The sequence below is a fragment of the Citrobacter braakii genome (assembly GCF_009648935.1).
Classification (GTDB): domain Bacteria; phylum Pseudomonadota; class Gammaproteobacteria; order Enterobacterales; family Enterobacteriaceae; genus Citrobacter; species Citrobacter braakii.
Window position 1 is genome coordinate 1499462 of the sequence record NZ_CP045771.1, and the last position, 230686, is coordinate 1730147.

220 protein-coding genes, 3 tRNA genes, 1 other RNA gene, 4 pseudogenes and 1 riboswitch (2 of these 229 cut by a window edge) are annotated in these 230686 nt (G+C 52.7%); of the genes and pseudogenes, 115 read left to right on the forward strand and 113 right to left on the reverse strand.

Annotated features, from left to right (window positions below; genetic code table 11):
• Nucleotides 1-243, forward strand: the 3' end of a protein-coding gene (elbB, locus tag GFC06_RS06990; protein ID WP_016154692.1) for an isoprenoid biosynthesis glyoxalase ElbB. 411 nt of this gene lie to the left of the window's left edge; only the last 243 of its 654 coding nucleotides appear in the window; its start codon lies off the left edge, out of view; its stop codon occupies nucleotides 241-243.
• Nucleotides 240-959, forward strand: a complete 720-nt coding sequence (gene mtgA / locus GFC06_RS06995; RefSeq protein WP_016157575.1) for a monofunctional biosynthetic peptidoglycan transglycosylase — start codon at nucleotides 240-242, stop codon at nucleotides 957-959. Before elbB ends, mtgA begins: the two co-directional genes overlap by 4 nt.
• 98 nt (nucleotides 960-1057) lie before the next feature.
• Here the strand turns inward: mtgA and npr are convergent, their stop codons facing one another.
• From npr to GFC06_RS07050, 11 genes are all read right to left on the reverse strand, one after another.
• Nucleotides 1058-1330 (reverse strand): PTS phosphocarrier protein NPr, encoded by a 273-nt coding sequence (gene npr / locus GFC06_RS07000; RefSeq protein WP_003828770.1) that lies wholly within the window; start codon nucleotides 1328-1330, stop codon nucleotides 1058-1060.
• The gene (rapZ, locus tag GFC06_RS07005) at nucleotides 1327-2181 is read right to left on the reverse strand and encodes an RNase adapter RapZ (RefSeq protein WP_003025085.1); all 855 of its coding nucleotides are present in this window, start codon (nucleotides 2179-2181) and stop codon (nucleotides 1327-1329) included. Before rapZ ends, npr begins: the two co-directional genes overlap by 4 nt.
• Before the next feature lie 45 nt (nucleotides 2182-2226).
• A complete protein-coding gene (gene ptsN, locus GFC06_RS07010; RefSeq protein ID WP_016154690.1) occupies nucleotides 2227-2718 on the reverse strand; it encodes a PTS IIA-like nitrogen regulatory protein PtsN in 492 nt (163 codons plus the stop codon).
• A gap of 83 nt (nucleotides 2719-2801) precedes the next feature.
• Nucleotides 2802-3089: a ribosome hibernation promoting factor gene (hpf, locus tag GFC06_RS07015; protein WP_003025078.1), complete on the reverse strand. Its 288-nt coding sequence runs from the start codon at nucleotides 3087-3089 to the stop codon at nucleotides 2802-2804.
• Nucleotides 3090-3111: 22 nt separating this feature from the next.
• Nucleotides 3112-4545: an RNA polymerase factor sigma-54 gene (gene rpoN, locus GFC06_RS07020; protein WP_153689977.1), complete on the reverse strand. Its 1434-nt coding sequence runs from the start codon at nucleotides 4543-4545 to the stop codon at nucleotides 3112-3114.
• Nucleotides 4546-4591: 46 nt separating this feature from the next.
• Nucleotides 4592-5317: an LPS export ABC transporter ATP-binding protein gene (lptB, locus tag GFC06_RS07025; RefSeq protein WP_003025073.1), complete on the reverse strand. Its 726-nt coding sequence runs from the start codon at nucleotides 5315-5317 to the stop codon at nucleotides 4592-4594.
• 6 nt (nucleotides 5318-5323) lie between these two features.
• Nucleotides 5324-5872, reverse strand: a complete 549-nt coding sequence (lptA, locus tag GFC06_RS07030; RefSeq protein ID WP_047358523.1) for a lipopolysaccharide ABC transporter substrate-binding protein LptA — start codon at nucleotides 5870-5872, stop codon at nucleotides 5324-5326.
• Nucleotides 5841-6416 carry an LPS export ABC transporter periplasmic protein LptC gene (lptC, locus tag GFC06_RS07035; protein ID WP_047358522.1) on the reverse strand — a complete coding sequence of 192 codons (576 nt, stop codon included), beginning with the start codon at nucleotides 6414-6416 and terminating at the stop codon, nucleotides 5841-5843. The genes lptA and lptC overlap by 32 nt, the downstream gene beginning before the upstream one ends.
• Nucleotides 6413-6979: a 3-deoxy-manno-octulosonate-8-phosphatase KdsC gene (gene kdsC, locus GFC06_RS07040; protein ID WP_046276014.1), complete on the reverse strand. Its 567-nt coding sequence runs from the start codon at nucleotides 6977-6979 to the stop codon at nucleotides 6413-6415. Before kdsC ends, lptC begins: the two co-directional genes overlap by 4 nt.
• A gap of 20 nt (nucleotides 6980-6999) precedes the next feature.
• Nucleotides 7000-7986, reverse strand: coding sequence for an arabinose-5-phosphate isomerase KdsD (gene kdsD / locus GFC06_RS07045; RefSeq protein ID WP_016154685.1), 987 nt, complete (start codon nucleotides 7984-7986; stop codon nucleotides 7000-7002).
• 13 nt (nucleotides 7987-7999) lie between these two features.
• Nucleotides 8000-8977, reverse strand: coding sequence for a calcium/sodium antiporter (locus tag GFC06_RS07050; RefSeq protein ID WP_016154684.1), 978 nt, complete (start codon nucleotides 8975-8977; stop codon nucleotides 8000-8002).
• A gap of 214 nt (nucleotides 8978-9191) precedes the next feature.
• Here GFC06_RS07050 and mlaF point away from each other — a divergent pair, with 214 nt between their 5' ends.
• From mlaF to murA, 7 genes are all read left to right on the forward strand, one after another.
• Nucleotides 9192-10004 (forward strand): phospholipid ABC transporter ATP-binding protein MlaF, encoded by an 813-nt coding sequence (mlaF, locus tag GFC06_RS07055; RefSeq protein WP_016154683.1) that lies wholly within the window; start codon nucleotides 9192-9194, stop codon nucleotides 10002-10004.
• A 7-nt stretch (nucleotides 10005-10011) separates the two neighbouring features.
• Nucleotides 10012-10794: a lipid asymmetry maintenance ABC transporter permease subunit MlaE gene (gene mlaE, locus GFC06_RS07060; RefSeq protein WP_003025053.1), complete on the forward strand. Its 783-nt coding sequence runs from the start codon at nucleotides 10012-10014 to the stop codon at nucleotides 10792-10794.
• Nucleotides 10795-10798: 4 nt separating this feature from the next.
• The gene (mlaD, locus tag GFC06_RS07065; RefSeq protein WP_016154682.1) at nucleotides 10799-11356 is read left to right on the forward strand and encodes an outer membrane lipid asymmetry maintenance protein MlaD; all 558 of its coding nucleotides are present in this window, start codon (nucleotides 10799-10801) and stop codon (nucleotides 11354-11356) included.
• Nucleotides 11357-11374: 18 nt separating this feature from the next.
• A complete protein-coding gene (gene mlaC, locus GFC06_RS07070; protein WP_016154681.1) occupies nucleotides 11375-12010 on the forward strand; it encodes a phospholipid-binding protein MlaC in 636 nt (211 codons plus the stop codon).
• Complete coding sequence (mlaB, locus tag GFC06_RS07075) at nucleotides 12010-12303, forward strand: lipid asymmetry maintenance protein MlaB (protein ID WP_141875707.1); 294 nt, start codon at nucleotides 12010-12012, stop codon at nucleotides 12301-12303. The genes mlaC and mlaB overlap by 1 nt, the downstream gene beginning before the upstream one ends.
• A 169-nt stretch (nucleotides 12304-12472) precedes the next feature.
• Complete coding sequence (gene ibaG, locus GFC06_RS07080) at nucleotides 12473-12727, forward strand: BolA family iron metabolism protein IbaG (protein ID WP_003025040.1); 255 nt, start codon at nucleotides 12473-12475, stop codon at nucleotides 12725-12727.
• Nucleotides 12728-12780: 53 nt separating this feature from the next.
• Nucleotides 12781-14040, forward strand: a complete 1260-nt coding sequence (murA, locus tag GFC06_RS07085) for a UDP-N-acetylglucosamine 1-carboxyvinyltransferase (RefSeq protein ID WP_003839949.1) — start codon at nucleotides 12781-12783, stop codon at nucleotides 14038-14040.
• A gap of 59 nt (nucleotides 14041-14099) precedes the next feature.
• On the opposite strand, the gene sfsB is transcribed toward murA, so the two are convergent.
• Nucleotides 14100-14384 (reverse strand): DNA-binding transcriptional regulator SfsB, encoded by a 285-nt coding sequence (gene sfsB / locus GFC06_RS07090; RefSeq protein ID WP_016154679.1) that lies wholly within the window; start codon nucleotides 14382-14384, stop codon nucleotides 14100-14102.
• A gap of 221 nt (nucleotides 14385-14605) precedes the next feature.
• Nucleotides 14606-15577 carry an octaprenyl diphosphate synthase gene (gene ispB / locus GFC06_RS07095; RefSeq protein WP_019077785.1) on the reverse strand — a complete coding sequence of 324 codons (972 nt, stop codon included), beginning with the start codon at nucleotides 15575-15577 and terminating at the stop codon, nucleotides 14606-14608.
• Between the two features lie 257 nt (nucleotides 15578-15834).
• Between ispB and rplU the strand changes: the two genes are divergently transcribed.
• The 4 genes from rplU (at nucleotide 15835) to cgtA (ending at nucleotide 18704) form a co-directional block, all read left to right on the forward strand.
• Nucleotides 15835-16146, forward strand: a complete 312-nt coding sequence (rplU, locus tag GFC06_RS07100) for a 50S ribosomal protein L21 (RefSeq protein WP_003025032.1) — start codon at nucleotides 15835-15837, stop codon at nucleotides 16144-16146.
• 19 nt (nucleotides 16147-16165) lie between these two features.
• Nucleotides 16166-16423, forward strand: a complete 258-nt coding sequence (gene rpmA, locus GFC06_RS07105) for a 50S ribosomal protein L27 (RefSeq protein WP_003025030.1) — start codon at nucleotides 16166-16168, stop codon at nucleotides 16421-16423.
• Nucleotides 16424-16550: 127 nt separating this feature from the next.
• The gene (locus GFC06_RS07110) at nucleotides 16551-17516 is read left to right on the forward strand and encodes a DMT family transporter (RefSeq protein ID WP_016154677.1); all 966 of its coding nucleotides are present in this window, start codon (nucleotides 16551-16553) and stop codon (nucleotides 17514-17516) included.
• Nucleotides 17517-17531: 15 nt separating this feature from the next.
• Nucleotides 17532-18704, forward strand: coding sequence for an Obg family GTPase CgtA (gene cgtA / locus GFC06_RS07115; RefSeq protein ID WP_016154676.1), 1173 nt, complete (start codon nucleotides 17532-17534; stop codon nucleotides 18702-18704).
• A 95-nt stretch (nucleotides 18705-18799) separates the two neighbouring features.
• On the opposite strand, the gene dacB is transcribed toward cgtA, so the two are convergent.
• Nucleotides 18800-20233, reverse strand: a complete 1434-nt coding sequence (gene dacB, locus GFC06_RS07120; RefSeq protein ID WP_153689978.1) for a serine-type D-Ala-D-Ala carboxypeptidase — start codon at nucleotides 20231-20233, stop codon at nucleotides 18800-18802.
• A gap of 248 nt (nucleotides 20234-20481) precedes the next feature.
• Between dacB and greA the strand changes: the two genes are divergently transcribed.
• The gene (gene greA / locus GFC06_RS07125) at nucleotides 20482-20958 is read left to right on the forward strand and encodes a transcription elongation factor GreA (protein ID WP_016154674.1); all 477 of its coding nucleotides are present in this window, start codon (nucleotides 20482-20484) and stop codon (nucleotides 20956-20958) included.
• Nucleotides 20959-21111: 153 nt separating this feature from the next.
• Here greA and yhbY read toward each other — a convergent pair whose 3' ends face one another.
• Nucleotides 21112-21405, reverse strand: coding sequence for a ribosome assembly RNA-binding protein YhbY (gene yhbY, locus GFC06_RS07130; RefSeq protein ID WP_003025016.1), 294 nt, complete (start codon nucleotides 21403-21405; stop codon nucleotides 21112-21114).
• A gap of 125 nt (nucleotides 21406-21530) precedes the next feature.
• Here yhbY and rlmE point away from each other — a divergent pair, with 125 nt between their 5' ends.
• The 4 genes from rlmE (at nucleotide 21531) to glmM (ending at nucleotide 26471) form a co-directional block, all read left to right on the forward strand.
• Nucleotides 21531-22160, forward strand: coding sequence for a 23S rRNA (uridine(2552)-2'-O)-methyltransferase RlmE (gene rlmE, locus GFC06_RS07135; protein ID WP_003025015.1), 630 nt, complete (start codon nucleotides 21531-21533; stop codon nucleotides 22158-22160).
• Nucleotides 22161-22259: 99 nt separating this feature from the next.
• Nucleotides 22260-24194: an ATP-dependent zinc metalloprotease FtsH gene (ftsH, locus tag GFC06_RS07140; RefSeq protein WP_019077783.1), complete on the forward strand. Its 1935-nt coding sequence runs from the start codon at nucleotides 22260-22262 to the stop codon at nucleotides 24192-24194.
• A gap of 98 nt (nucleotides 24195-24292) precedes the next feature.
• Nucleotides 24293-25141 carry a dihydropteroate synthase gene (folP, locus tag GFC06_RS07145; RefSeq protein ID WP_103767066.1) on the forward strand — a complete coding sequence of 283 codons (849 nt, stop codon included), beginning with the start codon at nucleotides 24293-24295 and terminating at the stop codon, nucleotides 25139-25141.
• Nucleotides 25134-26471 (forward strand): phosphoglucosamine mutase, encoded by a 1338-nt coding sequence (gene glmM, locus GFC06_RS07150; protein ID WP_047499736.1) that lies wholly within the window; start codon nucleotides 25134-25136, stop codon nucleotides 26469-26471. The genes folP and glmM overlap by 8 nt, the downstream gene beginning before the upstream one ends.
• Nucleotides 26472-26515: 44 nt before the next feature.
• Here glmM and dcuC read toward each other — a convergent pair whose 3' ends face one another.
• On the reverse strand, nucleotides 26516-27982 hold the full coding sequence (dcuC, locus tag GFC06_RS07155) for a C4-dicarboxylate transporter DcuC (protein ID WP_016157568.1): 1467 nt from the start codon (nucleotides 27980-27982) through the stop codon (nucleotides 26516-26518).
• 10 nt (nucleotides 27983-27992) lie between these two features.
• Entirely contained in the window at nucleotides 27993-29126 is a 1134-nt protein-coding gene (iadA, locus tag GFC06_RS07160) for a beta-aspartyl-peptidase (RefSeq protein WP_016154669.1), read from the reverse strand.
• Between the two features lie 148 nt (nucleotides 29127-29274).
• Here iadA and GFC06_RS07165 point away from each other — a divergent pair.
• The 3 genes and pseudogenes from GFC06_RS07165 to GFC06_RS07175 all read left to right on the forward strand — a co-directional run bounded on the left by GFC06_RS07165 (nucleotide 29275) and on the right by GFC06_RS07175 (nucleotide 30763).
• Nucleotides 29275-30167: pseudogene (locus GFC06_RS07165) on the forward strand (LysR family transcriptional regulator).
• Nucleotides 30168-30334: 167 nt separating this feature from the next.
• On the forward strand, nucleotides 30335-30667 hold the full coding sequence (gene secG / locus GFC06_RS07170) for a preprotein translocase subunit SecG (RefSeq protein ID WP_003025000.1): 333 nt from the start codon (nucleotides 30335-30337) through the stop codon (nucleotides 30665-30667).
• A 9-nt stretch (nucleotides 30668-30676) separates the two neighbouring features.
• Nucleotides 30677-30763, forward strand: a tRNA-Leu gene (locus GFC06_RS07175).
• Between the two features lie 204 nt (nucleotides 30764-30967).
• On the opposite strand, the gene argG is transcribed toward GFC06_RS07175, so the two are convergent.
• A complete protein-coding gene (gene argG, locus GFC06_RS07180) occupies nucleotides 30968-32311 on the reverse strand; it encodes an argininosuccinate synthase (RefSeq protein WP_153689979.1) in 1344 nt (447 codons plus the stop codon).
• A gap of 334 nt (nucleotides 32312-32645) precedes the next feature.
• Between argG and GFC06_RS07185 the strand changes: the two genes are divergently transcribed.
• The 12 genes from GFC06_RS07185 (at nucleotide 32646) to mtr (ending at nucleotide 46606) form a co-directional block, all read left to right on the forward strand.
• Nucleotides 32646-32722: transfer RNA gene (locus GFC06_RS07185), tRNA-Met, on the forward strand.
• A gap of 207 nt (nucleotides 32723-32929) precedes the next feature.
• Nucleotides 32930-33382, forward strand: a complete 453-nt coding sequence (gene rimP / locus GFC06_RS07190) for a ribosome maturation factor RimP (protein WP_003024996.1) — start codon at nucleotides 32930-32932, stop codon at nucleotides 33380-33382.
• 28 nt (nucleotides 33383-33410) lie between these two features.
• Nucleotides 33411-34898, forward strand: coding sequence for a transcription termination factor NusA (gene nusA, locus GFC06_RS07195; protein ID WP_003024992.1), 1488 nt, complete (start codon nucleotides 33411-33413; stop codon nucleotides 34896-34898).
• 24 nt (nucleotides 34899-34922) lie between these two features.
• The gene (infB, locus tag GFC06_RS07200; RefSeq protein WP_016154667.1) at nucleotides 34923-37613 is read left to right on the forward strand and encodes a translation initiation factor IF-2; all 2691 of its coding nucleotides are present in this window, start codon (nucleotides 34923-34925) and stop codon (nucleotides 37611-37613) included.
• Nucleotides 37614-37833: 220 nt separating this feature from the next.
• Nucleotides 37834-38238: a 30S ribosome-binding factor RbfA gene (rbfA, locus tag GFC06_RS07205; protein WP_003024988.1), complete on the forward strand. Its 405-nt coding sequence runs from the start codon at nucleotides 37834-37836 to the stop codon at nucleotides 38236-38238.
• Nucleotides 38238-39182 carry a tRNA pseudouridine(55) synthase TruB gene (gene truB, locus GFC06_RS07210; protein WP_047358518.1) on the forward strand — a complete coding sequence of 315 codons (945 nt, stop codon included), beginning with the start codon at nucleotides 38238-38240 and terminating at the stop codon, nucleotides 39180-39182. Before rbfA ends, truB begins: the two co-directional genes overlap by 1 nt.
• 272 nt (nucleotides 39183-39454) lie before the next feature.
• Nucleotides 39455-39724: a 30S ribosomal protein S15 gene (gene rpsO / locus GFC06_RS07215; protein WP_000059465.1), complete on the forward strand. Its 270-nt coding sequence runs from the start codon at nucleotides 39455-39457 to the stop codon at nucleotides 39722-39724.
• A gap of 246 nt (nucleotides 39725-39970) precedes the next feature.
• Entirely contained in the window at nucleotides 39971-42103 is a 2133-nt protein-coding gene (gene pnp, locus GFC06_RS07220) for a polyribonucleotide nucleotidyltransferase (RefSeq protein ID WP_008785911.1), read from the forward strand.
• A gap of 109 nt (nucleotides 42104-42212) precedes the next feature.
• Entirely contained in the window at nucleotides 42213-43097 is an 885-nt protein-coding gene (nlpI, locus tag GFC06_RS07225; protein WP_003024982.1) for a lipoprotein NlpI, read from the forward strand.
• 106 nt (nucleotides 43098-43203) lie between these two features.
• Complete coding sequence (gene yrbN, locus GFC06_RS07230) at nucleotides 43204-43284, forward strand: protein YrbN (protein WP_010723222.1); 81 nt, start codon at nucleotides 43204-43206, stop codon at nucleotides 43282-43284.
• Nucleotides 43277-45208 (forward strand): DEAD/DEAH family ATP-dependent RNA helicase, encoded by a 1932-nt coding sequence (locus GFC06_RS07235; protein WP_047413955.1) that lies wholly within the window; start codon nucleotides 43277-43279, stop codon nucleotides 45206-45208. Before yrbN ends, GFC06_RS07235 begins: the two co-directional genes overlap by 8 nt.
• Before the next feature lie 153 nt (nucleotides 45209-45361).
• On the forward strand, nucleotides 45362-46606 hold the full coding sequence (gene mtr / locus GFC06_RS07240; RefSeq protein WP_153689980.1) for a tryptophan permease: 1245 nt from the start codon (nucleotides 45362-45364) through the stop codon (nucleotides 46604-46606).
• Between the two features lie 89 nt (nucleotides 46607-46695).
• On the opposite strand, the gene GFC06_RS07245 is transcribed toward mtr, so the two are convergent.
• The 3 genes from GFC06_RS07245 to ubiU all read right to left on the reverse strand — a co-directional run bounded on the left by GFC06_RS07245 (nucleotide 46696) and on the right by ubiU (nucleotide 49666).
• On the reverse strand, nucleotides 46696-47703 hold the full coding sequence (locus GFC06_RS07245) for a luciferase-like monooxygenase (protein WP_016154663.1): 1008 nt from the start codon (nucleotides 47701-47703) through the stop codon (nucleotides 46696-46698).
• 80 nt (nucleotides 47704-47783) lie between these two features.
• The gene (locus GFC06_RS07250) at nucleotides 47784-48662 is read right to left on the reverse strand and encodes a U32 family peptidase (RefSeq protein WP_141875701.1); all 879 of its coding nucleotides are present in this window, start codon (nucleotides 48660-48662) and stop codon (nucleotides 47784-47786) included.
• A gap of 8 nt (nucleotides 48663-48670) precedes the next feature.
• Complete coding sequence (gene ubiU, locus GFC06_RS07255; protein ID WP_016154661.1) at nucleotides 48671-49666, reverse strand: ubiquinone anaerobic biosynthesis protein UbiU; 996 nt, start codon at nucleotides 49664-49666, stop codon at nucleotides 48671-48673.
• Between the two features lie 219 nt (nucleotides 49667-49885).
• Between ubiU and ubiT the strand changes: the two genes are divergently transcribed.
• Complete coding sequence (gene ubiT / locus GFC06_RS07260) at nucleotides 49886-50410, forward strand: ubiquinone anaerobic biosynthesis accessory factor UbiT (RefSeq protein WP_016154660.1); 525 nt, start codon at nucleotides 49886-49888, stop codon at nucleotides 50408-50410.
• A complete protein-coding gene (locus GFC06_RS07265; protein ID WP_016154659.1) occupies nucleotides 50404-50907 on the forward strand; it encodes a GNAT family N-acetyltransferase in 504 nt (167 codons plus the stop codon). Before ubiT ends, GFC06_RS07265 begins: the two co-directional genes overlap by 7 nt.
• Here the strand turns inward: GFC06_RS07265 and GFC06_RS07270 are convergent.
• Nucleotides 50894-51203, reverse strand: a pseudogene (locus tag GFC06_RS07270) (GIY-YIG nuclease family protein). The gene GFC06_RS07265 and the pseudogene GFC06_RS07270 sit on opposite strands and share 14 nt — an antisense overlap.
• A 43-nt stretch (nucleotides 51204-51246) precedes the next feature.
• Between GFC06_RS07270 and GFC06_RS07275 the strand changes: the two are divergent.
• Nucleotides 51247-51675, forward strand: a complete 429-nt coding sequence (locus tag GFC06_RS07275; RefSeq protein ID WP_049281847.1) for a YhbP family protein — start codon at nucleotides 51247-51249, stop codon at nucleotides 51673-51675.
• A 37-nt stretch (nucleotides 51676-51712) separates the two neighbouring features.
• Nucleotides 51713-52348, forward strand: a complete 636-nt coding sequence (locus tag GFC06_RS07280) for an NAD(P)H-binding protein (RefSeq protein ID WP_047499696.1) — start codon at nucleotides 51713-51715, stop codon at nucleotides 52346-52348.
• A gap of 49 nt (nucleotides 52349-52397) precedes the next feature.
• Here GFC06_RS07280 and dolP read toward each other — a convergent pair whose 3' ends face one another.
• From dolP to GFC06_RS07300, 4 genes are read right to left on the reverse strand one after another with little or no spacing between them, the layout of a single operon-like run.
• Nucleotides 52398-52973, reverse strand: coding sequence for a division/outer membrane stress-associated lipid-binding lipoprotein (gene dolP, locus GFC06_RS07285; RefSeq protein ID WP_003024954.1), 576 nt, complete (start codon nucleotides 52971-52973; stop codon nucleotides 52398-52400).
• A 9-nt stretch (nucleotides 52974-52982) separates the two neighbouring features.
• Nucleotides 52983-53573: a DnaA initiator-associating protein DiaA gene (gene diaA, locus GFC06_RS07290; RefSeq protein ID WP_003024948.1), complete on the reverse strand. Its 591-nt coding sequence runs from the start codon at nucleotides 53571-53573 to the stop codon at nucleotides 52983-52985.
• A 34-nt stretch (nucleotides 53574-53607) separates the two neighbouring features.
• Nucleotides 53608-54003 (reverse strand): YraN family protein, encoded by a 396-nt coding sequence (locus GFC06_RS07295; RefSeq protein WP_019077774.1) that lies wholly within the window; start codon nucleotides 54001-54003, stop codon nucleotides 53608-53610.
• Nucleotides 53961-56012 (reverse strand): penicillin-binding protein activator, encoded by a 2052-nt coding sequence (locus tag GFC06_RS07300; protein ID WP_153689981.1) that lies wholly within the window; start codon nucleotides 56010-56012, stop codon nucleotides 53961-53963. Before GFC06_RS07300 ends, GFC06_RS07295 begins: the two co-directional genes overlap by 43 nt.
• 63 nt (nucleotides 56013-56075) lie before the next feature.
• Here GFC06_RS07300 and rsmI point away from each other — a divergent pair, with 63 nt between their 5' ends.
• Nucleotides 56076-56939, forward strand: a complete 864-nt coding sequence (rsmI, locus tag GFC06_RS07305) for a 16S rRNA (cytidine(1402)-2'-O)-methyltransferase (RefSeq protein WP_016154652.1) — start codon at nucleotides 56076-56078, stop codon at nucleotides 56937-56939.
• A 137-nt stretch (nucleotides 56940-57076) separates the two neighbouring features.
• Here the strand turns inward: rsmI and GFC06_RS07310 are convergent, their stop codons facing one another.
• The 14 genes from GFC06_RS07310 to kbaZ form a co-directional block, all read right to left on the reverse strand.
• Complete coding sequence (locus tag GFC06_RS07310; RefSeq protein ID WP_016157559.1) at nucleotides 57077-57796, reverse strand: galactosamine-6-phosphate isomerase; 720 nt, start codon at nucleotides 57794-57796, stop codon at nucleotides 57077-57079.
• A 53-nt stretch (nucleotides 57797-57849) separates the two neighbouring features.
• Nucleotides 57850-58641, reverse strand: coding sequence for a PTS galactosamine transporter subunit IID (gene agaD / locus GFC06_RS07315; protein ID WP_047499692.1), 792 nt, complete (start codon nucleotides 58639-58641; stop codon nucleotides 57850-57852).
• On the reverse strand, nucleotides 58631-59431 hold the full coding sequence (gene agaC / locus GFC06_RS07320) for a PTS galactosamine transporter subunit IIC (RefSeq protein ID WP_047499690.1): 801 nt from the start codon (nucleotides 59429-59431) through the stop codon (nucleotides 58631-58633). Before agaC ends, agaD begins: the two co-directional genes overlap by 11 nt.
• 54 nt (nucleotides 59432-59485) lie before the next feature.
• Nucleotides 59486-59962: a PTS galactosamine transporter subunit IIB gene (gene agaB / locus GFC06_RS07325; RefSeq protein WP_049281850.1), complete on the reverse strand. Its 477-nt coding sequence runs from the start codon at nucleotides 59960-59962 to the stop codon at nucleotides 59486-59488.
• A 216-nt stretch (nucleotides 59963-60178) separates the two neighbouring features.
• On the reverse strand, nucleotides 60179-61351 hold the full coding sequence (locus GFC06_RS07330; protein ID WP_075848840.1) for a MalY/PatB family protein: 1173 nt from the start codon (nucleotides 61349-61351) through the stop codon (nucleotides 60179-60181).
• A 12-nt stretch (nucleotides 61352-61363) separates the two neighbouring features.
• Nucleotides 61364-62935: a maltose/glucose-specific PTS transporter subunit IIBC gene (malX, locus tag GFC06_RS07335; RefSeq protein ID WP_047499682.1), complete on the reverse strand. Its 1572-nt coding sequence runs from the start codon at nucleotides 62933-62935 to the stop codon at nucleotides 61364-61366.
• Between the two features lie 123 nt (nucleotides 62936-63058).
• On the reverse strand, nucleotides 63059-63931 hold the full coding sequence (kbaY, locus tag GFC06_RS07340; protein ID WP_075848842.1) for a tagatose-bisphosphate aldolase subunit KbaY: 873 nt from the start codon (nucleotides 63929-63931) through the stop codon (nucleotides 63059-63061).
• A 12-nt stretch (nucleotides 63932-63943) separates the two neighbouring features.
• On the reverse strand, nucleotides 63944-65098 hold the full coding sequence (locus GFC06_RS07345; RefSeq protein WP_016157554.1) for an AgaS family sugar isomerase: 1155 nt from the start codon (nucleotides 65096-65098) through the stop codon (nucleotides 63944-63946).
• A 301-nt stretch (nucleotides 65099-65399) separates the two neighbouring features.
• A complete protein-coding gene (gene nagA / locus GFC06_RS07350) occupies nucleotides 65400-66533 on the reverse strand; it encodes an N-acetylglucosamine-6-phosphate deacetylase (protein ID WP_153689982.1) in 1134 nt (377 codons plus the stop codon).
• Entirely contained in the window at nucleotides 66530-66964 is a 435-nt protein-coding gene (gene agaF, locus GFC06_RS07355; protein ID WP_047413962.1) for a PTS galactosamine/N-acetylgalactosamine transporter subunit IIA, read from the reverse strand. Before agaF ends, nagA begins: the two co-directional genes overlap by 4 nt.
• A 16-nt stretch (nucleotides 66965-66980) precedes the next feature.
• A complete protein-coding gene (gene agaE / locus GFC06_RS07360) occupies nucleotides 66981-67859 on the reverse strand; it encodes a PTS N-acetylgalactosamine transporter subunit IID (RefSeq protein WP_049281853.1) in 879 nt (292 codons plus the stop codon).
• Entirely contained in the window at nucleotides 67849-68628 is a 780-nt protein-coding gene (gene agaW, locus GFC06_RS07365) for a PTS N-acetylgalactosamine transporter subunit IIC (protein WP_003839998.1), read from the reverse strand. Before agaW ends, agaE begins: the two co-directional genes overlap by 11 nt.
• Before the next feature lie 10 nt (nucleotides 68629-68638).
• The gene (agaV, locus tag GFC06_RS07370; protein ID WP_016157550.1) at nucleotides 68639-69112 is read right to left on the reverse strand and encodes a PTS N-acetylgalactosamine transporter subunit IIB; all 474 of its coding nucleotides are present in this window, start codon (nucleotides 69110-69112) and stop codon (nucleotides 68639-68641) included.
• Nucleotides 69113-69131: 19 nt separating this feature from the next.
• A complete protein-coding gene (gene kbaZ, locus GFC06_RS07375; RefSeq protein ID WP_072034049.1) occupies nucleotides 69132-70427 on the reverse strand; it encodes a tagatose-bisphosphate aldolase subunit KbaZ in 1296 nt (431 codons plus the stop codon).
• A 249-nt stretch (nucleotides 70428-70676) separates the two neighbouring features.
• On the opposite strand from kbaZ, the gene GFC06_RS07380 reads away from it, so the two are divergent.
• Entirely contained in the window at nucleotides 70677-71486 is an 810-nt protein-coding gene (locus tag GFC06_RS07380) for a DeoR family transcriptional regulator (RefSeq protein WP_016157548.1), read from the forward strand.
• A gap of 58 nt (nucleotides 71487-71544) precedes the next feature.
• Here the strand turns inward: GFC06_RS07380 and garD are convergent, their stop codons facing one another.
• The gene (gene garD / locus GFC06_RS07385) at nucleotides 71545-73116 is read right to left on the reverse strand and encodes a galactarate dehydratase (protein WP_153689983.1); all 1572 of its coding nucleotides are present in this window, start codon (nucleotides 73114-73116) and stop codon (nucleotides 71545-71547) included.
• 403 nt (nucleotides 73117-73519) lie between these two features.
• On the opposite strand from garD, the gene garP reads away from it, so the two are divergent.
• The 14 genes from garP (at nucleotide 73520) to GFC06_RS07455 (ending at nucleotide 91590) form a co-directional block, all read left to right on the forward strand.
• Nucleotides 73520-74854 (forward strand): galactarate/glucarate/glycerate transporter GarP, encoded by a 1335-nt coding sequence (garP, locus tag GFC06_RS07390; RefSeq protein ID WP_003024898.1) that lies wholly within the window; start codon nucleotides 73520-73522, stop codon nucleotides 74852-74854.
• A gap of 15 nt (nucleotides 74855-74869) precedes the next feature.
• Nucleotides 74870-75640 carry a 2-dehydro-3-deoxyglucarate aldolase gene (garL, locus tag GFC06_RS07395; RefSeq protein WP_005131731.1) on the forward strand — a complete coding sequence of 257 codons (771 nt, stop codon included), beginning with the start codon at nucleotides 74870-74872 and terminating at the stop codon, nucleotides 75638-75640.
• A gap of 30 nt (nucleotides 75641-75670) precedes the next feature.
• Nucleotides 75671-76561 carry a 2-hydroxy-3-oxopropionate reductase gene (garR, locus tag GFC06_RS07400; RefSeq protein ID WP_003840019.1) on the forward strand — a complete coding sequence of 297 codons (891 nt, stop codon included), beginning with the start codon at nucleotides 75671-75673 and terminating at the stop codon, nucleotides 76559-76561.
• Nucleotides 76562-76626: 65 nt separating this feature from the next.
• Entirely contained in the window at nucleotides 76627-77772 is a 1146-nt protein-coding gene (garK, locus tag GFC06_RS07405; protein ID WP_153689984.1) for a glycerate 2-kinase, read from the forward strand.
• 32 nt (nucleotides 77773-77804) lie between these two features.
• Nucleotides 77805-78181: RNase P RNA component class A (gene rnpB, locus GFC06_RS07410), an RNA gene on the forward strand.
• A gap of 1083 nt (nucleotides 78182-79264) precedes the next feature.
• Nucleotides 79265-80203, forward strand: a complete 939-nt coding sequence (gene tdcA / locus GFC06_RS07415) for a transcriptional regulator TdcA (RefSeq protein WP_003828596.1) — start codon at nucleotides 79265-79267, stop codon at nucleotides 80201-80203.
• 98 nt (nucleotides 80204-80301) lie between these two features.
• Nucleotides 80302-81291 (forward strand): bifunctional threonine ammonia-lyase/L-serine ammonia-lyase TdcB, encoded by a 990-nt coding sequence (gene tdcB / locus GFC06_RS07420; RefSeq protein WP_003828594.1) that lies wholly within the window; start codon nucleotides 80302-80304, stop codon nucleotides 81289-81291.
• Nucleotides 81292-81313: 22 nt separating this feature from the next.
• Nucleotides 81314-82645, forward strand: a complete 1332-nt coding sequence (gene tdcC, locus GFC06_RS07425) for a threonine/serine transporter TdcC (RefSeq protein WP_153689985.1) — start codon at nucleotides 81314-81316, stop codon at nucleotides 82643-82645.
• Between the two features lie 31 nt (nucleotides 82646-82676).
• Nucleotides 82677-83885: a propionate kinase gene (gene tdcD, locus GFC06_RS07430; protein ID WP_016154632.1), complete on the forward strand. Its 1209-nt coding sequence runs from the start codon at nucleotides 82677-82679 to the stop codon at nucleotides 83883-83885.
• A gap of 28 nt (nucleotides 83886-83913) precedes the next feature.
• The gene (gene pflB / locus GFC06_RS07435; RefSeq protein ID WP_016154631.1) at nucleotides 83914-86208 is read left to right on the forward strand and encodes a formate C-acetyltransferase; all 2295 of its coding nucleotides are present in this window, start codon (nucleotides 83914-83916) and stop codon (nucleotides 86206-86208) included.
• Between the two features lie 13 nt (nucleotides 86209-86221).
• Entirely contained in the window at nucleotides 86222-86617 is a 396-nt protein-coding gene (locus tag GFC06_RS07440) for an enamine/imine deaminase (protein WP_016157544.1), read from the forward strand.
• 87 nt (nucleotides 86618-86704) lie between these two features.
• Nucleotides 86705-88069 (forward strand): L-serine ammonia-lyase, encoded by a 1365-nt coding sequence (gene tdcG, locus GFC06_RS07445; RefSeq protein WP_019077758.1) that lies wholly within the window; start codon nucleotides 86705-86707, stop codon nucleotides 88067-88069.
• 854 nt (nucleotides 88070-88923) lie between these two features.
• The gene (locus GFC06_RS07450) at nucleotides 88924-90255 is read left to right on the forward strand and encodes an SLC5/6 family protein (RefSeq protein WP_047499651.1); all 1332 of its coding nucleotides are present in this window, start codon (nucleotides 88924-88926) and stop codon (nucleotides 90253-90255) included.
• A 24-nt stretch (nucleotides 90256-90279) separates the two neighbouring features.
• Complete coding sequence (locus tag GFC06_RS07455; RefSeq protein WP_016154627.1) at nucleotides 90280-91590, forward strand: L-cysteine desulfidase family protein; 1311 nt, start codon at nucleotides 90280-90282, stop codon at nucleotides 91588-91590.
• A gap of 53 nt (nucleotides 91591-91643) precedes the next feature.
• Here the strand turns inward: GFC06_RS07455 and GFC06_RS07460 are convergent, their stop codons facing one another.
• Nucleotides 91644-91793, reverse strand: coding sequence for a hypothetical protein (locus tag GFC06_RS07460; protein WP_016157540.1), 150 nt, complete (start codon nucleotides 91791-91793; stop codon nucleotides 91644-91646).
• Between the two features lie 26 nt (nucleotides 91794-91819).
• Nucleotides 91820-92521 carry a pirin family protein gene (locus GFC06_RS07465; RefSeq protein WP_016157539.1) on the reverse strand — a complete coding sequence of 234 codons (702 nt, stop codon included), beginning with the start codon at nucleotides 92519-92521 and terminating at the stop codon, nucleotides 91820-91822.
• A gap of 104 nt (nucleotides 92522-92625) precedes the next feature.
• On the opposite strand from GFC06_RS07465, the gene yhaJ reads away from it, so the two are divergent.
• Complete coding sequence (yhaJ, locus tag GFC06_RS07470) at nucleotides 92626-93522, forward strand: DNA-binding transcriptional regulator YhaJ (RefSeq protein ID WP_016154624.1); 897 nt, start codon at nucleotides 92626-92628, stop codon at nucleotides 93520-93522.
• Between the two features lie 64 nt (nucleotides 93523-93586).
• On the opposite strand, the gene GFC06_RS07475 is transcribed toward yhaJ, so the two are convergent.
• From GFC06_RS07475 to GFC06_RS07525, 11 genes are all read right to left on the reverse strand, one after another.
• Nucleotides 93587-93952, reverse strand: coding sequence for a DUF805 domain-containing protein (locus tag GFC06_RS07475; RefSeq protein WP_016154623.1), 366 nt, complete (start codon nucleotides 93950-93952; stop codon nucleotides 93587-93589).
• Nucleotides 93953-94076: 124 nt separating this feature from the next.
• A complete protein-coding gene (gene yqjG / locus GFC06_RS07480) occupies nucleotides 94077-95063 on the reverse strand; it encodes a glutathionyl-hydroquinone reductase YqjG (RefSeq protein WP_016154622.1) in 987 nt (328 codons plus the stop codon).
• A gap of 72 nt (nucleotides 95064-95135) precedes the next feature.
• On the reverse strand, nucleotides 95136-95528 hold the full coding sequence (locus GFC06_RS07485) for a DoxX family protein (RefSeq protein ID WP_003024847.1): 393 nt from the start codon (nucleotides 95526-95528) through the stop codon (nucleotides 95136-95138).
• 174 nt (nucleotides 95529-95702) lie between these two features.
• Nucleotides 95703-96002 carry a YqjK-like family protein gene (locus GFC06_RS07490; RefSeq protein WP_003024845.1) on the reverse strand — a complete coding sequence of 100 codons (300 nt, stop codon included), beginning with the start codon at nucleotides 96000-96002 and terminating at the stop codon, nucleotides 95703-95705.
• The gene (locus GFC06_RS07495) at nucleotides 96002-96397 is read right to left on the reverse strand and encodes a phage holin family protein (protein ID WP_016157537.1); all 396 of its coding nucleotides are present in this window, start codon (nucleotides 96395-96397) and stop codon (nucleotides 96002-96004) included. Before GFC06_RS07495 ends, GFC06_RS07490 begins: the two co-directional genes overlap by 1 nt.
• A gap of 2 nt (nucleotides 96398-96399) precedes the next feature.
• Nucleotides 96400-96705, reverse strand: coding sequence for a DUF883 family protein (locus GFC06_RS07500; protein ID WP_003024832.1), 306 nt, complete (start codon nucleotides 96703-96705; stop codon nucleotides 96400-96402).
• Nucleotides 96706-96738: 33 nt separating this feature from the next.
• Complete coding sequence (locus tag GFC06_RS07505; RefSeq protein WP_016154619.1) at nucleotides 96739-97107, reverse strand: DUF1090 domain-containing protein; 369 nt, start codon at nucleotides 97105-97107, stop codon at nucleotides 96739-96741.
• Nucleotides 97108-97254: 147 nt separating this feature from the next.
• Nucleotides 97255-97623 carry an EnvZ/OmpR regulon moderator MzrA gene (gene mzrA / locus GFC06_RS07510; RefSeq protein ID WP_029139667.1) on the reverse strand — a complete coding sequence of 123 codons (369 nt, stop codon included), beginning with the start codon at nucleotides 97621-97623 and terminating at the stop codon, nucleotides 97255-97257.
• An 18-nt stretch (nucleotides 97624-97641) separates the two neighbouring features.
• Nucleotides 97642-98304, reverse strand: coding sequence for a DedA family general envelope maintenance protein YqjA (gene yqjA / locus GFC06_RS07515; protein WP_003024820.1), 663 nt, complete (start codon nucleotides 98302-98304; stop codon nucleotides 97642-97644).
• Nucleotides 98305-98652: 348 nt separating this feature from the next.
• Entirely contained in the window at nucleotides 98653-99429 is a 777-nt protein-coding gene (exuR, locus tag GFC06_RS07520; RefSeq protein ID WP_047499647.1) for a transcriptional regulator ExuR, read from the reverse strand.
• A 134-nt stretch (nucleotides 99430-99563) separates the two neighbouring features.
• On the reverse strand, nucleotides 99564-100865 hold the full coding sequence (locus GFC06_RS07525; RefSeq protein WP_016154616.1) for an MFS transporter: 1302 nt from the start codon (nucleotides 100863-100865) through the stop codon (nucleotides 99564-99566).
• Nucleotides 100866-101338: 473 nt separating this feature from the next.
• Here GFC06_RS07525 and uxaC point away from each other — a divergent pair, with 473 nt between their 5' ends.
• The 3 genes from uxaC to GFC06_RS07540 all read left to right on the forward strand — a co-directional run bounded on the left by uxaC (nucleotide 101339) and on the right by GFC06_RS07540 (nucleotide 105015).
• Nucleotides 101339-102751: a glucuronate isomerase gene (uxaC, locus tag GFC06_RS07530; protein WP_047499643.1), complete on the forward strand. Its 1413-nt coding sequence runs from the start codon at nucleotides 101339-101341 to the stop codon at nucleotides 102749-102751.
• A gap of 15 nt (nucleotides 102752-102766) precedes the next feature.
• A complete protein-coding gene (locus GFC06_RS07535) occupies nucleotides 102767-104254 on the forward strand; it encodes a UxaA family hydrolase (protein WP_016154614.1) in 1488 nt (495 codons plus the stop codon).
• A 206-nt stretch (nucleotides 104255-104460) separates the two neighbouring features.
• Nucleotides 104461-105015 carry a YgjV family protein gene (locus tag GFC06_RS07540; RefSeq protein WP_016154613.1) on the forward strand — a complete coding sequence of 185 codons (555 nt, stop codon included), beginning with the start codon at nucleotides 104461-104463 and terminating at the stop codon, nucleotides 105013-105015.
• A 14-nt stretch (nucleotides 105016-105029) separates the two neighbouring features.
• On the opposite strand, the gene sstT is transcribed toward GFC06_RS07540, so the two are convergent.
• From sstT to GFC06_RS07560, 4 genes are all read right to left on the reverse strand, one after another.
• Nucleotides 105030-106274, reverse strand: a complete 1245-nt coding sequence (gene sstT, locus GFC06_RS07545; RefSeq protein WP_049283300.1) for a serine/threonine transporter SstT — start codon at nucleotides 106272-106274, stop codon at nucleotides 105030-105032.
• A gap of 242 nt (nucleotides 106275-106516) precedes the next feature.
• A complete protein-coding gene (locus GFC06_RS07550; RefSeq protein ID WP_016154611.1) occupies nucleotides 106517-107485 on the reverse strand; it encodes a TerC family protein in 969 nt (322 codons plus the stop codon).
• A 272-nt stretch (nucleotides 107486-107757) separates the two neighbouring features.
• Nucleotides 107758-108756, reverse strand: a complete 999-nt coding sequence (locus GFC06_RS07555; protein ID WP_103767078.1) for a Gfo/Idh/MocA family protein — start codon at nucleotides 108754-108756, stop codon at nucleotides 107758-107760.
• Nucleotides 108757-108828: 72 nt separating this feature from the next.
• Complete coding sequence (locus GFC06_RS07560; protein WP_016157533.1) at nucleotides 108829-109329, reverse strand: M48 metallopeptidase family protein; 501 nt, start codon at nucleotides 109327-109329, stop codon at nucleotides 108829-108831.
• A gap of 83 nt (nucleotides 109330-109412) precedes the next feature.
• On the opposite strand from GFC06_RS07560, the gene rlmG reads away from it, so the two are divergent.
• The gene (gene rlmG, locus GFC06_RS07565) at nucleotides 109413-110549 is read left to right on the forward strand and encodes a 23S rRNA (guanine(1835)-N(2))-methyltransferase RlmG (protein WP_049283298.1); all 1137 of its coding nucleotides are present in this window, start codon (nucleotides 109413-109415) and stop codon (nucleotides 110547-110549) included.
• Nucleotides 110550-110605: 56 nt separating this feature from the next.
• Here rlmG and GFC06_RS07570 read toward each other — a convergent pair whose 3' ends face one another.
• The 4 genes from GFC06_RS07570 to GFC06_RS07585 all read right to left on the reverse strand — a co-directional run bounded on the left by GFC06_RS07570 (nucleotide 110606) and on the right by GFC06_RS07585 (nucleotide 116289).
• Nucleotides 110606-112624, reverse strand: coding sequence for an oxidoreductase (locus GFC06_RS07570; protein WP_153689986.1), 2019 nt, complete (start codon nucleotides 112622-112624; stop codon nucleotides 110606-110608).
• A 140-nt stretch (nucleotides 112625-112764) separates the two neighbouring features.
• Nucleotides 112765-113832, reverse strand: coding sequence for an ABC transporter ATP-binding protein (locus GFC06_RS07575; protein ID WP_103767081.1), 1068 nt, complete (start codon nucleotides 113830-113832; stop codon nucleotides 112765-112767).
• Nucleotides 113829-115217, reverse strand: a complete 1389-nt coding sequence (locus tag GFC06_RS07580) for a phosphohexomutase domain-containing protein (RefSeq protein ID WP_103767082.1) — start codon at nucleotides 115215-115217, stop codon at nucleotides 113829-113831. The genes GFC06_RS07575 and GFC06_RS07580 overlap by 4 nt, the downstream gene beginning before the upstream one ends.
• Nucleotides 115218-115242: 25 nt before the next feature.
• Complete coding sequence (locus GFC06_RS07585) at nucleotides 115243-116289, reverse strand: LacI family DNA-binding transcriptional regulator (RefSeq protein ID WP_016154604.1); 1047 nt, start codon at nucleotides 116287-116289, stop codon at nucleotides 115243-115245.
• Nucleotides 116290-116500: 211 nt separating this feature from the next.
• Here GFC06_RS07585 and GFC06_RS07590 point away from each other — a divergent pair, with 211 nt between their 5' ends.
• The 5 genes from GFC06_RS07590 to GFC06_RS07610 are packed head-to-tail and all read left to right on the forward strand — an operon-like array spanning nucleotide 116501 to nucleotide 122128.
• Nucleotides 116501-117787, forward strand: a complete 1287-nt coding sequence (locus GFC06_RS07590; protein ID WP_016154603.1) for an ABC transporter substrate-binding protein — start codon at nucleotides 116501-116503, stop codon at nucleotides 117785-117787.
• A 9-nt stretch (nucleotides 117788-117796) separates the two neighbouring features.
• Complete coding sequence (locus tag GFC06_RS07595; RefSeq protein WP_016154602.1) at nucleotides 117797-118663, forward strand: carbohydrate ABC transporter permease; 867 nt, start codon at nucleotides 117797-117799, stop codon at nucleotides 118661-118663.
• A complete protein-coding gene (locus tag GFC06_RS07600) occupies nucleotides 118664-119491 on the forward strand; it encodes a carbohydrate ABC transporter permease (protein WP_153689987.1) in 828 nt (275 codons plus the stop codon). It abuts the gene before it with no gap.
• An 11-nt stretch (nucleotides 119492-119502) separates the two neighbouring features.
• Nucleotides 119503-121086 carry an alpha-glucosidase gene (locus tag GFC06_RS07605; protein ID WP_153689988.1) on the forward strand — a complete coding sequence of 528 codons (1584 nt, stop codon included), beginning with the start codon at nucleotides 119503-119505 and terminating at the stop codon, nucleotides 121084-121086.
• The gene (locus tag GFC06_RS07610) at nucleotides 121070-122128 is read left to right on the forward strand and encodes a glycoside hydrolase family 130 protein (RefSeq protein ID WP_153689989.1); all 1059 of its coding nucleotides are present in this window, start codon (nucleotides 121070-121072) and stop codon (nucleotides 122126-122128) included. The genes GFC06_RS07605 and GFC06_RS07610 overlap by 17 nt, the downstream gene beginning before the upstream one ends.
• Before the next feature lie 212 nt (nucleotides 122129-122340).
• Here the strand turns inward: GFC06_RS07610 and GFC06_RS07615 are convergent, their stop codons facing one another.
• The 4 genes from GFC06_RS07615 to ebgR form a co-directional block, all read right to left on the reverse strand.
• Nucleotides 122341-123774, reverse strand: a complete 1434-nt coding sequence (locus tag GFC06_RS07615; RefSeq protein WP_016154598.1) for an amino acid permease — start codon at nucleotides 123772-123774, stop codon at nucleotides 122341-122343.
• Between the two features lie 65 nt (nucleotides 123775-123839).
• The gene (locus tag GFC06_RS07620) at nucleotides 123840-124289 is read right to left on the reverse strand and encodes a beta-galactosidase subunit beta (RefSeq protein ID WP_016154597.1); all 450 of its coding nucleotides are present in this window, start codon (nucleotides 124287-124289) and stop codon (nucleotides 123840-123842) included.
• On the reverse strand, nucleotides 124286-127378 hold the full coding sequence (gene ebgA, locus GFC06_RS07625; RefSeq protein ID WP_153689990.1) for a beta-galactosidase subunit alpha: 3093 nt from the start codon (nucleotides 127376-127378) through the stop codon (nucleotides 124286-124288). The genes GFC06_RS07620 and ebgA overlap by 4 nt, the downstream gene beginning before the upstream one ends.
• Nucleotides 127379-127585: 207 nt before the next feature.
• Nucleotides 127586-128569, reverse strand: coding sequence for a transcriptional regulator EbgR (ebgR, locus tag GFC06_RS07630; RefSeq protein WP_047499182.1), 984 nt, complete (start codon nucleotides 128567-128569; stop codon nucleotides 127586-127588).
• A 209-nt stretch (nucleotides 128570-128778) separates the two neighbouring features.
• On the opposite strand from ebgR, the gene GFC06_RS07635 reads away from it, so the two are divergent.
• Nucleotides 128779-129111: a tRNA-binding protein gene (locus tag GFC06_RS07635; RefSeq protein ID WP_016157522.1), complete on the forward strand. Its 333-nt coding sequence runs from the start codon at nucleotides 128779-128781 to the stop codon at nucleotides 129109-129111.
• Between the two features lie 90 nt (nucleotides 129112-129201).
• Here GFC06_RS07635 and ygjG read toward each other — a convergent pair whose 3' ends face one another.
• Nucleotides 129202-130581: a putrescine aminotransferase gene (ygjG, locus tag GFC06_RS07640; protein ID WP_049259762.1), complete on the reverse strand. Its 1380-nt coding sequence runs from the start codon at nucleotides 130579-130581 to the stop codon at nucleotides 129202-129204.
• A 430-nt stretch (nucleotides 130582-131011) separates the two neighbouring features.
• On the opposite strand from ygjG, the gene GFC06_RS07645 reads away from it, so the two are divergent.
• The gene (locus GFC06_RS07645; protein ID WP_016154592.1) at nucleotides 131012-132532 is read left to right on the forward strand and encodes a methyl-accepting chemotaxis protein; all 1521 of its coding nucleotides are present in this window, start codon (nucleotides 131012-131014) and stop codon (nucleotides 132530-132532) included.
• 53 nt (nucleotides 132533-132585) lie between these two features.
• On the opposite strand, the gene GFC06_RS07650 is transcribed toward GFC06_RS07645, so the two are convergent.
• A complete protein-coding gene (locus tag GFC06_RS07650; RefSeq protein ID WP_181220869.1) occupies nucleotides 132586-133260 on the reverse strand; it encodes a PadR family transcriptional regulator in 675 nt (224 codons plus the stop codon).
• 235 nt (nucleotides 133261-133495) lie between these two features.
• Between GFC06_RS07650 and GFC06_RS07655 the strand changes: the two genes are divergently transcribed.
• Nucleotides 133496-134269, forward strand: coding sequence for a siderophore-interacting protein (locus GFC06_RS07655; RefSeq protein ID WP_153689991.1), 774 nt, complete (start codon nucleotides 133496-133498; stop codon nucleotides 134267-134269).
• Here GFC06_RS07655 and GFC06_RS07660 read toward each other — a convergent pair whose 3' ends face one another.
• On the reverse strand, nucleotides 134270-135118 hold the full coding sequence (locus GFC06_RS07660) for a helix-turn-helix domain-containing protein (RefSeq protein ID WP_047358672.1): 849 nt from the start codon (nucleotides 135116-135118) through the stop codon (nucleotides 134270-134272). It lies immediately after the preceding gene.
• A 67-nt stretch (nucleotides 135119-135185) separates the two neighbouring features.
• On the opposite strand from GFC06_RS07660, the gene cfa reads away from it, so the two are divergent.
• A complete protein-coding gene (cfa, locus tag GFC06_RS07665; RefSeq protein ID WP_153689992.1) occupies nucleotides 135186-136340 on the forward strand; it encodes a cyclopropane fatty acyl phospholipid synthase in 1155 nt (384 codons plus the stop codon).
• A 65-nt stretch (nucleotides 136341-136405) separates the two neighbouring features.
• On the opposite strand, the gene GFC06_RS07670 is transcribed toward cfa, so the two are convergent.
• Nucleotides 136406-138064 carry a glycerone kinase gene (locus GFC06_RS07670; RefSeq protein ID WP_153689993.1) on the reverse strand — a complete coding sequence of 553 codons (1659 nt, stop codon included), beginning with the start codon at nucleotides 138062-138064 and terminating at the stop codon, nucleotides 136406-136408.
• Nucleotides 138065-138625: 561 nt separating this feature from the next.
• On the opposite strand from GFC06_RS07670, the gene GFC06_RS07675 reads away from it, so the two are divergent.
• Both GFC06_RS07675 and dhaR read left to right on the forward strand, forming a co-directional pair.
• The gene (locus tag GFC06_RS07675; protein WP_016154586.1) at nucleotides 138626-139723 is read left to right on the forward strand and encodes a glycerol dehydrogenase; all 1098 of its coding nucleotides are present in this window, start codon (nucleotides 138626-138628) and stop codon (nucleotides 139721-139723) included.
• A 92-nt stretch (nucleotides 139724-139815) separates the two neighbouring features.
• On the forward strand, nucleotides 139816-141741 hold the full coding sequence (dhaR, locus tag GFC06_RS07680; RefSeq protein ID WP_153689994.1) for a dihydroxyacetone kinase operon transcriptional regulator DhaR: 1926 nt from the start codon (nucleotides 139816-139818) through the stop codon (nucleotides 141739-141741).
• On the opposite strand, the gene GFC06_RS07685 is transcribed toward dhaR, so the two are convergent.
• From GFC06_RS07685 to GFC06_RS07700, 4 genes are read right to left on the reverse strand one after another with little or no spacing between them, the layout of a single operon-like run.
• Nucleotides 141719-142249 carry a cob(I)yrinic acid a,c-diamide adenosyltransferase gene (locus GFC06_RS07685; RefSeq protein WP_153689995.1) on the reverse strand — a complete coding sequence of 177 codons (531 nt, stop codon included), beginning with the start codon at nucleotides 142247-142249 and terminating at the stop codon, nucleotides 141719-141721. The two genes, dhaR and GFC06_RS07685, sit on opposite strands and share 23 nt — an antisense overlap.
• Nucleotides 142250-142603 (reverse strand): glycerol dehydratase reactivase beta/small subunit family protein, encoded by a 354-nt coding sequence (locus GFC06_RS07690; protein ID WP_016157512.1) that lies wholly within the window; start codon nucleotides 142601-142603, stop codon nucleotides 142250-142252. It abuts the gene before it with no gap.
• A 16-nt stretch (nucleotides 142604-142619) separates the two neighbouring features.
• Complete coding sequence (gene dhaT / locus GFC06_RS07695) at nucleotides 142620-143783, reverse strand: 1,3-propanediol dehydrogenase (protein ID WP_016157511.1); 1164 nt, start codon at nucleotides 143781-143783, stop codon at nucleotides 142620-142622.
• 22 nt (nucleotides 143784-143805) lie between these two features.
• Entirely contained in the window at nucleotides 143806-144234 is a 429-nt protein-coding gene (locus tag GFC06_RS07700) for a GlcG/HbpS family heme-binding protein (protein ID WP_003828504.1), read from the reverse strand.
• 391 nt (nucleotides 144235-144625) lie between these two features.
• On the opposite strand from GFC06_RS07700, the gene GFC06_RS07705 reads away from it, so the two are divergent.
• From GFC06_RS07705 to GFC06_RS07725, 5 genes are all read left to right on the forward strand, one after another.
• A complete protein-coding gene (locus tag GFC06_RS07705) occupies nucleotides 144626-146293 on the forward strand; it encodes a propanediol/glycerol family dehydratase large subunit (RefSeq protein ID WP_016154580.1) in 1668 nt (555 codons plus the stop codon).
• A gap of 11 nt (nucleotides 146294-146304) precedes the next feature.
• Entirely contained in the window at nucleotides 146305-146889 is a 585-nt protein-coding gene (locus GFC06_RS07710) for a propanediol/glycerol family dehydratase medium subunit (RefSeq protein ID WP_153689996.1), read from the forward strand.
• A 2-nt stretch (nucleotides 146890-146891) separates the two neighbouring features.
• The gene (locus GFC06_RS07715; protein WP_016154578.1) at nucleotides 146892-147320 is read left to right on the forward strand and encodes a diol dehydratase small subunit; all 429 of its coding nucleotides are present in this window, start codon (nucleotides 146892-146894) and stop codon (nucleotides 147318-147320) included.
• A gap of 10 nt (nucleotides 147321-147330) precedes the next feature.
• On the forward strand, nucleotides 147331-149142 hold the full coding sequence (locus GFC06_RS07720; protein WP_153689997.1) for a diol dehydratase reactivase subunit alpha: 1812 nt from the start codon (nucleotides 147331-147333) through the stop codon (nucleotides 149140-149142).
• A gap of 113 nt (nucleotides 149143-149255) precedes the next feature.
• A complete protein-coding gene (locus GFC06_RS07725) occupies nucleotides 149256-149579 on the forward strand; it encodes a DUF1889 family protein (protein WP_071524484.1) in 324 nt (107 codons plus the stop codon).
• 267 nt (nucleotides 149580-149846) lie between these two features.
• Here GFC06_RS07725 and GFC06_RS07730 read toward each other — a convergent pair.
• Nucleotides 149847-149922 (reverse strand) — tRNA-Ile (locus GFC06_RS07730).
• 125 nt (nucleotides 149923-150047) lie between these two features.
• Between GFC06_RS07730 and mug the strand changes: the two genes are divergently transcribed.
• Nucleotides 150048-150554, forward strand: coding sequence for a G/U mismatch-specific DNA glycosylase (gene mug, locus GFC06_RS07735; RefSeq protein WP_103767095.1), 507 nt, complete (start codon nucleotides 150048-150050; stop codon nucleotides 150552-150554).
• A gap of 45 nt (nucleotides 150555-150599) precedes the next feature.
• Here the strand turns inward: mug and rpoD are convergent, their stop codons facing one another.
• The 3 genes from rpoD to rpsU form a co-directional block, all read right to left on the reverse strand.
• Entirely contained in the window at nucleotides 150600-152444 is a 1845-nt protein-coding gene (gene rpoD / locus GFC06_RS07740) for an RNA polymerase sigma factor RpoD (protein ID WP_016154549.1), read from the reverse strand.
• A gap of 164 nt (nucleotides 152445-152608) precedes the next feature.
• Nucleotides 152609-154354: a DNA primase gene (gene dnaG, locus GFC06_RS07745; RefSeq protein WP_019077713.1), complete on the reverse strand. Its 1746-nt coding sequence runs from the start codon at nucleotides 154352-154354 to the stop codon at nucleotides 152609-152611.
• A gap of 240 nt (nucleotides 154355-154594) precedes the next feature.
• Nucleotides 154595-154810: a 30S ribosomal protein S21 gene (gene rpsU / locus GFC06_RS07750; RefSeq protein WP_001144069.1), complete on the reverse strand. Its 216-nt coding sequence runs from the start codon at nucleotides 154808-154810 to the stop codon at nucleotides 154595-154597.
• A 235-nt stretch (nucleotides 154811-155045) separates the two neighbouring features.
• Between rpsU and tsaD the strand changes: the two genes are divergently transcribed.
• Nucleotides 155046-156059, forward strand: coding sequence for a tRNA (adenosine(37)-N6)-threonylcarbamoyltransferase complex transferase subunit TsaD (gene tsaD, locus GFC06_RS07755; protein WP_003024694.1), 1014 nt, complete (start codon nucleotides 155046-155048; stop codon nucleotides 156057-156059).
• Between the two features lie 48 nt (nucleotides 156060-156107).
• Here the strand turns inward: tsaD and ureG are convergent, their stop codons facing one another.
• From ureG to ttdA, 10 genes are all read right to left on the reverse strand, one after another.
• Entirely contained in the window at nucleotides 156108-156725 is a 618-nt protein-coding gene (ureG, locus tag GFC06_RS07760) for an urease accessory protein UreG (RefSeq protein WP_016154547.1), read from the reverse strand.
• Between the two features lie 9 nt (nucleotides 156726-156734).
• A complete protein-coding gene (locus GFC06_RS07765) occupies nucleotides 156735-157406 on the reverse strand; it encodes an urease accessory protein UreF (protein ID WP_153689998.1) in 672 nt (223 codons plus the stop codon).
• On the reverse strand, nucleotides 157406-157864 hold the full coding sequence (gene ureE, locus GFC06_RS07770; RefSeq protein WP_016157501.1) for an urease accessory protein UreE: 459 nt from the start codon (nucleotides 157862-157864) through the stop codon (nucleotides 157406-157408). Before ureE ends, GFC06_RS07765 begins: the two co-directional genes overlap by 1 nt.
• A 9-nt stretch (nucleotides 157865-157873) precedes the next feature.
• Nucleotides 157874-159577 (reverse strand): urease subunit alpha, encoded by a 1704-nt coding sequence (ureC, locus tag GFC06_RS07775; RefSeq protein ID WP_153690734.1) that lies wholly within the window; start codon nucleotides 159575-159577, stop codon nucleotides 157874-157876.
• Nucleotides 159570-159890, reverse strand: coding sequence for an urease subunit beta (locus tag GFC06_RS07780; protein ID WP_016154543.1), 321 nt, complete (start codon nucleotides 159888-159890; stop codon nucleotides 159570-159572). The genes ureC and GFC06_RS07780 overlap by 8 nt, the downstream gene beginning before the upstream one ends.
• Nucleotides 159891-159899: 9 nt before the next feature.
• Nucleotides 159900-160202 carry an urease subunit gamma gene (locus GFC06_RS07785; protein WP_016154542.1) on the reverse strand — a complete coding sequence of 101 codons (303 nt, stop codon included), beginning with the start codon at nucleotides 160200-160202 and terminating at the stop codon, nucleotides 159900-159902.
• 10 nt (nucleotides 160203-160212) lie between these two features.
• A complete protein-coding gene (locus GFC06_RS07790) occupies nucleotides 160213-161037 on the reverse strand; it encodes an urease accessory protein UreD (protein ID WP_200011998.1) in 825 nt (274 codons plus the stop codon).
• A 123-nt stretch (nucleotides 161038-161160) separates the two neighbouring features.
• A complete protein-coding gene (locus GFC06_RS07795; RefSeq protein ID WP_153689999.1) occupies nucleotides 161161-162624 on the reverse strand; it encodes an anion permease in 1464 nt (487 codons plus the stop codon).
• Nucleotides 162625-162672: 48 nt separating this feature from the next.
• A complete protein-coding gene (gene ttdB, locus GFC06_RS07800; protein WP_047499219.1) occupies nucleotides 162673-163278 on the reverse strand; it encodes a L(+)-tartrate dehydratase subunit beta in 606 nt (201 codons plus the stop codon).
• Nucleotides 163275-164183 carry a L(+)-tartrate dehydratase subunit alpha gene (gene ttdA, locus GFC06_RS07805; protein ID WP_016154538.1) on the reverse strand — a complete coding sequence of 303 codons (909 nt, stop codon included), beginning with the start codon at nucleotides 164181-164183 and terminating at the stop codon, nucleotides 163275-163277. The genes ttdB and ttdA overlap by 4 nt, the downstream gene beginning before the upstream one ends.
• A gap of 212 nt (nucleotides 164184-164395) precedes the next feature.
• Between ttdA and ttdR the strand changes: the two genes are divergently transcribed.
• Nucleotides 164396-165337, forward strand: coding sequence for an L-tartrate utilization transcriptional activator TtdR (ttdR, locus tag GFC06_RS07810; RefSeq protein ID WP_016154537.1), 942 nt, complete (start codon nucleotides 164396-164398; stop codon nucleotides 165335-165337).
• A 31-nt stretch (nucleotides 165338-165368) separates the two neighbouring features.
• On the opposite strand, the gene plsY is transcribed toward ttdR, so the two are convergent.
• Entirely contained in the window at nucleotides 165369-165986 is a 618-nt protein-coding gene (gene plsY, locus GFC06_RS07815) for a glycerol-3-phosphate 1-O-acyltransferase PlsY (RefSeq protein WP_103767162.1), read from the reverse strand.
• 106 nt (nucleotides 165987-166092) lie between these two features.
• Between plsY and folB the strand changes: the two genes are divergently transcribed.
• Both folB and bacA read left to right on the forward strand, forming a co-directional pair.
• Nucleotides 166093-166461: a bifunctional dihydroneopterin aldolase/7,8-dihydroneopterin epimerase gene (gene folB, locus GFC06_RS07820; protein WP_003828442.1), complete on the forward strand. Its 369-nt coding sequence runs from the start codon at nucleotides 166093-166095 to the stop codon at nucleotides 166459-166461.
• 86 nt (nucleotides 166462-166547) lie between these two features.
• Nucleotides 166548-167366, forward strand: a complete 819-nt coding sequence (gene bacA / locus GFC06_RS07825; protein WP_016154535.1) for an undecaprenyl-diphosphate phosphatase — start codon at nucleotides 166548-166550, stop codon at nucleotides 167364-167366.
• A gap of 52 nt (nucleotides 167367-167418) precedes the next feature.
• Here the strand turns inward: bacA and GFC06_RS07830 are convergent, their stop codons facing one another.
• Both GFC06_RS07830 and GFC06_RS07835 read right to left on the reverse strand, forming a co-directional pair.
• Nucleotides 167419-168654 carry a multifunctional CCA addition/repair protein gene (locus tag GFC06_RS07830; protein ID WP_047358654.1) on the reverse strand — a complete coding sequence of 412 codons (1236 nt, stop codon included), beginning with the start codon at nucleotides 168652-168654 and terminating at the stop codon, nucleotides 167419-167421.
• A gap of 61 nt (nucleotides 168655-168715) precedes the next feature.
• Entirely contained in the window at nucleotides 168716-169336 is a 621-nt protein-coding gene (locus GFC06_RS07835; RefSeq protein ID WP_016154533.1) for a TIGR04211 family SH3 domain-containing protein, read from the reverse strand.
• A 241-nt stretch (nucleotides 169337-169577) separates the two neighbouring features.
• Here GFC06_RS07835 and GFC06_RS07840 point away from each other — a divergent pair, with 241 nt between their 5' ends.
• From GFC06_RS07840 to glgS, 4 genes are all read left to right on the forward strand, one after another.
• Nucleotides 169578-170879, forward strand: a complete 1302-nt coding sequence (locus GFC06_RS07840; protein WP_103767098.1) for a CYTH domain-containing protein — start codon at nucleotides 169578-169580, stop codon at nucleotides 170877-170879.
• A gap of 125 nt (nucleotides 170880-171004) precedes the next feature.
• Entirely contained in the window at nucleotides 171005-173845 is a 2841-nt protein-coding gene (gene glnE, locus GFC06_RS07845; protein WP_153690000.1) for a bifunctional [glutamate--ammonia ligase]-adenylyl-L-tyrosine phosphorylase/[glutamate--ammonia-ligase] adenylyltransferase, read from the forward strand.
• 59 nt (nucleotides 173846-173904) lie between these two features.
• Complete coding sequence (gene hldE / locus GFC06_RS07850; protein ID WP_016154530.1) at nucleotides 173905-175338, forward strand: bifunctional D-glycero-beta-D-manno-heptose-7-phosphate kinase/D-glycero-beta-D-manno-heptose 1-phosphate adenylyltransferase HldE; 1434 nt, start codon at nucleotides 173905-173907, stop codon at nucleotides 175336-175338.
• 307 nt (nucleotides 175339-175645) lie between these two features.
• Nucleotides 175646-175852, forward strand: a complete 207-nt coding sequence (gene glgS / locus GFC06_RS07855; protein ID WP_019077704.1) for a cell surface composition regulator GlgS — start codon at nucleotides 175646-175648, stop codon at nucleotides 175850-175852.
• Nucleotides 175853-175886: 34 nt separating this feature from the next.
• Here the strand turns inward: glgS and ubiK are convergent, their stop codons facing one another.
• Nucleotides 175887-176183 (reverse strand): ubiquinone biosynthesis accessory factor UbiK, encoded by a 297-nt coding sequence (ubiK, locus tag GFC06_RS07860; RefSeq protein WP_003024618.1) that lies wholly within the window; start codon nucleotides 176181-176183, stop codon nucleotides 175887-175889.
• Between the two features lie 132 nt (nucleotides 176184-176315).
• A riboswitch (FMN riboswitch) is annotated at nucleotides 176316-176465 on the forward strand.
• A gap of 106 nt (nucleotides 176466-176571) precedes the next feature.
• Between ubiK and ribB the strand changes: the two genes are divergently transcribed.
• Nucleotides 176572-177225, forward strand: coding sequence for a 3,4-dihydroxy-2-butanone-4-phosphate synthase (ribB, locus tag GFC06_RS07865; RefSeq protein ID WP_016154529.1), 654 nt, complete (start codon nucleotides 176572-176574; stop codon nucleotides 177223-177225).
• 83 nt (nucleotides 177226-177308) lie between these two features.
• Here ribB and dsbI read toward each other — a convergent pair whose 3' ends face one another.
• From dsbI to GFC06_RS07880, 3 genes and pseudogenes are all read right to left on the reverse strand, one after another.
• Nucleotides 177309-177986: a protein-disulfide oxidoreductase DsbI gene (dsbI, locus tag GFC06_RS07870; RefSeq protein ID WP_103767100.1), complete on the reverse strand. Its 678-nt coding sequence runs from the start codon at nucleotides 177984-177986 to the stop codon at nucleotides 177309-177311.
• Nucleotides 177987-178000: 14 nt separating this feature from the next.
• Entirely contained in the window at nucleotides 178001-178669 is a 669-nt protein-coding gene (locus GFC06_RS07875) for a thiol:disulfide interchange protein DsbA/DsbL (protein ID WP_049283280.1), read from the reverse strand.
• A gap of 23 nt (nucleotides 178670-178692) precedes the next feature.
• A pseudogene (locus GFC06_RS07880) lies at nucleotides 178693-180488 on the reverse strand (aryl-sulfate sulfotransferase).
• 397 nt (nucleotides 180489-180885) lie between these two features.
• On the opposite strand from GFC06_RS07880, the gene GFC06_RS07885 reads away from it, so the two are divergent.
• Nucleotides 180886-181062, forward strand: a complete 177-nt coding sequence (locus GFC06_RS07885) for a hypothetical protein (RefSeq protein ID WP_049283279.1) — start codon at nucleotides 180886-180888, stop codon at nucleotides 181060-181062.
• Between the two features lie 65 nt (nucleotides 181063-181127).
• Here GFC06_RS07885 and zupT read toward each other — a convergent pair whose 3' ends face one another.
• Nucleotides 181128-181901 carry a zinc transporter ZupT gene (gene zupT, locus GFC06_RS07890; protein WP_047499224.1) on the reverse strand — a complete coding sequence of 258 codons (774 nt, stop codon included), beginning with the start codon at nucleotides 181899-181901 and terminating at the stop codon, nucleotides 181128-181130.
• Between the two features lie 147 nt (nucleotides 181902-182048).
• On the opposite strand from zupT, the gene ygiD reads away from it, so the two are divergent.
• Nucleotides 182049-182837, forward strand: coding sequence for a 4,5-DOPA-extradiol-dioxygenase (ygiD, locus tag GFC06_RS07895; RefSeq protein ID WP_016154523.1), 789 nt, complete (start codon nucleotides 182049-182051; stop codon nucleotides 182835-182837).
• Between the two features lie 85 nt (nucleotides 182838-182922).
• On the opposite strand, the gene GFC06_RS07900 is transcribed toward ygiD, so the two are convergent.
• From GFC06_RS07900 to tolC, 3 genes are all read right to left on the reverse strand, one after another.
• A complete protein-coding gene (locus GFC06_RS07900; RefSeq protein WP_016154522.1) occupies nucleotides 182923-184083 on the reverse strand; it encodes a glutathionylspermidine synthase family protein in 1161 nt (386 codons plus the stop codon).
• Nucleotides 184084-184088: 5 nt separating this feature from the next.
• Nucleotides 184089-184766 carry a DUF1190 family protein gene (locus tag GFC06_RS07905; RefSeq protein ID WP_153690001.1) on the reverse strand — a complete coding sequence of 226 codons (678 nt, stop codon included), beginning with the start codon at nucleotides 184764-184766 and terminating at the stop codon, nucleotides 184089-184091.
• A gap of 147 nt (nucleotides 184767-184913) precedes the next feature.
• Entirely contained in the window at nucleotides 184914-186392 is a 1479-nt protein-coding gene (gene tolC / locus GFC06_RS07910) for an outer membrane channel protein TolC (protein WP_141875657.1), read from the reverse strand.
• Between the two features lie 199 nt (nucleotides 186393-186591).
• On the opposite strand from tolC, the gene nudF reads away from it, so the two are divergent.
• From nudF to parE, 5 genes are read left to right on the forward strand one after another with little or no spacing between them, the layout of a single operon-like run.
• Nucleotides 186592-187224, forward strand: a complete 633-nt coding sequence (gene nudF / locus GFC06_RS07915; protein WP_016154519.1) for an ADP-ribose diphosphatase — start codon at nucleotides 186592-186594, stop codon at nucleotides 187222-187224.
• Nucleotides 187221-187643: a DUF1249 family protein gene (locus GFC06_RS07920; protein WP_016154518.1), complete on the forward strand. Its 423-nt coding sequence runs from the start codon at nucleotides 187221-187223 to the stop codon at nucleotides 187641-187643. The genes nudF and GFC06_RS07920 overlap by 4 nt, the downstream gene beginning before the upstream one ends.
• 24 nt (nucleotides 187644-187667) lie before the next feature.
• The gene (cpdA, locus tag GFC06_RS07925) at nucleotides 187668-188495 is read left to right on the forward strand and encodes a 3',5'-cyclic-AMP phosphodiesterase (RefSeq protein ID WP_016154517.1); all 828 of its coding nucleotides are present in this window, start codon (nucleotides 187668-187670) and stop codon (nucleotides 188493-188495) included.
• The gene (gene yqiA / locus GFC06_RS07930; RefSeq protein ID WP_003024575.1) at nucleotides 188495-189076 is read left to right on the forward strand and encodes an esterase YqiA; all 582 of its coding nucleotides are present in this window, start codon (nucleotides 188495-188497) and stop codon (nucleotides 189074-189076) included. The genes cpdA and yqiA overlap by 1 nt, the downstream gene beginning before the upstream one ends.
• Nucleotides 189077-189104: 28 nt before the next feature.
• Nucleotides 189105-190997 carry a DNA topoisomerase IV subunit B gene (gene parE / locus GFC06_RS07935; RefSeq protein WP_003024571.1) on the forward strand — a complete coding sequence of 631 codons (1893 nt, stop codon included), beginning with the start codon at nucleotides 189105-189107 and terminating at the stop codon, nucleotides 190995-190997.
• A 100-nt stretch (nucleotides 190998-191097) separates the two neighbouring features.
• Here parE and GFC06_RS07940 read toward each other — a convergent pair whose 3' ends face one another.
• From GFC06_RS07940 to qseB, 4 genes are all read right to left on the reverse strand, one after another.
• Nucleotides 191098-191412 (reverse strand): putative quinol monooxygenase, encoded by a 315-nt coding sequence (locus GFC06_RS07940; RefSeq protein ID WP_016154515.1) that lies wholly within the window; start codon nucleotides 191410-191412, stop codon nucleotides 191098-191100.
• Between the two features lie 30 nt (nucleotides 191413-191442).
• Complete coding sequence (locus tag GFC06_RS07945; RefSeq protein WP_019077693.1) at nucleotides 191443-192024, reverse strand: NAD(P)H-dependent oxidoreductase; 582 nt, start codon at nucleotides 192022-192024, stop codon at nucleotides 191443-191445.
• A 109-nt stretch (nucleotides 192025-192133) separates the two neighbouring features.
• On the reverse strand, nucleotides 192134-193483 hold the full coding sequence (qseC, locus tag GFC06_RS07950; protein ID WP_153690002.1) for a quorum sensing histidine kinase QseC: 1350 nt from the start codon (nucleotides 193481-193483) through the stop codon (nucleotides 192134-192136).
• The gene (qseB, locus tag GFC06_RS07955) at nucleotides 193480-194139 is read right to left on the reverse strand and encodes a quorum sensing response regulator transcription factor QseB (protein WP_153690003.1); all 660 of its coding nucleotides are present in this window, start codon (nucleotides 194137-194139) and stop codon (nucleotides 193480-193482) included. Before qseB ends, qseC begins: the two co-directional genes overlap by 4 nt.
• A gap of 152 nt (nucleotides 194140-194291) precedes the next feature.
• Here qseB and GFC06_RS07960 point away from each other — a divergent pair, with 152 nt between their 5' ends.
• The 4 genes from GFC06_RS07960 to ftsP all read left to right on the forward strand — a co-directional run bounded on the left by GFC06_RS07960 (nucleotide 194292) and on the right by ftsP (nucleotide 199481).
• Nucleotides 194292-194687 (forward strand): YgiW/YdeI family stress tolerance OB fold protein, encoded by a 396-nt coding sequence (locus tag GFC06_RS07960; protein WP_016154511.1) that lies wholly within the window; start codon nucleotides 194292-194294, stop codon nucleotides 194685-194687.
• Nucleotides 194688-194805: 118 nt separating this feature from the next.
• Nucleotides 194806-197064: a DNA topoisomerase IV subunit A gene (gene parC / locus GFC06_RS07965; RefSeq protein WP_049283274.1), complete on the forward strand. Its 2259-nt coding sequence runs from the start codon at nucleotides 194806-194808 to the stop codon at nucleotides 197062-197064.
• A 195-nt stretch (nucleotides 197065-197259) separates the two neighbouring features.
• On the forward strand, nucleotides 197260-197997 hold the full coding sequence (gene plsC / locus GFC06_RS07970) for a 1-acylglycerol-3-phosphate O-acyltransferase (protein WP_016154509.1): 738 nt from the start codon (nucleotides 197260-197262) through the stop codon (nucleotides 197995-197997).
• Nucleotides 197998-198068: 71 nt separating this feature from the next.
• Nucleotides 198069-199481 (forward strand): cell division protein FtsP, encoded by a 1413-nt coding sequence (ftsP, locus tag GFC06_RS07975; protein ID WP_016154508.1) that lies wholly within the window; start codon nucleotides 198069-198071, stop codon nucleotides 199479-199481.
• Nucleotides 199482-199497: 16 nt separating this feature from the next.
• Here the strand turns inward: ftsP and GFC06_RS07980 are convergent, their stop codons facing one another.
• Nucleotides 199498-200973, reverse strand: coding sequence for a TrkH family potassium uptake protein (locus GFC06_RS07980; protein WP_016157477.1), 1476 nt, complete (start codon nucleotides 200971-200973; stop codon nucleotides 199498-199500).
• A gap of 199 nt (nucleotides 200974-201172) precedes the next feature.
• Between GFC06_RS07980 and GFC06_RS07985 the strand changes: the two genes are divergently transcribed.
• Complete coding sequence (locus tag GFC06_RS07985) at nucleotides 201173-203344, forward strand: YgiQ family radical SAM protein (RefSeq protein WP_141875654.1); 2172 nt, start codon at nucleotides 201173-201175, stop codon at nucleotides 203342-203344.
• 85 nt (nucleotides 203345-203429) lie between these two features.
• Here the strand turns inward: GFC06_RS07985 and GFC06_RS23345 are convergent.
• The 3 genes and pseudogenes from GFC06_RS23345 to yqhD form a co-directional block, all read right to left on the reverse strand.
• Nucleotides 203430-203570, reverse strand: a pseudogene (locus GFC06_RS23345) (hypothetical protein); the annotation flags it as partial.
• 70 nt (nucleotides 203571-203640) lie between these two features.
• On the reverse strand, nucleotides 203641-204468 hold the full coding sequence (dkgA, locus tag GFC06_RS07990; RefSeq protein ID WP_016154506.1) for a 2,5-didehydrogluconate reductase DkgA: 828 nt from the start codon (nucleotides 204466-204468) through the stop codon (nucleotides 203641-203643).
• A gap of 306 nt (nucleotides 204469-204774) precedes the next feature.
• Nucleotides 204775-205938, reverse strand: a complete 1164-nt coding sequence (gene yqhD, locus GFC06_RS07995) for an alcohol dehydrogenase (RefSeq protein ID WP_003838168.1) — start codon at nucleotides 205936-205938, stop codon at nucleotides 204775-204777.
• A gap of 194 nt (nucleotides 205939-206132) precedes the next feature.
• Here yqhD and GFC06_RS08000 point away from each other — a divergent pair, with 194 nt between their 5' ends.
• On the forward strand, nucleotides 206133-207032 hold the full coding sequence (locus GFC06_RS08000; protein ID WP_029139662.1) for an AraC family transcriptional regulator: 900 nt from the start codon (nucleotides 206133-206135) through the stop codon (nucleotides 207030-207032).
• A 77-nt stretch (nucleotides 207033-207109) separates the two neighbouring features.
• Here the strand turns inward: GFC06_RS08000 and yghB are convergent, their stop codons facing one another.
• Together yghB and metC are read right to left on the reverse strand one after the other, a co-directional pair.
• Nucleotides 207110-207769, reverse strand: coding sequence for a DedA family general envelope maintenance protein YghB (gene yghB / locus GFC06_RS08005; RefSeq protein ID WP_016154504.1), 660 nt, complete (start codon nucleotides 207767-207769; stop codon nucleotides 207110-207112).
• A gap of 131 nt (nucleotides 207770-207900) precedes the next feature.
• Nucleotides 207901-209088 carry a cystathionine beta-lyase gene (metC, locus tag GFC06_RS08010; RefSeq protein WP_016157474.1) on the reverse strand — a complete coding sequence of 396 codons (1188 nt, stop codon included), beginning with the start codon at nucleotides 209086-209088 and terminating at the stop codon, nucleotides 207901-207903.
• Nucleotides 209089-209338: 250 nt separating this feature from the next.
• On the opposite strand from metC, the gene exbB reads away from it, so the two are divergent.
• Complete coding sequence (exbB, locus tag GFC06_RS08015; RefSeq protein WP_016154502.1) at nucleotides 209339-210073, forward strand: tol-pal system-associated acyl-CoA thioesterase; 735 nt, start codon at nucleotides 209339-209341, stop codon at nucleotides 210071-210073.
• A 6-nt stretch (nucleotides 210074-210079) separates the two neighbouring features.
• A complete protein-coding gene (exbD, locus tag GFC06_RS08020; RefSeq protein ID WP_016154501.1) occupies nucleotides 210080-210505 on the forward strand; it encodes a TonB system transport protein ExbD in 426 nt (141 codons plus the stop codon).
• A gap of 71 nt (nucleotides 210506-210576) precedes the next feature.
• On the opposite strand, the gene GFC06_RS08025 is transcribed toward exbD, so the two are convergent.
• The gene (locus GFC06_RS08025) at nucleotides 210577-210984 is read right to left on the reverse strand and encodes a hypothetical protein (RefSeq protein WP_016154500.1); all 408 of its coding nucleotides are present in this window, start codon (nucleotides 210982-210984) and stop codon (nucleotides 210577-210579) included.
• A gap of 1 nt (nucleotide 210985) precedes the next feature.
• Complete coding sequence (locus GFC06_RS08030; protein ID WP_153690004.1) at nucleotides 210986-211390, reverse strand: hypothetical protein; 405 nt, start codon at nucleotides 211388-211390, stop codon at nucleotides 210986-210988.
• A gap of 104 nt (nucleotides 211391-211494) precedes the next feature.
• Between GFC06_RS08030 and GFC06_RS08035 the strand changes: the two genes are divergently transcribed.
• Complete coding sequence (locus GFC06_RS08035) at nucleotides 211495-211998, forward strand: ESA_00282 family adhesion-associated protein (protein ID WP_016154498.1); 504 nt, start codon at nucleotides 211495-211497, stop codon at nucleotides 211996-211998.
• Between the two features lie 68 nt (nucleotides 211999-212066).
• Here the strand turns inward: GFC06_RS08035 and GFC06_RS08040 are convergent, their stop codons facing one another.
• Nucleotides 212067-213107, reverse strand: a complete 1041-nt coding sequence (locus GFC06_RS08040; RefSeq protein ID WP_016154497.1) for an aldo/keto reductase — start codon at nucleotides 213105-213107, stop codon at nucleotides 212067-212069.
• A 155-nt stretch (nucleotides 213108-213262) separates the two neighbouring features.
• Here GFC06_RS08040 and yghX point away from each other — a divergent pair, with 155 nt between their 5' ends.
• The 11 genes from yghX to hybG all read left to right on the forward strand — a co-directional run bounded on the left by yghX (nucleotide 213263) and on the right by hybG (nucleotide 223131).
• The gene (yghX, locus tag GFC06_RS08045; RefSeq protein ID WP_153690735.1) at nucleotides 213263-214150 is read left to right on the forward strand and encodes a YghX family hydrolase; all 888 of its coding nucleotides are present in this window, start codon (nucleotides 213263-213265) and stop codon (nucleotides 214148-214150) included.
• Between the two features lie 214 nt (nucleotides 214151-214364).
• Entirely contained in the window at nucleotides 214365-216005 is a 1641-nt protein-coding gene (locus GFC06_RS08050; protein WP_153690005.1) for a methyl-accepting chemotaxis protein, read from the forward strand.
• 85 nt (nucleotides 216006-216090) lie between these two features.
• Nucleotides 216091-216378 (forward strand): DUF2623 family protein, encoded by a 288-nt coding sequence (locus GFC06_RS08055; protein ID WP_016154494.1) that lies wholly within the window; start codon nucleotides 216091-216093, stop codon nucleotides 216376-216378.
• 189 nt (nucleotides 216379-216567) lie between these two features.
• Nucleotides 216568-217686 (forward strand): hydrogenase 2 small subunit, encoded by a 1119-nt coding sequence (hybO, locus tag GFC06_RS08060; protein ID WP_016154493.1) that lies wholly within the window; start codon nucleotides 216568-216570, stop codon nucleotides 217684-217686.
• A 2-nt stretch (nucleotides 217687-217688) separates the two neighbouring features.
• Complete coding sequence (gene hybA, locus GFC06_RS08065) at nucleotides 217689-218675, forward strand: hydrogenase 2 operon protein HybA (protein ID WP_003828357.1); 987 nt, start codon at nucleotides 217689-217691, stop codon at nucleotides 218673-218675.
• Entirely contained in the window at nucleotides 218665-219843 is a 1179-nt protein-coding gene (gene hybB, locus GFC06_RS08070) for a Ni/Fe-hydrogenase cytochrome b subunit (protein WP_016154492.1), read from the forward strand. The genes hybA and hybB overlap by 11 nt, the downstream gene beginning before the upstream one ends.
• Complete coding sequence (gene hybC, locus GFC06_RS08075; protein ID WP_003024476.1) at nucleotides 219840-221543, forward strand: hydrogenase 2 large subunit; 1704 nt, start codon at nucleotides 219840-219842, stop codon at nucleotides 221541-221543. Before hybB ends, hybC begins: the two co-directional genes overlap by 4 nt.
• A complete protein-coding gene (locus GFC06_RS08080) occupies nucleotides 221543-222037 on the forward strand; it encodes a HyaD/HybD family hydrogenase maturation endopeptidase (protein WP_016157468.1) in 495 nt (164 codons plus the stop codon). The genes hybC and GFC06_RS08080 overlap by 1 nt, the downstream gene beginning before the upstream one ends.
• Nucleotides 222030-222518: a hydrogenase-2 assembly chaperone gene (gene hybE / locus GFC06_RS08085; protein WP_016154490.1), complete on the forward strand. Its 489-nt coding sequence runs from the start codon at nucleotides 222030-222032 to the stop codon at nucleotides 222516-222518. Before GFC06_RS08080 ends, hybE begins: the two co-directional genes overlap by 8 nt.
• On the forward strand, nucleotides 222511-222852 hold the full coding sequence (hypA, locus tag GFC06_RS08090; protein ID WP_016157467.1) for a hydrogenase maturation nickel metallochaperone HypA: 342 nt from the start codon (nucleotides 222511-222513) through the stop codon (nucleotides 222850-222852). Before hybE ends, hypA begins: the two co-directional genes overlap by 8 nt.
• 30 nt (nucleotides 222853-222882) lie before the next feature.
• The gene (gene hybG, locus GFC06_RS08095; protein WP_003024459.1) at nucleotides 222883-223131 is read left to right on the forward strand and encodes a hydrogenase maturation factor HybG; all 249 of its coding nucleotides are present in this window, start codon (nucleotides 222883-222885) and stop codon (nucleotides 223129-223131) included.
• A gap of 50 nt (nucleotides 223132-223181) precedes the next feature.
• Here the strand turns inward: hybG and yghU are convergent, their stop codons facing one another.
• Nucleotides 223182-224048 (reverse strand): glutathione-dependent disulfide-bond oxidoreductase, encoded by an 867-nt coding sequence (yghU, locus tag GFC06_RS08100; RefSeq protein ID WP_153690006.1) that lies wholly within the window; start codon nucleotides 224046-224048, stop codon nucleotides 223182-223184.
• Nucleotides 224049-224266: 218 nt separating this feature from the next.
• Between yghU and GFC06_RS08105 the strand changes: the two genes are divergently transcribed.
• From GFC06_RS08105 to tssC, 4 genes are all read left to right on the forward strand, one after another.
• Nucleotides 224267-226555, forward strand: coding sequence for an FdhF/YdeP family oxidoreductase (locus GFC06_RS08105; protein ID WP_153690007.1), 2289 nt, complete (start codon nucleotides 224267-224269; stop codon nucleotides 226553-226555).
• Between the two features lie 153 nt (nucleotides 226556-226708).
• Nucleotides 226709-228571 carry a bifunctional glutathionylspermidine amidase/synthase gene (gene gss / locus GFC06_RS08110; protein WP_016154486.1) on the forward strand — a complete coding sequence of 621 codons (1863 nt, stop codon included), beginning with the start codon at nucleotides 226709-226711 and terminating at the stop codon, nucleotides 228569-228571.
• Nucleotides 228572-229042: 471 nt separating this feature from the next.
• Nucleotides 229043-229540 (forward strand): type VI secretion system contractile sheath small subunit, encoded by a 498-nt coding sequence (tssB, locus tag GFC06_RS08115; RefSeq protein ID WP_016157465.1) that lies wholly within the window; start codon nucleotides 229043-229045, stop codon nucleotides 229538-229540.
• A 65-nt stretch (nucleotides 229541-229605) separates the two neighbouring features.
• Nucleotides 229606-230686, forward strand: the 5' portion of a protein-coding gene (gene tssC, locus GFC06_RS08120; RefSeq protein WP_016157464.1) for a type VI secretion system contractile sheath large subunit. The gene runs 449 nt beyond the window's last position; only the first 1081 of its 1530 coding nucleotides appear in the window; it begins with the start codon at nucleotides 229606-229608; its stop codon lies off the right edge, out of view.

Consider the following 230686-nt stretch of genomic DNA (forward strand, 5'->3'; position numbering starts at 1 on the left):
CCTGCCATGTTACCTAAAATTTTTGACTTTCCGCTGCGTCTGACCATCGGTACTGATATTGATACGGCAGAGGTGCTGGAAGAGATGGGCGCTGAGCATGTGCCTTGTCCGGTTGATGACATTGTCGTTGATGAAGACAACAAAATCGTCACCACTCCCGCCTATATGCTGGCGCAGGACATCGCTCAGGCCGCGAGTGGTATCGATAAACTGGTATCACGTGTGCTGGTGCTGGCTGAATGAGAAAAGGAGTTACCGCCTTTCTGCGACGTATCTTTCTGCGGGCGGTCGTTGTCCTCGCCGTATTCTGGGGCGGGGGCATCGCACTTTTCAGCGTGATGCCAGTCCCTTTCTCTGCCGTGATGGTCGAGCGGCAACTGAGCGCATGGTTGTCCGGTGATTTCGGTTATGTGGCGCACTCGGACTGGGTGAGCATGGATGAGATCTCACCGTGGATGGGACTGGCGGTGATCGCCGCGGAGGACCAGAAGTTTCCCGAGCACTGGGGATTCGATGTCTCCGCCATAGAGAAAGCGCTGGCGCACAACGAACGTAATGAAAACCGTATTCGCGGGGCGTCGACGTTATCGCAACAGACGGCAAAAAACCTCTTTCTGTGGGATGGACGTAGCTGGGTGCGTAAAGGTCTCGAAGCCGGGCTAACGCTGGGTATGGAAACCGTCTGGAGCAAGAAGCGTATTCTGACCGTTTACCTGAATATTGCTGAGTTTGGTGATGGGGTTTTCGGCGTGGAGGCAGCGGCGCAGCGCTATTTCCATAAGCCAGCCAGTCGGCTGAGTCTGTCTGAAGCGGCCTTGCTGGCGGCGGTATTACCCAATCCATTGCGTTTTAAAGCGAATGCGCCTTCTGGTTATGTACGTAGCCGTCAGGCGTGGATTATGCGCCAAATGCGCCAGCTAGGCGGTGAGTCGTTTATGCGGGAAAATAAGCTGTATTAACGGGTTTATTGCCGGATACGGCGTAAATGCTTTATCCGGCCTACGGGAGTGTGACGTTGCCGTGTAGGCCTGATGAGCGCAGCGCTTCAGGTACTCGACTAATCTTCATCAAACCCTGAATTAAACAGGGCAATCACCGCTGCCAGGGCTTCCACTTCCTGTGGACCCGTGGCTTCAACTTCTATCTGACGCCCTTTGGCGGAATCCAGCATCAGCAGAGCGATAACACTGTTTGCCTCGGCTTCCGTTCCTTCATCATTACGCAGCAAAACTTCTGCTTCAAAACCCTGCATCAATTCAAACAGTTTCATGGCTGGGCGAGCATGCATACCCAGCTTATTCGTGATTTCAACGGTTTGCTTCACGGTCATGATTTACGTTTTTCCAGCGTACGATGGCGTGACTGTACGTTTTTACCGCGTGAGCGGAAGTAGTCTGCCAGCTGCTCTGCAATATACACCGAACGGTGTTTCCCGCCGGTACAGCCGATAGCTACGGTGAGGTAGCTGCGGTTGTTGGTCTCCAGCATGGGTAACCATAGCTCAAGATAGCTGCGAGTCTGGTAGATAAAATTGTGTACTTCTGTGTGCCTGTCAAGGAAGGCGGCAACGGGGCGGTCAAGACCGGTCATCGGGCGCAGCTTCGGATCCCAGTGCGGGTTAGGCAGGAAGCGCACGTCAAAGACGTAATCCGCGTCAATTGGGATACCGTGTTTGAAACCAAAGGATTCGAATACCATCGTCAATTCGCGTTCACGCTTGCCCAGCAGGCGGGTACGCAACATTTCCGCCAGTTCGTGCACGGACATTTCGGAGGTATCCACGATCAGGTCAGCACGAGAGCGCAGAGGCTCCAGCAAATCGCTTTCCTTATCGATAGCGCTCTCCAGAGATAAGTTCTTGCTGGAAAGAGGATGCAGGCGACGCGTGTCGCTGTAGCGGCGAATCAGGGTGTTACGATCGGCGTCAAGGAACAGCAACTGTGGTGAGAAGCCTTCAGGCAGATTGTTCATTGCCTGCTCGAAAATCTCTGGGGACTCAGGCATGTTGCGCACATCAATGCTGACGGCCGCAGAAATCTGGCGATCGGCCAGAGTACGAGCCAGATCGGGCAACAGCACTACGGGAAGGTTATCCACGCAGTAAAAACCCATATCTTCCAGCGCTCGCAGGGCGACAGATTTTCCTGACCCCGAACGACCGCTGACGATCATCAGTACCATGTACTGTTTCTCCTCACAACGACAAAAAAGGATGCCATTGGGTTGTTATGCTTCATCCAGTCCACCTTCGGTGTCCGTGATGATTTGATACAACTCCTGGTCACTCTGTGCTGCGCGCAGGCGGCGGCAGATGGTTTTATCGGCCAGACGTTTGGCGACCAGCGACAACGTATGCAAATGCGTCTTGGTTTGGTCTGCCGGAACCAGCAGGGCGAAAAGCAGATCGACGGGTTGATTATCAATGGCGTCGAAAGCAATTGGCGTTTCAAGTTGCACAAACACGCCAACTGCGCGCATCGTGTCTTCTTCCAGCTTTCCGTGCGGGATAGCAATTCCATTACCGATGCCGGTACTGCCCATTTTTTCACGCGTCAGAATGGCTTCAAATACCACCTGAGAGGGCAAGCTGAGCTGTTTTGCCGCCAGTTCGCTGATGATTTCCAGCGCGCGTTTCTTGCTTTGGCAGTGAACGCCAGCGCGTGTACATTCCTGGTTAAGAACATTGCTCAGTTGTAGAGTCGTATCGTTATTTGTCATAATTTCACCTAAGCGCTAACTGTACAAATGGCCCGTTGTGCTACACAACAGGCCGTCCTGCACCCGCTAACTGCCCGGACAAGTTAGTGCTGTTTCAGTTTATCTTTATGTTTTGTTAACTGCCGAGCCAGTTTATCAATTAAACCGTCAATGGCGGCGTACATATCCTGACCTTCCGCGCTGGCATGAATTTCGCCACCGTTCACATGCAGTGTTGCATCCGAGATATGTGTCACCTTCTCCACTTTCAACACAATATAGACCTGATTAATCCGGTCGAAATATTGTTCTAGCTTGGCGAATTTTGTATTAACAAAATCGCGTAAGGCTTCAGTGATTTCGACGTTGTTTCCAGTGATGTTGAGCTGCATAGTGTCTTCCTTATCGGTTGGGTCAGACCAGCTGTTTGCGCTGGTTCGACGGCGGAATGGATAAAGACTCTCGGTACTTCGCAACAGTGCGGCGTGCCACCATGATACCCTGTTCTGACAGCATAGAGGTTAACTTGCTGTCACTCAGCGGTTTCGCGGGGTTTTCCGCAGCAATTAATTTCTTCACCAGTGCACGTATAGCTGTGGATGAGGCTTCGCCTCCGCCTTCAGTGTTAACGTGACTGGAAAAGAAATACTTCAATTCAAAAATGCCGCGCGGACTGTGCAGATACTTTTGCGTGGTCACTCGGGAAATGGTCGATTCGTGCATCTCGACGGCCTGGGCGATATCCGCCAGCACCATCGGTTTCATAAACTCTTCGCCTTGATCAAAGAAGGCTTGCTGCTGTTCAACGATGCAGCGACTGACGCGCAGCAGCGTATCATTGCGACTTTCCAGGCTTTTAATCAGCCACTTCGCATCCTGCAGATTGCTACGAATAAACTGGCTGTCAGCATCGTTGCGCGCGCTGTTGCACATGGCGGCGTAGTGCTGGTTAATCTGCAACCGTGGAATGCTGTCGCCGTTGAGTTCGACCACCCAGCGATCGTTATGCTTACGCACCAGTACATCCGGAATAACGTATTCTGGCTCCCCGGTCTGGATAGACTGCCCAGGTCTGGGGTCCAGGGACTGAATAAGATTGACGGCTTCTTTCAGCACATCTTCTTTCAGCCGGGTTACGCGCATCAGCGTGCGGAAGTCATGGTTGGCTAACAGATCGAGGTGATCGCTGATGATCAGGCGCGCTTCTTCCAGCCACGGCGTGGCTTTATCAAACTGTGAAAGTTGGATCAGTAAGCAGTCGCGGAGATCTTTGGCCGCCACGCCTACGGGATCAAAACGCTGAATGCGTTTAAGCACGGCTTCGATTTCGTCCATGCCGACGTCGTCATCGCCCATGCTTTCGAGAATATCGTCCAGGATTACGGTGAGATAACCGGTTTCGTCTACCGCATCAACAATGGATGTCGCAATCGCGCGATCGGTATCCGAGAACGGGGTCAGCTCCACTTGCCACATCAGGTAATCCTGCAGCGATTGCGTGGTCTCACCCTGATACACAGGCAGTTCGTCGTCGATGTAATCCCCGCTGGTGCCAGAAGGCGTACCGGCGGTGTAAATTTCATCCCAACTGGCGTCAAGCGGCAGCTCCTCTGGCATCTCTTTTTGTTCGAGAGCATCTGCGGTGTCGAGGGATTCGCTGTCCTGTTTTTCCTGGGTATCAATTTCGTCGTGAAGATCGGTTTGCTCGAGCAGTGGGTTACTTTCCAGCGCTTGCTGAAGTTCTTGCTGAAGTTCCAGCGTGGACAGCTGCAACAGACGGATAGCCTGTTGTAGCTGAGGCGTCATCGCCAGTTGTTGGCTAAGCCTGAGTTGCAAACCTTGCTTCATGTTCAGAGTTGTTCTCTCCTGCGGTGACGTGAAGTCTTCTACCCTATCAGAGTCTGAAGTCTTCCCCAAGGTATACGCGTTTAACGTGCTCATCCTGCAGTATTTCTGTTGGCGTGCCATGCGCGATCAGGTGGCCCTGACTCACGATGTAGGCGCGCTCACACACTGCCAGCGTTTCGCGAACGTTATGGTCGGTAATCAGCACCCCAAGCCCGCTGTCGCGCAGGTGTTCGATGATCCGTTTGATATCAATAACGGAAATCGGGTCAACACCGGCAAACGGTTCATCCAGCAGGATAAATTTCGGATTCGCGGCCAGTGCGCGGGCGATCTCCACGCGGCGTCGTTCACCACCGGAGAGCGACTGTCCCATGCTGTCACGCAGGTGTTCGATGTGGAACTCTTCCATCAGCTCGTTGGCGCGATCTTCCCGCTGCTCGCTGGTAAGATCGTCACGAATTTGCAGCACCGCCATCAGGTTATCAAACACGCTCAGGCGACGGAAAATAGACGCTTCCTGCGGCAAGTAGCCGATGCCGCGACGCGCGCGCGCATGCAGAGGCAGTAGGCTGATGTCTTCGTCATCAATGATAATGTTGCCCGCATCACGTGGGACAATGCCGACCACCATGTAAAAGGTCGTTGTCTTGCCCGCACCGTTAGGACCGAGCAGACCGACGATCTCCCCGGAGTTGACGGTCAGACTGACATCTTCCACCACACGGCGGCCCTTATAGGCTTTTGCAAGGTTCTTTGCAGTTAATGTTGCCATAACGAATCAGTTACCTTTTTTCTCTGCCGGAGCCTTGTTTTTGTCCTGCAACTGCGACGGTACCAGAACGGTGGTGACGCGTTTGCCTTTATCGCTGAAGGCCTGCATTTTCTGCTCTTTCACCAGATAGGTGATCTTATCGCCTGTGATGTTGCTATCGAGCTGTTCCAGGTAAGCCTTACCGGTGAGAACGACGAAGTCTTTCGCCAGTTCATAATGCATGTGTGAGGCGTGGCCTTTAACCGGTTTACCGTTGTCCTGCATCTGGTAAAAGGTTGCAGGATTACCATAGCCATCAATGACTTCTTTACCGTCTTCACCGCCAGGGCGGGTCACGACGACTTTATCGGCGTTAATTTTGATGGTGCCCTGAGTCACAATCACATTGCCAGTAAAGGTCACTACATTGCCTTGCATATCAAGAGACTGCTGGTCCGACTCAATGTGAATCGGCTGCTCGGTATCGCCGGTAACGGCGAATGCCGGGATGCTGGCGGCCAGAAGTGAGCTGGCAAGCACAAGATTAAGGCTGAGTTTGTTTGTTTTGGATTTCATATGAGGTTCTAACCTTTTCAATCAGCTCGGCGTTCTTGCTGCGTAAGTTGCCGCGCATCTTCAGTCCGCTGGAGTTAAATGTTGTGCCATATAACGTGACGAGATCATCGGAAGTGACGTCTTGTGTCACCAGGTTAATCTGGGCGTTATCGGTCGTCATTCTGCGTAGTTGAGAGTCGGGCACCAGGGCGTTGACCTCAACATGGCCGTACAGATATAGCATCCGATCGTTGGTCAATTTGGCTTTATCAGCTTTGATCGTCCAGGTCGGTACTTTATCCTTATCAAATGTGGTTAATACCGGTTGAGTAAACCACGAAACCGCTTGTTCCGAATAATATTCAACGTTTTGCGCGATCAAGTGATAGCTCAGTGCGCCTTCGGGACTATACACAACGGTATCAGTATGTTCGCTCTTATAGGTTGGCTCGTTGTTATTTACGACGACCTCAGCGGTGTCGTCTTTGTCTGCCAGATTAATACCAATCATCACAAGGACAGCCAGCGACAGTAGAATGATAACCCAACGTCTGGTTTTGCTCATATCGATTGCCCTTTGGCCTCGTCCAGTTTGCCCTGCGCCAGGAGTAATAAATCGCAGACTTCACGTACCGCGCCGCGTCCCCCATCGATGCGGGTGACATAATCGGCCCGCGGGATCAGCAAAGGATGAGCATCCGCCACCGCCACGCTTAATCCCACTTGCGCCATCACCGGCCAGTCGATCAGATCATCGCCAACGTACGCAACATTTTCAGGAGCGATCGCCAGTTTGCTAAGGAGATCGTTAAAGGCGACCAGTTTGTCTGACTGCCCCTGATACAAATGCGTGATCCCCAATGTGGCACAGCGATCTTCTACAAGTTTAGCCTTTCGTCCGGTAATAATGGCAACCTCGATACCGGAAGTGAGCGCACAGCGAATTCCGTAACCATCGCGGACGTTAAAAGCCTTCAGCTCTTCACCGTTGTTGCCCATATAAATCAGACCATCAGACAGTACGCCATCCACATCCAGGATCAGTAAACGGATGTTCTCTGCCCGGGTGATAACGTCTGTGCTGACGGGTCCATAACAGGTCGCAAGCGACGCACCTGCTTTACTCATTTTCTTTATCCTTGAGTTTCTTACACTACACCTGCACGCAGCAGATCATGCATATGTAACACACCAAGTAACCGGTCGCCATCAGCAACCATTACCGAGGTGATATGGCGGGACTGCATTAAGTTCAGGGCATCGACGGCAAGAATGCCCGGACGCACGCGAATGCCGCCAGGGGTCATCACATCGGCAATGCCTAACTGGCGAACATCAACGCCCATATCGAAGACGCGACGTAAATCGCCATCGGTGAAAATACCGTCAATCTTCATGTCATCATCGCAAATGACGGTCATGCCGAGATTTTTACGCGTGATCTCAAGTAAGGCGTCACGCAGGCTGGCGCTTTTAGTCACATGCGGGATCTCATCGCCCGTATGCATAATATCGTTAACGCGCAGTAAAAGCTTACGGCCTAGTGCGCCACCGGGATGAGATAACGCAAAATCTTCCGCGGTAAAGCCACGCGCTTTTAATAATGCCACGGCTAGCGCATCGCCCATCACCAGCGTTGCGGTCGTGCTGCTGGTCGGCGCCAGGCCTAACGGGCAAGCTTCCTTGGGCACTTTAACACACAGATGCACATCTGCCGCACGCGCCATGCTGCTTTCCGGACGACCGGTCATGCAGATAAGCGGTACATGAAGACGTTTTAACACCGGGATTAACGCCGCTATCTCATTGGATTCACCGGAGTTAGAGATGGCGATGACTACATCCTGCGGCGAGACCATGCCCAGATCGCCATGTGCGGCTTCGCCTGGATGCACGAAAAATGAGGGGGTGCCGGTGCTGGCAAATGTGGCCGCCATTTTCCGCCCGATATGTCCAGATTTCCCCATCCCCATCACTACAACTTTGCCCGGGCAGCTGAATATTTTCTCGCAGGCGAGAGTAAAATTTTGGTTGATGTACTGATCAAGCTCCGCCAGGCCTTCACGTTCAATTGCCAGGACTTCCTTGCCTGCTTGCTGAAAGTCAAAACCCGGTTGCAACTCTAAGTGCGACATAATGCGTTTCCAGTTATCCAACGAGAAGTGGCGATAACCAATACAGCATCGCCAGCCATATGATAAAACCGCCGGTCAGCAGCGCACCCGCGCCGCGACCAATCTGGCGCGGACGTCGCCAGCAGAGTAGTGCAAAAATTACGCTCACCAGCAGCATGACGCTATAGTCACGGGTGAAGGCCATCGGATTAACTTCCCCCGGCGTAATCAGCGCCGGCAGTCCGAGGACGATAACAATATTAAAAATGTTCGCGCCGATGATGTTACCGACGGCAATATCGTTTTCGCCTTTACGCAGACCCGCAATTGCCGTTGCCAGCTCCGGCAGGCTGGTACCAATGGCGACAACCGTCAGCCCGATGGTGAGTTCGCTCATGGCGAAGTAGTTCGCCAGTACGGTTGCGTTATCTACCACCATACGCGTTGCCATTGGCATAATAATTAGCGCAATACCCAACCACAAAAAGGCGACCGGTAACCCACCTTCGCGCGGCAGTTCCGCGATCTGCTCGCGGGTCAGGCTGTCGTTACCTTGTCGCTCAGCCAGACGGGCGATTTTAACAATGAATAACAGCCATAGCACGGCCAGAAGCAGAAGAAAGAAACCATCGCTGCGACTCAATTGCCCGTCATACAGGACCGATGCGGCTAAGATGCTTACCAGCAACATTAGCGGTAATTCACGACGCAGAACATCAGAATGCACGGTAAAAGGATGAATCAGCGCCGACAGGCCTAAAATAAGCAGAATGTTGGTAATGTTAGAGCCGATGGCGGTACCGACGGCTAAATCAAGCTGCCCGTTCATCGATGCGGCAACGGAGACAATTATCTCGGGTAACGATGTACCAATGCTGACCACGGTCATCCCGATGATAATGGGGGGAATACCGAAGTTTCGACATAAAATGGATGCGGCAAATACCAGTCGGTCGGCACCGTAGACCACCAGAAGTAAACCAATTATTAACAGCGCCGTCGCTAAAAGCATCTAAAGTCCTTTCTTCAGGTATACTCGCCGGTCCACTTGAAGGATTTCTGGAAGCCGTCACGAATTCTTAATTTTGACTTTATGCGGCTAAAAAGTAAAACAAATGCCAGCTTTCGCTAACCAGGACAGGTAATAATCTGTAAATATGTTGGGTTCAGGGCTAAATTGAGCGCCAAACTCTTCGATCAACGAGGCAATAGTAAAGGATGAATCAATGGGTCAGTCTGTGGCGAATCTAATCGATATGCGCGATGTCAGCTTTTCCCGAGGCGACCGCTGCATCTTTGATAATATTTCCCTGACGGTGCCGCGTGGTAAGGTGACGGCGATCATGGGGCCATCAGGCATCGGCAAAACGACGCTGTTGCGTCTGATCGGCGGACAAATCTCCCCGGATAAGGGCGAGATCCTGTTTGACGGCGAAAATGTCCCGGCCATGTCCCGTTCGCGTTTATTTACCGTGCGTAAGCGCATGAGCATGCTATTCCAGTCTGGTGCGCTGTTTACTGATATGAATGTGTTTGACAACGTAGCATACCCGTTGCGCGAGCATACAACGCTGCCTGCGCCGCTGCTGAAAAGCACGGTAATGATGAAGCTCGAGGCCGTTGGCCTGCGGGGCGCGGCAAAATTAATGCCTTCTGAATTATCCGGTGGGATGGCGCGTCGTGCCGCGTTAGCACGTGCTATCGCGCTGGAGCCAGACCTTATTATGTTTGATGAGCCGTTCGTCGGCCAGGATCCCATCACCATGGGCGTGCTGGTGAAGCTGATTTCTGAACTGAACAGCGCACTGGGCGTCACTTGCGTGGTGGTTTCCCATGATGTGCCAGAAGTGCTGAGTATTGCGGATTACGCCTATATTATGGCGGACAAAAAAATAGTGGCCTACGGTAGTGCTCAGGCGCTGCAAGAAAATGCCGATCCGCGTGTGCGTCAGTTCCTCGATGGCATTGCCGATGGACCGGTTCCGTTCCGTTACCCGGCGGGCGACTACCACATCGATTTACTCAAAACAGGGAGTTAAGCCACCCATGTTGTTAAATGCGCTGGCATCACTCGGACATCGGGGAATAAAAACCCTCAGGACGTTCGGGCGAGCCGGATTAATGTTGTTCAATGCAGTTGTCGGCAAGCCGGAGTTTCGCAAACATGCGCCGCTGCTGATACGCCAGCTCTATAATGTCGGTGTCTTATCGATGCTGATCATTATTGTTTCTGGCGTGTTCATCGGCATGGTGCTGGGGTTGCAGGGATACCTGGTGCTGACGACCTACAGTGCGGAAACCAGCCTCGGTATGCTGGTGGCGCTGTCATTGCTACGTGAGCTGGGGCCGGTGGTTGCGGCGCTGTTGTTTGCCGGGCGGGCCGGATCGGCCTTAACCGCAGAGATTGGCCTGATGCGGGCGACCGAGCAGCTTTCCAGCCTGGAAATGATGGCCGTCGATCCACTGCGCCGAGTGATCTCCCCGCGTTTTTGGGCCGGTGTCATTTCATTGCCGCTGCTGACGATTATATTTGTCGCGGTAGGGATCTGGGGTGGGTCGTTGGTTGGCGTAAGCTGGAAAGGTATTGATGCAGGCTTTTTCTGGTCGGCTATGCAAAATGCCGTCGACTGGCGTCTGGATCTGGTCAACTGTCTGATTAAGAGCGTGGTGTTTGCCATTACGGTCACCTGGATTGCATTGTTCAATGGTTATGATGCTATCCCGACCTCTGCCGGGATTAGCCGGGCAACGACACGCACCGTAGTGCACGCCTCTCTTGCCGTTCTGGGGCTGGATTTTGTGCTGACCGCACTGATGTTTGGGAATTGAGTTCATGCAAACGAAAAAAAATGAAATTTGGGTCGGGTTATTCCTGCTGGTTGCGCTGCTGGCCGCGCTGTTTGTCTGCCTGAAGGCGGCGAACGTCACCTCAATGCGTACTGAACCGACTTATACGATTTATGCGACCTTTGATAATATCGGCGGTCTGAGAGAGCGCTCTCCGGTGCGGATTGGCGGGGTCGTGGTAGGACGCGTATCGGACATCTCGTTAGATCAGAAAACGTACCTGCCGCGCGTGACGCTGGAAATTGAATCGCGTTTTAACCATATTCCTGACACCAGTTCTCTGAGCATCCGTACTTCCGGTCTGTTGGGCGAGCAGTATCTGGCATTGAACGTAGGTTTTGAAGATCCTGAGCTGGGAACGTCTATCCTCAAAGATGGCGGTACGATTCAGGACACGAAATCTGCGATGGTGCTGGAAGATATGATTGGTCAGTTCCTTTACAACAGCAACAGTAAAGGTGATGACAATAAGAATTCTGGCGATGCGCCAGCCGCAACTGAAGGCAATAATGAAGCCACTACGCCTGCGGGCGCAACGAAATAATCTCAGGAGAATCGACGTATGTTTAAACGATTGATGATGGTGGCTATGCTGGTGATTGCTCCACTTAGCGCGGCAACCGCAGCGGACCAGACGAACCCGTACAAACTTATGGATGAGGCGGCGCAGAAGACGTTTGACCGTCTGAAGAACGAGCAACCTAAAATCCGTTCCAACCCGGATTACCTGCGTCAGGTGGTCGATCAGGAACTGCTGCCTTACGTGCAGGTTAAGTATGCAGGCGCACTGGTACTGGGCCGCTACTACAAAGATGCGACACCGGCTCAGCGTGACGCCTATTTCGCCGCATTCCGTGAATATCTGAAGCAGGCTTACGGTCAGGCGCTGGCGATGTACCACGGCCAGACCTATCAGATTGCCCCTGAGCAGCCGCTGGGTGATGCGACCATCGTGCCTATCCGCGTAACCATCATCGATCCAAACGGTCGTCCTCCGGTACGTCTGGATTTCCAGTGGCGTAAAAATTCCCAGACGGGTAACTGGCAGGCGTATGACATGATTGCTGAAGGCGTAAGTATGATCACCACCAAACAGAATGAGTGGAGCGACCTGCTGCGTACGAAAGGTATTGATGGCCTGACGGCACAGCTGAAATCTATTTCTCAGCAGAAAATCACGCTGGAAGAGAAAAAATAATGACGCAGTCACTCACCTGGATGCGTGAAGGCGACAAGCTGGTGCTGGTGGGAGAGCTGGATCAGGACGTGTTAAACCCATTATGGGATGCGCGAATTGAGGCGATGAAAGGGGTATCCTGCATCGACCTGAACCAGATTTCCCGGGTGGATACCGGTGGTCTGGCATTACTGCTGCACCTGATTAATGAGGGCAAGCAGCAGGGGAACAGCGTTTCGCTCGCTGGCGTTAACGATAAAGTGTACACGCTGGCGCAGCTTTACAATTTGCCTGACGACGTTCTTCCGCGTTAATTTTTGTAAGCCGGATAAGGTCTTGTGCCGCCATCCGGCAACTCCTCAGCGGGGGATCTGCCACTAAAGCCTTGTCTGATTTATCAGCGGGGCTTTTTGCTTATTTATGACAGCGCCACTTTGCTCTAAGATGTTGGGCTGTTTTCACTATCTGACGAATGAAGAGCCCATGGAAAATAATGAAATTCAGAGCGTGCTGATGAATGCACTCTCCCTCCAGGAAGTCCACGTTTCTGGCGACGGCAGTCACTTTCAGGTTATTGCCGTGGGTGAGATGTTTGAAGGCATGAGCCGGGTCAAGAAACAGCAATCGGTCTATGGCCCGTTGATGGAGTACATTGCGGACAACCGCATTCATGCCGTGTCGATTAAGGCGTTTACTCCAGCGGAATGGGCGCGCGATCGCAAACTTAACGGTTTTTGAGCTACGGGTGATATGCCGGTAGCGAAGATAAATTCTTAACAGAGAACAGAATAATGGATAAATTTCGTGTTCAGGGGCCAACCAAGCTCCAGGGCGAAGTCACAATTTCAGGCGCTAAAAACGCCGCGCTGCCGATCCTGTTTGCGGCGCTGCTGGCTGAAGAACCTGTAGAGATCCAGAACGTCCCGAAACTGAAGGATGTTGACACCTCAATGAAGCTGCTGAGTCAGTTGGGGGCGAAAGTTGAGCGTAATGGTTCTGTGCACATTGATGCGCGTGACGTGAACGTCTTCTGTGCGCCGTACGATCTGGTCAAAACCATGCGTGCATCCATCTGGGCGCTTGGGCCGCTGGTTGCCCGCTTTGGCCAGGGCCAGGTTTCACTGCCGGGCGGCTGTACCATCGGTGCGCGTCCGGTTGACCTGCACATTACTGGTCTGGAGCAGTTAGGCGCGACTATTAAGCTTGAAGAAGGCTATGTGAAAGCGTCCGTTGATGGCCGTCTGAAAGGCGCGCATATCGTCATGGACAAAGTGAGCGTCGGCGCGACGGTCACTATCATGTGCGCAGCAACGCTTGCCGAAGGCACTACCATCATCGAAAACGCCGCGCGTGAACCGGAGATCGTGGATACCGCGAACTTCCTGATTGCGCTGGGCGCAAAAATCACAGGCCAGGGTACCGATCGTATTACCATCGAAGGCGTTGAGCGCCTCGGCGGCGGTGTGTATCGCGTTCTGCCTGACCGCATCGAAACCGGTACTTTCCTGGTCGCAGCGGCAATTTCTCGCGGCAAAATTATCTGCCGTAATGCACAACCTGACACGCTGGATGCCGTTTTGGCGAAGCTGCGTGATGCGGGAGCGGATATCGAAGTCGGTGACGACTGGATCAGCCTAGACATGCACGGTAAACGTCCGAAAGCGGTCAATGTGCGCACGGCGCCGCACCCGGCGTTCCCTACCGATATGCAGGCCCAGTTCACGTTGCTGAACCTGGTGGCAGAAGGAACGGGTTTCATCACGGAAACCGTGTTTGAGAACCGCTTTATGCACGTGCCTGAACTGAGCCGTATGGGCGCTCACGCAGAAATCGAAAGCAATACCGTGATTTGCCACGGCGTGGAAACGCTATCCGGCGCACAGGTTATGGCGACCGATCTGCGCGCATCTGCAAGCCTCGTGCTGGCAGGGTGTATTGCTGAAGGTACGACGGTAGTCGATCGTATTTATCACATCGATCGCGGCTATGAGCGCATCGAAGATAAACTGCGCGCGCTGGGCGCAAACATTGAGCGCGTGAAAGGCGAGTAATCGTCTACGTCTCTTGTAACCCCCAGTTCTGTGAACCGGGGGTTACTACTCATCAGTGTTCATTCAGGATTCTGTTTCTCTTTGCGTCCCCTCATCATCCGCGTTCTGTCGATAAACTCATGTGTTTTTGCATCGTGATAGCGTGACGGCCAAATCACCCACGGGTCGGTTCCCAACGATCGGGCGATAATCAACTCACCTTTTGGCCATGGGCGTGTTAACGCATTGGCCAGCGTTGATGAGCTTAATCCATTTTTACGTGATTCAGCGGCCATTGAGGTCCCTTTCTTGCGCAGGCCGGCGATGATATCGGCCGGATGCCAGTCAATCAGCTTGTTTTCCATAAACTCATCTCTCCTTTGGTTATCGACTTATGGTTCCACGATCGGTTGTGGAGATACTATAACGCCCGGAGAACGAATGTTCTAAAATGTTCATGTAAAGTGTGAATATATTCAGAATATGCCAAATTTATGCGAAGGTTGCTGGAGAGGGGGACGTGTTTATTGGAATTTATAAAAGCATCCCGTGCAGGGCACGGGATGATGAAAGATGCCGCAGGGTATTAACGGTCGCGCTGTACGGCGATATGCGCCAGACCAATCAGCGCTTCTCTCCACGGCGTATCAGGCAGTACCTGCAGCGCAGCGATGGCCTTATCAGCCTCTTCTTCTGCACGTTGGCGAGTCCACTCCAGGGAACCACAGGCGTTCATCGCTTCCAGAACAGGCTCCAGAAGGTGACGGCCATTACCCTGCTCAATAGCCTGGCGGATCATTTGTGCTTGTTCAGGGGTGCCGTGGCGCATGGCATGCAGCAGCGGCAGCGTTGGTTTACCCTCGTTGAGGTCATCACCGACGTTTTTACCCAGTTGCTCACCATCCGCGTTGTAATCCAGCAAATCGTCAATTAACTGGAAAGCGGTACCGAGATAACGGCCATAATCCTGCAACCCTTTCTCTTGTTCTTCGCTGCAACCAGCCAGAATGCCAGAGCATTGGGCAGCCGCTTCAAACAAACGCGCGGTCTTACTGTAGATAACGCGCATATAGTTTTCTTCAGTGATGTCCGGGTCGTTGACGTTCATCAACTGCAAGACTTCACCTTCGGCGATGACGTTGACCGCTTTCGACATGACTTCCAGCACTTTCAGCGAACCGAGGCTGGTCATCATCTGAAAAGCGCGGGTATAGATAAAATCGCCGACCAGCACGCTGGCCGCATTGCCAAACGCCGCATTCGCCGTGGCTTTTCCGCGGCGCATGTCGGACTCATCCACAACATCGTCGTGCAACAGGGTCGCGGTGTGGATAAACTCGATGAGGGCTGCAATCGTAACGTGCGCATTTTCCTGGTAGCCAACTGCACGCGCGGCGAGTACGGCGATCATTGGGCGAATGCGTTTTCCGCCGCCGCTAACGATGTAGTACCCCAGTTGATTGATCAGCTGCACGTCGGAATTGAGCTGTTCAAGGATTGTCGCATTGACCCCCGCCATATCTTGCGCGGTTAACTCATTGATTTTTTCTAAATTCATCGCAAAAGCCGGGCTTCTCGCCCCGATTACCTCACTGTATCGGAAGGTAACGTCGGGTTTAGGGTTATAAATATATGCTGATTGTACTGAAAAAACGCCATAGATAAACGTTACCGTACGTGTTGTGTTTTTTTTCTTCATGTATTGACGTAGCACTTGTCAAAGGCTCGCGTTTTGCGTAATATTCGCGCCCTATTGTGAATATTTATAGCGCACTCTGAATCATCAAAAAGGTGTGCGCGGAAGCGGAGTTTTTTATGTACGCGGTTTTCCAAAGTGGTGGTAAACAACACCGAGTAAGCGAAGGTCAGACCGTTCGCCTGGAAAAGCTGGACATCGCAACTGGCGAATCTGTTGAATTCGCAGAAGTTCTGATGATCGCAAACGGTGAAGAAGTCAAAATCGGCGTTCCTTTCGTTGATGGCGGCGTTATCAAAGCTGAAGTTGTTGCTCACGGTCGTGGCGAGAAAGTTAAAATTGTTAAGTTTCGTCGTCGTAAACACTACCGTAAGCAGCAGGGCCATCGTCAGTGGTTCACTGATGTAAAAATCACTGGCATCAGCGCTTAAGTTAAGGGGAGCAGATTAAATGGCACATAAAAAGGCTGGCGGCTCGACTCGTAACGGTCGCGATTCAGAAGCTAAACGTCTGGGCGTAAAACGCTTCGGCGGTGAAACAGTTCTGGCTGGTAGCATCATCGTTCGTCAACGTGGTACTAAATTCCACGCTGGTTCCAACGTTGGTTGCGGCAAAGACCACACTCTGTTTGCTAAAGCAGACGGTAAAGTGAAATTTGAAGTGAAAGGCCCGAAAAACCGTAAATTCATCAGCATCGTTGCTGAATAAGTTTTTCGCGTCCCGGTAACGGATAAAAGCCCCGCAACACGTTGCGGGGCTTTTTACATTCGACGGCCGGTAAATACGCTCGTCGCGCCGTGATAACCCGGAAACGAGCCCTTGCAGGGAATACGGCATGAAGCAGCAGGCAGGTATTGGTATTCTGTTAGCACTCACAACGGCAGTATGTTGGGGCGCTTTGCCAATAGCGATGAAGCAAGTGCTGGAGGTGATGGAGCCTCCTACCGTGGTGTTCTACCGTTTTTTAATGGCAAGCATTGGCCTTGGCGCTATTCTTGCGGTTAAAAAAAAGCTCCCCCCGTTGCGTATTTTTCGCAAAGCGCGTTGGCTGATACTGTTGGCTATCGCTACCGGTGGGTTGTTCGGTAACTTCATTCTGTTTAGTTCATCCTTGCAATATTTGAGCCCAACGGCTTCGCAGGTTATCGGTCAGCTGTCACCGGTTGGTATGATGATTGCCAGCGTCTTTATCCTGAAAGAAAAGATGCGCGGTACGCAGGTGATTGGCGCCATTATGCTTCTGAGCGGTCTGGTTCTGTTTTTTAATACCAGTCTGATCGAAATTTTTACCCGTCTCACCGATTACACCTGGGGCGTTATCTTTGGTGTTGGTGCGGCGATGGTCTGGGTGAGCTATGGGGTCGCGCAAAAGGTGTTATTGCGCCGTCTGGCATCACCGCAGATCCTGTTTTTACTGTACACTTTATGTACGATTGCGTTGTTGCCGTTGGCTAAACCCGGTGTCATCACGCAGCTCAGTGACTGGCAGCTGGCATGCCTTGTATTCTGCGGCCTGAATACGCTGGTAGGATACGGTGCTCTCGCGGAAGCGATGGCGCGTTGGCAGGCGGCACAGGTGAGCGCCATTATTACGCTCACTCCGCTGTTTACGTTGTTATTTTCAGATTTATTATCACTGGCCTGGCCCGATTTCTTCGCCAGACCGATGCTAAACCTATTAGGTTATCTCGGTGCGTTTATCGTGGTTGCGGGCGCGATGTATTCCGCCATTGGTCATCGAATTTGGGGCGGTTTACGTAAGCATGAAACGGTGGTTTCGCAGCCCCGCTCAGGCGAATGATTTACGGAGAGTAAAATGAAGTTTGTTGATGAAGCATCGATTCTGGTCGTTGCAGGTGATGGCGGTAATGGTTGCGTCAGCTTCCGCCGCGAAAAGTACATCCCAAAAGGCGGTCCGGACGGTGGAGACGGTGGTGACGGTGGTGACGTTTGGCTGGAAGCCGACGAAAACCTGAACACGCTGATCGATTACCGTTTTGAAAAATCATTCCGTGCGGAACGTGGACAGAATGGCGCGAGCCGTGATTGCACCGGCAAGCGTGGTAAAGATGTCACGATTAAAGTGCCTGTAGGTACGCGTGTAATCGATCAGGGCACGGGCGAAACCATGGGCGACATGACCAAACACGGTCAGCGTCTGATGGTCGCTAAAGGCGGCTGGCACGGTCTGGGCAACACCCGTTTCAAATCCTCGGTCAACCGTACTCCGCGTCAGAAAACGATGGGTACACCGGGCGATAAACGCGATTTGATGCTGGAGCTGATGCTGCTGGCGGACGTGGGGATGCTGGGCATGCCAAACGCCGGTAAATCGACGTTTATCCGTGCGGTGTCCGCGGCGAAGCCGAAAGTCGCTGACTATCCGTTCACCACCCTGGTTCCGAGCCTGGGTGTGGTGCGTATGGACAACGAAAAGAGCTTCGTGGTTGCCGACATTCCGGGGCTGATTGAAGGCGCGGCTGAGGGCGCAGGCTTGGGTATCCGCTTCCTGAAACACCTGGAACGTTGCCGCGTACTGCTACACCTCATTGATATCGATCCGATTGACGGTTCCGATCCGGTTGAAAATGCCCGTATCATTATTGGCGAGCTTGAAAAATACAGCCAGGATCTGGCGTCTAAACCGCGTTGGTTAGTGTTCAACAAAATTGATTTGCTGGACAAGGCTGAAGCGGAAGAGAAAGCGAAAGCGATCGCCGAAGCGTTGGGCTGGGAAGGTAAATATTACCTGATCTCCGCCGCCAGCCAGTTGGGCGTGAAGGATCTCTGCTGGGATGTGATGACCTTTATCATCGAGAACCCGATTGTTCAGGCTGAAGAAGCGAAACAGCCAGAGAAAGTCGAGTTCATGTGGGATGATTATCACCGCCAGCAACTCGCTGAAGTCGAAGACGAAGCAGAAGATGACTGGGATGACGATTGGGACGAAGACGACGAAGAAGGCGTTGAGTTCATCTACAAGCGTTAATCACATTAAAAACCCCGGCCATGTTGCCGGGGTTTTGTTTCCAGGTTTCAGAAGGTCGGATTAGGTGCGTTAGCGCTGCCATCCGGCAAACATACTCAGTTATTCTGATAAATATCCTTGTATAACCGGCTTTCGAAGCGGACCAGTGGAATACGGCGATTACGCTGATCAGCTGGCTCTACCGCATAACCAGACAGATACTGCACAAATGCCATGCGCTGACCGCTTGCCGTGGTGATGAAGCCTGCCAGGTTATAGACCCCCTGCAGTGAGCCTGTCTTCGCCGATACTTTGCCATCTACGCCAGCCTGATGCAGACCCGCACGGTATTGCAAAGAGCCGTCATGGCCTGCCAGCGGCAGCATGGTGATAAAGTTCAGCTCGTTATCGTGCTGAGCGATATATTGCAGCACCTGCATCATGGTCGCCGGGGCAATCAGGTTATGGCGCGAGAGACCAGAACCGTCGGCAATAATGGTGTTGCCAATATTAACGCCCGCCTGCTGACGCAGAATCTGGCGTACGGCATCAGAACCTGCTCGCCAGGTACCTGGCACGTTAAATCGTGCATGGCCAATCATACGGAAAACGGTATCGGCAATCATGTTGTCCGATTTTTTCAGCATAATCTTAAGCAGGTCGTGCAGCGGCGCCGACTGCTTACTGGCTACCACGGTCCCCGGCTCGTTGACCAGCGTCTGGCGCAGCAGAGTCCCGCTGTAAGTGATACCAGCTTGTTTTAGCTCATCTTTGATAATCGCCCCGGCATAGCTGGCGCCGTCCTGAATAGCGAATGCCAGCGGCAGCGGATCGGCTCGTTGGGGCAGGCATCCGGTCAACGTAAAGCGGTTGAGATCGCCTGGAACCACGTCCAGTTCACAATATTGCGCTTCGGCAGAGCCACGAGCGAGAGTACGCACCTGACTGAACATGGTGACCGGGTAGTAAGATGCCACGCGGATAAAGGCGAGATCGTTAGGTTTTTGCGCGCTATAGAGTGAAACCGAGAAACAGTTACGATCGACAATGGCTGCCGCGGGCGGTGCGCTAAAACACTGCGTCATGTCGTTCCAGGGCCAACCAGGTGCTTTATCATGGCTGGCGAAAATGGAGGTGTCGATCATGACATTTCCGGCAATTTGCGTCACGCCTGATTTTTTCAGGGTTGCCACCATATTGCGAATATCCTGACGTTTTAGCGTCGGATCGGCACCAAATCGCGCCACTAAGTCACCTTTCAAAACGCCGCCTTCCACGTTGCCTTTAGTCTCAAGCGTGGTGGTAAAACGAAAGTCAGGCCCGAGCTGAATCAATGCCGCCAGCGCGGTGATCACTTTCTGTGTACTGGCCGGCAGCGCCATCTGCTGGCTATGGTAATCAATAGCAGGAGCAGGTGCGCCAACCTTCTGTACCATAAGGGCGAGGTTGGCCCCGGCAGGGAGCTGATTGATATACTCGTCGACGTTCGCAGCCTGAACGCTGAACGCTATACTGGCAGTCAATCCAATGGTAAATCTGGAAAATCGCATAATCTCGCGCTAACAACCTGGAAACAGGCCGTCATACTACGGCGCAACGCCCCAAAAAGTAAACGATGACCCATAGGGAACTCCAGGGTAAAATGATCATCAAATAGAGAATTGTAGCTGACCTGGGACCCTGAGCCCCGGGTCGGTATTTTTTTGCTTCTGACTCTGGCATGGCGTATGCCAGAGTGGGCTTAGCAGCCGGGGTGAGAGCAGCCGCCCCCTACAGGAATGTTCAAGAGGTATAACAAATGCAAGCTATCCCAATGACCTTACGTGGTGCTGAAAAACTGCGCGAAGAACTGGATTTTCTGAAATCGGTGCGCCGTCCTGAAATCATTGCCGCTATCGCAGATGCGCGCGAGCATGGCGACCTGAAAGAAAATGCAGAGTATCACGCGGCGCGCGAACAGCAGGGTTTCTGCGAAGGGCGCATTAAAGATATCGAAGCTAAACTGTCCAACGCGCAGGTTATCGACGTCACAAAAATGCCGAACAATGGTCGCGTAGTTTTCGGCGCGACGGTTACCGTGCTGAATCTCGATAACGACGAAGAGCAGACCTGGCGTATTGTCGGCGATGATGAAGCCGATTTTAAACAGAACCTGATTTCGGTGAACTCGCCTATTGCTCGTGGCCTAATCGGTAAAGAGCAGGATGACGTGGTGGTTATTAAAACGCCGGGCGGTGAAGTTGAATATGAAGTAACGAAGGTAGAATACCTGTAATTCGCATCTTGGTTAAGATGTTGATACATTGTAAAGAAAGGAAAAAGGCCGCTTAGCGGCCTTTTATCAACGAAGAGAGCGTGGCATTTTGCTCTCCTGCTAGCGGAAAATCCCGCGTTTTACACAAACTTCGTGTGCAACTTTGGGATATTCTTAGCGTGGCAGCGAGATTTTACGTTCTTTAGTCGGGCGATACAGTACCAGCGTTTTACCGATGACCTGTACATTGCAGGCGCCGGTTTCGCGTACGATAGCTTCCACGATCAAGGTTTTAGTATCGCGATCTTCCGAGGCGATTTTCACCTTGATAAGTTCATGGTGCTCTAACGCTTGTTCAATCTCGGCCAGTACCCCTTCGGTCAAACCATTGTTGCCAAGCATAACTACAGGCTTGAGCGGATGTGCCAGACCTTTCAGGTGCTGTTTTTGTTTAGTACTCAGATTCATCGTATATTTTTGCTTACGTTGGGATTGAAAACGGGTCATTCTACCGCCATCTCCCATATATCACCAAATAGCTGTGTAGAAATTTACACCATTGGTTACGATGAACTGCCCTTTGGGAATGTGAAATGACAGGTAAAAAGCGTTCTGCCAGCTCGAGTCGCTGGCTTCAGGAACACTTTAGCGATAAATATGTTCAGCAGGCGCAGAAAAAGGGGTTACGTTCCCGTGCCTGGTTTAAACTTGATGAAATACAGCAAAGTGACAAAATTTTTAAACCGGGGATGACGATTGTTGATCTCGGTGCTGCACCCGGTGGCTGGTCGCAATATGCGGTTACGCAGATCGGCAACACTGGCCGCATTATCGCTTGCGATCTTTTACCTATGGATCCAATCGTTGGTGTGGACTTCCTTCAGGGCGACTTTCGTGATGAATTAGTCCTGAAAGCGTTACTTGAACGCGTAGGTGACAGTAAAGTACAAGTTGTCATGTCTGATATGGCGCCAAATATGTGTGGAACACCGGCGGTGGATATTCCCCGGGCCATGTATCTGGTAGAGCTGGCGCTTGGAATGGCTCGTGATGTATTAGCGCCAGGTGGTAGTTTTGTAGTGAAGGTGTTCCAGGGCGAAGGTTTCGATGAGTATCTAAGAGAGATTCGCTCCCTGTTTACGAAGGTCAAAGTTCGTAAGCCGGACTCTTCTCGCGCCCGTTCGCGTGAAGTGTATATTGTAGCGACCGGGCGTAAACCATAATCGGTAGATTTCAAACGAAAGTTTGAAAGAAACTGGATATAGAGTATCCTGACGCTGTTTTTAACACAGTTGTAATATGAGGTTAATCCCTTGAGTGACATGGCGAAAAACCTAATTCTCTGGCTGGTCATTGCCGTTGTGCTGATGTCAGTATTCCAGAGCTTTGGGCCCAGCGAGTCTAATGGCCGTAAGGTTGATTACTCTACCTTCCTGCAAGAGGTCAATCAGGACCAGGTTCGTGAAGCGAAGATCAACGGACGTGAGATTAACGTTACCAAGAAAGATAGTAACCGTTACACGACCTACATTCCGGTTAACGATCCGAAGCTGCTTGATAACCTGCTGACCAAAAACGTCAAGGTTGTTGGTGAACCGCCTGAAGAGCCGAGCCTGCTGGCTTCTATCTTCATTTCCTGGTTCCCAATGCTGCTGCTGATTGGTGTCTGGATCTTCTTCATGCGTCAAATGCAGGGCGGTGGTGGCAAAGGTGCCATGTCGTTCGGTAAGAGCAAAGCGCGCATGCTGACGGAAGATCAGATCAAAACGACTTTTGCAGACGTTGCTGGTTGCGACGAAGCAAAAGAAGAAGTTGCTGAGCTGGTTGAGTATCTGCGCGAACCGAGCCGTTTCCAGAAGCTGGGCGGTAAAATCCCGAAAGGCGTCCTGATGGTCGGTCCTCCGGGTACAGGTAAAACCTTGCTGGCGAAAGCTATCGCAGGTGAAGCGAAGGTTCCTTTCTTCACCATTTCCGGTTCTGATTTCGTGGAAATGTTCGTGGGTGTCGGTGCATCTCGTGTACGTGACATGTTCGAACAAGCCAAGAAAGCGGCACCGTGCATCATCTTCATCGATGAAATCGACGCCGTAGGCCGCCAGCGTGGTGCAGGTCTGGGCGGTGGTCACGATGAACGTGAGCAGACGCTGAACCAGATGCTGGTTGAGATGGACGGCTTCGAAGGTAACGAAGGCATTATCGTTATCGCGGCAACTAACCGTCCGGACGTTCTTGACCCTGCGCTGCTGCGTCCAGGCCGTTTCGACCGTCAGGTTGTGGTTGGTCTGCCGGATGTCCGCGGTCGTGAACAGATCCTGAAAGTGCATATGCGTCGCGTACCGCTGTCTCCGGATATCGATGCGGCAATCATTGCACGTGGTACGCCAGGCTTCTCCGGTGCTGATCTCGCGAACCTGGTCAACGAAGCGGCGCTGTTTGCTGCTCGTGGCAACAAGCGTGTTGTATCGATGGTTGAATTCGAGAAAGCGAAAGACAAAATCATGATGGGTGCGGAACGTCGCTCCATGGTGATGACGGAAGCGCAGAAAGAATCTACCGCGTACCACGAAGCAGGCCACGCGATTATCGGTCGCCTGGTACCGGAACACGATCCGGTGCACAAAGTGACGATTATCCCGCGCGGTCGTGCGCTGGGTGTGACCTTCTTCCTGCCTGAAGGCGACGCTATCAGCGCCAGCCGTCAGAAACTGGAAAGTCAGATCTCCACGCTGTACGGCGGTCGTCTGGCCGAAGAGATCATCTACGGTGTTGAACATGTTTCTACCGGTGCGTCGAACGACATTAAAGTTGCGACTAACCTGGCGCGTAACATGGTTACTCAGTGGGGCTTCTCCGAGAAACTCGGTCCGTTGCTGTACGCTGAAGAAGAAGGCGAAGTGTTCCTGGGACGTTCTGTGGCGAAAGCTAAACATATGTCCGATGAAACGGCTCGTATTATCGATCAGGAAGTTAAACTGCTGATTGAGCGTAACTATGACCGTGCGCGTCGTCTGCTGAACGAAAACATGGACATTCTGCACTCGATGAAAGATGCGCTCATGAAATATGAGACCATCGATGCGCCGCAGATTGATGATCTGATGGCTCGCCGCGAGGTACGTCCGCCAGCGGGTTGGGAAGAACCGGGTTCTTCTAACAACAACTCTGGCAGCACCGGCAAGCCAAGTGCGCCGCGTCCGGTTGATGAACCGCGTGCGCCGGACTCTGGCACCATGTCAGAGCAACTGGGCGACAAATAAGTTATCGTTGATGATGACCGTGTTTTAATTTAAAACCCTGGGGCTTGCCCCGGGGTTTTTCTTATTTGTATATTCAAGATGTTATCAGGGATAAAACTATGAAACTCTTTGCTCAGGGGTCTTCACTGGATCTCAGCCATCCGCACGTCATGGGGATTTTGAACGTCACGCCAGATTCCTTTTCCGATGGTGGTGCGCACAACTCTCTGGTTGAGGCGGTAAAACACGCAAACCTGATGATTAACGCCGGGGCGACTATCATTGATGTGGGTGGTGAATCCACGCGTCCAGGCGCGGCCGATGTGAGCGTGGAAGAAGAGTTGCAGCGAGTGATCCCGGTGGTGGAGGCGATTGCTCAGCGTTTTGAAGTGTGGATTTCGGTCGATACTTCAAAAGCAGAAGTGATTCGCGAGTGCGCCAGAGTCGGCGCACATATCATTAATGACATTCGCTCACTCTCGGAGCCTGGGGCGCTGGAAGCCGCAGCAGAAACCGGATTACCGGTTTGTCTGATGCATATGCAGGGTCAGCCGAAAACCATGCAGGAAGCACCAAAGTACGAGGATGTTTTTGCTGATGTAAATCGTTACTTTGTTGAACAAATAGCACGCTGCGAGCAGGCTGGAATCACAAAAGATAAATTGTTGCTCGACCCCGGGTTCGGATTCGGTAAAAATCTCACTCACAACTACACATTACTGGCACGTTTGGCTGAGTTTCATCATTTTAATCTGCCATTGCTGGTTGGGATGTCACGAAAATCAATGGTTGGCCAGTTGCTGAATGTAGGGCCATCCGAACGCCTGAGCGGTAGCCTTGCGTGTGCGGTCATTGCCGCAATGCAAGGGGCGCATATCGTTCGTGTCCATGACGTCAAAGAAACCGTAGAAGCGATGCGTGTGGTGGAAGCCACATTGTCTGCAAAGGAAAATAAACGCTATGAGTAATCGTAAATATTTTGGCACCGATGGGATCCGTGGTCGCGTAGGCGACGCCCCAATTACCCCTGACTTTGTGCTCAAACTGGGTTGGGCTGCAGGAAAAGTGCTGGCACGTCATGGTTCACGTAAAATTATTATTGGCAAAGATACGCGTATTTCTGGCTATATGCTGGAGTCCGCGCTGGAAGCGGGTTTGGCTGCCGCCGGACTGTCGGCTTCTTTCACAGGCCCAATGCCAACACCTGCCGTTGCATATCTGACGCGCACCTTCCGTGCTGAAGCCGGGATTGTTATCTCTGCTTCGCACAACCCGTACTATGACAACGGGATTAAATTCTTCTCCATCGATGGGACTAAACTGCCGGATGCGGTTGAAGAAGCTATCGAAGCCGAAATGGAAAAAGCGATCACCTGCGTGGACTCGGCTGAACTGGGTAAAGCTACCCGTATCGTTGATGCTGCCGGTCGTTATATCGAGTTTTGCAAAGGCACCTTCCCGAATGAATTGAGCCTGAGTGAGCTTAAAATCGTGGTGGATTGCGCTAATGGTGCGACGTACCATATTGCGCCAAGTGTACTGCGTGAGCTGGGCGCAAACGTGATTGCTATTGGCTGTGAGCCAAACGGTGTGAATATCAATGAAGAAGTCGGCGCTACCGACGTCCGTGCCCTACAGGCGCGTGTGATGGCGGAAAAAGCCGATCTGGGTATTGCGCTGGATGGTGACGGCGACCGCGTCATTATGGTTGACCACGAAGGCAATAAGGTCGATGGCGATCAGATCATGTACATCATTGCCCGTGAAGCCCTGCGTCAGGGGCAACTGCGCGGTGGCGCGGTAGGCACGCTGATGAGCAATATGGGCCTCGAGCTGGCCCTGAAACAGTTGGGTATTCCGTTTGCCCGTGCGAAAGTCGGCGACCGCTACGTACTGGAAAAAATGCAGGAAAAAGGCTGGCGTATCGGTGCTGAAAACTCAGGCCATGTGATCCTGCTGGACAAAACCACCACCGGTGACGGTATTGTTGCAGGTCTGCAGGTACTGGCGGCGATGGTGCGCAACCATATGAGTTTGCACGACCTGTGCAGCGGCATGAAAATGTTCCCGCAACTGCTGGTTAACGTACGTTACACCGCAGGTAGCGGCGATCCGCTGGAACATGAAAACGTGAAAGCGGTGATGGCTGAAGTTGAAGCTGCACTGGGCAATCGCGGACGTGTTCTGCTGCGTAAGTCAGGTACAGAACCGTTAATTCGCGTGATGGTTGAAGGTGAAGATGAAGCTCAGGTGACTGAATTCGCTCACCGTATTGCCGATGCCGTCAAAGCGGTGTAATCACTAAAGACAGTGAAAACCGGAGTCTGGGACTCCGGTTTTTTTTACTGTACGGGAAGCGACTGTTTATGTCGGCGCTGCCAGAAGTAACCACCGATCATTAATATTACAAGGACTGCCAGCCACGGCAGAACCGCCAGCAAATGCCCTGACCGGGCAAAGGTCAGCGCAATCATCAGTAACCAACCGCCCAGCATCGGAATCGCGGTGCGCTTAACAATGTCCACAGGCGAGACGCCTGCAATTCCCGCGATAGCAATGATGACGCCGGCAATGGGGGATAACGTACGACCAATCCCCGCCGATATCTGGATAGGCAACATCATGACTGCGATGTCGCTACCGATATGACGGCTGATGTCCGGTACCATCGGGGCGAAGGAGAAAAACGCCGCATTTCCGGAGCCCATTAGCGCTGAAATTGCAAAGGTGATAAGGGTCATCAGCAGGATAATAGAGGCGGCGCTGAGGCCAAATTCACCGGAAAGCGACAGCAGCGCATCGACGGCGCCAATGGCTTTCAGTCCGGCTGAAAAGACTTCACCGGCGATAATCAGCGTGACGACGGTAGCAAAAACGCTGCCCATGCTGTCGAAGACTTTTTGTACGCCTGCCATCACCTCGCGCGCCTTACGATGACGGCAATACTCACAAACCAGGGTAATGGCGAGGCTTATCAGTACGGCGGTATCCAGCGTAATTTTGAGCGAACTGAATACTAAATCACTGCACACCAGCATCAACACCAGAGGTAGCATGGGCAGAAAAAGCCAGGCGATCGGTGCTTCAGTTTCATCGGTCGACGTTAATGTCTGCATCTGCTGAGCCACACCGTCACTGCTTTCCCGATGGTCGAAAAAGCGTTGCACAACAATATGTAACAGGGCGATGAACAGAATAACGGGGACGACGATCGGCAACTGATCCTGCACGAAATAGTTCACCACCTCGATGCCTGCGGTTTTGGCGGCGAGAACCGAGTTGCCGGAACCTGGACCAAATTCAACCGCACAGGTACTGGCGATAACGGCGGCAACGGCAGCGCGGCTACAGCCAAGACGGGTCAGCAGCGGGTAGAGCGTCGCCATCAACAGCAGACCCAGCCCGGTGGCGCTGCTGATAAACAGCGACAGGAATTGACCCAGCAACAGCGCCAGCCCCAACAGCAGATACGGTGAGTTCAGGCGTTGCAAAGGGCGAGACGTCACCCGAACCAGCACCTGGCTTGCGCCAATGGCCGACATATATGTAGCGAAACCACCAATCAGCATAATTTGCAGCCCAAGGCCGCCGAGGCGCACGCTCAGGGTATCGCGAATAAACTCAAAGGCATCAAAGGGGCCGAATCCGGTGCTTTTTTTCACCAGGTCACTGAGCGTGGTCATCCCGCTAAAATGCGCGATAAGCAGCAGCACAATCCCGGTCAACAGCAACACTGACTGGGGATGATACTTTTTGAGGATCAGACGTCCGGCAAAAATGATGGCAATTAGCGCCAATAATAATGACATTCTTGCCCCCTTACTCGAAGTTGCCAGTAACCAGGCACTCGCCATCCCGCAGCAACGGCTTACCCGCAGCGAACAGATGGGCCAGCGAGAGGTCATCATTGAGTACACAGATATCGGCACGTTCCCCGGCGCAGAGCACGCCGCCGGAAATACCCAACGAGCGCGCAACGTTTGCCGTCAACATCGCGATCGCTTGTGGCACCGGGATCCCCACATCAATCAGACGAGGAAGAAGATTAAGGTTACCAGCGACCGGTGCCGCGCTTAAGCCTTCCACAATACCCTGGGCGTTAAAGCGCGGAACGCTGCCATTACCATCAGAGCTGATCGTGATGCGATCGGCTGGAACCTGGGCTTCCAGAGCGTGGAGGATTGCCTGCTCCTGAGGCATAAAGCGACTACCGCCAGACGTAACGTCGATATGGCCGCCACGATGAGCGAACGCAATCGCCTGTTCGAACAAGGGCGCTGTTCTCGCAACATGGGTCGGTGAAATGTGGTGAATCGGAATGCCTGCATCACACAGCTCAATAAGCTGTGACATCCCTTCAGGCAGATTCCCCAGATGTACATGCAGTAACCCTTTTTTGCCTGCCAGCAGGGAAGCCACACGGATATCGCTTACTATTCTCAGCAATTCCTGGAAAGAGGGGTAAGAACCACGGTGATCGGCGAGGGCGATTTTGACGCCAAGAATCGCCGGAATGAAGGTCATGTCATCGCGGATGGATCGCGTAATGGTTGGGCTGGGTACCGCGTAGGCTCCCGTATGCATAAATGCGCGTAATCCCTCAAGGTTGAGAGACTGCATTTTGGCGTAGAGGTCTTTGGGCGAACGAGAAATGGCATCGGTACCTAACACGCCGACAACCGTGGTAATACCTGCCTGAATCAGATCGCGTAGCTTGACGGCTGGCGTTCGGCTGGCAAATCCAGCCTCGCCACCGCCACCGGTAAGATGGACATGCTGATCGATTATGCCTGGGATAACCCATTTGCCATGACAATCGATGACCTCGTCGACGCCATCAAACAGGGAAATATCTTTTTCTACCGCCACAATTCGGTCGGCATGAATGAGCAGGGAGCAGAGGCCTAAATCCTCGGGAGAAAAAACACGGGCATTGGTCAATAAAGTAAACATATCGGTCCTGTCAAACGTCGTGGGTGAGAGTCGGCAGGTGAAAAGGAATATTGTTGTTATGATGCCCACCATAAAGCCATTACTATAACTATGACTATTACCGATTTGGTATTGGAGGATGCGGTTATGGCATGGTGGAGAGTTCAACGTGGATTGTAAGTGGCTGGAAGATTTTCTGGCATTGAGTCAGCATGGAAACTACTCTCAGGCCGCGGCGCAGCGGCATATTACTCAACCCGCACTCAGTCGGCGTATAAAGGCGCTGGAAGAGGTGTTAGGGGTGCCGTTGTTTGACCGGACCACGACCCCCGTTACGCTGACACGCTATGGTGAACGCTTTGAACCCTATGCCCGGCACGTCCTCAGTACACTAACAGAGGCGCGCCACGAGCTATCGGCGATGACGCCAGCAACGGACAATACGCTGGTGATGGTTAGCCTGCATACGCTGTCGGTGAATATCCTGCCGGATATGATCAACTATCTGCGACAGAGCGAACCGCAGTTAAATTTTACGGTTAATGCCAGTATTCAGGGGATAGACAACCATTTTAACGCCTTGATAGATCGGCAAATCGATCTGCTGGTGACCTACGATTTACCGTCTTCGCAGCCGGGGCTGGAGATTGCCGGAGGGTTAAAACGTTCACTATGGCGGTATGAGCGATTTATACCGGTTATTTCTGCGCAGTTGGCTAATGCGCTTAACGATCCGCATGTGCCGATCCCATGGCTATGCTATAGCGACTACACCTTTGTCAGACGCATTATTGAGCCAGCTGAACAACGTGTCCGCCCACGTCTGAAAAAAGTGTTTGAGAGTGGTTTAAGCGAAACGATACGAGAATGGTGCTGCGGCATATGGGAATGGCATGGTTACCCGAATCGATGGTGGCGGAAGAGTTGGTGAACCAGCAAATTATTCACTGCTGGCCAGAAAACGCTGACCTGATTTGTGAAATCCCCGTTGTGGTATGGGCGAATCTTGACGATCAACGCGCCGTCATGCAGAGATGCTGGGAGAAGTTGCTGCGTTTTTGATTGATGTGGCGATTTTTTCCGCAGTTGATACAATGCCAACAAATTGCCCTTGCGAAGGTTATTCGCTTTGGTTAGTATTCACACCCGCTTCAGTGGGAAACAGTAAACATTCCCGCTTTAATGGTCGAAGCATTGTACGCGGCAACTCCGCAAGGAACAGGTTGATTATGCACGAAGCTCTTTTAGTAGTTTTCCTTATTGTGGCAATTGGCCTGGTAGGCTTGATCATGCTGCAGCAAGGCAAAGGCGCTGATATGGGAGCCTCTTTTGGCGCAGGCGCTTCTGGTACTCTGTTTGGTTCAAGTGGTTCTGGTAACTTCATGACCCGCATGACAGCTGTATTGGGAACCTTGTTCTTCATCATCAGTCTGGTGCTGGGTAACATGAACAGCAATAAGACCAATAAAGGAAGTGAGTGGGAAAATCTGAGTGCACCGGCGAAAACCGAGCAAACTCAGCCAGCTGCTCCGGCTCAGCCGACCAGCGATATCCCACGCTAAGTATTCTGTACCGAGGTGGTGGAATTGGTAGACACGCTACCTTGAGGTGGTAGTGCCCTAACGGGCTTGTGGGTTCGAGTCCCATCCTCGGTACCAAATTCCAAAAAAAAGACGCTGCAAAGCGTCTTTTTTTTCGTCTGTCATTTGTGGTGGTTCTGTAGGTCGGATAAGACATTTAGGACGCCATCCGACTATTACAATACCTGATGGTGCCAGGCTTATCAGGCCTCAGGGTAACAGAACATCCCTATTTTCTGCGCATAAAAAAGGCCGCTTTCGCGGCCTGAAGATGATGAATATTTACTTCGCCTTGTTTTCCAGATTCTCAACCTGCGGCAGGCCGGTTGTGGAAGAGGCGGTCAGCAGGCCAGACTGTGCATAACCGAACAGCTTCTCGCGGGTATCAGTGATATCCAGATTACGCATGGTCAACTGACCGATACGATCATCCGGAGAGAATACCGAGTCGCCTTTTTCCATCGTCAGACGTTCTGGTTTGTAAGTCAGATTGTCCGACACGGTGTTGAGGATTGAGTAGTCATTACCGCGACGCAGTTCCAGCGTCACTTCACCCGTAATCTGGCTGGCAACCCAACGCTGCAGACCGTCACGCAGCATCAGCGCCTGAGAGTCAAACCAGCGGCCCTGATACAACAGACGACCAAGCTGGCGACCGTGCGCGTGATACTGCTCGATGGTGTCTTCGTTGTGAATCCCGGTCAGCAGACGCTCGTAGGCGATGTGCAGCAATGCCATCCCCGGAGCTTCGTAGATGCCCCGGCTTTTCGCTTCAATGATCCGGTTTTCAATCTGATCGCTCATACCCAGACCGTGACGACCGCCGATGCGGTTGGCTTCCAGCATCATCTCAACGTCGTCGCTGAAGGTTTTACCGTTCAGCGCTATCGGATGACCCTGCTCAAAACGCACGGTGACTTCTTCTGCCGGGATCTTCACGCTCTCATCCCAGAATTTCACGCCCATAATCGGGTTGACGATTTTGACGCTGGAGTTCAGAAACTCGAGGTCTTTTGCTTCGTGGGTCGCCCCGAGCATATTGGAGTCCGTGGAGTACGCTTTCTCAACGGACATCTTGTAGTCGAAACCACAGGCAATCATAAATTCGGACATCTCATGGCGACCGCCGAGTTCATCGATAAAATCGGTATCGAGCCATGGTTTGTAAATCTGCAGTTCGGCGTTGGTCAGCAAACCGTAACGATAGAAACGTTCAATATCGTTACCTTTATAGGTGCTACCGTCACCCCAGATATTTACGCCATCTTCTTTCATGGCCGCAACCAGCATGGTGCCGGTGACAGCACGGCCCAGCGGAGTGGTATTGAAATAGGTCAGTCCGCCGGTGGTGTTGTGGAATGCACCGCACTGAATCGCTGCGATCCCTTCGGCAACCAGTTGCTTACGGCAATCTACCAGGCGAGCATTCTCAGCACCATATTCCATTGCACGGCGAGGAATGGCGTCATAGTCATCCTCATCCGGCTGGCCCAAATTCGCAGTATATGCATATGGGACAGCCCCTTTTTGTCGCATCCACAGCAGTGCTGCACTGGTGTCCAGGCCGCCGGAAAAAGCGATACCAATACGTTGACCTACCGGGAGATGCTTGAGAATCGTCGTCATAAAATAAAACCCTGCTTGATAGACTGGTGAAGAGGTCGGCTTATTATACTAATTGCATTTTTATGCAAAATAAGTGAGTTTTCATTTAATCATCTTTTCTGGATGACAGGAAGAGTTTAGTGATAATTTCGTTAAATAACGGCGCGGGTGATACATTTATCTGGTCGAATATTCGCTGGGCAGCATTCATTGATTTGCATAGTCGTAACAAGGTTGACATACCGCATAGTGAATCAATATACTGTGCGCAGATTTTACGTCCCGTCCTCGGTACCAAATCCCAGCAGTATTTGCATTTTTTACCCAAAACGAGTAAAATTTGCCACGTTTCAGGCGCGGGGTGGAGCAGCCTGGTAGCTCGTCGGGCTCATAACCCGAAGGTCGTCGGTTCAAATCCGGCCCCCGCAACCACTTTCCCTTAGAGTTCTTTTTCAAATATACTGTGAAGACTTAGGCCTTCGTAGCTGGATTTGAAAAAAATTCTTTCGGAAGGTTTTCCGAACCGCAGGTGCGGTTATAGGGTTCAGTTATATAAAGCCCCGATTTATCGGGGTTTTTTGTTATCTGACTACAGAATAACTGGGCTTTAGGCCCTTTTTTTATGTCTTGGGGGTGGGCTTGTCCACATTAGAGCAAAAATTAACAGAGATGATTACAGCGCCAGTTGAAGCCCTGGGCTACGAGTTGGTCGGCATCGAATTTATTCGTGGTCGCACATCCACACTGCGCATCTATATTGATAGTGAAGATGGCATCAATGTTGATGATTGTGCTGATGTGAGCCATCAGGTAAGCGCCGTGATGGATGTCGAAGACCCAATCACCGTTGCCTACAACCTGGAAGTCTCCTCTCCGGGTCTCGACCGTCCTCTGTTCACAGCTGAACACTACGTGCGTTTCCTGGGTGAAGAAGTGACGCTGGTTCTTCGTATGGCGGTACAAAACCGTCGTAAATGGCAGGGCGTTATCAAAGCGGTGGATGGTGAGATGATCACGGTCACAGTCGAAGGTAAAGATGAAGTGTTCGCGCTGAGTAATATCCAGAAGGCGAACCTGGTTCCCCACTTTTAACAGTCTGGATTGAGGTGAAAAGCCCGCGATGAACAAAGAAATTTTGGCTGTTGTTGAAGCCGTATCCAACGAAAAAGCGCTGCCACGCGAGAAAATTTTTGAAGCGCTGGAAAGTGCGCTGGCTACAGCAACAAAGAAAAAATATGAGCAAGAGATCGACGTTCGCGTAGAAATCGATCGTAAAAGCGGTGATTTCGATACCTTCCGTCGTTGGGTAATCGTAGAAGAAGTTACTCAGCCGACCAAAGAAATTACGCTGGAAGCGGCACGCTTCGAAGACGAAAGCCTGAACGTGGGCGAATATGTTGAAGATCAGATTGAATCTGTCACCTTTGACCGTATCACCACCCAGACCGCGAAACAGGTTATCGTACAGAAAGTACGTGAAGCCGAACGCGCAATGGTTGTCGATCAGTTCCGCGAACACGAAGGCGAAATCGTCACCGGTGTGGTGAAGAAAGTTAACCGCGACAACATTTCTCTGGATCTGGGCAGCAATGCTGAAGCCGTGATCCTGCGTGAAGACATGCTGCCGCGTGAAAACTTCCGCCCAGGTGACCGTATCCGCGGCGTTCTTTACTCTGTACGCCCGGAAGCGCGCGGTGCCCAGCTGTTCGTAACCCGTTCCAAACCGGAAATGCTGATAGAGCTGTTCCGCATTGAAGTGCCGGAAATTGGCGAAGAAGTGATCGAAATTAAAGCGGCTGCTCGCGATCCGGGTTCACGTGCGAAAATCGCCGTTAAGACCAACGACAAGCGTATTGATCCGGTCGGCGCCTGTGTGGGTATGCGCGGTGCGCGCGTTCAGGCGGTTTCTACCGAACTGGGCGGCGAGCGTATCGATATCGTCCTGTGGGATGATAACCCGGCGCAGTTCGTGATTAACGCAATGGCGCCAGCAGACGTCGCTTCTATCGTGGTGGATGAAGACAAACACACCATGGATATCGCGGTTGAAGCCGGTAACCTGGCTCAGGCGATTGGACGTAATGGTCAGAACGTCCGCCTGGCTTCACAACTGAGCGGTTGGGAACTCAACGTGATGACCGTTGATGACCTGCAGGCGAAGCATCAGGCTGAAGCACATGCAGCCATTGATACCTTCACCAAATATCTCGATATCGATGAAGATTTCGCGACAGTTCTGGTGGAAGAAGGTTTTGCGACGCTGGAAGAACTGGCCTACGTGCCAATGAAAGAGCTGTTGGAAATTGACGGCCTGGATGAACAGACCGTTGAAGCGCTGCGCGAGCGTGCTAAAAACGCACTGACCACTCTGGCACTGGCCCAGGAAGAAAGTCTCGGTGATAACAAACCGGCTGACGATCTGCTGAATCTGGAAGGATTGGATCGTGAGATGGCCTTCAAACTGGCTGCCCGTGGTGTTTGTACGCTGGAAGATCTCGCTGAACAGGGCATTGATGATCTGGCTGATATCGAAGGGTTGACCGACGAAAAAGCCGGTGAGCTGATTATGGCTGCCCGTAATATTTGCTGGTTCGGCGACGAAGCGTAATAAACTGTAGCAGGAAGGAACAGTATGACAGATGTAACCGTAAAAACGCTGGCTGCAGAGATACAGACCTCCGTGGATCGCCTGGTACAGCAATTTGCTGATGCAGGTATCCCGAAGTCTGCTGACGACTCTGTGTCCGCACAAGAGAAACAAACCTTACTGGCGCATCTGAACCGTGAAAACGGCTCAGCGCCCGATAAGTTGACATTGCAGCGTAAAACGCGCAGTACTCTCAATATTCCAGGTACCGGTGGAAAAAGCAAATCGGTACAAATCGAAGTCCGCAAGACACGCACCTTTGTGAAACGCGATCCGCAAGAGGCTGAACGCCTTGCCGCGGAAGAGCAGGCGCAGCGTGAAGCGGAAGAGCAAGCCCGTCGTGAGGCAGAAGAAGCTGCCAAACGCGAGGCGCAACAAAAAGCCGAACGTGAGGCCGCAGAACAAGCTAAGCGTGAAGCCGCTGATAAAGCGAAACGTGAAGCTGCGGAAAAAGACAAAGTGAGCAATCAACAGACCGACGATATGACTAAAACCGCCCAGGCCGAAAAAGCCCGCCGTGAAAATGAAGCCGCAGAACTGAAGCGTAAAGCGGAAGAAGAAGCACGTCGCAAGCTTGAAGAAGAAGCGCGCCGCGTAGCGGAAGAAGCTCGCCGTATGGCGGAAGAAAACGAGAAGAATGGTGTGAATAACGCTGAACCTGTTGAAGATACCAGCGATTATCACGTCACTACCTCTCAGCATGCTCGCCAGGCAGAAGACGAGAACGATCGTGAAGTAGAAGGCGGCCGTGGTCGTACTCGCAGCACGAAAGCAGCGCGTCCGGCGAAGAAAGGTAACAAACACGCTGAATCTAAAGCTGACCGTGAAGAAGCGCGTGCAGCGGTTCGCGGCGGTAAAGGCGGTAAGCAGCGTAAAGGTTCCGCTCTGCAGCAGGGCTTCCAGAAGCCGGCTCAGGCCGTTAACCGTGACGTTGTGATCGGCGAAACCATCACCGTTGGCGATCTGGCGAACAAGATGGCAGTCAAAGGTTCCCAGGTCATCAAAGCGATGATGAAGCTGGGCGCAATGGCGACCATTAACCAGGTCATCGACCAGGAAACCGCACAGCTGGTTGCCGAAGAGATGGGCCACAAAGTTATCCTGCGTCGTGAAAACGAGCTGGAAGAAGCAGTAATGAGCGACCGTGACACCGGCGCTGCGGCAGAACCGCGCGCACCGGTAGTGACCATCATGGGTCACGTTGACCACGGTAAAACGTCTCTGCTGGACTACATTCGCTCCACGAAAGTTGCCTCTGGCGAAGCGGGTGGCATTACTCAGCACATCGGTGCGTACCATGTTGAAACTGACAACGGTATGATCACTTTCCTGGATACCCCGGGTCACGCCGCGTTTACCTCCATGCGTGCTCGTGGTGCTCAGGCAACGGATATCGTTGTTCTGGTTGTTGCAGCAGATGACGGCGTGATGCCGCAGACTATTGAAGCTATCCAGCACGCGAAAGCGGCAGGTGTGCCGGTAGTGGTTGCAGTCAACAAAATCGATAAACCAGAAGCGGATCCAGATCGCGTTAAAAACGAACTGTCCCAGTACGGCATCATGCCGGAAGATTGGGGCGGCGAGAGCCAGTTCGTCCACGTTTCTGCGAAAGCGGGTACCGGTATCGACGAACTGCTGGATGCTATCCTGCTGCAGGCCGAAGTACTGGAACTGAAAGCTGTGCGTAAAGGTATGGCGAGCGGTGCGGTTATCGAATCCTTCCTGGATAAAGGTCGTGGTCCGGTTGCTACCGTGCTGGTACGTGAAGGTACGCTGAACAAAGGCGACATCGTACTGTGTGGTTTCGAATACGGCCGCGTTCGCGCGATGCGTAACGAACTGGGTCAGGAAGTACTGGAAGCGGGTCCGTCCATTCCGGTGGAAATCCTGGGTCTGTCCGGTGTTCCGGCTGCGGGTGACGAAGTTACCGTTGTTCGTGACGAGAAGAAAGCCCGTGAAGTTGCACTGTACCGTCAGGGCAAATTCCGTGAAGTTAAACTGGCTCGTCAGCAGAAATCTAAACTGGAGAACATGTTCGCCAACATGACCGAAGGCGAAGTTCACGAAGTGAACATCGTTCTGAAGGCCGATGTTCAGGGTTCTGTAGAAGCGATTTCCGACTCTTTACTGAAACTGTCTACCGACGAAGTAAAAGTGAAGATTATCGGTTCTGGCGTAGGTGGTATCACCGAAACCGACGCGACCCTGGCTGCGGCATCCAACGCGATACTGGTTGGCTTCAACGTCCGTGCTGATGCCTCTGCACGTAAAGTTATTGAATCAGAAAGCCTGGATCTGCGTTACTACTCCGTCATCTATCATCTGATCGACGAAGTGAAAGCAGCGATGAGCGGCATGCTGTCTCCGGAACTGAAACAGCAGATCATTGGTCTGGCTGAAGTTCGTGATGTGTTCAAATCACCGAAATTCGGCGCTATCGCAGGCTGTATGGTTACCGAAGGCACGATTAAACGTCACAACCCAATCCGCGTACTGCGCGACAACGTGGTTATCTATGAAGGCGAGCTGGAATCCCTGCGCCGCTTCAAGGATGACGTCAACGAAGTCCGTAATGGCATGGAATGTGGTATCGGCGTTAAGAACTACAACGACGTTCGCGTTGGCGATATGATCGAAGTGTTCGAGATTATCGAGATCAAACGTACCATCGCATAATCTTCGTCGTCTTTTGGGCCGCAACTGCGTTGGCTGCGCTCGATCACCCCGGTCACATAGTTATCTATGCTTCCGGGGATTTACGAGTTTGCCGCCTTGCTGCAACCCAAAATCCTTAGAAGATGATTAAGTGTAGGCTGGGGAAGCGAAGCGCCACCCGGCAAGAAATTTAAAAAGGGGCTTATGGCCCCTTTTTTGTCTTTATTCTGGAGAATTTATTATGGCGAAAGAATTTGGTCGCCCACAGCGTGTCGCGCAGGAGATGCAGAAAGAAATCGCACTCATCCTGCAACGCGAAATCAAAGACCCGCGTGTTGGTATGATGACCACCGTATCGGGTGTTGAGATGTCCCGAGACCTGGCATACGCTAAAGTGTTCGTGACTTTCCTTAACGATCAGGACGAAGCTGCCGTGAAAAACGGCATTAAGGCACTGCAGGAAGCCTCTGGTTTTATCCGCTCTCTGCTGGGTAAAGCAATGCGTTTGCGTATCGTGCCTGAGCTGACCTTCTTCTACGACAATTCGTTAGTTGAAGGGATGCGCATGTCCAACCTGGTGACCAGCGTGGTGAAACATGACGATGAGCGTCGTGTGAACCCAGCGGACGACAGCAAGGAGGACTGATGAGTCGTCCTCGTCGTCGTGGTCGCGACATTCACGGTGTTCTGCTGCTGGATAAGCCGCAGGGCATGTCCAGCAATGACGTACTGCAAAAAGTAAAGCGCATCTACAATGCCAACCGCGCGGGACATACCGGCGCGCTGGATCCGCTGGCAACAGGCATGCTGCCTATCTGCCTCGGTGAAGCGACTAAGTTTTCCCAGTATTTGCTGGATTCTGACAAACGCTATCGTGTGGTTGCCCGTCTGGGCCAGCGTACCGACACCTCCGATGCCGATGGGCAAATCGTGCAGGAGCGTCCGGTAACCTTCAGCGCAGAGCAGCTTGCGAGCGCGCTGGAGACTTTCCGCGGCGATATCGAGCAGATTCCGTCAATGTATTCGGCGCTGAAGTACCAGGGTAAAAAGCTGTACGAATATGCGCGTCAGGGCATTGAAGTGCCGCGTGAAGCGCGCCCGATTACCGTCTATGAGCTGCTGTTTATTCGCCACGAAGGTAACGAGCTGGAGCTGGAAGTTCACTGCTCCAAAGGCACTTATATTCGCACCATCGTTGACGATCTCGGTGAGAAGCTGGGCTGCGGCGCGCACGTAACGTATCTGCGTCGTCTGACGGTCAGCAAGTATCCGGTGGATCGTATGGTTACGCTGGAACATCTGCATGAGCTGGTTGAACAGGCCGAACAGCAGAACATTCCGGCGGCGCAGCTGCTTGATCCTTTGCTGATGCCAATGGACAGTCCTGCATCGGACTACCCTGTTGTTAATTTGCCTTTAACATCGTCGGTTTACTTTAAAAATGGTAACCCGGTACGGACGTCAGGTGCGCCGCTGGAAGGGCTGGTGCGCGTGACGGAAGGCGATGATGGCAAGTTTATCGGCATGGGGGAGATGGACGATGAAGGTCGTGTCGCCCCTCGTCGCCTGGTGGTTGAGTATCCTGCATAGCGCTCTCTGTCTTGCGATAAAAGGGCGCTGCGAGTAGAATACTGCCGCTTAACGTCGCGTAAATTGTTTAACAATCTGCGTGGCGTGTACACAAAATCATTCGAGCTGCATCAAGGCGGCAGGTCTGAGGATCCTCAGGAGCTTACTCAGGTAAGTGACCGAGGTGAGCGGACACAGCCAGCGCAGGGTCAGTTTGAAGAAGGCGTGTATACACTGGGATAGCTGAATTAGAGATCGGCATCCTTTCATTCTTAACACTTTGGAGTTTTAAAATGTCTCTAAGTACTGAAGCTACCGCTAAAATCGTTTCTGAGTTTGGTCGTGATGCAAACGACACCGGTTCTACCGATGTTCAGGTTGCTCTGTTGACTGCACAGATTAACCACCTGCAGGGCCACTTTGCAGAGCACAAAAAAGATCACCACAGCCGTCGTGGTCTGCTGCGCATGGTTTCTCAGCGTCGTAAACTGCTCGACTACCTGAAACGTAAAGATGTTGCACGTTACACCGCGCTGATCGAGCGTCTGGGTCTGCGTCGCTAATTCTTTCGAGTTTCAGAAAGAGGGGGCCTTCATGGCCCCTTTTTTCCAGCAGATGGCAGCAATTCGCTGGAAACTAATGTATTGTTGCTATGAATGATCTTCCGTTGCAGAGGTTCGCGCGGCTAATGAGAGGCTTTACTCATGCTTATGGGTTAGGGTTGTCATTAGTCGCGAGGATGCGCAGAAGATCGGGTATTAACGATGGCGCAAAAATGTGCCGTCAAAAAATAGAGAAAGGATATTAATTTGCTTAATCCGATCGTTCGTAAATTCCAGTACGGTCAGCATACCGTTACGCTGGAAACCGGCATGATGGCGCGTCAGGCGACTGCCGCTGTTATGGTTAGCATGGATGACACTGCGGTATTCGTTACCGTTGTTGGCCAGAAAAAAGCGAAACCAGGCCAGGACTTTTTCCCACTGACCGTTAACTATCAGGAGCGTACCTACGCTGCTGGCCGTATCCCGGGTAGCTTCTTCCGTCGTGAAGGCCGTCCGAGTGAAGGCGAAACTCTGATCGCGCGTCTGATTGACCGCCCGGTTCGCCCGCTGTTCCCGGAAGGCTTCGTTAACGAAGTTCAGGTTATCGCGACCGTTGTTTCCGTTAACCCGCAGGTTAACCCGGATATCGTGGCAATGATTGGTGCATCTGCTGCGCTGACTCTGTCTGGCATCCCATTCAACGGCCCGATCGGTGCTGCACGTGTTGGTTACATCAATGACCAGTACGTACTGAACCCGACTCAGGACGAACTGAAAGAAAGCAAGCTGGACCTGGTTGTTGCTGGTACTGAAGCTGCCGTACTGATGGTTGAATCCGAAGCTGAACTGCTGAGCGAAGACCAGATGCTGGGCGCTGTAGTATTCGGCCACGAACAGCAGCAGGTTGTTATTCAGGCTATCAACGAGCTGGCGAAAGAAGCTGGCAAACCGCGTTGGGACTGGCAGCCAGAAGCCGTCAACGAAGCGCTGAACGCACGCGTTGCCGCACTGGCAGAAGCTCGTCTGAGCGATGCTTACCGTATCACCGACAAACAAGAGCGTTACGCTCAGGTTGACGTGATCAAATCTGAAACCATCGCAACTCTGGTGGCTGAAGACGAAACCCTGGACGCTAACGAACTGGGTGAAATCCTGCACGCTATCGAGAAAAATGTTGTTCGCAGCCGCGTACTGGCAGGCGAGCCGCGCATCGATGGCCGTGAAAAAGATATGATCCGTGGTCTGGACGTGCGTACTGGCGTTCTGCCGCGTACCCACGGTTCCGCACTGTTCACCCGTGGTGAAACTCAGGCGCTGGTTACTGCGACCCTGGGCACCACTCGTGATGCGCAGAACCTTGACGAGCTGATGGGCGAGCGTACTGACAACTTCCTGTTCCACTACAACTTCCCTCCGTACTGCGTAGGTGAAACCGGTATGGTCGGTTCTCCGAAGCGTCGTGAGATTGGTCACGGTCGTCTGGCGAAGCGTGGCGTACTGGCAGTGATGCCGGAACTGGATAAATTCCCGTACACCGTACGTGTGGTTTCTGAAATCACCGAATCTAACGGTTCTTCTTCCATGGCTTCCGTATGTGGTGCTTCTCTGGCGCTGATGGACGCAGGCGTGCCGATCAAAGCTGCCGTTGCGGGTATCGCGATGGGTCTGGTGAAAGAAGGCGACAACTTTGTTGTTCTGTCTGACATCCTGGGCGACGAAGACCACCTGGGCGATATGGACTTCAAAGTGGCGGGTTCCCGCGACGGTATCTCTGCACTGCAGATGGATATCAAAATTGAAGGTATCACCAAAGAGATCATGCAGGTTGCTCTGAACCAGGCTAAAGGTGCGCGTCTGCACATCCTGGGTGTGATGGAACAAGCGATCAACGCACCGCGTGGTGACATTTCTCAGTTCGCTCCGCGTATCCACACCATCAAGATCAGCCCGGACAAGATCAAAGACGTTATCGGTAAAGGCGGTTCTGTTATCCGTGCTCTGACCGAAGAAACCGGCACCACCATTGAAATTGAAGATGATGGTACTGTGAAGATTGCTGCGACCGACGGCGAGAAAGCGAAATATGCTATCCGTCGTATCGAAGAGATCACCGCAGAGATCGAAGTAGGCCGTATCTACAATGGTAAAGTGACCCGTATCGTTGACTTTGGCGCATTCGTTGCCATTGGTGGCGGTAAAGAAGGTCTGGTACACATCTCTCAGATCGCTGACAAACGCGTTGAGAAAGTGACCGATTACCTGCAGATGGGCCAGGAAGTACCGGTCAAAGTTCTGGAAGTTGATCGCCAGGGCCGTGTTCGTCTGAGCATTAAAGAAGCAACTGAGCAGTCTCAGCCTGCAGGCGAACCGGAAGCTCCGGCAAGCCAGGGCGAGTAAGGTTGCCATTGCCCTCCGTGAAAGCGGAGGGCTTTTAACCCGGCAGGACGCCTTGTTAGCAACCGGGGAACCTGGACGTTCATTCAATCGTTGTCTTCGGGAGTGGGAAATGAAGCCTTTTTTGCGCTGGTGTTTCGTTGCGACAGCACTCACGCTGGCTGGATGCAGTAATTCCGCCTGGCGTAAGAGTGAAGTCCTCGCAGTACCATTGCAACCGACTTTGCAGCAGGAAGTGATTCTGGCACGTATGGAACAAATTCTTGCCAGTCGGGCTTTAACCGATGACGAACGCGCACAGCTTTTATATGAGCGCGGAGTGTTGTATGATAGTCTCGGTCTGAGGGCACTGGCGCGAAATGATTTTTCACAAGCGCTGGCAATCCGACCAGATATGCCTGAAGTATTCAATTACTTAGGTATATATTTAACGCAGGCAGGCAATTTTGATGCTGCCTATGAAGCGTTTGATTCTGTACTTGAGCTTGATCCAACTTACAACTACGCGCACTTAAATCGCGGTATCGCATTGTATTACGGCGGTCGCGACAAGTTAGCGCAAGATGATCTGCTAGCGTTTTATCAAGACGATCCCAATGATCCTTTCCGTAGTCTGTGGCTTTATCTCGCCGAGCAGAAGCTCGATGAGAAGCAGGCTAAAGAAGCGTTAAAGCAACGCTTTGAGAAATCGGATAAAGAGCAATGGGGATGGAACATTGTCGAGTTCTACCTGGGCAACATTAGCGAAGCAACGCTGATGGAACGCCTAAAGGCGGACGCAACGGATAACACCTCGCTCGCTGAGCATCTCAGTGAAACCAACTTCTATTTAGGTAAGTACTACCTAAGTCTGGGGGATTTGGACAACGCTACGGCATTGTTCAAACTGGCGGTGGCTAACAACGTTCATAACTTTGTTGAGCACCGATACGCATTGTTGGAATTATCGCTCCTGGGCCAGGACCAAGATGACCTGGCAGAATCGGACCAGCAATAGCTGACGTACACATCAGCCCGTAATCTTTTTTGATTGCCATCACCTTCACGGGTGAGGGCGTTGTTGTTCGTTAATACACCTACTTTGAGCCGGTTCACACTTTTCAATGAAAATTGCAGATCAATTTCATGATGAGTTATGTAGACTGGCCGCCATTAATTTTGAGGCACACGTACTACATGGCTGAATTCGAAACCACTTTTGCAGATCTGGGCCTGAAGGCTCCTATCCTTGAAGCCCTTACCGATCTGGGTTACGAAAAACCATCTCCAATCCAGGCAGAGTGCATTCCGCATCTGCTGGGCGGCCGCGATGTTCTGGGTATGGCCCAGACGGGTAGCGGCAAAACTGCAGCGTTCTCTTTACCGCTGCTCAACAATCTTGATCCTGAGCTGAAGGCACCTCAGATTCTGGTGCTGGCACCGACCCGCGAACTGGCGGTTCAGGTTGCAGAAGCCATGACGGATTTCTCTAAACACATGCGCGGCGTGAACGTGGTTGCCCTGTACGGCGGCCAACGTTATGACGTGCAATTACGTGCCCTGCGTCAGGGACCACAGATCGTTGTCGGTACGCCGGGCCGTCTGCTGGACCACCTGAAGCGCGGTACTCTGGACCTCTCCAAACTGAGCGGTCTGGTACTGGACGAAGCTGATGAAATGCTGCGTATGGGCTTCATCGAAGACGTTGAAACCATCATGGCGCAGATCCCGGAAGGTCATCAGACCGCTCTGTTCTCCGCGACTATGCCGGAAGCGATTCGTCGTATTACCCGCCGCTTTATGAAAGAGCCGCAGGAAGTACGCATTCAGTCCAGCGTAACTACCCGTCCTGACATCAGCCAGAGCTACTGGACCGTCTGGGGCATGCGTAAAAATGAAGCGCTGGTGCGTTTCCTGGAAGCAGAAGACTTTGATGCGGCGATTATCTTCGTTCGTACCAAAAATGCGACCCTGGAAGTGGCAGAAGCGCTGGAGCGTAGCGGTTATAGCAGCGCTGCACTGAACGGCGACATGAACCAGTCCCTGCGTGAGCAGACTCTGGAGCGTCTGAAAGATGGCCGTCTGGATATTCTGATTGCTACCGACGTTGCGGCCCGTGGCCTGGACGTTGAGCGTATCAGCCTGGTTGTTAACTACGACATCCCGATGGATTCCGAATCTTACGTTCACCGTATCGGCCGTACCGGTCGTGCGGGCCGTGCGGGTCGCGCGCTGCTGTTCGTTGAGAACCGTGAGCGTCGTCTGCTGCGTAACATCGAACGCACCATGAAGCTGACTATTCCGGAAGTAGAACTGCCGAACGCAGACCTGCTGGGCAAACGCCGTCTGGAAAAATTCGCCGCTAAAGTACAGCAGCAGCTGGAAAGCAGCGATCTGGATCAGTACCGTGCTCTGCTGGCGAAAATGCAGCCGGAAGAAGAACTGGATATCGAAACGCTGGCAGCAGCACTGCTGAAAATGGCTCAGGGCGAACGTCCGCTGATCCTGCCGCCAGATGCGCCGATGCGTCCGAAACGCGAATTCCGCGACCGTGACGATCGTGGTCCGCGTGACCGCAACGATCGTGGCCCGCGTGGTGACCGTAATGAGCGTGGTGGTGAAGACCGTCCGCGTCGTGAACGTCGTGACGTTGGCGATATGCAGCTGTACCGCATTGAAGTGGGCCGTGATGACGGTGTTGAAGTCCGTCATATCGTTGGTGCGATTGCTAACGAAGGCGATATCAGCAGCCGTTACATCGGTAACATCAAGCTGTTTGCTTCCCACTCAACCATCGAGCTGCCGAAAGGTATGCCGGGCGACGTGCTGCAGCACTTTACCCGTACTCGCATCCTGAACAAGCCGATGAACATGCAGCTGGTTGGCGATGCAGTTCCGCACACCGGTGGTGAGCGTCGTGGCGGTGGCCGTTTCAGCGGTGAGCGTCGTGAAGGCGGTCGTGGCGAAGGTCGTGGTTTCAGCGGTGAGCGTCGTGAAGGCGGTCGTAGCGAAGGTCGTCGTTTCAGCGGCGAACGTCGTGAAGGCAACCGCGGTCCGCGTCGTGACGATTCTTCTGCTCCGCGTCGTGATGATTCCGCTGGTCGTCGTCGTTTCGGTGGTGATGCGTAATCCATGCGAAATTACGGTTTAATACCGTAAAGTAAAATATACAGCCCCGATCTCAACAATCGGGGCTTTTTTTATTTCATTTGTACTCGTGTACTGGTACAGTGCAGCACATTGAAATGTAGTCACAATATAAATGACTGGAGAGATGGCTAAATGGCAACACTAACCACCACCCAAACGTCACCTTCGCTGCTTGGCGGCGTGGTGATCATCGGCGGCACCATTATTGGCGCAGGGATGTTTTCTCTGCCAGTGGTCATGTCCGGGGCGTGGTTCTTCTGGTCAATGGCGGCGCTGATCTTCACCTGGTTTTGTATGCTGCACTCCGGGCTGATGATCCTTGAAGCTAACCTCAATTACCGCATTGGTTCCAGCTTTGACACCATCACGAAAGATCTGCTGGGCAAAGGCTGGAACGTTGTGAACGGCATCTCGATTGCTTTCGTTCTCTATATCCTTACCTATGCGTATATCTCGGCGAGCGGTTCGATCCTGCATCACACCTTCTCGGAGATGTCGCTGAACGTTCCGGCGCGTGCGGCGGGTCTTGGTTTTGCGCTGCTGGTGGCGTTCGTGGTGTGGTTAAGCACCAAAGCGGTTAGCCGCATGACGGCGATTGTGCTGGGCGCGAAGGTGATTACTTTTTTCCTGACCTTCGGCAGTCTGCTGGGGCATGTTACGCCCACGACGCTGTTTAACGTGGCGCAGAGCAACGCTTCGTATACGCCGTACCTGCTGATGACGTTACCGTTCTGCCTGGCCTCATTCGGCTATCACGGCAACGTCCCGAGCCTGATGAAGTACTACGGCAAAGATCCGAAGACCATCGTTAAGTGCCTGGTGTACGGCACGCTGCTGGCGCTGGTGCTGTATACCGTATGGTTGCTGGGGACGATGGGTAACATCCCGCGTCCGGAATTTATCGGTATTGCGCAGCAGGGCGGTAACATTGATGTGCTGGTACAGGCGCTGAGCGGCGTGCTGAACAGCCGCAGTCTGGATCTGCTGCTGGTGGTGTTCTCCAACTTTGCGGTGGCGAGTTCATTCCTCGGCGTCACGCTCGGTCTGTTTGACTATTTGGCGGATCTGTTTAGTTTTGATGACTCGGCAATGGGACGTTTTAAAACGGCATTGCTGACGTTTGTCCCGCCGATTGTCGGTGGTCTGCTGTGGCCGAACGGTTTCCTGTACGCCATTGGCTATGCAGGGCTTGCCGCAACCATCTGGGCCGCCATTGTTCCGGCGCTGCTGGCCCGTAAATCCCGTGAGCGTTTCGGCAGCCCGAAATTCCGTGTCTGGGGCGGCAAGCCGATGATTGCGCTGATCCTGGTATTCGGTATCGGCAACGCGGTTATCCATATTCTGTCGAGCGTGAATTTGTTGCCTGTGTACCAGTAACCTTTTAGTGCCGGATGGCGGTTGCGCCTTATCCGGCCTATATGGTCTCGTAAGCCCGGTAAGCGAAGCGCCACCGGGCAAAACAACGATTACCCCACCAACTCTTCTTTCACCTGCATCGCCAGGTCAAACGAATGTAGCCGTGCCTGATGATCAAAAATCTGGCCGTTAACCATAATTTCATCGGCCTGGGTTTCACGCAAAATGGCGTCGAGACCGTGTCGCACTTTCGCCTTATCACCAACCAGCGACATGCTCAGCGCCTGTTGTACGCCGTACTGCTCGGAAGCGGACCACAGCTGATGCATATTCTCTACCGGTGGCGGTAGCTGGCCGGTTTCGCCACGACGCAGTTTCACAAACGCCTGCTGCATTGAGGTGAAAAGAAATTCGGCATCGCGGTTGCTGTCGGCGGCAATGATGTTGATGCACACCATCGCATACGGCTTTGCCAGACGCGCTGAGGGCTTGAACTGGGTGCGATACAGATGCAGCGCCTGATGCAACATATCCGGAGCAAAGTGCGAGGCGAAGGCAAATGGCAGGCCGAGCTGGGCTGCCAGCTGTGCGCTGTACAGACTGGAGCCTAATAACCAGACCGGGATCTGCTCGCCGTAGCCGGGAACCGGGCGTACATGAGGATTTGGATCGCGGGCGTCGAACCAGTCCACCAGTTCAGCTACGTCGCGCGGGAAGTTATCGATATCACCACTCATATGGCGGCGCAACGCGCGCATGGTCGGCTGGTCGCTACCCGGCGCGCGGCCAAGCCCGAGATCGATTCGTCCCGGATACAGCGTATTCAGGGTACCGAACTGCTCGGCGATCACCAGCGGCGAATGGTTGGGCAGCATAACGCCGCCAGAACCAAGATGCAGCGTGGTGGTATTGGCAGCCAGATAGCCAATCAGCACAGAGGTCGCCGCGCTGGCGATGCCGGTCATGTTGTGATGTTCTGCCAGCCAGTAGCGGTGGTAGCCGCGCTTTTCGGCCAGTCGAGCGAGATCAAGCGAGTGTGTGAAGGCCTCTTTTGCCGAAGATCCTTCAGGGATCGGCGCCAGATCCAGCACCGAGAACGGAATAGTTTTGTCAGTCATAACGGCTCACTTTGTTACCGGTTAATCTTTTAATACTGCATTAAAGATTAGCGAATGTTGTTAACAAAGTGAGCTATTAATCACGGCTGTAGTTCAAGACCTGCCAGTCGCTTCCAGTAGCCGTTGCAGTCGCTGTGGGTAGCAAGCGGTAATGGGGCAGTGCCATTTTCATTGGCGCGGAAGGCATCGAGCATGGCGAACGTGTCGCTGCCTGAAGGGGACAGACGCACAATATCAACCAGACCCTGCATCGATATCAGCTCGTTGCCGAGGTTGTAAACATAGCCGCTCATAGTCTGGATGCCGTTGAGGACAAAGACCTGCTGATTCTCCTGCGACAGCACATCGCGCCCATTCGGGTATTTGATGCAGCAGGTTTCACACTCGTCTTTTGGACGGTCTTCAGAGCGTGCGGTAAAGCAGCGGGCAGAGTACGCCAGCGGCAGATGCCCGTAGCTCAGTACCTCTACTTCAAACTGATTGCGAATACCCAGCTCTTCACACTGGTTAAGCAGATTGACCAGCCAGTCACGGGACAGTTCTACCGGCATACACCAGCGCACCATGCCCTGCCTGAGCAACAAACGCAGGGTTACCGCGTTGTAGCAGTTGAGCGCATGCCCGGCGACAAACGGCAGCTTACGCTCGGCGCACATGTTTACCACACCGAGATCGCTGGCTTCCAGCAGGAAGTCGCCGTTTTCGACATAGCGCTTCAGTTCTCCCAGCTCAGAGGAGGCCTGCACCAGCGCCAGCGTTGACAGCACCACCTGTTTACCGCTGCCAGCGAGCGATTTCGCCATATCGATCCAGTCGCCTACTTTGGTAGCGCGGCGTTTACTGCACACCGCTTCGCCAAGGTAGATAACGTCGGCCTGGCTGGTGGCGGCCTGCTGATAAAAATCTTCCAGCGTTTCTTTCGGCCAGTACCACAGCACCGGCCCTAAGGAATATTTCATTGCTTCTCTCACTGCCATTTACGGTGATACGCGCCAAGCGTGGTCTGCGTGCCTTCGGACATTGAACCGAGCGTTTCCATCCACGCGGCCTGTGGGGCGTAGTTTTGCGGGTCGGCCATACAGCGGTCGATCGCCTGGCGCCACACTTTCGCCACCTGGCTGACGTAGGCCGGGCTACGCTGACGCCCTTCGATTTTCACCGAGGCAATATTGGCCGCCAGCAGTTCTGGCAGCAGCTCCAGCGTATTCAGGCTGGTGGGTTCTTCCAGCGCATGATAGCGCTCGCCATCAACCAGATAGCGGCCTTTACACAGCGTCGGATAACCGGCGTTTTCTCCGTCCTGATAGCGGTCGATCAGCACTTCATTAAGACGGGATTCCAGCCCTTGTTGGGTCTGCTGCCAGCGAACAAAACGGGCAGGAGAGCAGGCGCCAACCGTATTAGGAGACTCGCCCGTCAGATAGGATGAAAGATAGCAGCGGCCTTCCGCCATAATGCACAGACTGCCAAAGGCGAACACTTCCAGGGGAACTGGCGTGACGCGAGCGAGTTGCTTCACCTGGTGAATAGACAGTACGCGCGGCAGCACCACGCGGGCGACATCAAAGTTGCGATGATAGAAATTAATCGCCTCTTCATTGGTTGCGGATGCCTGAACAGAGACATGACGCTCAATATGCGGGTAGCGCTCTGCGGCATACTCAAGCATGGCGAGGTCGGCGAGGATCAGCGCATCCGCACCCAGTTGCGCCGCCATATCTACGGCACGTTGCCAGCGCGCGTAACCATCCGGATGCGCAAAGGTGTTAATCGCGATGTGCAGCTTACGGCGGTGCTGATGGACAAAACTCACCGCTTCCTGCAATTTTTTCTCGGTAAAATTAAGGCCGGCGAAATGACGGGCGTTGGTATCATCTTTCAGCCCGATGTAGACCGCATCAGCGCCGTTCTCGATGGCCGCCTTAAGCGCCGGGAGGTTTCCGGCAGGGCAGAGCAGCTCCATAATTTATCCTGAACGTTGCGCCGTAAAGGGCGCAGAAATGTTAACGAAGAGGGATTTTAGTTAACCTTGCTGAGACAATTTTTGATTTGAGGCAGTTAAAGTCGTATTGGTGATACCAATAAGAGGTAACAATTTCGTAGCGAATTGTTGATTTATGCCGCTATGTCGTTTATTTGATATGGCAAAATAGCAGGATAATTGAAACAGGGAGTAAAGCTCGTGTTGGATAAACTGCGTTCACGCTTAGTACATTTTGGTCCTTCTCTGATGAGTGTACCGGTTAAACTGACGCCCTTTGCGCTGAAGCGCCAGGTTCTGGAGCAGGTCCTGAGCTGGCAGTTTAGTCAGGCGCTGGCCGATGGGGAGCTGGAGTTTCTCGACGGTCGCTGGCTGAGCATTCATGTGCGTGACATTGGCCTTAAATGGTATACCTCTGTTGAGAACGATAAACTTATCGTCAGCCAGAATGCAGAGGCGGATGTGAGTTTTAGCGCGGATGCCAGCGATCTCCTGATGATCGCGGCGCGTAAGCAGGATCCGGATACGCTGTTCTTCCAGCGTCGCCTGGTGATTGAAGGTGATACAGAATTAGGGCTGTATGTTAAAAATCTGATGGACGCCATCGAACTGGATCAGATGCCTAAAGCGTTGCGCGTCATGCTGATGCAGTTGGCGGATTTTGTTGAGGCGGGAATGAAAACGTCGCCAGAAACCAAACAGACTTCGGTAGGTGAGCCATGCTGATTCGAGTTGAAATTCCCATTGATGCCCCAGGTATTGATGCATTGCTGCGTCGTTCATTTGAGAGCGATGCGGAAGCGAAATTAGTGCACGACCTGCGTGAAGACGGTTTCATAACGCTGGGTCTGGTTGCTACCGATGACGAAGGTCAGGTAGTGGGTTACGTCGCGTTCAGCCCTGTCGATGTCCAGGGCGAAGACCTGCAATGGGTCGGCATGGCGCCGCTCGCGGTGGATGAAAACTACCGTGGACAGGGCCTGGCGCGTCAGCTGGTCTATGAAGGACTCGATTCCCTGAACGAGTTTGGTTACGCCGCGGTGGTTACGCTGGGCGATCCGGCGCTGTACAGCCGCTTTGGTTTTGAGCTGGCTGCCCATCATGACCTGCGTTGCCGCTGGCCGGGCACCGAAAGCGCGTTCCAGGTTCATCGCCTGGCGGAAGATGCGCTGGAGGGTGTGACGGGCCTTGTGGAATACCACGACTACTTCAATCGTTTTTAAGCGCCGGGGGTTTGCAGGCTGCTCAGTAGTGCCTCAAGCCCTTCGCCTTCAACAAGGCGCTCTTTCTGCCGCTTTGTAAGCTGTTTGACGCGATATTCTAAGCGCAGGGCCAGCGAACGGTCGCCGACCTGAGCCGCAAATGCCAACGTGAGTTCCCCCTTTCCGCGCAGCGCCTTCGCGCCTTTCCCACTTTGATGCTGCTTATAGCGGCGCTGCACATCGGTGGTTATTCCGGTGTATAAGGCGTTGTCCGCAGTACGGATCAGGTACAGATACCAGGGTGTCATTGTCACCATCGACGTGATAATTTTCAGGCCTACAGTATAAAAGAGAACAGAAATGGAAACACTGACTGCGGTGACCCGCTGGCTGGCAAAGCAGCACGTCGTGACCTGGTGTGTACATCATGACGGTGAATTATGGTGCGCCAATGCGTTTTACCTGTTTGATGCGCAGAAGATGGTGTTCTATGTGCTGACCGAAGAAAAAACGCGCCATGCGCAGATGTCCGGGCTGCGCGCGCCGATTGCCGGCACGGTAAATGGTCAGCCCAAAACGGTCGCCCTGATTCGTGGCGTACAGTTTAAAGGGGAAATCCGGCGTCTTGAAGGGCTGGAGAGTGAAGCCGCGCGTAACGCCTACAACCGCCGTTTCCCGGTCGCCAGAATGCTGCCTGCGCCCGTGTGGGAGATTCGACTGGATGAAGTCAAATTCACGGACAACACGCTGGGCTTTGGTAAAAAAATGCACTGGCAACGTGATCTATAGTTAATAGAGTGATTAAAGAGTCAGGGGAAGATTAGCGATGAGTCAGGTGTTAATAACAGGCGCAACGGGGCTGGTAGGCGGAAATTTGCTGCGTATGCTGCTCAATGAACCCCGGGTCAATGCCATCACGGCGCCGACGCGTCGACCGCTGGCTGATACGGCTGGCGTCTATAATCCCTATGATCCGCAGCTAACCGATGCGCTGGCGCAGGTCACCGAACCGGTAGATATTGTCTTTTGTTGTCTGGGAACCACCCGGCGTGAAGCGGGTAGCAAAGAAGCGTTTATCCATGCTGACTATACGCTGGTGGTGGACACGGCCCTGACGGGGCGTCGGTTGGGCGCTCAGCATATGCTGGTGGTCAGTTCGATGGGGGCCAATGCCAATTCACCGTTTTTTTATAACCGGGTGAAAGGGGAAATGGAGCAGGCGCTGATCGCGCAAAATTGGCCACGGCTGACGATTGTTCGGCCTTCAATGTTACTCGGAGAGCGGGATAAACAGCGGGCGAATGAGAGATTTTTAGCGCCGTTATTTCGGCTGCTGCCGGGGAACTGGAAGTCGATTGAGGCGCGTGATGTAGCCCGGGCTATGCTGGCGGAGGCACTGGCACCTGGACATGAAGGCGTTTCGATCCTGACCTCTTCCGAACTGCGCGAAAGAGCCAAATAAAATGCCGGAGAGGACGCTCTGGCGTCCCCATCCGGCATTTGTAGCAGTCTTACTTAATAAACGTAAAAGCCGTAGTGACGCGTTTCACGCCGCTTACCCGGCTGGCAATGTCTGCCGCAGCCTTCGCTTCGCGTTCAGTTACCAGACCCAACAGGAACACTTCCCCGTTTTCGGTGGTGACTTTCACGTTAGAGGATTTCACCTGATCGCTGGTCAGCAACTGGGAACGTACTTTAGTGGTTATCCAGGTATCGTTAGACGCATCGCCCAGGCCGATTGGCTGACCCTGACGGATCTCATTAAAGACCTCAGTGGTACCTTCTACACCCATCGCAATCTGTTTTGCCCGCGCAGACAGTTCGCTATTTGGCGACTGACCGACCAGCAGCACTTTACCCTGATACGCGCTCACGTTGATACGCGCCTCTTTCTTGATCTGGGCATCTTTCGACAACGCGGTATTGACGCGTAATTCCAGGGTTCCGTCATCTACCTGGGTGCCTACACTGCGAGGATCCGTCGCGGCTTTGGTGCCGACAGCAGCAGTTCCGACAACGGCGGCAGCGACACAGCCTTGCAGCAGCAGGGCAGCGATAATCACAGCAAGCGGCGAAAATGCCTTCATGTGTACTCCTTAATCATCCTGGTGAGGGAAAAGCGTGTTATCGATGAGATCGCAAAGGCAGTTGACCGTCAGCATATGCATTTCCTGAACGCGGGCGCTGTGGTGTGAAGGGATACGGATTTCAACATCCTGCGGCCCCAGTAACCCGGCCAGCTCCCCTCCGTCATACCCGGTCAGTGCGACAATTGTCATGTCGCGTGTCACGGCGGCTTCAACGGCTTTTACGATATCGCGGCTATTACCACGCGTAGAGATTGCCAGCAGAACATCACCTGCATGTCCCAGCGCACGGACTTGTTTTGCATAAACTTCGTCGTGCAGGCGATCGTTGGCAATCGCAGTTAAGACCACATTATCAGTATTTAGTGCAATCGCAGGTAAACTTGGGCGCTCTGTTTCAAAACGATTGATCATGCTGGCAGCAAAATGCTGTGCGTTGGCAGCGGACGTCCCATTACCACAACAGAGAATTTTGTTGCCATTGAGCAGGGACTGAACCAGCGTCATGGCTGCACGGGAGATCGCATCCGGAAGTGCTTCAGCCGCAGCTATCTGAGTTTGAATGCTTTCTGTAAAGCAGACTTTAATTCTATCTAACACGCTAATCCTTAAGAACCAGGCTCTGAATCTTCAACTATGAGCGGTCGTTGAACGCGTCCTTAAACCACTCAACATCATTTCCGGTGAAGGCTAACACATCGAACCGGCAATCCACAGTATCAAAACTTCCATTGTGGCGCGCAAGCCACAAGCGGGCAGTCTGTAATAATTTGTGTTGTTTGCTCCGGGTCACACTCGCCGCTGCACCGCCAAACTGGGCTGAGCGCCGATAGCGAACCTCAACAAATACGGTGGTGTTGCCTTCACGCATTATCAGGTCGATTTCGCCGCCACGCTCATGCACGTTGGCGGCGATAAAATGCAGTCCCTTGCTCTGCAGCCAGTCACGCGCGGTGGATTCCCACGCGTCACCGGTCTGTTTACTCGTTAACTGGCGGGGACGACTTGTCCTTGCTGGTATTTGAGCCATGATAACTTCCTGTTAATCACACAATCCTGCGTTGCGGTTAAGGCTCCGGTGTTGCCGTTAATTTCGAAACCCTGCACCTGACGCATTTGCGAGAAGTGGTTGGCAAGCGACCAGGCATCGACGCCCATCGCGTACATACGCGCCAGCGAGTAGTCGTTACGAACCGCGCCCAGCGCCTGCTGCATGAGAGGGGCGTTAGCGCCTGCCAGCATCGGAATTTCGCTGTACTGCAAGCCTTCCATCTCCAGACGGAAATCCGGGCCGGCAGTTCCCTGCGCGCTACGGGAGCTGGCGTACAGCGTGGCACCGCTCTGGCTACCGTTACGCATGGCGATCATCGGCTTTATAAATGCAATTTCTTCCGGCGTTGCCAGAATATATACGGCATCAACACGACCGCTGCCGCCGGTGATTTGCGCATCGGTAGGTGCTGCCGGAATGGTCAGACCGCCAATCGTCACGCCAGGCTGCGCGGGTACAGAAGAGGTGACCGGGCTGCCCGTCAGGGAGATCCCCGAGCCGCCGTTGACGCCCATTTTCAGCTCAGCGGTGGAGCCGAATTTCTGCTGCAGCACCACGCCGCCACCCAGTTTTTGCCACTCCTGTGCAAAGGCGTTGGCAACGCGATCGCCTAACGAACTCCGCGGGATCAACAACAGCGGCGTCTGTTTTCCTTGATCGCGAATGTGGCGTGCTGCGTCGCGCGCTTCATCTTCTGGCGACAGAGCGAAGTAGCAGACGTTCGGCAGGTTTTTCACCGACTCCGGCTGATTAAGCGCCAGGACGTTTAATGGCGTGTTGCTTTTCATCAGCTCTTCAACATTGTTCTTCAACAGTGGGCCAACCACGATGCTGGCGCCATCCTGCTGAACCTGAGTCAGGATCTGATTCAGCGGCAGTGATGACGTGTCGTAGATTTTCAGCTCCGCGGACGGATTCGCTGGTGCGCTGGCGGTTGTTGGCTGCGCAGGCGCTGTTGGTTGTGGGGCTGTAGCTTCTGGCTGTGCTGGCGTCTCGTTGGTCAGATCGCTTACTGACGCCTGAGCCGGGCTGGCAACACCGTCAGTCGTTTGCGGCTGTTCCGTGGTCGTCGCAGCCGCTGTATCCGCAGCAGGCGCGGTAACAGCAGGGGCCGCTACGGGTTGAGTACCCATATTTTTCGCAGCTTCAAAGCCTTGCTGAATAGTACGGCCAAATACAGCGGCCTGACCGTTCAGCGGCAGCAGCAGAGCAATTTTGCTGGTGGAAGCGGGTTTAAAGCTCTGCACGTTAACCAACTGCGTTGGCAATAGTTTTGCCCCCGGGTTTTGTGGATAACGTTTCTGCCAGTCAGCAATACCGGCTTTCATCATGTCTGGATCGTTACGGTTATCGAACCAGACGCGCTGGAGATCTAACCAGCCTTGCAGCACGTTTTCATCCGCATTGATGACCAGCGTCTGCGCTTGCTCCTGGGTCATGGATGACAGCGCTTGCCAGGTGGCATCCATGTTTTTCTGCTTAGCGTTCGCGGCCAGCAGCGGTTCCTGGGCGATCAGGGCGCGCAGTAGCGTCAGCGATGGACGACCCTGGTTGACGTCGATTTGCGCCTGCCAGTATCTCGCCTGCTGGTTTTGATCAAAATCGGCGGGGGTTAGCTTATCCAGCAGGGCCTGTGCGCCAGCGACATCTTTCTGCGCGAGCTTAATTTCGACGGCCAGCAGTGACTGCTCACGACGCTGGGTATCGCTTAGCTTCTGTGGTAGCTGGTTGAACAACTCGATAGCCTGTTGGCTCTTGCCTTCTTTCAGCAGTGCACGAATGGCGAGTAATTGCCAATTGGTCTTGCTATCATCTGAGCTTTGCTGCATTTGTTGCAGATAAAAGCCGGAATCAGCCTGCGCAGTGCCCTGCATATGGGCTGCACTCTGGTCTGGCGCCTGGGTGCCACAGCCTGCGAAAATCAGTGCTGCCAGAATGACTGGTAGCGCGCGTGCGGCTTTCAAACGAGAAAATGTTGAGGGTACCATACTGTATCCAGTGATATTTTTTTACTCAATGCTCAATATTAAATCGGCAATACGGACGACACAATGAAACAACACGAATCGGCGGATAATTCTCAAGGCCAACTCTTTATTGTACCTACTCCTATAGGAAATTTGGCTGATATTACCCAACGAGCGCTCGAAGTTTTACAAGCCGTTGATTTGATTGCCGCTGAAGACACTCGTCATACAGGACTCTTGTTACAACACTTCGCGATTAACGCGCGTTTGTTCGCTTTACATGATCACAACGAGCAGCAAAAGGCCGAAACGCTGGTGGCGAAGCTTAAAGAAGGGCAAAACATTGCGCTGGTTTCCGATGCCGGAACGCCGCTGATTAACGATCCTGGTTACCATCTGGTACGGACCTGTCGCGAAGCAGGGATCCGCGTTGTTCCCCTGCCAGGCCCTTGCGCGGCGATTGCTGCCCTGAGCGCTGCAGGTCTGCCTTCAGACCGCTTTTGCTATGAAGGTTTTCTGCCTGCCAAATCGAAAGGGCGTCGTGATGCGATGAAAGCCATTGAGGCTGAACCGCGTACGCTTATTTTTTATGAATCCACCCACCGTTTGCTGGATAGCCTGGAAGACATGGTTGCCGTCTGGGGCGAATCCCGCTACGTGGTGTTGGCGCGTGAGTTGACCAAAACCTGGGAAACTATTCACGGTGCGCCGGTCGGCGAACTGCTGGCGTGGGTCAAGGAAGATGAAAACCGTCGAAAAGGCGAAATGGTGCTGATTGTCGAAGGACACAAAGCGCAAGAAGACGACCTTCCGGCTGATGCGCTGCGTACGTTGGCCTTATTGCAGGCAGAGCTGCCGCTGAAAAAGGCCGCCGCACTGGCCGCTGAGATCCACGGCGTGAAGAAGAATGCGCTGTATAAGTACGCGCTGGAACAGCAGGGGGAGTAAGAAGGCCTGGATTAATCACCGGCTTGTCGGAATAAATGTCGGAAGAAATGTCGGAAGAAATCGCTGAAAGCGTTGCAGTTAAAAGGCAAACTGCAACGCGTTGCTGCGTCAGGGGGATGTGGCGGTTGCTGTAAATTTTATTTATCAGGATATTGTGAGCCGTCAATCAGGCAACTGACATTGCGGTGCAACCATAAAAATGAAGCAGGAATAGTAGTAGTAACGGAGGCGGCTAGGTATTTTTCTACCGCATCGTGCTTCCCTTCACCTGCTATCAGCAACAAAATCTCTTTTGCATTCAGGATGTCTTTCAATCCCAGCGTAATGCCGTGAGTCACACGACTACCAGCTGTTTTTAACATGTCATGATGGCGCGTTTTCTCCTCAAGTACGCTGATATGACAAAACGGCTCCAGGAGCTCTGTGGGTTCATTCAACCCCAAATGGCCATTTTTACCTATTCCGAGCAGACATAAATCGAGGCCGCCTCGGCTGGCAATTATCTCTGTGATGCGCTCGCACTCCTGCTCGTTAACATTTTCAGATTGAAAACCAACCAACTGTTCAGCTCGTAAACCCAGCGGTTGAGCGATGTGTTGTTGCAGGAAAGATTCACACGTTGCAGGAGAGTTCAACGGAATACCGACCCACTCATCCAATTTCACGAAAACCACTCGATTAAAATCGATATTACGTTGGTTAATTTTCTCGACAAAGTAGCGATATGTGAGAAGGGGGGTGCCTCCTGTTGCCAGACAGATGGTTGCATCAGGTTTATTCTGTATCAGCGTAATTAACTGTTCGCTGGCGCGATCGCTCAATACGTCATAATTGTCGCAATACTGAATATATTGCATTTTTCGAGTCCTTTTGAAGTAGGGTGTTGCAGGCTGCTTCACCCTTATTTCGTTTAAAGTATGCCGAGTGCTGAAGAGATAATTGACAGTACAAACGTCACGCCGATTAACAGTACTGGATGTGCTTTTTTCACCCGCAACAGGTAGTACATCAGTAACGTGTAGCCCATCGGTAAAATATTCGGGAATACTTTATCGAAGAAATCCTGCTGTAATGCCACGCTGTGGGTACTGTCGATTGCAAAAGAAGTTACAACGTTAATGTGCACATAGGATGCGATAAGTCCGCCAATAACTGTGATCCCGAGGATCGTTGCTGAACGGGCGATCATCTGCGAATTTTCTCGTACTTTGTCGATAGCTTTAACACCTACCGAGTAACCGACATGCGTCCAGCCGACGCGCAAGAAAAAGATCATCAAATAAACGGCGAAAAACAAAATTGGTCCCAGTATGTTTCCCTGGCTGGCGAAAGATGAACAGATCCCCGCCATAATAGGTAGTAAGGTGAACCAGAAAATGGCATCGCCGATCCCGGCGATAGGTCCAAATAGCGCCACTTTCAAGCCTTTAATTGTGTCGCGGTTTTCCCCCTTTTCTTCCATTGAGATCAATAATCCCATCAGAAAACCGACCAGATTAGGGTGGGTATTGATAAATTCTAAATGATCTTTCATCGCCGCGCTTAGACCGGCTTTATCATCCTTATAAATTTTTTTTAGTACCGGGAGCATAGCCCAGGTAAAACCACCTGCCTGCATCCTTTCATAGTTAAAGCTGGCCTGAAGAAATGACGAGCGAAAGCCAAGGCGAGTAATGTCTTTTTTACTGATTTCAGATCCCATTGCTATAGTCCCCTTCTTCATTGTTTTTATTAGTGGCAAGTTGAGCCTGCTGTTTGGCTTTCGCATTGAAAAATTCATATACGGCGAAGCCTGCGCCCAATACGGCGACGGGCAGTAGGTTGTTAACCTGGATGTAGCAGACGAAGAGGAAGCCAGCAATCAGGTAAGGTATGTACTGTGCTTTAAACATCACGCGGAGCAACAAACCAAAACCAACTGCAGGCAAAATGCCCCCCGCCACTTCAAATCCATGTGTTAACCAGGCGGGCATGGCTTTTACCAGTGACTGCATAGCGCCCTGTGCCAGATACGTACACAGGAAGGCGATGATGGCGTATGAAGAAGCAACAATCAGTGTTGTCAGCCAGTTCAGACGCGTAAATGCGCTTGTGTTTGCTTCTTTCGCACAGTTATCGGCTTTTGCCATAAACAGAGAGAATGCTGAGTAAAAGAACAATATTACGTATTGCATTAGAAGGCTGAAGGGCAAACCAAGACCAATGGCGGTTTTGGCATCAACGCCGGTTGACCAGGCGATAACGGTAGTCATCAGACCGGCCATTATCGGGTTAGGTGGCTGAACGCCGCCCGCTGGCGTCAGGCCAGCAAATGCCAGCTCGGTCAAACCACCGGTGATGAGGCCAATATGAATATCACCGAGAATTGCACCAGTTAGCGTACATACGATAATGGGCCTGAACAAAAATAGGGCTTCCAGCCAAAAGTCGATTCCAAGAAAGAAAACTAATGCAGCCAGGGATATACCCTGAATAAGGGTTATTTCATGCATATATATCACCTCAAGAAAATAAATCCTTTTATTATGAAAAAGTTGTTTAACCTTTTAATCAGGAATCTGTTCTTTTTGATCTCCGGGGACATCCTGAATAAAAATATTAACACCCTGTTTTTTTATAAAATGCAGGTCATCAAGATCTTGTTCATTAACGTAAACTTTGCTGCTTATCTGTTTTTTGCCTTCAGAGAAATGCATATTTCCGACATTGACATCGTTGAGCGTGACGCCTCCTTCAAGCAGCTTTCTGACCGTATGAGGCGTCCGGCAGATCAGAAAAATTTTCTGATGCGGCGCCGCCTTACTGATAACGTTGATGGTTTTTTCTATCGAGAAGAAACGGATACCAAAACCATAGGTTTCGGCGGTAATCCCCATCAGTTTTTGCTGAATATCATCCCTGGCGACTTCGTCATCCACCACGACCAGCAGGTTTGCACCAATTGTTGACGTCCAGGTTACGCCAACCTGGCCATGCACTAATCGGTTATCAATGCGTGTTAGTAAAATATTAGGGCTACTCATTTAAAAACCTCACCATAAATAATTTGAATTAGATAAATAATTTGGATATATTATTTTTGAATTAATGTATTCGTGTATTTATTAATGGCGACTTACTTAATTTTTATATGCTCAGGAATATCAGGTGCGGCTGATTTTATCAGCGCATATATGTTTCTGACATAACGTAAGTCCATTGTTTTGTCCGGCAGGTCAGCAATCGACCTGCCGGGAAAGTTAAGGCGCTTTTCGCATCCTTTCGATTGCCTGCTCCAGCCAATATCGCTGTGTGCCGAAGTTGATACGGATAAAGCGCTCACCGTCCTGTACGTAGTGGCTTCCATCTTCAATAATCACGCCCGCGTGATGAGCAAAATGGTTGACGACCTCGGTTGCCATGCTGCCACCGCCGCTAACGTCAATCCATGCCAGATAGGATGATTCGGGCGTCATCATTTTCCAGTCTGGGAAATGAGTTTGAATTGCGTCGGCGAGGTAGTGGGAGTTGCTCCGCAAATAGCCATTCAGCGCATCCAGCCACGGTAGCCCATGCTGGTAAGCCAGAATAATCCCCCATACTCCAAACATATTAGGGGATGTGATCGAGTTCCTTTCCAATTGTTGGCGGAATCGTTGTCGCAAAGTGTCGTTTGGAATGATGGCATACGAGGTTTTCAGTCCGCCGAGGTTAAACGCTTTATTGGGTGAGGTGAGTAGGATCAGGTTATCCTGCGTCGCTGCGCCCGAAGCCAGGCAACTGGTAAATTTGCCTTCCAGCAGATGCTCAGCGTGCACTTCATCGACCACCAGAATAACGCCGTAGCGCTGACAGAGCTCGGACACCTGACGTATTTCAGCCAGTGTCCAGATTCTTCCCGATGGGTTATGTGGCGAGCAAAATAACCACAGCTTAGGCCTGTGAGTTTTCAACTGTGATTCAACCAGCGAAAAATCCAGCTGATAGCGGTTATCCGTGATCTGGAGCGGATTCGCCAGTACCGTAACCCCCTGTCGCTGCGTTGCCATGGCGAAAGGATCATAGACTGGCGTATTCATCATGACGCTGTCGCCCGGCTGGCAAAAGGCTTGCACTAGATAATGTAGAGTAGAAACGGTGCCGTAGGTGAGCGTTATCCAGTCGTGTTCAACGTTGACATGGTGGCGTTCACGCTGAAAGCCCACAACAGCATCGTAAAACTGGTCGAAACAGTAGGTGTAGCCGAACGTTCCGTGGCTCACGATCCGCTGAAATCCGTCAATTACCGCCGGCGGTGAGGTAAAATCCATATCGGCGATCCACAAAGGGATAAAATCTTCTGGCACCGCGCCAAAGCGCGAGCTGACGAAGGAGTGATCCCACTTACGGCACTTATCGCTTTTACGCTCGATGATACTGTCGAAATCGAACATGTCTGACCCCTGTTAAATTAAGGCTTCAATACCAGTTTTCACGCTTTGTACCTGTGGGCCGATAATCACCTGTACGCTATGAGCATCCAGTACGACAACCGAAAGCGCACCCGCACTCTTTAATGTCTGTTGATCTATTTTTGACATATCTTTCACAACCAGACGAAGGCGGGTAATACAGTTATCCAGCGATTCAATATTTTCCTTACCGCCAAGCGCATTCAATATTACGCCGTGATCGTATTTTGATTTCCCGCGTGCTTTGGTATTAGAGGCAACGGATTGCGCTGCGCCGTCGGTAGAATCTTCACGTCCCGGCGTTTTAATATCGTGTTTGAGTATGTACCAACGGAAAACCAGGAAATAAATAGTAAACCAAACGATACCAACCGGGAATAGCAGATACCATTTCGTCGATGTACCTTGCATCACGCCAAAAATAAGAAGATCAAGAATCCCGCCGTCAGTATTACCTATTGTTACCCCCAAAATTGCCATCACCATGAGTGCTAAACCAGACATCACAATATGGAAGGCATATAAAGCTGGAGCGATAAAGAGGAATAAAAATTCAATAGGCTCAGAGATCCCTGTGATAACAGAAACTAATACTCCAGAAAGCAACAACCCTTTAATGATCGGCCGATTTTCTGGTTTCGCTGTCCGGTAAATAGCAAATGCGACGGCGGGTAAACCAAAAATAAAGGTTGGCATGAAGCCTTGAGATAAAAATGCGGTAACGTGTGGACTAAATGGTAAGCCAGCTTTCAATTCGGCATAAAAGATGTTGAGCGCGCCTGCAATCTCATGACCATTCACGATTTCTGTACCACCAGCGGGTGTGAAGCGAACCATCGCCAACAAGATATGGTGCAGGCCGAAAGGTTTGAGCAGCAGTACACCGACGCCGTAGAGGAAGGGACCAAAGACGCTGGTGCTTTGAATGATATGGCCGATACCGGCGATACCCATCGCCACGTAGGTCCAGAGCAACGGGATAGCAAGGCCGACAAGCGACAGGGTTAGGGAGGTGATAATAGGCACAAAGCGGATGCCACTAAAAAATGCAAAGGCATCATGTAACACCGTATCCTGAAATCGTTCATGTAGGAAGTAAGTAATTACGCCAGCAACGATGCCGCCCAATACCCCCATCTCCAGCGTCTGTATACCCAAAACTACGGATTGCCCAACCTGCTTCATGGTTGCAGTATCCGCGAGTTGATGGGTCACTGTCAGATAATAATTGATACTCATGTTCATCAGCATATAGCCGATGAAGCCAGAATAAGCACCTACAGCCTTATTTCTTTTCGCCATACCTAATGGAATGGCTATGGCAAACATTACAGGTAAATAGGTAAATGCGAAACCACCTACCATGGCAATAAAACCAAAAGTTAATTGCGTTAATTCACCACCAAGAAATGGAAAGCTTTTAATTGTAGAGGGGCTGGTAATTGAACTCCCCACGCCTAATAACAACCCCATAAATGCTAACAGTGATACGGGAAACATAAATGTTTTGCCAAGACTTTGAAAGAATTCCCATATTCGTGATTTAAACGACTTTTCCTGTGTCATGTAGAGTACTCCATAATTTTTATCAGTATAGTCATGAAGGTCATGAATATCTCATCATGACCTTTATAAATTGAGAGGTAAGTAGTAATTAATTTATTATTTTATATTGCCCAGAAACATATATTAATAATGCAAGGCGGTTAGCAACTTTTCGTATGAGCCGCATACATTAATTTTGCTACGCACCACTTCTTTCATCGCATCCATACCGACCCGCATATAATAACGGGGATCATTACCTTGTGGATTTTCCGCAAACCACGCTTTGACTGCATCGGCAAAAGCAATCTTCAGCTCGGTAGCAACGTTAACTTTGCACACACCAAGTTCGATCGTGCGGCGGACGTATTCGTCAGGGACATCGCTTGCGCCATGTAGTACCAGTGGAACGTCGACTACTTCACGAATTTCACCCAGCCGTTGGAAATCGATTTTAGGCGTTTTGGTGTAGAGGCCGTGAGCCGTACCAATGGCGACTGCAAGGCTGTCTACGCCGGTACGCTCAACAAACTGTTTGGCTTCTTGTGGATCGGTGAGGAAGGCGCTTTCGGCATCCACGCTCATGTCATCTTCAACACCGCCGAGGCGACCTAACTCTGCTTCGACGCTGCAATCTTTGGCATGGCAAAAATCTACAACGGATTTCACCAGCTTCACGTTTTCTTCAAACGGGAAATGGCTGCCGTCGATCATTGCGCTGCGTACTCCTGCATTTACTTTGCGGCGAATATCGTCCAGAGACTCATGATGATCGAGATGTAACGCCAGCGGCATGTCGTAGCTGGTGGAATAAGCGCTGCACAGTGCATAGATCTCTTCCAGTGCAATATGCTTAAAGGTACCTGGGGTTCCGGCGAGGATCACGGGCGATCGCATTTCATTGCATACTTCAAGGATCGCCTGGATCGTCTCGGCGTTGTGAATGTTGAAGGCGGGTACGGCGTAGCCTTTTTTTTGTGCATCCAGCAGGAGATATTTTGTGGAAATAATGCTCATATAACGATCCTTTTAGGCGTTCCAAGGATGAATAACAACGCCCTGTACAACGCGGTTCACAGTGCCGCTGGCAGAAGGCGTATCCGGTGTATTGCCGATGTTAATGGATTGCGTCAAAGCAAAGACCTGGGCGTAGATCAGGAAGCAGAACGCTAATTCCATATCAATGAAAGAGCGTGCTGGCGGCAGCAGAATATGTGGGCCAGCTTCAATCACTTCATGGGTTTGTGCGGCAATTGCGACAACTCGTAGCGCCTGACGATCTCGGCGTAACTCTGCCAACAGATCGAGATCGTACTGACGTGTATAGGGGTGGCTGGAAACAAAAACCACTACCAGCGTTTCGTTATCAACCAGCGACTTTGGACCGTGACGAAAGCCGGTCGGGGAGTCATAAAATGCAGCCAGTTTACCCGCAGTCAGTTCCAGAACTTTCAGTGCTGATTCACGCGCAGCTCCCTGTAATCCACCACTACCAAGGTAGACGATCCGTTTCCACGGATCATTGCCGAACACACCGTCGCTGAAATCGCCCAGTGAAGTCAGGATCGCCTGGCACCGATCGGCTACGTCGCGGAAGGTCTGACTATTGATTTTCTCTGGGGCGAATACTGCCAGGCAACTGGCCATCATGGTGGTAATGCTGCTGGTCATGGCAAAACCACGGTCATGTGTCTCTGCGGGCATTAACAGAGCAAAGGCATTGTCGCTTGCGACTGCGTTTTGATACAGGCAACCAGCTTCGTTACAGGTGATTGGCAGGTGATAACACTCAGATACAAACTGATTAGCCAGTTCTACTGCAGCAACGCTTTCTGGGCTGTTACCTGAGCGAGCGAAAGAAACTAGCAGCAGTGGATGTGCGGGATTCAGATAATCCATCGGATTGGTGACCAGGTCAGTGGTCGGAACGGCAGTGATGTTTTTTCCGGTGTAGCTTGCCAGCCACGGGGCGATGATGTCGCCAATGAATGCTGAGGTCCCGGCCCCGGTTAGTACGATCCGCAGATCGTTTTTGCGCAACAATGGCGCAAGAAAGCTATCAATGGCGGATCGAATATTGTCGATATTGGTGAGAGAACGGATCCAACTGGCAGGTTGTTGACGGATCTCTTCTTCGGTCCAGGTGCCCGTTACCGCAGTAACGGGGGTATAGGTTTCTGGCATAACTTAAGTCCTTAGTCTTGTAAAATCCACATAAGACGCTGGCGAAAATATCGCTATCTTTCGTTTCGTTTCACTTGCTCATATAATCTATTAATTAAAATCTATAGAAAAGAAATCGAAAGGTCAATAAGATGAAATGAAATAAAACGAAAATTGTGATCGTGAGAGCGAGGGATGTAATTATCTTATTGATCTATAAAGATAAGAGTTGTTGTAAGGTGGTTGAGTATTTCCTTAAGCGAAAGGAAAAGAAAGGCCTTGCGATCAAGGATCGCAGGCCAACACAAGACAAAATGAAAGGTCAAAGGGGGAGAGCCTGACCCTGAATCCAGATCTGTTGTAAATGCAGCCCGCTATTAAGCGCGATCGCGTCGGCACGTTTACCCACAGCTAATGATCCCAGTTGGCGATCGATTCCCAACAGACGTGCAGGGTGGAGAGAGGCCATATGAATTGCCTCTTCTGCCGTTATCCCGGTGAACTCGATCATATTTCGTACGGCTGCATCAACCGAGAGCGTGCTGCCAGCCAGGCCACCGGACGTGGTACGCACAATTCCGCTGCGCATTTCCACTTGCTCACCGCAGAGCGAATAGCGCCCGTCAGGCATTCCTGCTGCCTGCATGGCATCTGTGATCAGCACCAGTCTCTCTTTCGCGCAACAGCAGCACAGCTTCATGGCCGCCGGGTGGACATGGTGTCCGTCAGCGATAAGCTCCAGCCAGGCGCGAGGGTCGGTTAACCCTGCGCCAACCATACCGGGCTCCCGGTGATGTAACCCAGTCATACCGTTATAGCAGTGAACCAATCCATCAGCACCTGCATCAAAGGCCGCGCGGGTTTGTTCCCAGTTGGCTGCGCTGTGGCCCAGCATCACTCGAACGTTACGCCGCTTCAGATATTCGATAGCCTGCAATGCGCCAGTTTTTTCTGGTGCCAGCGCAACGACGCGCAATGTGTGCTGGGAAACCGTAATCAGTTCAGCCAGTTCACTGAGCTCCAGTTCCCTGAAAAGCTCAGGCGGGTGCGCCCCTTTGTTCTGCGGCGTAAAATATGGGCCTTCAAGATAACTGCCCAGCACCTGTGCGCCAGGCCCGCCGCAATGGTAGCGACGGGCAATACGCTCCAGCGCACTGTGAATATCCGGTGGTGGAGCGGTGACGGTAGTGGGTAGCCAGTTGGCTACCCCTTCACGCGCTTTGTGCATCGCCAGTTTGTCGAGCGTATCCGGTGCCTCATCCATAACATCGACGCCCGCACCACCGTGTACGTGGGTATCAATGTAAGCAGGACAAAGCAGTTCAGCGTCGCGCTCCATAACACCGGATGGGATTGGCTCTATTGCTGCAATGATACCGTCTTCAATATGTAACTGATGATCATCCAGCCATCCCTGTTCGGTTAGTAGACGCCTGGCGCGCAATCGCTTTGTCATATCCCTTCCTCAACGGGGTTTTCCTCGCGACAGCGTCCCAGCTCGTCCACCAGACTGGTTAAACCCCTGTGTCCGCACTCCAACGCCTGCAAACGAAATGCTTCGCTGCTCAGACCGTCGCGTTCCAGCACCATCTCCAGTAGCAGTTGTAGATTGGTACCAGTGATCACTTCAGTACCTTGCCTTTGCATGGCCAGCGTAGAAGCTACGCGAAATGGCGTCCCGCCCAACAGGTCTGTTAGAAACACGATGTCTTGCTGAGCATCCAGTTCACTCACCGCCTGTTCAAGTTGCGAGGTGAGTAAGGCTGTGGTTGAGGTTTCCGGAAAGTCGATGGCGATGAACTGAGTCTGTTCACCCAAAATCTGTTTCATCGCTTTTTCCATTCCGCTGGCAAACCCGCCATGGCCCGTCAAAATAATACCTAACATCTACAACCCCTTATATTTACAGGAAGTGACAGAACTTACCTACGACGCCAAGCACCACGGTAATGGCGATAAGACGAAGAGGACTCCAGCCACGACGGACCAGCCAGAACATAGTCAATGTGTAGACCAGCGGTAAAAATGCTGGCATCAATTTGTCTATAACGTCTGTTTGCAGTTTCACAACCGCGTCGCCAGCAGTAATTTCCAGCGTAGTGCTCAGGCGAACATAGGTCGCTACCAGCGCGCCGATCACCGTCATCCCAACGATGGATGCAGCATGTCCAACCTTTTTGGTGTTAGCTTTAATTAGCGGGATGGCAGCAACGCCCATTCGATAAGCATAGTGTGCTAGCCCAAAGCGCAGACCAAGATGAACCACGTTAAACATAACAATAAAGACAACTGCGCCAAGAATAGAACCTTGCAGCGCCAGACTGGCCCCGATACCACCGCAAATAGGCAATAACGTTAACCAGAACATGGCATCACCGATACCGCCAAGTGGAGCACCTACGGCAATCTTGGTGCTTTGAATACTGTTTACATCCTGCTTGGAGCGTTCCATCGCAAGGATAATCCCGATAACAAACGTGACCAGGAACGGGTGCGTGTTGAAGAAGCCCATATGGCCTTTCATCGAACGCGCCAGATCGCGCTTGTTGGTATGGATCTTTTTCAGTGCAGGTAACAGGCCGTACAACCATCCTGATGCCTGCATACGTTCGTAGTTAAAAGAGGCTTGTAATAACATTGAACGCCAGGCAACACGGTTGATATCTTTTTTCGTCAGCTCGGCACCGATATTCTGGTCTTCGTAGACGTTTACATTGGTGCCGGACAGCAGCGTTTCTTCGGTTTCGGAAACGTTCGGCAGAGCCGTTTGATTAGATGCCATCTTCGAATTCCTCTTTTTGTGCTGCGGGAGCTGTAGGTTCAGGTGATTTACGCAGAAAATCGATCAGCGCCATTGCCAGTGCTGCTGCTGCGATCGCCAGAACAGGGAGTTTGAGCCAGGCTGCGGCTACAAAACCCAGGATGAAGTAGGGGATATAGACGTTTTTCATCATGATTTTCAGCAGTACGGCGAAGCCGATAGCTGGCATGATGCCGCCTGCCACGCCGAGGCCGTCAATCAGACGAGTCGGCAGAACATCTATAGCGGTTTTGGCATGTTCCGCACCAAAGTAAATCGGCAGGAACGCGCATAAAAAATAGAAGGTCCCCAGCGCCAACAACGCCAAATAGTTGACCCGCTCAATTCCTGCGGTATCGGCATTTGCTGCCATGCGATCGCACCGAGCCATCACCCCTGACATCACAGAGAACAGGAAGGTAATCCCCATCTGTACCGCTACGGCGAACGGTACCGCCACTCCTACGGCAACTTCGGGTTTTACTCCTGTCGTTATGGCAAACGTGGTTCCCACGATAGTGCCGATAATCACGTTTGGCGGCTGAGCTCCAGCCAGCGGGGCCAGGCCCATCCACACCAGTTCCAGCGTACCACCTGTCAAAATACCGGTATGCAGATCGCCCAGAATAAGGCCGACCAGCGGCCCGAGAACAACCGGGCGGTGCATGTGCGTTAACCCGTTGAACATATCCAGGCCTGCAATAAAGGCGAGAATACCCAACGCAAAAGCCTGCAACAGACTAATTTCCATTGTGAACACCTCAGAGAAGTTTATAGAGGTCCTGGGCGGCTTCTGTTGGAACGCCCTGAACGAAGCACTCCACCCCAGCGGCTTTTAGCCCGTTGAACGCCGTAATATCGGCAGCGTCTACAGAAACCGTTTTGGCGATTTGTTGCTTGCCGTTGGCATAGTGCATATTGCCAACGTTGATACGGTTAACAGGAACACCGCCTTCAACCAGACGGAAGAAATCCGCAGGCGATTTGCAAACCAGCAGAATTTTCTGGCGATCGGCGGCACGGTGAATATTGTCGATCACTTTTTGTAGTGACCAGAAGCGTACGGCGATCCCTTCTGCCAGTACCATTTCCATCAGGTTTTGCTGTACTGGGTCTTCAGCCACTTCATCATTAGCGACCAGCACCAGATTTGCCCCCGCAAATCCGACCCATTGCACACCAACCTGACCGTGAATCAGACGTTCATCAATGCGACTTAATACAATGTTTGGCATGGTATTTTTCTCTTTTTTGTTATTCGTTACGATCTGAAGCACCCAGGCAGGCGCAGTGATATTGCTGCAGTATGTCCTGAATATGGTTAATGATGAGTTCTCGCGGTGTGGCGCTGAGATCTCCCCCGCGCACTTTTACGTACTGCAAGGGTAAATACTGGCTAATTAGCGGCAGTGGAATGGGGTCATCCGCCAGATTACGCACCAGACGTTCGAATGCTTCATCAATCTGGTTGTCCGGCCAGTAGTAACGAACCCGATCGGAGTAGCTATATCCGCGTGCCAAACGGCGCGCGTTGCCATCGCCGTGATAGTGGCTCTGCCAGTATTCTGGTCGATCAAGCATCACGCTTTCCAGCACATGTCGCAGGCCTGAACTGGCTTTTGCTGGCAGCAATTCTTCTTCAATAGCGGCTAACGAAAACAGTGCTTCACGTAGGGCGAAGGTCAGCGCGGGTCCCACTTTCAGAATGGCGAAGTGATCTATCACCAGTTGGCGCAAGGACTGTGGCGTTTGGTAATCGGTAGAATGCGCTTCAAAAACCAGCGTGTCGTAGTCTTCCACCATTTTGCTGAGTGCCACAGCTTTCTGCGGTTGATAATCAATGATGTGTGTGTGGTCGAATTCAACGCCAGGTTGTACCACCAGGGCGATAATACGTGGCCAGATACCTTCCAGCCCGCGTTTTTCAAAGGCGTGATAATGGGCCTGTAACGTTGCACGTGCGGCATCCGGCGTTGTTACCGCCAGTTCGGTTAACGCTTCGTGTGCGCCACCAGGAACCGGAACTTCTGTGCCGATCACATAGACCAGGTCAGACTCACCAAAATGTGCCATACAGGTTTCTTCGGCTACTTTTGCCAGGCGTGCGGCGCGCTCGGCGACGATTTCATCAGTCAGGGGAACCGGGTCGTTAGTACACGACATGCTGCAATCGAGGTGGATCTTTTTAAAGCCTGCGGCGACATAGCTCTTGATCAGATCGTCAGCGTTGGCCATTGCCTCTTCTGCTGGCAGATTTTGCCAACGGTTTGGCCCAAGATGGTCCCCGCCGAAAATCAGCATATCCTGAGAAAAATTAAGCGAGTCGGCTAAACGGCAGACAAAACTGCGAAAATCGGCTGGTGTCATACCCGTATAGCCGCCAAACTGGTCAACCTGATTAGAGGTTGCTTCGATCAACAGCGGTGTATGATTGGCATGGGCGTAGCGTATTGCGGCTTCCAGTACGATTGGATGTGCGGAACAAACGGCATAAATCCCGTTTGCCTTCCCCCATTTATGCTGCTCGACCATTTTAGTTAGATGTTTCACTTTCCTCTCCAGGTCAGGTAACTACGACATCATTCTTTCGTTTTGTTTCATTTAATACTGCATCATGGTGATATAAAAATAAAACGAAAGATAATAGTTTTCCGATCTGTTTCACAAAAGAAACGCAATGAAAGGTTTCAGCGTAAGTCTGTCTGGCTCTTACCCGTTTACGGGGCTTGCATTCACGTAAAAGAAAGGCGTTAATAGACAAAACGAAATAAAACGAAAGATTCAACTAAAGGATTTCATATGAGTAACACCGAGTCCTCGGCAGACAAGCGCGTTATCGGTACTAGCGAAAGACGTGAGCAGATCATCCAGCGATTACGGCAGCAGGGAAGCGTTCAGGTTAACGATCTTTCTTTATTTTTTGGCGTCTCCACGGTCACTATTCGTAACGACCTCGCCTTTCTGGAAAAACAGGGGATTGCGGTACGCGCCTATGGTGGAGCGCTGATTTGCGAAAGCAATGCGCTTGTTGTGGAGCCTTCTGTTGAAGATAAGAGCTCACTCAATACGGCGGTAAAACGTAGTATTGCCAGAGCCGCCGCGGAGTTGATCAAACCGGGGCACCGCGTGATTCTCGACTCCGGTACCACGACGTATGAAATTGCCCGCCTGATGCGCCAGCAAACCAACGTCATTGCTATGACCAACGGTATGAATGTCGCCAATGCGTTACTGGAAGCCGAAGGGGTTGAGCTGCTGATGACCGGCGGCCATTTGCGTCGTCAGTCGCAATCATTTTATGGCGATCAGGCAGAGCAATCGCTACAAAATTATCACTTCGACATGCTGTTTCTTGGCGTTGATGCCATCGATTTAGAGCGTGGTGTTAGCACACACAACGAAGATGAAGCGCGTCTCAACCGTCGGATGTGTGAAGTGGCTGAGCGTATCATTGTCGTTACTGACTCGACGAAGTTTAACCGCTCCAGCCTGCATAAGATCATTGATACCCAGCGGATTGATATGATTATTGTTGATGAAGGTATTCCAGAGGATAGTCTGGAAGGTTTACGTAAACATGGGATTGAGGTTGTTCTGGTGAGTATCTGATAAAAAGTCGGGAAGTTTGCGAACTCCCCGACCTGTAATCGAATTTAGCTTTCAGGAATCAGGTCACTGGCGCCGGGTTAAACACCGCCAGTTGGTTATGCAGTCCCCATTGATCCGAGAAGGTTTTCTTACGCCCACTGGCGACGTCGAGAATAAACTCGAACAGTTTCAGACCCACGTCTTCAATGGTTTCTTCCCCGGTGGCGATGGTGCCTGCGTTGATGTCCATCAGGTCAAACCAACGGTTGGCCAGCTCGGTTCGGGTCGCCATTTTTATCACCGGCACGGCCATCAGGCCATACGGCGTACCGCGACCGGTGGTGAACACCTGCACGGTGATCCCGGAAGCGACCTGCTGCGTACCGCAGACAAAATCACTGGCGGGTGTAGCCGCGTAAATCAGGCCGCGTTTGGTTGGGCGTTGACCCGGCGACAAGACTTCGACAATCGCGCTCTTGCCAGACTTGGCAATAGAACCCAGCGCTTTTTCCACCACGTTTGCCAGACCGCCTTTCTTGTTGCCTGGAGAAGGGTTGGCGCTGCGATCCGTTTTGCCCATATCAAGGTAGTTATCGTACCAGGCCATCTCTTCAAGCAGGCGTTTACCTACTTCTTCGTTAATCGCACGTGGGGTCAGAAGATGGATGGCATCGCGCACTTCGGTAACCTCAGAGAACATTACGGTGGCGCCGCAGCGTACTAACAGGTCGGAGGCATAACCGACCGCCGGGTTGGCCGTCACGCCTGAAAACGCATCGCTGCCGCCGCACTGCATGCCGACCACCAGTTCTGACGCCGGGCAGGTCTCACGCTGGCGTTGATTGAGTTTTGCCAGATGGCGTTCGGCCACCTGCAAAATATCGGCAACCATCGATTGAAAGCCAACGTGTTTTTCATCCTGCAGGCTGACGATGCTGGCGCTGCCGACCGGAATACTTTTCACATCGTGCGTGCCTTCCAGCAGGCGCTCTGGCTGAAGTTTTTCGCAGCCGAGGCCAATGACCATCACTTCACCGCCAAAGTTCGGGTTTAGCGCAATATTGTGAATGGTACGAATCGGCACGATGGCGGCTGGGGCATTAATCGCCACGCCGCAGCCGTACAGATGATTGAGTCCGACCACGCCGTCAACGTTCGGGTATTTTGGCAGCAGATCGCGCTCAATGATTTTCACCACATAATCCACCACGCCCGCCACGCAGTGCACACTGGTGGAAATACCGAGCAGATTCTTGGTGCCGACACTACCGTCTGCATTGCGATAACCTTCGAAGGTGTAACCTTCAAGAGGCGGCAGCGGTTCTGGCACTTTGGTTGCCAGCGGCAGCGTCTCCAGCGGCGGGGCCTTGGGTAGCTCAACCATTGATTCATCAATCCAACTGCCGCGTGGGATATCGCGAACGGCATAGCCTATCACTTCGCCATAACGCACGATTTCGCCGCGAACAGGAATATCCAGGAGCGCCACTTTATGTCCCTGGGGAATATGTTCAATGAGTTCCAGTCCGTCTGGAAAACGCGTCCTAGCTTTCAGACCATTGTCATTGACAATTATCGCCACATTATCTGTTTCGTGAACTTTAATATAAAACGCCGTTGGCGATTCTTGTCTGATTTCGATGTCGGCCATTGTCCAGTATTCTCCAACAAGGTGGTGATAATAGTGTGGATATTTATATTTTGAATCTAATTATAAGTAATAAAGATTCGGTATCGTGAAATAAGAATGTCAGGAGTTTATCACCAAGAATGTGATGATGATCACTTAAACTTAGCAAGGCCGCCCCACCAGGGGTAGCAATACGTAAATGTGTGCATTAGCGCCCATGCATGTGTGCATATGCCCAAAACATTATTTTAATAACGCATGTTTAATGAGCGCTTGCACAATGATTAACGTTGCGCTGCTGATTATACTAAATCACGGTTTCATAGCGTCTGATAAATTATTATGCGTTCTTATTATCAGTAATTTATCACCAGGAATATCTACCCAATAATAATAAAAATTTAATGTACCCGAGGTAATTAGAATGATTCTGGATACAGTTGTCGAGAAAAAGAAAGGCACGCACACCCGTTACTTAATATTGCTGATAATATTTATCGTTACAGCCGTTAACTATGCGGACCGTGCAACGCTGTCAATTGCCGGCACGGAAGTGGCGAAAGAGTTACAGCTCAGTGCCATCTCAATGGGGTACATTTTCTCCGCTTTCGGCTGGGCTTACCTGTTAATGCAAATCCCCGGCGGCTGGCTGCTGGATAAGTTCGGTTCAAAGAAAGTCTATACCTACAGCCTGTTCTTCTGGTCGCTGTTTACCTTCCTGCAGGGCTTTGTAGACATGTTCCCGCTGGCCTGGGCGGGTATTTCAATGTTCATCATGCGCTTTATGCTGGGCTTCTCGGAAGCGCCGTCCTTCCCGGCGAATGCCCGTATCGTGGCGGCCTGGTTCCCGACGAAAGAGCGCGGTACGGCGTCCGCAATTTTTAACTCCGCACAGTATTTCTCTCTGGCGCTGTTTTCGCCGCTGCTGGGCTGGCTGACCTTCGCCTGGGGCTGGGAACACGTCTTTACCGTGATGGGCGTGATTGGTTTTGTGCTCACCGGACTGTGGGTAAAGTTTATTCATAACCCAACCGATCACCCGCGTATGTCGCAAGAAGAGCTGAAGTTTATCTCTGAAAACGGCGCAGTCGTGGATATGGACCATAAAAAGCCGGGGGATGTGAAGTCAGGCGGTCCTAAACTGCATTATATCAAGCAGTTGCTCACTAACCGTATGATGCTCGGCGTGTTTTTCGGACAGTATTTTATCAACACAATTACCTGGTTTTTCCTCACCTGGTTCCCGATTTACCTGGTACAGGAAAAAGGCATGTCGATCCTGAAAGTGGGCCTGGTGGCTTCGATCCCTGCGCTGTGCGGATTTGCCGGTGGCGTACTCGGCGGCGTGTTCTCTGATTATCTGATTAAACGTGGCTTCAGCATCACTCTGGCACGTAAGCTGCCGATTGTGCTCGGAATGCTGCTCGCCTCGACCATTATTCTGTGTAACTACACCGATAACACCACCCTGGTGGTGGCGCTGATGGCGCTGGCGTTCTTCGGTAAAGGCTTCGGGGCGCTGGGATGGCCGGTGATTTCCGATACTGCGCCGAAAGAGATTGTCGGTCTGTGCGGTGGGGTATTTAACGTATTTGGCAATGTGGCTTCCATCGTCACCCCGCTGGTGATTGGGTATCTGGTGAGCGAGCTGCACTCATTTAATGCTGCGCTGATGTTTGTAGGGTGTTCGGCGCTGATGGCAATGGTTTGCTACCTGTTTATTGTCGGTGACATTAAACGTATGGAATTGCAGAAATAAACAAAGGTGTAAGCGATGAATAACACGATTTTTCCGAATAAGTTTAAAGCGGCTCTCGCGGCGCAACAGATTCAGATTGGCTGCTGGTCTGCATTAGCCAGCCCAATCAGTACCGAAGTTTTAGGCCTGGCGGGTTTTGACTGGCTGGTGCTGGACGGCGAACACGCGCCGAACGACATATCGACGTTTATCCCGCAATTGATGGCGCTGAAAGGCAGCGCCAGCGCGCCGGTAGTGCGCGTACCGACCAACGAGCCGGTAATTATCAAACGCCTGCTGGATATCGGATTTTACAACTTCCTGATTCCGTTCGTGGAGACGGAAGAAGAGGCGGTGAACGCCGTGGCGTCGACCCGCTATCCGCCGGAAGGTATTCGCGGCGTGTCCGTATCCCATCGCGCCAATATGTTTGGCACCGTACCGGACTACTTTGCGCAGTCGAATAAGAACATCACCATCATCGTGCAGATCGAAAGTCAGCAGGGCGTCGATAACGTTGACGCAATCGCGGCGACAGAAGGCGTCGACGGGGTCTTCGTCGGCCCAAGCGATCTGGCTGCGGCGTTAGGCCACCTCGGCAATGCGTCACACCCTGATGTGCAGAAAGCTATCCAGCATATTTTTGCCCGCGCGAAAGCACACGGCAAACCAAGCGGCATTCTGGCCCCGGTAGAGGCGGATGCGCGTCGTTATCTGGAGTGGGGCGCGACGTTTGTTGCCGTTGGCAGCGATCTTGGCGTGTTCCGTTCAGCCACGCAAAAATTGGCTGATTCTTTTAAGAAATAACCCCCCTCGACAGTAGAGAGAGATAAAGACATGACAATGAAAGTTGGTTTTATTGGCCTCGGTATTATGGGTAAACCAATGAGTAAAAACCTCCTCAAGGCAGGTTACTCGCTGGTGGTTGCTGACCGTAACCCGGAATCCATTGCGGAAGTGATTGCCGCAGGCGCAGAAACCGCCGCCACGGCGAAAGATATTGCCGAGCAGTGCGATGTGATCATCACCATGCTGCCGAATTCTCCGCATGTGAAAGAAGTGGCGCTGGGAGAGGGCGGCATTATTGAAGGGGCGAAACCGGGGACAGTGCTGATCGACATGAGCTCCATCGCGCCGTTAGCCAGCCGTGAAATCAGCGACGCGCTGAAAGCGAAAGGCGTGGATATGCTGGACGCGCCGGTAAGCGGCGGCGAACCGAAAGCCATCGACGGTACTCTGTCGGTGATGGTTGGCGGTGATAAAGCGATTTTTGACAAATATTACGATCTGCTGAAGGCGATGGCAGGTTCCGTGGTACATACCGGTGACATCGGCGCGGGTAACGTCACCAAGCTGGCGAATCAGGTGATTGTGGCGCTGAACATTGCGGCGATGTCCGAAGCGCTGACGCTGGCGACCAAAGCGGGCGTAAACCCGGATCTGGTGTATCAGGCGATCCGTGGTGGGCTGGCGGGAAGCACCGTACTGGATGCGAAAGCGCCGATGGTTATGGACAGAAACTTTAAGCCGGGTTTCCGTATCGACCTGCATATTAAAGATCTGGCGAACGCGCTGGATACCTCTCATGGCGTTGGCGCTCAGTTACCGCTGACTGCTGCAGTCATGGAGATGATGCAGGCGCTACGCGCTGATGGGCTGGGCACCGCCGATCATAGCGCACTCGCATGCTACTACGAAAAACTGGCGAAAGTGGAAGTCACTCGCTAACAAGAAGGGCGCGGATGCGCGCCCTGTATTTCTTGCCTTGCGCGGCACTGTCAGGCTACATAACTATGAAAATCGTAATTGCCCCAGACTCTTATAAAGAAAGCCTTTCTGCCACCGAGGTAGCTCAGGCAATAGAAAAAGGATTTCGGGAAATTTTCCCCGATGCGCAATATGTTTCTGTCCCGGTTGCCGATGGCGGTGAAGGAACGGTCGAAGCCATGATTGCCGCTACGCAGGGGAGTGAACATTCAGCGTGGGTGACAGGGCCGCTGGGCGAAAAAGTGAATGCCTGCTGGGGCATGTCTGGAGATGGTAAAACCGCGTTTATCGAAATGGCGGCAGCCAGCGGTCTGGCGTTGGTTCCACCTGAAAAGCGTAACCCGTTAGTCACCACGTCGCGCGGCACCGGGGAGTTGATTTTGCAGGCGCTGGATAGCGGTGCGCATAGCATCATTATTGGTATTGGCGGCAGTGCGACCAACGACGGCGGCGCGGGTATGGTGCAGGCGCTGGGGGCGAAACTCTGCGACGCCAACGGGACAGAGATTGGCAACGGTGGTGGAAGCCTGGAGAGTCTGAACACCATCGATATAACGGGCCTGGATCCGCGCTTAAAAACCTGCTCAATTCGCGTGGCCTGCGATGTGACTAATCCACTCACCGGTGATACTGGCGCTTCGCGCATTTTTGGCCCGCAGAAAGGGGCGACGGAAGAACGCATTATCGAACTGGACCGCAATCTGTCTCACTATGCCGACATCATTAAAAAATCGCTGCGGGTTGATGTGAAAGACGTTCCTGGCTCTGGTGCGGCAGGCGGAATGGGCGCCGCGTTAATGGCTTTTTTAGGTGCGGAGTTGCGCAGTGGTATTGAGATTGTGACCCAGGCGCTCAATCTGGAAGAGCATATTCATGACTGTACGCTGGTGGTGACCGGAGAAGGGCGGATTGACAGCCAGAGCATTCACGGCAAAGTGCCGGTGGGTGTGGCGAATGTCGCGAAGAAGTACCACAAGCCGGTAATTGGTATTGGCGGTAGCCTGACGCGCGATGTGGAGGTGGTGCATCAATATGGTATCGATGCGGTGTTTAGCGTATTAACCACCATCAGCACGCTGGAAGAGGCCTTTCGTGGGGCATTTGATAATATTTATCGCGCTTCAAGAAACATCGCCGCCACGTTGGCGATAGGAATGCGCAGTGCGGGGTGACAATGCCCCGCAAACCCTCTATACTTCGCGCCGAAGCTGACCAGACAGTCGCCGCTTCGTCGTCGTCCTCTTCGGGGGAGACGGGCGGAGGGGAGGAAAGTCCGGGCTCCATAGGGCAGGGTGCCAGGTAACGCCTGGGGGGGAAACCCACGACCAGTGCAACAGAGAGCAAACCGCCGATGGCCCACGCAAGTGGGATCAGGTAAGGGTGAAAGGGTGCGGTAAGAGCGCACCGCGCGGCTGGTAACAGTCCGTGGCACGGTAAACTCCACCCGGAGCAAGGCCAAATAGGGGTTCACAAGGTACGGCCCGTACTGAACCCGGGTAGGCTGCTTGAGCCAGTGAGCGATTGCTGGCCTAGATGAATGACTGTCCACGACAGAACCCGGCTTATCGGTCAGCTTCACCTCTTTATAAAACCCCGCTTCGGCGGGGTTTTTGCTTTGTAGGCAGACTGTCCACGACGCTATACTCAAAAGAACGCGGCTTATCGGTCAGCTTCACTCTTTATAAAACCCCGCTTCGGCGGGGTTTTTGCTTTGTAGGCAGACTGTCCACGACGATATGCTCAAAAGAACGCGGCTTATCGGTCAGCTTCACTCTTTATAAAACCCCGCTTCGGCGGGGTTTTTGCTTTGTAGGCAGACTGTCCACGACGCTATACTCAAAAGAACGCGGCTTATCGGTCAGCTTCACCTCTTTATAAAAAACCGCTTCGGCGAGGTTTTTTGCTTTATAGACCGGATAAGACGTTTACACTGCCATCCGGCAGACGTTTTTCCTGTCGTGTTGTAGTTGGTTCACCACGGATCTGGCCTTTATTTCCCATTCATCTCATCGTTATTTGACCTTTATTTACGCACTGAACTTCTTTTATCTAAGGGAATGTCTTGCGGGATATTTCCTTTTTTGTGATGACCAGCACAAAACGCTGCGCGATACGTTTTTATCGAGAATAATCGAACGCAATCGATCGCCATCACAAAATTACTGGCTGATAAATCGTACAAAACTACTGTTAATGCAATGTTGCATTTGATGGTTCTTTGTATGTTTTGGTTTAAATATTAATAAATGCAATGTTTCTTTACAAACAAATAAGGCTAAAAAACGTGATGCATAACGTTATTTGACCACTATAAACGATAAAATATAATTATATTTGATAAGTTGCTTATTAAATTTAAGCGCTGTTTTGCCTGGTAATTACTCTGTAATTGATTGAAATATAGCCTTTCGTGGTTTTAAGAAATAGCAGGAGAAATGGTGTTGTTATAGCCATAAAAAATCGTTATCCCCCCATCTTTTTTTGATTAAAGTCAGGATAAAGTGAGATCGGTATTTCATATCTATATGATTATTAAGTGATTTCAATTTAAATAATAGTCTTACAAAATGTAAGTCAAGGGGATTTGTGAGTGGTAGCACATATCCTCGTTCGCTTAATTTGGTACACTTCCTGCCGTCAACAAAGTAATTAGCGCAGGTCGATATGAATACTATTACACTCCCTAAAACACAGCACTTAGTGGTCTTTCAGGAAGTCATTAGAAGCGGTTCTATCGGCTCAGCTGCAAAAGAATTAGGTTTAACTCAACCGGCTGTCAGCAAAATCATTAATGATGTAGAAGCTTATTTCGGTATTGAGTTAGTCGTACGCAAAAATACTGGTGTGACATTAACTCAGGCAGGTCAGGTTATGCTCTCATGGTCTGAATCTATTACCCGTGAAATGAAGAACATGGTTGATGAGATGAACAGCATGACGAGCAATGCGGTCGTTGATGTGTCGTTTGGCTTTCCTTCACTGATTGCCTTCACCATCATGTCCGGCATGATTAAAAAATTCAAAGAAGTGTTCCCGAAAGCGCAGGTTTCCATGTATGAAGCTCAGCTCTCCTCGTTCTTACCTGCGATTCGTGACGGGCGTCTGGACTTCGCGATCGGTACGCTGAGTGATGAGATGAAACTGCACGATCTGCATGTTGAACCGCTCTTTGAGTCAGACTTCATCCTGGTTGCCAGCAAGTCCCGAACATGCACCGGCATCACCTCGCTGAGCGCGTTGAAAAACGAACAGTGGGTGTTGCCACAAACGAATATGGGGTACTACAGTGAACTTCTAACCACGTTACAAAATAATGGCATCAGCAGTGAAAACATCGTTAAAACAGACTCCGTCGTTACGATTTATAATCTTGTTCTCAATGCTGATTTCTTAACAGTAATTCCCTGCGATATGACCACACCATTTGGCTCAAACCAGTTTATTACTATCCCGGTAGAAGAAACCTTACCCGTCGCGCGTTATGCCGCCGTATGGTCGAAAAATTATCGAATTAAAAAAGCAGCATCTATTTTGGTGGAATTAGCCAAAGAGTATTCATCATATAATTGTCGGAGACGAAGGCAATTAATTGAAATTGATTAAAGATTGAATTTGTTTTAACACGAAATCAACGCCATCTGTCTATTTCTGACAATGGTCACGGCTATCTATTTACTTTAATACCCTAGTAAGAGGTTCTAATGCACATTACATACGATCTCCCAGTTGCAATTGAAGATATCCTCGAAGCGAAAAAAAGACTGGCGGGGAAAATTTATAAAACGGGAATGCCTCGCTCTAACTATTTTAGTGAACGTTGCAAAGGGGAAATTTTCCTCAAGTTTGAAAATATGCAGCGTACCGGTTCATTTAAAATCCGTGGCGCGTTTAACAAGCTCAGTTCATTAACCGAAGCTGAAAGATGTAAGGGCGTGGTGGCTTGCTCTGCAGGTAACCATGCGCAAGGGGTTTCTCTCTCCTGCGCCATGCTCGGAATCGACGGCAAAGTGGTCATGCCGAAAGGCGCGCCGAAGTCTAAAGTTGCTGCAACCTGCGATTATTCCGCAGAGGTTGTGCTGCACGGCGACAACTTCAACGACACCATCGCTAAGGTTAGCGAGATTGTGGAAACTGAAGGCCGTATCTTTATTCCACCCTATGATGACCCGAAAGTGATTGCTGGTCAGGGCACTATTGGTCTGGAAATTCTGGAAGATCTGTACGATGTCGATAACGTGATTGTGCCAATTGGCGGTGGCGGACTGATTGCTGGTATTGCAGTGGCAATTAAATCTATTAACCCGACTATTAAAATTATTGGCGTACAGTCTGAAAATGTTCATGGCATGGCGGCTTCTTTCCACGCTGGAGAAATAACCACGCACCGAACGACCGGCACCCTGGCGGATGGTTGTGACGTTTCCCGCCCGGGTACTTTAACGTATGAAATTGTTCGTGAGCTGGTGGATGACATTGTCCTGGTCAGCGAAGATGAAATTCGCAACAGCATGGTGGCATTAATTCAGCGAAATAAAGTTGTGACTGAAGGTGCCGGCGCGCTGGCTTGCGCAGCATTATTAAGCGGGAAATTAGATAGCTATATCCAGAACAGAAAAACAGTCAGCATTATTTCTGGCGGTAATATCGACCTTTCTCGTGTATCTCAAATTACTGGTTTAGTTGACGCTTAATATACTTCGTTGAGGATAGGATATGAGTACTACTGATAGCATTGTATCCAGCCAGACAAAACAGTCGTCCTGGCGCAAATCGGACACCACCTGGACACTGGGTTTATTTGGTACAGCCATCGGCGCCGGGGTGCTGTTCTTCCCTATCCGCGCAGGTTTTGGCGGACTGATCCCCATTCTGATAATGCTGGTGTTAGCATACCCCATCGCCTTCTATTGCCACCGTGCGCTGGCACGCCTGTGTCTTTCCGGTTCTAACCCTTCCGGTAACATCACAGAAACGGTTGAAGAGCACTTTGGTAAAACGGGCGGCGTGGTTATCACGTTCCTCTACTTCTTTGCGATTTGTCCGCTGCTGTGGATTTATGGCGTCACCATTACCAACACCTTTATGACCTTTTGGGAAAACCAGTTGCAGATGCCAGCGTTAAACCGTGGCTTCGTGGCACTGTTCCTGCTGCTGCTGATGGCATTCGTCATCTGGTTTGGTAAGGATCTGATGGTTAAAGTGATGAGCTACCTGGTATGGCCGTTTATTGCCAGCCTGGTGCTGATCTCTCTGTCTCTGATTCCTTACTGGAACTCTGCGGTTATCGATCAGGTTGATCTCAGCAATATCGCTCTGACTGGCCATGACGGCATCCTGGTTACCGTGTGGCTGGGTATTTCCATCATGGTGTTCTCTTTCAACTTCTCACCTATCGTTTCTTCCTTCGTGGTCTCTAAACGTGAAGAGTATGAGAAAGATTACGGTCGCGAATTTACCGAGCAGAAATGTTCAAAAATCATCTCCCGCGCCAGTATGCTGATGGTTGCCGTGGTGATGTTCTTTGCCTTTAGCTGCCTGTTCACGCTCTCTCCGGCAAACATGGCGGATGCGAAAGCGCAGAACATTCCAGTACTGTCTTACCTGGCGAACCACTTCGCTTCACTGTCCGGTTCGAAGTCCACCTTCGCGACCGTTCTGGAGTACGGCGCTTCAATCATCGCACTGGTTGCTATCTTCAAATCTTTCTTCGGCCACTACCTGGGCACGCTGGAAGGTCTGAACGGTCTGGTGCTGAAGTTTGGTTACAAAGGCGATAAAACTAAGGTTTCCGTCGGCAAACTTAACACCATCAGCATGATCTTCATCATGGGCTCCACCTGGGTTGTGGCTTACGCCAACCCGAACATCCTGGACCTGATTGAAGCAATGGGCGCGCCGATTATTGCCTCTCTGCTCTGCCTGCTGCCGATGTATGCCATCCGTAAAGCGCCGTCACTGGCGAAATACCGTGGCCGTCTGGATAACGTGTTTGTTACCGTGATTGGTCTGCTGACTATCCTGAACATTGTCTACAAACTGTTTTAATCCTTAAGCTCAGGATGAGCGGAGTAGTGAAATGAATGAGTTTCCGGTAGTACTGGTTATTAACTGTGGTTCGTCTTCCATTAAATTCTCAGTGCTGGATGCAGCGAACTGTGAAGTTTTAATGGCGGGAATCGCGGACGGTATTAACTCTGAAAATGCGTTCATAGCAATTAATGGAGGAGAGCCAGCTAAGCTGGCTCACCACAGCTACGAAGACGCATTAAAAGCAATCGCCGTTGAACTGGAAAAACGTAATTTAATGGACAGCGTGGCCTTAATTGGCCACCGCATTGCCCACGGTGGAAATATCTTTACCGAATCAGCAATTATTACTGACGACGTTATCGATAATATTCGCCGGGTATCACCTTTAGCACCGTTACATAATTATGCGAACCTCAGTGGGATTGAATCCGCACAGCACCTTTTCCCAGGCGTGCAGCAGGTTGCGGTATTTGATACCAGCTTCCACCAGACGATGGCCCCAGAGGCCTATCTTTACGGTCTACCGTGGAAATATTTTGAGGAGTTAGGCGTTCGTCGTTATGGCTTCCACGGCACGTCGCACCGCTATGTATCTCAGCGAGCGCATGAGCTTCTTGAGCTGCAGAGTGATGACTCCGGTCTGGTTGTGGCTCACCTGGGGAACGGCGCGTCAATCTGCGCGGTGCGTAACGGGCAGAGCGTTGATACCTCAATGGGCATGACGCCGTTGGAAGGACTGATGATGGGCACACGCAGCGGTGACGTCGATTTCGGCGCCATGGCGTGGATTGCCAGCGAAACCAACCAGACGCTGAGCGACCTTGAGCGCGTTGTGAATAAAGAGTCCGGTTTACTGGGTATTTCCGGTTTGTCCTCTGACTTACGTACGTTAGAAAAAGCCTGGCACGAGGGACATGAGCGTGCGCAGTTGGCGATTAAAACGTTTGTGCATCGTATCGCGCGCCATATCGCCGGACATGCCGCTTCGCTGCATCGTCTTGATGGGATTATTTTCACCGGTGGAATAGGTGAGAACTCGGTATTAATTCGTCGTCTGGTTATCGAGCATCTCGCCGTTTTAGGGGTGAATATCGACAGCGAGATGAATAGCCTGCCAAATTCCCATGGCGAAAGAATTATCTCTAATAAAGATGCTCGTGTTATTTGTGCGGTTATTCCCACAAATGAAGAGAAAATGATTGCGCGTGATGCCATTGCGTTAGGCAAAATTAATATACCAGTAGAATTTGCATAATTAATTTTCAGCAGAGAGATTATTTTTCATGAAGGTAAATATCGATACCAGCGATATGCTGTATGCCGAAGCCTGGAATGGCTTTAAAGGTACGGACTGGAAAGAAGAAATTAATGTCCGTGATTTTATTCAGCACAACTATACGCCTTATGAAGGGGATGAATCTTTCCTCGCCGAAGCAACGCCAGCGACCACTGCATTGTGGGAAAAAGTCATGGCGGGCATCCGTATTGAAAACTCGACGCACGCGCCGGTTGATTTCGATACCAATATTGCCACCACGATAACCGCACATGATGCGGGTTATATTGAACAAGAACTGGAAAAAATCGTCGGTCTGCAAACGGATAAGCCGCTCAAGCGCGCTCTGCATCCGTTTGGCGGCATCAACATGATCAAAAGCTCTTTTGATGCTTATGGTCGTGAGATGGATGCTGATTTTGAATACCAGTTTACTGAACTGCGTAAAACCCATAACCAGGGCGTATTCGACGCCTACTCTCCGGATATGCTGCGCTGCCGTAAATCCGGCGTGCTGACCGGTCTGCCGGATGGCTATGGCCGTGGTCGTATCATCGGCGACTATCGCCGCGTCGCGCTGTACGGTATCCGCTACCTGGTACGCGAGCGTGAACTGCAGTTTGCCGATCTCCAGTCGAACCTGGAGTGGGGCCAGAATCTTGAAGCCACGATTCGCCTGCGCGAAGAGCTGTCTGAGCACCGTCGCGCCCTGCTACAGATGCAGGAAATGGCAGCGAAGTACGGCTGCGATATCTCCCGCCCGGCGCGTAATGCGCAGGAAGCGGTGCAGTGGGTTTACTTTGCTTACCTGGCTGCGGTGAAATCTCAGAACGGCGGCGCAATGTCGCTGGGCCGTACCGCATCGTTCCTCGACATCTACATTGAGCGCGATTTCAAAGCGGGAATTTTAAACGAGCAGCAGGCGCAGGAGCTGATCGACCACTTCATTATGAAGATCCGTATGGTGCGCTTCCTGCGTACGCCGGAATTCGACACCCTGTTCTCAGGCGACCCTATCTGGGCGACTGAAGTTATCGGCGGCATGGGGCTGGATGGCCGCACGCTGGTGACGAAAAACTCGTTCCGCTACCTGCATACGCTGCACACCATGGGACCGGCGCCTGAGCCGAACCTGACGGTGCTGTGGTCTGAAGCGCTGCCGATTGCCTTCAAAAAGTACGCCGCCCAGGTGTCTATCATCACCTCGTCTTTGCAGTATGAAAACGACGATTTGATGCGTGCCGACTTTGACAGCGATGACTATGCCATTGCCTGCTGCGTAAGCCCGATGGTTATCGGCAAACAAATGCAGTTCTTCGGTGCGCGTGCCAACCTCGCCAAAACGTTGCTGTACGCAATCAACGGCGGCGTGGATGAGAAGCTGAAAATTCAGGTTGGGCCGAAAACGGCACCGCTGATGGATGACGTGCTGGATTACGATACGGTGATGGAGAGCCTGGACCACTTTATGGACTGGCTGGCCGTGCAGTACATCAGCGCGCTGAACATCATCCACTATATGCACGACAAGTACAGCTATGAAGCTTCGCTGATGGCGCTACACGATCGTGATGTCTATCGCACGATGGCTTGTGGTATGGCGGGTCTGTCCGTGGCGGCGGATTCTCTGTCGGCTATCAAATACGCCCGCGTGAAACCGATTCGTGATGAAAACGGTCTGGCTGTCGATTTCGAAATCGAAGGCGACTATCCGCAATACGGCAACAACGACGAGCGAGTAGACAGCATTGCCTGCGACTTGGTTGAACGTTTCATGAAGAAAATTAAGGTGTTGCCAACCTACCGTAACGCGGTGCCGACGCAGTCCATCCTGACCATCACCTCCAACGTGGTGTACGGACAGAAAACCGGTAACACACCGGACGGACGTCGGGCAGGTACGCCGTTTGCACCAGGGGCTAACCCGATGCACGGCCGCGATCGTAAAGGCGCGGTTGCGTCGTTAACCTCGGTGGCCAAACTGCCGTTTACCTATGCCAAAGACGGTATCTCGTACACCTTCTCCATTGTGCCGGCTGCACTGGGCAAAGAAGATGGGGTGCGTAAAACCAACCTGGTTGGTCTGCTGGACGGTTACTTCCACCACGAAGCGCATGTGGAAGGTGGGCAGCATCTGAACGTTAACGTTATGAACCGTGAAATGTTGATGGATGCCATTGAGCACCCGGAAAATTATCCGAACCTGACGATCCGCGTGTCTGGCTATGCGGTGCGCTTCAACGCGTTGACCCGTGAACAGCAGCAGGATGTTATTTCACGTACTTTCACCCAGGCGCTCTGACGCCGGAGGGATTATGAGAAAAGTTATTGCAACCGAATGTGCGCCAGGGGCGATTGGGCCTTACGTACAGGGGGTGGATCTGGGCAGCATGGTGTTGACGTCAGGTCAAATCCCGGTGTGTCCACAGACCGGTGAAGTGGCAGAAAACGTGGCCGATCAGGCACGTCAAAGCCTGGAAAACGTGAAAGCGATCGTCGAGTCCGCAGGTTTGAAAGTGAGCGATATCGTGAAGACTACCGTTTTCGTATCCGACCTGAACGACTTCGCCACCATTAACCAGGTGTACCAGCAGTTCTTTGATGAGCATCAGGCTATCTACCCCACGCGCAGTTGCGTACAGGTCGCCCGCTTACCAAAGGATGTGAAGCTGGAGATTGAAGCCATCGCCGTACGTGGCGATACGCTGTAATCCCTTGCGGGGCGATCTCAGGATCGCCCCAATCCTTAATGAGTGTGAAACCTGGTCTTCACTGAACGGCAATCCGAGGGTGTGGATATGATTAGCGCATTCGATATTTTCAAGATTGGCATTGGACCTTCCAGCTCCCATACCGTGGGGCCAATGAACGCAGGTAAAAGCTTTATCGATCTGTTGGTCAGCAGCGGCGAACTCCCCAGAACCACGCATATTGTGGTCGATCTTTACGGATCGCTTTCCCTGACCGGGAAAGGTCATGCGACAGATGTCGCGATCATGATGGGGCTGGCCGGTAACAGTCCGCAAAACGTTAATATAGACTCAATCGCTGGTTTTACTCAGGAAGTGGCCCGTACCGGACGTTTGCCGGTTGCTGAGGGCACGCATGTTGTCGATTTCTCTCCAGATGAAAATATCCTCTTTCATACCGAAACGCTGCCACGCCATGAAAATGGCATGCGTATCACCGCGTGGAACGGCACCGAGAGGCTATTAAGCAAAACCTATTACTCCGTCGGCGGTGGTTTTATCATTGAAGAGGAGCAATTTGGGCAGGTGCATGATGTTGAAGCACACGTGCCCTACAATTTTCATTCCGCCAGCGAACTGCTGAAACTGTGCGAGCGCAATGGGCTGTCTGTTTCCGGCTTGATGATGCAAAACGAGCTGGCGATGCGCAGCAAAGAGGAAATCGATGCTGGCTTTGCCGCCATTTGGGACGTCATGCACGCCGGGATTGAGCGCGGCATGAACACCGAAGGCGTCCTGCCGGGGCCGCTTAACGTTCCGCGTCGCGCCGTGGCGTTACGCCGGTTGCTGGTTTCCAGCGATAATCTTTCCAGCGACCCGATGAACGTTATTGACTGGATCAACATGTTCGCGCTGGCCGTGAGCGAAGAAAACGCCGCCGGGTGCCGGGTTGTGACGGCGCCGACCAACGGTGCATGTGGGATTATTCCCGCCGTATTGGCCTATTACGACAAGTTCCGCCGTCCGGTGAATGCGAACTCCATTGCCCGCTATTTGCTGGCCGCGGGGGCGATAGGCGCGCTGTATAAGATGAACGCCTCTATTTCTGGTGCTGAGGTGGGCTGCCAGGGTGAGATTGGCGTAGCCTGTTCAATGGCGGCTGCCGGTCTGACAGAACTGCTGGGCGGTAGCCCGTCGCAGGTCTGCATTGCAGCGGAAATCGCCATGGAGCATAACCTGGGGCTGACCTGCGATCCGGTAGCCGGACAGGTGCAAATACCGTGCATTGAACGTAATGCGATCAACGCAGTAAAAGCCGTCAACGCCGCGCGCATGGCGCTACGTCGAACGTCAGAACCACGCGTTTCGCTCGATAAAGTGATCGAGACCATGTATGAAACGGGCAAAGATATGAACGACAAATACCGTGAAACCTCACGCGGTGGGCTGGCAATTAAAGTGGTTTGTACCTGAGGTAAAAGCCGTGCCTGGTCAGCGCAGCGCTATTCAGCAATAAATTAATCAATATGACCTGATAAAAAAGGTGCACGTTAGTGCGTAATGCTTGTCAGTTAACGAGGATGAGTGGCCGTAGCGATAATGGAAAGTGGCACATACGGAGGTAATGAATCTGTTGCCTCCGGCGTATTGCTACGTTCACCTTATGTTTGTCACTTATCTGAGACAATACGAGCTGTGAACGTGTTAAGGGTACTATCGCCGTACCCTTAACAATCCCGGCTCCCGGCGGGAAAATTGCCGCTCCGCGTTCCCCTCCGTTTATTCCTCCAGGCTACCGGGCCGGGCGCGAGGTAGCGTCCCTGCAAAACGCGCCCTGAACCCGCATCCCTGCGGGTTCTCCCGGCCTTACGGAAACACGTCGGCAATTTTCAGCCGGACCAGCCCACACCTGACCCCCTGCGTTTTTTATCTGAACAGCAAAACAGAGTTAACTGGAAGTCAGTGCACCGTGCACGTTCACGGGTATCTGCGTTTCAGAAAAGTGATACCACTGAGGTGAACGGAACCCTGAGCCGAAATCACATGTTCTCCATAATGCTTAACTGACTGGTATTACATGTTAGTGCGCCTTTTTTGTTGTGATCTGCTTCAAATATAGAAATTAAATTCTTTATATGGAAATAAAAGAGAAAATATTTCTTAACTTTTAGAAATTACAGGGGTTTGTTTGTGAAGTTTTTCTCTGATCCTGCGCGTATGATTTCCTCATTACTCCAATAGCTCACCTGCACCGTAGTACTGCGTATCGCATTGAGGCAGTACGAAAAAAATATAAAAACCTCTACCTACACATTGAGCGGAAAATTATGGAAACGGCAACGAATAACAGCGTAATACTCGACGCATCTGCTCCGGCACGTCGGGCGGGAATGACCGAAAGCGAATGGCGCGAAGCCATTAAATTCGACAGCATGGACACCGGCTGGGTCATTATGAGTATCGGTATGGCAATTGGTGCGGGGATTGTTTTTCTTCCCGTCCAGGTGGGTTTGATGGGGCTGTGGGTGTTTTTGCTCTCCTCTATCATCGGCTACCCAGCCATGTATCTGTTCCAGCGTCTGTTTATTAATACGCTGGCTGAGTCCCCAGAGTGTAAAGACTACCCGAGCGTGATCAGCGGCTATCTGGGTAAGAACTGGGGCATCCTGTTAGGTGCGTTGTATTTTGTGATGCTGGTTATCTGGATGTTCGTCTATTCCACCGCCATCACCAACGATAGCGCCTCCTACCTGCATACTTTTGGCGTTACTGAAGGTTTACTGTCCGACAGCCCGTTCTATGGCCTGGTGCTGATTTGCATCCTGGTGGCTATCTCGTCCCGCGGGGAAAAACTGCTGTTTAAAATCTCCACCGGTATGGTACTGACCAAGCTGCTGGTGGTGGCGGCGCTTGGCGTGTCGATGGTTGGGATGTGGCATTTATATAACGTAGGTTCACTGCCGCCGATGGCACTGTTGATCAAAAACGCGATTATCACGCTGCCGTTTACCCTGACCTCGATTCTGTTTATTCAGACCTTAAGCCCGATGGTTATCTCCTATCGTTCTCGCAATAAATCCATTGAAGTGGCACGCCATAAAGCCCTGCGAGCCATGAATATTGCGTTCGGTATTCTGTTTGTGACCGTCTTTTTCTACGCCGTTTCCTTCACGCTGGCGATGGGCCATGACGAAGCGGTTAAAGCTTATGAGCAGAACATTTCCGCTCTGGCGATTGCCGCGCAGTTTATCAGCGGCGCGGGTGCTGGCTGGGTGAAAATCGTCAGCGTTATTCTGAACATCTTTGCCGTAATGACCGCTTTCTTCGGCGTTTACTTAGGGTTCCGTGAAGCCACTCAAGGGATCGTGATGAACGTGCTGCGCCGCAAAATGCCAGCCGAGAAAATCAATGAGACCCTGGTTCAGCGCGGCATTATGGTTTTCGCTATCCTGCTGGCGTGGGGAGCCATTGTGCTCAATGCGCCGGTACTGAGCTTCACTTCTATTTGTAGCCCTATCTTCGGCATGGTGGGATGTCTGATCCCGGCCTGGCTGGTCTACAAAGTTCCTGCACTGCACAAATACAAAGGCGCTTCCCTGTATCTGATTATTATCACGGGCCTGCTGCTGTGCGTTTCTCCGTTCCTGGCATTTTCCTGAGATATCTGAGCAAAGGTTGTTGTTATGTTTGAGACTACATTGAATCCATTATGGGATAGTTTTATCCGCGCGGTGCAGGAAGAAGTTAAGCCTGCGCTGGGCTGCACGGAACCTATCTCTCTGGCTCTGGCGGCAGCGGTCGCCTCCTCTGAGCTGGACGGCGCGGTTGAACGCATTGATGCGTGGGTCTCACCGAACCTGATGAAAAACGGCATGGGCGTTACCGTGCCGGGTACCGGAATGGTTGGGCTGCCTGTCGCGGCGGCACTGGGTGCGCTGGGGGGAAATGCCCACGCCGGTTTAGAGGTACTGAAAGACGCCTCGCCTCAAGCGATTGCCGATGCGAAAGCGATGCTTACCGCCGGGAAGGTCGCGGTGATGCTGCAGGAGCCATGCGAGGACATTCTCTTCTCCCGTGCGAAGGTTTATAGCGCTGAGGGATGGGCGTGCGTGACGATTGTTGGTGGTCATACCAACATTGTGCACATTGAGACCAATAAAGGCGTGGTGTTCACGACAGAACAGAACGCTCAGGAAGAGGAGCAGGAGTCACCGCTGGCGGTATTGTCCCACACGTCGCTGGAAGAGATTCTGGCGTTCGTGAACGCGGTACCGTTTGAGTCAATCCGCTTTATTCTCGATGCGGCGAAACTGAACGGTGCGCTGTCCCAGGAAGGGCTGCGCGGTAACTGGGGCTTGCACATCGGAACCACGCTTGAGAAGCAGTGCGCGCGTGGCTTGCTGGCGAACGATCTCTCCACCTCTATTCTGATCCGCACCAGTGCGGCATCGGATGCGCGAATGGGCGGGGCGACGCTTCCGGCAATGAGCAACTCGGGCTCCGGTAATCAGGGGATTACCGCGACCGTTCCGGTAATGGTGGTGGCTGAGCACTTTGGTGCGGATGAAGAGAAATTGGCGCGTGCGCTGATGTTGTCTCACCTGAGCGCTATTTACATCCATCATCAGCTTCCGCGTTTGTCTGCACTGTGTGCGGCAACCACGGCGGCGATGGGCGCCGCGGCGGGGATGGCGTGGATTGTTGATGGTCGCTACAACACTATCGCGATGGCAATCAGCAGCATGATTGGCGACGTGAGCGGAATGATTTGCGATGGCGCCTCAAACAGCTGCGCGATGAAAGTTTCAACCAGCGCATCTGCGGCGTGGAAAGCGGTGCTGATGGCGCTGGATGATACCGCTGTGACCGGCAATGAAGGGATTGTGGCGCACAACGTGGAGCAATCTATCACGAACCTGTGTGCGCTGGCGTGTCGCTCGATGCAGGAAACCGACAAGCAGATCATTGAGATCATGGCCAGTAAGGCACATTAATCTGCAGGCCGGGTAAGGCGGAATCGCCCCCGGCATAACTCTAAGCCGCCTTTTCAGGCGGCTTCTTCGTCTTCCAGCCGTAGCTCGGCATCCGCCACAATCGCTTCCAGCTCTGTCAGCATTTCTTCATAGCCGAAGGTCACAGTATCCTGTTTTTTCGGCTCAACCTGCGGCTGGCGTTTTTTTGATGATTTCTTGCTCAATAGTCGTACTCCATTGTTTTCCCTGACTATACGGGCAAATCTATCAGCAAAGCGCGCAGCGCGGTATCGGCGACTAACGTTATGTTAGTTTCGTCACGAATAAATGCGCCATCGCCGCAGGTGAGCGCTTCCTTTTCGGCGCCAGATGTCACCGCATGGAATCTGCCGTGGATCGACTGTAAGTAAGCCCGCGGCCCATGTAACTGAAAACTCAGCGATTCACCTTGTTGCAGTTCAACGTGGTGCACCCATACCTGTTGACGCAGATGCAGGCTGCCTTGTTCTCCATCCGGCGAGGCGAGCAACTGATGCTTACCGGCACTCAGCGTGGCTTTCTGTACGCAGGCGTTTTCACGCTGCGGGCAGGCATCCAGCCAGAGCTGCATTCGGGTTAACGGTTTATCTTTGCTGATATTGTGTTCGCTGTAGCTAATTCCCGGCTGTGTGGCGAGCAGTAAAACTTCTCCTGCCTTGGCCTGGATATGGTTCCCTTCACTGTCGCGATACTCCGCTTCCCCTTCGAGGATCAGATTGACGATATCCACCTTCGGATAGGTACGTGGCTGGAAAGAGGCTCCCGGTGCCAGAACTTCCTGGTTCAGAACACGCAGCGAGGCATAACCCAGCAGTTTAGGATCAAAATAGTGTCCAAAGGAGAAGGTATAACGGGCCTGCAGCCAGCCGTAGTCTGCTTGCCCGCATTGTTTGGCTGTACGGGTAGTAATCATAGTTCTTGACCTCTCTTTACTTCCTTTTATGTTAAATGGCTAGACGCTGCATTGTTAGCCAGATATTCTGCCCGGTATGTTCAAATTTCCTGAATGAGAACGAGATGGCCAAAGAAAGGGCTTTAACGCTTGAGGCGTTACGCGTCATGGACGCAATAGACCGGCGTGGCAGCTTTGCCGCCGCAGCGGACGAACTGGGGCGCGTTCCTTCCGCGCTCAGCTATACCATGCAGAAGCTGGAGGAAGAGCTGGACGTCGTGCTGTTCGACCGTTCAGGTCATCGCACAAAATTCACCAACGTCGGGCGTATGCTGCTGGAACGTGGGCGTGTACTGCTGGAAGCTGCGGATAAGCTGACCACCGATGCCGAAGCGCTGGCTCGCGGTTGGGAAACGCATCTGACCATCGTCACCGAAGCGCTGGTGCCGACGGCGGCGTTTTTCCCGCTGATCGACAGACTTGCCGGGAAGGCCAATACCCAGCTTTCCGTTATTACCGAAGTTCTGGCCGGGGCGTGGGAGCGTCTGGAGCAGGGGCGGGCGGATATCGTGATTGCGCCGGATATGCATTTTCGCTCATCTTCGGAAATCAACTCGCGCAAGCTGTACTCGTTGATGAACGTATATGTGGCGGCCCCGGATCATCCAATTCATCAGGAGCCGGAACCGTTGTCGGAAGTCACCCGCGTGAAGTACCGCGGAATCGCGGTGGCGGACACGGCCCGCGAACGTCCGGTGCTGACGGTTCAACTGCTGGATAAACAGCCGCGTCTGACGGTGAGTTCAATAGAAGATAAACGCCAGGCGCTGTTGGCCGGCCTTGGCGTGGCGACGATGCCATACCCGCTGGTGGAAGAGGACATTGCGGCGGGTCGGTTGCGTGTGGTTAGCCCGGAATCGACAAGCGAAATTGATATTATTATGGCCTGGCGTCGAGACAGCATGGGCGAAGCGAAATCCTGGTGTTTGCGGGAAATTCCCAAGCTGTTTGCGGGTAAATAGCAGGGCTGTTACGCCGGATGCGGTGCAAATGCACCTTATCCGGCCGACAAGATGGTGTATTACATCAGGACAGTTGTTTCGGGTCAGCGCCGAAGCGGTTGCTCCCCTGAGTCCCATTTTGACAGTTGAAAATGATGATTACCAACCAGCCTACGATCGGGATCAGCAGCACCAGTAGCCACCAGGCCGAACGGTCGGTGTCATGTAAACGCCGGAACTGCACCGCCCACCACGGGATAAAGACCAGAACCCCATAAATCGTCGTTAATATGCCTTCCCCTCCGGCGCGTTCCCAGCCAAGCATTCTGTCCAGAATGCCCAGCACGAACGTAAAGATGATGTTGACCAGCACAAACATCCAGTATTCTTTACGACGCGCGCGGCCCCCAAAACCAAAGTAGTTCTTTAATACGTTTAAATACCAATCCATTTTTGCCTCGTTCTGTATTCAATTACTTGTTTTTAAAGCAATCAAATTAAGAATAGCCGTGAATGGAATGCTGGTAAATATTTGCAGTATTAATTATTTGGCCCCCAAAGGGGACCCGTGTAAATCAGGCAAAACGGTCATCACGCCCGTGGGGTTCGTTGAGGTCCTGCCACGGTCCGACAGAAATAATACCGGTCGGGTTAATGGTTTTGTGGCTACGGAAGTAGTGATTGCGGATGTGATCGAAATTAACGGTCTCCGCAATGCCTGGCATCTGGTAGATATCGCGCAGGAAACCGTATAGGTTCAGATAGTCGCTAATCCGGTGTTTGTCGCACTTGAAGTGCGTCACATACACAGGATCAAAGCGCACCAGCGTGGTCCACAGGCGAATATCGGCCTCTGTTAACTGGTCCCCGGTCAGGTAGCGATGTTGCCCAAGGATCTGCTCCAGTCGCGCCAGAGATTGAAAGACTTTTTCTACGGCGTCGTCGTAGGCTTCCTGACTGGTGGCAAATCCGGCTTTATACACGCCGTTATTGACGTTGTCATAAATCCATCCGTTGAGCTCGTCGATTTTAGTTTGCAGAGCGGGTGGATAGTAATCCCCGGCTTTCGCGCCCAGCGCATCAAACGCAGTGTTAAACATACGGATGATATCTGCAGATTCGTTGCTGACAATGGTGTGGTTCTTTTTGTCCCACAGCACCGGAACGGTCACCCGACCGCTGTAGTGCGGATCGGCGTGTAAATAGAGTTGATAAAGAAATTCGTGCTGATACAGGGTATCGCCGGTTGCCGCCGGGAAGTTATCGTCAAAGGTCCAGCCGTTTTCCAGCATCAGCGGATGCACAACGGAAACGGAAATAAACGGTTCCAGCCCTTTGAGTTTACGCAAGATCAGCGTGCGATGCGCCCACGGACAGGCCAGAGAAACGTAGAGATGATAGCGGTCTTTTTCGGCGGCGAAACCCCCTTCGCCCGTTGGACCCGGTGCGCCATCCGCGGTGAGCCAGTTACGGAAAGCTGATGCAGAGCGTTGAAATTTTCCCCCGGTTGATTTGGTGTCATACCAGGTGTCATGCCATACGCCGTCAATGAGTTGTCCCATGATTTTCGCCTCCTCAGATAGCAAAAGCGAGGAGATGTCTCCTCGCTTTTTGATGCGTTTAGTATAGCTCGCTTACCATTTTTTATTCAGTACACGGTCGATGCTGAATGCGCCCGGACCGGTGATAGCCAGCAGCAGGAAGCCGCCTGCGATGGTCAGGTTTTTCATAAACATCAGAGAGTTCACACCTTCCGCAAAGTTGCTGTGGAAGAGAAACGCCGTCAGCAGCGTGAAGCCCGCGGTGAACAGCGCAGTAGTACGGGTCAGGAAACCAAACAGGATGGCCAGACCGCCGCCAAACTCAAGCAGGATAACCAGCGGTAACATAAATCCTGGGACGCCCATGGCTTCCATGTACTGTTGGGTACCCGCATATCCGGTGATTTTTCCCCAACCTGCGGTAATAAACAGGATTGGCATCAGAATGCGCGCTACCAGTACACCAACATCTTCTAATTTCTTCATCATACTCTCCAGGAAACCACTCAGGCGGCTTATTGTGTTTTTTTGTGCAACGACGTCGCAGAGCGCGTCGTTGCTGTCGATGGAGAGAATCATAAACGCGGCTAATGACAATTGTTAGCAAGGAAAACTGTCAGAAATTTTCAAAAAATTTGAGGTTAGGGGGAGGAGAGGTGATTAGCCGCGCAGTTGCTGTTGTCTGATGGTCGATTTAACCAGACGCCAGATGCTCCACACGCTAAAGCCGCGTTTAGCCCAGCGTACCAGCAGATTCGGGTTACGAATGGTGCGAACCGCCATAATACTGCTTCCGACCAACACCCAGCCACGCAGGTTCAGCAGCGTCTTCCAGCCACGATCGTAAACTTCGGTGGCTTCCAGCCAGTCGCGGCGAGTGGCAGACAGATCCAGCCTTTGCTGCTGGATCTGTCCAAGCAGTTGCGCCTTACGTTGTTGACGTTCGACTTTACTGCTCATTATGCATCATCCTCCAGGGCCTGCCTGTCGTTAGCGAGTTCATTGCGCGTATGGCGTAGCAGCGTTGTTTTACGCGCTTTACTCAGCGTCCATAGCCCGCCGATAAGCGCTAAAAGCAACAGCACAACGGTGGTGGCAATCATGGCGTTCAGGCGATACTGCGGGTCTATGGCCCAGATGATAAGCACCATCAGGCTCATCAGACCAAACGCCGCGAACAGCATGGTCAGCCCAAGCATCAGCAGGATCTGGATGAGATTGGCTTTTTCCTCTTCCAGCTCAACGACGGCCAGCCGCAGCCGCGTCTCTACGATCTCAACGAGAATCGTCAGGATCCGCTGTCCAATACCCAGTACGCCTTTGCCTGGACCTTGTGCGTGTTGAGAGTCTGCCATTATTAACGGCGCGACAGCAGTACACCAAGTACCACACCGACTGCAGCGCCAATGCCGACGCCTGTCCATGGGTTTTCGCGTACGTAGTTATCGGCTTTTGCCGCGGCCTCACGGGTCTGTTTGGCAATCACATCGCTGGTTTCGCTCAGACGATGGCGGCTCTCGCGTAACGCATGTTCGGCTTTGCTGCGAATTTTACTCATCTCTTCCTTCGACTTATCGCCAGAGGAGCTAAGTACTTCTTCAAGCGTATCCGCAAGAGATTTCAGCTCAGCGCGCAGGTTTTCCGTAGCATTATCTTTCGACATAGTTTTCTCCAGTTGAGTGACTAGTTACCGTACTTAGTAATCGCGTGTCTCGAGTTCTTTCAGCTCTTGCTGAGCTTCAGCAAGCTTATGTTCGCGCTTGGCTATCTTATCCGCATCGCCTTTTTGCTTCGCTTCGGCCAAATCACGTTGACGCTCGGCTATCTCATTTTTCTGCTCGGCGATTTTTTTCTGATGGTCGGCGCGCAGTTTGCTGTCAGTACAATTTGCCCGAACTTCGCTCAGCGCTTTGTTCAGACCATTGATGCGGTTTTGATTGTTGTGCTTTTCGGCATAGCTTATCTCCCGCTGAATATCCTGTTCTTTTTCCTGACAGAGGGTGGAGGCGTAACTGCCGGCACTGAGAGCGAAAAGACTAATTGCTAAAGCGATGCGGTATTTCATTCTTGAACCTTCCATTGTGATTCGACCTTGTGGCTTTGGCCGATGCTCCAGAATAATAAAGCAATGGGTCATAAACCCAGTTTATTAATCATAGGCGCTAAATGATGAAATCACCAAAGTGAGTGATCTAATTCAGATTCCTGGAGATTAACCAAAACGGTGCGGGGTATCACGTAAGCGGGATAACCACTGTACCGCCTGATTATCATCATCCTGCTGAGCAATAACGAAACCGTGCGGTAACGTTCGGTCCAGCACGACCTTTGCGGCTGCGCTTTGCGCGCTGGAATCAAAGGTGATCAGCAGCGCGTCATTTTGCGGAGTAATGCTTTTAAAGCGAATACCGTTGGCGTCCAGGTGATGCCAGATAGAGAAGCCATCAGGCATGGTGGCTCCCTGGTTTACAGCACGAATGGCAAGCGTTGACTCCTGCTGGCGGATGACCGACCAGGTCAGGAGCAGCGCGCCGATAAACAGCATAAAAGTAGTCGTCCAGGCCAGTCGTCGGAGTGTTATGCATGATTTCAGCATAATTTACCCTCGGTTCCCGTATTTCTTTTTCCAAAGCACAACCAGTGAACCTGCCAGACCAAACACCAGTAACACCACGGGAAGCAGCATCAGACAAGACATCAGCTGATCTTCATATTTGAGAAACACTGGCGTTTTGCCCAGCAGATAGCCAAGCGTTGTGAGAATCAGAACCCAAAGCAGTCCGCTCATCCAGTTAAAGAACTGAAAGCGCGCATTGTTAAGACCGGACAATCCTGCGATGGTCGGCAGTAATGTTCTGACAAACGCGATAAAGCGACCGACCAACAGGGCAGACAAGCCATGCTTATGGAACAGATGATGTGCGCGCTGATGGTAGTGCGCGGGTAGATGAGACAGCCAGTTTTGAACGGTGCGGGTATTTCCCAGCCATCTCCCCTGGATATAGCTGAGCCAGCAACCCAGGCTGGCCGCGGTGGTGAGCAGCAGTACCGTTTGCGGAAAACCCATCGCGCCTTTAGCGATAAGTACGCCGACCAGTACCAGTAGACTGTCGCCAGGTAAAAAGGCTGCTGGCAGCAGTCCGTTTTCCAGAAACAAAATGGTAAACAGTACGAAATAGAGCATGCCAATCATGGAGGGATTGGCCAGCGTTTCAAAATCCTGAGCCCATAAAGCATTCAATAATTGAGTCAGTAGTTCCATTCAATATTCCTGGAGAATCGGTTGTCGTCATGCCGGTATTCTGGAGTTTGTAACGCCGCAATTTTATTGGTGTTTTTTACATGGATCGCGGTCTGACACAAATTCACGGCCTGAACTATTCCCTGTAAAGTTGTGAAGTAAGCAAGCTCTCAAACACAAAAATTCAAATAACAACTAATTGTAACAAAGGTCAACGTAGTCCGTTATAGAAATTACGGGTGTTGCACTGTGATTTTGCTTATCGCAATGGAGGGAGGCGAGAGGATTTACACAGGCTGACACTTTATACCTAATGCTTACCAAGCGTCAGAAACAGGCGCTTTGTCGCGCCTGCATCGTTAAGATTGTTTATTTTGCGCCGTTAGCTGCCGTATCGAGATGAATGACGGGATTATCGGTAAAAAGATAACGGTCTGCGTTGAATTCAAAATCATCGCTGGTTTCGTTAAACAGCATCTGCTTTGTGTTCTCAAGATGCTGCCACATCGCCAGTTTGGCGGCGTGTGGATCTTTGCGAATCAGCGCCCGCAGGATCTGGTCATGGTCGTCGCACCAGTTATCTATCGTGCGCAGGTCGATGTGGTCGTGCAGCTTCTTCCAGTAGGGGTTGTGAATACGCTGAGTCCACATTTTTTCAACAATCGCGGCCAGGGCAGAGTTCTGTGTTGCCAGCGCGACCTGCACATGGAACAGGAGATCCCACTCGGAGTCACGAAAGCTTTTTTCGTTACGCGACTTCTCCTGAATTTCCATCAGTTTCATGATGTCCTGTTTGGTCACCTGGGTGGCGGCAAACTCAGCAATGTTGCTTTCTATGAGCTGGCGAGCCTGGAGCAGCTCAAACGGACCGTAGCTGGCGAATTCCAGACTTTCATCTGGCGCGACATAGTGTTTGGGTTGGTTTGAAATGACGTGGATCCCCGATCCTTTACGCACTTCAACATAGCCCTCAACCTCGAGCATGATAATCGCTTCACGAACCACGGTGCGGCTGACATTTTTTTCATCGGCGATAAAGCGCTCGGCGGGGAGTTTGTCACCCACCAGGTAGACACCCTGCTCAATGCGTTCTTTCAGATCAGCGGCAAGTTGTTGGTACAAACGTCGTGGTTCGGTGATTTCCATATGCGCTCCAGGCATGATACGGCAGACTCTATTTGTTATACCACTTTTGCGATTACGGCTCCACTCGCGGCGATAAAAAAGCCGCCAGATGACTGGCGGCTTAGCATTACATAACCTTGTTAAATCGTGTCTGGTTAACTTTGCGCAGCGGGATCGCCAGTTTGCGAAGCTGACTCTACCTCGCTGGCCGATTTGTTCTGCAATACCGTCCAGATGACTAACGCGCCGAGCAGGTCGAATACCGCCAGTACGGCGAACAGCGGGCTGAAGCCGATGGTGTCAGCCAGCGCGCCAACGACCAGTGCAAACAGCGTACTTGCAAGCCAGGCGGACATACCGGTCAGACCGTTCGCGGTTGCCACTTCATTACGACCAAATACGTCAGAAGAGAGCGTGATCAGCGCACCGGACAGCGCCTGGTGAGCAAAGCCGCCGACGCACAGCAGGGCGATAGCAATGTACGGGCTGGTGAACAGACCGATCATCCCTGGGCCAATCATCAGCAATGCGCCCATGGTGACGACCATTTTACGGGAAACGATCAGGTTAACGCCGAACCAGCGCTGGAACAGCGGCGGTAAGTAACCCCCTACGATACAACCCAGGTCAGCAAACAGCATCGGCATCCAGGCAAACATCGCAATCTCTTTCAGGTTAAAGCCGTAGACTTTAAACATGAACAGCGGGATCCAGGCGTTGAAGGTACCCCAGGCCGGCTCTGCCAGGAAACGCGGCAGCGCGATGCCCCAGAACTGGCGATTACGCAGGATCTGACCGAGAGACATTTTCTTGGCGGTGCTGTTTTTATGCTGTGATTCCTGACCATTCAGAATGTAATCACGTTCTTCATCAGACAGTTTTTTCTGGTCGCGTGGGTGTTTGTAAAATACCAACCAGCACATGGCCCAGATAAAGCTCAGGGCACCAGAAATAATGAATGCCATCTGCCAGCTGTGCATGACGATAGCCCAGACGACCAGCGGCGGAGCAATCATCGCGCCGATAGAGGAACCGACGTTAAAATAACCCACGGCGATTGAACGTTCTTTTGCCGGGAACCATTCAGAACTGGCTTTCAGACCCGCAGGGATCATCGCAGCTTCAGCGGCACCGACTGCGCCTCGCGCCAGCGCCAGTCCACCCCAGCTACCAGCCAGTGCGGTCGCGCCACAGAAGACGGCCCACAGAACGGCGAACATCGCGTAACCAATTTTTGTGCCGAGCACATCGAGCACGTAGCCGGCAACAGGTTGCATTACGGTGTAAGCAGCAGAATACGCTGCGATGATATAGGAATACTGTTGGGTGGAGATGTGTAACTCTTCCATCAGAGTTGGCGCAGCTGCCGCCACAGTGTTACGTGTCAGATAACCCAGCACGGTGCCAAGCGTCACCAGTGCGATCATGTACCAACGTAACCCTTTAATTTTACGCATGTAAAACCTCATCGTTTTGTTATGTCCGCGAACGAGCGGTCATCTTCCAGTTCAGGGAGGAGGATGTTCTTTTACGAGGGGGTAACCGAAAAAAAAGCCGGTACTCCCCGAACTCTGCCATGTCAATATTTGTGCTAATTCGGTTTCCGTACCGGTTAATCCGATGGTGATACATCGGTAATTTGCATTCCGTCGGCTTATGTATCGCGACGGCAAAAAGATAACTTGTCATACAGCTTTAAAAGGTGAGTGCCATCACAAAAGTGTGAATCTTCGTGTGGTCATTATTTCGATTCAGCAAAGCCAGTGCTGGTGCGGCTTGGCGCGTGGTTTACCTCTTTGAGAGTAATTTTTTTGTCGCCATTTGTTGATCTAACTCACGAAAATATCTTCAGTGTATGGAAATTGGTGTGATAACTTTGTCAACATCAAAACATAAGCAATCTGACGCACTCGCTGAGAGGAAGACGATAATGACCCCGTTTATGACTGAAGATTTCCTGTTGGACACCGAATTTGCCCGCCGTCTGTATCATGATTACGCCAAAGACCAGCCAATCTTCGACTACCACTGTCATTTGCCACCGCAACAAATCGCGGAAAACTACCGTTTTAATAACCTGTATGACATCTGGCTGAAGGGTGACCACTACAAGTGGCGTGCGATGCGTACTAACGGCGTCGCTGAGCGCCTGTGTACCGGCGATGCGTCCGATCGCGAGAAGTTTGACGCCTGGGCCGCCACGGTTCCGCACACAATCGGTAACCCGCTGTACCATTGGACCCACCTCGAATTACGTCGCCCGTTTGGTATTACAGGTAAGCTGCTGTCTCCGGCAACGGCTGACGAAATCTGGAACCAGTGCAACGAACTGCTGGCGCAGGACAAATTCTCCGCGCGCGGCATCATGCAGCAGATGAATGTGAAAATGGTTGGTACTACCGATGACCCGATCGACTCTCTGGAGCATCACGCGGCCGTTGCTAAAGACGGAAGCTTTGATGTGAAAGTGCTGCCGAGCTGGCGTCCGGATAAAGCCTTTAACATTGAGCAGGCGACCTTTAATGACTATATGGCGAAGCTCGGTGAGGTGTCTGACACGGATATCCGCCGCTTCAGCGACCTGCAAGCTGCGCTGACCAAACGTCTGGATCACTTTGCGGCTCACGGCTGTAAAGTCTCTGACCACGCGCTGGACGTGGTGCTGTTTGCTGAATCTAACGAATCTGAACTGGATAGCATTCTGGCACGCCGCCTGGCGGGTGAAACGCTGAGCGAGCATGAAGTTGCCCAGTTTAAAACCGCGGTGCTGGTGTTCCTCGGTGCGGAATACGCGCGTCGTGAATGGGTACAGCAGTACCATATCGGCGCACTGCGTAATAACAACCTGCGTCAGTTCAAACTGTTGGGCGCGGATGTCGGCTTCGACTCCATCAACGATCGCCCGATGGCCGAAGAGCTGTCCAAACTGCTGAGCAAGCAGAACGAACAGAACCTGCTGCCGAAAACTATTCTCTACTGTTTGAACCCGCGCGATAACGAAGTGCTGGGCACCATGATCGGCAACTTCCAGGGCGAAGGTATGCCGGGCAAGATGCAGTTCGGTTCCGGCTGGTGGTTCAACGATCAGAAAGACGGTATGGAGCGTCAGATGACGCAGCTGGCCCAGCTCGGTCTGCTGAGCCGTTTCGTCGGCATGCTGACCGATAGCCGTAGCTTCCTGTCATATACGCGCCATGAATACTTCCGTCGCATCCTGTGCCAGATGATTGGCCGTTGGGTTGCTGCAGGTGAAGCGCCGGCAGATATCCAGCTGTTGGGTGAAATGGTCAGAAATATTTGCTTCAACAATGCGCGTGATTATTTCGCCATTGAACTGAACTAAGGCCTGGGTGAAGGTATGCAATACATCAAGATCCATACGCTGGATAACGTCGCGGTAGCGCTCGCTGATTTGGCTGAAGGAACCGAAGTCACCGTTGATGGGCAAGCGGTAATCCTGCGCCAAGCGGTTTCTCGTGGCCATAAATTCGCTTTATGCGATATTGCGCAAGGCGAAAACGTCATTAAATACGGTTTGCCAATCGGTCATACGTTGGTGGACGTGGCGGCGGGTGAGCATATTCATGCTCACAACACGCGCACGAATCTGAGCGACCTGGACACGTATAGCTACCACCCTGATTTTCAGGCAGAGCTTGTTCAACCCGCCGATCGCGACGTACAGATCTACCGTCGCGCCAACGGCGAGGTCGGCGTGCGCAACGAACTGTGGATCCTGCCGACGGTCGGCTGCGTCAACGCTATGGCGCGTCAGATGCAGACCCGCTTTCTGAAAGAGACCAACGACGCCGAGGGTATCGACGGCGTGCATCTTTTCAGTCACACCTACGGCTGTTCACAGCTGGGTGACGACCACATCAACACCCGTACCATGCTGCAAAATATGGTGCGCCACCCGAATGCGGGTGCGGTGCTGGTGGTCGGCCTGGGCTGTGAAAACAACCAGGTTGATGCCTTCCGCGAAACCTTAGGCGAGTACGATCCTGAGCGTGTTCACTTTATGGTCTGCCAACATCAGGAAGACGAAGTGGAAGCGGGGATTGAACATCTCCATCAGTTGTACAACGTGATGCGTAACGATAAGCGTGAGCCGGGTAAGCTGGGCGAGCTGAAGTTTGGTCTGGAATGCGGCGGCTCTGACGGCCTGTCTGGTATTACCGCCAACCCGATGCTGGGGCGTTTTTCCGACTATGTGATTGCCAACGGCGGCACCACCGTGCTGACTGAAGTACCGGAAATGTTCGGTGCCGAGCAGCTGCTGATGGACCACTGCCGTGACGAAGAAACCTTCGGCAAGCTGGTGACCATGGTCAATGACTTTAAGCAGTACTTCATTGCTCACGACCAGCCGATTTACGAGAATCCATCGCCGGGCAACAAAGCGGGCGGGATCACCACGCTGGAAGATAAATCTCTGGGCTGCACGCAAAAAGCGGGCTCCAGCCAGGTGGTGGATGTACTGCGCTACGGCGAACGCCTGAAGACACACGGCCTGAACTTACTGAGCGCGCCGGGTAACGATGCGGTTGCTACCAGTGCCCTCGCGGGCGCGGGCTGTCATATGGTGCTGTTCAGCACCGGCCGCGGTACGCCGTACGGCGGTTTTGTGCCGACGGTGAAAATTGCGACCAACAGCGAGCTGGCGGCCAAGAAAAAACACTGGATCGATTTTGACGCCGGACAGCTGATCCACGGTAAAGCGATGCCTCAGCTGCTGAGCGAGTTTGTCGATACGATCGTTGAGTTCGCCAATGGCAAGCAAACTTGCAACGAGCGCAACGATTTCCGGGAACTGGCTATCTTTAAAAGCGGCGTAACATTGTAATTACCCTTCATCTTTCGCGTGACAGCCGCGTTGGCTGCGTCCATTCACCCCGGTCACTTACTCCAGTAAGCTCCCGGGGATGTCTGAACTTACCGCCTTGCGGTAGCACGAAATCTATTGGGTAATCGAAATGGAGTGGATTTTAAAAACGGCGTTTCATAATATGGAGCGCCGTTTGTTTTTGCGTTTCCTCACAAGGATCTCCCATGACCGCGTATTGGCTGGCCCAGGGCGTAGGTGTCATCGCCTTTTTGATCGGCATTACCACCTTTTTCAATCGAGATGAGCGCCGGTTCCGGCTGCAACTTGCCGTCTACAGCGCCACCATTGGCGTGCATTTTTTTCTGATGGGCGCCTGGCCTGCGGGAATGAGTGCAGAGCTAAACACCATCCGCACACTCGTCTCGATGCATACCCGCAAACTGTGGGTAATGACCGTTTTTATTATCCTCACCCTGGTTCTTGGGCTGGCGAAATTACAGCATGCGATGGAGCTGTTGCCGATTATCGGCACGCTGGCCAGCACCTGGGCGCTGTTTCGCTGCCAGGGGCTGACCGTGCGCTGCGTAATGTGGTGCGCAACCGCCTGTTGGGTTATCCATAATTTCTGGTTGGGATCGATTGGTGGGACGATGATCGAAGGTAGTTTTCTGGTGATGAACGGCCTGAACATTATTCGCTTCCGGCGGATGCAAAAACGCGGAATTGATCCATTCAAAATTGAAAAAAGCGTACAAGAAGAGAACCCCTCCGTCCGGTGACGGAGGGGCAGAGATTAGCCGCGCAGGGCGTTATTTGCCAGACGTTCGTCTTCAGCCTGGCAGGCCGCAGCGGTAAACAGGACGTCTGTAGAAGAGTTCAGCGCCGTTTCACAGGAATCCTGCAATACGCCGATGATAAAGCCAACGGCAACGACCTGCATGGCGATGTCATTCGGGATACCGAACATATTACATGCCAGTGGGATCAGCAGCAGAGAACCTCCCGCCACGCCCGATGCGCCGCAGGCACACAGCGAAGCCACCACGCTCAGTAACAGCGCCGTCGGTAAATCGACCGGAATACCCAACGTATTTACCGCCGCCAGCGTCAACACGGTAATGGTGATCGCCGCGCCAGCCATGTTGATGGTGGCTCCCAGCGGGATAGAAACCGAATAGGTATCACGATCCAGGTTCAGCTTCTCACACAGCGCCATATTCACCGGAATGTTTGCCGCGGAGCTACGGGTAAAGAAGGCGTACACGCCGCTTTCACGCAGACAGGCCAGCACTAACGGATATGGGTTGCGGCGAATTTTCCAGAATACCAGCAGCGGGTTGACCACCAGTGCTACCAGCAGCATACAGCCTACCAGCACGGTCAGCAGCTGCGCGTAGCCCCAAAGCGTGGCGAAACCGGTGGTTGCCAGCGTGGAGGAGACCAGGCCGAAGATACCGATCGGCGCGAAACGAATCACAAGCTTCACCATAAAGGTAACAGCGTTGGACATATCGTTGACCAGATTTTTGGTCGTTTCATTACCGTGACGCAGCGCAAAGCCCAGACCGACGGCCCAAACCAGGATGCCGATGTAGTTGGCGTTAAGCAGTGCATCAATTGGGTTAGAAACCATGCTCATTAGCAGGCCACGCATCACTTCAATAATGCCGGACGGCGGTACGATATCGCTGGCGCTGCTTGAAAGATGCAGCGTTGATGGGAAGGCGAAGCTGAAGACAACGGCCGCTAGCGCTGCGGAAAATGTTCCGAGCAGGTAGAGGAACAGGATTGGGCGGATATTGGTTTTTTGCCCGTGCTGGTGGTTGGCGATAGAAGCCATTACCAGCATCAGAACCAGAATTGGTGCGACGGCTTTTAACGCGCCGACGAACAGAGTACCCAGTAAACCAACGGCTTCTGCCGCAGGTTTTGACACCAGTGCCAGTAAAATCCCCAGAACCAAACCGATCAAAATTTGTTTAACCAGGCTCCCTTGCGCCAGGCGCGAGAATAGCCCCGATGAACGTTGCGTAGTCATGTAGTAATCCTTTCATTGTGTTGTTGCCCTGCCTTTGTGCGTTCTGTAGACGCATCTTTCAGGATGGGGCAAATGTTTGCATGGCTGAGTATAAGGAAAGAACAGGGTTCTGGAAGCGAAATATCCTGGATTTCGCGTTGAGATCATATTTTATAACTTTGAGTTAACATTATTTTGACATGATAAACAAAAAACCCGACGCACGCAGTGTGCTGTCGGGCTTTTCAGCTAGCAGATGAAACTTACTGTATTTGTTGCTTTTTATCGTGCTGGTGGTTGACCCAGGCGTTCACAATCAGCGTCACAAACAGAATGCCAAATACCACGCCTAACGAGATAGCGATCGGGATATGGTAGAAATCGACGATCAGCATCTTAATACCGATAAACACCAGAATGACCGACAAACCGTACTTCAGCATGGAGAAACGCTCCGCCACGCCCGCCAGCAGGAAGTACATTGCGCGCAGACCCAAAATAGCAAACAGGTTTGAGGTCAGCACGATGAACGGGTCGGTAGTGACGGCAAAGATAGCCGGAATACTGTCGACGGCAAAAATGACGTCGCTCAGCTCAACCAGAATCAACACCAGCATCAGCGGCGTAACAAACAGCAGGCCGTTTTTACGCACGAAGAATTTTTCATCTTCGATGGTATCGGTCATGCGCAAATGACCGCGCAGCCAGCGTACTAACGGCCTGTCGCCAATACCGGAAGCATCTTCTTTCGCCAGCGCCATTTTTACGCCGGTAAACAGCAGGAATGCACCAAACACGTACAACAGCCACTCAAACTGGGTGATAAGCCAACTGCCGGCGAAGATCATGATCGTACGCAGAACAATGGCTCCCAGCACGCCATACACCAGTACCCGACGCTGCAACGCAGGCGGTACGGAGAAGTAGCTGAACAGCATCAACCAGACAAAGACGTTATCTACTGCCAGCGATTTTTCGATCAAATAGCCGGTAAGGAACGCCAGCGCCTGTGGGTCGGCAACGGCGCGGCCCTGGGTTTGTGCCAGGTACCACCAGAAGACGGCGTTAAACAGTAACGACAGCGTTACCCAAACGATTGACCAGGCCGCAGCCTGCTTCATCGACATCGTATGCGCGCCACGACGACCCTGCAACAGCAGGTCGATGGCCAGCATAATTACCACCACGACAGCGAAGCCACCCCATAACAACGGTGTGCCGACAGTATTCATTGTATTTCCCCATGCATAAAAAAAAACGGCCAACGCCGAATGACGTTAGCCGCTGCTTTTTATGCATAGACCTTGCCATTCGGCAAGGTCTCACTTACAACAACAAAGGAATACGATGGCGTATTCCTTTGTTATCGCCCGGCGACCGGATGTGGTTTTTCACACATCGTAATGACGATCAACCGACAACGAAGTTACTCCCCTTTGCGGGTTACAAAATATTACAGGCCATGCATTCAGTCAATGGCCTGCAACATTCGTTTTACATACTTTTACGCAGTCAGCGATATTACCGCTTCGTCTGCCGGGAAAATCACGCCGGTCTGGCGGCGAATCTCTGTTTGCAGTTTGGCGGTGATACGGCTGACGGCCAGTGCGGGGTGATCCACTTCGCCGGATTCAACCAAATGAGCAAAAGCCTCTGCCTCATACAGCATAGTATTGATGTGCTGAGGCGTCGTCAGATCCTGGGTTTTCCCCCCGCGAGGAACGAAGCACACTTTCTGACACTCGGAGATATGCTCGATCACCAGCGATCCCTGCTCACCCTGAATTTCACTGGCTAACACCGAGTCGCTTACTTTTGAGTGCTGGAGTGTGACGCTGAAATCACCGTAATTCATCACCACCACGCCGTGGGCATCTACGCCGCTTTCTAGCAGACTGGCGCTGGCCTGAACGCTTTGCGGCTCACCCCACAGCGCAACCGCTGAGGCCAGGCAGTAAAAACCGATATCCATAATCGAGCCATTTGAGAACGCCGGATTAAACGTGTTCGGATTTTCACCGTCCAGATAGCGCTGGTAACGCGAGGAGTACTGGCAGTAATTGATAAACGCTTTCCTGATTCTTCCGACTTTGGGTAGAGATTGCTGCAACAGCAGGAAGTTAGGCAAGCTGGCGGTCTTAAACGCTTCAAACAGCACGACCTGATTTTCGCGCGCGCAGGCGATAGCGGCTTCGGCTTGCGCCTGGTTTGAGGCCAGCGGCTTTTCGCAAATAACATGCTTTTTGTGCCGCAAAAACAGCTCAGTCTGCGGGAAGTGCAGGGAGTTTGGACTGGCGATGTAGACGGCGTCGATCGCCTCGCTTTGCGCCATCGCTTCCAGTGAGGTAAACAGATGCTCGACGGGGTAATCATTGGCGAAGGTCTGCGCCTGCTCGAGGCTACGGGAATAGACCGCGGTTAACTTATATTTGCCGGTTTCATGGGCGGCATCGACAAACTGGCGGGTGATCCAGTTTGTGCCAATTACTGCGAAACGTATCATAATGGCCTTCAGGCTGCGAAAAGGGATCCTTTCGTCAATTTAGCATGCTCTGAAGACAAAGCCAGTGCGCGACTACGCAGTTTGCTTTAACGATTGTTGCGTTAACCACAGGCGGGTATCGAACTCCAGTTGATGATACTGAGGCTCCATATGACAGCACAGCTGGTAAAACGCTTTGTCGTGCTCTTTTTCTTTCAGATGCGCCAGTTCATGAACGACGATCATGCGTAAAAAAGGTTCAGGGGCATTGCGAAACACGGTGGCAACGCGGATCTCCGCTTTGGCTTTTAACTTACCGCCCTGCACGCGAGATACGGCGGTATGCAGCCCCAGCGCATTCTTCAGAACGTGTATCTTGCTGTCATACATGACTTTATTCAGCGGCGGGGCATTACGCAGGAACTGATTTTTCAGATCCTGAGTATATTGCCAGAGCGCTTTGTCGGTCGCGAAATCATGCGTCCCCGGATAGCGCTTCTCCAGCACTGCGCCCAGACGCTGTTCAGCAATCAGCGTTCTCACCTGAGAAAGTAAATTCTCCGGGTAGCCCTGGAGATAAGTTAGTTGGTTCATCTTTGCCCATGCCAATCATAAAAAGTGTATACTCACGCACCCTTTTCAGGGATACGCCGAAATTTTACCATTCAGGAGGGCCGATGAGCCACATAGACAACGGTTTCCGTTCGCTGTCACTTAAACGTTTCCCGGAAACGGATGACGTTAACCCGCTGCTGGCGTGGGAAGCGGCAGATGAATATCTGCTGCAACAGCTGGACGATACCGAGATTAGCGGCCCGGTGCTAATCCTGAATGATACCTTTGGCGCGCTGGGCTGTGCGCTGGCGCAACATTCGCCGTACAGCATTGGCGACTCCTATCTCAGCGAGCTTGCCACACGCGAGAACCTGCGTCATAACGATATTGCCGAGTCGAGCGTCAAGTTCCTCGACAGTACGGCTGACTACCCGCAGGCGCCGGGCGTGGTGCTGATTAAGCTGCCAAAAACCATGGCGCTGCTGGAGCAGCAACTGCGCGCGCTGCGTGAAGTGGTGACGCCGCAAACGCGTATCATCGCCGGGGCAAAAGCGCGTGATGTGCATACCTCGACGCTGGAGCTGTTTGAAAAAGTGTTGGGTCCAACCACCACCACGCTGGCGTGGAAAAAAGCCCGTTTAATCAACTGTACGTTCAGCAAACCTGAGCTGGCCGCTGCCTCGCAAGTGCTAAGCTGGAAGCTGGAAGGTACCGAATGGACTATCCATAACCACGCCAACGTCTTCTCCCGTACCGGACTGGATATCGGCGCGCGCTTTTTTATCGAGCATCTGCCGGAAAACCTCGAAGGGGAGATTGTTGACCTCGGCTGTGGTAACGGTGTCATCGGTATGACGCTGCTGGCGAAGAACCCGGAAGCCAGCGTGGTATTTGTTGATGAATCGCCGATGGCGGTGGCTTCAAGCCGCTTGAACGTGGAAAGTAACATGCCTGAAGCGCTGGATCGCTGTGAGTTTATGATCAACAACGCGCTGTCGGGCGTCGAACCGTTCCGCTTTAACGCCGTGCTGTGTAACCCACCGTTCCACCAGAAGCACGCGCTGACGGATAACATTGCCTGGGAGATGTTCCACCACGCTCGCCGCTGCCTGAAAATCAACGGTGAGCTGTACATTGTGGCTAACCGTCACCTTGACTACTTCCACAAGCTGAAGAAGATTTTCGGCAACTGCGTGACCATCGCCACCAATAATAAATTCGTGGTGCTAAAAGCGGTCAAAACCGGTCGCCGCCGCTAATCGTGTGTGCCGGATGGCGGCGTGACCGCCTTATCCGGCCTACGAAATACATACTGTTAAATTTCCAGCGCCAGCGTCGTCCCTTGGGCAATAGCGCGCCGGGCATCCAGCTCCATCGCCACATCGCAGCCGCCGATCAGATGTACCGTTTTACCTGCCGCGTGGAGTGGATCAACCAGTTCACGGCGCGGCTCTTGTCCGGCGCAAATCACCACGTTATCCACGTTAAAGATCAACGGTTCGCCGTTCAACACGACGTGTAACCCATCATCATCAATTTTCTGATAGCTAACTGCCGGGATCATTTTCACGCCGCGTGAGAGCAGGGTGGCGCGATGGATCCAGCCCGTCGTTTTCCCTAAACCTTGTCCCGGTTTGCTGGCTTTGCGCTGCAACATCACTATCTGGCGCGGGCTGCGGGATAAGTGCGGGCCTTCCAGGCGTAAGCCGCCAGGCTGTTGCAGGCTGGTGTCGATCCCCCATTCCACGCAGAATTCCGCAATGTTTTGGCTGGTGGGCTCACCGGGCTGGCTCAAATACATGGCGGTATCAAAACCGATCCCGCCGCAGCCAATGATCGCCACGCGTTTGCCCACCGGCATTTTATCGCGCAGGACGTCGAGATAGCTGAGCACTTTAGGATGCGCGATCCCCTCGATCGGTGGCATGCGTGGCTCGATCCCGCTGGCGAGGATCACTTCATCGAAGGGGTACAGATCGCGTGCGCTGACAAAGTGATTCAGCTTCAGCGATACGCCAGTCACATCGATCATCCGGCGGTAGTAGCGCAGGGTTTCATAAAATTCTTCTTTGCCGGGGATCTGCTTAGCGATATTAAACTGCCCGCCAATCTCGCTATGCGCGTCAAACAACGTCACGTGATGACCGCGTGCGGCGGCATTAATGGCGAAGGCGAGGCCTGCAGGACCTGCTCCGACAACCGCCAGATTTTTCGGCACAGTGGCGGCAACGATCGGCATTTTGGTCTCATGGCAGGCGCGCGGATTCACCAGGCAAGAGGTGACTTTGCCGATGAAGATCTGATCCAGGCAGGCCTGGTTACAGCCGATACAGGTATTGATCTCATCCGCTCGCCCGGTTTGCGCTTTTGACAGCAGTTCGGCATCGGCGAGGAACGGACGGGCCATCGACACCATATCGGCATCGCCACGGGCCAGAATGTCATCGGCGACTTGAGGATCGTTAATGCGGTTGGTGGTGATCAGTGGGATCGTCACATGCCCTTTCAGCTTACGTGTCACCCAACTAAACGCACCGCGCGGCACCGGGGTGGCAATAGTGGGAATACGCGCCTCATGCCAGCCAATACCGGTGTTAATAATGGTCGCCCCTGCGGCTTCTATCGCCTGCGCCAGTTGGACGGTTTCGTCGAAGGTTCCGCCGTTTTCCACCAGATCGAGCATCGACAGGCGGAAGATAATAATAAAGTCATTACCGGCACGCTGGCGTACCGCGCGCACCACTTCCACGGCAAAACGCATGCGGTTGGCATACTCGCCACCCCACTCGTCATTGCGCTGATTGGTGCGCAGAGTCAGGAATTCGTTGATGAGATAGCCTTCCGAGCCCATCACTTCGACGCCATCATAGCCCGCTTCCCGCGCCAGTTGAGCGCAGTGGGCAAAATCTTCAATCAACTGCAGCACCTCATCGTGCGTCAGCTCATGCGGCGTAAAGCGGTTGATTGGCGCCTGAATGGCAGAAGGTGCCACCAGATGTGGCTGGTAGCTGTAACGCCCGGTATGCAGGATTTGCAGGGCGATTTTGCCGCCTTCGTCATGCACCGCGTCGGTAATGACGCGATGATGTGCAAGCTGGCTGGTGTCGTTCAGCATCGCGCCGCCTTCCATCCCCACGCCGGAAAGCGCAGGCGCAATACCTCCGCTCACAATTAACGCTACGCCATGACGGGCGCGCTCGGCGTAGAACGCGGCCAGCCGTTCTGCACCGTCGGGATACTCCTCCAGCCCGGTATGCATTGAACCCATCAGCACGCGGTTTTTAAGCGTGGTGAAGCCTAAATCGAGCGGGGCGAACAGCGACGGATAGCTCATAAAGGTGTCCAGTATGTAAAATTATTGTTATGTGGTCGGATGAGTTCTAATTTAGCCGTCGTGGCGTAAAAGGGAAAAGGGGAATGCCGTGATTGTGATGGGATTCAAAAAATGCCCCTGCGGACGCAAGGGCAAGTGGGTCAGAACGCCAGTCGTTTACCCAGACCGTCAAAGAGGTGCAGGTGCGACTCTTGTACGGTGAGCGTAAGCGGTGTATCCGGCATGAAGCTAAGCTGTTGAAAAGACTTCAGGCACACGGGGTGGCCGGCCAGATCCAACCACACCAGCGTGGAGTCGCCCTGTAATTCACACAGCCGGGTACGCCCTTGCAATGTGAAATCCCCAGTCTGCTGGTACTGCATATGCTCCGGGCGGATGGCGACAAACAGTTTGTCCCCGTCGCTAACACCTGCGGGCTGACGGGTGAGGCGGAAGACGAGGTTATCGGCGATATGCAGTGCGCCTTCACGCCATACCGCTGGCAGAACATTGATTTTCGGCGTGCCGATAAACTCAGCGACAAACAGGTTTGCCGGGGTGTTATACAGCGCCAGCGGCGTGCCCACCTGCTCAATTTTTCCCTTGTAAAGCACCACGATGCGATCGGCCAGCGTCATCGCCTCCACCTGATCGTGCGTTACATAGATCATGGTGTTTTTCAGGGTGTTATGCAGTTGCTGGATCTCCTGGCGCATCCCGACCCGCAACGCGGCATCCAGGTTAGACAGCGGTTCATCAAACAGAAACAGTTCCGGTTGCTGGACAATAGAACGCCCGATCGCCACACGTTGGCGCTGCCCGCCGGAGAGATTCTGCGGCAGTCTGTCCAGCATCTCTTCCAGCTTCAGCATGCTGGCGGCGTGAGCGACTCGCTTATCAATCTCGGCGGCGGGCGTGTTGATATTACGTAAACCGAATGACAGATTTTCCCTGACGGTCATATGCGGGTAGAGGGCGTAGGACTGAAACACCATCGACAGGTTGCGTTTGCCCGCCGCAAGCCTGGTGACCTCTTTTCCCCCCATCACCAGTTTACCGCCGTCGGGGATTTCCAGTCCGGCGATGATCCGCAGCAGCGTGGATTTCCCGCATCCGGAAGGGCCAACCAGCACAATGAACTCCCCGGAGGCGATCTCCAGCGACAGATTTTCAATGATGGTGTTCTTGCCCCAGGCTTTATGAATATTACTCAGGCTTAGCGCGGTCATAACCTCTCCTTGTCAGAATCCCAGGCTGCAATCAGCGTTAAAAGTTCATCGGTTTTGCGCGCCAGCAGTGCCGTATCCGCGCGGGTTTCCACGTTCAGGCGCAGCAGCGGCTCGGTGTTGGACGCGCGTAAGTTGAAGCGCCAGTCAACGAAGTCGATGCTCAACCCGTCGCAATCGTCACGCAGGCCGCCGGCTTGCAGATAGTGAGCGGCGATGGATTGCATGACAGATTGCGGATCGGCCACCGTCAGATTGATTTCGCCGGAAACTGGAAAGCGCACCTGGGCGTGTTCGATATACGCCGACAGCGGACGGCTGTCGCTGCCGATAATTTGCAGCAGCAATACCAGTGGGATCATCCCGCTGTCACAATAGCCAAAATCGCGGAAGTAGTGGTGGCCGCTCATTTCTCCGCCGTAGACCGCGTCCTCTTCGCGCATTCGCGCTTTGATAAAGGCGTGCCCGGTTTTGCTGATGACCGGGATTCCGCCGCAGAGAGTTACAACGTCCAGCGTATTCCACGTCAGGCGCGGGTCGAGAATGATGTGACTGCCTATGGAGCGTTGCAGGAAGTGCTCGGCGAACAGGCCAACCAGGTAGTAGCTCTCAATAAATCGGCCACACTCATCAAAGAAGAAGCAGCGATCGAAATCGCCGTCCCAGGCGATGCCGAAATCAGCCTGATTCTCGATAACCGCCTGCTGGGTGATGAGGCGGTTTTCCGTCAGCATCGGATTCGGCACGCCCGCCGGGAAATGACCGTCCGGCTGATGGTGCAGGCGAATAAACTCAATCTGAACGCCCGCACGGGCCAGTCCGTCGGCGATCGCGTCAAGCGCAGGCCCGACGGTGCCATGTCCGGCGTTGGTCACAATACGTAGCGGGCGAGTCGGCGGATGCTGAAGGAAGCGCAGCAGGCAGGCAATCCAGGCGGGGCGATTATCATAAGGGATGAGGCTGCCACGATGGACGATCGGTGCAAAGTCGTTGCGCTCCGCCAGCGCTTTTATCTCCAGCAGGCCGTTGTCGTTACTGATCGGACGCGCCTCTTCGCGCACCAGCTTCATACCATTGTACTGCGCCGGATTATGGCTGGCGGTTATCTGAATGCCGCCGTCGGCACGCAGTTCCCGGGTGGCGAAGTAGATCTCTTCGGTGCCTGACAGACCAAGGTCGATAACATCCACGCCGCTGGAAATCAGCCCGTCGGTCACGGCGGATTTTAACGATTCCGAGCTAAGGCGAATGTCTGCGCCGATCACTACCCGGCGCGGATGGCGCCAGGCGGCGTAAGCGCGACCGATGCGAAAGGCGATATCCGGCGTCATGTTGACGCCAACCTCACCGCGAATGTCGTAGGCTTTAAAACAGGTTAGTTCATCCATAATCTACTCTTCTGTAATTAATGAGTCAGGCTGACTCCCGAATGATGAGCTGGTAAGGCAATTCATAGTGGGTCACCGGTCCTCTGGTGAGCAGCAATTTGACGGCCATTTCCCCTTTCTTTTCCGCGTCTTGCGCGATGGTGGTCAGGCGTATTCCCGCCACCTCAACGGCGAGATTATCGAAACCGGTAACGGCAACCCGCTGCGGAACCGCCAGCTGCTGCCGTTGGCAGTAGTGGATCGCGCCGACGGCGAAGCGATCGGAAAGGCAGATAAGCGCAGTGATCTCCGGATGGGTTTCCAGTAACGCTTTGGCCGCCTGTTCGCCGTGTTCTTCATCGTGTCGGGTTTGATACAGCCAGCACGTATCAAGGGCGAAGCCGCGCTGCTGGAAAACCTCCCGGCAGGCATTCACGCGGGAGAGCATCAGCAGGTTGTCGCCGGTGACGGGGGCGGTCAGATCGCACATTCCCTGCGCTGAGGGCTGTGACGGAAAGGCGATGATGCCGAAATGTCGATGACCTTTATCGGCCAGATAGCGGGCAATATCGCGCATGGCGCAGGCGTTATCGATGGAGACGCTGCTATGGTCGGGAAACTGAAAATCGAGCGTGACCACCGGACGCCCATGAGCCAGCGCGTGCTGGATCATGGCCGCATTGTTATGCGTGGCGTTGAGAATATAGCCATCAACCAGGGTGTTGAGCGGCGTCTGTTGCCGCTTACGCAAAGGGATCAAGACCAGATTGACGTTTTGTTCTTCACACTGGACGGCGATCCCCCGCATCAGCGCAATGTCGTGGGGATCGATAAACACGTAACTCATAGAGTCGTTGAATATCACGCCGATGGTGTCAGATTTGCCGGTACGCAGCGCGCGCGCCAGCTTGTCCGGTCCCTGAAAGCCAAGCTCGCTGGCATATTGCAAAATTCGCTGGCGCAGCTCCGGAGATAATTTTTCCGGATTATTCCATGCGTTCGACACCGTGGTATGGGAAATACCCATAATCTTTGCCAATGATTTTATCGTAATACGTTTCTTATCTTTATTATCATTAACGTTTATTTTCATTTTTAATATATTTGTTGGGTTTATATATTGGCGTGAATTATTTATTTCTATCGTCCATTGCGTTGAACGTTGATGCAAAGTTTAACGTTAAACAAAAATCGTTTTGTGATTTGTTTAACGTTAAACATAAAAAGGGGGTGTTAATTTACGCTCCATTCAATAGCAGGGTAGCGGTAAATCAATACTTATTGAAAGTAAATGGAGAGTTATCGTGAGAGTTGTAAAATTAGCTAAATTAACAGCCTGTGTACTATTCGCATTTTGTATTTCTGGCTGCGGTCCGGATGATAAAAAATCCGCAGAGACAGCAAAAACGCCAATTAAAATGTGGGTGGCACCAAACGAAAATGAAGAAGCCTTCTGGAATACTATGGTTAAAGAATGGAATAAAGACCCGGCGCATACCCCGGTCGAATTTACGCCCATTCCTGCCGCCAGCAGTTCTGAAGAGGCAATAATGAACGCGCTGGCTTCCGGCACGGAACCCGATATTTCCAGTAATATCTTTATCGGTTTTGCCAGCCAGTTGGTGGAAATTGGTCAGCTTGAAGACCTGTCTAAAATGAGTGGTTTTAATGAACTCGTTAATAACCGACAGATGGGCAAAATTATTCCTGCCTGGCAATTAAACGGCGAGCAACATGTTCTGCCAATCTATATTAATCCTATCGTCTGGTGGTGGCGGGGCGATTTACTCAAGCAGTATGGTTTTGACCATGTTCCGACCCGTTATGATGAGCTTTATCAGTTGGCAGAGCGCCGGGCGGCGGATAATAACGGCTATGTTATCCAGATGACCGCCGGGAAAAACTGGTGGGAACGCTGGTTCGATTTTATTCCGCTTTATTATGCGCAAAACGGCGGTAAACCTTACCTCGCGGGTCATCAGGCGACGTTTGCCGATCCTGCCGGACAGGCGGTACTGACCTTTATGGGGAAAGTCTTTAACAGCAAGTGGAGCAGCTACGACTTCACCGCCGCCGACGATCCGTTAGCGACTGGACAGGTGCTGGCGTCCGCGCGCGGTCCGTGGGATATCGCTCGCTATCACAAGCAGTATCCGGAGATCCTCAAAACGCTGCAAATTGGGCCGATGCTCACCGAGAAAGGCGACGCGCATCCGTATACGTTCGGCGACAGCAAAGGGGTGGTGATCTTCAGTTCCAGCAAGCGCAAAGCGCAGGCGTGGGCGTTTATTCAGTGGGTCTTTAACAACGCCGAGCACGACCGGAGCTGGCTGGAGCTGACCGGTATGCCGCCAGCACGCAGTGATTTAATGAGTAATCCGCTGTTTGTGAATTACTTTGAGAAAAACCCGCTGGAGAAGGCGATCGCATCTTACGTGGACGTCGCGCTGCCGCCAGCGGCCACTACGCAAACCACGGAGATTCAGCGCAGCATGACGCAGATGCTGGAGCAGGTCATTTTCAACCACGCCGATCCGGCAGCCACCCTCGATAAATCCGCGCAGGAAATTAACACGTTGCTGGCGAAATAAGGGGAAATAATGGCTGGATATGAATCCCGCACCGGAGGCCTGCTGGCCTCCACGTGGATCGGTTATTCGTTGCTGTTCTGGTTTTATCCGCTGTGCTGGCTGGTCGTGCTCAGCGTGACGAACTGGCAATTTATTGGCACGCCGACGTTTAGCGGATTACAGAATATCATTGGCGTGTTTCATGACGCGTTATTCTGGCAATCGATGTGGAACGTGTGCCGTTTTTTAATGTGGTATATCCCGATTGTCTTTCTTGCCTCGCTGCTGTTTGCCGCGGGATTACGAAAAATTAAGTACGGGAAAAGTTTTATTGCCCTGAGCTTTTTACTGGCGAATATCTCTTCGGGGGTGGCCTATTCCATCGTCTTTGCAAAACTGTTCAGCGAATACGGGCCGGTCAATCAATTTTTACAGGCCAGTTTCGGCATCTCTGTGCCCTGGTTTACCAACCCTGACTGCGCCATGTTATCCATTGCGTTAATTGTTACCTGGAAATTTGTCGGTTATTACGGGCTGATTCTCTATTCCGGGATGGTGGCGATCCCCGCGGATATTTACAGCGCGGCGCAGTTGGATAAAACCGGGAAGTTTAAGCAAAGTTGGGCGATTACCCTGCCGATGATGAACGCGCAAATCGTGATGGTGATGGTGCTGGCGATTACCGTGGCGTTCAGCATCTTTACCGAGCCGTATCTTATCACCGGCGGCGGACCGCTCAACAGCACCACCAGTCCGATGGTGGTGATGTATGAAGTGGCGTTCCAGAAAATGAAGCCAACCTGGGCGGCGACCATGTCGATTATCGTTGCGGCATGCAGTTTCCTCGCCATCTGGGTCTTCCGCAAAGTATTCGAAAAACATATCGAGATTGTGTGAATGAAGAAACTGACTCCCTTAACGCTGCTCATTCACGCCGTGATGTTTTTGCTGGCGCTCACCTGGCTGTATCCTTTTATCTGGATGGTGATCTCCTCGTTGAAACCGACGGCGCAAATCTACACGACCGGGCTGTTTTCCGGTCATCTGACGCTGGAGAATTACGCTTTTCTGTTCGATAACAGCAACCGGGCGGACAAACCTTTTTTGCGCACCCTGGTTAACTCGCTGTTCGTGTCGCTCACCATTACCGTCTGCGTCACGCTGACCTCAATGCTGGTGGGATATGCCGTCGCGAAAACCGAGTTTCACGGCAAAAATGCGTTTCGCAACCTGTTGATTGTGCAGATGGTTTTCCCGGTCTTTATGTTCATCATTCCACAGTTTGTCCTGATGCGTGAACTGGGGCTGATCAACAGCTACGGGGCGATGATCCTGCCGTATGCGATGAGCGCCTGGGGCATTTTCATGGTTTCGCAGAGCTTTAAAGGCACGCCGAATGATTACCTGTACGCCGCAAGGCTCGATCACGCCAGCCTGTGGGGGATCCTGAGGCATGTGATGATGCCGCTGAATAAATCCATTCTGGCGATTGTCGCACTGTTCACCTTTTCCAGCTCATGGGACAACTTCCTCTGGCCGCTGATCGTGATGCGCGAAGTGGACAAAATGCCGTTTTCGGTGCTGCTCGCCACCTTCAGCAAATCCTACGGCATCTACCTGGGACCGGTGCTGGCGGGGTCGGTGGTGCAGATGCTGCCAATCGTTGTCCTGTTTATTCTGTTCAGAAAATACTTCCTCGAAGGCATGTCGTTATCACTGAAATAAGGAACGTGACGGTGAAAAAGCAACCGTGGTGGCAGGCGTGTACCTGTTATCAAATTTATCTGCCTTCGTTTTGCGACGGCAATAACGACGGGCTGGGCGATTTTCCGGGCCTGATTTCCCGGCTGGATTATTTGCAGGCGCTGGGCATCGGTGCGGTGTGGATCACGCCGTTTTATCCCTCTCCGCTGGTGGATAACGGCTACGATATCAGCGATTACTGCGCCGTTGACGCCCGTTTCGGCACTCTGGACGATTTCCGCCGGGTGGTTGACGGCTGCCACGCCAGAGGCATTCGGGTGATTATCGATCTGGTGGTCAATCACGTCTCCTCAGAACATCCCTGGTTTTGCGATGCGTGGAATAATCCGGACAGCCGCTATCGTGATTATTTCCTTTTTCGCCGCCAGCCGAATAACTGGCGTTCTTTCTTTTCCGGCAGCGCGTGGACCGCTGAGCCTGACACCGGCGAATTTTATTACCATAAATTCGCGCCCGGCCAGGTGGATCTCAACTGGGCCAACCCCGCGGTGGAACAGGAAATTTACCGGGTGGTGGATTTCTGGGTTACGCAGGGGGTGGACGGTTTTCGCTTTGACGTCATCAACTTTCTTACTACCGACGGCATTGGGCCTGATAACCCGGAAGAGAACGGCGAGCAGCGCCATGAATTTGACATCAATCAGCCGCGACTCCCGGAAACGCTGCAACGGCTGTGTGCCCATGTTCGGGCGCAGGGGGACTATTTCCTGATTGGCGAAATCGGCAGCGAAGACCCTGACGTGCTCAGCCGCTATCAAAGCCCGCAACTGATGGACGTGGTGTTTAATTTCAATATCGGCAGCCAGAAAACTTTTGATGTTTCCCGTCTTTTCAACCAGTTAAAAACCACGCTGGCTGCGCAGTCGGGTTTACCGACGCTGTTTTTCTCCAGCCATGATATGTCGCGGATGATCAGCCGCTTTGGCGAAAACGAGCGCGATACCGGGCGGGCGCTGGCGGTGTTGGCGCTCCAGCTAACGGTGAGCGGCGTGCCGTTTATCTTCCAGGGCGAAGAGCTGGGGGTGACCGACTACCGTCCGCAAACGGCAGAGCAGCTTTTTGATATACAGGGAAAAACCCATTACCGCACCGCCCTTGCCGCAGGCAGCAGCCCACAGCAGGCGCTGGCGCTGGCTATTGAACATTCGCGGGATGGTTCGCGCGCGCCGCTGCCCTGGCGCGACGCCCCCTTTGGCGGATTTTCCACCGTCGCGCCGTGGATGCCCGTCGGCGGCGATATCGCCCTGATTAACGCGGAGCGCCAGCAACAGGATGAGACATCGTTCTGGCATCAGTACCGGCGGCTGATCGCCCTGCGCCGCCGCGTTGCGGCGCTGCATCAGGGACAGCAGGACTCGCTCGACCTCACTGACGAATGCGTCTGGTTTACCCGTTCGACGGCGGCGGAGCAGGTCTGGATCGCCATCAACTTTGGTGCGCCTGTTCGCAATCCGTGGCAGGAGATTGAGGCTGAAGTGCTGTACGGAGAGGACGCGAAATGGATTGGTAAGAATCAATGTTTGATCAAAAGGAGAGTACATGGACAGGCACAGTAAAAACCCGTTGATTACCCCGGCGGACGTGACGCCTTCACTGCCCGGCAGGAAGGTCGATTGTGTTTTCAATGCTGGCGTAACGGAGTGTGACGGGGAGATCGTTTTGCTGCTGCGAGTGGCGGAAAGCGTGATCAATTCCGATCAGCAGCAGCGTGTCGTACCGCTGTTGGAAAAAACCGATGCGGGCTGGGTACAGGCCACCGCGAGTTTCGATCGTCGCGATGAACGCTATGATTTCAGCGATCCGCGGGTGATCGTGCTGAAAAGCGATCCGGCGCGGGTGTGGCTGACCTCCATGTCGCATCTGCGTCTGGCGCGCAGTCGCGATGGGGTGAACTTCCGGATTGACAGCCAGCCGTTTATCATCGCCGATACGCAATATGAAGAGTTCGGCTGCGAAGATGCGCGGATCACCCGCATCGATGATACCGCGTACATCAACTACTCGGCGGTGTCGTCGCTGGGGATTTCTACCGCGCTGGCGGTGACCAAAGATTTTGTCACGGTGGAGAAAAAAGGGTTGATCCTCTGTCCGGACAACCGCGACGTCTGCTTTTTCCCGGAAAAGATCGCCGGTAAATATCACGCCCTGACCCGTCCGGCCCCGTGCCACTTCGGTCATCCGGAAATCTGGATCTGCGAGTCGCCGGATATGTTGCACTGGGGCAACCATCGCCACCTGCTGGGACGGTCCGGCGATGCCTGGGACTGCCGTAAATCAGGCGGCGGCGCGCCGGTATTAAAAACCGATCGCGGCTGGCTGGAGATCTACCACGGTGTGGATGCCGATCAGCGCTACTGCCTTGGCGCGCTGCTGCTGGATCTCAACGAGCCGACCCGCATTCTGGCGAAATCACCGGTGCCGCTGCTGGAGCCAGATGCGCCCTACGAGCGCGAAGGCTTCTTCGGCAATGTGGTGTTCACCTGTGGGGCGCTGATCCGCGATGAGACGCTGCACGTCTGGTACGGCGCCGCCGATGAGTGTGTGGCGCTGGCGACAATGCCGCTGGACAAACTGTGGCGGCATCTGGGGGTTAAATAAATGCCGCAGAGCGTCCTGGGTTGCTAAACCCGTTTCTGGCAGGGGACGTCGATTCACACGTTGTGGCCGCTGGTGGACGAATCTTTGCTGCAAATAATGAAAATACACAACAGAAGAGCAGGGCAATAAATGCCCTGCAAGTCTGTATATTTAATGTCACATTGTATTTCAGGTGCGCAAGAAAACAGATTGCGCTTATCGTTATTAATATTTTAATTAATATCTGACGCGGGGGCCGCCTCAATAGCTTTTTCTTCTTTGGTTAGCCCTTTGATGTATTTACTGTATTTCCACCAGGCAAAACCGAGAAAAATAACAATCCCCCCGACGTTATAGAAAATAATGGTCATGATGTTACCGCCGGTCGGGAAGGTCGAGGCAATAAACCCGATGGTGAAAAGGACAATCAGCATCGATACCACAATAATGCCGGTTTTTTGCGAACCCATACGGAAGTCGCGCGGTAAGTGGTCCAGTTTTGCGCGCAGATTCAGGTAAGCCAGCATAATAAACAGCGGCGGCAGCATTGATGCGGCGGCGGTCATGTTGATGATGGTGTTCATTAAATCCTGCACGGTATTGGAGCCGAGCGTTGGGATAATCATCAGCGGGATAACAATCAGGAACTGAATCCAGGCTGCGCGGGCCGGAACGCCGTTTTCATTTAGTTCGACGGTTTTTTTACCGAAAATTCCCGCCGGAATTTCAGAGAAGAAAATTTTCACCGGCGTTGCGGTCCACATCAGCAGAGAGCCGAACATCGCGGTAAAGGAGACCAGGCCGACAAAGCGGTTAACGATCAGTTCCGGCAGGCCAAAGTATGCCGCCAGGCCGTGGAATACCTGTACCGAACCACCGGTAAATTTCAGCTCTTTGCTGCTGACGAAGACGTTGATCAGTACCGAGGAGATGGAATAGAGCACGCCGATAAAAATCCCGGCAATGATAATGACCTTCACGAACGATTTGGACCCGCCCTTGACGTCGTTGACGTACACTGCCACCGACTCCGCACCGCCTGCCGCCATAAAGATCCAGGTGGTGATACCGAGGAAGGCCCAGTTAAAATTCGGGATCATTGCGTCTACGGTGATAGGGTCAGCAGGCTGTACGCCGCCAACCAGCGCAGTACCCGCCAGCAGGATGTAGGACAGGGTCAGCAGCAGCATCAATGTGGAGGTGACCGAAGTAATCGGTCCTAACATTTTTGCGCCGTTGGTCGAAACCCAGGTGGAGAAGGCAAACAGCACCATACTTAACACCGTGGTTGCGAACGGTGTCAGAATGTATTCGTAGCCTAAAAAAGCATATGAGGCGTAGGCGATAACACGGGGTAACAGCGAGGTAAAAAAGAACAGGTTAACGAACCAATAGGTATAGGCGGTAATAAATGCCCAACGTCCGCCCAGCGAACTTTTCACCCAAGCATAGACACCGGCTTCGGAGTTTTTATTCAGCGAAACAAATTCAGCGATGATTAAGCAGAACGGAATAAAGTAGAAGATCGTCGCGAGGAAAAACATCGGTGCGGATGCCAGACCCAGCTCAATATTATTGTTGATAACGTTATTAAAACTATAAACCGCGGCAAAGGTGAGTGAAAGTAAGCCGAACTTGCCGATGGTATTACGTTTGGTATCAGACATAGCACATCTCCGATTCCTGATTATTATAGGGTACTGGCGGCGCAACGTCGGCGCCGCCTGTGTTTTTATTTATTATGAAAATAACCATCTTCGATGGTGACTTTGAGTACGACTTTCTTCACTGCGTTATTACAAATAAAACGATAGGCTTCATGGTTGTCACAAATAACCATTTGTCCTTCGCGCACTTCTACGGTTTTTCCACAGCCTTTCAGATATTCGCGATCGGTTTCATCGCGATAATATTCAACCACCTGGAGATCCTCTTTGGCGGCATACTCTATTTTTTGCTGTCCTTGCAGGTAGTAATGGATTTCAAAATAACGACGATGACCGGTAAACAGCGCATCGGTCGCGGAGTCTGTCTCCACGCGATAGCTCAGGGAATCACCGATAGAGTGGGCGACGCCTGGTTGAATATTATCAATATTTTCAATCGCTTCGACGCAGCGCTGCCACTTCTTCCCGGATGCGTAAATTTGTTGGAACTGCGCTAAGTTGTCGATGATCCTCATTTTGTATTCTCACTGTGCAAATTCGTGGAAAAGAACCCGGTACCAAAGACGCGGCTGGCGGCGGTTTGAGCGCTAGATTCGCTACCGGAAACCGGCAACAACGTGAAGCCGTAGCTGAACGAACGGAACCAGACGCGCCAGGAATCAAGCACCTCGCTTCCCCAGGAGTTGGAGCCTAAGCCCAGCACCTGGTGGTCCAGATTCAGGGTGATGTCATCGCTGCGCTGCAGCGCATTACAGTGCTGTGCGGCAAAGATATTTTCTGGCGTATAGCGCCAGGCGCTCAGGTTGACAGGGCGCTGCGGAACCACCAGCAGACCGTTGCCGTGGCGGTTGGTTAGCGTTGCCCAGCGCACGTCCTGACGATTGCCGTTGTTTTGCGGGAACGGATAGTTTTCGAACATTTCATCCACGCTGCTGCGCCAGATATCGATGATGTTGGCCTGCTGGCTATCGGCATAGTTTTCACCGGGACCACGTCCGTAATACGCCACCTTCCCCAAATCGCCGTTGATGCCCATCGTGAAGCCGATGCACGGAATAATGTCCCGGTACTCGCCGTAAGGCTGGCCGGAAAGCTCCACGTTCAACTGACCGTCTGCGGCAATCCGCCAGCGGTAGGTACAGCGCATACCGAAATCAAATACCGGCGGGGCGATAATCGTCTGGCTGGTTATCAACAGCGCGTCATCGGTTTGCTCAATGGCAAAATCGCGCAGATGCTCCTGCATAATCTGTAAATGATTTGGTTGCCAAAGGCCTTCGAACTCTTGTTTGTGGTTATCAATGGTTGGTTTGAAGAAATTAATCTTCGGCTCGCGGGTAATCAGCTCCTCACCGTTAACGGTCCAGCTAATGGGCTTACCGTTCAGTTTTGAGAAGGTCAGATGGAAGTTATAACCGCGTATGGTGCAGCTCTGGGGGCTGTCTTCCAGCGTCAGAGGGGTAGCGTTTTTCAGGCTAAACGGTACGGCAGCCGCCGTTCTGGCCTTCAGCGGGAACTGATAAGTCGCGATGTGGTGCCCGGCTTCGCTGTATAACGTGCGGGAATCTTTCGTCACGATGACGTTGAGGAACGCTTCGCGCGCATCCAGCTCCGGCAGTGTGCATTGCACCAGGGTATCGCTGTTAGGAGGGACGTCGCGCAGTTTTATCTGCTGAGCAGAAAGCGTATCTCCCTCGGCGCGAACCTCAATATGCAAGGTGTAGTCGTCAAGCGTGGTAAACCACAGTTTGTTTTCTACCCGTAGCTCGCCGCGAGCCAGATCCTGTGCGCGTACTTTTACTGGCGCAATCACCTGCTTGTACTCTTGCAGACCCGGCCCCGGGGTTTGATCGGAATAAATCAGGCCATCAAGGCAGAAGTTGTAGTTGTTCGGATAGTCGCCGTAGTCGCCGCCATATTTGTACCAGACGTTGCCGTCGTCATCTTTGGCCTGAATCCCGTGATCGCACCACTCCCAGACATAGTGTCCCTGAATGCAGTCATGCTGATAAAAGACGTTCTGATATTCCGTCAGCCCGCCGGGACCGTTGCCCATGGCGTGAGCATATTCGCAGATGATGCGCGGCTTAGGATGTGGATATTCGCCAAACTCATTCATCAGCGGCACACGGGTGTACATGGTGGAGATGATATCCACCACTTCGGCGTCACGATCTTCTTCGTAATGGATCAGACGCGTGTCATCCAGCGCTTTCGCGGCGTGATACATGGCGCGGATGTTACAGCCGTATCCGGATTCGTTGCCGAGCGACCAGATGACGATCGACGGGTGGTTTTTTTGTGCATGGATGTGGCGCACGATGCGCTCAACGTAGACGTTTTCCCACAGCGGATCGTCGGTTATCCGGCTGATATCGCCGATATTGGCGAAGCCGTGAGATTCAACGTCGGTTTCGGCCATCACGAACAGACCGTAGATATCGCACAATTCATAGAAGCGCGGATCGTTCGGGTAATGGGCGGTACGCACGGAGTTGATGTTGTGCTGCTTCATTAACAGCAGATCTTTTTCAACGCGATCCATGCCAACCGCACGGCCTTTAAGATGATCGTTATCGTGGCGGTTAACGCCATGCAGCATCACGTAGCGGTTATTGATGTAAAACAGACCGTCGCGAACTTTGATATCGCGGAATCCGACCCGCTGTGGCACGACCTCAAGGAGATTGCCGTTGGCATCTTTCAGCGTCATCACCAGATGATAAAGATACGGCGATTCCGCTGACCACTGCTGCGGCGCGCTAACCTTGAAATTAAAAGCGGTGAGGGTGTGTTGATCTACTGCCAGATTGTTAATCACGCCGCTATGCAGCGCCTGCTCACCGTCAAACAAGGTGTATTCGAGCGACGCCATCGCTGGCGTGGAAGCCAGGTTTTCCAGCGCAATGTCGCAGGTGAGGATGGCGTCGCGATAGTCATCATCGAACTCGGTGCGAACGGTAAAATCCTGAATATGGGTCGCCTGTTTGCCTACCAGATAGACGTCGCGGAAAATTCCCGCCGACCACCACATGTCCTGGTCTTCAACGTAAGTGGAATCAGCCCATTGCATTACGCGAACGCACAGCAGGTTGTCACCGGTCTTTACCACCGCGCTGATATCAAATTCAGCCGTCAGGCGGCTGCCTTTGCTGAAACCGACGTACTGACCATTCACGTAAACTTCGAAGTAGGTTTCTACGCCATCAAATTTAATCAGCGTTTGTTTGCCCTGCCAGCCTTCGCTGAGGGAGAAAATGCGCTGGTAGGCTCCGGTGGGGTTATTGGTCGGAACGTAGGGGACATCAATCGGGAAAGGAAAACCTTCGTCGGTATACTGCAGTTTGCCATGTCCTTCCATCTGCCACATGCCGGGGACAGTAATGCTGCCCCAGTCGTTCATAAACTGCGACGTAAAGATTTCCGGCACCTGCAGCGGATGCTCAAAGAACTGAAAATTCCACTGACCGCTTAGCAACTGAAAGAGGCTGCTGGTTTCGCGGGCAAACGAGCGAGCCTGCGCAACGGAGTCATAAGAGAAAAAATATGCGCGTGGCGCCAGTCGATTTTCGTGGGTGAGCTGAATGTTTTCCCAGCGATTCATAAGGCCTCCCGGTGGAGAAAAATCGGAACCATTCATTGTAATGGTGAGTAAGTGTAATTGATGGTGATTTTAGTAAAAGTTTTACTAAAATATAGCGAGTGAGGTGATTTACTTTAACTGGATCACGAAAATAATGGGGGCGCAGAAAATAATGCATGACAATGCGCGCCCGGCATCAGAAGAAACCGGGCGTGTTTACTGGGGATTTTAGCGGGTGGTGCCGCGCAGTTTCAGCTTGCTGGGAACAAAAACCAGCAGAGGAAGCGCACGCCCATCGCGGGCTTTCTCAAACAGCAGGTTGACGCCCTGACTGCCCATCATTTCTGAATGGATGCGAACGGTGGAAAGCGGAGGAAAGGTGAAGCGCGCTGTCGGGATATCATTAACGCTAATCAGCGAAATGTCCTGCGGAATGTTCAGGCCACGCTCGTGAATGGCGCGCAGAACGCCAATAGCAATCGAGTCTGAAGCCACAAACAGGGCACCGGGATAGTCGGCTTTCGCCAGCATTTTTTTGGCCAGTTCATACCCTGATGAACTGGAGAAACCGCCGCGATAGATGTCCTGTTCAGAAACGACCTGCTGCAGACGACCGTATTCGACAAACGCGGCTTCACGGATATCTGCCTTGCCGGGTTCGTCTTCACCGCCGATGAAGCCAATGCGAGTGACGCCCTGGGCGATGAAGTAGTCGATGCTCTCTTTACTGATGCGGGCCAGATCGATATCGACGGCGTCATATTCGCTGCCGGGTTCATGGAAATCGATAAAGCAGATGTTGTCAGTAAGCGCTGTTGCCGCATTACGCAAAACCGGAGAAGGCTTGCCGACAATAAGAATGCCGGTAATGTTTTTGCTCTCCGGCAGCCCACTGTGCTCATAGCAGTTGGTCAGTTCGATCCCCAGCTTCTCACACTGGGTTTCTATTCCGTGACGGATCGCGAGATAGTAAGGATCGTTGATTTCCAAATCCTGCTGGTAGCTGTAGAGCGCCAGAATATGCTGGGGGCCGAGCGCGCTGGTCTGGTTTTTACGAGCACTGCTGGTTTTGTACTCCAGTTTTTCCGCGATCTCCAGAATGCGATGCTTGGTCTCTTCTTTTACATTCAGCGTGGGGTCATCGTTTAAAACCCGGGACACTGTCGCCAGGGACACGCCAGCTTCGATTGCGATGTCTTTAAGTGTTGCCATGTTTGCCTTTTCCCTGAGTTACCTGCGCATTGTAAATGAAGTGCTTATCTATTCATCTGTTTTCAGTAAAAAAAGTACGTTTAATTGACATGCCTGGGGTAAAACTGGGCTTTCAGAGTGTGATGACTACGTCATTTTCCCGCTTTTGAGAACCATTCCAAGAAAATATTTTGCTAGTATTTAGTAAAATTTTACCAAAGGAGAACACAATGGATACCGTCGCATTTGCTGATTTTGCCCGAATGGAAATACGTGTTGGAAAAATCGCACAGGTAAAGCGCCATGACAATGCTGATAAGCTGTATATCGTGCAGGTGGATGTGGGAGAGCGTACGCTGCAAACCGTGACCAGCCTGGTGCCTTATTACAGCGAAGAGGAGCTGATGGGGAAAACGGTGGTGGTGCTGTGTAATCTGCAAAAGGCCAAAATGCGCGGGGAAACGTCAGAATGTATGTTGCTGTGCGCTGAGACGGACGATGGCAGCGAAAGCGTGCTGCTGACGCCAGAACGCCTTATGCCTGCGGGTGTGCGGATTGTTTAAGTTGTGCTAATTGCCGGATGGCCGCTACGCTTTTATCCGACCTACATTTGATCCCGTAAGCCTGAGATGCGCAGCGCCATCCGACCTGTATTACACCTGCTCCACGCTCACCCGTAATGCTGCCAGGGCTTTGCGCGTCGATCGCAATACCAGATCGCATTGCTCGATCGTTAACGTTAACGGCGGTTCGATACGGATCGTCTTTGCATTGTTTAGCGTGCCGGCAACCAGTACCCGCTGGCGGAACATCTCACTGGCAAAGTTGTAGCCGATTTCATTATCGACAAACTCAATTGCCATCAGCATGCCTTTACCGCGTACATCATGCACCAGGTCTGGGTACTCCCGCGCAAGCTGGCGGAAACCATCCAGCAACATATCGCCTTTCTGCTCCGCCTGAGCCGGTAAATTTTGCTCCAGCAGGACGTTAATGGTGGCTAACGCAGCCGCACAAGCGAGCGGGTTGCCGCCAAACGTGGTGGTATGCAAGAAGGGATTGTCGAACAGAACGGAAAACACCTCTTCAGTGGCAATAGTTGCGCCAATTGGCATCACGCCGCCGCCCAGCGCCTTGGCCAGACACATAATGTCGGGCTGCACGTTTTCGTGCTCGCAGGCGAACATTTTGCCGGTACGACCCATGCCGGTCTGCACTTCATCAAGGATCATCAGCGCGCCAAACTCATCGCAAAGTTTACGCACGGCGGGCAAATACCCTTGCGGTGGCAGGATCACGCCCCCTTCACCCTGGATAGGTTCGAGGATCACGGCTGCAACGTCGTCACCAGTCTTTTTACACTCGCTGAGCATGGTGCGCATCGCGTTAATATCGCCAAACGGCACATGGCGGAAACCCGGCAGCAGCGGCATAAACGGTTTGCGGAAGGTTGATTTAGCCGTAGCGGATAGTGCTCCCAATGATTTGCCGTGGAATGCGCCGCTGGTGGCAATGAACGTAAATTTACCGCGCGGCGATTGATACGCTTTCGCCAGCTTCAGAGCGGCTTCAACCGACTCGGTCCCGCTGTTACAGAAAAAACTGTATTTCAGTTTACCTGGCGCCAGCGCGGCGAGGGTTTTTGCCAGCATGGCCCGCAGAGGGTCAAGTAACTCCTGGCTGTGCAGAGGTTGTTTCGCGAGTTGATTCTGTACGGCGGAAACCACGACTGGATTACGGTGCCCCACGTTGAAAATTCCAAATCCACCCAGGCAATCGACGAACTCCTGCCCCTGGGTGTCGACAAGCGTATTCAGGCTTCCCGCTTGCCACTCTACGGCTCCGTAATCCCCGCCTGCAGTTACAGATTTTCGATACTCTAAGAACCCCGGATTGACATGCTCCTTGAAGTATTCAATCACCTCTCGGTTTAAAGATTTCATTTCCTCATGATCAAGCGTGCGCTTTTCGATGAGATTCAGTGCGTGTGCGCTGCAGGCCAGGGCCGATGCGCTGGAAGGTAACCTGTTCAAAATATGCTCCCGGAGCTCGCGTATCACATGATACTGATTTAAGTATTGCAGTGATTGCGCCATTCCGGCGCGCTTAGCAAAAATCGGGATAAACACCAGGAAACATCTCATTCACGCAACATTTAATGCTGACGTTTAACATTTGCTGGCATTTTGCCCAGGTTAAGGCCGTGAAAACAGATCGGAAAAGCACTTTTCTGCTCTAAAAGTGAGCAATATTTGCACTGTGACGGTGCGTTGGTAGACGTGTAGTTGAATAGTTACTGAATGAAAGTATTTTAAATCAATGGATTAGAATGCGTACAGATTTTGAGGTTTAATCGCAAATTGCGATCTAAATCAAATTTAACAACTAAAGATAAAAAAATTATCGCCGAAATAACATAAGCCGAAAGAGTTAACAACCAGATAACCTGCACAGGACGCAATCATGTCTTCTCATCCCTACGTTAGTCAGCAAAATACACCGCTGGATGATGATATCACCCTCATGTCGACCACCGATTTACAAAGCTATATCACCCACGCGAACGATACCTTTGTCCAGGTCAGTGGCTATCAACTGAATGAATTGCTCGATAAGCCGCACAATCTGGTTCGTCATCCGGATATGCCAAAAGCGGCGTTTGCGGATATGTGGTACACCCTGAAACAAGGCGAGCCATGGAGCGGGATCGTGAAAAACCGGCGTAAGAATGGCGATCACTACTGGGTAAGGGCCAATGCGGTGCCGATGGTGCGGGAAGGTCGTGTCACCGGATATATGTCGATTCGTACCCGGGCCACTGACGAGGAGATTGCGGCGGTAGAGCCTTTATATAAAGCGCTGAATGAAGGGCGTTGCAACCGACGTATCCATAAAGGACTGGTGGTACGCAAAGGCTGGCTGGGTAAACTCCCGGCGCTGCCGATTCGCTGGCGAGTGCGCAGCGTAATGGCAATTATGTTTATCGTACTGGCAGCCGCATTGCAGCAAATGGGCGCCGAATGGCCGTTACTGCTGATAAGCGCGCTGGTGATGATGCTGGGAACGGCTATTTTCGAATGGCAGATTGTGCGTCCTATTGAGAATGTCGCTCGTCAGGCGCTAAAAGTGGCGACCGGTGAACGAAACAGCGTGTCACATCTTAACCGCAGTGATGAACTGGGCCTGATGCTGCGAGCGGTTGGGCAACTGGGGCTAATGTGCCGTTGGCTCATCCATGATGTCTCCAGTCAGGTGAGCTGTGTGCGCAGCGACAGCGAAACGCTGGCGAAAGGCAGCGATGATTTAAACAAGCATACGCAGCAGACCGTAGAGAACGTGCAGGAAACGGTGACCACCATGAATCAGATGGCGGCATCGGTGAAGCAAAACTCAGAGACCGCCGCCGCGGCCGACAAGCTCTCCATTGCAGCCAGCAGCGCGGCGACGCACGGCGGCGAGGCGATGGATACCGTCATCAAAACTATGGACGATATCGCCAACAGCACCCAGCGGATCGGCACCATTACCACGCTGATTAACGATATTGCTTTCCAGACTAATATTCTGGCCCTGAACGCCGCTGTTGAAGCCGCACGGGCGGGTGAGCAGGGGAAAGGGTTCGCCGTGGTGGCGGGAGAAGTGCGTCATCTTGCCAGCCGCAGCGCCAGTGCAGCCAATGATATCCGCAAGCTGATTGATGCCAGCGCCGATAAGGTGCAGTCCGGATCCGACCAGGTTCACGCCGCAGGGCGCACGATGGATGATATTGTGGCGCAGGTGCAAAACGTGACGCAGTTGATCGCCCAAATCAGTCACTCAACGCTGGAACAGTCAGATGGTCTTTCGAGCCTGACTCGCGCAGTGAATGAATTAAGCAACATTACGCAGAAAAACGCCGAGCTGGTTGAAGAGAGTGCCCAGATTTCCGCGATGGTGAAACATCGCGCTGGTCGTCTGGAAGATGCAGTCACGGTGCTGCATTAATATTAACGATAAAGGCGGAACGCAGGGTGAACGCGTTCCGCCTGCTCTGTAGATTAATCCAGTTGAGTAATATCCAGCGCAGCGCGATCGATAATACCGATGATTTTTTTGATCTGTGCATCGCTGGTATCACCATGATTGACCCGCAGGTCCAGCACGGCTTTGAAGTTCTCCAGCGCGCGTTTCATCTGCGGATTCTTGCGTAATTCAAAACCCACGCAGCGGGCTTTAATACGTTCGTGGATATGTTCCAGATGCTCACGGTTTTCATCCAGCCACTGCTGGCCCTGGGTTGTGATCGCTATCTGTTTACGCCCGCCTTCCTCGTCGCTGATGGTGATCAGCTCTTGATCCTGCAAGAAATCCAGCGTCGGATAGACGACGCCCGGGCTCGGGGTGTAGTTGCCCTGAGTCAGGGTTTCAATCGCTTTAATCAGCTCATAGCCGTGGCTGGCGTCGCGGGTCAGGATATCCAGAATGACCAGGCGTAATTCTCCGTGACCGAAGAAGCGCTGGCGACGACCGCCGCCGCGACCGTGGCGGTGTCCACACCCCTGTTCGTGGTGATGTTCTTTGTTGCAGCCTTCATGGCGATGTTCTTCACCTTTGCAGCAACCTGCATGGTGTTCGTTGTGGCGGCCTTCGTGGTGACGTCCTTCACCCTTGCAGCAGCCTTCGTGTTGGTGCTCTGTATGCTTGCAGCAACCTTCATGATGGTTTTGCATCATCGTCTCCTGATGTGTTTTAGATATATCTAATTTATATCTAAATATTGTTTTGGTGCAAGCCAATAAAATGTTTTTTGTTTAAGTTAATGATTTTTATCTGTTTTAAAGGGGTTGCGTTAGCCGGTTAATCAGAAGGCGACTATATCAAAAAAGTGCTTGCAATCTTTCTGATTAGCAATCATTATCATTTAAAAATTAAATTAGATATATCGTATTATCTTCCGAAGGCGAAAAAATGACAAAAAACACCTCACGCTACCCGCAGCGCGTTCGCAATGAACTGCGTTTTCGGGAACTTACCGTCCTGCGCGTCGAACGTATCAGCGCGGGCTTTCAGCGCATTGTACTGGGCGGTGACGCTCTGGATGGTTTTAGCTCACACGGCTTTGACGACCATACCAAGGTCTTTTTCCCTGAACCGGGCAGCCACTTTGTGCCGCCGGTTGTCACCGATGAAGGTATTGTCTGGGCTGACGGCGTGCGTCCGATATCCCGTGATTACACGCCGTTGTATGACGAAGCACGCCATGAGTTGGCACTGGATTTCTATATTCATGACGGTGGCGTGGCAAGTACGTGGGCGATGAATGCCCGCGAGGGTGACAAGCTGACGGTAGGCGGACCGCGCGGTTCTTTGGTGGTGCCAGAGGACTATGCGTATCAGGTTTACGTGTGTGATGAATCGGGAATGCCTGCGCTGCGCCGACGCCTCGAGTCGCTCAGCCGTTTAGCGGTACGTCCGAACGTCACGGCGCTGGTAAGCGTGCAGGATGCCGCGTACCAGGACTATTTTGCCCATCTCGACGGATTTACTATTCAGTGGTTTATCGGCCATGACGAACAGGCGGTGAATGAACACTTATTGCAGCTAAGCGTACCTGCAGATGATTACTACATCTGGATTACCGGCGAAGGTAAGGTGGTCAAAAACCTGAGTGCTCGCTTTGAAAGCGAGGCGTTCGATCAGCAACTTGTTCGCGCAGCGGCTTACTGGCATCAGCGTCGTTAATCAGTAATTAGATGGCGGAACGCCAAACGCCTGGCGGAATGCGTAGCTAAATGCCGCGGTGCTTGAATACCCTACGTCGAGCGCCACGGCGGTCACGCTTTTATTTTTCTTCAGCATTAATACGGATTCCAGAATACGCATTTTTTGCTTCCAGACGCTGAAAGGCAATCCGGTTTCTTTTTTGAAATGGCGTGAAAAGGTACGGGCAGACATACCCAGATGCTGCGCCCAGTATTCAACCGAATGCTCCAACGCCGGGGATTCTTGTATTGTTCGACAAACTTTAGTTAATTCGCGATCCTGCGGCCAGGGTAGTACAAAAGCGACTTCCGGAAGCTGCAGAATAATGTCGACCAGGACGCTAACCAGCTTGCCCTCTTTTGACTGGCTATCATAATGGCCCGAAATTAAATTCGTGGCGTAATGAATAAACTCTCTGGCGAAATCACTGATAGCCACCACTTTACATTCATTGATGCTCTCTTCAAGAAAGCTCGGTTTAATATCCAGATTCTCTAAATACACATCATCCAATGCCCAAACCGCATGCTCCGTATTATTCGGGATCCAGATGCCATAATGCGCCGGGATTATCCAGCACTTGCCTGCAACATCAATACGCATACTGCCTTTGCGGGCGAAATGAAACTGCATAAAAGAGTGTGAATGCTGTGGAACATGATGATTGGCTTCCAGGACATACGAGCGAAAGTAAACATCCTGCGGCAGTTCCGTCATGGAGTTATCCGGGAAGGAGTTCCACTGTTTTTGCACGAGAGTTTCCATAAATAGATCGTCAATGCTCCCGATGGTGTGTCCGCTGCTCGATAGATCTTGTCCGCGGATCATAATACATACACTCTGTTTTCCATAATAATCTTGCGTAAGAATTTTTAGCCCACCTTTGGTAAATACCATGAACTCGCTTTGTTCAGATGCTGTCATCGTCAATGAAACAAATGATAACTGGACCCGAATGGGAAAAGAGCTGCTTTCGCAAGCGGATATCAGGATTAATGGCTCCCGTGCCTGGGACATTCAACTTCATCATGCCGGTTTCTTTAAACGGGTACTGCAACAAGGCTCGTTAGGGCTTGGCGAAAGCTATATGGAAGGCTGGTGGGACTGCGAGCGGCTCGATATTCTGTTCTGCAAAATCCTGAAAGCAAAACTTGATCAGCAGATGCCGGGTAACCTGAAAGATATTTTACGTATTGCCAGCGCACGCCTGTTTAATTTGCAGTCGCGGAGCCGCGCGTGGATTGTCGGCAAAGAACATTATGATATTGGTAACGATCTCTTTGCGCTGATGCTTGATCCGCATATGCAATATTCCTGCGCTTACTGGAAAGATGCGACCACATTAGACGATGCGCAAAATGCTAAATTAAAAATGATCTGTGAGAAGCTACAACTTAAACCGGGTATGCGTTTACTCGATATTGGTTGTGGCTGGGGTGGACTGGCGGAATATGCGGCGCGTCATTATGGCGTGGCGGTGGAAGGCGTCACCATTTCCAAAGAGCAGCAAAAAATGGCGCAGCAGCGCTGTGAAGGACTGGACGTTAAGATTCTGCTGCAGGATTATCGCGACCTCCATAAACACTACGATCGCATTGTCTCCGTGGGGATGTTTGAACACGTCGGGCCAAAAAACTACGACACCTATTTCAGCATCGCCGACCGTTGTTTAAAACCGGACGGACTGTTCCTGCTACACACCATTGGTAGCAATAAAAAAGGGATGAGCGTCGATCCGTGGATCAATAAATACATTTTCCCGAACGGCTGCTTACCGGCGATCTCCCATATTGCCGAAGCCAGCGAATCACGGTTTGTGATGGAAGACTGGCATAACTTTGGCAGCGATTACGATAAAACGCTGATGGCGTGGCACGAGCGCTTTAATCAAGCGTGGCCGGAGCTGTCATCACGTTATTCCGCCACCTTCAGAAGAATGTTTAACTACTATTTATGCGCCTGCGCCGGGGCTTTCCGCGCCAGAGATATTGAACTTTGGCAGGTGCTGTTTAGTCGCGGCGTAGAGGGCGGGATCCGCGTGTATCGTTAACGTTCTGCCTGATAAGCGAAGCGCCATCAGGCAGTAAATACCTGAGAAGCGCTCCTTGTTACATCTTAGCCCAGCTCACTCTCCGCCAGCGCTTTAAACACCATCGCTACGGCGTGCGCGCCGGGGTCCATATTTCCGAGCAGGCTTTCGCTGCTCAGATACGATGCGCGACCCGCATTGGCTTTGCTCGACAAACAGGTTCGTTCGGCTCCCGCTTGCGCGGCGTCGAATGCGGCCTGCAGATTTTTCGGCTGTGTGAGCAGCGAGGTCAGGGCCGGTTGCAGCGCATCAATCATCGTGCGATCGCCTTCGTCTGCGCCGCCGTAGAACTTCATCTGCGCCAGCCCCGTATTTAGCGCTTCGACAACGTTAGCGCCCTGTTCCAGTTTCTGCCCGGCGGCGGTAAAGAAGATTGACATCAGCACACCGCTGGAACCACCCATCACCACGGTCAGACGTTCGCCAATCAGCGCGAACAGCGTGGCAAGGTTATCCAGCGGCAACTGCTGGCGATGCAGCAGGCTGGCAATTTCACGCGCGCCGGCGGCAAAGGTCGAACCGGTATCGCCATCGCCGACTTTGGCGTCCAGCGCATTCAGATGAGTCTCCAGATCGGAAAGGGTTGCGGTGACCAGCTCCACAATCCCGGCCACCAGGGCGTTTGCCGAAGGCTGGAATTCCACGCGGGCGCTACGCTGAGATGACGCTACGCAGCTGATTTCACGCGGTGGGACCGGCGTCGGCCAGTTGCTGGTTTCCACTTCGGTGAGCAGTGCTTTTTCGATGCTCTCTTCCAGCACGATGGCCGTCAGTGAGAAGCCTTTCATATCCAGCGCAGTGACCAGCGAGGCCGGGCCAATTAGCCAGTCGATACGCGAGTGCAGCGGGCTGCTGGCGAGTTCGCGGGTGATGATGGCCATTTCGGCCACGGAAACGCCGCCAAGATTATTAATCATCACCGCCAGACGACCGGTTTCAGGCAGGGCGGCCAGCAGTTTATCCACCATCAGGTTCACCACTTGCGCACTGTTTTGGGTGTCGATAACCGATGCGCCTGGTTCGCCGTGAATGCCCATACCCAGCTCCGCATGACCCGGATGATGACGAGGGGCTGCGTCGGTTTCTTGCGGCAGATGACAGCTGGAAAGAGCTACGCCCAGGCTAAAGGTGTTGCTGGCTGCGTACTGCGCTTCACGCAGGACGGTGGCGAGGTTATAGCCGCGTTCGGCAAAATAGCCTGCGATTTTATGCACCAGGATAGTTCCCGCAATGCCACGTGGGTGTTTGTTATCCGGCAGGGAGATGTCGTCGCCGACAATCAGCATTTCAACGTTATAGCCAAGGCGACGCGCCTTCTCGGCGGCGAGACCGAAATTAAGACGGTCACCGGTGTAGTTTTTCACAATCAACAAACAGCCAGCCTCACCGGTCACCGCCTGAATCGCGGTCAGTACTGCATCCACGCTCGGGGAGGCGAAAACATCGCCGCAGACCGCAGCGGTTAGCATGCCTTTACCGATAAACCCAACGTGCGCGGGTTCGTGTCCCGAACCGCCGCCGGAAATGACCGCTACGTTATTTTTATTAAGGTCACGACGGACCACGATGCGAATGGCCGGATCGCTTTCCAGACGCGCCAGGTTATTCCATGGGCTGGCGATAATCGCCCCGTCGATGACGTCGCTCACGAGATGGGTGCGTTGGTTAAAAAAGAATTGAGACATAACGGCTCCTCGAGGTTGAGTGAAAGACAAACCCCCGAATGTAGGATCATGGTGCGGAGGCAATGAAGAGATTCTGGCGAAGTCAGCGTGGAAAAAAACAACGCTAAAATGAGTTTCATTACGGAACGCTGACGTTATTTTTTGTTCCGAAATGAAACTTAAAAAGGCGGGGAATGATCATAATGCGAGCTCGCTCGACTTTTTTCTCCTGCGATCAGCGCCGCTCATACGGCGCAGCCAGCCTTTTTTTGCCGGTTTTAATACAACTGCATGAGTAAAAGAGGAACTGAGCTTCGTGTTTGCCGGAGATTTGGGGGTAAATGTACGGATCGGGATCGCAAACCTTATCATTTTTGTGGATAAGCGTTCCAGAATGGAACGTGCGTCGTTTTTATCTGTTTCATATCAGAACAAAATGACGAAAGATTTTTTTGTTCACGCCTCGCCATACAGTTATTGCATCGCTCCGGTACCTCCTGTTTTTGCCGACAGCAACAGGCCAAACAGGTTAACGCCAGGGCTCACCATGTAAAAACATGTACTTATTTGAGGATGAAAGGAATGCTAAAAGTTATTCAATCTCCAGCCAAATATCTCCAGGGCCCTGACGCTTCCACCTTATTTGGTCAATACGCTAAAAATCTGGCGGACAGCTTTTTCGTGATTGCGGATGACTTCGTGATGAAGCTGGCGGGAGAGAAGGTACTCAATGGCCTGCACAGCCACGACATTAGCTGCCACGCAGAACGCTTCAACGGTGAATGCAGCCATATTGAAATTAATCGCCTGATTGCCATTCTGAAACAGCACGGTTGCCGCGGCGTGGTTGGGATTGGCGGCGGGAAAACGTTGGATACCGCCAAAGCGATTGGTTACTACCAGAAGCTACCGGTGGTGGTGATCCCGACTATCGCCTCTACCGATGCGCCAACCAGCGCGCTGTCCGTTATCTATACCGAAGCCGGTGAGTTTGAAGAGTATCTGATCTACCCGAAAAACCCGGATATGGTGGTTATGGACACCGCAATCATTGCCAAAGCGCCGGTACGCCTGCTGGTGGCCGGGATGGGCGATGCGCTCTCAACCTGGTTTGAAGCGAAAGCCTGTTATGACGCCAGAGCGACCAGCATGGCGGGCGGACAGTCCACCGTAGCGGCGCTGAGCCTGGCGCGCCTGTGCTATGATACCCTGCTGGCGGAAGGCGAAAAGGCACGCTTTGCCGCGCAGGCTGGCGTGGTGACCGATGCGCTGGAGCGTATTGTCGAAGCGAACACTTACCTCAGCGGCATCGGCTTTGAAAGCAGCGGTCTTGCAGGGGCGCATGCTATCCACAACGGTTTTACGATTCTGGAAGAGTGTCACCATTTGTACCACGGTGAAAAAGTCGCCTTTGGTACGCTGGCGCAGCTGGTGCTGCAAAACAGCCCGATGGAAGAGATCGAAACCGTGCTGAATTTCTGTCAGAAAGTAGGCCTGCCGGTAACGTTAGCGGAAATGGGCGTGAAAGACGACATTGACGGCAAGATCATGGCCGTAGCCAAAGCGACCTGCGCAGAAGGTGAAACCATCCACAATATGCCGTTCCCGGTGACGCCTGAGAGCGTACATGCCGCGATACTGACGGCAGACCTGCTGGGACAGCAGTGGCTGGCGCGTTAATCAGTCGTCGGTAAGTTTTTATCCGGCATCTTCTCCCCCCTCTGACAGTCTCTGCCGGAGGGGTTGTCTATGGTAAAACAGCGGAAAGGGATATGACGACGCACACTCAGGACATTGGGAAGGAAGTCTCTTCGGTCATTGCCCAGTCATGGCATCGTTGCAGCAAGTTTATGCAGCGGGAAACCTGGCAGGCGCCGCATCAGGCGCAGGGCCTGACCTTTGAGTCGATCTGTCGTCGCAAAACGGCGCTGCTGACGATTGCTCAGGCCGCGCTGGAAGATGCCTGGGAGTTTATGGACGGCCGTCCGTGCGCGCTGTTAATTCTGGATGAATCGGCCTGTATTCTCAGCCGTTGCGGCGATCCGCAGACGGTGGAGCAACTGGCGGAGCTCGGTTTTCGCGACGGCAGCTACTGTGCAGAAAGCATTATTGGCAGTTGCGCGTTGTCGCTGGCGACGATGCCGGGGCAGCCGACAAAAACCTCTGGCGATCAACACTTTAAACAGGCGTTGCATCCGTGGTCGTTCTGCTCTACGCCAGTATTCGATAACCATGGTCGACTGTTTGGCTCCATCTCGCTGTGCTGTCTGGTAGAGCATGAGTGCGTTTCTGATTTATCCCTGACGCTGGCGATTGCCAGAGAAGTCGGCAACTCATTGCTGACTGACAGCCTGCTGGCTGAATCCAACCGCCATCTGAACCAGATGTACGGGCTGCTGGAGAGTATGGATGATGGTGTGATGGCCTGGAACGAACAGGGCGTATTGCAGTTCCTCAATGCGCGCGCGGCGCTGCTTTTGCATCTCGACGCGCAGGCCAGCCAGGGGAAGAATATTAACGACCTGCTCAATCTCCCCATGCTGCTGCGTCGGGCGATCAAACATGCCCGCGGCCTGAATCATGTCGAAGTCACCTTTGAAAGCCAGCACCAGTTTGTTGATGCCGTCATCACCCTGAAACCGATTGTTGAAGAGCAGGGCAACAGCTTTATCCTGCTGCTGCATCCGGTGGAGCAAATGCGTCAACTGATGACCAGCCAGCTCGGCAAGGTGAGCCATACCTTTGAGCAGATGTCGACAGACGATCCAGAAACCCGACGTTTGATCCACTTTGGTCGTCAGGCGGCGAGGGGAAGTTTCCCGATCCTGCTGTGCGGGGAAGAGGGCGTCGGTAAAGAGCTACTGAGTCAGGCCATTCACAATGAAAGCGAACGCGCCAGCGGGCCGTATATCGCCGTGAACTGTCAGCTGTATGCCAACAGCGTACTGGGGCAGGATTTTATGGGCAGTGCGCCTACTGATGATGAAAACGGTCGGCTGAGCCGTCTTGAACTGGCGAACGGCGGCACGCTGTTTCTGGAAAAAATTGAATATCTGGCGCCGGAGTTACAATCCGCGCTGCTGCAGGTGATTAAGCAGGGTGTTTTAACCCGCCTGGATGCCCGGCGGCTGATTCCGGTGGATGTCAAAGTGATCGCTACCACCACGGTTGATCTCGCTAATCTGGTGGAGCAAAACCGCTTTAGCCGTCAGTTGTATTACGCGCTGCACTCTTTTGAGATCGTAATCCCGCCGCTGCGGGCGCGGCGTAACAGTATTCCATCGCTGATTTATACGCGGTTGAATAACCTGAAAAAACGCTTTTCATCCAGCCTGAAGATCGACGACGACGCGTTGGCACAACTGGTGGCCTATTCGTGGCCGGGTAATGATTTTGAGCTGAACAGCATTATTGAAAACATCGCTATCAGCAGTGATAACGGCCATATTCGGCTGAGCAATCTGCCGGATTATCTGTTTGCCGAACGCCCTGGTCTGGAGACGGCATCTTCACTGCTGCCCGCCAGCCTGACTTTTACCGCCATCGAGAAAGAGGCGATTATCCATGCCGCCCGCGTGACCAGTGGGCGTGTTCAGGAGATGTCGCAACTGCTGAATATTGGTCGCACCACCTTGTGGCGTAAGATGAAGCAGTACGACATTGATGCCAGCCAGTTTAAGCGCAAACATCTGGAGTAGTTTCTTCGATTCTGGCCATCGAGAACAGCGCATCCGACAGCCGGTTGATATAACGCCTGGCCTCATCGCGTAACGTCAGCGTTCTGCCCATCGCGATGAGGATCCGCTCCAGCCGACGCGTCAGGGTTCGCGTAACGTGCAGTTGTGCCGATGCCAGATTTTTCCCCGGAATAACAAACTCTTTGAGCGGGCCGCTTTGCGCCATATTGCGGTCAATAAGCTGCTCCAGCGCCTGAATATCCTCTTCGCCAATACGCTGTTTTAAGCGTGTGAGTCCTTTCTGATCGCTGGCGAGTTCCGCCCCCAGTACGAACAGCATCTTCTGCATAGCGTGCAATTCCTGGCGTAGCTCGGCCTGGCGCGTGCTGGCATAGCAGACGCCAAGCTGGGAAATCAGTTCATCCACCGTGCCGTAGGCCTCAACGCGGATGTCGTCTTTATTGATACGGCTGCCGCCAAACAGCGCGGTCGTGCCGTTATCGCCGGTTCGGGTATAGATGCGGTACATTTATTTTATCTCGCTGAAGGGAAGAACTTTAACCAGTTGACCTGCATTGGCGCCGAGCGTGCGGATCTGTGCTGTCCCGGCGCGGGTATGCCCGCAGACCAGCGCCCGATCCTCGGGCAACTGGGCATGGGTTAAGGCAATATCACCGGTGGCGTTGAGACCGAGACCCACGCGCAGCGCCGAACTTTTGGCCGCCAGTTTGCCGAGCGCCAGCGCGCAGTCATGATCGTCGCAACAGATTGCCCGGCAGGGAACGCCTTGCTCTTCCAGCCCCCAGCACAACTCGTCAAGCACGCGAGTACCCTGCCAGCGTGAGTGATAAAACAGGTGTACGCCCGGTGATGAAAGTAACATTGCGCCCCCTGCGTTATCAGAATGCCTGACGGAAGATCTCGGCAATTTCTTTCTCGTTCCCTTTGCGCGGGTTGGAGAAGGCGTTACCGTCCTTCAGTGCCATTTCCGCCATATACGGGAAATCGGCTTCTTTGACGCCCAGATCGCGCAGATGCTGCGGAATACCGATGTCGGCGGAGAGGCGGGCAATAGCATGAATGGCCAGCTCGGCGGCATCCATGGTGGAGAGTCCGTCAGTGTTTTCGCCCATAAACTCTGCGATGTCGGCAAATTTTTCCGGGTTAGCGATCAGGTTATAGCGCGCTACGTGCGGCAGCAGTACGGCATTCGCCACGCCGTGCGGCATATCGTAAAGACCGCCAAGCTGATGCGCCATCGCGTGAACGTAGCCGAGGTTGGCGTTGTTGAAGGCCATACCCGCCAGCAGGGAGGCGTAGGCCATGTTCTCGCGAGCTTTCAGGTTGCTGCCCAGCGCCACGGCCTGGCGCAAGTTACGGGCGATCAGGCGGATCGCCTGGATAGCGGCAGCGTCGGTGACCGGGTTGGCATCTTTGGAAATGTAGGCTTCCACGGCGTGGGTCAGGGCGTCCATCCCGGTGGCCGCAGTCAGTGGGGCTGGCTTGCCGAGCATCAGCAGCGGATCGTTAATAGAGACCGAAGGCAGGTTGCGCCAGCTGACAATCACAAACTTCACTTTGGTTTTGGTATTGGTCAGCACGCAGTGGCGGGTGACTTCGCTGGCGGTCCCGGCAGTGGTATTCACCGCAACGATCGGCGGCAGCGGGTTGGTCAGGGTTTCAATCCCGGCATAGCTGTAGAGATCCCCTTCGTGAGTCGCCGCGATACCGATGCCTTTACCGCAATCATGCGGGCTACCGCCGCCAACGGTAACGATGATGTCGCAATGCTCTTTCCGAAAGACCTCCAGGCCGTCGCGCACGTTGGTGTCTTTGGGGTTTGGCTCAACGCCGTCAAAAACCACGACGTCAATACCGGCTTCACGCAGATGCGTGAGGGTTTTATCTACCGCGCCGTCTTTAATTGCCCGCAGACCTTTATCAGTGACCAGCAGCGCTTTTTTACCGCCCAACAGTTTACAGCGTTCGCCGACCACGGAAATAGCATTGGGGCCAAAGAAGTTCACATTTGGCACCAGGTAATCAAACATACGATAGCTCATAATATACCTTCTTAGATTTAAATTATAATTCAGAGAAACAATTCAATGCGGTTTCTGCTAATAATCTGTCTTGTTCGACGGTACCGCCACTTACGCCAACGGCACCGATTAATTTGCCGTTTAATATGACAGGTAAACCGCCGCCAAAAATAACAATTCGTTGTTGATTGGTGAGCTGCAAGCCATATAGAGAGGCACCTGGTTGTACCGCATCGGTAATTTCATGGGTACCCTGTCGCAGGCAGCAGGCGGTATAAGCTTTATTAAGAGAGATATCACAGCTGGTGACAAACGCGTCGTCCATACGTTGCATTAGCAGCGTGTTCCCGCCGTGATCCACCACGGAAAACACCACCGGAACGTTGATTTCAAGCGCTTTAGCCTCGACGGCCTGCGCCATTTTCTTTGCAGCCGCCAGCGTAATAGTGGCGATTTGTTGGCTCTTATTCACAGTCTCTCCTGAAAAGGTTGTAGGGCTGAGGTCACGAAAATATCGCGCAACAGCTATTTTTATCATTGGCTTTATCTTATTTTCTCGCCCCGCGTTATTAAGTCAATAGGGTGGGGATTTCAAAAATATTACGTTCAGTTTCCTGTTGTGGCGTTTATTGATAATGATCATTTAACCTCGTCACAATTCACGGTGAATATTCCTGAGCCGCGTTTCAATATGAAACGATGGTTTTTTATTACGTGCCAAATTGGAACGAAATTAATTTTATTTTTTTATTGTCCTGCTCATTTAGAGTTCGGCTATTGCTGATGAAAGGCGAATGCCGGGTGTTGTGTCCCCGGCAATACGGCCCGGCGTCCCTATTTTTTATCTTTTGAGTCCATAAACTATGAGAAGATCAAAACGATTCGAAGTGCTTGCCCAGCGGCCTGTAAATCAGGATGGGCTAATTGGCGAATGGCCTGAAGAGGGGCTGATCGCAATGGAAAGCCCTTACGATCCGGCTTCGTCGGTGAAGGTGGAAAATGGTCGTATTGTTGAGCTGGACGGCAAGAGCCGCGCCGAGTTCGACATGATTGACCGGTTCATTGCCGATTACGCGATTAACGTGCCCGAGGCCGAGCGCGCCATGCAGCTCGACGCGCTGGAGATCGCCAGAATGCTGGTGGATATCCACGTCAGTCGGGAAGAGATCATTGCCATTACGACTGCCATCACCCCGGCGAAAGCGGTGGAGGTGATGGCGCAAATGAACGTGGTGGAGATGATGATGGCGCTGCAAAAAATGCGCGCCAGACGCACCCCCTCCAATCAGTGCCACGTGACCAACCTGAAAGATAACCCGGTACAGATTGCTGCCGACGCTGCTGAAGCGGGGATCCGTGGCTTTTCCGAACAGGAAACAACGGTCGGGATCGCCCGCTATGCGCCGTTTAACGCCCTGGCGCTGCTGGTGGGGTCCCAATGCGGTCGCCCCGGCGTGCTGACGCAATGCTCCGTTGAAGAGGCCACAGAGCTGGAGCTGGGAATGCGCGGGCTAACCAGCTACGCCGAAACGGTGTCGGTATATGGCACGGAATCGGTGTTTACCGATGGCGATGATACGCCGTGGTCAAAAGCGTTTCTTGCCTCGGCGTATGCTTCTCGTGGCCTGAAGATGCGCTACACCTCCGGCACCGGCTCGGAAGCGCTGATGGGCTATTCCGAAAGTAAATCGATGCTTTATCTGGAGTCGCGTTGCATTTTTATCACCAAAGGCGCGGGCGTACAGGGGTTACAAAACGGTGCGGTCAGCTGTATCGGCATGACCGGCGCTGTGCCGTCGGGGATTCGCGCGGTGCTGGCGGAAAACCTGATTGCCTCGATGCTCGACCTTGAAGTGGCCTCCGCCAATGACCAGACCTTTTCCCACTCCGATATTCGTCGTACTGCTCGCACCCTGATGCAGATGCTGCCGGGCACCGACTTTATCTTCTCCGGCTATAGCGCGGTACCGAACTACGACAACATGTTTGCCGGGTCGAACTTCGACGCTGAAGACTTCGATGATTACAACATTCTGCAACGCGATCTGATGGTTGATGGGGGCCTGCGCCCGGTCACGGAAGAGGAGACAATCGCCATCCGCAATAAGGCCGCGCGCGCCATTCAGGCGGTGTTCCGCGAACTGGGCCTGCCGCTGATTAGCGATGAAGAGGTGGAGGCCGCCACTTACGCTCACGGCAGCAAAGATATGCCCGCGCGCAATGTGGTGGAAGATTTGGCTGCCGTGGAAGAGATGATGAAACGCAATATCACCGGGCTGGATATTGTCGGCGCGTTGAGTTCCAGCGGCTTCGAAGACATCGCCAGCAATATCCTCAACATGCTGAGGCAGCGTGTTACTGGTGATTACCTGCAAACGTCGGCCATTCTGGATCGTCAGTTCGACGTCGTCAGCGCCGTTAATGACATCAACGATTATCAGGGACCCGGCACCGGCTATCGCATCTCTGCCGAACGTTGGGCGGAAATTAAAAATATTGCGGGCGTGGTTCAGCCCGGCTCGATCGAATAAGGCGGTACACAGTGGAATGCACAACTGAACGTAAGCCGGTTTTCACCTTGCAGGTGAGTGAAGGCGAGGCGGCTAAAGCGGACGAACGCTTGGATGAAGTCGTGATAGGCGTCGGCCCGGCCTTTGATAAGTATCAGCACAAAACATTGATTGATATGCCGCACAAAGCGATTTTGAAAGAGCTGGTTGCCGGCATTGAAGAAGAGGGGCTGCATGCACGGGTGGTGAGGATTCTGCGCACCTCGGATGTTTCATTTATGGCATGGGATGCGGCAAATCTCAGCGGTTCTGGCATCGGGATTGGTATCCAGTCGAAAGGAACCACGGTGATTCATCAGCGCGATCTGCTGCCTCTGAGCAACCTTGAGCTGTTCTCTCAGGCTCCGCTGCTGACGCTGGAAACCTATCGCCAGATTGGTAAAAACGCCGCGCGCTATGCACGTAAAGAGTCGCCTTCGCCAGTGCCAGTGGTTAATGACCAGATGGTACGCCCCAAATTTATGGCCAAGGCCGCGCTGTTTCATATCAAAGAAACCAAACACGTAGTGCAGGATGCTGCGCCTGTCATGCTGCATATTGCACTCGTAAGGGAATGACCATGAACGACAACATCATGACCGCGCAGGATTATCCATTAGCGACCCGCTGCCCGGAGAAAATCCAGACTCCTACCGGCAAACCGCTAACCGAGATTACCCTTGAGAATGTGCTGGCGGGCCGCGTAGGTCCGCAGGATGTGCGTATTTCTCAGCAAACCCTGGAGTACCAGGCGCAGATTGCCGAACAGATGCAGCGTCACGCCGTGGCGCGTAATTTCCGTCGTGCGGCGGAGCTTATAGCAATCCCGGATGCCCGTATTCTTGAAATTTACAACGCGCTGCGGCCGTTTCGTTCTTCGTTCGCCGAGCTTCAGGCCATTGCCGATGAACTGGAACATACCTGGCATGCCACGGTGAACGCCGGGTTTGTCCGCGAGTCGGCAGAGGTGTATCAGCAGAGAAACAAGCTGCGTAAAGGCAGCCAGTGACGGAGGTTGTATGCCGTTAATTGCTGGGATTGATATCGGCAACGCCACCACCGAAGTGGCGTTGGCGCAGCATGGCCGGTTTATCGCCAGCGGGATTGTCGCCACGACCGGTATGAAAGGTACACGGGACAATATTGCCGGGGTGGTGGCCTCCCTGCAGCAGGCGCTGAATAACACCCTATGGTCGCTTCAGGACGTGGCGAAAATCTGCATCAACGAGGCGGCACCGGTGATTGGCGATGTGGCGATGGAAACCATCACTGAAACCATCATTACCGAATCAACAATGATTGGGCATAACCCGCAAACGCCCGGCGGCGTTGGCGTGGGAATGGGAACTACCATCGCCGTGGAGAAGCTGGCGGCGTTGAGCGAAGATCGGTTTACCCAGGGCTGGATCCCGCTGGTCGGTGAGGAGAAGGATTTCCTCGAGGCGGTTTGGTTTATCAATGAAGCGCTGGATCGCGGGGTCAACGTGGTAGCGGCGATCCTGAAAAAAGATGATGGCGTGCTGGTGAACAATCGTCTGCGTCGAACAATGCCGGTGGTAGATGAAGTCACCCTGCTGGAGAAGGTGCCGGAAGGTGTGCTGGCGGCGGTGGAAGTGGCGGCCCCAGGACAGGTGGTGCGAGTGCTGTCGAATCCTTATGGCATCGCGACCTTCTTTACCCTGACGCCCGAGGAAACGCAAACTATCGTCCCCATCGCCAGAGCGCTAATTGGCAACCGTTCCGCCGTGGTGCTGAAAACCCCGCAGGGTGATGTGCGCTCAAGGGTGATCCCGGCGGGTAAGATCTTTATCCGCGGCGAAAAGCGCGGCGGTGAAGCCGACGTAGCGCAAGGCGCACAGGCCATTATGCAGGCGATGAGCACCTGTGCGCCCGTGTGCGATATTCGTGGTGAAGCAGGTACGCATGCAGGCGGTATGCTGGAGCGGGTGCGTAAAGTGATGGCCTCGCTGACCGGTCACGACATGAACGCGGTGTATATTCAGGATCTGTTGGCGGTGGATACGTTTATTCCCCGCAAGGTGCAGGGCGGTATTGCCGGGGAGTGTTCAATGGAGAACGCCGTTGGCATTGCGGCGATGGTGAAATCCGATCGCTTACAGATGCAGGCCATCGCCAGTGAGCTGAGCGCCCGTTTAAACATCCCGGTTGAAGTCGGCGGAGTGGAGGCCAACATGGCTGTCGCCGGTGCGTTAACAACGCCCGGATGTGCTGCACCGCTGGCGATCCTCGATTTAGGCGCAGGCTCCACCGATGCCGCCATTATCAATAGCGATGGCGTTGTGAAAGCGGTCCATCTGGCTGGCGCGGGGAATATGGTCAGCCTGTTGATTCAAACCGAGCTGGGCTTAAGCGATCCGTTTCTGGCGGAGGAAATTAAAAAATACCCGCTGGCAAAAGTGGAGAGCCTGTTCAGCATTCGCCACGAGAACGGCGCGGTGGAGTTTTTTCGCGAACCGCTCAGTCCGTCAGTGTTTGCCAAAGTCGTTTATCTGAAAGACGGCGAGCTGATCCCGGTAGATAACCAGACCTCGCTGGAAAAAATTCGGTTGGTGCGCCGACAGGCCAAAGAGAAAGTTTTTGTGACCAACTGCCTGCGCGCTTTACGCCAGGTGTCACCCGGCGGCTCTATTCGCGATATGACTTTTGTGGTGCTGGTGGGCGGCTCCTCGCTGGATTTCGAAATCCCGCAGATGATCACCGACGCGCTGGCGCATTACGGCGTGGTTGCCGGACAGGGCAACATCCGTGGTACCGAAGGGCCGCGTAATGCGGTAGCGACCGGGCTGGTTTTGGCCGGGATAGCGAATTAATCGTGCAGAAAACAGCCGCCGCAAGCGTTTAGCTGCGGGGTAAATCAAATAAAGGTGATGTTCTCTTTGATATCCCGGCGGAGTTGGGTACATAGTATAAATGTGTCTCTCACGTGGTTAATTTTAAGGATAAGAGCATGCCAACAGCAATTGAGAAAGCATTGGATTTTATTGGTGGTATGAACACTTCGGCGTCAGTACCCCATTCAATGGATGAAAGTACCGCTAAGGGAATCTTAAAGTATTTGCATGACTTAGGTGTGCCAGCAAGTCCGGAAGCTGTGATGGCACGGGGTGAGCAGGAGGGATGGAATCCCGAGTTCACGAAAAAAGTGGCCGGATGGGCAGAAAAAGTGGCCTCCGGTAACCGCATCCTTATCAAGAACCCAGAGTATTTTTCAACCTATATGCAGGAGCAGCTCAAAGAGCTAGTTTGAGCTGACTATCGAATCAAACTCTAACGGACGTTTCCATCTCTGGATGGCAACGTCCAGAGGGGGACAGTGACAAGCTTGTTGCTGGACAGAGGCATCCCGTAATATATCTTCAGGCCCCGCCTGCCGTATTCTTCCCGGCTCTTATTTCACATTTTGGTGCGAACAGATATTGATTTGTTCCAGCAGGAATCCTTTTGGCTCGCGCCAACAGCTACGGAAGAACCCCCAAAAAAAAGGACCTGCGATTTCTCGCAAGTCCTTGAATCTTGGTGGCCCCTGCTGGACTTGAACCAGCGACCAAGCGATTATGAGTCGCCTGCTCTAACCACTGAGCTAAGGGGCCGTGGCGGTGGATTATAAAGTAACTCCGCGTTGCAATCCAGACATAAGCGTACGGATGCTGTTTTTATAAACAATGTATTTTCAGTCCGTTATACTTGTTCCTCTGATGTATTGATGGGAGTAATTATGGTTAAGGACATACTGGCGCCGGGGCTGCGGGTGGTGTTTTGCGGCATCAATCCGGGGTTGTCTTCCGCAGGTACAGGATTCCCCTTTGCACATCCCGCTAATCGCTTCTGGAAGGTCATCCATCAGGCGGGATTTACCGATCGCCAGCTCAAACCCGAAGAGGCACAACACCTGCTGGACTTCCGTTGCGGGGTGACTAAATTTGTCGACAGACCGACGGTGCAAGCCAATGAAGTGAAGCTACAGGAGATGCGCAACGGCGGTCGTAAGCTCATTGAGAAAATAGAAGAGTATCAGCCTGCTGCACTCGCAATCCTTGGGAAGCAGGCATTTGAGCAGGGCCTCAGCCAGCGTGGGGCGCAGTGGGGAAAACAAACGCTGACTATTGGCGCGACGCAAATATGGGTTTTGCCGAATCCCAGCGGGTTAAGCCGGATTACGCTGGATAAACTGGTGGAGGCGTATCGGGAAGTGAATGACGCCCTGGCCAGGCGGGGACTATAAAGAAAAACGCCACCTTGCGGTGGCGTTTATGCTTATGCGGCGAGATTAATCGTCGAGGAAGCTACGCAGCACTTCAGAGCGGCTCGGGTGGCGCAGTTTACGCAGCGCTTTCGCTTCGATCTGACGGATACGTTCACGGGTAACGTCGAACTGTTTACCGACTTCTTCCAGCGTGTGGTCAGTATTCATATCGATACCGAAACGCATACGCAGAACTTTCGCTTCACGGGCGGTCAGGCCAGCCAGAACGTCGTGCGTTGCGGCACGCAGGCTCTCGGTGGTAGCAGAATCCAGCGGCAGCTCGAGGGTGGTATCCTCGATGAAATCACCCAGATGCGAATCTTCATCGTCGCCGATCGGCGTTTCCATGGAGATAGGCTCTTTAGCGATCTTCAGCACTTTACGGATCTTGTCTTCCGGCATCAGCATGCGTTCAGCCAGCTCTTCTGGCGTCGGCTCGCGGCCCATCTCTTGCAGCATCTGACGGGAGATACGGTTGAGCTTGTTGATGGTCTCAATCATATGTACCGGGATACGGATGGTACGTGCCTGATCCGCGATCGAGCGGGTGATCGCCTGACGGATCCACCAGGTTGCATAGGTAGAGAACTTGTAACCACGACGGTATTCAAACTTATCAACCGCTTTCATCAGACCGATGTTACCTTCCTGAATCAAATCCAGGAACTGCAGACCACGGTTGGTGTATTTCTTGGCGATAGAGATAACCAGACGTAAGTTCGCTTCAACCATCTCTTTTTTCGCACGGCGGGCTTTCGCTTCACCGATGGACATGCGACGGTTGATGTCTTTAACCTGCTCGATGGTCAGGCCGGTTTCTTCTTCAATCTGCTGCAGTTTCTGCAGTCCGCGGTGAACATCATCTGCCACGTCGTGCAGTTTTTCAGACCACGGTTTGTTCATCGCGATTGCCGCGTTGAACCAGGTTTCGCTGGTTTCGTTGCCAGTGAACAGGGTGATGAAGTTTTTCTTCGGCATTTTGCACTGCTCAACGCAGAGCTTCATGATCAGACGTTCCTGAGTACGCACGCGGTCCATCATGACGCGCATGCTGTTTACCAGGTAGTCGAACTGCTTCGGCACCAGGCGGAACTGTTTGAACACTTCAGACAGCTTCTGAATTTCTTCCTGCGCGGCAGCATGGCTGCGGCCTTTCGCTTTGATGGTGTCGCGAGTGATTTCGTACTGAGTACGCAGTTCACCGAATTTTTCACGCGCTAATTCAGGGTCGATGCTGTTGTCGTCATCGCTGCTGTCGTCGTCATCTTCTTCATCTTCGTCTGCATCGTCATCCATCTCTTCCTGAGAGAGTTCAGAACCGACGTGTGTCGCCGTTGGCGCCATGTCTTCTTCCGCGTTCGGATCGACAAAGCCGGTGATCAGATCGGAAAGACGCGCTTCTTCAGCTTCTACACGATCGTATTGCTCAAGCAGATAGGTGATGGCTTCCGGGTATTCGGCAACGGAGCATTGAACCTGGTTAATCCCGTCTTCGATGCGTTTAGCGATGTCGATTTCGCCTTCACGGGTTAACAGTTCAACGGTACCCATTTCACGCATGTACATGCGGACCGGGTCAGTTGTACGACCGATTTCGGACTCAACGCTGGACAGAACCTGGGCAGCCGCTTCTTCCGCGTCTTCATCGGTGCTGTTGGAGGTTTCAGCAAGCAGCAGATCATCGGCATCAGGTGCTTCTTCCATCACCTGAATACCCATGTCATTGATCATTTGGATGATGTCTTCGATTTGATCTGAATCGACGATATCTTCCGGCAGATGGTCATTGACCTCGGCATAGGTCAGATAGCCTTGCTCCTTACCACGTTGGACAAGTAGCTTCAGCTGTGACTGCGGGTTTTGCTCCATAAGACGGTATCCACACTTAATTCGTTTGATTGGTGTTGGGCGGTAAAACCGCCAACGGCAAAACGAGGGCATACTTATATTTTGCCGCTGCCTCTCCGTGCGGCTGTCGGGGGCTTCCCGAGCGATATTCGGCAGTTAAGCCGTTAAATACTTTTGTCTTTCTGTTATTTCTTGGCCAGTTCCTGGTTCAGCGTCCAGAGTTCCCGGCGTTCTTCGCTGCTTAAACCGTGTGTGCGCTCACGAGCTATCAACTCTTCCTGGCGCAGCTCAAGCATCGAATCAAACATATGGTTGAGTGAGTCGGTGAAGGTTTTTTCTGCGATATCTTTATCTGCTATATCGTCCCACATCGACAGTTTTTCAAGGGTCGCAGCATCATTTGTGCCACGATAGTGTTCTAAAAGTTGTCCGGTGGTCAGACCTGGCTGAGCCAGACAAGTGTTGACCAGTTCTCTGAATAAGCCAAGTCCAGGCAGTTTATTGCTATCCAGTGCGCCTAACGGCGGAACCAGCGGGGCGAGACCCGGGTTCTGTACCAGCAACCCTATAAGTATACGCATGGTCGTACGTTTTAGCTGTGGAACAGGGCGGGAAGCCCCATTTTCTGCCAGTTTTGGCATTAAACGTTCAAGCTGACTGTCATCCAGAATGCCGAGCTTGTTTCCCAACTCCTGTCGCAGATAAATGCGTAACGTTTCGCCTGGTACCTGAGTAATCAGCGGTAATGCCAGCGTGCTGAGCTGTGCGCGTCCGTCCGGGGTACTCAAATCCACCTGCGGCATCAGGCTGTTAAATAAAAACGCGGAGAGTGGCAGCGCCTGCTCCATCCGGGCTTCAAAGGCCTCTTTCCCTTCTTTACGCACCAGCGTATCGGGGTCTTCGCCGTCAGGTAAAAACATAAAGCGTAGCTGGCGTCCGTCTGTCATATAGGGCAGTGCGGTTTCCAGCGCGCGCCATGCTGCGTCGCGTCCGGCACGGTCACCGTCGTAACAGCAAATTACGTTGTTCGTCGCGCGGAACAACAACTGGATGTGATCGGCGGTGGTTGACGTCCCAAGGGATGCCACAGCGTAGTTAATGCCGTATTGCGCCAGCGCCACCACATCCATATAGCCTTCTACCACTAACAGGCGCTGCGGATCGGCGTTATCCTGCTGGGCTTCATAAAGGCCATACAGCTGGCGACCTTTATGGAAAATATCGGTTTCCGGGGAGTTGAGATACTTCGGCAGGGCATCGCCCAGCACGCGTCCACCAAAACCAATGACTCGACCACGTTTGTCGCGGATGGGGAACATCACCCGTTCGCGGAAGCGATCGTAACTGCGTCCCTGATCGTTGGTGACCAACATTCCCGCATCGACCAGCGATTTACGATTCTCAGCATTGCCGCCAAACCGTTTCAGGACGTTGTCCCAGCCGGGGGGCGCAAAACCAATAGCAAAACGGGTGATCACGTCGCTACTTAATCCTCGCTTTTCCAGGTACTGGCGCGCGGGGGTAGCGGCGGGTTGCATCAAAGACTGTTGATAAAAAGTGTTCAGGCCGTCCATCAATTGATAAAGGCTTTGCCGTTGATGGCGCTCTATCTGACTAGGGCCACTGCCTGCTTCATAGGGCACTTCAAGGTTGTGCATTGCGGCCAGTTCTTCGACGGTTTCCACAAACTCGAGCTTGTCGTAGTTCATGAGAAAGTCGACGGCGTTGCCATGTGCGCCACACCCAAAGCAGTGATAAAACTGTTTCTCACCGTTTACGGTGAAAGAGGGGGTTTTTTCGTTATGGAACGGACAGCACGCGTGATAATTTTTGCCCTGCTTCTTCAGCTTTACCCGCGCGTCGATGAGATCGACAATGTCGGTTCTTGCCAGCAGGTCATTTATAAATACGCGTGGAATTCGTCCAGCCATATGCCCCGTTTATTTTTTTATGACTTATATACACAAAATCATTCAAGATGCTTCAAGACGGCAAGGGAGCGAATCCTCAGGAGCGTACATCAGTACGTGACTGGAGGGAACGACTGCAGCCAACGCAGAGGCAGCTTGAATGATGACGCGTATAAACGAAAACAAGCCGCGCATTCCTTCCGGAAGCACGGCCTTACAACTACAACTCTGTCTGAATTGAGAGCCTTGGCTCTCAATGGATTAGTACAGACGAGTACGGCGTGCGTTTTCGCGAGCCAGTTTCTTCGCGTGACGTTTCACAGCAGAAGCTTTAGCGCGCTTACGTTCAGTAGTCGGTTTTTCATAGAACTCACGACGACGAACTTCCGCCAGAACACCTGCTTTTTCGCATGAACGCTTGAAGCGACGCAGTGCTACGTCGAACGGCTCGTTTTCACGTACTTTAATTACCGGCATGTAACTCTCACCTTTATAAATTCGGTTTGCCGCTGGCATCAACGCCAGCTTATTTCAAAATGGTGCGGAATTTTACTGCAATTGCTGCTGCTTTGTAAAGCACCGACGCGATTTTGAAAGGGACTTTTATAAGGATAAGGAGTATACACGAGCGGAACTCCTGGGGCGAACAAAGTTTTACATCAACCCGCATTGGTCCTACACTGCGCGGTAATAGAGCGAGGTAAAACAAGTCATGCGTGTACTGGGTATTGAAACATCCTGCGATGAAACCGGCATCGCCATTTACGACGATGAAAAAGGTCTTTTAGCCAACCAATTGTATAGTCAGGTGAAATTACACGCTGACTACGGCGGCGTAGTGCCAGAACTGGCCTCGCGCGATCACGTACGTAAAACCGTACCGCTGATCCAGGCCGCGCTGAAAGAAGCGGGACTGACGGCAAAAGAGATTGATGCGGTGGCGTATACCGCAGGTCCTGGTCTGGTTGGCGCGCTGCTGGTCGGCGCAACCGTAGGACGTTCGCTGGCGTTCGCCTGGGGCGTACCGGCAATTCCTGTACACCATATGGAAGGGCATCTGCTGGCGCCGATGCTGGAAGATAATCCCCCTGCTTTCCCGTTCGTTGCGCTGCTGGTTTCCGGCGGTCACACGCAACTGATCAGCGTCACCGGTATTGGGCAGTATGAATTGCTGGGTGAATCGATAGATGATGCCGCCGGTGAAGCGTTCGATAAAACGGCCAAGCTGCTGGGGCTGGATTATCCTGGCGGCCCAATGCTGTCAAAGCTTGCATCGCAAGGCGTTGAAAAACGCTTTGTCTTCCCGCGCCCGATGACCGACCGTCCGGGTCTGGATTTCAGTTTCTCCGGCCTGAAAACTTTCGCCGCGAATACCATTCGTAATAACGAAAATGACGATCAGACGCGTGCAGATATCGCCCGTGCGTTTGAAGATGCTGTGGTTGATACGCTGATGATCAAGTGTAAACGCGCGCTGGATCAAACCGGTTTTAAACGTCTGGTGATGGCGGGGGGCGTGAGCGCTAACCGTACGCTGCGTGCAAAACTGGCCGAGATGATGCAAAAGCGTCGTGGCGAAGTGTTTTACGCGCGTCCGGAATTTTGCACCGATAACGGGGCGATGATCGCCTACGCGGGCATGGTGCGTTTTAAAGCGGGTGCAACGGCGGATCTTGGCGTGACCGTGCGTCCTCGCTGGCCGCTGGCGGAATTACCGGCGGCATAAGTACATAATATTGTAGGCCCGGTAAGCGTAGCGCCACCGGGCAATACTCTACTCCCGCAGCATCCCTTTCTCTTCCAGAAACGCGATAATTTTTTCCAGACCTTCTCCGGATTTTAAATTACTAAACGTCCACGGACGCTCGCCGCGCATGCGTAGGGTATCGCGCTCCATCACCTCCAGCGAGGCGCCCACGTAAGGGGCCAGATCGGTTTTATTGATCACCAGAAAATCAGATTTGGTGATCCCCGGGCCACCTTTACGCGGGATCTTCTCACCTTCGGCAACGTCGATCACATAGATCGTCAGATCCGCTAATTCCGGGCTGAAGGTGGCGCTCAGGTTATCGCCGCCGCTTTCCACAAAAATCAGATCCAGATTGCCGAATTTCTCGCTCAGCGCCTCTACGGCGGCCAGATTCATCGATGCATCTTCACGGATAGCGGTATGCGGGCAACCGCCGGTTTCCACGCCGACGATCCTGTCTGGCTCCAGTGCGCCAGCCTCGGTGAGAATGCGCTGATCTTCTTTGGTATAGATATCGTTGGTCACCACCGCCAGTTGATAGCTGCTGCGCATGGATTTGCATAACGCTTCCAGCAGCGCCGTTTTGCCGGAGCCAACCGGGCCGCCAACGCCCACGCGCAGGGGATGCTTGTTGTTACTCATTTTTTCTCCTCAGGAGCGGAATAATCGGGAATATTGGGTTTCATGCCGGGCAGATGCGATGGCCGCCAACGGCGTTGCTGAGCCGAGGCTGGCGTCAGGACACGCCAGCGCCTGTGCCAGACCTTGCGCATACCGATTGCAGAGCGCAATGATCAAACGCTGGGCCGCCTGCTGCCCAAAAGGGACCAGTTTGACGCCAGCCATCACTGCGCTCTCAATCCAGCTGTAGCCGAGGCTTAACGCCAGCTCGGTCAGGGGGATTTTCCAGCGCACGCCCAGCCAGGCCATACCGCAGAGTTGGCTGTCGACAAAGAGCGCGCGCCACTCCCGCGAGCAATCTGCTTCCCAGTCGGTGACCAGCCGCGTAAACGCAGAGCCCCGACTGCGTTCTTCATCCCGAAGTTCGCGGGTTTCCCGACAGGCCAACAGGTAAGCGCTCCAGCGGTGTGCTGCAGCCAGATCGTCCTGCTCGCAGGCGCGATACAGTCTCGCCAGTAGCGGTAGGTCGACGGTAAAGAAGTTCTGCTCCATCTGCTGGATTTGCCAGTCAGAGAAGTCATCGGCGCTTTTCACCCAGCCGATTTCAACCGCCCACTCCAGACCCTGGGACCAGGTAAACGACCCCACCGGGAGAGCGCTGCTGGCGAGCTGCATCAGACGCAGCTGTTGGATGTTATGCATCAGTGCGCATGGGCGTGATGATGCCCGTGTGATTCACTGGCATAAGCGCCTGCTTCCGGTTCAAACGGTAGTTGAGCGAACGTCACCTCCAGGCTGAACTGGCGCAACATGGCGTCCAGCACATGATCGTGATGGTAGCGCAACTCATCCGGCAGAATTTGCAGTGGAACGTGGCGATTGCCGAGGTGATAACAGGCTTTAGCGAGCAGGAAAGGATCGGCGCAGCGCACCACGGAAACTGACTCCGGCGCGGCGATCACTTCGATCACCTCGCTGCCATCTTCGGTGGTCAGCAGGTCACCACTGCGTAACAGCAAACCGCGCGGAAGCATTAGCCCGGCTTCGCGACCGTCGTTCAACGTCACTCTGGCACGGCTTTTTACTCGAATATCAATGGGTAGCGTGACGCTTGCGGTGACGCGGTGGGCGTGGTCAAGGCGTTGGGTCAGGTAGATCATCGTCACTCCTCAAAACAGGAAATAGCGTTGCGCCATCGGCAAAACGTCTGCCGGTTCGCTGGTGATAAGTTCGCCATCAATGCGCACCTCATAAGTCTGAGCATCGACGGTGATATTGGGTTGCAGGCCGTTGTGGATCATGTCGGCCTTTTTCACTGTCCGACAGCCTTTGACGACGGCGATGGCGCTTTGCAAATTGAGCTGCTGCGGGATGTTTTGCGCGTTAGCGGCCTGCGAAATAAAGGTCAGCCGAGTACGATGCCGCGCCGCGCCAAGTGCACCGAACATCATGCGGTAATGCACCGGCTGCGGGGTGGGGATCGAGGCGTTGATATCGCCCATCGGCGCACACGCGATCATCCCGCCCTTTACGATCGTCGCTGGTTTTACGCCAAAAAAGGCTGGGGACCACAGCACCAGATCGGCCAGTTTGCCAGGCTCAACGGAGCCAACTTCGTGGGCGATGCCGTGGGTTAGCGCCGGGTTGATGGTGTATTTGGCGACGTAGCGTTTAACGCGCTGGTTGTCGTTGTCGCCTGTTTCTTCTGCCAGCGGACCACGCTGAACCTTCATGCGGTGCGCCACCTGCCAGGTGCGCAGGATCACTTCGCCCACGCGCCCCATCGCCTGTGAATCGGACGAGGTCAGGGAAAACGCGCCAATGTCATGCAGCACATCTTCGGCAGCGATCGTTTCCCGGCGAATGCGTGATTCGGCAAAGGCCACGTCTTCGGCGATATCCGGATCGAGGTGGTGGCAAACCATCAGCATGTCGAGATGCTCGTCGATGGTGTTGACGGTATAGGGCAGCGTCGGGTTAGTGGAGGAGGGCAGAATATTCGGATGCGCGCAGGCGGTGATGATATCTGGCGCATGGCCGCCGCCCGCGCCTTCGGTGTGGAAGGTATGAATGGTGCGATCGCCAATCGCCGCCAGCGTATCTTCAACGAAACCGGACTCATTGAGCGTATCGCTGTGCAGCGCCACCTGGATATCCATCTCCTCTGCCACTTCCAGGGAACAGTTGATGGTGGCTGGCGTGGCGCCCCAATCTTCATGGATTTTCAGGCCAATGGCGCCCGCGGTGATTTGCTCGCGCAGGGCGTCAGGGTTTGAGCCGTTGCCTTTACCCAGCAAACCGATGTTAACCGGCAAGGCGTCTGCCGCCTGCAGCATGCGCGCGATGTACCACGGACCCGGCGTGCAGGTGGTGGCGTTAGTTCCTGCTGCCGGGCCGGTACCGCCGCCGATCATCGTCGTTACGCCGGAGACCAGCGCCTCCTGTGCCTGCTGTGGGCAGATCCAGTGAATATGCGTATCCACGCCGCCCGCGGTGACGATCTTGCCTTCCCCGGCGATGACTTCAGTTCCCACGCCTATCGGGATCGTGACGTCGGGCTGAATATCAGGATTACCCGCTTTGCCGATGGCGAAGATCCTGGCGTCCTTGATGCCGATATCCGCTTTCACGATCCCCCAATGATCGACGATCAGGGCGTTGGTTATCACCAGATCCACACACGCTTGCGCGCGCATTTGTCCCTGACCCATGCCGTCGCGGATCACTTTCCCGCCGCCGAATTTGACCTCTTCGCCGTAGGTGGTGAAGTCTTTTTCCACCTCAATCCACAGCTCGGTATCCGCCAGGCGTACCTTATCGCCGATGGTTGGGCCAAACATGTCGGCGTACGCCTGCCGTGAAATTTCACTCATCATTTGCCTCCAGCGCGCCCATCACTTCGCTGCGAAAACCCACGATCCTTTGTGCGCCAGCGACGCGCACCAGTTCGACTTCGCGTTTTTGTCCCGGCTCAAAACGTACCGCCGTGCCCGCAGGAATGTTTAGACGAAAGCCGCGTGCAGCCCGCCTGTCAAAGCGCAGCGCCGGGTTCACCTCGGAAAAGTGATAATGCGATCCCACCTGGATGGGTCTGTCGCCATGATTTTCCACCACGATCGTACAGGTTTCCCGCCCCTGATTGAGCGCGATATTGCCTTTGGCTATCTGATATTCACCTGGGATCATTGCCGCTCCTTAAACGATCGGGTTGTGGACGGTGACCAGCTTTGATCCGTCCGGAAACGTTGCTTCAACCTGAATATCTGGGATCATCTCCGGAACGCCTTCCATCACCTGATCGCGGCGCAGGACGTGACGCCCGTCTTCCATCAGCGAGGCCACGGTTTGACCATCGCGTGCCCCTTCCATGATGAAAGCGCTAATTAGCGCCACCGATTCCGGATAGTTCAGCTTCAGCCCGCGGGCCAGGCGACGTTCTGCCACCAGCGCGGCGGTAAACAGCAACAGCTTGTCTTTTTCTCTGGGGGTCAGTTCCATACGGGGTCTCTTAGGTTTGCCAGATTCGCGGCAGTACGGGCGGTTTGTGTGTCAAAAGCGGGCGCAGAAATTGCCAAATGTCACGCATAACGCGCTGAACAATCAGGTTGTCGTCGGCAAGAAAGCGGATCGTCAGCAGTGAGTCGTTAAGCGTTGCCCCGGCGTAATCGCCAAGCGGCGTCAGCCGCTCGCGCGTGCCTTCCAGCATGTTTTCAGTGGCCGGATAACACAGCAACGTGCCGACCCAGGGATGGTGCGCGACGCCGCTCAGCTCCCCCTTCTGCAACTGCAAGCGCTCTATCAGCAGCGGCTGCCCATTTCGCCACACTTCCAGACGGTTTTGCAGCGTGCCGTGGCTGAAGGACTCCTGCATAACCGGTCGCCCGAGGCACAGCAGATCCCAGGCCAGCAGTCGACTCTCCGACGCGATGTGAAAGACGGACTGGATAGTGGCGTTGGCGCCAGGAAAGAGGATCGTATCCTGGGGGAGCCACTCCAGCGTGGCGTGCGGCGCGAGCGTGAAATGTTGGCGCAGCAACGCCTGCGGCCCACCGCTGCGATAAAACTTTCCCGCGCCGGGCTGGGTGATTAACGCATGACTGTTTTCGTTGAGAGTTACGGCAATGTGTAGTTCATCCCCGCCGACGATCCCCGCGGGTGGATGAAGCAAATAGAGGTGGCAGACGTCCTCTTCCGGGTAAAACGGGCGCTGAACCGTCAATGGACCATGATGACGCGCCGAGGCGAGCACCGTGTTGTGCCCAGTGCGGGTGAAATGCAGATCCAGTTCGGCCTGCCAGCCCCGTGTGAGTGTCTCGTGCGCAACCGTGTCCAGAGCGTTTCCCTTATCAGCATGAGGGTGTTTGCATACAAAAAAGTATGCCTCAGCACATCGGGAAATCGATCATATGAGAAGCTTATGGATGAAGGGGCGACAATATGCCGCCCCAATGGGGTTTTACAGTATAACGAGGGGCATCCAGACCAGACCGGTAATCACCAGCAGCACAAGGAAAATCAGGCCAAAAATAGCACCGAGTCGCCAGTAATCTACCGTCGGCAAATAGCCGCTGCCGTAGTAGATAGGGCTAGGACCGGTGGCATACGGGGTCAGAATGCTGCCGAGACCAATGGCTGCGCCGACCATCAGGCAGAAGACCGGAAGTGGGATTTCCGGCATCGCCAGCGCGGCGGCAATCATCATCGGTGCCAGGGCGGAGGTATACGCCGTGGCGCTGGCAAAGAAGTAGCGCAGCAGATAGAACACCACAATGAGCGCCACCATCACCATCATCGGCGAATAGCCGCTCAACCCGTTTGCCAGCAGCTTGCCGAACCAGGTAATAAAACCGGTGTTATTGAGCCCGGTCGCCAGCGTTATCAGCGAGGCCAGCCAGAAAAAGACGTTCCACGCGGCTTTATTACTGACGATGTCATCCCAGCTAATGATGCGCAGTACCAGCATCAACGCCACTACGCTGTATCCGACCATCGCAGCGTCAATGTAATCGCCGCCGAAGATCCACAGCACCAGTGCGCCGACCATCAGCACCAACATCTTTTTCTCGCGTGCGCAGAGCGGTCCCATTGCTTTTAGCTCGGTATCCGCCCAGCGCGGAACCTGATCGCCGGATTTCAGCACCGGTGGATACAACACGTACGCCAGCCAGGGCACAATCAGCACCAGTAAAATACTCAGCGGCAGCATGCCTAAGAACCAGTCGCCCCAGCTCAGCGCCGTGTGTGACGCGCCTTTCATCAGGCCGATTAACAGCAGGTTCGGTGCCATCGCCGTTAAGAAAATGGCGCTGGTGACGCAGTCGGCGACAATGCCCATCCACATAATGTACGAGCCAATGGAGCGAGAACTGGCGCTATTGGGCTGCGAGTTATACAGCGGCGGCAGGTTGCGGATAATCGGGTAGATTATTCCGGCCCCGCGCGCGGAGTTGGACGGCGTGACGGGAGCGAGGATAAGTTCAGAGAACATCACCGCATAGCCGAGAAACAGCGTCCGGTGCCCCATCTTTTTCACCAGCATCAGCGCGATACGTCGACCGAGCCCGGTTTTCTCATAGCCGGTACCAAACATAAAGGCCGCGAAGATAAGCCAGATTACCGAGTTTGAAAAACCTGATACCGCCCATGACAGCGATTTGGCGGTAAATTTAAAACCGTCCTGCGCGAGTTGCTCCGGGCTGAACAGCAGCCACGGTGAAAGGACGGCGATGATCGAAATGCCAATCATCGCCACCACCGCGCCCGGTACAGGTTCCAGAATAAGCCCCACAATCACACCGGTAAAAACGGCAAAATAGAGCCAGGTGTGGCTCTCAAGGCCGTTGGGGACGGGCAGTACAGCAATAATGGCGATGACCACCAGCGGAGCCAGGTATCGCCACCAACCAGCTAAAGGTGCCATTGTTGTATCCCTACGAAAAGGGAGAGGCGCAGCGCCTCTCCGGGAGGGTTATTTGATGTAGTGCACGTGCTCGCAGATTTCATCGACGATAGGATCGCGACGTTCAGCGAACAGCTTTTTGTTTTCGGCGATCAGGTTATTGCCGTGGGTATCGATGGAAACGATCAGCGGGCCGAACTCTTTAACCCGACATACCCACAGGGATTCCGGCATGCCAAGTTCGGTCCAGTGTACCTCTTCGATCTCTTCAACCTGGGTTGCCGCCACGACCGCACAACCTGCCGGGAAGATTACGTGCAGCGCTTTAAACTGTTTGCAGCCTGCTTCCGTTAGCGGTCCCATGCCGCCCTTGCCGACCACCAGTTTGACGCCCGTCTGCTCGATAAAGTCTTTCTCAAACGCTTCCATACGCATGCTGGTGGTTGGGCCAACGGAGACCATCTCCCATTTTTCACTGTTCTTACGTACGATGGGCCCCGCGTGGAAAATGGCTTTGCCGTTCAGGTCATAAGGAATCGGGCGCTTCAGTTCGATCAGGCGGCGGTGACACACGTCACGGCAGGTCACCAGCGTACCGGTCAGGTAGATGACATCGCCAACGCGAATGTCGGCCAGATCTTCGGCTTTGATCGGGGTTGTGAGGATCTTTTTCATAACGCGCTCCGGGTGTGAGACAGGTTTTCGAAGGAGAGGTCAGCATGAACCAACAGCGTGCCGCGACGGTGTGCCCAGCAGCCGGTAGAAACGGCAACGCCGATAGTCGACGGATGGCGTGCGGCGGATTCGATATGCACGCCCATCACCGAGCTATTCCCGGTCAACCCTTGCGGGCCAATGCCCAGACGGTTCAGCCCTTCTTCAAGACGCAGTTCCAGTTCGGCCGCTTTTGGATTCGGATGACGTGATCCGATAGGACGTAGTACTGCTTTACGAGAAAGGACGGCGGCGGTTTCCACGGAGGTGGCAATACCTACGCCCACCAGCACCGGCGGGCAAGCGTTGACTGCCAACGTGGAGATATTTTCGAAGACAAATTTCACCACGCCCTCGTAGCCTTCAGAAGGCATTAACACTTTCGAACGTCCCGGCAGCGTACAACCGCCGCCTGCCATGTAGACTTCGATTTCCGCGTCGTCGTTATCAGGGATGATGTCCCAGGTGACCCACGGCACACCGGTACCGGTATTTTTGCCGGTATTCACTTCGTCAAAAATCTCGACCGCGTTATGGCGCAGCGGCGCTTTTACCGTGGCGTCTTCAACGGCCTGTTTCAGGATGCTTTGCAGTTCGCCCAGCAGCGGAAAACGGGAGCCGACCTTCACAAAGAACATAATCTCGCCGGTGTCCTGACAGGCCGGACGGTTCAGGTCGATAGCTTTCTGCATGTTGTCAAACATGGTGTGGTAGATGATTTTACCCATCGGCGAAGTTTCGCCTTCACGCAGCTGTTTTAATTTATCTACGACGTCATCAGGCATGCGGGTAGAAATCATGGCGGTAAAATCGGCGACAATGTTTGTCAGCGTAGTTATCGCATTTTGGTTATTTTGATTGCTCATCTTGTTAACTCCAGTTCTTTTATTTATCTGGAAATAAATTCTCCGCCACAAACTACCACTAAAAATGTGGGTTTATATTATTTGCCACTGTGAATATCCAATTAACAGATCGTGAATGATGTTCAGATAAGCAATAAAAATTGCGCAAAGGCAGGGTTTAATACGCATGAGGGAATTACACTGCAGTTAACAACTTTACGGATATACCGATCATGCTGAACACGTATCCCCTCGCGAAAGACCTGCAGGTCCTGGTTGAAATTGTTCATAGCGGCAGCTTCAGTGCCGCCGCCGCGGCGCTCGGCCAAACGCCCGCATTTGTGACGAAACGCATTCAGATCCTTGAGTCAACGCTGGGGACGACGCTGCTAAGCCGCTCCGCGCGCGGCGTGACACTCACGGAGAGTGGTCAACGTTGTTATGAACATGCGCAGGCTATTCTTGCGGGCTATCAGCATCTGGTCGATGACGTCACGCAACTCAAAACACGCCCGGCAGGGATGATTCGTATCGGCTGTAGCTTTGGCTTTGGGCGCAGTTATATTGCACCGGCTATTACCGAACTGATGCATAGCTATCCTGAATTACAGGTGCATTTTGAACTTTACGATCGGCAAATTGATTTGGCGCAGGATAATATCGATTTGGATATTCGTATTAATGACGAGATTCCGGATTATTATATTGCGCATTTGTTAACGAAAAATAGAAGAATATTATGTGCAGCGCCGACGTATTTACAAAAATACGGTGAGCCGACAACGCTGCAGGAATTAAGTCGTCATGATTGCCTGGTCACTAAAGAACGCGATATGACCCACGGGGTGTGGGAGCTGGATAACGGCCAGGAGAAAAAGTCGGTCAAGGTGGCGGGACATCTTTCCTCCAACAGCGGTGAGATTGTGTTGCAGTGGGCGCTACAGGGAAAAGGGATTATGCTGCGTTCCGAATGGGACCTGCAGCCGTTTCTGGCAAGCGGTGAACTGGTGCGCGTGCTGCCGGACTATGCGCAAAGCGCCAATATCTGGGCGGTTTATCAGGAGCCGCTGTACCGCAGCGTGAAGCTTCGGGTGTGCGTGGAGTTTCTGGCGACGTGGTGCCAGCACCGATTAGGCAAACCGGTAGAGGGGTATCACATTCCCCACGCCGGATAAGACGCTGTGGCGTCGCTATCCGACATTAAAATCACTCTGGGTCTCTTTCGCGTTTTTTCTTCAGCTTGGTCCAGATCTTTGGCTCCTGACGACGCCACAGACGCTGAATGTTGTCATGGTGGCGTAACAGAATTAAGCACGACAGCATGGACACCGGGAAAGTGTACTGGGGATTGAACCACCAGACGTAAAAGGGGGCGATCAGCGCGCTGACGATAGCGCCTAATGATGAATAGCCGCTTAATAAGACGGTCAGCAGCCAGGTTCCGGCCATCACGCCGGTTAAATCCCAACCAATCGGCGCAATTGCGCCAAAGGCGGTGGCAACGCCTTTCCCACCTTTAAAGCCGAAGAAGACCGGCCAAATGTGACCCAGACAGGCGGCGATCGCGATCAATCCCAGCCAGAAGGGGCTAATGCCTAGCGCATAGGCACCCCAGACGGGTAACATACCTTTCAGGACGTCGAAAATCAGCACCGCGACGGCGGCTCCTTTGCCACCGATGCGCAATACGTTTGTCGCGCCCGGATTCCCAGATCCGCTGTCACGCGGGTCCGGTAATCCAGCAAGGCGGCATACCAGAATAGCACTGGAAATTGAGCCACAGAGGTACGCGAAGATAATCATTCCAGGCGCGATTGCACTCATAAGCTGTTCCGTTTTGAAAATGTCGTGTAAAACGCTACTTCTGTGGATAATACGCATATTTCGCCGGAAGTGGTATCCGGGTTAGCCAAAAAGCAGGCAGGTCGTGATGGATATTGTATTTATAGAGCAACTTTCTGTAATCACCACTATTGGTGTTTACGACTGGGAACAAACGATCGAACAACAGTTGGTGTTCGATATCGAAATGGCGTGGGACAACCGTAAATCGGCTAAAAGCGATGATGTGGCTGATTGCTTGAGCTATGCTGATATTGCTCAAACGGTTGTTAATCATGTGGAAGGCGGGCGCTTTGCGCTGGTCGAACGCGTGGCGGAAGAGGTGGCGGATCTGCTGCTTAGCCGTTTTAATTCTCCATGGGTGCGGATCAAACTCAGTAAACCTGGCGCGGTAGCCCGTGCGGCCAACGTCGGGGTTATCATTGAGCGTGGCAATAATCTGAAAGAAAATAATTAAATTAATAATATCTAAACCAAACGGGTATAAAAGGGTCTTTATGTCGGCTCGTTTTCGCCGTGGTTTATCTATCTAGAGGTTCATTAATGAGTGATATGCACTCGCTGCTGGTGGCGGCAATTTTGGGTGTGGTCGAAGGATTGACGGAGTTTTTACCCGTTTCCAGTACCGGCCATATGATTATTGTTGGCCACTTGTTGGGTTTTGAGGGTGACACCGCAAAAACATTTGAGGTGGTAATCCAGTTGGGCTCTATCCTGGCGGTCGTGGTGATGTTCTGGCGACGTCTGTTTGGCCTGATTGGCATTCACTTCGGTAAGGTCCCACATGAAGGCACTGGCAAAGGTCGGCTGACGCTGGGCCATATCCTGTTGGGGATGGTTCCTGCCGTCGTACTGGGACTGATTTTCCACGACATCATCAAATCTCTGTTTAACCCGATCAACGTCATGTATGCGCTGGTGGTAGGGGGCGTGCTGCTGATTGCCGCAGAATGCCTGAAGCCGAAAGAGCCGCGTGCGCCGGGTCTGGATGATATGACTTATCGCCAGGCGTTTATGATTGGCTGTTTCCAGTGTCTGGCGCTGTGGCCGGGTTTTTCTCGTTCCGGGGCGACGATTTCTGGCGGTATGCTGATGGGAGTAAGCCGTTACGCGGCCTCCGAATTCTCCTTCCTGCTGGCCGTGCCGATGATGATGGGCGCAACGGCGCTGGATCTCTACAAAAGCTGGACGTTCCTCAGCGCATCAGATATTCCGATGTTTGCAGTTGGTTTCGTGACGGCGTTTATCGTGGCGTTGGTGGCGATCAAAACCTTCCTACAGCTGATTAAGCGCATCTCGTTTATTCCGTTTGCGATTTACCGCTTTATTGTGGCGGCTGCCGTTTACGTCGTGTTCTTCTGATTTTACTAGCTTGCCGGATAGCGGCGTTAACGCTTATCCGGCAATGCTCTGTCTACGCTTTCGGGCAACGTTGTTCTTTCCAGTCGGCCACCGCCGCGATCCGACGCCGGGTCAGTTCCTCGCGAATAGCCTGACCTTTGAATCCCGCCTCAACGACGTCTTTCGTTGGTACCGCCTGCGCAACCTGCCAGGCTTCACGCAACAGCCTGCCTTGTGGATAATCCGCCGCTTCAAAACCGGTTCGCCCACGCACGTCGGCCTCGCTGGTTAGGGCGATTTGCTCCACGCGCTGCGGTTTGCGCCAGGCATCGATGGAATCAAACAGCTTAACGATGGTTTTCGGCTGCAGGATCGGGAAGGTATGAATGAGGTCGTGGAACTCGGCTACCAGTTTGGCTAAATCACGGATGTCATTCGGCACGCGCAGGCGTTGGCACAGTTGCTCGACCAGCTTCACGCCAGCCGGACCGTGACCGTGGTGGCGTGGCCACAGCGCTTTTGGCGTCAATGCCTTGCCAAGATCGTGGCACAGCGTGGCAAAACGCACGTCGACCTCCGGACTTAACATGGCCGCCATCGACAGCGTCATCAGCGTGTGAATACCGGTATCAATTTCCGGATGCCATTGCGCGGGCGCGGGAACGCCAAACAGGGCATCTACTTCCGGAAACAGGACGTGCAGTGCGCCGCAGTCGCGCAGGACCTGAAAAAATACCTGTGGGTTGCGGGTGGTTAAAGCACCTTCTGTTTCTTTCCACACCCGCTCTGGCGTCAGGTGCTCCAGTTCCCCTGCGGCGTTCATATCGCGCATCAGCGTCATGGTTTCTTCAGCGATACGAAAACCGAGGTGCGCATAGCGGGCAGCAAAGCGCGCCACGCGCAGCACGCGCAATGGATCTTCGCTAAAGGCGGGGGACACATGGCGTAGCAGACGGTTTTCCAGATCGTCGCGTCCGTTATACGGATCGATAATCTCGCCGTCGTCATCGCGGGCCATTGCGTTGATGGTCAGATCGCGACGCTGAAGATCGGCCTCCAGCGTCACATCCGGCGCGGCGTAGCAGGTGAATCCGGTATACCCCGAGCCTGATTTGCGTTCGGTACGCGCCAGCGCATACTCTTCCCGGGTTTGCGGATGCAGAAACACGGGAAAATCGCGGCCTACCTGCTGGTAGCCCGCGTCGAGCATCTCTTGCGGCGTGGCGCCGACAACAACCCAATCTTTATCTTTAATCGGTAGCCCTAATAACGCATCCCGAACAGCACCACCGACCAGATAAATCTTCACGCCACTTTCCTTTTGAAATTATGATCCCTTAATCATATGTCAGTGCGGCGGAGAAGGCGATTCAGTTCATCCAGCGATCTTTGCGTTTACGGCTGGGGATCATGTGTGGCAGAACCAGGCCGAGCAACAAACCAAGACCTAGCACGCCGCCGCCGTACATAAACCACTGCATGATGATGGTGCGCTGTTTGTCATCAAGCTGAAGGTTGGCTGCGCTGACCTTCTTTTGCGCCACGATAAGCTCGTTCCTCAGCTTCTGGTTTTCTTGTTTCAGCCCGTCGATTACGCTGTCGCTTTGCGACACTTTTTGCTGCATATCGGCGGTGCGCTGATTCCACGTGGTGTCGATATTATTGAGCTTATCGGTCAAGGTCTTGACCTGGTTTTCCAGATCGGGAACGCGGGTACGCAGGCTCGGCGTACTGTTCAGCTCTTTCAGTGGGATCCAGGCGGTACGTCCGGTGCTGTCTTTCACCTGGGCGTAGTTAGTGTTGGCATCGGTCTGTAATAGCGTGACTTCCTCGCCGGCGTTAACCGTACCCACGAGGCGATAATTATCTCCCGGACCGCTGCGGACCCAGGTGTTCAGTTCGTCAGAAACATAGCGCTTTTCTTCGGCATGAGAGACTGCAGTGGCGCTAAGTGCGAGTAAAGTTAATCCAATCAGGCGTAATTTTGGCATCAGGCTGTCGTTATTGTCATAGAAAGTGGAACGATAGTAGTGGCATCAGTGTCTCTACGCAAAGCATTCGACATCAATCGGAATCATCTGTGTCCTTTTTGCCACCACTCGAAACTTTTACGCCCGTCAAATTGCTCGTTGCATGGCAATTTGGCGCAAAATACTATCTACTGACCATAAAGAACGAGCTTAGTTCGCAGTCAGTTTTCTCAACTGTGACATAACCCATAAGTACAAGACCATGGCCCAGGAAATCGAATTAAAATTTATCGTCAATAGTGACGCTGTAGATGCGCTACGTGAACGTCTGAATACGCTGGGGGGAGAGCATCATGCGCCCAGCCAGTTGCTGAATATCTACTACGAAACGCCCGATGCGTGGCTGCGTGGTCACGATATGGGGCTGCGTATTCGCGGTGAGAACGGTCATTACGAAATGACCATGAAAATTGCCGGACGAGTGACGGGTGGCCTGCATCAGCGGCCGGAGTTTAACGTTGCGCTGAACGCGCCAGAGTTGGATCTCTCCCTGTTTCCAACGGAAGTCTGGCCTGATGGCGAACTGCCCGCTGAACTTGCCTCTCAGGTACAGCCGCTCTTCAGCACCGATTTTTACCGTGAGAAATGGCACCTTGATATCGACGGTAGCCGCATTGAAATGGCCCTCGATCTTGGGGAAGTGAAAGCGGGCGAGTTGGCTGAACCTATCTGTGAGCTTGAACTGGAGCTGTTAAGCGGCGATACCCGTGTGGTATTGAAGCTGGCAAACCAGCTGGTATCGCAAACCGGTTTACGCCAGGGCAGCCTGAGTAAAGCGGCGCGCGGCTATCATCTGGCTCAGGGGAATGCACCGCGTGAACTCAAACCGACGCGCATTTTGAAGGTTCCGGCAAAAGCGAGTATTGAGCAAGGGCTGGAAGCGGCGCTGGAGCTGGCATTATCACAGTGGCAGTACCATGAAGAGCTGTGGGTGCGCGGCGTCAAAGGGGCGAAAGCCGAGGTGCTGGCTGCGATGGGCCTGGTGCGTCACATTCTGATGCTGTTTGGCGGTAATGTGCCGAGAAAAGCGAGTGCTCACTTACGTGATTTGCTGACCCAGTCGGAAGCGATCATTGCGTCTGACGTTTCTGCCGTTTCCGCGGTTTACAGCACGCAAACGGCGATGGCCAAGCTGGCGCTGACCGAATGGCTGGTGACCAAAGGGTGGCAGCCGTTCCTTGATGCGAAGGCGCAGGCTAAAATAGCCGACTCCTTTAAGCGTTTCTCGGATACCCATCTCTCGCGCCATGCCGCTGAATTGAAAACAGCTTTTGCTCAGCCGCTGGGCGATCAGTACGCCGATCAACTTCCGCGCCTGACGCGCAATATTGATAGCATGCTGATGCTGGCGGGATACTACGACGAAAATGTCGCATCGGAATGGATCGCCACCTGGCAGGGTTTACGTCACGCCATTGCGTCTAACCAATACATTGAAATTGAACACTTCCGCAACGAGGCGATTGCTTTGGAACCGTTCTGGCTGCACAGCGGAAAACGATAATCAGGGTGAGGCCGGGATGCCTGATGGCGCTGCGCTTATCAGGCTTACGCGATGGGCGAAAGCGTCATGCAGGCTGGATAAGGCAACATGCCGCTGCCCGGTACTATTCAAAGGATAATCCATAAATGAAGCAGCTCTCTTCACCGTTACAGCAGTACTGGCCGACCGTTGTTGAGCGGCTGCCAGCAGCAATATCTGAGTCCTCGCTTAGCATTCAGGCGAAGTCAGTGCTTACATTCAGTGATTTTTTTCGCGACAGCATTATTGCCCATCCCGAATGGCTGGTCGGACTGGAAAGCACGCCACCCGAGGCGGATGAATGGCAACACTATGCTGATTGGTTACAGCAAGTATTGGTCGACGTTAGCGACGAAAACACGCTGATGCGTGAGCTGCGCCTGTTTCGCCGTCGCATCATGGTGCGTATCGCCTGGGCGCAGACGCTGTCGCTGGTGACGGAAGAGAGTATCTTGCAGCAGCTAAGCCATTTGGCTGAAACGTTGATCGTCGCCGCGCGTGACTGGTTATACGCCGCCTGCTGTCGTGAATGGGGTACGCCCTGTAATCCACAAGGTGTTGCGCAACCGCTGCTGATTTTAGGCATGGGGAAACTGGGTGGCGGCGAACTGAATTTTTCCTCTGATATCGATCTGATTTTTGCCTGGCCGGAGCACGGCAGTACGCAGGGTGGACGTCGCGAGCTGGATAACGCGCAGTTCTTTACCCGTATGGGCCAGCGGCTCATCAAAGTGCTGGATCAGCCCACAATGGATGGATTTGTCTATCGGGTGGATATGCGTTTACGCCCGTTTGGCGACAGCGGCCCGCTGGTGCTGAGCTTCTCCGCGCTGGAGGATTATTACCAGGAACAAGGGCGCGACTGGGAACGCTATGCGATGGTCAAGGCCCGCATTATGGGCGATTGCGACGGTACTTACGTCAGTGAGCTTCGCGCTATGCTGCGGCCTTTTGTCTTCCGCCGCTATATTGATTTCAGCGTGATCCAGTCTCTGCGTAACATGAAAGGAATGATTGCCCGCGAAGTGCGCCGCCGTGGCCTGAAAGACAACATTAAGTTGGGTGCGGGCGGTATTCGTGAAATCGAATTTATCGTGCAGGTATTCCAGCTTATTCGCGGTGGGCGCGAGCCGTCATTGCAATCCCGCTCGCTGTTACCCACGCTCAGCGCCATCAATGCGTTGCACCTGCTGTCAGACGCCGACGCGGAACAACTGCGCGCAGCCTATCTCTATTTACGTCGTCTGGAGAACCTGCTGCAAAGTATCAATGATGAGCAGACCCAGACGTTGCCAGGCGATGAACTGAACCGCGCGCGGCTGGCGTGGGGGATGAACGTCGATGACTGGCAGCAGCTAACCGATGTGCTGGCCAGTCATATGGACAACGTGCGCCGGGTGTTTAACGAGTTGATTGGCGATGACGAAGCAGAAACCCAGGAAGAGTCGCTCTCAGAACAGTGGCGTGAACTGTGGCAGGACGCATTACAGGAAGATGACACCACGCCGGTGCTGACGCATCTGGCGGATGACGATCGCCGGCGCGTGCTGTCTCTGATTGCCGATTTTCGCAAAGAGCTGGATAAACGCACCATTGGCCCACGCGGACGCCAGGTGCTGGATCACTTAATGCCGCATCTGCTGAGCGATGTCTGTTCGCGTGACGACGCCTCAGTCCCGCTGTCGCGCATCACACCGCTGCTGGTAGGCATAGTGACCCGTACGACCTATCTTGAGCTGCTGAGCGAATTCCCCGGAGCGCTTAAGCATCTGATTTCGTTATGTGCCGCCTCGCCGATGATCGCCAGCCAGCTGGCGCGGTATCCGCTGTTGCTCGATGAACTGCTGGATCCGAACACCCTGTATCAACCCACCGCGACGGATGCCTACCGTGATGAACTGCGCCAGTATTTGCTGCGCGTACCGGAAGATGACGAAGAGCAGCAGTTGGAAGCGCTGCGTCAGTTTAAGCAAACGCAGTTGCTGCGCATTGCCGCGGCAGATATCGCTGGTACGCTGCCGGTGATGAAGGTGAGCGACCACTTAACCTGGCTGGCGGAAGCTATTATTGATGCGGTAGTCCAGCAGGCATGGATGCAGATGGTCGCTCGCTACGGGCAACCCACTCATCTTGACGAGCGTGAGGGGCGCGGTTTTGCCGTCGTCGGGTATGGCAAACTGGGCGGCTGGGAGCTGGGCTACAGTTCGGATCTTGATCTGATCTTCCTGCATGACTGTCCTATGGACGTGATGACGGATGGTGAGCGTGAGATTGACGGGCGACAGTTCTATCTGCGTCTGTCGCAGCGCATTATGCACCTTTTCAGCACCCGCACCTCATCCGGTATTTTGTATGAAGTGGATGCGCGGTTGCGTCCGTCCGGCGCGGCGGGAATGCTGGTGACATCAACCGAGGCTTTCGCTGATTACCAGCGCAACGAAGCCTGGACGTGGGAGCATCAAGCGCTGGTGCGCGCTCGAGTGGTGTACGGCGACCCACGGTTGACCTCTCAGTTTGATGCGATTCGTCGCGATATCATGACCCTCGTCCGCGATGCGAAAACCTTGCAGACCGATGTGCGCGAAATGCGTGAGAAAATGCGTGCCCATTTGGGCAATAAGCATCGCGATCGTTTTGATATCAAAGCGGATGAAGGCGGCATCACCGACATTGAGTTTATTACGCAATACCTGGTGCTGCGCTATGCGCATGAAAAACCGAAGCTGACGCGCTGGTCGGATAACGTGCGCATTCTGGAGTTACTGGCGCAAAACGACATTATGGATGAGCAGGAAGCGCTGGCGCTTACCCGTGCTTATACGACGCTGCGCGATGAACTTCATCATCTTGCATTGCAGGAACTTCCGGGCCATGTGGCGCCGGAGCACTTCGACGCTGAACGTACGCTGGTGCGTGACAGCTGGCAGAAGTGGCTGGTTGCCGAGTGAAGTGTGCTATTATCGCGCGCAAATTTTAAGACCCTCAGAGAATCTCTCAGGAGACAGGAATGAAAGTAACGCTGCCAGAGTTTGAACGTGCAGGAGTCATGGTTGTCGGTGATGTGATGCTAGATCGCTACTGGTACGGTCCTACCAGCCGTATTTCACCTGAAGCGCCGGTTCCGGTGGTGAAGGTTGATACCATTGAAGAACGTCCCGGTGGCGCAGCAAACGTGGCGATGAACATTGCCTCTCTGGGAGCGAATTCGCGTCTGGTCGGCCTGACTGGGATTGACGACGCGGCGCGTGCGCTGAGCAAAACGCTGGCGGATGTGAACGTAAAATGTGACTTCGTTTCTGTGCCAACTCATCCGACGATCACCAAACTGCGCGTGCTTTCCCGCAACCAGCAACTGATTCGCCTGGATTTCGAAGAAGGTTTTGAAGGCGTGGATCCGCAGCCACTGCATGAGCGTATTAACCAGGCTCTGGGCTCCATTGGCGCTTTGGTGCTCTCCGATTACGCCAAAGGCGCGCTGGCAAGCGTGCAGCAGATGATTGCTCTGGCGCGTAAGGCTGGGGTGCCGGTGCTTATCGATCCGAAAGGGACCGATTTTGAACGCTATCGTGGCGCAACGCTGCTGACGCCGAATTTGTCTGAATTTGAAGCGGTGGCCGGTAAGTGCAAAAGCGAAGATGAACTGGTTGAGCGCGGCATGAAAGTGATTGCAGATTTCGACCTTTCCGCGCTGCTGATCACGCGTTCCGAACAGGGTATGACGCTGCTGCAACCGGGCAAATCGCCACTGCATATGCCGACGCAGGCGCAGGAAGTGTATGACGTGACGGGGGCGGGCGATACGGTGATCGGCGTGCTGGCTGCGACGCTGGCGGCGGGGAACACTCTGGAAGAGGCGTGCTATTTTGCTAATGCCGCAGCGGGTGTTGTCGTCGGTAAACTAGGGACTTCCACCGTTTCCCCGATTGAACTGGAAAACGCCGTGCGCGGTCGGGCCGATACTGGCTTTGGCGTGATGAGCGAGTCTGAGCTGAAACAGGCCGTAGCCAGCGCCCGCAAGCGCGGTGAGAAAGTGGTGATGACCAACGGCGTGTTCGACATCCTGCATGCGGGCCACGTTTCCTATCTGGCGAATGCGCGCAAGCTGGGCGATCGTCTGATCGTGGCGGTAAACAGCGATGCTTCGACCAAACGTCTGAAAGGCGAAACGCGTCCGGTCAACCCGCTGGAACAGCGCATGATCGTGCTGGGCGCGCTGGAAGCCGTCGACTGGGTGGTCTCTTTTGAAGAAGACACACCACAGCGTCTGATTGCCGGCATCCTGCCGGATCTGCTGGTAAAAGGCGGCGACTATAAGCCGGAAGATATTGCGGGCAGCAAAGAAGTGTGGGCGAACGGCGGAGAAGTGCTGGTGCTGAACTTTGAAGATGGCTGCTCAACGACCAATATCATCAAGAAGATCCAAAAAGACAGCGATAAATAACAAATGCTGGAAACGTATCGAACTTTTGGATTCGATACGTTTCTTGCTATTGATGCTGCGGTTTTCTTCAACCCAGAGTAAAGGAATAAGGGGAGAGGGGATTTCTCCCCCCGATTTACTTTTACATGACGTTACACTAAGCGTGCGTCACGCTGACCTTAAATCCGACCCCTCTTAGATTTCGTGGGAAACTGTGAACCAACGCAGTGGGTTTGCGCACAATATGTACAGAATAACTTCGCATCCAGGGAAATACTGAAATTAGAAAAAGCATATGGCCTTAACAGATATTCAATAACTGGAGGGTATGCTCATGAACAGCAATATGTATTCAATGAACAATTTCGATTTCCTGGCCCGTAGTTTTGCCAGGATGCAAGCTGAGGGCCATCCCGTAGATATCCAGGCGATAACTGGGAATATGGATGAAGAACATCGTAGCTGGTTTTGCAAACGCTATGCGCTGTACTGCCAGCAGGCGACGGAGGCCAGGAAGCTAGAACTGGAACACTAACAGAAAAAACGGGCCTTGCGGCCCGTTGTCGTTTTTACTCTTGCGGATCGACTGACGGGATCGCGGGAGCAGGTTTAACTTCTGCCGTTTTTTCACGCGATTCCAGCTCAGTCAGACGTTGCTCAAGCAGCGCCAGCTTTTCACGGGTACGCAGCAAAACCTGAGTCTGTACATCAAACTCTTCACGGCTTACCAGATCCAGACGGGTCAGCTGTGACTGCAGCGTTTGACGAATTTTCTTCTCGACGTCTTCGCCAAACTCGCGGATCCCTTTCGGCATCGACTCGTGAACCTGACGAGCAATCTGCTCAATTTTTTTCGGGTCAATCATTGTGGTTTCCCTGAACTGGTACGTGTTGTTGCCTATTGTAGTGCGAACTGGCACAGGCATAAACCAGAATTGTGTGAAGCTAAGACGAGCAAAGGCGTTGATGAAGGTAATCAATAGCGTTATAGTTAACCCGCTTATTCTCAGGGCGGGGCGAAATTCCCCACCGGCGGTAAATCAACTCAGGTTGAAAGCCCGCGAGCGCTTTGGGTGCAAACTCAAAGGTCAGCAGATCCGGTGTAATTCCGGGGCCGACGGTTAGAGTCCGGATGGGAGAGAGTAACGATCCAGTCGGGCATGGACCCGCTCACGTTATTTTTTTGCCGCTTAGACGGTACTCCTAAGACTGCCCTGATTCTGGTAACCATAATTTTAGTGAGGTTTTTTTACCATGAATCAGACGCTACTTTCCTCTTTTGGTACGCCTTTCGAACGTGTTGAACTTGCGCTGTCTGCGCTGCGTGAAGGACGCGGTGTGATGGTGCTTGACGACGAAGATCGTGAAAACGAAGGCGATATGATTTTCCCGGCAGAAACCATGACCGTTGAACAGATGGCTCTGACCATCCGTCACGGCAGCGGTATTGTATGCCTGTGCATCACTGAAGACCGACGCAAACAACTCGATCTGCCAATGATGGTGGAAAATAACACCAGCGCTTACGGTACCGGTTTTACCGTTACCATTGAAGCCGCAGAAGGCGTGACCACCGGCGTTTCCGCTGCGGACCGTGTTACTACGGTGCGTGCGGCAATTCAGGATGGCGCTAAACCTTCCGATCTTAACCGTCCGGGGCACGTTTTTCCGCTGCGTGCTCAGGCAGGTGGCGTGTTGACCCGCGGTGGTCACACTGAAGCAACCATCGACCTGATGACGCTGGCAGGGTTTAAACCGGCAGGCGTGCTGTGCGAACTGACCAATGACGATGGCACCATGGCGCGTGCGCCAGAATGTATCGAATTTGCCGGCAAGCATAATATGGCGGTAGTTACTATCGAAGACCTGGTGGCTTACCGTCAGGCGCATGAGCGCAAAGCCAGCTAATCGCAAATTACCACGTTAGTCGCGGTAAGCATAAAAAACCGAAGCCATCTTCCAGGCTTCGGTTTTTTTGTTTCTTGCTCCGATTATTTGGTTCTCACCCGCTTTAATGCCCATGCGGCGCTCATAATGACGAGCAACAGTAAGCACAAACTAAAGGCCAACAAACAGGCCTGCGCCATGTTCATAAAATGCCAAGGCGGGATCAGATACCAGCCTTCTGACTGCTGGTACAGATCGACAAACCACTTTTGCGTACTGCTGAGCACCACGCCGTCGGGAACGATGGGAGCGTCATAGCCGCAATCTCCTGTGGGTTTAAACCACTCCGGAGCCCAGTTGGCCAGAGGCAAATTAAAAGGGAATGTCGGATCGGTGGAGCATCCCTGTACGCCAAACAGCGAATCCGGGTCCGGGTTATGTACAGCATAATGAATGCCGTTAAGTTTAATGGAGAACTTAATGCCCAGGATGCTGCCGTAAAATGCCGCGATACAACCGATGAGCTTCAGAACAACATTTTTGGGGTTGATTGCCGCAATCAATCCGCCAAAAACCATCACCAGCATGGCAAAGCGAATGTAGACACATTGCTCGCAGGGGGCCATGTAGAGATAGATTTGGAAGAACGAGTGCGCCAGAATAATCAATCCACCCATTGCGCAAGCCATCAACAGCCACAGAAAGCGCTGTTCCTGCCATCTCACCAGGGTATCAACCGGTGTATTGCGTAAGTCTCGCCACGATCCTTTTATGAAAGCCATAGCCGGGTCCCTGTTTATTTTTTCGCGAGCTCTCTGACAAGCTCAGCCATGGAATCAATAGATTTGATATTTTTGGTGTAGATCAGGTATTTACCATTGACGACGTAAGCCGGAACGCCCTGGATTTTGGCGACATCATATGCTGCTTTCCATTTCTCCAGCGTTTGCTGGACGGCAGGATCCTTCAATGCCGCGTCAAAATCAGCCTGGCTCATGCCCGCTGCATCCAACCCTGTTTTGATGAATGAGGCGGGATCTTTACCCTCTGACCAGCGCTCTTTCTTATCGTGGTAGGCGGCGTAATAAGCGAACTTGGCTTTTTTAAACTGTGATTTGGCGTCAAACAATGAAATACCTGCAGCCATGTCCCTGGCAATCATTACGGCAAAGATTTCACTGGCCTGCTTACCGTATTCCCCTTTGGTTTCCAGATGAAACGGAGTGAAAGTAACGACATCGGAGACTTTGTCTGACACGGGCCCTGTCACGGCTTTATCATATTTGTAGCAAAATGGGCAGGCGTAACTGAATACTTTGATTAACGTCTTATCAGCATTGGGAATTGGTTTTTCCAGAACCATATAGTCAGTGCCTTCAGTAAACGCTGATGCTGCAAACGGTGAGGCCAGCGCGGCGGTTAATACCACACTTTTAAATAATGAAGTGATCCATTTAGATGACATAATTAATCCTTAATCTAATGTAATTATTTAAACATTTGGCGTGGATGAACCAGCAATGCACGGTAGTGAGTTTGATTTGGCTTATCGGACAGGACATTAATTTCGACTTTGACTTCTTTTGTTTTGTAGTCAATTTCGTTGATTTTGCCGATGGTTGGCTGTCCAACGTCAAATAAATTAATCGAACCACCAAAGCCAAACATGGTGTCACGATCTTTTTGATATTCGATAACCGAGGTGATAGGGCTATAAAAATCATAACCGCGCTCTTTTCCGTACTCCCAAATTTGCTGGACGGTCCCTTTTTTCTCGTCAATTTTATATTCGACGAAACGGGAGTATTTCATCGTTGGTAACGCTGGTTGTTCGAGTCCGCGGCCATCGCCGTTGTCAAAAATGGTAAGCGTTCCTTTGCTGGAGAGCCATGCGGTGTGTTGAGTGTAGGTAAAATCGAAATCGGTATTCTCGCACTTGCCATTTTCATCACATTTCAGTGCGTTGCCTTTATCATCAACCGGTTTTAACAGCTTGCTTGCCAGCGCCTTATTCCAGCCTTTAGACGGTGCAAGGATCCACTTAACCTGTTTATCGCGACCGATTTTGACAACCCCCTGATGGCGGGAAGAGATAATGATGGCGTCATCTTTGGCATCAAAGGCGATAGAGTTAACGTGCGCCCAGTTACGACCCGCACCCACGCCGAGGGCATCACCGTAGGGGGTATCTGGCTCCAGTTTTGCCTGCTGGCCGGCATGAGCGAGGTCCACGTTGACGCACACCGCGCCCGCATCTAACGCACCCAGCAGTGCATCACGCATCGGATCGAGAATTTTTGTCAGATCCCACACGTCGACAACACGACCGGATTTGTCGACTTCAATAATCTGGTCGCGAATAGTTTGTACGTGAATGCCATCTTCCTTGCGATAGTCGCGTTTACCCACGCGAAGCAGTACGGTGCCGTTCACCGTTTCGACGGACTCATGCGATGCGTCGAGGAATCCGCGCGGCAGCTTATGGTCGGCCAGAATCTGGCCCATCATATCGAACTCATACCAGTGCTGGCCCTGTACGGCGGTGAAGGTGCCGCGCGGTGTCTCCCGTATGCCCATCAGGTAACCGCGCTTGTTGATATCCATGTCATGACCGTCATAGAAAGTGTCCTGATCCAGCCACCAACGATATTCGCCTTCCGTATCAACGACAAAGGTAAAGGGTGCGATATCAAAGGGTAATGCGCCACCGGCCGGACCAGCATCCAGGATACCGGCATTTTTATCTTTTTCACCATGCCAGTGGAATTCTGCGCCCTGCGCGGTAAAGGTGTGGGTATTCACCAGATAGAGACGGTCTTCAAAGCCAGGTGCGACCTTAATAACGTTTGTTTGCTGTAAATCGGAAATAGAACGGTTATCCATGTAGTGATTAACGATGGCAGATGTTTGCACCACGTAATCTTCCTTGATGGCCTTGCCATTTTCTTTATATTCAACAGTGACCTTATTAGCGAACTTTTGATAAAGGCCAAAAATAGGAACCCCATCGTAGGTGGCGAGGGATTCTTTGCCGACGGTATAGGTAATTGGGACTCCTTTTTCACCTTTACCATGAACGGTAACTTTAACATCCGAAATAACGTGACTATCTAATTCAACCAGTGCGGTAAGAGGGGCGTTTCCGTATGGGTCAACGACTATCGCACCCAATTTTCCTGCGGCTGGGCTGGTTGGAAACCTGCGGCAAATGAATTCCCTGCGGCAAAGCCAAACGTCAGTGCAAGCGTTCCGGCTAGAAGTGTTTTTCGGTACTGTGTAAACATGGATATATCTCCTTATATTATCTTTAAATATAACAGTGCTGAATATATTATGTTTTTACGATGTGAATATAATAAAAAATGGTATTGCTGATGCTACTTTTATGGTGAATATATTAACATTGATGAAATGTATTATTTTGCAGGTGCTAATTTTTATTATTTTTGGGATGGTATGAGTGCGTTATTTTAAGGGCAATATTTATTATTGCGCAGTGTGATCTTGTCGACATTGTTTTATTTTTTATAACGGTGTTAACTATTTGCATAGCTGCTGGTTTATATGATCGAAATCATATATTTGTTTCTGGAATATGCCACTATAGGAGTATGTCAGAATAAGGTTGTGTAAAATTTTAACGTTAAATGTTTAATGATGTTAAATTTTAAGGGTAAAAGAATGTTTATCGCCTGGTACTGGATTGTATTAATTGCACTCGTTGCAGCTGGTTATTATTGCCATATGAAGCGTTATTGTCGGGCATTTCGGCAAGACCGGGATGCATTACTCGAGGCGCGAAACAAACTCTTTCGTCGTTCTGGCGAAGATAACAGCGCGGTTAAGGAACAGGAATAGTCCTTCACGTTCTGCTATGGATGAGCGGATGCTGTAAATTAGCAGGGTGGCATCCGCCCTCTGAATTAGCCGATCCCCATGGACTGGAGGATGACAAGACTTAACCCCATCACCGACATTCCACAAAGTACCCCATAGCTGGGATTATTATTCGGGTCGATCTCTTTTGCCAACGGCATTAGCTCATCGACGGACAGCGCCACCATAATTCCTGCGACTGCTGCCATTATTGCCGCCATCACCACCGGCGAGATCAGGCTCCCCAGAATTAACCACGCCAGTACGCCACCCAGGATTTCCGCCATGCCCGAGATCCCGGCCCAGAATATCGCCGTACGTTTGGAGCCCGTGGCTGCATAAACTGGACCCGCAACGGCTAATCCTTCAGGAATATTGTGTAATGCGACGGCAAGGGCAATACCAAAGCCCAGCTCGAGGTTGCTGCTGGCGGTAACAAACGTCGCTATCCCTTCAGGGAAGTTGTGCAGGCTAATGCCGAGCGTTAATAAAATCGCAGTACGTTTAATGGAGCCGGGCAGAGGCCGCGTGGTTTTCTGTACCAGATCCTGAGGGTGCGCATGCGGCAATAGGCGGTCCAGGCCAAAGTATCCCAGTAAGCCAACGATAAACATTCCGTAGCCCAATATCGGCGACATACCTTCAGCAGCCAGTGCGGCTGGGAGCATCTCCATCAGTGAGATCAGTAACATAATCCCTGCGGCGAAGCCTAACGAAAAGGCGAGCACGCGGTTGGAGGGTTTTTGCCCTAACACGCCGAGAAATGCGCCGATAAACGTGGCGGCACCTGCCAGTAAAGTCAGAAGTAAAGGTACTGACATCGACAAATAAAACTCCTTATCAATCTGCTGTCCGGGTCGGATCGTCAAAATAACTGATGATCTTCATCATGGTTATCTGAGTTCTTCATCAGCCGAATAAGCGTATTGTGGTGGTATCAAAATGACTCCCTCAGTAAGGATATCATCATGTCTTCAACTCGTATGCCAGCATTGTTTTTGGGTCACGGTAGCCCGATGAATGTTCTGGAAGATAACGTTTATACCCGCGCCTGGCAGCAACTGGGGGAAACGTTGCCGCGCCCGAAAGCCATTGTGGTGGTCTCGGCGCATTGGTTCACTCGTGGCACGGGCGTGACGGCGATGGAAGCGCCTAAAACAATCCACGATTTTGGCGGTTTTCCGCAGGCGCTGTATGACACCCATTACCCGGCTCCTGGATCACCGGAACTGGCGCAGCATCTGGTTGACTTGCTGGCCCCGGTGCCCGTTACCTTAGACAAAGAGGCGTGGGGTTTTGACCACGGTTCATGGGGCGTGCTGATCAAGATGTACCCGCATGCGGATATTCCGATGGTGCAGCTGAGCATTGACAGTACCAAACCTGCGGCCTGGCATTTTGAAATTGGCCGCAAGCTGGCGGCACTGCGTGATGAGGGCATTATGCTGGTAGCCAGCGGTAACGTGGTGCATAACCTGCGCACTGCGCGTTGGCACGGTGAGAACACGCCATATCCGTGGGCGACCTCATTCAACGAATATGTTAAAGCAAACCTGACATGGCAGGGACCGGTTGAACAGCACCCGCTGGTGAACTATCTCGATCATGAAGGGGGATCGTTATCGAACCCGACACCGGATCACTATCTGCCGCTGCTGTATGTATTAGGTGCCTGGGATGGCAAAGAGCCGGTGACTATTCCTGTTGACGGGATTGAGATGGGAAGTTTGAGTATGTTGTCGGTGCAGGTCGGATGATAAATGCCCGATGGCGCTGCGCTTATCGAGCCTACAGTTCATGCTGTAGGCCGGGTAAGACGCAGCCACCACCCGGCACTCTCAGTCATTCGACAAAAATATGCGGATAGAAACGCGAGAGATCCTGCGTGATCAACGCGCGGTCTTCGCGAATGCCAATGCCAGCTGGTTGATCGTTGATTAGCCAGCTGCCGATCAACATATAGCTGTCGCCAAACTTCGGTAGCTGATGGAATTGCTGCACGATCATACCTTCTTCGCCGTACGGCCCTTCCACTGCTTCGATCGTTTTACCGTTTTCGATAATTGAAACGTTCGCGCCTTCACGTGAGAAGATCGGCTTTACGACGAATTTATCCATCTGAGGATAGTCATCTTCGGCGAAATACGCAGGCAGCAGATTCGGATGATCCGGGAACATTTCCCACAACAGCGGTAATAACGCTTTGTTGGAGATGATGCTCTTCCAGGCAGGTTCCAGCCAGCGAACGCCAGCGTCTTCCAGCTTGGTGGAGAACATTTCGCGCAGCATGAATTCCCACGGATAGAGCTTGAACAGGTTAGCAATGACCTGATCCTGCATATCCGTGAACTGACCTTTTTCACCAAGACCAATATCTTCGACATAGAGGAATTCAGTGGCGATTTCAGCTTCTGCAGCGCAATCCTGCAGATACTGGATCGTTCCGCGGTCTTCCACCGTATCGCGACAACAGGTCAGATGTAGCAACTGAAAACCATACTGCTCACGCAGCTCGGCGAAACGCTCGATCAGCTTTTCCTGCAGACTGTTGAATTGATCGCTGCCTTCCGGCAGGTTGCCTGCATTGAGTTGGTCTTCCAGCCAGATCCACTGGAAAAACGCAGCTTCGTACAGAGAGGTTGGCGTATCGGCGTTGTTTTCTAACAGCTTAGGCTCGCCCGTGCCGTCCCACGCCAGATCGAGACGCGAATAGAGCGACGGTTGCTGTGTCTGCCAGGACTGGCGGACAAAGCCCCAGGTATGCTTCGGAATGCGAAACTTGGTCATCAGCTCATCGCTGGCGATGACCCTTTCCACCACTTTGAGGCACATTTGATGCAGCTCTGCGGTGACCTCTTCCAGCTTTTCTACCTGAGCAAGCGTGAGCTTATAATACGCATCCTCACACCAGTACGGCTCGCCGTACATAGTGTGAAAGTTGAAACCGTATTCGGTGGCTTTATCGCGCCAGTCCGGGCGCTCAACAATACTGACTCTTTCCATGACGATCAGCCGCCCATTGAACGTGTGGTAGTACCGCTTGCGCTACGCTGCATGGTGCTCTGTTTAGCCACAGATTCGCCAAATCCGCCGCGGGTTACGGTAGAGGTGGTAGCCGGTTTCGGCGCCATGGCGGTTTTCGGTACGGTCATGGTGCGACCCGGCGTTGCGGCGCCGTAGTTTTTGCCGCCGGCATCCGTATATTTGCCGTATGCCGGGCTGGCCGGATTTTTCGAGCTGAACAGCGGCTGCTGAGCGCCCATACCGCCACCCATCATGCGGCCCATCATATAGCCTGCCATCAGCGGCATCCAGAAGCTGCCGCTGCTTTGATTCTGCGCCTGAGCCTGGCCTTCACCGGTCGGCACCATGCCCGCTTGTGCAGGTGCCTGTTGGCACTGGCCTTCGCCGAATTCAGCGATACAGTCTTCGCGAGTGGCGTATTTTGGCGCGGTGCGTTCAGCTTCTTTCAGCGCATTGTTAAACGCGGTGGTACATTCGGCGCTTTTACCCGGATTAGCTGCAGAGCAGTCGTCCGCGTTCTGATAAAGCGAAACCGTTTCGTCACTCTTTTCACAGCCCGCGAGCATAAAAACAGCGGTAACTGCCAGAGCGACAGGAGTCAGGTGGCGCGCGCTCCAGCTTTTGCGGAACGAGGCGTGATGTATAGATTTTGTCCGTTTCATTTATGTCTTCCAGGACCCAGTGGTAACTCTGCTCAGAATAGAGGATGACTGGTCGAAATTGAAGCGGGAAGAGGCGAGAATGCGGAAGAAGGGGTGGATCTTTACGTTGCCTTACGTTCAGACGGGGCCGAAGCCCCGTCATCAGCATCAGTTACGGAACGGGTTGTTACCGTTGCTGCTGGTTGAACGTGCAGCCGTTGGTTGAGCCGCAGGCATATTGCCGTTGCTGTTAAAGTCATTCACAGCGGCATCTTGCTGCGGATTTTGCGGCGCGACGCTATCCGGAGAAGTCGGGATCGGTTTACCCAGCGTATTATTCAGCGCCACCAGATCCTGCTCGTTCAGCGTACCGAGCGCAGATTTGACGTTAAGCTGGTTGATAAGATAGGTATAACGCGCATTCGCCAGTTGCTGCTTGGCGTTGTACAGCGTGGTGGTGGCATCCAACACATCCACGATGGTACGGGTACCTACGGAATAGCCTGCTTCCATCGCATCTAAAGAGCTTTGGGCAGAGACAACCGCTTGTTTGTACGCGTTAATGCTACTGATGGAAGCATTAATGTTGTTGAACGAAGAACGCACGGTTTGCACCACGCTGCGGTGTGCGCTTTCCAGTTGTTCGCTCGCGCCAACAAAGTTGTACTGCGCTTGTTTCACCTGCGAGTTAACCATCCCACCCTGGTACAGCGGCAGCGAGAAGTTCAGACCGATTTTGTTCTGGCCCATGTTGCTGTCGTTGTACTGGGAGGTGTTGGTTTTCGACCCGTTGTAGGAGGTGTCAGAAACGCCGGTAGAGGCGGTCAAACCCAGCGTCGGTAAGTGACCATCCTGCGCCAGACGAATCTGTTCACGCGCCAGATCCTGGCTCAAACGCGCCTGCAATAATGAGAGGTTGCGGTTTTCTGCTTCTTTCAGCAGCGCGTTCACCGCTTGCGGTTTGTTGGTTTTAAAGCCATCAACGTTCAGCGAAGCCAGTTCCGGGTAGTAGTTACCGGTCACCTGGCGCAGCTGTTCTACCGCGTTGTCGAGATTGTTACGCGCGGTAACTTCGTTCGCCAGTACGGTATCGTATTGTGAACGGGCGTTCTGTACGTCAGTGATGGCGACCAGGCCCACGTTAAAACGCTGTGTGGTCTGATCTAACTGACGATAGACCGCATCTTTCTGTGCCTGAGTGTAAGACAGCACGTCAATCGCGTTCAGTACGTTAAAATAAGCGGTAGCGGTATTCAGGATCAGCGTTTGCTGATCGGTCTGATACGTTACGTCCTGGATGCCTGCTGATTTTTCTTGCAGCGTCAGGGCACGCCATTTAGACATGTCGAACAGCGTCTGAGTCAATTGTAATGACGCGCTGGTTGCGTTGGAGTTGACGCCATTTGCATCACGGTAGCCATTGCTGTAGGTGTAATCGGCACCTAAACCTAGTTGCGGCAGTAATGGGCTACGCGCTTCGTTAATTTTTTCGAATGCAGCATCGCGATCGGCGGCGGATTTACGCAATTCCGGGTTGCTCAGGCGTGCTTGCTGATAAACCTGCATCAGGTTTTCTGCCTGGCTCAAAGTAGTGAACCCCGACAGGCTCAGGCCGATAAGGATGGGGAGCAATTTCTTCATTTGCATTCCTTGTTGTGAAGCAGTATTTAGCGCTGATCAAATTGTAAAAATATTTGCTGATTCTAGCAGAATCCGCCACTTCAAAAAGTTGGCGTTACGTGCCATACGGCGTTAATTTGCATCAATTTAACACAAGGGCGTTCAAACATCAGTCAAACGACCTTGAAATTCACATTTTAATCACTATTGGTTTCAGGACAGCACAATGCGTAAACCAGACAACTTGCCAATGACTTTCACTAAAAATGATGTAGAAATTATTGCACGAGAAACGCTATACCGCGGTTTTTTTTCACTGGATCTTTATCGGTTCCGCCATCGCCTGTTTAACGGTGGTATGAGCGGTGAGGTAAAGCGCGAAATTTTTGAGCGCGGACACGCGGCAGTCTTGCTACCCTTTGACCCTGAGCGGGACGAAGTTGTTCTGGTCGAGCAGATCCGTATCGCAGCGTTTGATACCAGCGAAAGCCCGTGGCTCCTGGAAATGGTGGCCGGAATGATTGAAGAGGGCGAAACCGTTGAGGATGTGGCTCGTCGTGAAGCGATGGAGGAGGCTGGGCTGGAAGTTAAACGTACCAAGCCCGTTCTGAGCTATCTGGCAAGCCCTGGCGGCACCAGTGAGCGCCTGTCTATTTTAGTTGGCGAAGTGGACGCCACGACCGCGAGCGGGATCCACGGTCTGGCTGATGAAAACGAAGATATTCGTGTTCATGTGGTGAGCCGGGAGCAGGCTTATCAATGGGTTGAAGAGGGGAAAATCGACAACGCGGCTTCTGTCATCGCCTTGCAATGGTTACAGCTGCACTATCAAGAGTTAAAAACTGAGTGGAAAAAATGAAGCGTTACACACCTGACTTCCCTGAAATGATGCGCCTGTGCGAAACCAACTATTCGCAATTGCGCCGTCTGCTGCCGCGTAATGACGCAGCCGATGAAACAGTGAGCTATCAGGTCGCAAACGCACAATATCGGTTAACGATCGTTGAATCGACCCGATACACTACGCTTGTCGCGATCGAACAAACGGCACCCGCGGTCACTTACTGGAGCCTGCCGTCATTGACAGTCCGCCTGTATCATGACGCGAGGGTGGCCGAAGTGTGTTCGAGTCAGCAGATCTTTCGCTTCAAAGCGCGGTATGATTATCCAAATAAAAAGTTGCATCAACGCGACGAAAAGCATCAAATTAATCAGTTTCTGGCCGACTGGTTACGGTACTGTTTAGCACATGGAGCGATGGCGATTCCGGTTTATTAGCGTCGTGAAACCTAAGGACACCATTTGGAAAGCCTGTTAACCCTTCCTTTGGCTGGTGAGGCCAGAGTCAGGATCTTACAAATTACAGACACTCACCTGTTTGCCGAAAAGCATGAAACGCTGCTGGGTGTAAACACCTGGGACAGCTATCAATCCGTACTGGATGCAATACATGCAGAGTCGCCTGAATACGATCTGATCGTCGCGACTGGTGATTTGGCGCAGGATCAATCCGCTGCGGCCTATCAGCATTTTGCTGAGGGCATCGCAAGCTTTCGTGCGCCCTGCGTTTGGCTACCGGGCAATCACGATTTTCAGCCGGCAATGTACAGCGCGCTACAGGACGCGGGGATATCACCCGCTAAACGCGTCTTTATTGGTGAACAGTGGCAAATCCTGTTGCTGGACAGCCAGGTGTTCGGCGTTCCCCACGGTGAATTAAGCGAATTTCAACTCGAATGGCTGGAACGTAAACTTGCCGATGCGCCTGAGCGCAATACTTTGCTGCTTCTGCATCATCATCCTCTGCCGGCAGGCTGTAGCTGGCTCGATCAGCATAGCCTGCGTAATGCCGCAGAGCTGGATAACGTGCTGGTGAATTATCCTCGTGCCAAGTATTTGTTGTGTGGGCATATTCATCAGGAACTGGATTTGGACTGGAACGGACGCCGCCTGCTGGCGACGCCGTCGACCTGTGTGCAGTTTAAGCCACACTGTTCCAACTTCACGTTAGATACCATCAGCCCCGGCTGGCGGACGCTGGAGCTTTTTGCTGACGGGACGTTGCAGACTCAGGTACGCCGTCTGCAGGGTAATCGGTTCCACCCTGATACCGCTTCAGAAGGCTACTGATGTCTACGCTTCTTTATCTTCACGGATTTAATAGTTCTCCTCGTTCGGCGAAGGCATGTTTGCTGAAAAACTGGCTGGCGGAGCATCATCCGCACGTTGAGATGATCGTACCCCAACTGCCACCGTATCCGGCCCAAGCCGCAGAGATGCTGGAATCGATCATTCTTGAACATGGCGGAGAGTCGCTGGGAATTGTCGGTTCCTCACTAGGAGGCTATTACGCCACCTGGCTGTCGCAATGTTTTATGCTGCCCGCGGTGGTGGTGAACCCTGCTGTCCGACCTTATGAACTGCTGGTCGACTATCTCGGTCAAAACGAGAACCCCTACACGGGGCAGCAATATGTGCTAGAGTCACGCCATATTTACGATCTTAAAGTCATGCAGATTGACCCGCTGGAAGCGCCGGATTTGATCTGGCTGCTTCAACAAACGGGCGATGAAGTGTTGGACTACCGCCAGGCGGTGGCGTATTACGCCTCCTGCCGCCAGACAGTTATTGAGGGCGGAAACCACGCATTCACGGGCTTCGAAGATTATTTCAACCCGATTGTCGATTTCCTTGGACTGCACAGTTTCTGACGATCAATTCGAATTGCTTATTTAAACCATGACGCAAACTTATAACGCTGATGCCATTGAGGTACTCACTGGGCTTGAGCCGGTACGCCGTCGCCCGGGGATGTACACCGATACAACCCGTCCGAACCATCTTGGACAGGAAGTGATTGATAACAGTGTGGATGAAGCACTGGCGGGCCACGCAAAACGCGTGGACGTGATTTTACATGCCGACCAGTCTCTGGAAGTTATTGATGATGGCCGCGGCATGCCGGTAGACATTCACCCTGAAGAGGGCGTTCCGGCGGTAGAGCTGATCCTCTGTCGTCTGCACGCAGGCGGTAAGTTCTCCAACAAAAACTATCAGTTCTCTGGTGGTTTACATGGGGTGGGGATCTCCGTGGTCAACGCCCTGTCGAAGCGTGTGGAAGTGAATGTGCGCCGCGACGGGCAGGTGTACAACATCGCGTTTGAGAACGGCGATAAGGTGCAAGATTTACAGGTTGTCGGTACCTGCGGTAAACGCAATACCGGAACCAGCGTGCACTTCTGGCCGGATGAAAGCTTCTTTGACAGCCCGCGTTTTTCCGTTTCGCGCTTAACGCACGTACTGAAAGCCAAAGCTGTGCTGTGCCCAGGCGTTGAGATCACCTTTAAGGATGAGGTCAATAACAGTGAACAGCGCTGGTGCTACCAGGATGGCCTGAATGACTATCTGAGCGAAGCGGTAAATGGCCTGCCGACGCTGCCGGAAAAACCGTTTATCGGTAATTTCAGCGGTGAAACAGAAACCGTGGACTGGGCGCTGCTCTGGCTGCCGGAAGGCGGCGAGCTGCTGACTGAAAGCTATGTGAACCTGATCCCAACCATGCAGGGCGGTACGCACGTTAACGGCCTGCGCCAGGGTTTGCTGGATGCAATGCGCGAGTTCTGTGAATACCGCAATATTCTGCCGCGCGGTGTGAAGCTGTCGGCGGAAGATATCTGGGATCGCTGTGCTTACGTGCTGTCAGTAAAAATGCAGGATCCGCAGTTTGCCGGACAAACCAAAGAGCGCCTCTCTTCGCGGCAGTGCGCGGCATTCGTCTCTGGCGTGGTGAAAGATGCTTTCAGCCTGTGGCTGAACCAGAACGTGCAATCAGCCGAACTGCTGGCTGAGATGGCGATTTCCAGCGCCCAGCGTCGTCTGCGGGCGGCGAAAAAAGTGGTGCGTAAAAAGTTGACCAGCGGTCCGGCGTTGCCGGGGAAACTGGCGGACTGTACCGCACAGGATCTTAATCGCACCGAACTGTTCCTCGTCGAAGGTGACTCGGCGGGCGGATCGGCTAAACAGGCGCGCGATCGTGAATATCAGGCGATCATGCCGCTGAAAGGTAAGATCCTCAACACCTGGGAAGTCTCTTCCGATGAAGTGTTGGCCTCGCAGGAAGTTCACGATATTTCGGTGGCGATCGGCATCGATCCGGACAGTGATGATCTGAGCCAGCTGCGCTACGGTAAGATCTGTATTCTGGCGGATGCGGACTCCGATGGTTTGCACATCGCCACGCTGCTGTGCGCGCTGTTTGTGAAACACTTCCGTACGCTGGTGAAACACGGTCACGTCTATGTGGCGCTGCCGCCGTTATACCGTATCGACCTCGGTAAAGAGGTGTATTACGCGCTGACGGAAGAAGAGAAAGCGGGCGTGCTGGAGCAGTTAAAGCGCAAGAAAGGCAAGCCGAACGTGCAGCGCTTTAAAGGTCTGGGTGAAATGAACCCAATGCAGCTGCGTGAAACCACGCTGGATCCGAATACCCGCCGCCTGGTGCAGCTCATCATCGATGACGAAGACGATCAGCGTACCAACGCAATGATGGATATGCTGCTGGCCAAGAAGCGTTCTGAAGATCGCCGTAACTGGTTGCAGGAGAAAGGCGACCTGGCGGATCTCGAAGGGTAATTGACCGTGAATGCCTGGTGGCGCTGGGCTTACCAGGCCTGAGGATTGCAATATAAGCCGGATACGTCTGTTTATGGCGTTATCCGGCAAATCGACAATCTTAAATGCCAGACTCCAGAATACGAATACTCATGTCCAGCACGTCGCCTTTCACGGCTTCGCTATAGGCTTTCATATGCGGTGTCTGCAAATGCGCTTCAAGATGCGCAATGCTTTCCCACTGTTCAACCATCACGATTGAGTCCGGGGCTGTGGTCTGAAAACTGACGCCAGCAGCATGATCGACCATCGGCGCGTAGCCGTGGCAGCCTTCTTCTTTCAATACGGTTGGAACGATTTTAGCGAATTGATCCAGTACCGCCTGGCGGTGATGTTGACCTGGACGTGTACGGATTTCTGCAATAACGGTAAGCATGGTTAACTCCTTCTAATTCCAGGTTACCAGTTAACCAAAAATTTCGTTCAGATGCTTGCGATATTCTGCGATATAACGCGGGACGTCCGGCATTTTAATCACGTCATTGGTGATAAAGGTCGGCAGCGCTTCCATTCCCAGGAACTGGTTTGCTTTATGGAACGGGAGATAAACGCCATCAACGCCAACGCCATGGAAGAACTGATCTTTTTCAGTAAAAGCTTCCATCGGTGCGTTCCAGGTCAGTGACAGCATGTATTTTTTGCCCTGAATCAGCCCACCGGAGCCGTATTTTTTAGACGCATCTGAACGCGTGCGACCATCGCTGGCGTACAGCGTACCGTGACCTTCGGTAAACACGTCATCAATGTATTTTTTCACGGTCCACGGCGCACCCATCCACCAGCCAGGCATTTGCCAGATAACCACATCGGCCCAGACGAAGTTCTGTACTTCATCAGGAATGTCATAGTCGCTGTCGGCGCGCACGATTTTAACATCATGCCCGAGGTCGCGCAGAAGGCCATCCGCGACCTCGGTCAGGGTGTCGTTTAACTGACCGTTGGAGTGGGCGAATTTTTTCGCACCATTGATAATCAGAATGTTGCTCATTTTGTGTCCTTAGGGAAATACGTTTGAAGACGATTTTACCCCTACCAGCGACGCGGTGAAATTAGCAAAATGTGCAAAGTCTTTTGCTATTTGAGCAATAATAACGCAATTACCAACTGACCTTCGCTTCAAAGCCACCTTGCGGAGCGTTGCCAAACGAGGCTGACATTCCATGCAATATTGCGATACGGCGGACAATCGATAGGCCGAGACCGCTGCCGGTCACGCTTTGTCCCGGTGGACGATAAAAGCGTTCCCCGATGTGCATAAGGACCTCTGGCGCAACGCCAGGACCATTATCCTTGACGCTAAAATTCCGGGCGTTGAGCGTCACTTCCACAATGCTACCCCGCGGGCTGTAGCGGATCGCATTATCCAGCAGATTTCGTACCATCAGGCTCAGCAACAGCGGCTGTCCAGTGCGCATGATGTTGTGCGCGTTAATCTGCAAACGCACGTCGATATGCGCCTGCTGGGCCGAATGGTAGATATCCATCACCGCGGATTGCAAAAGCTCCTCCAGCGAGATTTTCGCCACATCCTGAAGATTGTCGAGGGAGTCGAGGCGTGAAAGCGTCAGTAACTGATCGACCAGTCGGGTGGCGCGTTCAATTCCCGCATGCAACTGTACCAGCGCTTTTTCCCGCGTTTGCGGGTCGTCGTCTGACAGTTGCACCACTTCAGTTTGTACTTTCAGCGCGGTCAACGGGCTGCGCAGCTCGTGGGCAGCATCAGAAGTGAAGCGCCGTTCGCGGACCATCATGGAATGGGTGCGGGTAAACAACTGATTGAGCGATTCAACCAACGGGCGTACTTCGCTTGGCACACCTTTCGGGTCGAGCGGCTCCTCCGATTCCGGTGAGCGCCAGCGCAGAGCCTGCGCCAGTTTTTTTAGCGGCCTGAGTTCACGGCTAATCATGACCACCAGGATTAGCAACATCAGCGGCAGCGCAATCAACCACGGTGTTAACTGGGCGGTGACGATCGACAGCGCCATATCCTCTCGATACTCCCACTCCTGGCCTACCACAATGCGGTATTTGCCGTCAGCGGAATTCAGCCACAGAAAACGCCATGCGTCGTTGTCCCCCTTGAGTTGGCCATCGGTAAAGCCTTCGCGGGTGTAGCTGTAGGGAATGTCCTGGCCGTTGTCGCCATCGTGCAATACCATTTTGCCGTCGATGGTGAAGATGGCAAACGTCAGCGCGTCGTCATCAATATGGCCGTGCTTGAGCTTCTTCGGCGTGCGAGCCATATTGCTTGAGGTGGTGACGTCGCTGATATCCAGCGTGCTGAGCCGCTTGGCGAACAGCATCAGTTGGGTATCAAACAGCTCATCGACATGGTCGGTGGTCTGCTTCCAGGCTACAAAGCTCGAAACGGCCCAGGTTGCCGATGCCAGAATCAGAAAAATAAGCGTTAGCCTGATGCGCAGGCTGAGGCGTTGTGTGAGTTTCATGCGTCACCCAGGGTGTAGCCAATGCCATGCACGGTACGGATAAAGTCGCTGCCGAGCTTACGGCGTAAGTGATGGACGTGTACCTCAATCGTATTGCTGGAGACGTTTTCGTCCCAGGTATACAGTTTTTCTTCAATCAGTTTGCGGGGCAGGACGCGACCCTTATTGCGCATCAGCAGCTCCAGTAGAGCGAACTCTTTGGGTTTGAGAGACAAAGGCTCATCTGCCGACGTGGCAACCAGCGCGCCGGGATCGAGCGTCACCTGACCATGGCGCAATATGTTGCTCGCCTGGCCGCTGGCACGGCGCACCAGCGCCTCCAGCCTGGCGGCAACTTCGATCAGCGCAAAGGGTTTGCACAGATAGTCATCCGCGCCGAGACGCAGACCCTCAACGCGTTCCGCCAGCGCGTCGCGAGCGGTCAGAATCAGCACTGGCTCCTGCTTCCCGTTGGCTCGCCATTCGCGCAAGATGTCCCGTCCGTCGATGCCTGGCAGCGTCAGGTCGAGGATCACCGCATCATAAGGGGCGCTGTAGAGCGCTTCTTTCCCCTGGCGACCCTCGGTAAACCAGTCGATGCTGAAACCCATTTTACTCAGACCTGTTTTCAGGCCGTCGCCGATCAATGTGTCATCTTCGATCAGTAAAATACGCATATGTTCTTCCCTGCAGCCGCTCTCATTAGCGTCAGTAAACCTTGTGACTACAGCCTCTGTACAGCAAAAAAAGTATCTTTTTTTGCCTTAAGAACTTGTTAAGGATTAACTTATTTAATAGTCGTAAACCAAAATGAAAGGGAGACATGACGATGAAAAAATTAGCTGCAATGGTTGCCGTAATGGCACTGTGTTCCGCACCTGTTCTGGCAGCGCAGCAGGGCGGTTTCTCTGGACCGACAACCACCACGCAAAGCCAAAATGGCGGATTTGTCGGCCCGAATGGTAGCAGCGCGACGGTAGAAAGCGCCAAATCACTGCGTGATGACACTTGGGTTACCCTGCGCGGGAACATCGTTGAGCGTATTTCCGACGACCTGTATGTGTTTAAAGATGCGACCGGCACAGTGAATGTGGATATCGACCACAAGCGCTGGAACGGCGTAACCGTCACACCGCAGGATGTGGTTGAAATCCAGGGGGAAGTGGATAAAGACTGGAACTCCGTTGAAATCGACGTGAAACAGATTACCAAAGTTGCCAAATAATCCCCATCAGGGCCGCACTCGTGGCCCTTTTCTTTGTGACTCAACACGCCAGATAGGGTAGTATCTGCGGCAATATTGCCCTTCAATAGAGGGGTACAAAGTTGAGGAACCACGATTAATGAGCGATATGGCAGAGCGCCTGGCGCTGCATGAATTCACGGAAACCGCCTATCTGAACTACTCCATGTACGTCATCATGGACAGGGCGTTGCCGTTTATTGGCGATGGTTTGAAACCCGTTCAGCGTCGCATCGTGTACGCGATGTCCGAACTGGGGCTGAATGCCAGCGCCAAATTTAAAAAATCCGCCCGTACCGTCGGTGACGTACTGGGTAAATACCACCCACACGGCGACAGCGCTTGTTATGAAGCGATGGTGCTGATGGCGCAGCCTTTCTCTTACCGCTATCCGCTGGTTGACGGGCAGGGGAACTGGGGGGCGCCGGACGATCCGAAATCCTTCGCGGCGATGCGTTATACCGAATCCCGCCTGTCTAAATATGCGGAAGTTCTGCTGGGTGAACTTGGCCAGGGAACGTCGGACTGGGTGCCAAACTTCGACGGCACCATGCAGGAGCCGAAGATGCTGCCTGCGCGTCTGCCAAATATTCTGTTGAACGGCACGACCGGTATTGCCGTTGGTATGGCGACGGACATTCCGCCGCATAACCTGCGTGAAGTGGCGAAAGCGGCGATTACCCTGATTGAGCAACCGAAAACAACGCTGGATCAGTTGCTGGACATCGTGCAGGGGCCGGATTACCCGACCGAAGCGGAGATTATTACCTCGCGGGCGGAGATTCGTAAGATTTACGAAAACGGACGCGGCTCCGTACGTATGCGCGCGGTATGGACGAAAGAAGACGGCGCGGTGGTGATTTCCGCACTGCCGCATCAGGTTTCCGGGGCAAAAGTGCTGGAGCAGATCGCCGCTCAAATGCGCAATAAAAAGCTGCCGATGGTAGACGACCTGCGCGACGAATCGGATCACGAAAACCCGACCCGTCTGGTGATTGTCCCGCGCTCCAATCGTGTGGATATGGAGCAGGTGATGAACCACCTGTTTGCCACCACCGATCTGGAAAAAAGCTACCGCATCAATCTGAATATGATCGGTCTTGATGGTCGTCCGGCGGTGAAAAATCTGCTGGAGATCCTCACCGAATGGCTGGCGTTCCGCCGCGATACCGTACGTCGTCGCCTGAACTATCGTCTGGAAAAAGTGCTTAAACGCCTGCATATCCTTGAAGGTTTGCTGGTGGCGTTCCTCAACATTGACGAAGTGATCGAAATTATTCGTCATGAGGATGAACCTAAGCCCGAGCTGATGTCGCGGTTTGGCATTTCCGAAACCCAGGCTGAAGCCATTCTTGAGCTGAAATTGCGCCACCTTGCCAAACTCGAAGAGATGAAAATTCGCGGCGAGCAGGATGAGCTGGCGAAAGAGCGCGATCAGCTGCAAGGCATTCTGGCTTCCGAGCGTAAAATGAGCAACCTGCTGAAGAAAGAGCTGCAGGCTGATGCCGAGGCCTATGGCGACGAACGCCGCTCTCCGCTGCAGGAACGTGAAGAAGCGAAGGCGATGAGCGAGCACGACATGCTGCCGTCAGAGCCAGTGACCATTGTGCTGTCCCAGAGTGGTTGGGTGCGTAGCGCGAAAGGCCACGACATTGATGCGCCGGGATTAAGCTATAAAGCGGGCGACAGCTTTAAGTCTGCGGTGAAGGGTAAGAGCAACCAGCCGGTGGTGTTCGTGGACTCGACCGGACGCAGCTACGCCATCGACCCGATTACGCTGCCGTCGGCGCGTGGACAGGGTGAACCGCTGACCGGGAAGCTCACGCTGCCGCCGGGCGCGACGGTTGAGCACATGCTGATGGAAGGCGACGATCAGAAACTGCTGATGGCATCCGATGCGGGTTACGGTTTTGTCTGCACCTTCAACGACCTGGTAGCTCGTAACCGTGCTGGTAAAGCATTGATTACACTGCCAGAAAATGCGCGCGTTATGCCGCCGGTTGTGATTGAAGATGAAACCGATATGCTGCTGGCAATCACCCAGGCCGGTCGCATGTTGATGTTCCCGGTAAGCGATTTGCCGCAATTGTCAAAAGGCAAAGGGAACAAGATTATCAATATCCCTTCAGCGGAAGCGGCAAAAGGTGAAGATGGCCTGGCGCAGCTCTACGTGCTGCCGCCACAAAGCACGCTGACTATCCACGTCGGTAAGCGCAAAATTAAACTGCGTCCTGAAGAGTTGCAGAAAGTGACCGGCGAGCGTGGCCGTCGCGGTACGCTAATGCGTGGTCTGCAGCGTATCGATCGCATTGACATTGACTCGCCTCGACGCGCCAGTCACGGCGACAGCGAAGAATAACGCTACCGTCCGGCTCTCCCTGTTTTAGCCCGGGGAGAGCCAACGTTAAAAATTCCCGTGAAACCGTTGTTTATTCGTGCGTTGCGATTAACAATACGCTTTTCCAGAGAGCCGCCCTTAACAAAGCCCTAACCTGATACTGCGTGATGAATCAGGTGACGTAAAATGCCAGGCTCTTAGGCCTCAGAGGTTGTTATGCTATATATTTTTCGTTTAATCATTACTGTTATTTACTGCGTTCTGGTCTGTATTTTCGGTTGCATATACTGTCTGTTCAGCCCACGAAATCCAAAACACGTCGCAACGTTCGGTCATATGTTTGGCCGCCTGGCTCCCCTTTATGGCCTGAAGGTTGAGTGCCGCATGCCGGCAGACGCGCAGAACTATGGTAATGCTATCTATATTTGTAATCATCAGAACAACTATGACATGGTTACCGCTGCGAATATCGTTCAGCCGCCGACGGTGACGGTAGGTAAAAAAAGCCTGTTGTGGATCCCATTCTTCGGACTGCTGTACTGGTTAACCGGCAACCTGCTGATTGACAGAAACAACCGTACCAAAGCGCACAGCACCATTGCGGCGGTGGTGAATCATTTCAAAAAACGTCGTATTTCTATCTGGATGTTCCCGGAAGGAACGCGCAGCCGTGGTCGCGGTCTGCTACCGTTTAAAACCGGCGCGTTTCATGCGGCGATTGCGGCGGGTGTCCCGGTTATTCCGGTGTGCGTTTCAACTACCTCGAACAAGATAAAACTCAACCGACTCAATAATGGTCTGGCGATTGTAGAGATGTTGCCACCGGTAGATATTAGCCATTTTGGGAAAGATCAGGTTCGTGAACTGGCAGCGCATTGCCGTACGCTGATGGAACAAAAAATCGCAGAACTCGATAAAGAAGTTGCTGAGCGGGAAGCCGCTGGTAAGGTTTAATCCGCGCAATTCGGGTTTGTTACAGGAAAAGATTTCCTGCGTGTTAATCGCCAGTTTTTCATGGAGTTTATATGTCATTCAGTCGGCGTCAGTTCATTCAGGCATCGGGGATCGCACTGTGTGCAGGTGCTGTTCCGCTGAAGGCTAATGCTGCCGGTCAGCAACAACCGTTACCCGTACCTCCGCTGCTGGAGTCCCGTCGGGGGCAGCCGTTATTTATGACGCTGCAACGCGCCCACTGGTCCTTCACGCAAGGCACGCGCGCACCTGTCTGGGGGATTAACGGTCGCTACCTGGGACCGACGATCCGCGTCTGGAAAGGGGATGACGTCAAGCTTATCTACAGCAACCGTCTGACTGAAAATGTCTCGATGACTGTCGCCGGATTACAGGTGCCAGGCCCGCTGATGGGCGGCCCGGCGCGCATGATGTCCCCTAATGCAGACTGGGCACCTGTGCTGCCGATTCGTCAGAATGCCGCTACGCTGTGGTATCACGCCAATACGCCAAATCGTACTGCCCAGCAGGTTTATAACGGTCTTGCCGGGATGTGGCTGATTGAAGATGAAGTGAGTAAATCACTGTCTATTCCCAACCACTACGGCGTGGATGATTTTCCGATCATTATCCAGGACAAGCGTCTGGACAACTTTGGTACGCCGGAGTACAGCGAACCCGGCAGCGGTGGTTTTGTCGGTGATACCCTGCTGGTCAACGGGGCGCAAAGCCCGTATGTCGAAGTCTCTCGCGGCTGGGTGCGTTTGCGTTTGCTGAACGCTTCAAACTCGCGTCGTTACCAGTTGCAAATGAGCGATGGCCGCGCGCTGCATGTGATTTCCAGCGATCAGGGCTTTTTACCTGCGCCCGTTTCGGTGAAGCAGCTCTCGCTGGCGCCTGGCGAGCGCCGTGAGATCCTGGTGGATATGACTAACGGAAATGAGGTCTCTATCACCTGTGGTGAGGCGGCCAGCATTGTCGACAGGATCCGCGGATTCTTTGAGCCTTCCAGTATTCTCATCTCCACGCTGGTATTGACGCTGCGCCCGACGGGTCTCCTGCCGCTGGTGACCGACAGTCTGCCAATGCGCCTGCTGCCAACGGAAATCCTCAGTGGTTCACCGATTCGCAGCCGTGATATCAGTCTGGATGACGATCCCGGCATCAACGGTCAGCTGTGGGACGTCAACCGCATGGATATTACCGCTCAGCAGGGCTCCTGGGAGCGCTGGACGGTACGAGCGGATATGCCTCAGTCTTTCCATATCGAAGGCGTCTCGTTCCTGATCCGTAATGTGAATGGCGCAATGCCGTTCCCGGAAGACCGGGGCTGGAAAGATACCGTCTGGGTCGACGGCCAGGTTGAATTACTGGTCTACTACGGACAACCTTCCTGGGCTCATTTCCCGTTCTACTTTAACAGTCAGACGCTGGAAATGGCGGATCGTGGTTCGATCGGACAGATGTTGGTGAACCCGGCGCCGTAATGCGCCGGAGTTTCCGTTACGCCCGCCAGAACATGCGCGAGAACAGGATCAGAATGGGGTAAATCTCCAGACGCCCCATGATCATGGCCGCGCACATCAGAAGTTTTGCCTCCTCGTTTAAGGTGCCAAACGTCGTTGCGGTGATGCCAAATCCCAGCCCCATGTTATTGATGCAGGCGGCAACGGTGGCGAAAGAGGAGAAGAGATCGTAGCCCATCAGATTGAGCGCCCAGATAAAAAAGCTGGTAAATAAAACGTAGAGAAAGAAAAAGCTCCATACCGAACGCACTACTCGGTCACTTACCACGTTATTGCCCACTTTGATATTCAGCAGGGCGCGAGGATGCGCGAGCTGATGTAACTCCTGACGGCATTGCTTGAACATAATCAAAAAACGCAGCACCTTAATCCCCCCGCAGGTCGAGCCGACACAACCGCCGAAGAAACTGGCGCTGAGCAGCATGAATATCGTGTGCGAAGGCCACTGCGCATAATCCGCCGTCGACAGGCCATTATCTGTCAGCATGGAGCTGGCCAGAAAAAAGGCATGCACCAGGCTGTCCGTGATCCCGTACATACCCGCCCGCCAGACCTGCCAGGTAGCGATCAAGGTGACAACTAGCGCAATAAGCAGAAAGAAACGCAGCTCGGCATTACGACGAAAGGGCTTAAAGGTACGTTTCACAATAGCTACGTACCAGAGGGTGAAGTTAAACGCAGACAGCAGTGAAAACAGTCCGGCGACTAACTCAATAGCGTGGCTGTTATAAAAGCCGATGCTCTCACTACGGGTGGAAAATCCGCCGAGAGAGACCGTCGACAGCCCGTGGCATAAGGCATCGAAAAACGACATCCCGGCAACCCAGTAGGCCAGAGTACAAATAAGGCCGAGAATGACGTAAGTCAGCCACAGCGTACGTGCGGTATCAGCAAGCCTTGGCGTGAGGCGTTCTTCTTTAAAGGGACCTGGCATTTCAGACTGATACAGCTTCATACCACCAATACCCAGCAGGGGTAATACCGCCACGGCAAGGACAATAACCCCCAGGCCGCCAATAAAATTGAGCTGAGCCCGATAGTACAGATACGATTTCGGCAAGGCGCTGACGTCGTCAATCACCGTAGCGCCAGTGGTGGTTATCCCGGAAACCCCTTCGAACAGGGCATCGGCAAAGGAGAGATTTAAGCCATCGTCCATCCACATCGGCATGGCGCTGATAAACGAAAACAGCAGCCAGAACAGGACGATAATGACGAAGCCATCCCGGGTTCGTAGTTGAATTCCTGCATGTTTGGTTGCCAGCCACGCTCCACCGCCGAGGGTAAAGAACGTCATAAATGTGCTGAAAAAAGCGAAAAAGCTCCGCTCTTTATTTAACAGAGCAATGGTCATCGGCGGCAGCATGGAGAAGCTGTAGAGAAGAACCAGAAATCCGCACAGGTGAACAACTACCCGTAACTGGGAAATATGCAGTGAATCGTTGAGTCGCAATGAAAAATCCCCCGCCGAAAAAGAGTTATCTCAGCTGGCCGGCATGGTGTTAATTATGAATGATAAAAATGAGCGTCGTAAAATTTAACAATTTAAATCACTTTCTACTTGTCTGACTCAGACTCCACTTCATTTCTTGCCGACATACAGCGTATAATCCCCGGCCTTTGATTATTTTTTTACCATTTTTGGAAGCACTATGAGCGCAATATCCCTGATCCAGCCGGACAGAGACCTTTTCTCCTGGCCGCAGTACTGGGCTGCCTGTTTTGGCCCGGCACCATTTTTGCCGATGTCACGCGACGAAATGGACCAACTTGGCTGGGATAGCTGCGACATCATTCTGGTTACCGGCGATGCATACGTCGATCATCCCAGCTTTGGCATGGCAATTTGCGGCCGTATGCTGGAAGCGCAGGGCTTTCGTGTTGGGATTATCGCCCAGCCGGAGTGGAACAACAAAGACGATTTTATGCGTTTGGGTAAACCGAACCTGTTCTTTGGTGTAACCGCAGGCAACATGGATTCGATGATCAACCGTTATACCGCCGATCGCCGACTGCGCCATGACGATGCTTATACGCCAGACAACGTGGCGGGCAAACGCCCGGACCGCGCGACGCTGGTCTATACCCAGCGCTGTAAGGAAGCATGGAAAGATGTGCCGGTTATTCTCGGCGGTATTGAGGCCAGCCTGCGCCGTACCGCGCACTACGACTACTGGTCTGATACCGTTCGTCGCTCCGTGCTGGTGGATTCAAAAGCCGACATGCTGATGTTCGGTAACGGCGAACGTCCGCTGGTGGAAGTGGCGCATCGTCTGGCGATGGGTGAAACTATCGATCAGATCCGCGACGTGCGTAACACCGCGATTATGGTTAAAGAAGCGCTGCCGGGCTGGAGTGGGGTGGATTCCACGCGTCTCGACACGCCGGGCAAAATTGACCCGATCCCGCATCCGTACGGCGAGGATTTGCCGTGTGCCGACAACAAACCTGTCGCACCGAAAAAGCAGGAAGCGAAAGCGGTAACCGTACAGCCGCCGCGCCCGAAACCGTGGGAAAAAACCTACGTGCTGCTGCCGTCCTTCGAAAAAGTGAAGGGCGATAAAGTGCTGTATGCACATGCGTCGCGTATCCTGCACCACGAAACCAACCCAGGCTGTGCGCGTGCGCTGATGCAAAAGCATGGCGATCGCTACATCTGGATCAACCCGCCAGCCATTCCGCTCTCTACCGAAGAAATGGACAGCGTCTTTGCGCTGCCGTACAAGCGCGTGCCGCATCCGGCGTATGGCGACAGCCGCATTCCGGCCTACGAGATGATCCGTTTCTCGATCAATATTATGCGTGGCTGTTTTGGTGGCTGCTCGTTCTGTTCGATCACCGAGCACGAAGGCCGCATCATCCAGAGCCGCTCTGAAGATTCGATCATCAATGAAATCGAAGCTATTCGCGACACCGTTCCGGGCTTTACCGGCGTGATTTCCGATCTCGGCGGCCCAACGGCGAACATGTATATGCTGCGCTGTAAGTCACCGCGTGCGGAGCAAACCTGCCGTCGTTTGTCATGCGTCTACCCGGATATCTGTCCGCATATGGATACTAACCACGAGCCGACGATTAACCTCTATCGCCGTGCGCGTGATTTGAAAGGCATTAAAAAGATCCTTATCGCTTCAGGTGTGCGCTATGACATCGCGGTTGAAGATCCGCGCTATATCAAAGAGCTGGCGACCCACCACGTGGGCGGCTATCTGAAGATTGCGCCAGAGCATACTGAAGAAGGCCCGCTGTCGAAGATGATGAAGCCGGGGATGGGCAGCTACGATCGCTTTAAGGAATTATTCGACACCTACTCTAAACAGGCCGGTAAAGAGCAGTACCTGATCCCGTACTTTATTTCTGCGCATCCTGGGACGCGTGACGAGGATATGGTGAATCTGGCGCTGTGGCTGAAGCAACGTCGTTTCCGTCTGGATCAGGTGCAGAACTTCTATCCATCACCATTGGCGAACTCCACAACCATGTATTACACCGGGAAAAACCCGCTGGGTAAAATTGGTTACAAGAGTGAAGACGTGGTGGTGCCGAAAGGTGATAAACAGCGTCGTCTGCATAAAGCGCTGCTGCGTTACCACGACCCAGCCAACTGGCCGTTAATCCGCCAGGCGCTGGAAGATATGGGGAAAAAGCATCTGATCGGTGGTCGTCGCGAATGTCTGGTTCCGGCGCCTACGCTGGAAGAGATGCGCGAAGCGCGTCGCCAGAACCGTCATACTCGTCCGGCGTTGACCAAGCACACGCCTGTGGCGCATCAGCGCCAGACGCCTGCCGCGAACAAAAAACGTGGGAAAGTAGTAGGGCGCTAATCTGTCATGCCCGGGAGTGAAATGTTTACCGGGCCTGAAAGACCGTCGGCCGGATAAGGTGCCATCTGGCAGAAGTGCTCAGTAATTATGCCTCACGAATTCTGGCCGCTAATGCGGCCAGTTTTGCATCATCCGCCCGTTCACGATCGTGTGACGACAAATATCCTTCATACTGCTCGAAAAATTGGTTCTGCTGCGATTCAATCGGCTTCCAGTGGGGCAGATCTGTGCACGTGGTCTACGTCGAAATTCAAATCAGTAAAGGCCCGACGAGAGGTCGGGCAGGAGAGAAGGGGTTAACCGCCGAACTGGTCCGGGTCTGGTCCCAGACGTTTGCCCTGATCGAGCTTTGCGATTTCGCCTAATTCATCTTTATCCAGGCGGAAGTCCCAGACGTTAAAGTTTTCTGCGATACGCGCAGGGGTGACTGATTTCGGAATAACCACCAGGCCGCTATCCAGATGCCAGCGGATGACAATCTGCGCCGGTGATTTGCCATATTTCTCTGCGAGATCGCGGATGATCTTTTGATCAAAGACGTCTTTGCCGCCCTGCGCCAGCGGGCTCCAGGATTCGGTCTGGATTTTATGCGTTGCGTTCCAGGCGTGCAGTTGGCGCTGTTGCATAAGCGGATGAAGTTCTATCTGGTTAATCACCGGTGGTACGCCGGTTTCATCCATCAGTCGCTGGAGATGATTGATCTGAAAGTTACACACGCCGATGCTCTTAATCAGCCCTTCTTTTTGCAGATCGATCATGCTTTCCCACGCTTCAACGTAGTGGTCGATCGCCGGAACCGGCCAGTGCATCAGATAAAGATCGAGGTAATCGAGCTGGAGTTTCTCCATGCTTTCGAGCAAGGCTTCCCGAGGGCGTTTCTGGTCATCATTCCATAGCTTGGTGGTGATGAATAACTCTTCCCGCGGTACGCCCGCATCGCGTATTGCTTTGCCGACACCTTCTTCGTTTTTGTACGCCGCAGCGGTATCAATTGAGCGATACCCCACTTCCAGCGCTTTATGAATGGCAGTGATGACCTCTTCGTTACTTGCCTTCCAGACCCCCAGGCCCAGCTGTGGCATGACGTTACCATCCTGTAGTTTAATAATGGTTGGACCGGTCATAATTCCTCCCCTGAATTGAGTTTACCGAGGCAAGCCCCGGTAAGTTAGGTGTGACTTAAGTCTGGCCTATCCTCGTCATACTTCAAGCTGCATATGCGTTGGCTTTATTACGCGGCCCATCCATGGGCCTCGCCCTTTCAGGGCCGCTGCAAGCAGCGTTCAAATCTGCTCCCGGCAGGTTTGTCGTTTCACCCCCAGTCACTGACTTATGTAAGCTCCTGGGGATTCTCTCCTTTGCCGCCTTTATGCAACTCGAAATATTTAGAATATAAATACCCAAAAATGAAAGGCGGAGGTGAAAAAAACTTAGCGGGCAGCTTCGTAAATCCGACGGCTGACCTCGAGCGTAATGTCCTGATGTTCGCCCAGTTTCGTACCGCCGTGCGCTTGCAGTTTTTCCAGTAGCGCTGGGATGGAGCTACCGTCCAGGCCGTAGTCAGACAGACGAGTCGGTACGCCCATTTGTTCGAAGAAAGCGCGGGTTGCGGCAATAGCGGCGTCGATGCGTTGGTCATCGGAACCTTCGGTGATATTCCAGATACGCTCTGCGTATTGCAGCAGTTTGGCACGTTTGGTATCGCGTTTTTCATTCCACAGCGCTGGCAGAACGATAGCCAATGTTTGAGCATGATCCAGACCGTGCATTGCGGTCAGTTCGTGGCCCAGCATATGCGTTGCCCAGTCCTGTGGCACGCCTGCGCCAATCAGGCCGTTCAGCGCCTGGGTTGCCGCCCACATAACGTTCGCACGCACGTTGTAATTTTCCGGCTCCTGCAATGCTTTCGGGCCTTCTTCTACCAGCGTAAGCAGAATACCTTCAGCAAAGCGATCCTGAATTTTCCCGTCTACCGGATAAGTCACATACTGCTCAACGGTATGTACGAAGGCATCTACGACGCCGTTCGCAACCTGACGCGGCGGCAGGGTATAGGTGTAAACCGGATCCAGCACGGCGAATACCGGCTGCACAAATGGGGTCATAAAGGCCAGCTTATCGCCGGTGGTTTTACGCGAAATGACCGCGCCGGAGTTAGATTCAGAGCCGGTTGCTGGCAGGGTTAATACGGAGCCCATCGGGATAGCGCTTGTTACGTCGTTGCCGTGGGTTTCCAGAATGCGCCATGGATCGATGCCGTCAGCGTATTGTGCCGCAGCCGCGATGAATTTGGTGCCATCCAGCACCGAACCGCCGCCTACCGCCAGCAGGAACGTCACTTTCTCATCACGCACGATTTTTACCGCGTTCATCAGCGTTTCATAAGACGGGTTCGGCTCAATACCGCCAAACTCCAGCACGTCCAGGCCTTTCAGCGCATCCTGAACCTGTGCCAGGACACCGGTTTTTTTCACGCTACCGCCGCCATAGGTAACCAATACGCGAGCATCCTGAGGGATTTGATCGCGCAGCTCAGCAATCGCACCTTTACCAAACAGAATGCGGGTTGGGGTATGGAGATTAAAGTTGTTCATTGCTCGTTCCCTTATGTGGGTAAAAAAAGAGGGCAGGAGAGTGTCTGCCGGATGATGAACATTGTGGTCGTCAGCCGCGCTGCTCTCAATGCTCATTTCTGCCGATGTCTTGCCCATTTCTACAGACTGCTGGAGAAAACGGATAAATCTGCGCATTATGTCATGGTTGCAAACCGATGATGAAATGGTGCTCTATGAACCGTGATGAGATCTGCCTCCTGCTGACAGATAAAATTAAGCAGCTGAAAAACAATGAAAATAAACTCAGCGAACTGCTGCCAGATGTCCGCCTGCTGCACGGCACTGAGCCGGCAGCGCGTACACCGGTAATGTATCAGCCAGGAATCATATTTCTCTTTTCGGGACATAAAATTGGTTATATCAATGAACGTGTATTTCGTTATGACGCCAACGAATACCTGTTGCTAACCGTACCGTTACCCTTTGAATGTGAAACGTATGCAACGCCGGAGGTTCCCCTGGCCGGTATCTACCTGAATGTCGATATTCTGCAATTGCAGGAGCTGTTGATGGACATTGGGGAAGATGAGCTGTTCCAGCCCGCCATGGCGGCCAGCGGGATCAACTCCGCGACGCTTTCTGACGAAATTCTTTGCGCCGCTGAGCGCCTGCTGGATGTGATGGAGCGACCGCTGGATGCGCGTATTCTGGGGAAACAGATTATTCGCGAGATCCTCTACCATGTGCTGACCGGGCCGCGCGGCGGCGCATTACTGGCGCTGGTTAGCCGCCAGACGCATTTCAGTTTGATAAGCCGTGTGCTAAAGCGCATTGAAACCAAATACACCGAAAATCTCAATGTCGAACAGCTGGCGGCAGAAGCGAACATGAGCGTGTCGGCGTTTCATCATAATTTTAAAGCGGTGACCAGCACGTCGCCGCTGCAATACCTGAAGAGCTATCGTCTGCATAAAGCACGGATGATGATGATCCACGACGGGATGAAGGCCAGTGCAGCCGCCATGCGCGTCGGCTATGAGAGCGCATCGCAATTCAGTCGGGAATTCAAACGTTTCTTTGGCGTAACGCCGGGGGAGGATGCGGCCAGAATTCGAATGATGCAGGGGAGTTAAACTTACTCAGCGCTGGCCTGATAAGCGAAACGTCATCAGGCGAAAATGCCGGGGGAACCCCGGCCTACGGTTAATACTCAGGCGCTACAGTATTTTTTTTTAATCACGACAAACAGGGTACCCAACAGACCCGCGGTTAACAGGGCAATCGGCAGGATCATTAAAAAGGTCATCACCTGATCTTCATGGCGTTTGACGAACGGGATCATGCTCAGCGCATAGCCAAAGCCGGTGACGACGGTGACCCACAGCAGACCGCTCAGCCAGTTAAAAAACTGGAACCGACGGTTTGGCAGGCCCGAAATTCCCGCCATTGTTGGCAGCAAGGTACGAACGAATGCCAGGAAACGCCCAGCCAGCAGTGCCATCAGCCCGTGTTGGTCAAACATGCAGGTAGCGCGCTGATGATATTTATCAGGTAATTGCGCCAGCCAGCCTTTTACCGTCCGCGTGTTGCCCAGCCAGCGTCCCTGAATGTAGCTCAGCCAGCAGCCCAGACTGGCTGCGGCAGTCAGAATAGCTATGGTAGGTATAAAACTCATCACGTCCTGAGCGATCAGCGCCCCTGCCAGCAATAACAGGCTGTCTCCGGGTAAAAAGGAGGCAGGCAGCAGGCCATTTTCTAAAAACAGTGTGGCGAACATTACGAAGTACACCACGCTCACAACGTGCGGATCCGCCAACGCGGCAAAATCGTGTTGCCAAAGCGCGGAGACAATATCTTGAATGACTACCATGGACTTTCCTGTGGAACAGCGTTTATGTGTGGATTGTACTCCTGAATTGTCCGGGATGCCTTGATCCCGGACGCAACAATTGCAGACTTTTCCACCAGAAGTGTCTGCATATATGTCCATCTATGGCAATTTTACTCGATTCGGGCAAATCCTGCGGCCAAATCGGCAATCAGATCGTCAACATTCTCTAAACCGATATGCAAACGGATGAGCGTTCCACTGAAGTCCACCTCGCCTTGCGGACGGATTGCCGCAATGTGTTCCGGCTGATTAGCGAGAATCAGCGACTCAAAACCGCCCCAGGAGTAGGCCATGCTGAACAGGCTGAAGTGGTCCAGATACGCGGCCAGCTCTTCATGATTTAGTTTCTTATTCAATACAAATGAGAACAGACCGCTGCTGCCGGTGAAATCACGCTTCCAGAATTCGTGGCCTTTACTGCCGGGCAGCGCGGGGTGGTTCACGCGGGCGACCTGCGGATGGCTGGCCAGCCACTCGGCGACCTTTAAGCTGCTTTCATGATGTTGGCGCAGGCGAACGCTTAGCGTACGCAGTCCGCGGCTGGTCATATAGGCGGTATCGGCGTCAAGCATTTGCCCCATCAGATAGGCATTTTCGCGCAGTTGATCCCAGCAACGGGCATTAGCTACCGCAGTGCCGACCATGGCGTCGGAATGGCCAATCAGATATTTGGTGCCAGCCTGAATAGAAATGTCGATGCCAAAATCCAGTGCTTTGAACAGCACCCCGGCAGCCCAGGTGTTATCAATTATGATGATCGCATCCGGCGCGACGCTTCTGACGGCGGCAACAATAGCAGGAACATCATGTACTTCCATGGTGACAGAGCCGGGAGATTCCAGAAATACGACTTTAGTGTTCGGCTGTATGTGCTTCACAATATCGGCACCAACCAGCGGATCGAACCATCCGGTGGATACGCCGAGTTTGCCGAGAATTTTGGTGCAGAAATCCTGGCTGGGTTCATAGGCGGTGTTGGTCATCAGCACATGATCCCCTTGTTCCACAAAGGCGAGGATGGTGTTGGCAACGGCCGCCGCGCCGCAGGGGAATAACGCACAACCCGCGCCGCCTTCCAGTTCACACATTGCCTCCTGCAGGGAAAAATGCGTCAGGGTTCCGCGACGTCCATAGAAAAGCGCACCGTTAGCACGGTTGTGCGTAGCCTGCTTTTTGGCCTCTACGGTGTCAAACACTAGCGAAGAAGCGCGCTGGATCACGCTATTTACCGCGCCCAGCGTGTACTTTTTACTGCGTCCTGCGTGAACGAGTTTGGTTTCAAGTTGCTTATCTGCCATGTCGTCTTACCTGTTTTTATACGTCTGGATGTCTAAACTACCATGAATCAAAGATGACGCATCCTGCAGAACGGTCATACAGTAGAAAATAATCTCAAAATGCTTCTGGTGACTTTTTTACTGCGTAAGCGCAAGGAAAAGAAACCAAAGGTGCGGCAATATGTAAATAGTAATGAGAACGACTATCAATTCGACGTCGTTTTGATATCATTACGCTCAGATTTTGTGATTTGCGTCCTGGAGATACAGAGTGGGTAATAATTTGATGCAGACGGATCTTTCCGTCTGGGGTATGTATCAGCACGCCGATATCGTGGTTAAGTGCGTGATGATTGGGCTGATTTTGGCATCAGTGGTCACCTGGGCTATCTTCTTTAGTAAGAGCCTTGAGTTCTTTACTCAGAAACGCCGCCTTAAGCGTGAACAGCAACTGCTGGCGGACGCCCGCTCTTTAGACCAGGCAAATGAGATTGCTGCAGGATTTGATGGCAAAAGCCTGGGCGCACAGTTGATTTACGAAGCGCAGAACGAACTGGAATTGTCAGAAGGCAGCGACGACAACGAAGGTATTAAAGAGCGTACCGGCTTTCGTCTGGAGCGTCGTGTGGCGGCGGTAGGTCGTCATATGGGACGTGGTAACGGCTACCTGGCCACCATCGGGGCTATCTCTCCATTTGTGGGTCTGTTCGGTACTGTATGGGGCATCATGAATAGCTTCATCGGGATTGCACAAACCCAAACGACCAACCTGGCCGTTGTTGCGCCGGGTATCGCAGAAGCACTGTTAGCGACGGCGATCGGTCTGGTCGCGGCAATTCCTGCGGTCGTTATCTACAACATTTTCGCACGTCAGATTGGCAGCTATAAAGCGATGCTGGGCGATGTCGCGGCACAGGTATTGTTGCTGCAAAGTCGCGATCTGGACCTGAACGCTAGCGCTTCTGCCCATCCGGTACGTGCTGCGCAGAAATTACGTGTAGGATAATGTTCCATGGCAATGAGCTTTAATGAAAACCTGGACGATAACGGTGAAATGCATGAAATCAACGTGACGCCGTTTATCGATGTTATGTTGGTTTTATTGATCATCTTTATGGTGGCCGCACCGTTGGCAACGGTGGATGTGAAGGTGAATCTCCCGGCTTCCACCAGCACGCCGCAGCCGCGTCCGGAAAAACCGGTTTACCTGTCTGTTAAAGCCGATAAGAGTATGTTTATTGGCAACAATCAGGTGACGGATGACACCATGATTAGCGAATTAAATACGCTGACCGATGGGAAGAAAGACACCACGATTTTCTTCCGTGCGGATAAAACCGTCGATTATGAAACCATGATGAAAGTTATGGATACGCTGCATCAGGCGGGTTTCCTGAAGATTGGTCTGGTCGGTGAAGAGACCGTGAAAGCGAAGTAATCCTGATTGCCGGGTAATGGTTGTTGCCTTACCCGGCCTTCCTCTCCTGATTTAACTCTCCCCACACGCCCTTATCTGTCCTCATCCAGTGCGACTGCCGTTATCCTGGTGGGTTCGTAGTTCCCTTCAGACAGTTTACGCGTCAGGCGTAAGGTGGCTGTTTCTCGCTTGAGTATATGCTGGTATGTGCTCTCCAGCCGGGCCATGATTTTGTCCCGTAGTTCTGGTTGCTGCTCCATAATGGCTTCAATCGCGGCGCCATAGATCTCTTCTTTAGCCTGTAGCGCATAAATTTCGCGACGATTTTGCCATTTCATCCGCACCAGCGCGGCGGGAATAGAGACCATCTCCTGGGCAACGCTTTCCAACGTCGCATTTTTATTGGCAATCAATACGGCCAAATTTTGCTTTAAGACAAACTCATCGCTTTTATGGTCATCTAAAGCCAAATAAACATTATTATCCTCAACATCTTTCATTTTATTTCTCTTCCAGAGAATAAAAAATAGGATCGCTGGTCTCACGCGTAATTAAATTAAGCCAAATTTTATTGCCCTGTTCATTTACGCTGGCTGTTTTTGTCGATAAAATTTTACTTAATTCTTGAGCGTTAATGTCGCCTTCCGCTTGTAGTGAATTGAGCAGGCGAGTGAAGGACTCAATTTTTGCGGCACGAAACAGGCGCTCTTTTAAATGGCGATCGCACTCTTCAAATAACATATTGCGCGCCTGGCCGTTAGCTGTAGAGCTAATCAAAATATCGGGTTCGTAATCGCTTAATGTTCTCTTTCCCTGAGTCAAATTTTTACTATTATCTGCGGGACGGGTATTAGTAGATGAGCTGGATAAGTGAAAACGCGAGGGAACAAGATGCTCGGGAAGCATGTTGAAATATCCTTTGATGCCAATGATATGTTGTTCTAAATAAACCAGGCTGCGTTGACAATAGCATGGCGTAATTTTAAAATCAAAAAAAATGGAGCCAGTATATGAACAGTATATTTTATTCTGTTATTACCCTGCTATTGCTTACCTGCGGGGTACTTTTGTTGATGCGCAGTGCAAATAAAAACCGATATGCAGAAAATGGGCACTCTGAAAACCAGCCGGAAATGCTGAGTAAAGAAGAGGGGGAAGATCATTTTTCGGTACTGATGAATTCGATTACACCAGTATGGTATTGGCGCGTTAATCACGAATATATCGATTTTATCCACTCCACGATCAAGCGGATGACAATGGTGGAGCTAAATGAGACGCCAGGGCTATTTGATGCACAGCGGCGTTGTAGCGATCTCAACTCTGCGGTGTATAAATATTACGACAATATAAAAAAGCGCTGTCTGAGCGGTGAGAAAGTCCCGCATGCCGATCTGGATGTGCTTAACTTACGCCAGTGCTTCAGGGAGTTCAGTCTGGAGGCTTATCCTGCGCTTGTCGCGCTGGTGTGGCCGGAATTTCAACGTCCAGAGATCAAAGCGGAAGAGGTGTGAAGGGATTGGCTGGCCCTGTTACGTGCCGGGGAGGCTCACGCCGCTTCCCGGCACAGAGTTACAAACGGCTATTTGTCAGATGAGGCCTGCCACAGGTTCAGCTTACCATCCGCGACATGCTTATCGATCTGCGCCAGTTCTTCGGCGCTGAACGTCAGGTTAGCCAACGCCTGAACGTTCTCCTCCAGTTGCTCCGGTCGGCTGGCGCCAATTAATACCGACGTCACCCGGTTGTCTTTCAGCAGCCAGCTTAAGGCCATTTGCGCCATCGACTGTCCGCGCTGTTGCGCCATTTCATTGAGCAAACGCAGGCTGTTAAGGTTTTCTTCCGTCAGCATATTTTCCGTCAGCCCACGAACTTTTTTCCCTTCACGCTGCATGCGTGAACCTTCCGGAATGCCGTTGAGGTATTTCCCCGTCAGCAGCCCCTGGGCCAGCGGCGTAAATGCGATGCAGCCCATGCCGTTGGATTCCAGCGTATCCAGCAGACCGCTGCTGTCTACCCAACGGTTAAGCAGGTTGTAAGAAGGCTGGTGGATCAGCAGCGGAATTTTCCATTCCCGCATCAGCTCGGCCATTTTCTGCGTACGCTCCGGAGAATAGGATGAGATGCCGACATACAGCGCTTTACCGCTTTGCACCGCATGGGCCAGCGCTGAGGCGGTCTCTTCCATTGGCGTATTTTCGTCAACGCGGTGCGAGTAGAAGATATCGACATAGTCGAGGCCCATGCGTTTCAGGCTCTGGTCGAGGCTGGCGAGCAGGTATTTGCGCGAACCGCCAGAACCGTATGGCCCTGGCCACATGTCATAGCCTGCCTTGGTGGAGATGATCAGTTCATCACGATAGTGTGCAAAATCCTCGCGCAGTAATCGGCCAAAATTCTCTTCTGCGCTGCCCGGAGGCGGCCCGTAGTTATTGGCTAAATCAAAATGCGTGATGCCTAAATCAAATGCTTTACGCAGCAGAGCGCGCTGTGAATCCAGCGCCTGAACGTGCCCAAAACTGTGCCACAAACCCAGTGATAGCGCGGGTAAACGTAAACCGCTGCGCCCGCAGTAGCGATAGAGCATCTGCTCGTAACGTTCAGGATTGGCAAACCAGTCCATGAGATCTCCTTAGTGCAGGTGAATTTCGAAACAACGTTTCTATTCTAGCGGGTTCATGGTGAATATCCCGTTCACCAGGTCACACTGGAATGAAAAACTGGGCAAAAACAGACCACTGTGCTTTGCTTAAAAAAACATCGATCCGGAGTGCTGCCATGCCGCGTCTAACTGCCAAAGACTTTCCGCAAGAATTGCTCGACTACTATGACTATTACGCTCATGGCAAAATAACGAAACGCGAGTTTCTCAATCTTGCTGCGAAATATGCAGTCGGTGGTATGACGGCGCTGGCATTATTCAATGTATTGAAACCCAATTATGCCCTCGCAACGCAGGTGGAGTTCACCGATCCTGATATCCTGGCGGAATACATGACTTATCCTTCACCTGAAGGGCATGGTGATGTGCGTGGGTATCTGGTTAAACCTGCGAAAGCGACGGGGAAAGTTTCGGCGGTAGTGGTGGTACATGAGAATCGTGGGCTGAATCCGTATATTGAGGATGTGGCACGGCGGGTGGCGAAGGCGGGCTATATTGCACTCGCGCCTGATGGATTAAGTTCAGTGGGGGGCTATCCTGGTAATGATGATAAAGGTCGGGAGTTGCAGCAGCAGGTTGACCCGGTAAAGCTGATGAACGACTTCTTTGCCGCCATTGAATTTATGCAGCGTTATTCAGGCGCGACGGGAAAGGTGGGGATCACCGGATTTTGCTACGGTGGCGGCGTGTCGAACGCCGCAGCCGTTGCTTTTCCTGAACTGGCCTGCGCAGTGCCTTTTTATGGGCGTCAGGTTCCTGCATCAGATGTCCCTAAAATCAAAGCGCCTTTATTACTGCACTATGCGCAATTAGATACCCGAATTAATGAGGGATGGCCTGCCTATGAAGCGGCGCTCAAAGCCAATAAGAAAGTCTATGAGGCATATATCTATCCCGGCGTTAATCATGGTTTTCATAATGACTCGACACCGCGTTATGATAATGCTGCCGCTGATTTGGCCTGGGAGCGTACTCTTGCATGGTTTAACAAATATTTGCGATAGAAAACAAGGGATTATTTAATGCTTCAGGTTAATTATCTGAATAATAATGCTAGCTAATTTCATTAGCATTCATGTTGATATAGTGTAAATAATATTGGATGTACTTAAGAAAGTAAAAAAATAAAGAATGCATTATATCTTCTCTGTTGCCTGCCGATAACAAGGATAAGTATCGCCTGATGGCGAATTCCTCATCAACGGCAAGGAAATTATTATGCGTTTGCTGAAAAACTTCACTATTCGTATTGTCATGTTGGCAATACTGGGACTTTTTTGCCTGCTCTGGTCGGGCGTGGGTTTATTCAGTCTTCATTCTTTATCAAAAATATCTGAAGGCAATGATATTGACCGTCATCTTGTCCATCAGATGACGGTACTCAGTCAGGGAAACGATCAGTATTTTCGCTTCGTAACGCGCTTAAGTCGCGCCATGGATGTCAAAATGAGCGGCGGAACGCCTGATTTTGCACCAGCGCAGCAGTCCCTGGAGAATATGAGCAAAAAACTCCAGGAGATGAAAACGTTGTCTCCGGGGCCTATGGATCCGGACGTTGCCGCGGCGGTACTGACGAAGTGGCAGGCGCTGCTGGATAACGGGGTGATTCCGCAAATGCAACTGGCGCAGCAGGGCACGCTTACGGCCTTTGCGGAGCATGCCAGCACCGTTACGCCAGCGCTGAGCCGTGAATTTGGCGCCAGTGCCGAACGTTTTAACGCCACGGCAGGTGAGCGGCTTGATACCACGCGCGTCATGGTCGATGGCAAAACGTCTATCATCCGGACGCTAATTATTACCGCCGTGATCCTCGGTATTGCTCTCCTGTTCTTCACAGATCGTTACCTCGTCGCCATGATGGTGAAACCCCTGGGACGTATCCGCCAGCAGTTCCAGCAGATTGCTCAGGGCGATCTCAGCCATCCAATCGAAGATTTTGGCCGTAACTGCGTGGGCCAACTGGTGCCGTTATTGTGCGCGATGCAGGACAGCCTGCGCGAAGCCGTCAGTACAATTCGCTCAGGTAGTGACAACATCTGGCGAGGGGCTACGGAAATTTCCACCGGCAATAACGATCTCTCATCGCGTACTGAGGAGCAGGCTGCGGCGCTGGAAGAGACCGCTGCCAGCATGGAGCAACTGACCGCAACGGTAAAACTGAACGCCGAAAACGCGCGTGAAGCCAGCCAGCTTGCCGATACGGCGACAGAGACGGCAGGTAAAGGGAGCAGCCTGGTTTCAGAAGTGGTTGAGACGATGGACGGCATTGCCGCCAGCTCTAAACAGATCGCGGAAATTACGTCTGTTATTAATAGCATTGCCTTCCAGACCAATATTCTGGCGCTGAACGCGGCAGTTGAAGCTGCCAGAGCAGGTGAACAGGGGCGTGGTTTTGCCGTTGTTGCCGGTGAGGTGCGTAACCTTGCCAGCCGTAGCGCCGGGGCGGCGAAAGAGATTGAGACGCTGATTGGCGAATCGTCGCGTCGCGTCGATCAGGGCGCTCGACTGGTTAAGGAGACAGGATTAACCATGGAGGCGATTCTGCGCGGAGCCACCGAAGTGACCGTTATCATGAAGCAAATTGCTTCTGCCTCAGAAGAACAGAATAAGGGCATCTCGCAGGTGAGCGTGGCGATCACGCAGATGGACAGCGTAACGCAACAGAACGCCGCGCTGGTAGAGCAAGTTTCCGCCGCGGCTGTGGCGCTTGAACGGCAAACGGAAGAGCTGCAACGCTCGGTACAACAGTTCCGCCTTTCAGCAAACGATGTGCAGTACGCCGCCGCCAGCACCGCTTCCCCTTCAGCAGACAGTAAAACGTCTGCAGTCGCTAAAAAGGATGAATGGGTGTCCTTTTAAGCGGGCATAAAAAAGTACGTGATACCTCTGGTCTTTGCTTAAAAAATCGCTATATAATTTATTATATAGCGATTGGAGGTTATGCATGGACAACCATTTTGGAAAAGGCTTGATGGCCGGATTAAACGCGTCAAGTGCGGATAGCGCACGCACGGCGGCCAATTTTTGTGCTGATTATAAACGCGGTTTTGTGCTGGGATTTTCTCATCGAATGTTTGAAAAAACGGGCGATCGACAGCTCAGCGCGTGGGAAGCGGGGATCCTCACGCGTCGCTATGGGCTGGATAAAGAGATGGTTATGGATTTCTTTAAAGAGAACCAGTCCAGTACAACAATTCGTTTTTTCATGGCTGGCTATCGTCTCGAAGCTTGATCCGAAAGGGGTATTATCTTGCTTTAATTAATTACACTATTGTCCTACGCCTTCGTTTTGTTGCTCCGCCGAAGTATTATAATGCACATAACCATATAAAAAGTGTGGTAAATGGCGCGCCGATCGCAATATGCAACATGCGAAAGGTGCAAAATAAAAGCCAGGTCTTCGCAACGGAATAACTATAAAATGACTGGAGATAACTCTCTCATCAATTCGAACGGCATCAATCGCCGTGATTTCATGAAGCTTTGTGCAGCACTGGCCGCTACCATGGGGCTCAGTAGCAAAGCCGCCGCAGAAATGGCCGAATCAGTTTCTCGTCCTCAGCGTCCACCGGTTATCTGGATTGGTGCGCAGGAGTGTACGGGCTGTACTGAATCGCTACTTCGCGCGACACACCCTACAGTGGAAAACCTCGTTCTGGAGACAATCTCTCTGGAATACCATGAGGTACTCTCTGCCGCTTTCGGCCACCAGGTCGAAGAGAATAAACATAACGCTCTGGAGAAGTACAAAGGGCAATATGTTTTGGTTGTAGATGGTTCTATCCCACTGAAAGACAATGGTATTTACTGCATGGTTGCCGGTGAGCCGATCGTAGATCACATCCGCCGGGCCGCAGAAGGCGCTGCCGCTATCATTGCCATCGGCTCTTGTGCCGCGTGGGGGGGGGTTGCTGCTGCTGGCGTTAACCCAACGGGTGCCGTCGGCTTGCAGGAAGTTCTACCAGGCAAAACCATCATCAACATCCCCGGCTGTCCTCCGAACCCGCACAACTTCCTTGCAACGGTCGCGCATATCATCACTTACGGTAAGCCGCCGAAGCTGGATACCAAAAACCGTCCGACATTTGCCTATGGTCGTTTGATTCACGAACACTGCGAACGTCGCCCGCACTTCGATGCAGGTCGTTTTGCTAAAGAGTTTGGCGATGAAGGTCACCGTGAAGGCTGGTGCCTCTACCATCTGGGCTGTAAAGGACCAGAAACCTACGGCAACTGCTCAACGCTGCAATTCTGCGATGTTGGCGGCGTGTGGCCGGTGGCTATCGGTCACCCTTGCTACGGCTGTAACGAAGAAGGTGTCGGTTTCCATAAAGGTATTCACCAGCTTGCTCATGTGGAAAACCAAACACCGCGTTCCGAGAAACCTGACGTCAATATGAAAGAAGGCGGCAATATTTCTGCCGGGGCGATTGGGCTGCTTGGTGGCGTAGTAGGACTGGTTGCCGGTGTCAGCGTGATGGCGGTTCGTGAACTGGGGCGTCAGCAGAAGAAAGATAACGCTGACTCACGGGGAGAATAACCGTGAACAGACGTAACTTTATTAAAGCAGCCTCCAGCGGGGCATTGCTGTTGGGCGCTGCGCCGTCCATCAGCCATGCGGCTGCAGAAAACCGTCCGCCGATCCCTGGTTCTCTTGGGATGCTCTATGACTCGACGCTGTGCGTAGGCTGCCAGGCCTGTGTCACCAAGTGTCAGGATATCAACTTCCCGGCGCGTAACCCGGAAGGCGAGCAGACCTGGTCGAACAACGACAAACTGTCACCGTATACCAATAACATCATCCAGGTGTGGCGTAGCGGAACAGGCGTCAACAAAGACCAGGAAGAAAACGGCTACGCATACATTAAGAAGCAGTGCATGCACTGTGTCGATCCGAACTGCGTCTCCGTTTGCCCGGTCTCCGCGCTGAAGAAAGATCCGAAAACTGGCATCGTCCACTATGACAAAGATGTTTGCACGGGCTGTCGTTACTGCATGGTCGCCTGCCCGTACAATGTGCCTAAGTATGACTACAACAACCCGTTTGGTGCGCTTCACAAATGTGAACTGTGTAACCAGAAAGGTGTTGAGCGTCTGGATAAAGGCGGTTTACCGGGTTGTGTTGAAGTGTGCCCTGCCGGTGCGGTGATTTTTGGTACGCGTGAAGAGCTGATGGCTGAGGCGAAAAAACGTCTCGCGCTGAAGCCTGGCAGCGAATACCACTATCCGCGTCAGACGGTGAAAGCAGGCGATACCTATCTGCATACGGTACCGAAGTATTACCCCCATCTGTACGGCGAGAAAGAGGGTGGTGGTACACAGGTTATGGTACTGACGGGCGTTCCTTACGAGGATTTGGATCTGCCGAAACTGGATGATCTTTCAACCGGTGCGCGTTCCGAACATGTTCAACATTCCTTGTACAAGGGCATGATATTACCCCTGGCTGCGCTGGCGGGCTTAACCGTGCTGGTTCGTCGTAACACGAAAAACGACCATCACGATGGAGGAGACGATCATGAGTCATGATCCTAAACCGCTGGGTGGAAAAATAATCAGCAAACCGGTCATTATTTTTGGGCCGCTTATCGTCCTGTGTATGCTCCTGATCGTGAAACGTCTGGTCTTCGGATTGGGCTCAGTCTCCGATCTGAACGGCGGTTTCCCATGGGGTGTATGGATCGCGTTTGACCTGCTGATTGGTACCGGCTTCGCATGTGGTGGCTGGGCGCTGGCGTGGGCGGTGTATGTTTTCAACAGAGGACAATACCATCCACTGGTACGTCCGGCGCTGCTGGCGAGCCTGTTTGGCTACTCGCTGGGTGGTCTGTCGATCACCATTGACGTCGGTCGTTACTGGAACCTGCCGTATTTCTACATTCCGGGCCACTTCAACGTGAACTCGGTACTGTTCGAAACGGCGGTCTGTATGACCATCTATATCGGCATCATGGCGCTGGAATTTGCTCCGGCTCTGTTTGAACGTCTGGGGTGGAAAGTCTCTCTCAAACGTTTGAATAAAGTGATGTTCTTTATTATTGCCCTTGGCGCGCTGCTGCCAACTATGCACCAGTCTTCAATGGGTTCATTGATGATTTCTGCGGGCTATAAGGTGCATCCGCTATGGCAAGCTTATGAAATGTTGCCGCTTTTCTCCGTATTAACCGCTTTTATTATGGGCTTCTCGATCGTCATCTTTGAAGGCTCGTTGGTACAAGCCGGGCTGAAAGGTAATGGTCCGGACGAGAAAAGTTTGTTCATCAAGCTGACGAATACCATCAGCGTGCTGTTGGCGATTTTCGTGGTTCTGCGCTTTGGCGAACTGATCTATCGCGACAAGCTGTCCTATGCGTTCTCAGGCGATCTTTACTCCCTGATGTTCTGGATTGAAGTCGTGCTGATGGTCTTCCCGCTGGTGGTGCTGCGCGTCACTAAGCTGCGTAACGACTCGCGCATGCTGTATCTGTCTGCGCTGAGCGCATTGCTGGGTTGTGCGACATGGCGTCTGTCCTATTCGCTGGTGGCGTTCAATCCAGGTGGTGGTTACCACTACTTCCCGACCTGGGAAGAACTGTTGATTTCTATTGGTTTTGTGGCTATTGAGATTTGTGCATACATCGTACTCATTCGTCTACTGCCGATACTTCCTCCTTTAAAACAAAACGATCAAAATCGTCATGAGGCGAGCAAAGCATGAGCCAGAGAATTACTATTGATCCGGTAACCCGTATTGAGGGTCATTTACGCATCGACTGCGAAATCGAAAATGGCGTGGTATCTAAAGCATGGGCTTCCGGTACCATGTGGCGCGGCATGGAAGAGATCGTGAAAAACCGCGATCCGCGCGATGCCTGGATGATTGTGCAGCGTATCTGTGGCGTTTGTACTACCACTCACGCTATCTCTTCCGTTCGTGCAGCAGAAAGCGCGCTGAATATTGATGTTCCGGTGAACGCACAGTATATCCGTAACATCATTCTGGCCGCGCACACCACGCATGACCACATTGTTCACTTCTATCAGCTCTCTGCGCTGGACTGGGTGGATATCACCTCTGCACTGAAAGCAGATCCAGCGAAAGCGTCTGCCATGCTGAACGGCGTGTCCTCCTGGCACCTGAACAGCGCAGAAGAGTTCACTAAGGTTCAGAACAAGATCAAAGACCTTGTTGCCAGCGGTCAGTTAGGCATTTTTGCCAACGGTTGCTGGGGTCACCCGGCGATGCAGCTGCCGCCAGAAGTGAACCTGATTGCGGTCGCTCACTACCTGCAGGCGCTGGAATGCCAGCGTGATGCTAACCGTGTTGTGGCGCTGTTGGGGGGTAAAACGCCGCACATTCAGAACCTGGCGGTAGGCGGGGTTGCTAACCCAATTAACCTCGACGGCCTTGGCGTGCTGAACCTTGAGCGCCTGATGTATATCAAGTCCTTTATCGATAAGCTGAGCGACTTCGTTGAGCAGGTTTACAAGGTTGATACCGCAGTTATTGCTGCGTTCTACCCTGAGTGGCTGGAACGTGGTCAAGGTGCAGTTAACTATCTGAGCGCACCGGAATTCCCGACTGACGGTAAAAACGGCAGCTTCCTGTTCCCGGGTGGTTACATCACCAATGAAGATCTGTCGACCTATCGTCCGATCACCTCTCACTCCGATGAGTACCTGATCAAAGGGATTCAGGAGAGTGCGAAACACGCGTGGTACAAAGACGAAGCGCCGCAGGCTCCGTGGGAAGGCACAACGGTTCCTGATTACACCGGTTGGTCAGATGACGGTAAGTACTCCTGGGTTAAAGCACCGACCTTCTACGGTAAAACGGTTGAAGTGGGTCCGCTGGCCAACATGCTGTGTAAACTGGCGGCCAAACGCGAGTCTACCCATGCCAAGCTGAATGAAATCATCGCGATTTACACCAAGCTGACCGGTAAAACTATCGAAGTGTCACAGCTGCACTCTACGTTGGGCCGTATTATTGGCCGTACCGTTCACTGCTGTGAACTGCAGAACGTTCTGCAGGATCAGTACAACGCGCTGATTGTGAACATCGGCAAAGGCGACCACACCACCTTCGTGAAACCGGATATCCCGGCAACGGGTGAATTTAAAGGTGTCGGTTTCCTCGAAGCGCCGCGCGGTATGCTGTCTCACTGGATGGTGATCAAAGATGGCATTATCAGCAACTACCAGGCGGTAGTACCGTCAACCTGGAACTCTGGCCCACGTAACTTTAATGATGAAGTGGGACCGTATGAGCGTTCGCTGGTAGGTACGCCGATTGCCGATCCAAACAAACCGCTGGAAGTGGTTCGTACCATTCACTCCTTCGACCCTTGTATGTCATGTGCGGTGCATGTGGTGGACGTTGATGGGAACGAAGTGGTCTCAGTTAAGGTTCTGTAATGCGGATATTAGTCTTAGGGGTCGGCAATATTTTGCTGACCGACGAAGCCATCGGGGTACGTATCGTTGAGGCATTAGAACAACGGTACGTCCTGCCAGACTTTGTTGATGTTCTGGACGGTGGTACGGCTGGGATGGAGCTTCTCGGTGATATGGCGAACAGAGATCATCTGATCATTGCTGACGCCATTGTGTCGAAGAAAAACACGCCAGGAACGATGATGGTCCTGCGGGATGAAGAGATCCCGGCGCTGTTTACCAACAAAATCTCACCGCACCAGCTTGGTCTGGCCGACGTATTGTCGGCCCTGCGTTTCACCGGCGAGTTTCCGAAAAAGCTGACGTTAGTCGGTGTTATTCCGGAATCGCTGGAGCCGCATATCGGACTAACGCCAACGGTTGAAGCGATGATTGAACCTGCGCTTGAGCAGGTTCTTGCCGCGCTTCGCGAATCAGGTGTTGAAGCGATCCCGCGGGAGGCGGCTCATGTCTGAGGAGTTTGTCGGTTTTCAGACGGCCCCGAAGATGCAAATTCAGGCAGCGTTTGAAGAGGTTGCCCGGCGTTCAATGCACGATCTCTCTTTCCTGCATCCGAACATGCCGGTATATGTCTCTGAATTTACGCTGTTTGAAGGACAGTGGACGGGGTGTGTTATCACGCCCTGGATGCTCAGCGCACTGATTTTCCCCGGACCGGACCAGATCTGGCCGGTGCGTAAAGTCAGCGAAAAAATCGGACTGCGTCTGCCGTATGGCGAGATGACCTTTACCGTTGGTGAACTGGAGGGCGTATCGCAATACCTTTCCTGCTCACTGATGTCGCCGCTTTCGCACAGTATGTCGGCGCAAGAAGGCATGCGTCTGACTGACGATTGCGCGCGAATGCTGTTATCGCTGCCGGTTAGCGATCCGAATGCGCCGCAGCTTAATCGCCGCGCGTTGCTGCTGGGTCGTCGGAACTGCGAAAATGCATGAGCTGTCCCTTTGTCAGAGCGCGGTTGAGATTGTTCAACAGCAGGCAGAGCAGCACGGAGTCAAACGTGTAACCGGTGTTTGGCTGGAAATCGGGGCTCTCTCCTGCGTTGAAGAGAGCGCCGTTCGTTTCAGTTTCGACATCGTCTGTCAGGGGACGCTGGCTCAGGGTTGTGAGCTGCATATTGATTACAAGCCAGCCCAGGCATGGTGCTGGGATTGCAGTCAGGTTGTGGAAATCACCCAGCATGATGCGCAGTGTCCACAATGTCAGGGCGATCGTCTGCGGGTTGATGCTGGCGATTCACTGAAAGTGAAAAGTATTGAAGTCGAATAACCCATAGGTTGCTATGGGGCGGAGTCAGATATGTGTATTGGAGTCCCTGGTCAGGTTCTGGCCGTTGGTGAAGATATTCACCAGCTTGCGCAGGTTGAAGTGTGCGGCATCAAACGTGATGTCAATATTGCCCTGATTTGTGAAGGTGATACAGCTGAGCTGGTCGGGCAATGGGTGCTGGTGCACGTAGGGTTCGCCATGAGCATCATTGATGAAGATGAAGCTAAAGCCACGTTAGACGCACTTCGCCGCATGGAGTACGACGTCACCAGCGCGTGACAAATCCTGAATGAAATTGCCGGATAGCGGTTGCCATCCGGCAATTTATTTTAGTTCTGGCGCTTATCTTCGGTTTGGGTATCGAAGTCGCTGGCGTCATGGCGTTCATGAAGCTGCTCGTTCAGCGGTCCGTTAGTGCGGTTTACAATACGACCACGCTTAACCGCCGGACGCGCTGCAATCTCTTTTGCCCAGCGTTGTACGTGCTTGTAGCTTCCTGCGTCAAGGAACTCTGCTGCGTCGTAGACGTTGCCCAGAACCACATTGCCAAACCATGGCCAGACCGCCATATCGGCAATGGTGTATTCATCTCCGGCCACAAACTGATGTTGTGCCAATTGTTTATCCAGCACGTCGAGTAAGCGCTTGGCTTCCATGGTGAAGCGATTGATAGCGTACTCAATTTTAACCGGAGCATAGTTATAGAAGTGGCCAAAGCCTCCGCCGAGGAACGGCGCTGCGCCTTGTAACCAGAACAACCAGTTCAGCGCTTCGGTGCGTTTTGCCAAATCCTGCGGCAGGAAATAACCATATTTTTCCGCCAGATAGAGTAGGATTGCGCCAGATTCGAATACGCGAACCGGTGGGTTTTGCGAGTGATCGCGTAGCGCCGGGATCTTCGAGTTTGGATTCACCTCAACAAAGCCGCTGGAAAACTGATCGCCATCGCCAATGCGGATAATCCAGGCATCGTATTCCGCGCCCTTCACCCCCTGCGCCAGCAACTCCTCCAGCATGATCGTCACTTTCTGCCCGTTTGGCGTACCCAGCGAATAGAGCTGCAGCGGATGTTTGCCAACCGGCAGCGTTTTCTCGTGGGTGGCTCCGGAAACCGGGCGGTTGATATTGGCGAATGCGCCCCCGTTCGATTTTTCCCACGTCCAGACTTTCGCGGGCTGATAGGTATTGTCTGACATATTGACCTGCCTTCTGAGTGGTTGTGTTGATGCAGTGTAGCAGTTAGGTAGAACTCAATTTAACAGATTGGAACTTTATGTCGCTTTGTGCTGAAAGGGGAAGATAAATCTAACCCGTTCATTGTACCCGCTCCGTACTCCATGAAGAGGAAATCAATGTTGGACGGAAATTGCTACCGTATTCGCCATTAAAAATTGGCGGTGAATAAGCAGTAATAATGAAAAATGGTGTTCCAGGAGTAAGCGGTTATCAGGGCCCGGCGGGTGGGTGGGGCGCGGTAAAAGCCGTCACAGCTTCGGTGTTTTCGCAAAAGGCTGTCGCCCGCGACATTATCGCGATGTTCAAAATGAACCAGGTGAAAGGGTTCGACTGTCCGGGCTGTGCGTGGCCGGACCCAGGGCACCGTGCGCCAATGGAGCTGTGCGAAAATGGCGTTAAGGCGGTCTCCTGGGAGACAACCAGTAAAAAAGCGTCACCGGAATTTTTCAGCCGTCACCCGGTTTCCACACTCTGGCACTACAGCGATTATGAGCTGGATAATATCGGTCGTTTGACGCATCCGATGAAATACGATGCAGCATCAGATACCTGGCAGGCGGTGGATTGGGATATCGCCTTCCAGGAGATAGGCGAGCGTCTGCGCAGCTATGATTCACCCCAGCAGGTTGAGTTTTACACCTCCGGCAGAACGTCAAATGAAGCGGCGTTCCTGTATCAGCTTTTTGCCCGCGAATATGGCAGCAGCAACTTTCCTGATTGCTCAAACATGTGCCACGGACCGACCAGCGCAGGGCTAACGCCGGCCATTGGCCTTGGAAAAGGGACCGTTGAACTTGACGATTTTGACCATTGCGATCTGGTGATTTGTATCGGGCATAACCCTGGCACTAATCATCCACGTATGCTGACCACCTTACGCGACGTTGCCAAACGCGGGGCTAAAATTATCTCTATCAATCCGCTGAACGAAAGGGGGCTTGAGCGCTTTAGTTTCCCGCAAAGCCCGAAAGAGATGTTCACCGGTCAGTCGACGCAGCTGAGCAACGACTACTACCAGGTAAAAATGGGCGGTGACGCCTCGCTGCTGAAAGGCATCATGAAGGCGCTGATCGAAATGGATGAAGCGCGGATCTTACTGGATCAGCAACCGACACTCGATCATGCGTTTATCGATGAGCATACCGCTGGATATGCAGCGCTGTATGAGGACTTACGTCAGCATAACTGGGCGGAGCTGGAACAGGACTCGGGCCTGACGCGCAGTCAGATGGAAGACCTGGCGCACAGCTACAGTAAATCTCGTGCCACTATTATTTGTTATGGTCTGGGCATCACCCAGCATAAAAACGGTACTGAGAACGTCCAGCAACTGGTAAACCTGCTGCTGCTGAAAGGCAATATGGGTAAGCCTGGGGCGGGGATCTGCCCGTTGCGCGGTCATTCTAACGTGCAAGGCGACCGTTCCGTGGGGATCAATGAAGCGGCATCCGAAGACTTCCTGCAACGCCTGGAGACGCATTTTTCTATCCGTGTGCCGCGCAAACATGGCCGCTCCAGCGTGGAGAGTATTCGGGCCATCGAACGGGGAGAGTCAAAAGCGCTCATTTGCATGGGGGGCAATCTGGCGGTGGCGATGCCGCAGCCGCAGCGTACCTTTGCGGCGATGAAAAATTTGGATCTGCAGGTCCATGTTGCGACCAAGCTGAACAGATCGCATTTGCTGCTGGCAAAGCATAATTACCTGCTGCCTGCATTAGGTCGAACGGAGCGCGACATTCAGGCGACGGGGATCCAGTCGGTGACCGTCGAAGACTCGATGTCGATGGTCCACGCTTCCTGCGGCGCGCTGAAGCCAGCTTCCCGCTGGTTAAAATCGGAACCCGCGATTGTGGCGGGCATGGCACACGCCACTCTGCCGCTTTCGCCGATCAACTGGGAAGCGTTAACCGGGGACTACGCACTGATCCGTGACGCCATTGAAGCCGTGATCCCGGCGTTCCACGATTACAATGCCCGTATTGCCGAGCCGGGCGGATTTCGTATGGATACGCCCGCTTCGCGCCGTGAATGGCGTACGGCGAATGGTAAAGCCAATTTTATCGTCAGCCATCAGCGGGCGGTAGAGCGAGAAAATCAGCCTGCCGATGCACTGGTTCTGGCGACGCTGCGCAGCCACGATCAATACAACACCACTATTTATGGTATGAACGATCGCTACCGTGGCATTACCGGTCGTCGGGATGTGGTGTTTTTAAGCGCTGAAGAAGCGGCGACTCGCGGTCTGAGCCAGGGAGATGTGGTCAACGTTCAGGCGCTGGACGACAGCGGCCAGCCCTGTGCGGATCGCATTATGTGCGGCTTGACGGTGGTGATTTACAACATGGCGGTGGGCTCAATAGGCGCTTATCTGCCAGAAGCGAATGTCCTGCTTTCGCTGGATGCGGTGGACACACAAAGTTTGACTCCGGCGTATAAAAGCGTACCGGTCACCGTGACAAAAGCGTAGTTCCTGCTGCGAATTTTTCGCCTCTGAGCGCCAGCCGCTGCGTTGAGGTGTATGATGATGTCGACCTCTGTCCGGTTAGTGTCGCAGAGCAGGCAATCAGAGCGAAAAATTCACGCCAACCTGCTCAGGCTGTATTGTTTTGAGGTAAGGTGCATGAGCAAAGGAACGACCAGTCAGGATGCCCCATTCGGGACATTATTGGGCTACGCCCCAGGCGGCGTAGCAATCTACTCTTCAGATTACAGCTCCCTCGACCCACGGGACTACGACGATGATGCGGCATTTCGCAGCTATATCGACGACGAATACATGGGCCACAAATGGCAGTGCGTAGAGTTCGCACGCCGCTTTCTCTTCCTTAATTATGGCGTGGTCTTCACCGATGTAGGCATGGCCTGGGAGATCTTTTCCTTACGCTTTCTGCGCGAAGTGGTGAATGACAATATCCTGCCGTTACAGGCATTTCCGAATGGTTCGCCCCGCGCGCCGGTAGCCGGTGCTCTGCTTATCTGGCAAAAAGGCGGTGAGTTTAACGATACCGGCCATGTGGCGGTCGTCACCCAGTTGCTGGAAAACAAAATCCGTATTGCCGAACAGAACGTGCTCCATACGCCGTTGCCTCCCGGACAGCAGTGGACCCGCGAACTGGAGATGGTGGTTGAAAACGGTTGTTACACCCTGCGTGATACCTTTGACGACACCACCATCCTTGGCTGGATGATCCAGACCGATGATACCCGTGACAGCCTGCCGCAGCCGGAGATCGCCAATGACTCGCTGAAAATTGGCGGCGCGCGACTGGAAGATAACGGGCAGTTTGACGGTAAATGGCTTGATGAACAGGATCCGCTGCAGAAAGCCTACGTGCTGGCGAACGGTCACGTGATTAATCAGGATCCGCATCAGTACTTCACCATTACCGAGAGTGCAGAGCAGGAGCTGATCAAAGCCACCAACGAGCTGCACCTGATGTATCTGCACGCGACCGACAAAGTGCTGAAAGATGACAACCTGTTGGCGCTGTTCGATATCCCGAAAATCCTCTGGCCGCGTCTGCGCCTTTCCTGGCAGCGTCGTCGGCATCATATGATTACGGGACGTATGGATTTCTGTATGGATGAACGCGGACTGAAGGTGTATGAGTACAACGCCGATTCCGCATCGTGCCATACCGAAGCCGGTTTGATCCTCGAAAGATGGGCCGAGCAGGGCTATACAGGACAGGGACACAACCCAGCTGAAGGATTGATCAACGAACTGGCGGGGGCCTGGAAGCACAGCCGCGCGCGTCCTTTTGTCCACATCATGCAGGATAAAGATATAGAGGAAAACTACCACGCTCAGTTTATGCAGCAGGCGCTACGTCAGGCCGGGTTTGACAGTAAAATTCTGCGTGGCCTCGATGAGCTACGTTGGGATGACGCTGGTCAGCTGATTGACGGGGACGGTCGTCTGGTGAACTGCGTCTGGAAAACCTGGGCGTGGGAAACCGCAATTGAGCAGGTGCGAGAGGTCAGTGAAACGGAGTACGCTGCGGTACCAATTCGTACCGGGCATACGAATCAGGAAGTGCGTTTAATCGACGTGTTGCTGCGCCCGGAAGTGCTGGTCTTTGAACCTCTGTGGACGGTGATCCCTGGTAATAAAGCGATTTTGCCGATCCTGTGGCAACTGTTCCCACACCACCGCTATCTGCTTGATACTGATTTCACTGTTAATGAAGAGCTGGCGCAAACCGGTTATGCAGTGAAACCTATTGCAGGACGTTGTGGCAGCAACATCGATCTGGTGAGCCATCAGGAAGAGTTACTGGATAAAACCAGCGGTAAGTTTGCCGAGCAGAAGAACATTTATCAGCAGCTTTGGTGTCTGCCAAAAATTGCTGGTAAATATATTCAGGTTTGTACCTTCACCGTAGGCGGTAACTATGGGGGGACCTGCCTGCGCGGCGATGAGTCGCTGGTGATTAAAAAAGAGAGCGATATCGAGCCGCTGATTGTAGTGAAGGAAGAGTAATCTTTTTGCGAGTTCTTGATTGAAATGCGAAAAGCCGGAGTATATCTCCGGCTTTTTTCTGTTTATAGTTAAATTGACGCTGATTATATATTGAAATAAGTCACATGAAATATGGATATAATGGTAATTATTACTTAAATTAATATTTTATAGCTCAAAAACATTCTTTTCATGAATGTTTTCAACGTTAATCAATTTCTTCCGCTTGTATTAGATAATATACTTTCTTGATTTTGTTTTTAGATGAATAATACTAATGTATTATTTGGTGCATTAGTGATATTGATCATGTTTTATCTCAGGTAATATGTCGGATTACGTCAGCATACTAATTATAATCGTTAATTGTCATTAACAGTCGTTGTTGACTGCCCGCAGAAATGACGTTGTAAGAAACACGTTGAGCGATTGGAAAATGCTCCGTTAGGAAATGTAAAATATCGGCAGGAACCGCCGGTCTGAGAGGGACGTATGGGTGACAGTTTTCAGAATGAAGTGCCGACGGCACGCGTTAATATTAAGTTAGATTTACATACCGGAGGCGTTCAGAAAAAGGTTGAATTGCCGTTAAAACTTTTGGCTGTAGGTGATTTCAGTAATGGTAGAGAACAACGACCATTATCCGAGCGCGAAAAGGTTGATATTAATAAAAATAATTTCAATGATGTGTTAGCTAAGTTCGCACCAGTAGTAAATATGAGTGTTAAAAATACGTTAGCTGGTGATGACAGAACTGACGATATTAACCTTACCTTTAAAAATATCCGCGATTTTGAACCTGAACAGGTCGCACGAAATATCCCACAATTACGCGTTCTGTTGGCTATGCGTAACTTACTGCGCGACCTGAAATCTAACTTACTCGATAACGCTGCTTTTCGTCGCGAGCTGGAAATCATCCTCAAAAATCCAGCCCTGAGTCAGGAACTGCGTGATGAACTGGCAACCATGATGCCAGAAGAGATTTAACGTTATACAGGGTTTCCTCCGCTTAATTGGCAGGAATAGTAAAGGATCATAAAAGGAATATGTTGATGTCTGTTCAGGAACATACCTCTTCAGTCGCGACCACCACGACCAGTGAACGCAGCGTTTATCAATCCCTCTTTGACAAAATTAATCTTTCCCCGGTTTCGACATTAAAAAATGTAGATGCATGGCAGAGCGATGAAGCGCTTTCTGATGCCGCTCCGGCTGAACGCGTGACCGCCGCTATTCAGGTTCTGGTCTCTTGCCTCGCGGATGCTGCGCAGCCAGTAGAGCGCCTGGATAAAACGCTGCTGGATGAGCAGATTGCTCGTCTGGACAAGCAGATTAGCGACCAGGTTAATGAAGTTATGCACCATGCTGAATTTCAAAAACAAGAATCGCTCTGGCGTGGTGTGCATTCGATGATCACCGGTATCGATTTTCGCCAAAATGTCCGTGTAGAAATGATGGATATCAGCAAGGATGCGCTGCGTGATGATTTTGACGACGCGCCGGAACTTATCCAAAGCGGGTTGTATCGCCATGTTTATATTGAAGAATATGATCAGCCTGGCGGCGAACCCATTGCGGCAATGATTTCAGCATACGAATTTGATAACAGCCCGCAGGATATTGCACTGCTGCGCAATATTTCGGGTGTGTCGGCTGCCTGTCATATGCCGTTCATTGGTTCCGTTGGGCCGAAATTCTTCCTGAAGGAAAATATGGAAGAAGTCGCGGCCATAAAAGATATCAATGATTATTTCGAACGAGCTGAATACATCAAGTGGAAAGCATTCCGTGATAGCGACGATTCACGCTATATCGGATTAACTATGCCGCGTGTTCTGGGTCGCCTGCCGTATGGTCCTGATACCGTGCCGGTACGTAGTTTTAACTATGTTGAAGAAGTTAAGGGCCCGGATCATGAAAAATATCTGTGGACCAGCGCCTCTTTCTCTTTCGCTGTGAACATGGTGAAAAGTTTTATCAAGAATGGCTGGTGCGTCCAGATCCGTGGACCACAGGCGGGTGGTGCGGTTAAAGACTTGCCTATCCATCTGTACGATCTGGGGACAGGTAATCAGGTGAAGATCCCGTCTGAGGTGATGATTCCAGAAACCCGGGAGTTTGAATTCGCCAACC

Bases quoted from the DNA above. Each gene is read 5' to 3' on its own strand.
- kbaY (WP_075848842.1), bottom strand. From the start codon at position 63,931: ATGAGCATTATTTCCACAAAATATCTCCTGCTGGATGCACAAAAAAAA.
- mlaC (WP_016154681.1), top strand. From the start codon at position 11,375: ATGTTTAAACGATTGATGATGGTGGCTATGCTGGTGATTGCTCCACTT.
- glmM (WP_047499736.1), top strand. From the start codon at position 25,134: ATGAGTAATCGTAAATATTTTGGCACCGATGGGATCCGTGGTCGCGTA.
- hybC (WP_003024476.1), top strand. From the start codon at position 219,840: ATGAGCCAGAGAATTACTATTGATCCGGTAACCCGTATTGAGGGTCAT.
- GFC06_RS07595 (WP_016154602.1), top strand. From the start codon at position 117,797: ATGGCTGGATATGAATCCCGCACCGGAGGCCTGCTGGCCTCCACGTGG.
- dacB (WP_153689978.1), bottom strand. From the start codon at position 20,233: ATGCGATTTTCCAGATTTACCATTGGATTGACTGCCAGTATAGCGTTC.
- rlmE (WP_003025015.1), top strand. From the start codon at position 21,531: ATGACAGGTAAAAAGCGTTCTGCCAGCTCGAGTCGCTGGCTTCAGGAA.
- argG (WP_153689979.1), bottom strand. From the start codon at position 32,311: ATGACGACGATTCTCAAGCATCTCCCGGTAGGTCAACGTATTGGTATC.
- lptB (WP_003025073.1), bottom strand. From the start codon at position 5,317: ATGGCAACATTAACTGCAAAGAACCTTGCAAAAGCCTATAAGGGCCGC.
- hybO (WP_016154493.1), top strand. From the start codon at position 216,568: ATGACTGGAGATAACTCTCTCATCAATTCGAACGGCATCAATCGCCGT.
- GFC06_RS07455 (WP_016154627.1), top strand. From the start codon at position 90,280: ATGTTTGAGACTACATTGAATCCATTATGGGATAGTTTTATCCGCGCG.
- glnE (WP_153690000.1), top strand. From the start codon at position 171,005: ATGAAGCAGCTCTCTTCACCGTTACAGCAGTACTGGCCGACCGTTGTT.
- GFC06_RS07500 (WP_003024832.1), bottom strand. From the start codon at position 96,705: ATGTCGAAAGATAATGCTACGGAAAACCTGCGCGCTGAGCTGAAATCT.
- rpoN (WP_153689977.1), bottom strand. From the start codon at position 4,545: ATGAAGCAAGGTTTGCAACTCAGGCTTAGCCAACAACTGGCGATGACG.
- GFC06_RS07620 (WP_016154597.1), bottom strand. From the start codon at position 124,289: ATGAGGATCATCGACAACTTAGCGCAGTTCCAACAAATTTACGCATCC.
- lptC (WP_047358522.1), bottom strand. From the start codon at position 6,416: ATGAGCAAAACCAGACGTTGGGTTATCATTCTACTGTCGCTGGCTGTC.
- GFC06_RS07475 (WP_016154623.1), bottom strand. From the start codon at position 93,952: ATGGATTGGTATTTAAACGTATTAAAGAACTACTTTGGTTTTGGGGGC.
- garD (WP_153689983.1), bottom strand. From the start codon at position 73,116: ATGGCCGACATCGAAATCAGACAAGAATCGCCAACGGCGTTTTATATT.
- ebgR (WP_047499182.1), bottom strand. From the start codon at position 128,569: ATGGCAACACTTAAAGACATCGCAATCGAAGCTGGCGTGTCCCTGGCG.
- tdcA (WP_003828596.1), top strand. From the start codon at position 79,265: ATGAATACTATTACACTCCCTAAAACACAGCACTTAGTGGTCTTTCAG.
- rpmA (WP_003025030.1), top strand. From the start codon at position 16,166: ATGGCACATAAAAAGGCTGGCGGCTCGACTCGTAACGGTCGCGATTCA.
- yhaJ (WP_016154624.1), top strand. From the start codon at position 92,626: ATGGCCAAAGAAAGGGCTTTAACGCTTGAGGCGTTACGCGTCATGGAC.
- GFC06_RS07720 (WP_153689997.1), top strand. From the start codon at position 147,331: ATGCCGTTAATTGCTGGGATTGATATCGGCAACGCCACCACCGAAGTG.
- GFC06_RS07450 (WP_047499651.1), top strand. From the start codon at position 88,924: ATGGAAACGGCAACGAATAACAGCGTAATACTCGACGCATCTGCTCCG.
- ispB (WP_019077785.1), bottom strand. From the start codon at position 15,577: ATGAATTTAGAAAAAATCAATGAGTTAACCGCGCAAGATATGGCGGGG.
- folP (WP_103767066.1), top strand. From the start codon at position 24,293: ATGAAACTCTTTGCTCAGGGGTCTTCACTGGATCTCAGCCATCCGCAC.
- tdcD (WP_016154632.1), top strand. From the start codon at position 82,677: ATGAATGAGTTTCCGGTAGTACTGGTTATTAACTGTGGTTCGTCTTCC.
- npr (WP_003828770.1), bottom strand. From the start codon at position 1,330: ATGACCGTGAAGCAAACCGTTGAAATCACGAATAAGCTGGGTATGCAT.
- ygiD (WP_016154523.1), top strand. From the start codon at position 182,049: ATGTCTTCAACTCGTATGCCAGCATTGTTTTTGGGTCACGGTAGCCCG.
- GFC06_RS07715 (WP_016154578.1), top strand. From the start codon at position 146,892: ATGAACGACAACATCATGACCGCGCAGGATTATCCATTAGCGACCCGC.
- yqiA (WP_003024575.1), top strand. From the start codon at position 188,495: ATGTCTACGCTTCTTTATCTTCACGGATTTAATAGTTCTCCTCGTTCG.
- tdcC (WP_153689985.1), top strand. From the start codon at position 81,314: ATGAGTACTACTGATAGCATTGTATCCAGCCAGACAAAACAGTCGTCC.
- GFC06_RS07535 (WP_016154614.1), top strand. From the start codon at position 102,767: ATGCAATACATCAAGATCCATACGCTGGATAACGTCGCGGTAGCGCTC.
- parC (WP_049283274.1), top strand. From the start codon at position 194,806: ATGAGCGATATGGCAGAGCGCCTGGCGCTGCATGAATTCACGGAAACC.
- GFC06_RS07905 (WP_153690001.1), bottom strand. From the start codon at position 184,766: ATGAAACGGACAAAATCTATACATCACGCCTCGTTCCGCAAAAGCTGG.
- GFC06_RS07610 (WP_153689989.1), top strand. From the start codon at position 121,070: ATGGACAGGCACAGTAAAAACCCGTTGATTACCCCGGCGGACGTGACG.
- dcuC (WP_016157568.1), bottom strand. From the start codon at position 27,982: ATGTCATTATTATTGGCGCTAATTGCCATCATTTTTGCCGGACGTCTG.
- yghB (WP_016154504.1), bottom strand. From the start codon at position 207,769: ATGGTAGTCATTCAAGATATTGTCTCCGCGCTTTGGCAACACGATTTT.
- yqjG (WP_016154622.1), bottom strand. From the start codon at position 95,063: ATGGGACAACTCATTGACGGCGTATGGCATGACACCTGGTATGACACC.
- GFC06_RS07245 (WP_016154663.1), bottom strand. From the start codon at position 47,703: ATGACTGACAAAACTATTCCGTTCTCGGTGCTGGATCTGGCGCCGATC.
- GFC06_RS07615 (WP_016154598.1), bottom strand. From the start codon at position 123,774: ATGTCTGATACCAAACGTAATACCATCGGCAAGTTCGGCTTACTTTCA.
- GFC06_RS08080 (WP_016157468.1), top strand. From the start codon at position 221,543: ATGCGGATATTAGTCTTAGGGGTCGGCAATATTTTGCTGACCGACGAA.
- plsC (WP_016154509.1), top strand. From the start codon at position 197,260: ATGCTATATATTTTTCGTTTAATCATTACTGTTATTTACTGCGTTCTG.
- GFC06_RS07670 (WP_153689993.1), bottom strand. From the start codon at position 138,064: ATGTCTCAATTCTTTTTTAACCAACGCACCCATCTCGTGAGCGACGTC.
- GFC06_RS07380 (WP_016157548.1), top strand. From the start codon at position 70,677: ATGAGTAACACCGAGTCCTCGGCAGACAAGCGCGTTATCGGTACTAGC.
- malX (WP_047499682.1), bottom strand. From the start codon at position 62,935: ATGACACAGGAAAAGTCGTTTAAATCACGAATATGGGAATTCTTTCAA.
- qseB (WP_153690003.1), bottom strand. From the start codon at position 194,139: ATGCGTATTTTACTGATCGAAGATGACACATTGATCGGCGACGGCCTG.
- ttdA (WP_016154538.1), bottom strand. From the start codon at position 164,183: ATGAGCAATCAAAATAACCAAAATGCGATAACTACGCTGACAAACATT.
- rpsU (WP_001144069.1), bottom strand. From the start codon at position 154,810: ATGCCGGTAATTAAAGTACGTGAAAACGAGCCGTTCGACGTAGCACTG.
- ribB (WP_016154529.1), top strand. From the start codon at position 176,572: ATGAATCAGACGCTACTTTCCTCTTTTGGTACGCCTTTCGAACGTGTT.
- GFC06_RS08025 (WP_016154500.1), bottom strand. From the start codon at position 210,984: ATGAAAGATGTTGAGGATAATAATGTTTATTTGGCTTTAGATGACCAT.
- infB (WP_016154667.1), top strand. From the start codon at position 34,923: ATGACAGATGTAACCGTAAAAACGCTGGCTGCAGAGATACAGACCTCC.
- exuR (WP_047499647.1), bottom strand. From the start codon at position 99,429: ATGGAAATCACCGAACCACGACGTTTGTACCAACAACTTGCCGCTGAT.
- agaB (WP_049281850.1), bottom strand. From the start codon at position 59,962: ATGAGTAGCCCTAATATTTTACTAACACGCATTGATAACCGATTAGTG.
- GFC06_RS07235 (WP_047413955.1), top strand. From the start codon at position 43,277: ATGGCTGAATTCGAAACCACTTTTGCAGATCTGGGCCTGAAGGCTCCT.
- GFC06_RS08055 (WP_016154494.1), top strand. From the start codon at position 216,091: ATGGACAACCATTTTGGAAAAGGCTTGATGGCCGGATTAAACGCGTCA.
- agaD (WP_047499692.1), bottom strand. From the start codon at position 58,641: ATGGGATCTGAAATCAGTAAAAAAGACATTACTCGCCTTGGCTTTCGC.
- GFC06_RS07885 (WP_049283279.1), top strand. From the start codon at position 180,886: ATGTTTATCGCCTGGTACTGGATTGTATTAATTGCACTCGTTGCAGCT.
- bacA (WP_016154535.1), top strand. From the start codon at position 166,548: ATGAGTGATATGCACTCGCTGCTGGTGGCGGCAATTTTGGGTGTGGTC.
- garP (WP_003024898.1), top strand. From the start codon at position 73,520: ATGATTCTGGATACAGTTGTCGAGAAAAAGAAAGGCACGCACACCCGT.
- GFC06_RS07690 (WP_016157512.1), bottom strand. From the start codon at position 142,603: ATGTTACTTTCATCACCGGGCGTACACCTGTTTTATCACTCACGCTGG.
- agaC (WP_047499690.1), bottom strand. From the start codon at position 59,431: ATGCATGAAATAACCCTTATTCAGGGTATATCCCTGGCTGCATTAGTT.
- parE (WP_003024571.1), top strand. From the start codon at position 189,105: ATGACGCAAACTTATAACGCTGATGCCATTGAGGTACTCACTGGGCTT.
- GFC06_RS07875 (WP_049283280.1), bottom strand. From the start codon at position 178,669: ATGTCATCTAAATGGATCACTTCATTATTTAAAAGTGTGGTATTAACC.
- yqjA (WP_003024820.1), bottom strand. From the start codon at position 98,304: ATGGAACTACTGACTCAATTATTGAATGCTTTATGGGCTCAGGATTTT.
- ubiU (WP_016154661.1), bottom strand. From the start codon at position 49,666: ATGGAGCTGCTCTGCCCTGCCGGAAACCTCCCGGCGCTTAAGGCGGCC.
- GFC06_RS07505 (WP_016154619.1), bottom strand. From the start codon at position 97,107: ATGAAATACCGCATCGCTTTAGCAATTAGTCTTTTCGCTCTCAGTGCC.
- GFC06_RS07985 (WP_141875654.1), top strand. From the start codon at position 201,173: ATGAGCGCAATATCCCTGATCCAGCCGGACAGAGACCTTTTCTCCTGG.
- rsmI (WP_016154652.1), top strand. From the start codon at position 56,076: ATGAAACAACACGAATCGGCGGATAATTCTCAAGGCCAACTCTTTATT.
- mlaD (WP_016154682.1), top strand. From the start codon at position 10,799: ATGCAAACGAAAAAAAATGAAATTTGGGTCGGGTTATTCCTGCTGGTT.
- ibaG (WP_003025040.1), top strand. From the start codon at position 12,473: ATGGAAAATAATGAAATTCAGAGCGTGCTGATGAATGCACTCTCCCTC.
- zupT (WP_047499224.1), bottom strand. From the start codon at position 181,901: ATGTCAGTACCTTTACTTCTGACTTTACTGGCAGGTGCCGCCACGTTT.
- ftsH (WP_019077783.1), top strand. From the start codon at position 22,260: ATGGCGAAAAACCTAATTCTCTGGCTGGTCATTGCCGTTGTGCTGATG.
- mlaF (WP_016154683.1), top strand. From the start codon at position 9,192: ATGGGTCAGTCTGTGGCGAATCTAATCGATATGCGCGATGTCAGCTTT.
- GFC06_RS07465 (WP_016157539.1), bottom strand. From the start codon at position 92,521: ATGATTACTACCCGTACAGCCAAACAATGCGGGCAAGCAGACTACGGC.
- metC (WP_016157474.1), bottom strand. From the start codon at position 209,088: ATGGCAGATAAGCAACTTGAAACCAAACTCGTTCACGCAGGACGCAGT.
- iadA (WP_016154669.1), bottom strand. From the start codon at position 29,126: ATGTTTACTTTATTGACCAATGCCCGTGTTTTTTCTCCCGAGGATTTA.
- glgS (WP_019077704.1), top strand. From the start codon at position 175,646: ATGCTCATGAACAGCAATATGTATTCAATGAACAATTTCGATTTCCTG.
- GFC06_RS07525 (WP_016154616.1), bottom strand. From the start codon at position 100,865: ATGCGTAAAATTAAAGGGTTACGTTGGTACATGATCGCACTGGTGACG.
- tdcB (WP_003828594.1), top strand. From the start codon at position 80,302: ATGCACATTACATACGATCTCCCAGTTGCAATTGAAGATATCCTCGAA.
- yghU (WP_153690006.1), bottom strand. From the start codon at position 224,048: ATGTCAGACAATACCTATCAGCCCGCGAAAGTCTGGACGTGGGAAAAA.
- kdsC (WP_046276014.1), bottom strand. From the start codon at position 6,979: ATGAGTAAAGCAGGTGCGTCGCTTGCGACCTGTTATGGACCCGTCAGC.
- GFC06_RS07560 (WP_016157533.1), bottom strand. From the start codon at position 109,329: ATGAACCAACTAACTTATCTCCAGGGCTACCCGGAGAATTTACTTTCT.
- agaE (WP_049281853.1), bottom strand. From the start codon at position 67,859: ATGGCATCTAATCAAACGGCTCTGCCGAACGTTTCCGAAACCGAAGAA.
- yqhD (WP_003838168.1), bottom strand. From the start codon at position 205,938: ATGAACAACTTTAATCTCCATACCCCAACCCGCATTCTGTTTGGTAAA.
- truB (WP_047358518.1), top strand. From the start codon at position 38,238: ATGAGTCGTCCTCGTCGTCGTGGTCGCGACATTCACGGTGTTCTGCTG.
- GFC06_RS07655 (WP_153689991.1), top strand. From the start codon at position 133,496: ATGACAAAAAACACCTCACGCTACCCGCAGCGCGTTCGCAATGAACTG.
- nagA (WP_153689982.1), bottom strand. From the start codon at position 66,533: ATGACAAAGCGATTGCGCGCCAGGCGTCTACTAACCGAACAGGGATGG.
- GFC06_RS07960 (WP_016154511.1), top strand. From the start codon at position 194,292: ATGAAAAAATTAGCTGCAATGGTTGCCGTAATGGCACTGTGTTCCGCA.
- GFC06_RS07940 (WP_016154515.1), bottom strand. From the start codon at position 191,412: ATGCTTACCGTTATTGCAGAAATCCGTACACGTCCAGGTCAACATCAC.
- GFC06_RS07250 (WP_141875701.1), bottom strand. From the start codon at position 48,662: ATGAAATATTCCTTAGGGCCGGTGCTGTGGTACTGGCCGAAAGAAACG.
- nudF (WP_016154519.1), top strand. From the start codon at position 186,592: ATGCGTAAACCAGACAACTTGCCAATGACTTTCACTAAAAATGATGTA.
- tssB (WP_016157465.1), top strand. From the start codon at position 229,043: ATGGGTGACAGTTTTCAGAATGAAGTGCCGACGGCACGCGTTAATATT.
- GFC06_RS07265 (WP_016154659.1), top strand. From the start codon at position 50,404: ATGCTGATTCGAGTTGAAATTCCCATTGATGCCCCAGGTATTGATGCA.
- GFC06_RS07050 (WP_016154684.1), bottom strand. From the start codon at position 8,977: ATGCTTTTAGCGACGGCGCTGTTAATAATTGGTTTACTTCTGGTGGTC.
- agaF (WP_047413962.1), bottom strand. From the start codon at position 66,964: ATGTTAGGTATTATTTTGACGGGCCATGGCGGGTTTGCCAGCGGAATG.
- mug (WP_103767095.1), top strand. From the start codon at position 150,048: ATGGTTAAGGACATACTGGCGCCGGGGCTGCGGGTGGTGTTTTGCGGC.
- GFC06_RS08030 (WP_153690004.1), bottom strand. From the start codon at position 211,390: ATGCTTCCCGAGCATCTTGTTCCCTCGCGTTTTCACTTATCCAGCTCA.
- GFC06_RS07580 (WP_103767082.1), bottom strand. From the start codon at position 115,217: ATGGATGAACTAACCTGTTTTAAAGCCTACGACATTCGCGGTGAGGTT.
- hpf (WP_003025078.1), bottom strand. From the start codon at position 3,089: ATGCAGCTCAACATCACTGGAAACAACGTCGAAATCACTGAAGCCTTA.
- mlaB (WP_141875707.1), top strand. From the start codon at position 12,010: ATGACGCAGTCACTCACCTGGATGCGTGAAGGCGACAAGCTGGTGCTG.
- GFC06_RS07900 (WP_016154522.1), bottom strand. From the start codon at position 184,083: ATGGAAAGAGTCAGTATTGTTGAGCGCCCGGACTGGCGCGATAAAGCC.
- GFC06_RS08050 (WP_153690005.1), top strand. From the start codon at position 214,365: ATGCGTTTGCTGAAAAACTTCACTATTCGTATTGTCATGTTGGCAATA.
- ubiK (WP_003024618.1), bottom strand. From the start codon at position 176,183: ATGATTGACCCGAAAAAAATTGAGCAGATTGCTCGTCAGGTTCACGAG.
- GFC06_RS07600 (WP_153689987.1), top strand. From the start codon at position 118,664: ATGAAGAAACTGACTCCCTTAACGCTGCTCATTCACGCCGTGATGTTT.
- ptsN (WP_016154690.1), bottom strand. From the start codon at position 2,718: ATGACAAATAACGATACGACTCTACAACTGAGCAATGTTCTTAACCAG.
- rpsO (WP_000059465.1), top strand. From the start codon at position 39,455: ATGTCTCTAAGTACTGAAGCTACCGCTAAAATCGTTTCTGAGTTTGGT.
- cfa (WP_153689992.1), top strand. From the start codon at position 135,186: ATGAACTCGCTTTGTTCAGATGCTGTCATCGTCAATGAAACAAATGAT.
- GFC06_RS07675 (WP_016154586.1), top strand. From the start codon at position 138,626: ATGCTAAAAGTTATTCAATCTCCAGCCAAATATCTCCAGGGCCCTGAC.
- uxaC (WP_047499643.1), top strand. From the start codon at position 101,339: ATGACCCCGTTTATGACTGAAGATTTCCTGTTGGACACCGAATTTGCC.
- rpoD (WP_016154549.1), bottom strand. From the start codon at position 152,444: ATGGAGCAAAACCCGCAGTCACAGCTGAAGCTACTTGTCCAACGTGGT.
- pflB (WP_016154631.1), top strand. From the start codon at position 83,914: ATGAAGGTAAATATCGATACCAGCGATATGCTGTATGCCGAAGCCTGG.
- hybG (WP_003024459.1), top strand. From the start codon at position 222,883: ATGTGTATTGGAGTCCCTGGTCAGGTTCTGGCCGTTGGTGAAGATATT.
- garR (WP_003840019.1), top strand. From the start codon at position 75,671: ATGACAATGAAAGTTGGTTTTATTGGCCTCGGTATTATGGGTAAACCA.
- hybE (WP_016154490.1), top strand. From the start codon at position 222,030: ATGTCTGAGGAGTTTGTCGGTTTTCAGACGGCCCCGAAGATGCAAATT.
- GFC06_RS07785 (WP_016154542.1), bottom strand. From the start codon at position 160,202: ATGGAACTGACCCCCAGAGAAAAAGACAAGCTGTTGCTGTTTACCGCC.
- GFC06_RS08105 (WP_153690007.1), top strand. From the start codon at position 224,267: ATGAAAAATGGTGTTCCAGGAGTAAGCGGTTATCAGGGCCCGGCGGGT.
- GFC06_RS07635 (WP_016157522.1), top strand. From the start codon at position 128,779: ATGGATACCGTCGCATTTGCTGATTTTGCCCGAATGGAAATACGTGTT.
- GFC06_RS07550 (WP_016154611.1), bottom strand. From the start codon at position 107,485: ATGAATACTGTCGGCACACCGTTGTTATGGGGTGGCTTCGCTGTCGTG.
- GFC06_RS07835 (WP_016154533.1), bottom strand. From the start codon at position 169,336: ATGCCAAAATTACGCCTGATTGGATTAACTTTACTCGCACTTAGCGCC.
- GFC06_RS07280 (WP_047499696.1), top strand. From the start codon at position 51,713: ATGAGTCAGGTGTTAATAACAGGCGCAACGGGGCTGGTAGGCGGAAAT.
- GFC06_RS07685 (WP_153689995.1), bottom strand. From the start codon at position 142,249: ATGTACCGCATCTATACCCGAACCGGCGATAACGGCACGACCGCGCTG.
- GFC06_RS07840 (WP_103767098.1), top strand. From the start codon at position 169,578: ATGGCCCAGGAAATCGAATTAAAATTTATCGTCAATAGTGACGCTGTA.
- GFC06_RS07330 (WP_075848840.1), bottom strand. From the start codon at position 61,351: ATGTTCGATTTCGACAGTATCATCGAGCGTAAAAGCGATAAGTGCCGT.
- GFC06_RS07650 (WP_181220869.1), bottom strand. From the start codon at position 133,260: ATGATGCAAAACCATCATGAAGGTTGCTGCAAGCATACAGAGCACCAA.
- rbfA (WP_003024988.1), top strand. From the start codon at position 37,834: ATGGCGAAAGAATTTGGTCGCCCACAGCGTGTCGCGCAGGAGATGCAG.
- cgtA (WP_016154676.1), top strand. From the start codon at position 17,532: ATGAAGTTTGTTGATGAAGCATCGATTCTGGTCGTTGCAGGTGATGGC.
- sfsB (WP_016154679.1), bottom strand. From the start codon at position 14,384: ATGGAAAACAAGCTGATTGACTGGCATCCGGCCGATATCATCGCCGGC.
- ureG (WP_016154547.1), bottom strand. From the start codon at position 156,725: ATGAGTAACAACAAGCATCCCCTGCGCGTGGGCGTTGGCGGCCCGGTT.
- tolC (WP_141875657.1), bottom strand. From the start codon at position 186,392: ATGCAAATGAAGAAATTGCTCCCCATCCTTATCGGCCTGAGCCTGTCG.
- kdsD (WP_016154685.1), bottom strand. From the start codon at position 7,986: ATGTCGCACTTAGAGTTGCAACCGGGTTTTGACTTTCAGCAAGCAGGC.
- hybB (WP_016154492.1), top strand. From the start codon at position 218,665: ATGAGTCATGATCCTAAACCGCTGGGTGGAAAAATAATCAGCAAACCG.
- GFC06_RS07660 (WP_047358672.1), bottom strand. From the start codon at position 135,118: ATGATCCGCGGACAAGATCTATCGAGCAGCGGACACACCATCGGGAGC.
- tdcG (WP_019077758.1), top strand. From the start codon at position 86,705: ATGATTAGCGCATTCGATATTTTCAAGATTGGCATTGGACCTTCCAGC.
- exbD (WP_016154501.1), top strand. From the start codon at position 210,080: ATGGCAATGAGCTTTAATGAAAACCTGGACGATAACGGTGAAATGCAT.
- GFC06_RS07300 (WP_153689981.1), bottom strand. From the start codon at position 56,012: ATGGTACCCTCAACATTTTCTCGTTTGAAAGCCGCACGCGCGCTACCA.
- GFC06_RS07440 (WP_016157544.1), top strand. From the start codon at position 86,222: ATGAGAAAAGTTATTGCAACCGAATGTGCGCCAGGGGCGATTGGGCCT.
- lptA (WP_047358523.1), bottom strand. From the start codon at position 5,872: ATGAAATCCAAAACAAACAAACTCAGCCTTAATCTTGTGCTTGCCAGC.
- agaV (WP_016157550.1), bottom strand. From the start codon at position 69,112: ATGCCAAACATTGTATTAAGTCGCATTGATGAACGTCTGATTCACGGT.
- GFC06_RS07485 (WP_003024847.1), bottom strand. From the start codon at position 95,528: ATGAAGAAATTAGAAGATGTTGGTGTACTGGTAGCGCGCATTCTGATG.
- GFC06_RS07795 (WP_153689999.1), bottom strand. From the start codon at position 162,624: ATGGCACCTTTAGCTGGTTGGTGGCGATACCTGGCTCCGCTGGTGGTC.
- GFC06_RS07945 (WP_019077693.1), bottom strand. From the start codon at position 192,024: ATGAGCAACATTCTGATTATCAATGGTGCGAAAAAATTCGCCCACTCC.
- ftsP (WP_016154508.1), top strand. From the start codon at position 198,069: ATGTCATTCAGTCGGCGTCAGTTCATTCAGGCATCGGGGATCGCACTG.
- ureE (WP_016157501.1), bottom strand. From the start codon at position 157,864: ATGATCTACCTGACCCAACGCCTTGACCACGCCCACCGCGTCACCGCA.
- GFC06_RS07645 (WP_016154592.1), top strand. From the start codon at position 131,012: ATGTCTTCTCATCCCTACGTTAGTCAGCAAAATACACCGCTGGATGAT.
- GFC06_RS07540 (WP_016154613.1), top strand. From the start codon at position 104,461: ATGACCGCGTATTGGCTGGCCCAGGGCGTAGGTGTCATCGCCTTTTTG.
- tsaD (WP_003024694.1), top strand. From the start codon at position 155,046: ATGCGTGTACTGGGTATTGAAACATCCTGCGATGAAACCGGCATCGCC.
- yghX (WP_153690735.1), top strand. From the start codon at position 213,263: ATGCCGCGTCTAACTGCCAAAGACTTTCCGCAAGAATTGCTCGACTAC.
- plsY (WP_103767162.1), bottom strand. From the start codon at position 165,986: ATGAGTGCAATCGCGCCTGGAATGATTATCTTCGCGTACCTCTGTGGC.
- mtgA (WP_016157575.1), top strand. From the start codon at position 240: ATGAGAAAAGGAGTTACCGCCTTTCTGCGACGTATCTTTCTGCGGGCG.
- yrbN (WP_010723222.1), top strand. From the start codon at position 43,204: ATGAAAATTGCAGATCAATTTCATGATGAGTTATGTAGACTGGCCGCC.
- garL (WP_005131731.1), top strand. From the start codon at position 74,870: ATGAATAACACGATTTTTCCGAATAAGTTTAAAGCGGCTCTCGCGGCG.
- secG (WP_003025000.1), top strand. From the start codon at position 30,335: ATGCACGAAGCTCTTTTAGTAGTTTTCCTTATTGTGGCAATTGGCCTG.
- rplU (WP_003025032.1), top strand. From the start codon at position 15,835: ATGTACGCGGTTTTCCAAAGTGGTGGTAAACAACACCGAGTAAGCGAA.
- greA (WP_016154674.1), top strand. From the start codon at position 20,482: ATGCAAGCTATCCCAATGACCTTACGTGGTGCTGAAAAACTGCGCGAA.
- murA (WP_003839949.1), top strand. From the start codon at position 12,781: ATGGATAAATTTCGTGTTCAGGGGCCAACCAAGCTCCAGGGCGAAGTC.
- mtr (WP_153689980.1), top strand. From the start codon at position 45,362: ATGGCAACACTAACCACCACCCAAACGTCACCTTCGCTGCTTGGCGGC.
- dsbI (WP_103767100.1), bottom strand. From the start codon at position 177,986: ATGGCTTTCATAAAAGGATCGTGGCGAGACTTACGCAATACACCGGTT.
- GFC06_RS07110 (WP_016154677.1), top strand. From the start codon at position 16,551: ATGAAGCAGCAGGCAGGTATTGGTATTCTGTTAGCACTCACAACGGCA.
- rlmG (WP_049283298.1), top strand. From the start codon at position 109,413: ATGAGCCACATAGACAACGGTTTCCGTTCGCTGTCACTTAAACGTTTC.
- GFC06_RS07585 (WP_016154604.1), bottom strand. From the start codon at position 116,289: ATGAAAATAAACGTTAATGATAATAAAGATAAGAAACGTATTACGATA.
- mlaE (WP_003025053.1), top strand. From the start codon at position 10,012: ATGTTGTTAAATGCGCTGGCATCACTCGGACATCGGGGAATAAAAACC.
- nusA (WP_003024992.1), top strand. From the start codon at position 33,411: ATGAACAAAGAAATTTTGGCTGTTGTTGAAGCCGTATCCAACGAAAAA.
- GFC06_RS07780 (WP_016154543.1), bottom strand. From the start codon at position 159,890: ATGATCCCAGGTGAATATCAGATAGCCAAAGGCAATATCGCGCTCAAT.
- GFC06_RS08000 (WP_029139662.1), top strand. From the start codon at position 206,133: ATGAACCGTGATGAGATCTGCCTCCTGCTGACAGATAAAATTAAGCAG.
- GFC06_RS07275 (WP_049281847.1), top strand. From the start codon at position 51,247: ATGGAAACACTGACTGCGGTGACCCGCTGGCTGGCAAAGCAGCACGTC.
- GFC06_RS07570 (WP_153689986.1), bottom strand. From the start codon at position 112,624: ATGAGCTATCCGTCGCTGTTCGCCCCGCTCGATTTAGGCTTCACCACG.
- GFC06_RS07345 (WP_016157554.1), bottom strand. From the start codon at position 65,098: ATGCCAGAAACCTATACCCCCGTTACTGCGGTAACGGGCACCTGGACC.
- ttdB (WP_047499219.1), bottom strand. From the start codon at position 163,278: ATGAAAAAGATCCTCACAACCCCGATCAAAGCCGAAGATCTGGCCGAC.
- GFC06_RS07575 (WP_103767081.1), bottom strand. From the start codon at position 113,832: ATGACCGCGCTAAGCCTGAGTAATATTCATAAAGCCTGGGGCAAGAAC.
- GFC06_RS07705 (WP_016154580.1), top strand. From the start codon at position 144,626: ATGAGAAGATCAAAACGATTCGAAGTGCTTGCCCAGCGGCCTGTAAAT.
- qseC (WP_153690002.1), bottom strand. From the start codon at position 193,483: ATGAAACTCACACAACGCCTCAGCCTGCGCATCAGGCTAACGCTTATT.
- rapZ (WP_003025085.1), bottom strand. From the start codon at position 2,181: ATGGTACTGATGATCGTCAGCGGTCGTTCGGGGTCAGGAAAATCTGTC.
- folB (WP_003828442.1), top strand. From the start codon at position 166,093: ATGGATATTGTATTTATAGAGCAACTTTCTGTAATCACCACTATTGGT.
- ebgA (WP_153689990.1), bottom strand. From the start codon at position 127,378: ATGAATCGCTGGGAAAACATTCAGCTCACCCACGAAAATCGACTGGCG.
- ureC (WP_153690734.1), bottom strand. From the start codon at position 159,577: ATGAGTGAAATTTCACGGCAGGCGTACGCCGACATGTTTGGCCCAACC.
- sstT (WP_049283300.1), bottom strand. From the start codon at position 106,274: ATGACTACGCAACGTTCATCGGGGCTATTCTCGCGCCTGGCGCAAGGG.
- GFC06_RS07495 (WP_016157537.1), bottom strand. From the start codon at position 96,397: ATGGCAGACTCTCAACACGCACAAGGTCCAGGCAAAGGCGTACTGGGT.
- ttdR (WP_016154537.1), top strand. From the start codon at position 164,396: ATGCTGAACACGTATCCCCTCGCGAAAGACCTGCAGGTCCTGGTTGAA.
- GFC06_RS07295 (WP_019077774.1), bottom strand. From the start codon at position 54,003: ATGGCTCAAATACCAGCAAGGACAAGTCGTCCCCGCCAGTTAACGAGT.
- yhbY (WP_003025016.1), bottom strand. From the start codon at position 21,405: ATGAATCTGAGTACTAAACAAAAACAGCACCTGAAAGGTCTGGCACAT.
- dolP (WP_003024954.1), bottom strand. From the start codon at position 52,973: ATGAAGGCATTTTCGCCGCTTGCTGTGATTATCGCTGCCCTGCTGCTG.
- dkgA (WP_016154506.1), bottom strand. From the start codon at position 204,468: ATGACCGGTCCAACCATTATTAAACTACAGGATGGTAACGTCATGCCA.
- dhaR (WP_153689994.1), top strand. From the start codon at position 139,816: ATGACGACGCACACTCAGGACATTGGGAAGGAAGTCTCTTCGGTCATT.
- agaW (WP_003839998.1), bottom strand. From the start codon at position 68,628: ATGGAAATTAGTCTGTTGCAGGCTTTTGCGTTGGGTATTCTCGCCTTT.
- GFC06_RS08040 (WP_016154497.1), bottom strand. From the start codon at position 213,107: ATGGACTGGTTTGCCAATCCTGAACGTTACGAGCAGATGCTCTATCGC.
- GFC06_RS07310 (WP_016157559.1), bottom strand. From the start codon at position 57,796: ATGCAATATATTCAGTATTGCGACAATTATGACGTATTGAGCGATCGC.
- dnaG (WP_019077713.1), bottom strand. From the start codon at position 154,354: ATGGCTGGACGAATTCCACGCGTATTTATAAATGACCTGCTGGCAAGA.
- hypA (WP_016157467.1), top strand. From the start codon at position 222,511: ATGCATGAGCTGTCCCTTTGTCAGAGCGCGGTTGAGATTGTTCAACAG.
- hldE (WP_016154530.1), top strand. From the start codon at position 173,905: ATGAAAGTAACGCTGCCAGAGTTTGAACGTGCAGGAGTCATGGTTGTC.
- GFC06_RS07490 (WP_003024845.1), bottom strand. From the start codon at position 96,002: ATGAGCAGTAAAGTCGAACGTCAACAACGTAAGGCGCAACTGCTTGGA.
- dhaT (WP_016157511.1), bottom strand. From the start codon at position 143,783: ATGAGCTATCGTATGTTTGATTACCTGGTGCCAAATGTGAACTTCTTT.
- gss (WP_016154486.1), top strand. From the start codon at position 226,709: ATGAGCAAAGGAACGACCAGTCAGGATGCCCCATTCGGGACATTATTG.
- GFC06_RS07765 (WP_153689998.1), bottom strand. From the start codon at position 157,406: ATGCATAACATCCAACAGCTGCGTCTGATGCAGCTCGCCAGCAGCGCT.
- GFC06_RS07555 (WP_103767078.1), bottom strand. From the start codon at position 108,756: ATGATACGTTTCGCAGTAATTGGCACAAACTGGATCACCCGCCAGTTT.
- GFC06_RS08035 (WP_016154498.1), top strand. From the start codon at position 211,495: ATGAACAGTATATTTTATTCTGTTATTACCCTGCTATTGCTTACCTGC.
- GFC06_RS07920 (WP_016154518.1), top strand. From the start codon at position 187,221: ATGAAGCGTTACACACCTGACTTCCCTGAAATGATGCGCCTGTGCGAA.
- garK (WP_153689984.1), top strand. From the start codon at position 76,627: ATGAAAATCGTAATTGCCCCAGACTCTTATAAAGAAAGCCTTTCTGCC.
- nlpI (WP_003024982.1), top strand. From the start codon at position 42,213: ATGAAGCCTTTTTTGCGCTGGTGTTTCGTTGCGACAGCACTCACGCTG.